The following is a 221,479-nucleotide window of genomic DNA, read 5'->3' on the forward strand; positions in this document are numbered from 1 at the left end:
GGCTCCTCATCGCATTGGTCGTCGTCACCGTGCGGCGGGTCCTGCCGTCGGAAGCGCGATAGTCGACCGCTCCGCACCTCTTCCGAAAGCCCACGCATTCCGATCTATCGGCATACAGATTCCCTGAACGCGGCCACCTCCATCACGGCAGTGAAATGTTGAATGTTGCCGGCCGGATCCTGGCCGGACATCAACCGGAGGAACACCATGAAACTGAAGAACCGAATCGCCGCTACCGGCATCACCATCGCCGTGGCCGCGGGTGTCGCGCTCATCGGCGCACCGGCCGCCAACGCTGCCGAAGCCCAGGTCGACAACTACGGAGCCGTGAACTACCCCTTCGCGCCGAGCGATGACACGAGCGTCGGCCAGGCGGGAATCGGCTGGGTGCGACTTGCCGACGGCACGCTGGGCCAGGAGTCCGAGCAGACCTTCGGATCGGCCGCGAAGGTCACTCTCGACGACAACGTCGATGTGGTCCAGGCCGGAGAGAAGGTGCGCATCACGGTCACCGCGACCAACCGCTCCAGCTTCACTCGCCTGATCTCCACGGCGATCCCGACGGCCTACGGTCTGACCGTGACCGGTGCCGAATCGTCCCTCGGCGAGCCAATCGTCAGCAGCAGCCATGTCTTCGCCTCCTTCGGCGAGCTGGAGCCGGGCGAGACCGGCACGGCGGTCATCACGGCCGAGGTCGGTGACGTCGCCCCCGGAACCACTCTGCAGACCCGCGCCTACGTCTATCCGGACCTCTCGGGTCCGATGTCGCAGATCAGCGACACGAACACCGTCATCGGCTGAATCGGCCGCTGACACGTGCGGTGGGTTCTTCGGAATCCACCGCATTTCGCTGTTCGGTCAGGGGCGGACGCGGACCGTGCGTCCCTCGAAGGTCACCAGGTCGCCGTCGCGCAGCTGACGCCCGCGTCGGCGATCGACCTCGCCGTTCACGGTGACGTATCCGTCGATGATCACCTCTTTGGCGTCGCCGCCGGAATCGAGGAGGCCGGCGAATTTGAGGAACTGCCCGAGGCGGATCACCTCACCGCCGATGGAGATGTCGTCGATCGGTGCGGAGTTCGTCATCCTTGAATGCTAATCGCACGAGGCGCGGGCCGGAGGAACTCGTCGAAGTCGACCAGGAAGCGGGTGATCATCTCCTGCTCCTCGCTGTCGAGCTCGCGCGAGGGCGCGCGGCAGGTCGCCGATCGAAGGAGGCCGCGCTGTGCGGAGATCTCCTTCTCCGCCGCGATGATGAGTTCGACCGACTGCATCCAATACGAGATGTAAGGGAGGAGCCGCGCGTGCAGTGCCGCCGCCCGCTGGCGATCACCGTTCTCCCATGCGTCGCAGATGGCGAGGTAGATCTCGGGGAACGACGAACCGGGTTGCACACCGACCGCCCCGCGGCGCAGCGCATCGATGAGCTGGACGCCGGCGTAGCCGACGAGGCAGGAGAGACCGGGGGCCGCCTCGCGCAGCGCCGAGATGAGCTGGCCGGGTGGAACGGATTCCACCTTCACTTGCACGAGGTTCGGGTGGGCTGCTGCCAGCTCGGCGATGACGGCCGCATCGAGCGCCGTGCCTGTCTGAGCCGGAGCGTATTGGAGGATCGCCGGGGTCGATCCGGTCGTGTCGAGGATCGCACCGATATGCGCGCGAACGGCCGTGCGACTGGGGCTCTGGGTGTGGGGCGGAAGGATGTTGATCATGTCGGCGCCCTGCTCGACGGCGCGGCGAGCACGCTCCACTGCGAGCACAGTGGCGTGGTCGGGCACCGAGACCACCACGACGATGCCGTGCCGGTGCGCCTCGTCGAGGAGTGCCCCGGTGAGTTCATCGCGCTCGAGGTCGGTCAGCTTGTAGAACTCGCTCGCGAAGCCGGGGTACATCACGCTTCGCACTCCCGCATCCGCAAGCGAGCGCACGAGGTGGCGGAGCGACTCGACGTCGATCCGCCCATCGTTGGTGAATGGCGTTTCGACGACGGGGCAGACGCCCTCGATGCGTGTGTTCATCACGGCGGGACTCCTTCGGGTGGGTCAGAACGGGCTGCGCGAGGGCTCGTCGCCGCTGGAGCCGACGAGGAAGTCGAGGTCGACGCCCTGATCGGCCTGGAGCACGTGGTCGGCGTAGAGCCGGGTCCAGCCGCGTGTGCTCGCGACCACCGGAGCCGGAAGCTCGGCACGCCGCCGCTCGAGCTCGGCGTCGTCGACGAGCATGTCGATCGATCTCCCTGCGACATCCAGCCGCACGAGGTCTCCGGTGCGGATCAGTGCGAGCGGACCGCCGGCTGCCGACTCCGGCGCGACGTGCAGCACGCACGCGCCGTATGCCGTGCCGCTCATGCGCGCATCCGAGATCCGCACGAGATCGCGCACTCCCTGGTCGAGCAGCTTCTTCGGGAGGGGAAGGTTGCCGACCTCGGGCATGCCGGGGTAGCCGCGGGGGCCGCAGCCGCGCACGACGAGCACGGTGTCGGCGGTGACGTCGAGGTCGGGGTCTCCGGCCACGGCGAGGTATGACTCGAGGTCGTCGAAGACGAGTGCCGGGCCCGTGTGGTCGAGAAGGTGCGGCTCGGCGGCGCTCACCTTGATCACGGCGCCGTCGGGCGCGAGGTTGCCGCGCAGCACGGCGGTGCCCGACCCCGCGGGCTGTACAGGGTTCGACAGTGGACGGATGACCTCGGGGTCGTCGTTGCGGGCCGAGGCGACGTTCTCGCCCAGGGTCCGACCCGTCACCGAAGGCGCGCCGGTGTGGAGCAGGTCGCCGAGCTCCTTCATCAAGGCGGGGACCCCGCCGGCGTACGCGAACTCCTCCATCAGGAATCGCCCGCTCGGCATGAGGTCGACCAGCAGTGGGATGGCGTGGCTGAACTCGTCGATGTCGTCGAGCGAGAGCGGCACCCCGAGCCGTCCGGCGATGGCCAGCAGGTGCAGCACGGCGTTCGTCGATCCGCCGCACGCGGCGTTGACGACGAGGGCGTTCTCGATCGCCTCCCGGGTCATGATCATCGAGGGACGCAGGCCTTCGAGGGCGAGTTCGACGGCGCGGGCTCCGGTGTCCTCGGCGAGGACCAGCCGCCGCGAGTCGACGGCGGGAAGTGCGGCGCCACCGGGCAGCTGCATCCCCAGCGCCTCGGTGATGCTCGCCATCGTCGAGGCCGTGCCCATGGTCATGCAGTGGCCGGCGGAGCGGTTCAGGCAGCTCTCGAACTCGGTGAACTCCTCCTGGGTCACGTCGCCTGCTCGCAGCGCCTCGGTCATCCGCCAGATGTCGGTGCCGCTGCCTACCGGGCGCCCGCGGAACCGGCCGTTCAGCATCGGGCCGCCGGTGAGCACGATCGAGGGGATGTCGACGCTGGCGAGGGCCATCAGGGCTGCCGGGGTCGTCTTGTCGCAGCCGGTGAGGACCACGACGGCGTCGAGGGGGTTCGCGCGGCAGAGCTCTTCGAGCTCCATCGCCATCATGTTGCGGTAGATCATCGACGACGGGCGCATGAACGGTTCGCCGAGCGAGAGCACGGGAAACTCGAGTGCCGTGCCGCCTGCCTGCTGGATGCCGCGGCGGGCCGCGTCGGCGAGCCCCTTCAGGTGGATGTTGCAGGGCGTGAGCTCCGACCAGGTGTTCGCGATACCGATGACAGGGCGCCCGTCGAATTGCCGGCCGGACAGGCCGGACTGTCGGAGATGATGGCGAGCGATGAAGCCGTTCTTGCCCCTCTCGCCCAGCCAGGATCGAGACCGCAGCGGGCTGCGTCCGATGTTCTCGGCGTTCATGCTGTGACTCGTCTCGGCCGCACAGTCGTTCTCCATTGATCGATGTCGGGGTGCTGGCGTGTGCCTGGCGCCATCGGGAATCTCGAAAACGCAACATTCGTTGCGTTGTCGTTGATTAGGCATATTATATGTTTACCCGCCCGAGAGCGGATCACATCCCCCGGCACAGCCGCCGGAGTATCGAAGAAGATAAGGATCGCTGATGAAGCAGCATGCAGCTCGCCCCACTTGGTTCCGGCTCGCCGCCGTCGGGGTCACGGCATTCACCATCGCGGCGCTCGCCGCCTGTTCCTCCGGCCAGGAGACGGCCGGACCCGCAGATTCGGGCGGAACCAAGGACGGCACGCTCACGATCGCCCTGTTGCAGAAGCAGGGCGACCAGCAGTACTTCATCGACGAGGCCACCGGCGCGAAGGACGCGGCGAAAGATGCCGGCGATGTCACGGTCAACGTCGTCGATCTGGGCACCGATGCCAACAAGGCGATCTCAGAGGTGGAGGCCGCCATCGCGCAGCAGGTCGACGGCATCATCATCGTCGTTCCCGACGGGAAGATCGGCCCGCAGGTGATCCAGCTCGCGAACGAGGCCGGCATCCCGATCATGGCGGCCGACGACCCGATCGAGGACGCTGCCGGTGTCGCCGCCGCGTTCACCGGGTTCGACGGCGCATCGATGGGCGAGAAGGTCGGCGCTGAAGCCGCACGCCTGTACCAGGAGGCCGGATGGACGGCAGCCGACACCCGCATCCTCTCGGCCTACCGCCAGGACCAGCCGAACTGCGTCGAGCGGATCGAGGGTGCCGCTTCCGCCTTCGCCGACGCCGTCCCCGACGGTCCTGAGGTCATCGACATCGGCACCGACAACTCGGCCACCGACGCCCAGGACAAGGCCGGAGCCGTGATCACGGCGAACGCCGGCGTCAAGCACTGGGTCGTCTGGGGCTGCAACGACGAGAACGAGACCGGCGTCGTGACGGCGCTGCAGAACTCGGGCGTCGCATCCACCGACATCGCCGGCGTCGGACTCGGCGCCTACCTGACCTGCAAGGACTGGAATGCCGGACAGGAGACCGGCAACAAGTCGGCACTGTTCATCTCCGGCGTCGAGGTCGGCAAGGCGGCCGTCGGCTCGATGATCGCGCTGCTGCGCGACGGAACCGAGCTTCCTCCCAAGACGGTCGCGAACACGGAGATCGTCGACGCGAGCAACTGGGAGGCGAAGGGCGTGGTCTGCACCTGATCGTCTGAACACATGGGGGCGATCCGACGGATCGCCCCCGCGTCATGACCGTGACGACAGAAAGGTGATGAGGAAGTGTCGGAAGAGTCGATCGTTTTGCAGGCCGTTGGTGTCGCGAAGAACTTCGGCGTCGTGCGGGCCCTCCGCGGCGTCGAGCTGGAACTGCGCGCTGGTGAGGTCACCGCGCTGATGGGCGAGAACGGGGCGGGCAAGTCGACGCTCCTGAAGATCCTCAACGGGGACTACCGCCCCGACGAGGGCGAGCTGCGCATCGACGGAGAAGCCGTGCACTTCTCGGATCCGGCCGATGCGCGTGCTGCCGGTCTGCGCGTCATCGCGCAGGAACCGGAGATCATCCCGTGGGTCTCGGTCGCCGAGAACATCTACGTCGGCGCTCTCGGCGGTCTCGCGTATCGTCGTGGCGACGTGCTGAAGCGGGCGCGCGAAGAGCTGACCCGCTGGGGTTTCCATCGTGTGATCAAGGCGGAGACGCTCGGATCGGAGCTCTCTCCGGCACAGCGGCAGATCGTGGAGATCATGCGCGCGGTGATCACCCGCCCGAAGATCATGTGCTTCGACGAGCCCACATCGTCCCTCGGTGACGAGGAGGTGTCGCTGCTTTTCGCGCTGATCAAGAAGCTGCAGAGCGAGGGCGTCGCGATCGCCTACGTCTCTCATCGGATGGGTGAGATCTTCCAGCTCGCCGACCGGATCACCGTCCTGCGTGACGGCGCGTTCGTCGGCACGAAGCTGGTCGGCGAGACCGACCACGACGAACTCGTGCGGATGATGGTGGGGCGTGACCTCACCCAGTTCTTCCACCGCGAGGCCGCAGCCCTCGGCGATGTCGTCCTCGAACTCGCCGGCGTCTCCAATCAGCACGTTAGCGACATCTCGCTCACCGTCCGTGCGGGCGAGGTGTTGGGCATAGCGGGGCTGGTCGGTGCGGGACGCAGCGAGTTGATGAAGACGATCGCGGGCGACTTCGTCGTGCACTCGGGCGAGATCCGCGTGCAGGGCAAGCGCCGTCGCATCCGCCAGCCCGCCGACAGCATCAGGGCCGGCATCGGATTCGCACCCGAGGAGCGCAAGGCCGAGGCCCTGCTGCTCGAACGTTCGGTGCGGGACAATGCGGCGCTCGTCGTGCTCCGTCAACTCTCGCGCTGGATCTTCGTGAAGGATCGCGCCGAGCGCGCGCTCGCGCAGGAGTACGTGGATGCGCTCCGCATCCGCACGCCCTCCACCGATCAGCTCGTCGGGAAGCTCTCCGGCGGCAATCAGCAGAAGGTGGTGCTGGCGCGCTGGCTGGCGACCAAGCCCAAGCTGCTCCTCCTCGACGAGCCCACCCGTGGCATCGACGTCGGAGCGAAGTCCGAGATCTACGCGATCATCGACCGCCTCGCCCACGAAGGCGTCGCAGTGATCGTCGTCTCCAGCGAGCTCCCCGAGATCCTGGGCGTCTCCGACCGCATCTACGTCATGGCGGGCGGGCGCATCAGCGGTGAGCTGTCGCGCGCCGAGGCCACTGAAGAGAACATCCTGGCGCTCGCGATGGACGAAGAGGCCGCCGCATGAGCATCGATTCCCGAAAGGAAACATCGACCGTGACCACCACCGCCGCGAACACCACATCAGTGGAGACGCAGCCCCTCTCACCGGTCCGGCGCGTCATCGCCGCGATCGGTGTGCAGAACCTCTCCCTCATCCTCGCGATCGCCGTCGTCGTCGCGATCATCGGCATCCAGAACCCATTGTTCTTCGGGGTGCAGAACCTCAAGGTCATCGGAACGGCGATCTCGATCATGGGTCTGCTCGCCGTGGTGCAGACCATCGTGATCATCCTCGGCGCGCTCGACATCTCGGTCGGGTCGATCGCCGGTCTCACCTCCGTCACCTCGGCGATGATCTTCACCGTCGCAGGACCCGCGATCGGGGTGGTCGGCGCCGTCGCCATCGGCGTGCTGTGCGGTCTGATCAACGGCTGCATCATCGTGTTCGGCCGGGTGAACCCGGTGATCGCGACACTGGCGACGCTCGCGGCCTTCAAGGGGATCTCGCAGCTGCTCTCCGACGGACGTGCGCAGGGCTACACGGGCGCCGACCCGTTCTTCATCTTCCTGGCGCGAGGGGCGATCATCGGCATCCCGACCCTCATCTGGGTGCTCGTGATCGTCGCGGTGCTCGCGCACATCGTGCTGCGGTACACCTCGATCGGCCGGAACATCTACGCTGTCGGCGGCAACAACATCGCCTCCCGCCTGGCCGGCATCAACATCAACCGCTACATCATCGGCGTCTACATGGTCACCGGGGCGATCGCCGCGGTAGCCGGCATCCTCATCACCGCGCGCACGGGATCGGGGCAGCCGATCTCCGGTTCCGAGGGGCTCGAGCTGCAGGCCATCACGGCCGCGGCGCTCGGTGGCGCGGCGCTGAAGGGCGGCAAGGGAACCATCGCCGGGACGATTCTCGCGGTCGTGCTCCTCGGCGTGCTGACCAACGGCATGACCCTGCTCGGGGTGAACACGTTCTGGCAGAACGTCGCCCAGGGCGCACTGCTCGTGATCGCGGTCGTGATCCAGCAGCTCCGCTCCGGCGAGCGGCGCATCGGCATCCCCGGATGATGCGCGTGGTGCGGGGCGGCGAGTCTGCTCCGCACCACGGCTTCGGGAGATCAGCCGATCTCCTCCAGATGCAACCACCAGGAGAGCGGCCGACCGGGGCCGACCGTCGGCGCCGCGCCAGCCTCGACGGCATCTGCGAGAGAGTCGTACGGCGTCAGCGCCGGCTCGATCGCGATCACCGGCGCGGAGGCGAAGGTGCCGGGGTCGATCCAGAGGGCGACGCAGGGGAGGGACTCTGCATCCCAGCTGACGCGCAGACCGGTTCGGTCGGGTCGACGCAGCACGATGCGATCGATCGGGGTGGTCGACCACCACTTCGCTCCGGCGAGCGAGTTGAGGAGCGCTGCCGGGTCGTTGTCCGCCTCGATGACCCGTGTCATGTCCGTCGGATAGACGCGCCGCCATGGAGCCGCCGCACCGAGTTCGATGATCGTGCCCGGGGTCCAGATGAACTGCGGATGCGCGGCCCACTGCACCGGGCGCACCTCGTCGGACGTGAGGGAGTAGTCGAGGCGCGCACCTGTGGAGTCGTGGTGGATGCGTCGGCGAAGCGTCATGCCGTCGACCACGACCGCGTGCGATCCGCCGTCGCCCGCCCAGCGCCGGTTCCAGGCTTCGCCGTGATCGCCCCACTCCTCGAAGCCGTTGCCTCGCGGGACGCGGCAGGCGTCGATGGTCGGCAGCATCTCGTCCCAGCCGCCCAGCGAGGTGGCGGTGAAGTCCGTGGGCGTGCGCTCACCGACCGGCTGGTGCAGCCACTCCTCGGCGCCGCGCAGGCTGTTCGCTCTCGCACCGTCCGCCAGGTCGATGGCGCCGAACGAGAGTGCGGTCACAGAGAGTCTTCGTAGGAGCGGACGATGAGGTCGCCGGCGGTGCGGGCGGCCTGGTCGGCATCGCCCGCGGCGACGGCTGCGGCGAGCTCGCAGTGCAGATCGACGGCGACGGCCGAGATGCCGTGACTCGCGACCACCTGGATGCGGTCGTCGAGTGCCGCGCCGACCAGCGAGAGCAACTCGGCGATCAGGGGGTTGCCCGCCGCTTCGAACAGCGTCGCGTGGAAGTCGACATCTGCGGCCGTGAAGGCGTCGACATCCTCCGGCTCGAGCGCATCGCGCATCCGTTGAGAGGCGGCGACGAGACGTTCGGCGGTCGCGTCATTGCGGCGAAGGGCCGCAAGTCGAGAGGCCGTCGGTTCCACGGCCGAGCGCAGCTCCAGCAGATCCTGCCTGGCATCCTTGGCGTCCGGTCCGGAGAGTCGCCAGCGGAGCACGTCGACGTCGAGGGCGTGCCAGGCGTCATCGGCGAGCACGCGCGTGCCGACGTTCTGTCGAGCGACGATGAGCCCCTTCGCCTCGAGCACGCGCATGGTCTCCCTGACCACTGTGCGCGACACCCCGTACTGCTCGCCGAGCTCATCGAGCGGCAGTTGCGCGCCGGGGGCGATCTCATGGTGCACGATGCGGCGGCCGAGGTCGTCGACGAGCACGCCGTGCAGCCCGCGCCGGGCGGCCATCACGCGAACCTCGCGCTGTAGGCGCCGTCGACGGCCCAGTCGGCGCCGTTGACGTAGGACGCGGCTCTCGAGAGCAGGAAGCACACGACGGCCGCGATCTCCGACGGCTGCGCCGGACGCCCGGTCGGCTGGACCGCGAGCGTGGCGGCGAGCTCTTCCGGACGCTCGGCGAAGTGGGTCTCGGAGAGAGGGGTCCAGACGAGTCCGGGGGAGACGGCGTTCACGCGGACGCCCCGACCGGCGACGTCGAGGGCGAGCGAGCGGGTGAACCCCAGCTGCCCCGCCTTGGCTGCGGCGTAGGGGAACATACCCGCCATGGTCATCTTGGAGTGGATGCTGGAGATCGAGACGATGGATCCGTGCTCGGCGGTGAGCATGACCGGAAGGACAGCCCGCGCACACAGCCAGGACGCCTTCAGGTCGAGGTCGAAGAAGTCGTCCCATTCGGCGACGCTCATGGTCGTGGGGTCGCTGTAGGCGTTGCGGCCGGCGTTGTTCACGAGACCGCTCGGTGCGCCGAGGGCCGTCGTCGCCTCCTCCACCCAGTGGGCGACTGCGGCTTCGTCGGTCACGTCGGCGACGGTGCCGTGCACGTCGAGGCCGTCTGCGGCGAGGGCGGCGACCGCGGCTTCGACGCGTGCGGGGTCGAGGTCGCAGAACGACACGGTCGCTCCCTGCTCGCGTGCGGTGCGGACGACGGCGTTGCCGATGCCCTGGGCGCCCCCGGTGACGAGGATCACTTCTCCTCGGAGAAGATCGGCACCGTTCATGCCGCCGCCCCTTCTCGGGAAGGTGCCACTGTCGTCATGCTCAACCCTCTGCTTCCTCGCATCGCCGACACCCGTCGGTGCGCATACTATGATAATAGTATTATCTCGCGTCGATTGCCCGGCGCCGGAGACATCTCAGCGAGGGAGCCGGATGCGCATCAGTCGGATCGAGACGTTCAGCGTGGCCCCGCGCTGGCAGTTCCTTCGCATGGAGACCGACGACGGAGTGGTCGGTTGGGGCGAGCCTATCGTGGAGGGAAGCGCGGACGTCGTGGCTGCGGCGGTCGATTCCCTGTCCGAGATCCTGATCGGTTCCGACCCGACCCGCATCGAAGATCTGTGGCAGACGATGACCCGCGGCGGCTTCTACCGCGGCGGTCCTGAGCGCTCCTCCGCGATCTCCGGCATCGACCAGGCGCTGTGGGACATCCGCGGCAAAGCGCTGGGCGTGCCGGTGTACGACCTGCTGGGCGGACCGGTCCGCGACCGGATCAGGGCCTACGTGTGGGTCGGCGGAGACGATCCGGCCGAGGTCGCCGCGCAGGCGGCCGCCCGCGCCGCCGAGGGCTACACCGCTGTCAAGATGAACGCCTCCGGTCGGATGCGCCACCTCGAGTCGCGAGCCGCCGTGCAGGGCGTGGTCGACCGCGTCGAGTCAGCCACGGCGGCGATGGATGGTGGCGATGTCGCGATCGACGCACACGGTCGGTGGTCGGTCAGCGTCGCAAAGACCATGTGCCGGGCGCTCGAGGCCCACGTCGCACCGCTGTTCCTCGAAGAGCCGCTCGTCCCCGAACTCACCCACCGCCTCGACGGGCTGTGCGGCGGCACGACGGTGGCGATCGCGACCGGAGAGCGCCTGTACTCACGGTGGGACTTCCGGTCGGCGCTCGAAGCCGGTATCGCGCTCGCCCAGCCCGATGTCTCACACGCCGGTGGCATCTCCGAGACCCGACGCATCGCCGCGCTCGCAGAGCTGCACGGGGTGGGGCTCGCACCGCACTCTCCGCTCGGACCGATCGCCCTGGCCGCCTGCCTCCAGGTCGACATCGCCAGCCCGAACGCGGTGCTGCAGGAATCCAGTCTCGGCGTCCACTACAACGAGGGTGCCGACCTGCTCGACTACCTCATCGACCCCGAACCGCTCACGGTGAAGGAAGGCTGGTTCGAGCGTCCGATGCGTCCGGGCCTGGGCATCGAGGTCGACGAGGCCGCCGTACGCAGGGCTGCCGGTGTGGGACTCTGGCGCTCGCCGTTGTGGCGTCACGATGATGGGAGCTTCGCCGAATGGTGACCAGACTCGAACCCGGCGACGGCGTCCGCAGCACCCGGATCGTGGCGATCGTGCGAGACCGCACCGGGGTGCACCTCCGCGCAGCGTGCGACACGCTCCTCGAAGCCGGGGTGTCCGTGCTCGAGGTGACGACCAACACTCCCGGTGCCGCAGGGGTCGTGGCGGATCTCATCGCTGCGGGCGCGACCGAGGTGGGCATGGGAACGGTGCGCACCGTCGAGCACGTGCGCCAGGCCGCCGACGCCGGAGCATCCTTCATCGTCACCCCAACGGTCTCGCTGCCGGTCGGGCTCGCCGCGCAGGAAGCGGGTATGCGTTGGTACCCCGGCGCTGCCACCCCGACCGAGATCGAGACGGCGTGGACCGCCGGTGCCACGGCCGTGAAGGTCTTCCCGGCCGGCGTCCTCGGGGGTGTGCGCTTCATCCGCGAGGTGCGCGCGCCGCTCGACGACATCCCGCTGATCCCCACCGGGGGTGTCCGTATCGACGACATCGCCGACTATCTGGCCACAGGTGCGCTCGCCGTCGGGATGGGGTCGCCCCTGCTTGGTGATGCCGTCGCGAGCGGCGACCTGAAAGGTCTCCGGGTACGAGCCGAGGCCGCGCTCGCCGCGGTGCGCGAGGCCACGCCCTGAACGACGACAGCACCCCCGGCGAAACGAGGGTGCTGCTAATCGGCCCGGCCGGCTCGGCTCAGTCGGTGTCGGTTCCGACGACCGCGAAGTCGACGCCGAAGTCGATGTCGATCGAACGGTTGTCCGACGTGAGGACGGAGGCGTCGTAGGGGCTCACGTCGTCGCCGTCGACATCGAGGTCGGTGATCATGCCTTCGGCCTCGGCGAGTGCCGCCGAGACGAGGGCGCGGATCGTCTCGTCGTCGAGCGTGAGCGCGGGGCCGGTGTCATCGCCGTCGGCCACATCGGTCGAGATGACGGATGCGGCGAGGTCCTTGTCGACACGGACCTCGGTCTCATCGCCCGCGGTCGTCGTGAGCTGCACCTCCCATGTGCCGTCGCGCTTCGCATCGATCGAGGTGACCTCGCCGTCGGCGGCTCCGCGTGCCGCATCCGCGATCGCGATGAGTTCGTCGGCGGATGCCGTGCCGATGCCTGTCACCGGGCCGCGGCCGTTCGAGGGGGCGTCGCCGCGGTCGTCGCCGCGGTTGCCCTCACGCGGGGCGTGGTCATCCGCGTCGTCGTGGCGGGGACCGTCGGACATGGAGGAGCGGTCGTCGTCGCCGAACTCGTCGCCGATCGCGGCACCGACCGCGATGCCGCCGCCCGCCAGGACCACGGCTGCCGCGATGCCCCCGCCGATGAGCAGTGCGCGCTTGCGCCCGGGCTTCGGCGCGGGAGCCGCGGGAGCGGGCTCGGCGGTGGGGAACGTCGGGTGCTGCCCGGAACCTGCTGCCGTGGCAGCCGCATCCGGAGTCGGGGTCACCGGTACGGTCTGCGCATCCGGGGTGCCCTGTGCGGTCTGGTCGGAAGCTGGCGTCTGGTCGGGAGTGGGTGTCTTGTCGTCCATGTCTCGATGGTGCCGCGCGGGCGCTGAAGCCTCCCTGAAGCGTCCTGAAGACCTCTTCAGGAACCGGACTTCCGGCCGGTCAGGTGCTGAGGGGGAGAGCGAGGACGAAGCGTGCGCCGCCCCAGCGGGAGTCGTCGACCGTGAGGGTTCCCCGACTGCGGGTGGCGATGCCGCGGGCGATCGCGAGCCCCAGTCCGCTGCCTCCGGCGTCGCGGCTGCGGGCTTCGTCGAGGCGCACGAAGCGCTCGAAGATGCGCTCGCGTTCCTCGGCCGGCACCCCGGTGCCGTCGTCCTCGACCGTGACGAACACGTGGCCGTCGGACGGGATAACCCCGATCGCGATGCGTCCTCGGCTGTGGCGCACGGCATTGTCTGCAAGGTTGCGCACCAGTTGGCCGAGCAGGCGCGGGTCTGCGTGCACCCTTGCGGCTTGGACGCCGGAACCGTCGACGTCGAGCCCGGCCGCACGCAGCCGGCGCACCTCGCTGAGCGCGATGTCGTCGAGGTCGACCGCTTCGTCCAGCGTGCTCGCGCCTTCGTCGAGACGGGCGAGCAGCAGCAGCGATTCGACGATCCCCTGCAGTCGCAGCCCTTCCTCCGACACGACCTCGGCGAGTTCGCCGATGCTCGTCACGTCGGGGTGGGCCTGGGCGAGCTCGGCGTGTTGACGGATGGTCGCGAGCGGGGATCGCAGTTCGTGCGAGGCATCCGAGACGAAGCGCCGTTGCGCGGTGGCCGCGGCGTCGAGTCGGTCGAGCATGCCGTTCATGGTGGTCGCGAGTGCGGCGATCTCATCCGCGGTCTCCGGCACCGGCACCCGCTGGTGCAGGCGCTCGGCGGTGATGCCGTCGACCTCTTCGCGGATGCGCTCGACAGGGCGGAGCGCGCGACCGACCACGAGCCAGGTGGTCACGGCCACGAGCAGCAGCAGCAGGGGGACCGCGATGGCGAGCAGCGTCGCGACCGTCGCCAGGGTCTCGGCATCGTCATCCATCGAGACGGCGAGCACGAGCGTCTGATCGCCGTCGATGTCTTCCGAGACCACCACGACGGTGTCGCCGTCGACGGTGGTCGTCTGCGGGTCGTCATCGGCGGGGAGCGGCGTCGAACCCAGCTTGTCGCGAGCCTCCTCGCTCGCCGCGCGTACCGACCCGTCCGGACCGAGGATCTGCAGGATCTCGTCGTCGAGCGCGTCCACGCCCTTGCCGCCCGGCCCACCGGCACGTTCGGCGAGCTCGCTGAGCCGCTGCTCCGCGGCGCGTTCGGTGCTGTCGTCGATGCTGGCGCTGAGGACGCCGTAGAACGAGAAGGCGCCGATGAGCAGTGCGACGGCCACGACGACGGTCGCTCCGAGCGTGGTCCTGCCGCGCACCGAGCGCCAGCCGCGGCTAGCCACCGTTCGCCGCCAGCCGGTAGCCCGCACCGCGGATGGTCTCGATGGCCTCGCGTCCGAAGGGCTTGTCGAGCTTGCGGCGCAGGTGTCCGACGTAGACCTCGACGATGTTGGGGTCGCCGTCGAAGTCGTCGTCCCAGACGCCGTCGATGAGAGCCCGCTTCGACAGCACCTGGCCGCGATGACGCATGAGGTACTCGAGCACCGAGAACTCCCGTGCGGTCAGGGTCACGGGCGTCTCCCCGCGCCAGACGCGGTGCGCGGCGGGGTCGAGTCGGAGATCGCCGGCTTCCAGAACGGCCGGACGGGCGACGGCACCGCGGCGCACGAGGGCCCGCAGGCGTGCGACGAGGATCGCGAACGAGAACGGCTTGGTGACGTAGTCGTCGGCGCCGGTCTCGAGCGCCTCCACCTGATCCCACTCGCCGTCCTTCGCCGTGAGCATCAGCACGGGCGTCCAGTTCTCCTCGGCCCGAAGCGCCTCGCACACCTTCCAGCCGCTCATGCCGGGCATCATGAGGTCGAGCACGATCGCGTCGTACCGCGTCTCGCGTGCGCGCCAGAGTCCGTCGACGCCGTTGTGCGCCACGTCGACGGCGAAGCCCTCGGCCTCGAGGCCGCGGCGTACGCCCTCGGCGAGACGCACCTCGTCGTCCACCACCAGGATCCGCATCCCTCCAGTGTGGTGGCTCCACGCTGAATCCGGGCTGAAGCGGTCGCCTCGCCATACTCCGACTCGAAGAAGTCAGTCGGCGAGAGCAGCCTGGATCTCACGGATCACTTCGCCGAGGGTGCCGGAGTCGAGCAGCCCGGGGCCGAGCGGGCCGGCGGAGTCGGTGCCGAGGGGCGGCAGGCGTCGGAGTGCGGTGGCGGCGTCGACGGAGAGCATGCGGAGCTGCCATCGCACCTCTTCGACACGTGCTCCGCGAGCATTCGGGTGGGCCAGCTCGACGGCCTTCGCGGCGTAGGCGGCTGCTCCGAGCGCGTGCGCGCCCATGTGTGCTACTCCTGCGGCCTGGGCTGCCGAGCGGGCCGCGGCGACTCCGGCGGGCGATGTGGCGCTGTGGGCAGCCCGGCCGGCGACGAAACGTCGACGGATCTCGCCCGCAGCCGTGAGCTCGCCCCGCGCGAACGCCCGTGCCCTGGCGATGGCGTCCCGGGCCCGAGCGTCGTCGGGCGCCTCGGCCTCGAACAAGGGCAGCACCCGCTCTGCGCAGTCGGCGGCCCACACCGCGACGGTGCGGCGGTCCGCGTCGGTCATGCCCTGTGGGGTCGTCATGCTCACCTCGCTCGGCGTTCGATGCGTGATCGTGCGGCCTCGTGCGCCTCGCGAAGAAGGGTGAGCACCGCATCCGCCGTCCGTTCCGCAGGGTTGATCACGCACACCCAACCGGACATGCCGTAGAGCGGATGCCGGTGGAACACGTCGGCCTCGGTCGGATCGGCGTCAGCATCCACGATCGACTCGGTCTGTGCGCGCCCGACGTGGATGTTCACCCGGAAACGTCCTGGAGCGTCCAAGGCGGACGAGGTTTCGTCCGGATAGTCCTTCGTGATGATCGTCCCGTACGGCTGGGTGCGCTCCGGCATCCGCCCATCGGGTGCGTAGTAGAGGTAGGCGTCTCCCCATGACAGCTCCGGAAAGTCGCTGCCTGCTTCGGGCTCGACGATCAGGACACCGTCGAGCCCGCGGACCGTCTCGATGATCTTCTGCATTTCCATCCTTCAATGGTGAGGTGGAAGTGCTTATGTGGACTTCTGTCCGTAAACGAAGGGGGAGAAGGTGCAGAACCCTCAAGAGGCGACATTCACGACGGTGCAGCTCGGACGGCTCGCCGGATACTCGACTCAGCAGGTGCGCGACCTCGAGAGTCTCGGCGTCATCCCTGTCGCGGAGCGCGGCGTGAACGGCTATCGCCGGTACCGGATGCAGCACGCCACGGCGCTGCGGGCCTATCGCGCGATGGCGGCCGCACTCGGACCGGTACCTGCTCGCCGGTTGATGCCCGTATTGATCGGCGGCTCGATCGAGGCTGCCGCCGAGGGGATCGACGATCTTCATGCGGAGCTCGCTCACGAGCGCTCCCGAGTGCGCGAGGCACTGAGGGGGCTCGACGTCGCGGTGGCCGAGGCCGACGACGTGTTCGCCGACGACGACGCGATGACCATCGGTGAACTCGCCCAGGCTCTCGGGGTGCGCTCCTCGGCGCTGCGCCACTGGGAGCGCGAGGGGCTCGTGCATCCGCTTCGTGGCACCGCGTCGACGCGTTCGTACGGCTCCGCCGCGATCACCGAGGCGCGAGTCGCAGCCGCCCTTCGCTCCGGCGGCTACGGCATCCCGGCGATCGCCCGCATCCTCGACGAGGTGCGCACGCACGGTCGCACCTCCGAAGTCCAGCGGATCCTCACGGAGAGGCTGGCCGACCTCACGCGCCGTAGCGTCGCCCTGCTCGGTACCGCGGGGCACCTGCACGACCTGCTCGCCGGCCGTCTCCCCGGGGCGGGATCGTCGGTCACTCCCGAGCGCTGATCAGTGCGGCGAGCCGCTCGACGATCGGACTCGCGTCGAGCGGATCGGTGATGATCGCGGTGATCGCCTCGAACGGGAGGACAGGAAAGCGAGCGGCGGCACCGACCTTCTCTTCGCTGGCCAGCACCACGGTCTCCGTGCACCGCGAAGCGAGTGCCCGCTTCGTCACCGCGTCGTCGAGCTCACCCGTCGTGAGACCGTGCACGGGATCGACGCCGGTCACGCCGAGGAAGAACACATCGGCGGCGAGGTGCTGGATGGCCTCCATCGCGAGTCCTCCGCCGGTGACCAGGGAGTGCCGGGTGAGTTCCCCGCCGATCATGACCACACGGGCGTCGGAGTGTTCGGCCACGGAGAGCGCGACGACGGGACTCGGGGTGATGACCGTGATGCCGGCGCCGGAGGGGAGCAGCCGAGCCATCGCGAGGGTCGTGGTCCCGGCGTCCAGCACGATCGTCGCTCCGGGACGGATGCGCGCGACGGCCGCACGTGCCACCCGCTCCTTGCTCTCGGTCGCGAGGCCGTGCCGGTCGCGCACCGGTCGTTCGGGCTCGGGGATCGGCAGGGCGCCGCCGTACACCCGCTGGAGCTTCCCCTCCTCGGCGAGTTCGCGGAGATCTCGGCGGATGGCGTCTTCCGACACTCCGAGCTCGTCGGCCACCGCTTTCGCGACGACGCGTCCGTCGCGGGCGAGAAGGTCGAGCAGGTGGTCCTTGCGTTGCGCAGCGAGCATTTGTTCCCTCACGAAGTTGCACGATTGTGCATGATTCAGACTACAGTCATCTCCATGACGAAGCCACTCCTGATCCTCATCGCCGGCCCCTATCGCTCCGGGACGAACGGCGACCCCGACCTCATCGCCCGGAACCTCGCGCGCCTGGAGGAGGTCTCGGGCCCGATCTTCCGCCTCGGCCACGTGCCGATGATCGGGGAGTGGGTCGCGCTGCCGATCCTGCGCACGCTCGAGCCGGCCGACTCCGATGCCGATGCCGATGCCGGTGACGTCATGTACGAGACCGCGCACCGCCTGCTGCAGCACTGCGACGCCGTGCTGCGCCTGCCGGGGGAGTCGTCCGGTGCCGACAAGGACGTCGAGATCGCGCAGCAGCGCGGGCTGCCGGTCTACCGCTCCCTCGAGGAGATCCCCCGGCGGTGATTCCGTAGGCTGGAGGTATGACCAAGAACCTCTGGACCATCCTCGGCGTCATCCTCGCCGTCGTGATCGCGTGGTGGATCGTGAGCGCCCTGTTCTCGGTCCTCGCGTTCATCTTCAAGCTCGCGATCGTCGCGGTCGTGGCCGTGGTGGTCTTCCTCGTCCTGCGTGGGATCTTCGCCCGCAGCGACGACTGACCCACGGCCGTCGAATCGCGCACCTGGTCGCCGATTCGCCGCGGAAGCGACCACGTCCGCGATTCGAGAGCGGCTACGCCTTGGCGAACGTGCCGACCCGGTATTTCGCGGCGCGGTGCGTGTCCTGCACGCGGTCGCCACGGCCGTGGAGCTTGTTGCGGAGCGTCCCGGGTGCGTATTCCTCGGGGTAGGCGCCGCGCTCGCGCAGCACCGGGATCACGTGCTCGATGATGTCCTGCCAGGTGCCGGGGGTGACCGCGTAGGCGAGATTGAAGCCGTCGATGTCGGTCTCGTCGACCCAGGACTGCAGCTCGTCGGCGATCTCAGTGCCGGATCCGACGATCGTGGGCCCGAGGCCGCCGATCGCGTTGTGGCGTCCGAAGTCGCCGACCGTCCACTCGCGACCGAGGTCGGCCTCTTCCTTGAGGTGCTGCAGCACGGACTGGATCGCGTTGGACTCGACGTTCCCGACCGGCTCGTCTTCGGCGTACTGCGACAGGTCGACGCCCATCCATCCCGACATGAACGTGAGCGCGCCCTCGGGGCTCGCGTAGGAGAGGTACTCGGCGTGCTTCGCCGTCGCCTCCTCGCTCGTCGCGGCGGTGATCACCGTGAGCAGTGTGTAGATGCGGGCGTCGTACCGGTCGCGGCCCGCCGCTTCGAGGGCATCGCGGATGCGCTTCACGGTGCCGGCGAGCACCTCCTTCGAGGGCGCGGCGACGAAGATGGCCTCGGCGTTCTCGGCCGCGAACTTCACGCCCCGCGGGCTCGCGCCGGCCTGGTAGATCACCGGCGTGCGCTGCGGCGACGGCTCGGAGATGTGGATGCCGGGAACGCTGAAGTGCTTGCCCTCATGCCCGATCGGGTGCACCTTGCCCGGGTCGGTGAAGATGCCGCGCTCCCGGTCTTCGACAACGGCGTCGTCTTCCCACGAGCCCTCCCAGAGCTTGTAGAGCACCTCGACGTATTCGTCCGCATGGTCGTAGCGGTCGTCGTGCGCGAGTTGGTCTTCCTGGCCCATGTTGCGCGCGGCGCTGGGCAGGTAGCCGGTCACGACGTTCCAGCCGACACGGCCCTGCGTGAGGTGGTCGAGTGTGCTCAGCCGGCGCGCGAACGGATAGGGGTGCTCGAACGCGGTGCCGGCCGTGATGCCGAAGCCCAGGTTCTCGGTGACGGCCGCCATCGCGCTCACCAGCAGGATCGGGTCGTTCACCGGCACCTGCGCGCCGTTGCGGATCGCGGCCTCGTTCGTGCCGCCGTACACGTCGTAGGTGCCGAGCACGTCGGCGATGAAGATGCCGTCGAAGGTCGCGCTCTCCAGCAGCTTCGCCAGATCGGTCCAGTACGAGATGGTGTTGTACTGCCGCGACCGGTCGTCGGGGTGCCGCCACAGGCCGGACGACTGGTGGGCGACGCAGTTCATGTCGAAGGCGTTGAAGCGGATCTGACGGGTCATGGGCTCCATGAAAGGCGAAGGGCGCCGGGGAATCCAGGGTCGCCGACACGCGCCGACACATTCGGGTGCGACAGCCTCCGCTCTGGCAGTCGGCACACCCGGCGGGCTCTACCCTTGACTGGTGACCGACGAGACCGCGACAGCCCAGCGTCTGGTGCGGCGCTTCGCCCGCGAGACCAACCTGCTCGTGGCCGGTCGCGACTTCTCCGTCGTGGGAACGGATGCCGTGGCCGACGAGCTGCGTCGACTGCTGCCCGCTTTCGGTGCGCATCTCGGAAGCACCGGCACGGTCGGCCACGGAGTCGTCTTCGCACCGGGTGCGACGCCCGAGATCCTGCTCGACGGCAAGGCTCTCCCGGCGCGTGAGACGGCTCACGACCGTGTCGATGCGGCCGGACGTCACATGCCCGTCGCCACCGATCGCGCGCGACGCCTGCGCGAGGCCGGCACGGTGAAGGGTGTGCGGATCGGCATCGCGATGGTGCTGGAGCCGAAGACCGCCCAGCTCGCCCTGCTGCTGCGGGATGCCGGAGCGACGGTCGCCGTCTACGCCCACCCGGATGAGATCGACGTCGAGGTCGCCCAGGTGCTGCGATCCCGCGGAATCCCCGTCGACGGTGACCCGGCCCTGTCGGCAGCTGCGGAGCGCGCCGCCGCCGTGGCCTTCCTGTGCCGCGGCTTCGACCTGCTGCTCGACGACGGCTCCCACCTGATCCGTCTCGCGCACGAGGAGGGTCTCGCAGCCGCGCTGCGTGGGGCGGCGGAGGAGACCACGAGCGGACTCACGCCGCTGCGGCTCATGGAGCGCGAGGGGCTGCTCGAGATCCCCGTGATCGCGGTGAACGACGCCCTGACCAAGACCTCCTTCGACAACCGCTACGGCACCGGCCAGTCGTGCGTGTTCGCGATCGCCGATGCGCTGGACGCCGCAGGCATCGACCTCCGCGACCAGCCTGCCGTCGTCGTCGGCTACGGCCCGGTCGGCGAGGGCGTCGCCGCGCACCTGCGTGCCCTCGGCGTGCAGGTCGGCGTCGCCGAGACCGATCCGGTGCGTGCTCTCCGAGCCGCGCACGACGGCTATCGGATCGGACGACTGCACGACCTCGCCCCGGGAGCGCTCGTCGTCTCGGCCACCGGGGCGCCGCACACCGTCGACGCCGAGGTGCTGCGAGCGGCGGCGATCGTCGCGGTCGCGGGCGGGGTTCCACACGAGGTCGACCTCGACCCTGCGACGCTGCGACCGTACGCGGGCGAGAGCGGCGCATCCTCTCCGTTCGTCGAGCGCGCCGGCGAAGGTGCGCTCGTGATCGCCCGAGGCGGGTGCGTGAACCTCTCCGCCGGTGAGGGCAACCCGATCGAGATCATGGACCTCTCGTTCTCGGTGCAGCTCTTCGCCGTCGAGCACCTCCTCGCGCACGATCTGCCCGCCGGCGTGCATGCGCTGCCGCCCGAGACCGACACCGTCATCGGCACGGCCGCTCTCGCCCTGCGCGGCGCGCCCATCGACCAGCGCAGCCCGGCGCAGGTCGAAGCGCAGCGCGAGTGGCGCTCGCCGCGATTCCGAGGAGCATCCGCATGACCGCCGTGACCGTCTACTCCGCAGGGCTCGTCGTGCCGATCACCGCGCCGCCGATCGTCGACGGCGCGGTCGCGGTGCGCGACGGCCGCATCATGCACGTCGGAGAGCGCGAGTGGGTGCTGCGGTCGCTGTCCGAACGGGGCATCGCCGCCGACGAGGTGCACTGGCCCGGCGTCCTGACCCCCGGGCTCGTGAACGCGCACACGCACCTGCAGTACACCGGCATGGCCTCGGTCGGGCGCGGGCAGTACGACGGCTTCGACGACTGGGTGCGCGCTTTCGACCCGGTGTACGAAGGCGGTCGCGACTGGGCGGCGGATGCGGCCGACGGTGCGATGCAGGCGCTGCGTTCCGGCACGACGGCCGTGGCCGATGTCGTGACCGATCGTGCGGCGGCGACCGCGCTGCACGATGCCCGACTGCACGGCATCACCTACTGGGAGGTGATGAGCTGGACCAACGCCGACTGGGCCCGTACCGGGCGTGCGCAGGTGGAGCAGGCGCTCGACGCCCTGCCGACCCCGCCGGGGACGGGCCTTTCACCCCACGCCCCCTACTCGCTCGACATCGAGCCGCTGCTGGAGATCCCCGACATCGTGCGCGAGCGCGGCGGACGCATCCACATCCACCTCGGCGAGGCCGCGTTCGAGAGCGAGTTCGCGCACGAGCACCCGCAGGCGTGGCACACCGCGGGGCTCGCCAGCTTCCAGGAACTGCGCAAGGCGGGATTCGGCACCAGCGCCACCGAGTTCGTCGATCAGCTCGGCGTGCTCGGGCCTGACTGCCACATCGCGCACGGCGTCTACATGAGCGCCAGGGACCGCGCCATCCTGCGGGAGCGTCGCACGACGGTGGCCCTGTGCCCGCGGTCGAACGCCGTCATCGGACTCGAGGAGCCGCCGATCGCCGCGTACCTGCGCGAGGGCAGCCCGATCGCCGTCGGCACCGACTCGCTGTCGTCGAGCCCGTCGCTCGACGTGCTGGCCGACGTGGCGGAGCTCGCGCGCATCGCCCGCTCGCAGGGGTACACCGACCGCGACCTGCACGCGCGGCTGCTCGGCGCCGCGACCCTCGGCGGTGCGCACGCCATGGGGATCGACGTCGGTCCCGACCGCACCGGGTACCTCGCGGTGGGGGCACTCGCCGACCTCACGTTCTTCGACGTCCCATCCGGCCCCGATGCCGTGGTCGAACTCGTCGAGCACGGGGCGGGTCGCACGGCCGCCACCATCATCTCCGGCGAGGTCCGCTACGCCGTCGACTCCTTCCCCGAAACCGGAGCACCCGCATGACGCAGCGCCCCGCGACCGCCGAGCGGCTCGACCTCGCCCCGCATCCGGAAGGCGGCTGGTTCCGCCGCACCTGGACGAGCCCGCTTCCCGTCGAGACGCCGAACGGTCAGCGGCCGGCGGCCACCTGCATCCACTACCTCCTCCTGCCATCGGAGAAGAGCGAATGGCACGTCGTGACCAGCGACGAGCTGTGGCTGTGGCACGGGCCGGGCCGACTCGAACTCCGCCTCGGCGGAGACGGTGCGGAACCGGGCGAGGGGACGGCGATCGTGCTCGGCCCCGGAGAGGCGGCGCAGGTGCGTGTGCCGGCCGGTGTCTGGCAGGCCGCGAGGCCGCTCGACGCCGACGAGGTGCTGGTGTCGTGCTTCGTGTCCCCAGGTTTCGACTTCGCCGATTGGCGACTCGCCGCATCGCCTACTCTGTAGAGGCAGACCGTGTCTGCAGAGGCAGACCCGTCCTGCCTCGCCGTCTTCTCCATACCCTTTCTCGCCCTGGAGTCATCGTGCCCTTCGCTCCCGCCCTCCGCCGCGCTGCAGCCGTCGCCGCTGCTGCCGCAGCCGTCGCCCTCACCCTCTCCGCCTGCAGCTCGCCGTCCACCGGCTCCGGCAGCGGAGACGGCTCGGGCCTTCCGACCGTGACCGAGGGCAAGCTCACGATCGCGACCGGCGAGCCCAACTACGAGCCGTGGTTCGTCGACGACGACCCCTCCAACGGTGAGGGCTTCGAAGGCGCCGTCGCCAACGCCGTCGCCGAGCAGCTCGGCTACACGGCCGACGACATCGTCTGGGTGCGCACCACCTTCGACGGCGCCATCGCACCGGGCCCCAAGGACTGGGACATCAACCTGCAGCAGTTCTCCATCACGGATGACCGCAAGAAGGCCGTCGACTTCTCGTCGCCGTACTACACGACCACGCAGGCCGTCGTCGCGGTCGGCGGCTCGCCCGCGGCATCGGCGACCACGATCGACGAGCTCAAGGCCACCAAGGTCGGCGTGGCCAGCGGGACCACCAGCTACACGGTCGCCAAGGCCCAGCTCGGCGAAGCGAACCTCAACGTCTTCAACTCGGTCGACGACGTGGTGCTCGCGCTCAAGGGCGGGCAGATCGACGCCATGATCACCGACCTCCCCGGCGCCTTCTACGTCGTCGGTGCCCAGCTCGACGACGGCGTGGTGACCGGTCAGTTCGCCGACGCGAACGGCGGCGACGACTTCGGCATCGTCCTTCCCAAGGGCTCCGCGCTCACGGCCGACGTCACCAAGGCCGTCGACGCCCTGCGCGACGATGGCACGCTCGACGAGCTGCAGCAGAAGTGGCTCAGCGACGCGGTCGACGTCCCCGTCCTGAAATGACCTCGACCTCCGTCGACGCGGAGTGGCAGCCGAGCGAACTCGAGCTGTCACGCCGCGCTCTGCGGCGTCGGGCGACCACCCGATCCATCCTGATCGCGTTCGGCAGCAGCATCGCCCTGTTGGCGGTGCTCGTCGTCGTCGTCGTCAACACCCCCGGCTGGGCGATCGTCAGCCAGACGTTCTTCGATCCGCAGGTCGCGCTGGAGAGCATCGGTCCGATCTTCCAGGGACTGCTCGTCAACCTCCTGGTGCTCGTCATCGCCGTGGTGTGCGTCGCGATCCTCGGCACGCTCCTGGCTACCATGCGCTCGCTGCGCGGCCCGGTGTTCTTCCCTCTGCGCGCGATCGCCGCGGCCTACACCGACTTCTTCCGTGGCATCCCGCTGCTGATCGTGCTGTACCTCGTGGGGTTCGGCATCCCCGCACTGATGATCTTCCCGCGCATGCCCCCGATGTTCTGGGGCACGATCGCGCTGGTCCTCACCTACTCCGCCTATGTCGCCGAGGTGCTCCGTGCAGGCATGGAGGCCGTGCATCCCTCGCAGCGCATCGCCGCGCGGTCGCTCGGGCTGACCCACGGGCAGACGCTCCGGATCGTCGTGATCCCGCAGGGCGTGCGCAAGGTCGTCCCCGCCCTCATGAACGACTTCGTCTCGATGCAGAAGGACGTGGGGCTGATCTCGGTGCTCGGCGCCGTCGATGCGGTCCGTGCGGCACAGCTGATGGTCGCCGAGACCTACAACTTCACACCGTACGTCGTCGCCGGCCTCATGTTCATCGTGCTCAGCTGGCCGATGATCCGCCTGACCGATGTCGTCACCGCGCGTCTGAACAAGCGCGAGCAAGCCGGAGGAGTCGTATGAGCGTGCCCGTGATCGAGGCCAGGGGTGTGCGCAAGCGCTTCGGCGATCATGACGTGCTGCGCGGCATCGACCTCGCGGTCGGCACGCACGAGGTGGTCGTGCTGATCGGCGCGTCCGGCTCGGGCAAGTCGACCCTCCTCAAGACCATGAACCTCATCGAGGGCATCGACGACGGGCAGATCTTCCTCTCCGGCGAGGACATCACCGACCCGCGGGTGGACGCCGACGCGGTGCGGGCCCGGATCGGGGTCGTGTTCCAGCACTTCAACCTGTTCCCGCACCTGACCGTGCTCGACAACGTCACGCTCGCCGCCGTGCGCGTGCACGGCATGCGCAAGACGGAGGCGCGCGCCCAGGCACGCGCGTTGCTCGACACGCTCGGCCTCGGCGCCAAGGCCGACGAGTACCCCGACCGGCTCTCCGGCGGACAGCAGCAGCGCGTGGCGATCGTGCGCGCGGTGCTCACGCAGCCCGAGGTGCTGCTGCTCGACGAGATCACCAGCGCCCTCGACCCGCAACTGGTGGGCGAGGTGCTCGATCTGGTGCGACAGCTGAAGCAGCAGGGCGCCACGATCGTGATGGCGACCCACGAGATGTCGTTCGCGCGTGAGGTCGCCGACCGCATCGTGTTCCTCGAGCACGGTGTCGTCGTCGAGCAGGGACCGCCCTCCCAGGTGTTCGATGCCCCGCAGCAGGCGGCCACCGCGGAGTTCCTGGCGCGCGTGCAGCACTGACGCCCGGCGGGAAGCGCGCGGCGTCGACGCTCATCCGCTCGACGGATCGAAGCGGTACTGAGGGTGGATGCGCGCCCTCGGAGGCGCGTGCTGAGCTTGAGGTCTCCGCCGATTCCTCGAGAGGTCCCACGTGAGCACGCCCCACATCATCCCGTCTTCCGCCGCGCCGACGGCCGACGCCTCCGCGGCCGACTCCGGCGACGGCCCACGCCGCGGCGGAGGCGCCTCCACACGTCGGCGCCGCATCGTCGGCGTCGACGTCGCGCGCGGACTCGCCCTGGTGGGGATGTTCGGCGCACATCTGATGGTCGCGAGCGGTCCCGACCTGACCCTGACCGACCCGTCGACATGGCTGGACATCGTCAACGGTCGCTCCTCGATCCTGTTCGCCCTGCTGGCCGGGGTCTCGCTCGCGCTGATGACGGGCGGTGCCCGTACCGCGTCACCGGACGAGCTCCGGAAGATCCGGTTGCGCCTGGTCGGTCGCGGGGCGGCGATCTTCGTGATCGGGCTCGTGGTCGAGCTGCTGGGCTCGGGAATCGCCGTGATCCTCACGCTCTACGGCGTGCTGTACATCCTGGCGGCGTTCACGGTGCACCTGCGCACCAGAGTGCTGGTGATCGCGGGGGCGGCGCTCGCCATCCTCGGTCCGCCGCTGCTCGCCCTGATCGGCACGCTCTCGCCGGATCTGGGCGGCCCGGGGCTGTCGCTGGTGCTGTTCGGCACCTACCCGATCACGGTCTGGGCTGCGCTGCTCTGCGCTGGTCTCGTGATCGGACGCCTCGACCTGACCCGGGTGAAGACGGCAGTCGTCATGCTCGTCTGCGGAGGACTGATCGCGATCGGCGGTTACGCGCTGGGTGCGCTCCTCACGTCGCCGCCGCAGGAAGTCGCGTCGTCGAGCTCCACGTCCGGTTCGGGTTCGGGTTCGGGTTCGATGAGCATGATCCCCGGGGACGAGGTCGACGTCTCCGGACTGGCGTGCCAGACCAGTGACGGCGTCGTCGTCTGCTTCTCGCCCGAGAAGGCCTCGCTGTTCACGGACGACGGCGCCGGCATCGAAGAGGGGCAGTCGTACATCGATCGCGTGGCTTCGGAGGACCCGCCCGCGAAGATGCTCGAAGCGGTCATCAGCGTCTCGGCGCACTCCGGCGGCGTGCTGGAGGTGCTGGCATCCGGCGGCTTCGCGGTGGCCGTCCTCGGCCTGTGCCTGCTGGTGACCCGGTATGCGCGGTGGGCCGTTCTCCCGCTGGCGGCCTATGGCGCGGTTCCGCTCACCGGCTACGTCGTCCAGGCGATCCTCATCCTGGCGGGGGCGGCGACCTGGCTGCCCAACCCGGTGCTGCCGTGGATCGCGCTCTCACTGCTCATGATGGCCGGCGCGCTCATCTGGACGCGCACGGTCGGCAAGGGGCCGCTCGAACGACTCACGGCGTGGGCGGCCGACGCCATGGCGCTGACAGCGAAGACGACGCGCACGGCGAAGCGCCGGGACTGAAGACGGCCTCGTGTCGAGGAGGGGCGACATCGAGGCGGCGGAGGGGGGCGTCCGGGGGGAGGGGAGCTCAGGCGAGCTCTTCCTCCTCCGGCCGTCGCGGGCTCGGGTCGGGCGGCAGGATCTCGATCGGATGCGCGGCGGTGCGCTGCGCCCGCCACCAGATCACAAAGCCGATCGCGGTGAAGACGCCGTAGAAGACGTACATGAAGCCGGTGGCGTAGTAGCCGGAGCTGAACAGCAGCGGCACCCCGACGACGTCGACAGCGATCCAGACCAGCCAGAACTCGGTCCAGCCCTTCGCCATGCCGTAGGTGGCCAGCAGCGAGCCGACGAACGTCCAGGCGTCGGCCCACACCGGCTCCCACGATCCCAGCAGGCGGAACAGCGGGGTCAGGGCGACCGTGCCGACGATCATCACCAGCACCATGCCGATGCGGGCGCTCGTCGGCGCCCAGCGCGGGACCACGCGTCCGCCGTCGAGGTTCCGCCAGCGCACCCATCCGTAGATGGCGACCGCGATGAACATGATCTGCCGCCCGGCCTGGCCGAGCAGGTGCGGCAGTGACGGATCGGGGCTGAGAGCGGAGCCGAGGAAGACGGTGAGCAGCAGCAGGTTGCCGATGATGCCGACCGGCCATGCCCACACCTTGCGTCGCATGCCGCCGAGCGCGCTGGCGAGACCGAACGCGTTGCCCACGACCTCCCGCACCAGGAGTGTCTGCCCGCCGGGCAGCATCCACTGCGAGTTGAAGGCGTCGACGAACCACTGCAGCAGGTTCATGGTCGGGATCCGGCGTCGGGTTCGGGGCGGTCGTCGAGCACCCGCTGCAGCATGCTCAGGTCGAGCCAGCGTCCGAACTTGGCACCGACCTGCGGCATGCGTCCGACCTCGACGAAGCCCAGGCGCTCGTGCAGGGCGATGGAGGCGGCGTTCCCGCTTTCGATCCCGGCGATCATCACGTGCATCCCCGCGTCCCGCGCACGATCGACGAGCGCCGACATGAGGGCGGTGCCGATGCCGCGACCGTGCTGGCCGTCGAGGACGTAGACCGAGTGCTCGACCGTGTGGCGATAGCCGCTGTGCGGACGCCATTGCGCGTACGACGCGTAGCCCAGCACCCCCGTGTCGTCGACGGCGACGATGACCGGGTAGCCGCGGGCGGTGCGATCGGCGAGCCAGGCGACGCGGTCGGCGAGGTCGACCGCCTCTTCGTTCCAGATCGCGGTGGTGTGCAGCACGGCATGGTTGTGGATCGCGGTGATGGTCTCGAGATCGGCGGTCTCGGCGTCCCTGATTCGCACGGCTGTCATCGGCGGGCGTTCTCTCTTCTTCTGCGCTTCGGGTGCGCATCCTTCTTCGGCGCTTCGGGTGCGCATCGCCGACGCTAGCAGGAGGAACGGGCGCTGGGCGTGCTGCGGCCGAACAGTTACGGGGGCGACGTGCGGGCACCGCGCTTGTCCCCCGAACGGCCTACAGACGCGCACACGAACCATGTCTACTGTGTAGAACGTATTGTTTTAGTTGACGGGTGCATCGGAGGATCTCATGTCTTTGGAACACGCGCGTCGCGCAACCTGGCGCACAAGAGCGGCCAGCGCGCTGATCGCACTCGTCCTGTCCGGGGTGGGAGTTCTCGCATTGGCGGGCCCTGCCGCAGCCGCGCCGAGTGATTGCCCATCCGGGTACACGTGCAGTTACTCGGGTTACAACTACACCAACGACGCATGGCAGCAGCCGTCCACGCACAAGTTCGCGAACTGCGTGGATGTCATGGCCATCGGCTGGAGGTCCTACGGCGACGTCATCTCCTCCACCTTCAACAACGGGCGCTCCCAGAACTCCTACCTCTACAAAGGACAGAACCAGACAGGAGGGAAGGGCCTCCTTATCCTCCGGGGGCAGGGCTTCGGCAATGTGGGTAGCTACAACGACGAGATCGAGTCGGGATACTTCAGCGGCACCCTCAGTAGCGTTGGTTCGGCTCTATGCCGGTGACTTCTCCGCGCGTAGGTGGCCGCCTGGTCATGGCGACCGTCCTTGCGGTCACGGTTGCCGGGGGTCTGGTGGGGTGTACCGCGTCCGACAGTGAGGCGGATGCGGGGGTGAGGAATCAAGCGGCTTGGAAGATGCCTCTTGATGAGTTCGTCGTGTATTCCCCGGACCTGGACAACTATGCGGAGCAGTTGTTGATCTCGGATTGTCTGGGTGCGCAGGGGTATGAGTGGCCGGTGCCGTGGCAGGATACCGACTTCCCCCGTGCGGAAGACTTCAACCGGGTGGGTCTGCGGCTGTTCAATCTGGAACTGGCAAAGAAGTGGGGTTACCATTTCGCGCGGCTGGATGATCCGGAGAGCGCTGAGCTGTGGTTGACATACACAGAGACAGTGGATTCGTACTTTCCGAATCAGGAACTGGATGACGCGCTCGTGGCCTGCACTGACAAGATCCGCGCGAAAGACAAGGACTTCGCATCCACCGCCGACGGGCTGAACTACAACGCTGAGCTATCCGCCCAGGCTTGGGACATCGTGGAGCAGGATCCGGATGTGGTCAAGGCGGTGAAAGCCTGGCGGGAGTGTCTGACCCCACGGGTGGATTACGCGGTGACTCAAGAGCAACCTTGGGAAGGAGCTCCTTATGAGGTGGCAGAGGTGTGGGGTGCGGTGACCGGGTCGTCGTCCGCGCCTTCGGCGGAGGAGCTTGCTGCGGCTGTTGCTGATGCGGAGTGCCAGGAGTCGAGTGGGTGGGCCTCGCTCTGGTATGAGCGGAATTGGGAGGAGCAGGAGAAGCTCGTCGCGGAGAACAGGGACAAGCTCGATCGGATCCGTGCGGACGCGATCGAACGGAAGAAGAAGCTGTTGACGATCGTGGCGGAGAACGCGCCAGCCGCGCCCTAGAGAGGCGGCGCGAGAGTTGGCTCGGTAACGAGCCTTGGCCGATCAGTGAGTGATGAGAGTCCGATGGATGAAGTAGCTGTGCCGGAGACGGCGAGACGGTCACGCTGGATCGTCGTGATCGTCGTGATCGCCGTGGTGCTGATTGTGGCGCTGATCGGTGCCGGGTTTTGGTTTGCGGCGCAGTTCCAGTCGTCGGCGCAGCAGGAGGCCAACGCCAAGGCGCCCGCCCCCGGGCCGGTCTTCGCAGAGGTCACGCAGGGGGCGCTGGCTGGCGAGGTCGGCTTCACCGGGCAGGCGGGGCCGTCGACGCAGACTCCGGTGACGGTGCTCCCTGTCGCGGAAGCGTCGCTCACCGTCGTCACCGAACGCCCACTGGCGACGGGTGCGACCGCTTCTTCGGGGCAGGTTCTCACCGAGGTCAACGGGCGCCCTCTCTTCGGTGTGCAGTCGGCCTTCTCCTTCTACCGCGACATGGGCGTCGGGGATCGTGGCCCGGATGTCGAGGCATTGCAGGCTGCACTCGTGGCGCGGTCGTACCAGCTCAACGCCGATGGGCGGTTCGGAGGCGAGACGGCTGCGGCGGTGAAGCGCTGGTATCAGGACAATGGCTATGAGGCCCCCACTCGCAGTGCCGCGGCGGAGAAGACGAGCTCGGAGGGGGGCGAGAAGGCGCCGGATCCGAGCGAGAAGGCGCCGGCTGCCGAGGGGTATGTTCCTGTCGCCGAAATTCTGGCGATGCCTTCTGCGTCCGCGCAGGTCGTGAAAGGTGTTCAGGTCGGGCAGCGTTTGGCGGCGGAGGGTGTGCCGGACTTCATCCTCGGGTCGGCGGATCTGGTGGTCACGATCACGGTTCCCGTCACCGATCTCGGGGATGTGGTCGCAGGAGACGCGGCTGTGATCTCGATCGGTGGCACTGAGGTCGAGGGCATCGTGGGAGACATCCGCCCCTCTGACTCGGCCGAAGACTCAGAGGGATCGGGCTCGAACGGTGATGCGGAACAGGCCGCACCCGAGGTCACTTTCGCCGTGGTTCCGAAAACAGCGCTGCCGGGGTCGTCGGGGCGGGCGCGGGTGGCGGTGATCAAGCAGATCGTGGCCGAGGACGCGCTGATCGTCCCGGTTCTCGCCGTGTCGGACCGGGGGCCTGACAAGAACGTTCTGACGAAGCAGCAGGCCGACGGAACGCTCCTCGAGGTGCCGGTCACAGTCCTGGGCACACTGCAGGGCGAGGTAGCCGTCGAGCCGCGCGACGAAGGTGCCCTGAAGGCCGGCGAACTGGTTCGAGTCGGTTGACGTGTCGCTGATTCAGTTGCGGGGAGTGCGTCGGACGTACTCCTCGGCGGGTCGGCCCGAGGTCGATGCGCTTCGCGGCATCGACCTGGAAATCGACCAGGGGGAGTTCGTTGCGATCGTCGGGCCATCGGGCGGTGGCAAGACGACGCTGATGAACATCCTGGGGCTTCTCGACGACCCGACGGCGGGTAGTTATGTTCTCGACGGCGAGGAAGCTCGTGCCGGCGACGGTCGCCGCGCGGCGAGCGTGCGCGCACGGAAGATCGGATTCGTGTTCCAGGCCTTCCACCTTCTCGAGGCCAGGCCGGCCGTCGACAGTGTCGAGTTGAACCTGCTCTACCGGGGCGTGCCCCGTGTGGAGCGGCGTGAGAGCGTTCTCGGCGCCATCGACTCTGTCGGCCTCGCAGACCGCGCCTTCCAAAGCACCTCGACACTGTCGGGCGGGCAGCGTCAACGCATCGCCATCGCCCGTGCGATCGCCGGGGATGCGAAGCTGATTCTCGCCGACGAGCCGACCGGTAACCTCGACTCGGTCAACGCCGCCCGGGTTCTCGATGAGCTCGAACGTATCAATCGCGATGGGGCGACGGTCGTCGTCGTCACTCATTCGGCCGAGGTCGCGGCACGGGCGCGTCGTGTGGTCCACATCGCCGACGGTGCGATCGTGTCCGACGAGCGACAGTCCGGCAGCGGAGCGAGTACGGCATCGAAAGCCCCTGCGGACGGGCCGCCGGCTTCTCCTTCGAATGATGCCCGCACGTCCCGCACGAGAGAAGATGAGCGGGTGCGGCTCACCGGGCGCATCCGGTTCGCCGACATGCTTCGCGACGCCTGGGCATCCGTGACGTCGAGAAGGTATCAATCGATCGGACAGGGGCTCGCCGTCGCCATCGCCGTGGCATTGACGATCACCACTCTCGGGCTTGCGGCATCGGCGCGAGCGCAGGTATCCGCCACATTCGATGCCCACCTGAATCGTGAGGTCTCGGCGACGTGGTCGACGGGGGCCAAGAACTCGCTTCCGCCCGAGGAGGTTCCGCAGGCGATCGAGCGACTCAGCGGAGTGGATGCGGCTGCGGTCGTCATCGATCTCAACGTCAGCACGGTCTCGACGTTCGCGGAGGCACGCCAGATCCGGCCGCACGTCGCCATCGGAGACATCGTCGGCGCTGCGCGTCTCACCGTCGACGAGGCACCGTGGCATGAGGGACCTCTGGCTGCCGGTGAGGCCTACGTCGGAGATCTTCTCGCGAAGGACATGCAACTCAGCAGAATCGACGGCGCCCCCACGATCTCGGTTGATGGCATCACCTATGTCGTCGCCGGCATCATCACCAAGTCCGCGCGCCTCCCCCTGCTCCGCGGTGAAGTGGTCGTCGGACCCCGCGACGACATCACGGCGAAAGGGGCCGTCGACGTGACGATGTTGGCCGTGACTTCCTCCGGCGCAGCGCAGCAGGTCGCCAAGCAGTTGCCTTCGGCACTGAACCCGTACGAGCCGGACCGGATCGTCGTCGCTGCGCCGACCGATTCTGCACAGTTGAGAGGACAGGTCGAACAAGGGGTGCAGGCCACCCTCACCGCGTTCACGCTGCTCGCGCTGATCGTCGCGATCGCCGCACTCATGAACGCCACGCTCCTCGCTGTCAACGCACGCCGGGGTGAGATCGGCATGCGCAAAGCGCTCGGAGCCCGAGACCGACAGATCGGGGAACTCATCACCCTCGAATCCGCAATCGTCGGTGTCGTCGGAGGGGCTGCAGGTCTCGTGCTCGGCATGGCGGCAATCCTCGTCGTCACCGTGAGCCAACGATGGGCCCCCGTGTTCGACATCGTGCTGCTTCCGATCGCCATCGCTGTCGGCCTGATCGTCGGTGCCGGGGGAGGCGGACTGGCCTCCATCCGCGCCGCGCGTCTGCGCCCCGCGGAGAACCTCCGCAGCTGACATCCTCGCTGGACGCCGTCCGGGCGTGCTGCGACCGAACAGTTACAGAGCTCAGCCTGCCGTCGTCGTGCTGACGGCTTCGCGCACGAGGATCGCACGCCGCATGTCGGCCATGATCGGGTCGAAGAAGCGCTCCCGGTAGCGGGCCTCGCTCACGGCGGAGAACACGAAGGGGAGGGCGGCGATCACCGAGAGCAGGGTGGCCGCCTTGAGCAGGTTGACGGTGAGCGGCAGCTTCGCCCCGAAGAACTCCAGCGGCTGCACCGCGAGGGGCTGTGCGGTGCTTCCGGGTCCGAGCCAGATGCCGACGACGCCCGTGGGGACGGCGATGCCACCGATCACGATCAGCAGCGCCGCGAGGAGTCCGGCGAAGAACAGGGCCTGCACCAGCTGCGCCACGGTCATCGCGAGCAGGATGTTGATGCGCTGCGGCGCGCGCAGCCGTGCCGGAGTGCCGTCGGCGACGGGGCGGCCTTCGGCGGGCGTGCCGATGAGAAGGGTGGCTCGCTGTTCGGCGCTCGGTGCCTGCGCGTCATCGTCGATCTCGGAGGCGCTGACCCGCAGCACGACGATGCCCGCGAGCACCGCGACGACGAGGCCGAGCAGGGCGATAGACCCCCAGGAGAGGGCGGATGCCATCTGCCAGACCTCGGCCGAGAAGAACGAGAACACGACGAGCATGAGGATGACCGGGAGGGCGATCGACGCCATGTGGCCTATCGCCGAGGCGTTGCGCACCGCGAGGCGCGAGGCCCAGGAGATCATGGCCCCTCCGCCCATGCCGGTCACCAGGATGCAGAGGCCGAGCACCAGGATCGTGCGGAGGACCGGCCCGACGGTCGCGTCGGGCTGGGCGATGTAGCCGTAGACGATCGTGAAGGCGAGGCACGAGGCGATCAGGACGAGCGCGACCGCGGTGCCGATGCCCACCGGGAGGCGACGCAGCAGGGTGCGCACGAGGTAGTAGGCGGCCCACGCGAGCCCGATCGCGAGCAGGAAGATCACGACGGCGAAGAGGACGAGCAGGATCTCCCACTCCGTGGAGTCGTCGTCGAGGGCGAAGTCGAAGACGACCTCGAGCCCGTCCTGGAAGAGGTACGCGGCCACCGCGACCCACGCGATCAGTGGCGCGACACGGCGGGGGAGGTCGGTGAACCAGCGGCGCAGCGGAACGAACGTCGGAAGGCCCTGTTCACGGAACCAGCGGTCGGCATCGCGCTTCGTGCTGCGCAGCTTCGGGGACGCGGACATGGCGATGAGACTACGGCAATGACGAGGCGCGGAGTTATCCACAGGCTTTCCTGAAATTCGAACATATCTTCTAAGATAGAGGTATGGCGAACCCGCATCTGAACCCGCTCCTCGAGGCGATGACGTACCTCGAAGACGCGTGGGGCGATGCGACGAACGCGGCCGATCTGAGCCGCGCGCAGCTGCTCGATGCGCACCGGGCGATGGGACTGGTACAGCGTAGGCTCGACGGCATCCATGCCGAGATCGCGGCGGGCATCGCGCGGGAATCGCGTCCGGAACTGGGGTCTGCGGGTCTCGCGAAGCAGCAGGGATTCCGCAACTCGGCGACCATGATCGCCGCCACGACCGGCGGATCGACGGGCGATGCGGTGCGGCTCGTGAAGGTGGGGGAGGCGACCGCGCCGCGGGTGAACATCATCGGCGAGAAGCTGCCCCCGCGGTACCCCGAGGTGCAGCGGGCGATCGGTGCCGGCGAGCTCAGTGCGGCGGCCGTGGCGCTGATCGTGGCCCTGCTCGACCGGGCGCGTGTGAAGGCCGGGATCGAGCAGATCGTCGATGCCGAGCGACTGCTCGTCGAACGTGCGGCAGGGCTGTCGCTCGATGACGTGCGCAAGCTCGTCGTGCACGCCGAGGCCTGGCTCGACCCCGACGGCGTGGCTCCGCGCGAAGGTGAGGCCCGGTCGCGGCGCTCGCTGACGATGTTCGAGCGCGACGGATCGCTGCACCTGACCCTGCAGACCGACATCACGTCCGGCACTCCCGTGAAGGCGGCGATCCAGGCATACGTGACGGCCACGTTCCAGGCGCGGGCGCACGTGCTCGACCCCGAAGCGCCCGATGCCGACCGTCGTACGGTCGCGATGATCCAGGCCGATGCGCTCGTCGAGATCTGCGCGCATGCGAGCGGATGCGACAACGGCGGGCTTCCGGTATCCGGTGCGACCGTCGTCGTCCGCGTGGGGCTCGACGACCTGACCGCCGGCACCGGATTCGCGACGGTCGACGGCCTCGATGGGCCGGTCAGCATCGCCTCATGTCGTCGGATGGCGGCGGGTGGGGGCATCATCCCCGTCGTGCTCGGCGGTGAGGGCGAGATCCTCGACTGGGGGCGTGAGAAGCGGCTGTTCACCCGCGCCCAGAGGCTCGCGCTCGTAGAACGCGACGGCGGTTGCGTGATGTGCGGGCTGCCCCCGCAACTCACCAGGGCGCATCACCTGCGCTGGTGGCAGCGGGATGCCGGACCGACCGATCTCGACAACGGAGTGCTGCTCTGCGAGAGCTGCCATCATCGCATCCACGACAACGAGTGGGAGATCAGGATCGAGGGACGGGGGTTCGCGGCGCGGGTGTGGCTCATTCCGCCGCTGCACGTCGACCCCGAGCGCAGGCCGAGGCTCGGCGGCCGAGCCCGGTACGACATCGCGGCGTGAGTGCGCCGGCGTGGATTCGTGTTCTGGCCTGTGCGGACAGTCGTGTCTCGATGTTCAGACGTGCACGTCGGCGGGGGATTCCTCGCCCTCGTGGAAGCTGGGGGTCTTGCCGAACAGGCGGGCGATGCCGAGCACGATCCCGACGACGAGCAGCCCCAGGATGAGACCGGCGATCGCGGAGATGATGGTGTCCACGATCCAGACAACGACCGGACCGAGGCCATGGAGCGCTTCCTCGACGGCGTGCAGCACGTCGACCGGGAAATGCCACCCCACCTCGCCGAGGTTCACCAGCACGAGATGGCCGCCGACCCAGAGCATGGCGACCGTGCCGAGGATGCTGATGAAGCGGAACACCCCGGGCATCGAGCGCACGATCCTGGTGCCGGTGTGCCGCACACGCTGCACCGGGTTCTTCGCCATCTTCAGACCGATGTCGTCGATCTTCACCAGCAGTGCGACAGCGCCGTAGACGACACCCGTCATGAGGAGGGCGATCACGGCGAGGATCGCCAGCGTCGCCCAGATGTCGAGCCCCTTCTCGAGGCTCGCGAGCGAGATGAGCATGATCTCGGTCGAGAGGATCAGGTCGGTGCGCACCGCACCGAGCACGAGCTTCCTCTCATCGCGCGCTCCCTCGTCGGCGTGACCGTGCTGCACGCCGAACCACTCGAGCACCTTCTCGGCGCCCTCGAAGCACAGGTACGCCCCGCCCAGGATCAGCAGATACGGCAGCACCCACGGCGCGAACGCGGTCAGCAGCAGCGCCGCCGGGATGATGATCACGAACTTGTTCGCCAGCGACCCGAGGGCGATCTTGCCGACGACGGGCAGCTCCCTCGCGGGCGTGAGGCCCTGCACGTACTGCGGAGTCACCGCGGCGTCGTCGATCACGACGCCGGCCGCCTTGGCCGACGCCTTCATCGCTGCGCTCAGGATGTCGTCGACGACGGCCAGAAGTCCAACGGACATGGGCGGATCCCCCTCGTGGTGTGCAGTGCGGAGGCAACTCTATCGAGTCGGAGGGGCACGGCTGTCGAGTCGGAGGAGGGATCCGGCCGGCGACCTCAGCCCTGGGATTCCTCCGCCGCGCTCGCGAGCACACGCTGCAGCGGCTGATAGTGCTCGATGACGGCCTGCCGATAGCGTTCGACATCACCCGAACGTGCGGCGTCGAGCATGTCGCCGTGCGCCTTCGCCGTCTTGTGGATGTCGTCGGGCTGAGGGATGCCCAGCTGGGGGAGCACGGCCGTGTGCACATCCCAGAAGGCGCCGACCAGCTGACCGACCAGGCGGTTGCCGATCGCGCCGAAGAGGCGGGTGTGGAACGCGCGGTCCTCGTCGAGGAAGTGCTCCCCGCGCTCGGCCTTGGCGACCATGTCGGCCACCAGGGCGTCGAGCTCGGGGTCGGGGTCGTCCTGAGCGGCGGCCACCACGCGTTCGGCCATCGACAGATCCAGCGCCAGGCGCACTTCGACGACCTCCCGCAGCGCCTGCAGGGATCCCTCCGGCGACAGCACCCCGCGGAACACGAGGGCTTCCACCATCGGGTCCAGCGACATCGGTCCGACATACGTGCCGTGGCCGTGACGCACATCGACGATGTCGAGGGTCGAGAGCGTGCGGATCGCCTCGCGCACGGAGGATCGCGAGACGTCGAGCTCCTCGCAGAGCTCCGCCTCGGTCGGCAGCGGGTCGCCCGGCGTGAGCCCCCGGGTCAGGATGAGCTGCTTGATCTGATCCGCCGTGGTCGAGCGCCGCATGCGTGACGCCCTACTCGTGGTGGACTTCATGGGGCTCCCTCTCGTGCCTGGCAGAAACGCTCCGATCATCTCACTCTTGTGATCTGATCGAACCTGTGTTTAGAGTACATCAGACATCAGATGTCCTCAAGATGTTCCCCCCACCACCCTGGAGCACACATGAACCGACACATCACCCGCCGCCGCGTGGGTCGATTCGCGATGGCGGTCGCCGGCACAGTCGCCGCGTCCGTCGCCCTCGCCGGCTGCGGCGCGGGCACCACCAGCACTCCCGACGAGAGCGCAGCCGCGAGCGAGATCGACCCCGACGGCATCATCGAAGCGGGCATCTCGTACACGCTGAACGGCAGCTTCGACCCGATGGTCGCGTCGGGCGCCGTCACGGTCTCGGCGAACTGGCACATCTTCGAGGGGCTGGTCGACCTCGACCCCGTCACCCAGAAATCTGCCCCCGCCCTCGCCGCCGACCTCCCGACGAAGATCGACGACACGACCTACGAGATCGACCTCCGCGAAGGCGCCACCTTCCAGAACGGCGATCCGGTCACCGCCGACGACGTGGTCTTCAGCTACGACCGCGTGCTCGACCCGAACAACAACTCGCTCTTCCTGTCGTTCGTCGACTTCATCGACACCGTCACCGCGGTCGACGACGACACCGTGCGGATCACCACCGACTACCCGTTCTCGCTGATCAACGACCGCCTCGGTGTCGTCAAGATCGTCCCGAAGTCGGTCGTCGAAGCCGACCCCGAGGGCTTCGCCACCAACCCCGTCGGTTCCGGCCCGTACTCGCTGGTGTCGGCCGTTCCCGAGGACAAGCTCGTCTTCGAGCGCTACGACGACTACAACGGGCCGCGCCCCGCGCTCGCCGCCGGCATGAACTGGAACCTGCTCTCCGACGCCTCGGCTCGCGTCACCGCGATGTCCACGGGCACCGTGCAGGCGATCGAGGACGTGCCGTACATCGACGTCGACGCGCTCGCCTCCTCGGCCGACGTCGACAGCGTGCAGTCGTTCGGCCTGCTGTTCATGATGTTCAACACCAAGGCGGCGCCGTTCGACGACGTCCGCGTGCGCCAGGCCCTGCACTACGCCCTCGACATGGACAAGATCATCGGCACCGGCATGCTCGGCAACGCCACGCCCGCGACCTCGTTCCTGCCCGAGACCTACCCGAACTACCACGAGGCCTCCACGGTCTACACCTACGACCCCGAGAAGGCGAAGGAACTGCTCGCCGACGCGGGCGTCTCCGATCTGTCCATCACCCTGCTCACCACCGACACCGGATGGGTCAAGGAGGTCGCCCCGCTGATCAAGGAGTCCCTCGACGCGATCGGCATCGACACGACGCTCGACATCGGACAGTCCGCGTCGATGTACGAGAAGGTCGACTCCGGCGACTACACGGTGGCCGTGGCCCCCGGTGACCCCTCGGTCTTCGGTGTCGACCCCGACCTGCTCATGAACTGGTGGTACGGCGAGAACGTCTGGACCCAGACCCGCACCAACTGGGCCGATTCTCCCGAGTACGCCCAGCTGCGCACGCTCCTCGACACCGCCGTCCAGCAGGAGGGCGAGGAGCAGCAGAAGACCTGGGACGAGGCCTACGACCTGCTCTCCGACCAGGCCGTGCTCTACCCGCTGTTCCACCGCAAGCTGCCGACCGCATGGAGCAGCCAGGAGCTGGTCGGATTCCAGCCCGTCCCCACCACCGGGCTGTCGTTCCTCGACGTCGGCGTGGCGGCGAAGTAGCCCGCACCAGGGGGCGCGCTCACCCGACGAGCGCGCCCCCTGTCTCTCCCATACCCCCGGAAGGAGCGGCACGTGTCCCACACGCTCCGCCTCATCGGCCGGCGACTGCTGCAGCTGCCGCTGATGATCCTCGGCATCACGTTCCTCGTGTTCTTCGTGATGTCGTTCTCCCCCGTAGACCCGGCGCGCACCGCGCTCGGTGAGACGGCGTCACCCGAAGCCCTCGAGGCGTACCGCGAGGACCATGGCCTCGATCTCCCGCTGTTCGTCCGCTACGTGAACTTCCTGTTCGGACTCGTGCAGGGTGACCTCGGCACCTACTCCGCACGCAGTCTCCCGGTGATCGACGAGGTCGCCCGCGCCTTCCCGGTGACCCTGGCCCTCACCTTCCTCGGGCTCCTCATCGCAGTGATCGTCGCCTTCGTGATCGGCGTCCTCGCCGCCGTCTACCGCGACCGCTGGCCTGATCAGGTGATCCGCGTGTTCGGCGTCGCGGCGCTCTCCACGCCGTCGTTCTGGCTTGCCATCCTGCTCATCCAGGTCTTCACCCTGGGGCTGAACCTGCTGCCGGCCTCCGGGCCGCTCCCGGATTTCTGGAGCGACCCCGCCGGATGGCTCGCCCGCATGACGCTCCCCGCCATCGCGCTCGCCGTGCCGGTGATCGGTCAGCTCTCCCGCGTCGTGCGCACCTCGATGGTCGAGGAGCTCGACCGCGACTACGTGCGCACCGCCCTGGGCGCCGGCATCCCGCGAGTGATCGTCGTCGGTCGCAATGTGCTGCGCAACGCCCTGATCACCCCGGTCACCGTGCTCGGACTCCGCATCGGCTACCTGCTCGGCGGTGCGGTCGTGATCGAGATCATCTTCGCCATCCCGGGAATGGGAACGCTCATCCTCAACGGCGTCACCAACAACGAACCCAACCTCGTGCAGGGTGTGACGCTCGCCGTGGCGCTCGCCTTCGTCGTGATCAACATCATCGTCGACCTCCTGTACGTGCTCATCAATCCTCGAATCCGGGCGGTGTGACATGCGACGCAAACTCACGGAACGTCTCTCCGTTCCCGGTCTCCGCTGGGGCCGGCTGTCCCTCGGATCGATCATCTGCATCGCCGTGCTGGCGATCATCGGGCTGGCGGCGATCTTCGCACCGCTCATCGCGCCCTTCGACCCGCTGGCGTCCGGGACTCCGGTGCAGCCGCCGAGCGCGGAGCACTGGTTCGGCACCGACCGTCAGGGCCGCGACATCTTCTCCCGTCTCGTCTTCGGTGCCCGCTACTCGCTCGTGATCGGCATCGGCGCGACACTCGTCGCGCTGCTGGCTGCCTGCGTGCTCGGGACGATCGCCGCCACGGCCCCGAGGTGGATCTCCGAGACGCTCATGCGCGTCATGGACGTCGTGATGTCGTTCCCCGGCATCGCGCTCGCCGCCGTCTTCGTGGCGGTGTTCGGCAAGTCGCTCCCCGTGCTCGTGCTCACGATCGCGTTCCTCTATGTGCCGCAGCTCACCCGCATCGTCCGCGCCAACATCCTCGACCAGTACGGCGAGGACTACGTCTCGGCCGTGCGCGTGATGGGCGCGGGCACCCCGCGCATCATCGTCCGCCACGTGGCGCGCAACGCCATGGCCCCCGTGCTGGTGTTCGCGACCGTGCTCGTCGCCGACGCGATCGTGTTCGAGGCTTCGCTGTCGTTCCTGCAGGCCGGGGTTCCCGACCCCGAGCCGTCGTGGGGCAACGTGATCGCCGCCGGCCGCAATCTGCTGATGAGCGGCGCGTGGTGGGCGACCTTCTTCCCCGGCATCCTCATCATGCTCACGGTGCTGTGCCTCAACATCCTCTCGGAGGGGATGACCGATGCGATGGTGTCGCCGCGGGCACGCAAGATCACCGCGGATGCCGCGGGCACCGAGGAGTCCACGCACGAGCTCGAGGTCGCAGCGATCCCCGACGACACCCACGTGATCCCCACCGTCGACACAGCGGTGAACCTCTCCGTTCCGAGCGGGGTGCCCGACGCCCTGGTGCCGCGCGCCGAGGCCGTTCCTCTCGCCGAGCGACTGGCCGAGCTCCGTCAGCGCGAGCTCTCGCGCACCGACCGCCTGGTGTACACGGCGGAGGAGAAGCCTCTGCTCGACGTGCAGGATCTGTGCATCTCGTTCCCCCGTCATGGCGACGTGGACGTGGTCGACCACGTCAGCTTCACGGTGCGCCCCGGCGAGACGATGTCGCTGGTGGGGGAGTCGGGCTGCGGCAAGTCGATCACCTCGCTCGCGATCATGGGCCTGCTCGATCCGAAAGCCGACATCCGCGGGCGCATCCTGTTCGACGGCGAGGACCTGCTGCAGATGGCACCCAAGGAGCGCAACGCGCTGCGCGGCCACGACATCGCGATGGTCTACCAGGACGCACTGAGCTCCCTCAACCCGGCGATGCTCATCCGCTCGCAGATGAAGCAGCTCACGTCGCGCGGCGGCACCCGCACCGCCAGCGAGCTGCTGGAGCTCGTGGGTCTCGACCCCGACCGCACCCTCGCCTCGTACCCGCACGAGCTCTCGGGAGGCCAACGGCAGCGCGTGCTCATCGCCATGGCGCTCACCCGGAACCCGCGACTGGTGATCGCCGATGAGCCGACCACGGCCCTCGACGTCACGGTGCAGGCGCAGGTCGTCGACCTGCTCATGCGGTTGCAGAAGGAGCTCGGATTCGCGCTCCTGTTCGTCTCGCACGACCTCGCGCTCGTCGCCGAGCTCACGCACAGGATCACGGTGATGTACGCGGGCCAGGTCGTCGAGCAGGGCACGACCAGAGAGGTGCTGACCCAGCCGGTGCACGAGTACACGCAGGGGCTCCTCGGCGCGGTGCTCTCGATCGAGGCCGGTTCCGATCGTCTTCATCAGGTCTCGGGCGTCGTGCCGTCGCCGCGAGACTTCCCGACGGGCGACCGCTTCGCGCCGCGCTCCAGCGACCCCGCCCGGTACGCGGGCGTCGCCCCGGTGCGGCGGCACATCGCAGGAACCGAGCACTACTACTCCGCGCATCCCGACGATGCGCCCGTCGAGCCGATCGGAGCAGGACGATGAGCGAACCCGTCATCGAGCTCAAGGACGTGCACGTCCGCTACAAGACCCGTGCCTCCTCGCTCTTCCGGCCGCAGTACGTGGATGCGCTTGCGGGGGTCTCGCTCACCGTGAAGCGCGGGCAGACGCTCGGCATCGTCGGCGAGTCGGGGTCGGGCAAGTCGACCTCGGCCAAGGTGCTCATCGGCCTCGAGAAACCCACGAGCGGGCAGGTCGTGTTCGGGGGAGAGCCGGTGCGATCCTTCACGCCCGCCGTGCGCAGACGACTCGGCCGCATCCTCTCCGTGGTGTTCCAGGATCCGGCGACCGCCCTGAACGCGCGGATGACGGTGCGCGATGCGCTGCTCGACCCGATGCAGGTGCACCGCCTCGGCAGCCCGTCGACCCGGAGCCGAAAGGTGCGCGACCTGATCGGTCTCGTCGGACTGCCGGCATCGGCCCTGGACGCCCTGCCCAGCCAGCTCTCGGGTGGCCAGCGCCAGCGTGTGGCGATCGCCAGGGCGCTCGTGCTCGACCCGCAGGTGATCGTCGCCGACGAGCCCACCTCGGCGCTCGACGTCTCGGTGCGTGCCCAGATCCTCAATCTGCTGACCGACCTGAAGGATCAACTCGGCCTCGGGATGGTGTTCATCTCCCACGACATCCAGACCGTCCGCTATCTCTCCGACGAGATCGCCGTGATGAACAAGGGGCGCGTCGTCGAGTTCGGCGATGCGGCCCGCGTGTTCGACGCGCCCTCCGACGAGTACACCAGAACGCTGCTGGGCGCTGCGCCCTCGCTGCTCGAACCCCACCACTGAAACGACCGGAACACACATGTCTGCTGCCTCTCCCGCCCCCGTCTTCGCGGGCGTCGTCCCGCCCGTCGCCACCCCGCTGCTCGAGGACGGATCGATCGATCACGTCTCCCTCTCCCGCCTCGTCGACCGTCTGGTCGCCGAGGGGGTGTCAGGACTGTTCGCGCTCGGCTCCACCGGCGAGACCGCGTACTTCACCGACGACCAGCGCGTCGAGCTGCTCCGCACGATCGTCGCCGCGAACGCCGGTCGGGTGCCGGTCATCGCCGGCGCGATCGAGCTCACGGCGCCGCGCATCATCGAGACCGCCCGCCGTCTGATCGATGCCGGCGCCCAGGCGATCGTCACGACGGCTCCGCTGTACACGCTGAACTCGGCAGCCGAGGTCGCCGACCACTTCCGCACCATCGCGGCGGCCATCCACGCCCCGCTGTGGGCCTACGACGTGCCGGTGCGCGTGCACTCCAAGCTCGGCATCGACCTGCTCGTGCAGCTGGGCACCGAAGGGGTCATCCACGGCGTGAAGGATTCCTCGGGTGACGACGTCTCGTTCCGGCGCCTGATCGCGGCGAACGATGCCGCAGGGGGTCCGCTGCAGCTGCTCACCGGACATGAGGTCGTCGTCGACGCCATGGCCCTCGCCGGTGCCGACGGCGTGGTTCCCGGGCTCGCGAACGTGGAGGCCGCGGGGTACGTGCGACTGTGGGAGGCCGCGAAGAGCGGCGACTGGGAGACGGCTCGGGCCGAGCAGGAGCGCATCAACCGCCTGTTCGACATCGTGTTCCAGCCGAAGGGCCTCTCGGGTGATGCGACCGGTGTCGGCGCGTTCAAGGCGGCCATGCACGCCCGTGGCATCATCGATCACGCCACGATGGCGAACACCGTGCAGGCGCTCGACGTCGACGCGGTCGCCCGCATCCGCGACATCCTCGACGAGCTGCATCTGCTCCCGGTCGCCGTCGGCTGATGGGCGAGGTCGTCCTCGCCGTCGACATCGGCGGCACCAAGACGGCCGCGGCCCTCGCCGACCGCGACGATGCACTGCTGCGGACCGAGGTGGCCGCGACGCCGGCGGCCCAGGGGCCGGTGGCGGTCGTCGCCACCGTCGTCGCGCTCGCCGGACGTCTCCTCGCCGGCAGCGGGCTGCGCCTTTCGGGCGTCGGCATCGGCACGGCCGGGGTCGTGGATGCCGGAACCGGGACGATCGTTTCCGCCACGGATACGTTCGCGGACTGGCCGGGTACACCGCTGGCCGCACTCGTGCGCTCGGGACTCGGTGCGCATCTGCTCCCCGACGCTCCCGTCGCCGTGCAGAACGACGTCGACGCGCACGCGGCAGGAGAGCATCGACACGGTGCCGCGGCCGGGGCGGCGAGTGCGCTCGTCGTCGCGGTCGGCACCGGTGTCGGTGCAGGAGTCGTGCTCGACGACAGGGCCGTGCGGGGTGCGCATCACGTCGCGGGGGAGATCGCGCACCTGCCGGTGCCGGGAGCCGCACACCTGCGCTGCCCCTGCGGGCGCTTCGGGCACCTCGAGGCCATCGGCTCCGGCATCGGGATGCATCGGCACTTCCGGTCTCTCGGAGGCGATCCCGGCATCACCGATGCGCGGGGGGTCGCGATGGCAGCTGCGGCCGCGGACCCCATCGCCCGCCGGGCCCTCGACGAGTCGGCCGCGGCGGTGGGTCGGGCCCTCGCGGGGGCGGCGACGCTTCTCGACCCTGAGCGCATCGTGGTCACCGGGGGCGTGCCGAACATCGGTGAGTCCTGGTGGCTTCCGATGCGCGCCGCCTTCCACGCCGAGGCGATCGATGCGCTGCAGAACACCCCCATCCTGCCGGGCACGCTCGGCGACGACGCACCGCTGCGCGGAGCCGCGGCATCCGCCTGGAGGCGACCATGAGATTCACCGACACCCTCGAACGACTGCGGGGTGGACTGATCGTCTCGTGCCAGGCCTACCCGGGTGAGGCCATGCGCGACCCCCGCACGATGGCGCAGGTCGCGGCGTCCGCCCTGGCCGGAGGAGCAGCCGGAATCCGCGTGCAGGGGCTCGATGACATCCGCGCGACGGCACACCTCCCGGTTCCGATCGTGGGGCTGTGGAAGGACGGCGACGCCGAAGTTTTCATCACTCCGACGCTCCGGCACGCTCAGGCCGTGGCCGACGCGGGCGCCGACACCGTCGCGATCGACGGGACGCGGCGCCCGCGCCCGGACGGGCTGACGCTCGCGGAGACGATCGCGGGCCTTCGCGCGCACACCGACGCGCTGATCATGGCCGACTGCGGCTCCCTCGACGACGCGATCGCCGCCGAGGCCGCCGGCGCCGATATCCTCGGCACCACCCTGTCGGGATACACCGGAGAGCGCCCGAAGACCACCGGGCCCGACCTGGAGCTCATCGCGCTGATCGCCGCCCGTTGCCGCCGCCCGATCGTCGCCGAGGGGCGCGTCCACACACCCGAGCACGCCGCGGCCGCGATCGCCGCCGGGGCGTTCTCGGTGTGCGTCGGCACCGCCATCACGCATCCGTCCACGATCACCACCTGGTTCGCCGATGCCGTCGCAGGGGCACGCGCATGACCGCGCCCATCCTCGTCAGCGCGTACCCCGCCTCGCCGGCGCACGTGCACTGGGATCCGGTGCTCGAAGGCGCGCTGCTGCCCGCGCTGTGCGCGCTTCCCGGGGTCGCCGGACTCGAGGTGCCGTGGATGGGGCGCCTGCATCCGCACGATGACGCCTGGTTCCTCGCGAACGTGCCGGCCGTGCCGCTCGCCGTCACCCCGATCCCGTTCGTCATGGGGCGCGTCGGGGCACACCCCGGGTATGGCCTCGCCTCGGCCGATGAGGAGGGGCGCGCGGCGGCGGTCGCCGATCTTCGGAGGGTCGCCGCCGACGTCGCGCGCATCGACGACGAGAGCGCCGCATCCGTCGCGGTGGTGACGGTGCACTCCGCGCCGCGAGCGACGGCCGCCATGGAGCCGCTCGTGCGCTCGCTGGGGGAGGTCGCCGCGCTCGACTGGTCCGGCGCGCGCCTGGTCATCGAACACTGCGATGCGTTCGTGCCCGGCCGGGTCCCTGAGAAGGGTTTCCTGCCCTTGGACGCCGAGATCGCCGCGATCCGCTCGTCGGGACTGCCGATCGGAGTGTGGCTCAACTGGGGGCGTTCCGCGATCGAGCTGCGCGATGCGGATGCCGTCACCGCGCAGATCGCGGCGGCGGCGGCGTCCGGCCTCCTCGTCGGCCTGGCGTTCTCAGGGGCCGCCCCGGTGCAGAGCCCGTATGGCCACCCGTGGAGCGATGCGCACCTGCCGATCGCCTCGACCCACCCGGAATCCGCTTCGCTCCTCGACGACGCGCACGTCGCCGCAGCGCTCGCCGCTGCGGGCGACGTCGAGTGGTTGGGGCTGAAGACGGCCCGCCGCCCCGACGACACCACCGCGGCGGATGCCCTGCGCACGGTCGCGCGGAACCTCGAGGTGGTGCGCGCCGCGGGCTGACCGGAGGGAACGGCGGCAGCCGTCGGCGCGGTGTCGTCGACGGCTCGCCGCGCGAGCCCGGGGAGTCGAACGCCGCTCGCAGGACGACGAGATCGGGCCTTGTCCGTGGGGAGACCCCTCGCTAGAGTGACTTGAAATCTGACATCAGACGTCATATTTCCGCACGAACAGAAAGGTCTGTCCATGCACGTTCCTCCCTCGCCCCCTTCCCGGAGCCGCCGCCTGCTGCGATGCGGCACGATCGGAGCGCTGGTCCTCGCGCTCAGCCTCCCCGCCGCCGCTGCCTCGGCGGCCCCGGCGCCCGGGTATCTGACCGATCCGAACGCCGACCCCGGCGACTACCTCGAACTGAACATCGGCGCCGACCGCACGGCTTCGAACTACTTCTACCGGATCCCCGCGCTCACCCACCTCGGCGACGGCGTGGTCCTCTCGGCGTGGGATGCCCGGCCGGGAAGCGCCGCTGACGCCCCCAACCCCAACTCGATCATCCAGCGCCGCTCGACGGACAACGGTCGTACCTGGGGTCCGCTGCAGATCATCGCCGCGGGGAAGACCGGGAGCGGCCAGTACGGCTACTCCGACCCGAGCTACGTCGTCGACCGGCAGAGCGGTCGGGTCTTCGCGTTCTTCGTGCGCTCCCAGGACCAGGGGTTCCAGGGGAGTGCCTACGGCGACGACGACGCGAACCGGCAGGTTCTGGGAGCGGCCGTGATCCATTCCGACGATGGCGGCGCGACCTGGAGTGCGCCGCGGCTCATCACCGACGTCGCCAAGACCTCCAACGGCACGACCAGCGGGGGCGTGTACACGCCCGTCGCGGGCGATGTGAAGGGCACGTTCGCCACTTCGGGCGAGGGGATCCAGCTGCGCTACGGCGCGCATGCCGGGCGGCTCATCCAGCAGTACGCTGGCACCGTGCGTCAGGCCGACGGATCCACCGCGATCCAGGCGTACTCGGTGTATTCCGACGACGGCGGCGACACCTGGCAGCGTGGCGAATACGTCGGCACCGGCATGGACGAGAACAAGGTCGTCGAGCTCTCCGACGGACGCGTCATGCTCAACTCGCGAGACAGCTCCGACGGGCGTCTTCGCAAGGTCGCGATCTCGACCGACGGCGGTCACAGCTATGGTCCGGTCACCCGCGACGCCGAGCTGCCCGACCCCACGAACAACGCCTCGATCACCCGCCTGCATCCGGACGCCGCCGCGGGCAGCGCCGACGCGAAGAAGCTGATCTTCACGAATGCCGCCAACGGGGCGAACAGCAACCGTGTGAACGGAGCGGTGCGCCTCTCCTGCGACGACGGCGAGACCTGGCCCGGTCTGCGCACGCTCGAGACGGGGACCTTCGCCTACTCCAGCGCGACGGCGATCGATGACGGCAGGGTGGGGGTGCTGTGGGAGGCGGGCTACACGAACACGATGCAGTTCTCCTCGTTCGACGACGCGTGGCTGAACGCGGCGTGTGCGCCACTGTCGGTGCCGAAGACCGCTCTGACCGCCGGAGTCGCCACCACGGTCCCGGTCACGATCACGAATCAGGAGGCGGCCGCGCTCAGCGGCGCCGTGACCTTCCACACCGCCGCCGGATGGACCGCGACCACCGCGCAGATCACCGGTCTCGCACCGGGAGCGAGCGCCACCGTGAATGTGCAGGTCACCGCCCCGCAGGGCGTCTCTGGTGAGCAGCGTCTCCAGGCCGCCTTCACCGCCGCCGACGGACGCCTCAGCCAGACCACCGCGACGCTCGCCCTGCCGCAGTCGTCGGTGCTCGGAGCGACGCTCACCGCGACGAACACCTCGGCCCTGCGAAACGTCGTGACGAATCCGTACACCGTGGGGGAGCAGCTGAGCTTCCAGGTGCGGGTCGTGAGCACGGCGGGCGGCAACACGATCGTGACCCCGGCGGCGAACACCTTCACCACCGGCTTCGCCCCCACCGCCTGCCGGTGGCTGAACCTGGCGGCCTACGACGCCTACAACTGCAGCACCCCACGGCGCACGCTCACACAGGCCGACATCGATCGTGGCTGGTACACGCCGGAGTTCGCGTTCACCGTGGCTCCCGTCGACGGCTCGGCACCCGCGGTCACCGTGACCCACGCGGCTGCCCCCGTGGTGCTGCGCGACGGCGTGCTCGCGGCCACGATCACGGGCGCGCGGGCGGATGCCGGGCGCGACCTGGCGGCGAACCCGTACGCGGTGGGCACGCAGGTGCCGTATACGTTCCGGGTCGACAACCGCAGCCCGATGGTGGTCACCGTCGTTCCCGCGACCGGTGACTTCTCGCCCTTCCTCCCGCCGGCGGCCGGCAACTGCCGCTACCGGGATCTCGCGGTCGGTGCGGGGTACGACTGCGGGTCGGCGCGCCACACCGTGACCCAGGCCGAAATCGACCGCGGCTTCTTCGTGGCCGACACCACCTGGACCGTCGAGGCGGCAGGGCAGACCACGAAGCGCGTGACGGTGGCGGGCGGCGAGATCGACGTGATCGCGCGCACCCCCGCGTTGTCCGGTGCGACGGTCGGAGACTGGGCCGACGAGAACGGGAACGGCGTGGCGGATGCCTCCGACACCGTGACCTGGACGCGCACCGTCGAGAACACGGGCAACGTCGTGCTCGATGCCGTGACCGCTGCCGGAGCGGATGTCGGCTCGCTCGTCCCCGGTGAGGCGGCACCCCTCGAGGCGATCGTCGTCCGGCTCACGACAGAAGACGTCGCGCGGGGCTCGATCGCCGCGGCATCCTTCGAGGTGACGGGGGTCAACGGAGTCCGCTCGGTGTCGGACTCCGTCGAGCCGGCGACGCTGTCCCTGCCCACCGCTGCGGGGTGGAGCGCGCAGACCGTCTATGCCGGCGGCGAGCTCGTGTCGCTCGACGGGCGGCTGTGGCAGGCGTCGTGGTGGACGCGTGACCAGCGCCCCGGCGACCCCGTGGGTCCGTGGCAGGAGTTCGCGACGGACATCGACGGGGCAGTCGTGTGGACGCCCACCCGCGTCTTCACCGCAGGAGACGTCGTCGTACATGCCGGCACGCGCTTCGAGGCGAAGTGGTGGACGCGCAACCAGCAGCCCGATGCCGCGGCGACCGGCGGCCCCTGGCAGAAGGTCCGCTGACCCCTCGTCGTCTTCTGTCCCGCCGACGAGCGGCCCGCAGAAACTCACAGCCCGTTCTCAGGGCCGCGGGACCAAAACGGGCCGCTCGTCGGTTCTCCTCTATGACGGCGCAGCCAGCGACGTCGGACAAGGAGTCAGATCATGTCGAACGACTACGGCACGACCCCCGAGGCCGTCAGCGGCCTCACCCCTCTGCAGTATCGGGTGACCCAGCAGGACGCGACCGAGCCGCCCTTCCGCAACGCGTACTGGGACAACCACGACGACGGCATCTACGTCGACGTCGTCTCGGGCGAGCCTCTGTTCTCGTCGACCGACAAGTTCGACAGCGGCACCGGATGGCCGAGCTTCACGAAGCCCATCGACGCGGATGCCGTGACCACGCGCACCGACCGCTCGCTGTGGATGAAGCGCACCGAGGCCCGCTCGGCCGTCGCCGACAGCCACCTCGGTCACGTGTTCGACGACGGCCCGCGCGCCGAGGGCGGCCTGCGCTACTGCATGAACTCGGCGGCTCTCCGCTTCATCCCGGCCGAAAGCCTGGAGGAAGAGGGGTACGGTCGCTACAGCGCCCTCTTCGCACGCCCCACCACCGACACCCCCGCACCTTCCGACACCACCGAGGAGCAGTCATGACCGACACCGGAACCATCACCCGCACGCCCGGGACCGAGACGGCCGTTCTCGCCGGCGGCTGTTTCTGGGGGATGGAAGACCTGATCCGCCGCCAGCCCGGTGTGCTCGACACCCGGGTCGGCTACACCGGCGGCTTGAACGAGCACGCGACCTACCGCAACCACCCCGGCCATGCCGAGGCCGTGGAGATCGTGTTCGACCCGACGAAGACGACCTACCGCGACATCCTGGCGTTCTTCTTCCAGATCCACGACCCGTCGACGCTGAACCGTCAGGGCAACGACATCGGTTCGAGCTACCGCTCGGCGATCTTCCCGCTCACCCCCGAGCAGGAGGCGATCGCGCGCGACACCATCGCCGATGTCGACGCTTCGGGCCTGTGGCCGGCGAAGGCCGTCACCACGATCGAGCCGGCAGGGCCGTTCTGGCAGGCCGAGGAAGAGCACCAGGACTACCTGATCAAGTACCCGAACGGCTACACGTGCCACTTCCCGCGTGCGGGTTGGGTGCTGCCGAAGCGCGACGAGGCCGCCGCCACCGTCTGACGCGGAACCCGAGAATGGCCCGGTCGCATCCGACCGGGCCATTCCTCGTGAGCGGTCTACGCCTCGGCGAGGAACGCCACGGCCGCGTCCTTGAAGTCGCGCGAGCCCGGGGCGTTGAAGTGGTTCCGGTTCGGGATCTCGAAGAACCGTCCGTCGGGGGCGGCTGCGGCCAGCGCCCGCGAACCCTCGATGATCGCGTCCTTCGAGCCGGTGGCGAAGAGGATCGGCCGCGTCGGCGCATCCGAGGGATCGGGGTCGATCATGCCCGACGCCCGCATGCCCTCCGCGAGCGCGACGAGTGCCTGCAGGTCGTTTCCCGGTACCCGTTCGGTCAGCGCGATGTAGTTCTGCGTGGTCCGATCGGCCACCGGGGTGCCGTCGGCGATGTACTTCCGGACCTGTTCGAGATCGAGTCGCGCCAGGGGGATGCCGTCCGGCACCCCTCCCAGCACTGCACGTCCGATGCGGTGCGGCAGCTCGCGAACGACCTCCCAGCCCACGCGTGCGCCGAGCGAGTAGCCGACGTAGAGGGCGTCGTCGACGAGGTACGTGTCCATCACGGTCTCGACATCGGTCACGAGTGTGCGGATCCGGTAACCGTCGGGGTCATGTGGCTTCTCGCTGAGGCCGTGGCCGCGCTGATCCAGTGCCAGCACGCGATAACCCGCGCGCGTCAGCTCGCGTACCCATCCGGTGAGCACCCAGTTGTCGCGCGCGCTCGACGCGAAGCCGTGCACGATCACCACGACGGGGGCGTCGAACTCGCCCCAGGTGTAGGTCGCCAGTCGTGTGCCGTCGGCGGCGTACACCTGCTGGGGTTCGGGCATGCTGGTCAGGTCGGAGAGAGGGACGGCCACCTCTCCATCTTGGCCCTGTTCCTGGACGGCGGCGTCAGGTGCGGGATCAGCGCGTCGACCTGATCGGCCACACCGCGAACGCGCCGAGCACCGACAGGACTATGCCCACGGGGAAGAGCCCGGCGAAGCCGAATGCGATCACGATCAGACCCGAGACTCCGGGGGCCAGCGTCTGGGGCAGGGTGGCCGCGATGTTCACGACCCCGAGGTCTTTCGCGAACGACTGCGCCGAGGGGAGCACCTCGCTCATCAGTGCGGTGTCGACGGCCTGGAACATGCCGAACCCGAGCCCGGCGATGAACGACATGATCATCCACGCCTCGATCGTCGGTGAGATCCACGGCAGCAGCAGTGCAAGACCGGTGACCACCGACGAGGCGAACACGAACGGCTTGCGTCGCCCGACCCTGTCGGAGAGTGGACCGGAGATGATCGTGGAGATCAGGATGCCGGCGAGGCTGAGGAGCCCGACCAGCGGGATGACCGTCTCGGGCTTCTCGATGTGCAGATAGTCGGTCATGATGTAGAGCTGATATCCGGTCACGGAGAAGTAGCCCGTGAACAGCAGCAGGCGGCCGAGGAACGCCCAGAAGAAGTCGGGGTGCTTGATCGGGCTGACCCAGAAGGTGCGCAGGAACGCGCTGAGGTCGAACGGCTCGGGCGTGATCCGTTCGCTCGAGTAGTCCGGGTTGAACACGACGAACAGTGTGATGACGACGAGGGCGAAGACCGCGAAGACCACGTAGCCCGCGGCGATGCTGTTGAAGAACAGGGAGCCGACGATCTGACCGCCGAGCGAGCCGACCATGAGGCCGATGCCGGAGAGGGCGGCGAAGGTTCCCCGGCGCTTGAGGGGCACGCGGTCGGGCATCACGGCGGAGAGCGGGCCCTGGGCGAAGTTGTACGCGATCTGCACCAGAGTCCACGCGATGGCGATGCCGACCAGGGAGTCCGCGAAGGCGAGGCCGACCAGGGCCAGGCCTCCGGCGAGGACGCCGACGATCATCCACGGTGCACGCCGGCCGAAGCGGGAACGCGTCCGGTCGGAGATCTGCCCGGCGATCGGCTGCGCGATCATCGCCGCGAACGCACCGATCGTCGCGATGATCGCGAGGTTGGCGACCTTGTTCTCCTCGCCGAGCGTGATCGTGACCTGCTGGGGGAGGAGGATGCCGGGGACCGCGCCCCAGATCAGGAAGATGCCGAGGTTGGCGGGGATGATCCAGCCGAGCAGGCGCCGGATCCCCTTGAGGGGCGGGGGCGGGTCGTCGTTGCCGGCGGCGGTGCGGATGAACGTCGTCTCCGTGATCGGGACGGTGCTCTCGGGGACGGTGCTCTCGGGGGTTGCGGGCGTTCCAGACATCGTCGTCGTGGTCCTCTCGGGTCGGGCAGAACGGGCGGGGCAGAACTGGCTGGACAGAACAGGTCGTGCAGAACAGAGTCAGGCGGGGAGCGCCACCAGGCGGGAGCGCAGCGTGTCGATCGTCTCGGCCGGCAGGGTGGCGCCGGCGAAGCCGAGGACGGTGTCGAGCGGCATGTTCTGCGCTGCGGCGAGCATGGGGTTGCCCGGCAGTTCGGGGACGAGCTCGGCGATGATCGCGAGCGCCTCGGCATCGGCGAGCACCTGGGCGACGGTCGCGCTGGTGAGGTCGAAGCGTCCGCCGGGTGCGGCGACATCCGCCATCTCGATCGTCGTGGACGCGGGGTCGGGTCGTGCGGCAGGCGACCAGTCGAGGTACCGGAGGCCGTGGCCGAACGCGAACGACGGGTCGACCGTGTCCGACGGCACGTCGGGGCGGCTCGCCGCCACGGCTTCCATCGACGACGGCACCTCGAAGGGCAGCGACCCCTGGGGCTCCACCGCGCCGAACAGCACATTCACGAGCGCGGTGTCGGATGCGCCGTAGTTCGCGATGATCGTCGAGGCGACGTCGAGAAGCGGGGCGAGGATCGCCGGACGATCGAGGTAGACGTCGAGCACGAGCGGCACGCGGGCGGCCAGATCGCGCAGGTGCGCGAGTTCGTCGTCGTGGAACTCGAGGGATCCGGCGCGGAAGAACGATTCGATGTCGGCCCCGTTGCCGCGCGGCTCCCACGGGGCGTCGGTGCGCACGATCGCGACGTCAGCGCGGTCGGGGTCGGTGACCACATCGGCCCAGCCGGCGAGCTCGACGGGGTCGAGGCCTTCGACGTAGACGGTCGGGCGCCCCTGCAGCGGCAGATGCGCCGCCCCGCCGCCGTTCGTGAGCAACGTGAGTGAACGTGCCTGGGCCTCGAGTCCGGCGGCGCGGGCGTCTTCCCGACCGACGATCGCATCCGCAGCTTCGACATCGACGAACCGTGCGTCGTCGAACAGCCCGAGACGGAACTTCTCACGCAGCAGCCGGCGCACCGAGGTGTCGAGCCGGGACTCGGGCACCGAGCCCGCCCGCACGAGCCCGATCAGAGCCTTCGGGTTGAACTCACCGCCGAACTGGTCCACACCGGCATCGAGCGATTTCATCATCCGCTCGTCGTAGGTGAGCGACTCCACACCCCAGAAGGTGCGGGACAGGATGCCCCAGTCGGTGCACACGATCCCGTCGAAGCCCAGCTCGTCACGCAGCAGGCCTTGGATGATCTGTTTGTTGAACCCGAAGCCGACCTCTTCGTACTCGGTGCCGATCGGCATGCCGTAGTAGGGCATGATCTGCGAGACGCCGGCGGCCAGCAGGTCGCGGAACGGTTGCAGGTGCAGGTCGAATCGTCCGCCCGGGTACACCTGCTCGCGGCCGTATGAGAAGTGCGGATCCTCGCCGTCGAGCTGGGGGCCGCCCCCGGGGAAGTGCTTGGCCATGGCCGAGACCGATTCGGCTCCGAGCTCGTCGCCCTGCAACCCGAGCGTGTAGGCGACGCCGAGACGCCCGGTCACCTCCGCGCTCTGGCCGAACGTGCCGGAGGCCCGCGCCCAGCGCGGCTCGGTGGCGAGGTCGATCTGCGGGTGCAGGGCGGTGCGGATGCCGACGGCCAGGTACTCGCGACGCACGACCTCGGCGAAGCGGCGGGTGAGCTCGGGGTCGTCGATGGCGCCGAAACCGAGGAACTCCGGCCACTGCGAGAAGGGGCCGGCGATGAGCGCGGCGGCCGGGTTGTTCGAGAACGAATGGCGCGGATCGCTCGACAGAGAGAACGGGATGCCGAGGCCGCGTCGCCGGGCCTCCTCCTGCAGGGCGTTGTGCCATGCGGCGATCTCCCGCGCCGACGGGGCCTGCAGGATGTTCACGTGCGTGATGCCACGGTCGATGATGGTGCGCATCGACGGAGAGCCGAACAGGCCGGGGGCGTCGAGGTCGTCGCCGAGGGTCGCCATCGGCTGGAACATCTGTCCCGCCTTGTCCTCGAGCGTCATTCGGGTGAGCAGGTCCTCGACACGCTGATCCACGGTCAGGGTGCGGTCCTGGTACGGGTGCGCGATCGCGCTCACGGGAACTCCTTCGTTCGGGTACGGCGGGTCTTTCGGGTACGGCGGGCGGTGCGGGTGCGGCGGGTGGTTCGGTTAAATATCTACACTTGTGTCGGTTTTGTCAAGAGCGGTGCTACGGTTTCCCCCATGGCTGATGCGACGACGCTGCGAGGGCGCGGATACGCGAACGGCCGAGCGCGCCGCGAGGAGATCATCCGCGTGGCCTCGGACCACTTCGCCGAACGCGGCTTCCTCTCGGCGACGATCCTCGAGATCGCCGCGGTGTGCGGCATCTCACGCGCGGGACTGCTGCACCACTTCGCCGACAAGGAAGCCCTGCTCGAAGCCGTGCTCGAAGCCCGCGACATCGAGGATCGCGACCGCTTCCGTCCCTACGCCCGCGGCTACGGCGGTATGGGCGTGCTGCGCGGAATGGTCGACCTCGCCGACCACAACCGTCTCGTGCCGGGTCTGATCGAGCTTTTCGTGCGGTTGTCGTCCGAGGCGTCGGCTGCCGATCACCCGGCGCACGAGTACTTCCGGCGCCGTTACGAGAGGATCCGTTCGAGCACCGGACAGGCGATCGCGCTCGCCATCGCGTCCGGTCAGCTGCGACCCGACATCGATCCGCACGACGCGGCTTTGCGCCTGACCGCGACCATGGACGGTCTGCAGACCCAGTGGCTGTTCGACCGGTCGATCGACATGGCCGGCGCCATCCGCGCGATGCTGCGGGCGTGGATGACCCCGGCGGGCGAGGTGGCGTTCGAGGCGATCGTCCCCGAACCGGAGCCGGTCGGCGCCTGACGCGCCCGGCAGTGCCGGGGACGACGAAACGGCCTCCCGGAGACCGAAGTCTCCGGGAGGCCGTTTCCGTTCCGGTGATCGCGAGGATCAGACGCGGTCGCGCAGCGCGGCGCCGAGTGCGGCGTCGACGTTCGTCCAGTACTGGAAGAAGCGCTCGCGGATGGCGTCGACGGTGATCGAACGCCCCTGGCCGGTGAGCGTCTCCAGGAAACGTGCCCGCTGCTCGGCGTCGAACACCTCGCGGTAGAGCGTGCCGGGCTGCCCGAAGTCGTCGTCCTCGGGGTGCAGGGTCGCGGCGGAGCGCTGGATCTCGCCGTCGGCCTCCCAGTTCACCTCGATGCCCTTCGACGGGTCGGCCTCCGGGCCTCCTGCTGCTCCATAGGAGTTCGGCTGGTAGGTGCGGTGCGCGGTGTCGTTGAACTGGTAGCGCATCGAGCCCTCGTGCTGGTAGTTGCGCGTCTCGCTCGCGTGCGGCTGGTTCACCGGCAGCTGGTTGTAGTTCGGGCCGATGCGGTGGCGCTGCGCGTCCGGGTAGGCGAAGATGCGCCCCATCAGCATCTTGTCCGGGGAGATGCCGGTGCCCGGCACCTGGTTCCCCGGCGAGAAGGCGGCCTGCTCGATCTGTGCGAAGAAGTTCTCCGGGTTGCGGTTCAGGGTCAGCGTGCCGACCTTGATGCGCGGGTAGTCCTTCTTCGAGATGGTCTTGGTGAGGTCGAACGGGTTGAACCGGTACGCCTTGGCCTCGTCGTAGGGCATGATCTGCACGTACAGGTCCCACTTCGGGAACTCACCGTCGGCGATCGACCGGAAGAGGTCGCGCCGGTAGTGGTCGGCGTCCGACCCGGCGAGCTGCTCGGCCTCTTCGTTGCTCATCGCCTCGACGCCCTGCTGCGAGATGAAGTGGTACTTCACCCAGAAGACCTCGCCTGCGGCGTTGACCCACGAGTAGGTGTGCGAGCCGTAGCCGTTCATGTGCCGCCAGCTGAGGGGCAGGCCGCGGTCTCCCATCAGATACGTGACCTGGTGGGCGCTCTCCGGCGACAGCGTCCAGAAGTCCCACTGCATGTCGGGATCGCGCAGACCCGAGTCGCCGAGGCGCTTCTGCGAGTGGATGAAGTCCGGGAACTTGATCGCGTCGCGAAGGAAGAACGTCGGGGTGTTGTTGCCGACGATGTCGAGGTTGCCCTCGTCGGAGTACATGCGGAGCGAGAACCCGCGCACGTCACGCCAGGTGTCGGGCGAGCCCTGCTCCCCGGCGACGGAGGAGAAGCGGATGAGGGTCTCGCTGGCCGCACCCGGCTGGAAGACGGCCGCGCGCGTGTAGGCCGACACGTCTTCGGTGACGACGAACTCGCCGAACGCGCCGCCGCCCTTCGCGTGCGGGTTGCGCTCCGGCACCCGCTCGCGGTTGAAGGCCGCGATCTTCTCGACCAGGTAGTGATCGTGCAGGACGGTGGGGCCGTCGGCGCCGACCGTGAGCGAATGCGTGTCGCTCGCGATCGGGGCTCCGGCCTGCGTGGTGGTGGCAGGTTTCGTCATGGTGTTCTCCTTCTCCGCGCAGGCGCAACGATTACCCCCATCCGGGGACGGGCGATCGGCGGACTGCTATTGCGCGGCGTTCTGGCAACTGGGGCAGAGGCCCCAGAAGGTGACTTCGGCTGTCTGGACGGTGAATCCCCCCGTCGAGGACGGGGTGAGACACGGCGCTTCGCCGACGACGCAGTCCACATCGCCGATGGCACCGCAGGAGGTGCAGACGACGTGGTGGTGGTTGTCGTTGATGCGCCGCTCGTAGAGCGCCGCGGAGCCTGCCGGTTCGATCCGGCGGATGAGGCCCGCCGTCGTCAGGTCCGCGAGGATGTTGTGCACCGACTGGATCGACGTGGTCGGCAGCACCTCAGACACGGCACGGTAGAGCCGCTCCGCGTCTGAATGGGCCATGGAGTCGAGAGCCTCGAGAACGGCGACGCGGCCCGCGGTCGCGCGCAACCCGGCAACGCGAAGCGCCGAGTCGAGTTCTGTCTCCATCCATCGAGCATACCTCTTCATTTGAATAACTCAAAAGAAAGTATTCCGGCATGCCGCGGAGGGATCGAGGTGGGTCGAGGTGATTTCACCGAGGTCGCAGCATAAAAAAAGGGGTTGGACCCAGGGGATTCGTCGGCTACTGTGAGCAAAGTCTCAGCTTCCGGTGACGCTGAGAAAACGGAGGGCGACCCCATGCGGAATCCAGCCACTCATCATGGTCGTACGAGCCGTGACCGTCGCAAGCCCTCCAGGGCCGTCGCCGCACTGCTGACGCTCGTGCTCACCGCGCTGATCGTGCCCGCGTCGCCCGCCACGGCGGCTCCGGGCGATGCCGCCCAGCTGTATCTCGGACCCTCCACGGAAGCGGCCACGGTCGGATCCGACAAAGACCTCGTCGCGCCGACGGAGTGTCCGTCGAACTCGGTGCTCACCGGCGTGCAGACGGAGAACCGCACGGCCGACTCTCCGTCCAACGCCAACTCGATCCTCGTGCGTTTCAGCATCCAGTGCTCCACGATCACCGTGAGCAACGCCGGGACCGTCACGGGAACCGTGAACCCCGCGTGGATCACCGGTCCCGTCTACAACGAGAGCCGTGGCAACGTGCAGACCGGCGTGTGCCCCGCCAACACCTTCGTGCACCGCATCACCGGGACCACCTTCGTCGGCGACGGCACGAACCGCTGGCCCTCATCGGTGCAGATCACCTGCCGGCCGATGACCTTCAGCGCGGCGGGCGAGCTGCGGATCGATCTCGCCGCCACGCCCACCGTCCTCACCATCGGTGAGAACTTCAACACGACCGGCGGCTTGGATACCCCGACGCCACGTTGCGGGCCTGCGGCCACCACCGGGACCAGCGACATCCTCGTGCGCGGCTACCGTGCGCAGGGAGGCGGCGAGGGCATCGACGGCTTCACGCCCTCCTGCGCCACCATCCCCGACGACTACGGCGATGCCCCGGCCGGCTACGGGGCCGTGTCCCACGAGCTGAATGCCGCCACCTACCTCGGGTGGTCAGCCGACACCGAGGCGGCGATGCAGTACAGCGCGAACGCGACCGGAGACAATCAGGTCGGCGGCACCGCGCCGAACCAGTTCATCGACGACGAGAACGGCGTCGCGACGTTCGGGCCGATCACCGCAGGGATCACCAGCAGCTACTCGGTGTCGGTGCTGGCGTCGAACAAGGTGCCGGGTCAGCCGGCGACACTGGTCGGCTGGGTCGACTTCAACCGCAACGGCGTCTTCGACGCGAACGAGGGGGCATCCGCGGTGGTCCCGGCGGGAACGCCCGACGGATCCTCGGTCACGCTCACCTGGCCGGGAATCATCGCACAGACCGTCGCGGGACCGACCTTCGCGCGGTTCCGGATCTCCAGCGGCACCGCCCTGACCACCTCCATGCCCACGGGCGCGGGAGGGGTGGGCGAGGTGGAGGACTATGCCCTCACCATCGCCGCGGCGAACCCGGGGATCTCGCTGTTCAAGTCCGCATCGCCGTCGGGGCCCGATGACTTCACAGTAGGACAGGTCATCGACTACTCCTTCGTGGTCACCAACACCGGTGACGTGCCCCTCGCCGACATCAGCGTCGACGAGACCGCCTTCACCGGCTCGGGGAGCATGACCACCCCGGTGTGTCCGACGACACCTCTGGCTCCCGGGGCGCAGGCGACCTGCACCGCAAGCTACACCCTCACCCAGGCCGACATCGACAGCGGGACCCTCACCAACACGGCCACCGCGACGGGTGTCCCGCCGGGCATCCTCGTGCCTCCCGTCTCCCCGCCCTCCACCGTCAACGTGCCGTCGACGGCGACATCCGCGATCACCCTCGTGAAGAGCGCCGACACCTCCGAGATCACGGCAGCGGGTCAGGCGGTCGGCTACTCCTTCGTGGTCACCAACACCGGCAACGTGACCCTCACGAACGTCACGGTCGATGAGACGGCGTTCTCCGGAACCGGTGCCTCTCCGGCGATCACGTGCCCCGCAGGTGCCGGGTCGATGATCCCGGGTGCACAGATCACGTGCACCGCGTCGTACACGACGACCGCTGCGGACTACACCGCCGATTCCCTCGACAACACCGCCACCGCGACGGGAACCCCGCCCTCGGGCACTCCGCCCGTGTCGGCGCCGTCCACGGTCGAGGTCCCCGTCGTCTCGGCGCCGGCGCTGACCGTGTCCAAGACCGCCGACCGCACGCGGATCACGGCAGCGGGCGAGACGATCAACTACTCGTTCCTGGTGACGAACACCGGAAACGTCACACTCACGGGTGTGACGGTGACGGAGACGGCATTCACCGGAACGGGGACACCCCCCGTGGTCACGTGCCCCGCGGGCGCGGCATCGCTCGCCGCGAGCGCGACCGTCACCTGCACGGCTTCGTATGTCGTGACCCAGGCCGACATCGATGCCGGGGGTGTCACGAACACCGCGACCGGTACGGGCACGCCGCCGACCGGAGAGCCTCCGGTGTCGCCCCCGTCGACCGTCGTCGTCCCGCCGGACCCGGTGCCCGGGATCACGGTCGTGAAATCGGCGAGCCCGAACACGCCGGACGCCTACCAGGTGGGCCAGGAGATCACCTATTCCTTCGTGGTCACGAACACCGGCAACGTCACCCTCGCGAACGTGACGGTGAATGAGGAGAGCTTCTCCGGGACCGGCACACTGTCGCCCGTCGTGTGCCCGGCCGGCGCGGCGTCGCTCGCCCCGAGCGTGCAGATCGTCTGCACCGCCACGTATGTGCTGACCCAAGCCGATGTGAACGCGGGCCGGGTGACGAACAGCGCCACCGCGACCGGAACGCCCCCGGGGACGCTCGTCCCGCCGGTCTCGCCGCCCTCGGAGACCGAGGTTCCCATCGATCCCGCCCCGGGCATCAGCATCGTGAAGTCGGCCACGCCGGCGACCATGACGGCGGTGGGGCAGACCATCGCATACTCCTTCGTGGTCACGAACACCGGAAACGTCACGCTCGAAGACGTGACGGTCGATGAGACCGCCTTCTCCGGGTCGGGATCGCTGTCCGCCATCGAATGCCCTGTGGGTGCCGCGAGCATGTTGCCGGGCCAGATCATCACCTGCACCGCGCAGTACCAGACGACGCAGGCCGACGTGGACTCGGGCCTGCTCGCGAACACGGCCGTCGCGACCGGAACTCCGCCCTCGGGGCAGCCTCCGGTCTCGCCGCCGTCGACGGTCGAGGTCCCCTTCGACGGGCCCAACGCGCTGACCCTCGAGAAGCGCGCGAATCCGGTCGATGTGAACGGCAACGGCGTCATCGATCCCGGTGACCGCATCGAGTGGACGATCCTCGTGACCAATACCGGTGCACAGACCATCGACGACATCGTCGTGACCGACCCCACCGCGGGGCCGGTCACGTGTCCGTCGACGAGTCTGGGCTCCGGGGTGCAGATGACCTGCACGGTGCCGCCGCACACCGTCACCGCCGCCGACGTCGAGAGGGGTCAGGTGCGGAACGTGGCCACCGCCACAGGCGTCCCGCCCGGGGGAGGGACGATCGTTCCGCCTCCGTCTGAGACGACCACGCGAGTGTTCCCGCCGCCGCCGCCCACACTGGCGGTGACCGGTGGAGTGCTTTCGGCCGGTCTGCTGCTGGGGGGACTGATGCTCTTCGCTGGAGGGATGCTCCTCCCCGCCATCCGCCGTCGTCGACAGCCGCAGGAGTAGCGCAACCGACAGTGCCCCGACGAGCTCTTATGCTCGTCGGGGCACTGTCATGGTCGGCGTAGATCGGCCGAGCGTGCGCGTCAGCTGCGCGTCACGGTGAAGCCGGTACCCCGCACCCGCACCTTCCCGCTCTGCGCCGCGTCGCCGCGCGGCGAGCCGTCTGCGTCGTAGGCGCGCCCGGTGCCCGGCGCGAGCGGTGGGACCCGCTGATCCTGGCGCGTGCCGTTGGCGTAGAGCACGGCAGAGCCCGAGCGCGTCGAATACACCGCGCTCGCGATCCGCGGCTGGATCAGCAGGGCATCGAGGCGCACATCGCCGCGACTCGTGCAGCGCACCGTCACCGCCGCCTCCGGCAGATCGCCACCGAGGAGCTCAGGCACGAGCATCCCGTCGGCCTCGGTGAGGCCGCGGTCTCCGGTCGAACCGGCCGCGGTGCGGGTCTTCCACAGTCGGCGGCGTCCGCGGAGGACCTCCCACTCGGCCTCGCCCGCATCTGCCGCCTGTCGCCACACGACACCGTGCAGGATGCCGCCGGACTCGGTGACGTCGAACTCGACCCACTCACCGCGGGGGATGCGCACGTATGCGCCGCCGGACAGATTCCCCTCGCCCGTCCATGCCCCGCCGTCCGGTCGCTCGACCACACATCCGGGGGAGAGTCGCGCGGTCTCGGCCTCGATGACGCGCAGACCGGTGTTCGCCGTGAGGCCGGTGATCGAGGTTGCCAGGTCGGCCACGTCGCGGTTCGCGTCGAGCAGCTGCATCGTCAACAGGCCATGGATCGTCGACTCTGCGCCCGAGTTGCGGTTCACCCGTCCGTCGGTCTCGACCCCATCGAACGTGACCCCGGTCGTTGCGTCGTATACCGGGATGCCGGCCGTGTTCGCGCCGAAGAACCATCCTGCGGCGAGTCCGGCGAGTACGCGGAGGCCTTCCCCTCCGACCGTGGATGCCTGGAGTGCGCCGGCCACGCGGCCGTGCGCGCCGTACGCGATCTGCGCCTCGGCGGGAAGCGGCGCCCACGCGTTGTGGGGCCCGCCCGAAGCCAGCACCTGCGGCGTGAAGCGTCCGGCGTCCGAGAGCGCCGCGGCCGACCAGTCCCGACGCCGTAGCAGCGCTCCGGCTCTGGCCAGTGCCTCCGGCGCCGCCGCACCCCATGCGTGCCAGAACCCGAGCGAACCCGTCCACGGCAGCACGGCGCCGAACGGCCAGCCCCGCGCGGGGTCGGTCGACATCGCGGCCACGCCCTCGCCGTACGACTGCAGAGCTGTCCTGCTGCGGGAGTCCCCGGCCTCGGTGGCGGCAGCGAGACCGAGCATGGCCTCGGCCGTCGCATCCGCTCCTCCGGCGATCAGCCAGGCGGGGAGCCTCTGCCCATCGCTTCTCACCCACTGGCCGGCGCGGGAGAGCGACTCGAGACCCAGCGCATCGAGGCACAGGTGCAGCCTTGCGAGGAGGAACGCCGCGAACTCCGGGTCATCGCGACGGAAGGCCGCATAGCCCTCGCCGAAGGCCCAGACCGAGCGGGCGAGCCAGTACGACTCCGCCGAGTCCGAGGGGTCGGGCAGCTCGACAGGGACGGCGCTGGGGGTCAGGGTGCCGTCCTCCTGCTGCCACAGCACCACGCGTCCGGCATTCGGCCCGGAAGTCGTCTGCAGGAAGGCGAGCGAACGAAGCACGTCTCTGGCCTCGTCGCGGCTCTGCGCGTCGCCCGTGGCCTTCCACTCGCGGACGAACACGACGGCGGCGCGGGCGATGTCGTCGGCGTTGTACGCGCCCTGCGACCAGTATCCGGTCAGCGCATCGCGGGTGCCGCCGCCCACGGGTCGATAGCCGCCGGAACCGTCGGTGTCGGCGTAGGTCCAGGGCGCACGGACCGCTGGTTTCGTCTCGATCCCGAACGTCGTGTGGGTCGCGCTCGCGACGACGGGAACATCGGCGAGGAGGAATCGCAGGTGGGCGAGGTTCGTCAGCCGTGGCCGGCGCGCGGTCTCGAGCGGCGGCGGCGTCGCCGTGCCGGTCGCAGTGTTCGTCGTGCCCATGGCGGCGTCGACGGGGAGGAGGGCGAGCGCGGAGGCTGCTGCCGTGAACGTCAGGAACGTGCGTCGGGAGGCGTCCACGTCATCACGCCTCTCCGCCGTCGCGCAGTGCGCGACCCCACGGCTCGGCCGGATCGTGGATCGCGACCGCCAGCGTCGTGTCGGACTGCCCGTAGTACGCGAACCACTTCCCGTGGAACTTCACGAGCCCCTCCACGAAGGTCACGTTAGAGACGAGTCCGTGCATGTCCTCGAAGGTCTGCGGGCGCAGCCACGGCTCCTGCAGGCGGGCGATGACCTTCGTCGGCTCGTCCGGGTCGATCGCGATCTGCCCGCAGCGGTAGTCGACGTCGACGGTGCCGTCGTCGTGCACGGTGCGGGTGGCGCCGTTCGTGAGGAACAGGAGCAATCCGTTGTCGGTGACCACAGGGGAGGCGCCGATCTCGACGAGCGCCTCGTCCCAGGTGCCGGGGGTCGGAGAGTACATCGGCTCGGTGTCGGGCGTGCCCGGCCTCCAGTGGATGAGGTCGTCGCTGGTCGCCCAGTAGATCGCGCCCTCGCCGAAGTACATCCACCATTTCCCGTGCATCCGCTGCGGAACGATGACCCCGGCCTTCGACCAGTTGAACCCGCGCGGGTCCATGGTCTTGAACGTGTCGAAGTCGTCGAACAGCGGACCGTGCTTGGTCCAGGTGCGCAGGTCGGTCGAGGTCGCCAGGCACAGCTGCGCGCTGCGGCGGTCCCAGCCCGTATAGGTGAGGTAGTAGGTGCCGTCGATCAGCGCGATGCGCGGGTCTTCGCATCCGTAGGTCTCGTAGTCCTCGGAGGGGGAGAGGATCGGCGCGTCCTCGCGGGTGAAGGTCACCCCGTCCCGGGAGCGGGCGATGCCGATGTGGGAGATGATGTCGTCGGCGTGCGCCCGGTAGAGCAGCACGACCTCATCGCCGTCGACGATGGCCGCCGGGTTGTAGAGGTTGGCCGACTCCCAGCTGTCGCCGCGCGGACGCAGGATGGGGTTGCCTTCAAAGGGCGTGAACGGACCGAGGGGGAAGGAGGCTCCGGAGAACATGGGGGCCCTTTCTGACTGGGGGATGGGGGCTAGCCTTTGACGGCCGCGCCGAGGTCGGTGGCCTTGAAGAAGCGCTGGAAGACGACGAACAGGATGACGACGGGGAACGCGAGCGCCGTGGCGCCGGCGAGGATCGCGCCGTTCGGGTTGGCCGTGGACTGCGCCACGTTGGAGATGTAGTTCGCGAGTGAGACGGCCAGAGGCTGCAGACTCGCATCCTTCGTGATGAGGAAGGGCCAGAGGAATTCGTTCCAGGGGCCGATGAAGGTGACCAGCACGACCGTCACCAGCACGGGGCGGATGAGCGGGATCGCGACGGATGTCAGCAGGCGGATCTCGCCCGCACCGTCGATCCGCGCCGCTTCGAAGATCTCCACCGGCAGCGCCTTGAAGAACTGTACGAAGATGAACACTGCCGTGGTGTTGATCAGGAACGGCAGGATCATGCCCATGTACGAGTCGCCGAGGCCGTAGTTGCGGGTGATCTGCACGTAGAGGGGGATCATCAGCAGCTGGAACGGCACCATCTGCACGAGCAGCATCAGCACCCAGATCACGCCTCGGCCGCGGAAGTCGAGGCGGGCGATCGCGTAGCCGGCGAGCAGCCCGAACACGACGGTTCCCAGCAGCACGCCCGCCGTGAAGATCAGCGAGTTCAGCAGCGAGCCGACCAGGTCGATGCGCGAGTCGATCGCGACGAAGTTGTCGACAGTCCACCCGCTCGTCGGGAACAGTTCGCTCGGGGAGTTCGTCGGACTCTCCTGGAACGCCCCCACGATCATGAAGTAGAAGGGGAAGGCGAATCCGATGGCCGCGATCGTGAGCAGGATGATGCTCAGGATGCGGGGCAGTGAACGCTTCTTTCGCATCATCGCTCCCTGGTCGCGCGGTTGGCCGCCAGCGAGAGCATGCCGACGAGGATCACGAGGATCATGCCGATGGCCGCTGCGGTGTCGGGGTTCTGCTGCTGGATGCCCAGTTGGTAGATCAGCAGGACCGGGGTGGTCGAGGCGCCGTCAGGGCCGCCGCCGTTGGTGAGCAGGTACGGCTCGGTGAAGAGGTTCGCGCCGGTGATGATCGACAGGATCAGCACGAGGGTCGTGGCGCTTCGCACGCCGGGGATCGTGACGTGTCGGAAGCGCGAGAGCACTCCGGCACCGTCGGTCTCGGCCGACTCGTACAGCTCCTTCGGCACGTTCTGCAGCGCGGCCAGATACAGCAGGATGTAGAACCCGAGCTGCTTCCAGGTCACGTAGAACGCGATCATCGGCATCGCGAGTCCGCTGTTCACGAGCCACGACGGATCGGGGGCGAGCGGGCCGAGGATCGTGTTGATCAGCCCGTTGCCCGAGAACAGCAGCATCCACACGCCCACGAGCGAGACGCTCGCGGTCAGATACGGCACATAGAACGCGACCCGGTACGCCGCGACCCACCGGATGCCGGTGTTCAGGGCCGCCGCGAGCACGAGGGAGAGCACGGCCGTGAGGGGCACGTTGATGACCAGGAAGATCAGGGTGTTGCGGAAGGACCCGAGCACCCGCGGGTCGGTGAGCACCGTGACGAAGTTGTCGAAGCCCACGAACGGGCGATCGACCTCGGTGCCCGGAGCCGTGAAGAAGTAGTCGTGGAAGGCGATGTAGACCGCGAACGCAAGGGGATACGCGAAGATCGCGATCACGAACACGAAGTACGGGAGCGCGAACAGCCCGCCGATCGGTTGCGCACCCAGCCAGCGGGTGCGGGGCCGCCTCTCATCGGTCACGGTGTCACTCGGCGACGAGCGCGTCGATCTTCTTCGCCGCGTTCCCGAGGAAGTCGTCGATCGACTCCTTGTCGAAGATCACGGCGGAGGAGTACTCGTCGCGGAACGCCTGCCACGCCTCGACGGAGTTGGGGATGCTGGGCACGTCGGCGGTCTTCTCAGCCTGCTCGGCGAAGGCCACGTAGTTCGGGTTCGCAGCGAAGTAGTCGCCGTAGGTGTCGGTGAGTCCGGTGCGCATCGGCATCTGCCCCGTGGCCTCGAGCAGCTGGCCGTCGCTGTCCTCGCTGGTGGAGAACTTCAGGAACTCCCACGCGGTGCCCTGGTTCTTGCAGGCCGTGAACATCGACACGCTCTTCGAGTCGGCGAAGGTCGTCGGAGTCTCTCGGCCGTCGCTGGTGGGCACCGGCATGAAGCCTACGTCGACGGTGTCGGCGTAGGAGGGGATCGCCCAGGGGCCGGCGAGCTGCATGGCAGTGGTACCTGCCGACATCGCGTCGTCGGTCGACGCCTCGTTCGGCGACAGCTTCTCGTCGTAGAAGGTCTTCCAGAACTCCGAGACGGTGCGCCCGGCATCCGAGTCGAACGTGGACTTGCCGTCTTCGACGAGCATCGTGCCGTCGGTCTCGGCCAGGTACAGCGGATAGAAGTCGAACCACGGCTGGTAGAACTCGCTCGTCGGCGCCGGCCAGATCGCACTCTGCACGCCGGAGGCGACGATCGCGCGCGACCCCTCGAGGAACGCGTCGTACGTGTTCATCTGCGGGTCTTCTGGGTCGATCCCTGCGGCCTGGAAGAGCGCCTTGTTGTACATGACCATCACGGGGTTCGACTTCCACGGGAGCTGGTAGAAGCTGCCGTCGCTCGCGTAGGCGTCGACCTCTCCACCGCGCTCGGTGATGTAGTCGCTGCCGCCGTCGATCTTGCTGAGGTCGACGAGTCCGCCCTGCTTGACCCAGCCCGAGACCGCGGCCGGGGCCACGTTGTAGACGAGGCAGGGAGCCGTGCCGGCGGTGATCGCGGCGGTGATCGCCTCTTCCGAAGAGGAGCCGGCGGGGATCTCCTGCGCCTTGACCTTCTCGTCGGGGTGCTCGTCGTTCCAGGCCTTGACCACGGCGGTGCCCCAGGCGAGTTCCTGTTCGTTGTTGGAGAGCCAGATGCTGATGGGGCCGGTGCCGTCGGCTGAGCTTTCGCCGCCGCCTCCGGCCGAGCATCCCGTGGCGATGAGAGCGGTGGCGCCGATCAAGGCGATTGCGCGGAGCTTCTTCATGGTGTCCTCCTTGACACTGCGGGTGGTGACGCTGCGGGTGGTGACGCTGCGGTGGTGATGCTGCGGTGGTGATGCTGCGGTGATACGGATGTCTACTAGCTGGTGCTCTCCCGGAAGTGCACGACGTTGCAGTCGACGATCTCGGTGCGCGGCTGCGCCCCGAGGATGTCTGCCCGCAGGAGGCGGGCGGCGGCGCGGCCTCGGGCCGCGGGGTCGGATGAGACGCTGGTCAGCGCCGGAGACAGGTGGGCGGAGAGGTGGTCGTCGTCGAAGCCCGAGATCGCGAGGTCCTGCGGGATCGAGAGGCCCTGGGAACGGGCGTAGGAGAGCCCGGCGATGGCCATGGTGTCGTTCGAGTAGAGGATCGCAGTCGGGCGGTCGGGCAGGGCGAGGAGCTCGGCGGTGCGGGTGCGCCCGCTCGCGGCGGTGAAGTCGCCCTCGCGGAGCAGCTCGTCGTCGCCGATCGCCGCGACATAGGCGTCTGCACGCGCTTTCGAGTGCACGTATTCGAGCGGCCCGGAGATGTGGGCGATGCGCTCGTGCCCGGCGGCCCGGAGGTGCGCGATGATCTCGCGGACCGGGGCGGTGTCGTCGGTTCGCACACACGAGAACCCGGTCGGCTGGTCATAGGCGCCCACCAGCACGGTGGGCAGTCCGAGGTCGTCTAGGAAGGGCACACGCCAGTCGTCGGTGCGCAGGTCGAGCAGGAGGGCGCCGTCGGCGCGGCCGTGGGTGAGCGTGCGGTAGGCCCGTTCCTCGGCGTCGCGGTCGGGGACGACCTGGAGCAGGAGTGCCGTCTCGGTCTCGGCGAGCACCGACTCGACGCCGGCGATGAAGGCCGGGAAGAAGGAGTCGTTCGCGATGACCTGGGGGTCGCGGGCCAGCACCACGGCGACCGCGTTGGCTCGACGGGTGGCGAGTGCCCGTGCGCTCTGGCTCGGCGCCCAGTTCAGCTTCTCGGCCGCTGCGAGGACCTTCGCCTTCGTCTCGTCGGAGATCGGGCGGTTGCCGCTCAGGGCGTGCGAGACCGTGGCCTTCGTGACGCCTGCTTCGCGAGCGACATCGGCGATGGTCGTGCGGCTCATGCCACCTCCTCGTGGATTCCGGACGCTCCGATGCGCTCATCGATGAACCGGTTTGATGAGTGTAAACCGGTTTGATTTCGGAAGTCAACGGTACGACCGCGGTGCGACGACGCTCGGCGAGCGCGGGCTCAGACGAAGCGGACGGTCTGCTGCAGGCGGGTGCGCACGTCGAAGAGCTCGTTGCCCCCGATCGCCCGCGCCTGCGGCACACCCTGACGCAGCACCATCGCGAGAGCGCTGCGTCGCACCACGACGACCGGAACTCCGCGGCTCGTGCCGAGCGGCGTGACGGCTTGGGCGAGGTCGTCGTCGGGCAGCACGATGATCGCCCCGCCGAAGCGCACGCGCGCGGCCTTCGCGACGGTGCGCATCCGACGCAGAGCAGCGGTGACCGGCGCGCGGGTGCCCAGACTCGGGCCGGTGATCTCGCCGCGGCGGAAGCCCACGACACCCCCGAAGTCTTCAGACATCACGCCGTACAGTCCGGACGGGCCGAGCACCACATGGTCGAGTTTGTCGTCGGCATCCGCTCCCACCGCGACGTCGTGCCACACCGTGAAGCCCATGCCGAGGTCGGAGACCGTGCGGGCCGTGGCCTCCTCCGCCAGCGCGTCGGCGAGCATCCGCCGCAGGTCACGCGGAGCCGAGCGCACGAGCGCGGGGTCATACGGATCGGGGACCTCGACGCCGCGGCCGGCCCATTCGCGAATGAGCACGAGGTAGCGTTCACGGCGCCAGCCGCCGGGGTGCCCGTAGGACCGGGCGCGGGGACGGGTGTCGGTGCGGGCGGCGGGCGGGCGCCATCCGCTCCACTCGGTCCCGGGCTCGGCGGCCGTCGCTCCTGCCACACCGGAGCGGCGGTCGTAGGCGGCGCGGCTCTCGACGGTGCCGACCAGCTCCCACGCGCGCTGCACCTGGATGAACATCGCCGCATCTCCACCGGTATCGGGGTGCGTCTGCCGGAGGCGGAGGCGATAGGCGCGGCGCAACTCGACGTCGTCGACCGTGGGGTCGACGTCGAGGATCTCGTAGGCCGAAGCCGAGAGCGGACTGTCGAACATCGCTCTCCCTCCGCGACCGCGGCATCCAGGATATCCGGCGGCCGTTGTGGTTCTCCCGATGCCGGGGGGGGTCAGGCGGGCACGTCGACGATGCGCTCCACGCCGAGGACGGGTGCGATCCCGCCGCCCGATGCGGCGGCGAGGTCGTCCGTGAGGTGCGCGAGCTCCGGCTCCGGTGCCCACAGCTCGAGCGTGGCTGTCGCCGTGTAGGTCGGCTCGCCGAGCGTCGCGCCGTGATGCGCCGCCCATTCGCGAAGCAGGTTGTCGTAGCGACCGGTGTCGGCGTGCGGCACCTCGAACGTCACCTGGCGCAACGCCGCTCGCCGCACGAGCGCGGCCAGGTCGAGTGCCTCCGACACCGCTGACGAGTAGGCACGCACCAGGCCACCCGCTCCGAGCTTCACCCCGCCGAAGTACCGTGTCACGACCGCGACCACGTCGGTCAGTCCGCGCCGACGCAGCACCTCGAGCATCGGGATGCCCGCGGTGCCGGACGGTTCGCCGTCATCCGACGACCGCGCCTGATCGCCGAGCAGACCGGTCACCATCGCCGTGCAGTTGTGGTTGGCATCCCACGCCTTCTTGCGGATGCCGGCGATCACGGCCTCGGCCTGCTCGACCGAGGTGACGGGCTCGATCCGCGTGAGGAAGCGTGACTTGCGGATGACGGTCTCATGCTCGACGGCAGACGCGATGGTCGCGGGGTAGCTGCGGGCGGCGGTCACCCGCCTCACGATACCGATGCCGCGGGAGGCTCAACGATCGACGAACGCCATCTGCTGCGGGTTGTAGCGGTCACCGCTCACGCCGATGCGTGTCGCGAGGGCAGTGAGGTCGGCGACCTCGTCGGCCGAGAGTGCGACGGCCGTGCTCGCGGCGTTCTCCGCGATGCGGGTGGTGCGCCGGGTGCCGGGGATCGGCACGATCCACGGCTGCTGGGCGAGCAGCCAGGCCAGCGCGATCTGGCCGGCCGTGGCGTCCTTGGCGGCGGCCAACTGCGCGACGTGCGCCACGAGCGCCTGGTTCGCGGCCCGGTTCTCTGCCGTGAAGCGCGGAATCGTGGCGCGGATGTCGCCGGCCGCGAAGTCTGACGCGGTGTCGACGGTGCCGGTCAGGAAACCTTTGCCGAGCGGGCTGAACGGCACGAATCCGATGCCGAGTTCGGCGAGCACCGGCAGGATCTCAGCCTCGGGGTCGCGGGTCCACAGGGAGTATTCGCTCTGCAGCGCGGTGACGGGATGTACGGCGTGCGCGCGGCGGATCGTCTCGGCCGACGCCTCGGAGAGCCCGAAGTGGCGCACCTTCCCCTCGGCGATCAGCTCGCCGACCGTGCCGGCGACGTCCTCGATCGGCACATCGGGATCGACACGGTGCTGGTAGAAGAGGTCGATCACGTCGGAGCGCAGACTCCGCAGCGATGCCTCGGCTACCCGGCGGATCTGCTCGGGTCGACTGTTCAGGCCGACGCTCTTGCCGTCCTGGATATCCCACCCGAACTTCGTCGCGAGCACGACCCGGTCGCGGATGGGCTCGAGTGCCTCGCCCACGAGCTCCTCGTTCACATACGGTCCGTACACCTCGGCGGTGTCGAAGAAGTCGACGCCGTGATCGACCGCCGAGCGCAGCACCGCGATCATGTCGTCGCGGGTACCCGGATTGGGGCCGTAGCTCTGTGACATGCCCATGCAGCCGAGTCCGACCGCGGAGACCTGAAGGCCCTGTCCGAGAGTGCGCGTGTGCATGAGTGGTCCTTTCGTCGCGGCCGCGGACGGATCGGCGGCCTGGACCCGACGCTACGCGCACGTGCGGCGACGGGGGAGGGTCTGGTGGAACCCCGTTGACGGGAGCCCCTCTCTCGGCAGGAGGCCGCTGCCGGACCCTCCTGCGCGCCGCGCGGATCCATCGAAGGGTGGAGACCCGTCTCCGCCCCCTGCGCGATCCGGTCGAGGGTGAGGGCGGCTGGACTGGAGTCATGCTCCGCACCCTCCGCTCCCTTCCGCTGTGGCTCACCTCTCGTCGCGGGGGATGGATCTCCCTGCTGATCGCGGCGGTCGCGTTCACCGCCCTCCTCGCCGCGTTCGGACGGGCATCGGTCCCGGCAGGCAACGACGTGGCTCCGCCGGATTCCGAATCCGCGCAGGCCGCGCTCCTCGCCGAGCAGTTCCCCGACGCGGACGAGCACACGGTACTGCTGGTCGCCTCCCGTGACGACGACGCACAGCTCAGCGATGCCGACCTCGCCGCCCTCGGTGCGCTCTCGGGCGAAGTCGAAGCGGAGACCGGGCACGCCCCCCACGGTCCGATCGTCAGCGACGACGGCGAGGCCGCGGTCATCCAGGCGACGCTGACCCTGGACGACGACGACGACGACGCCGCCGCTGACGCCGTGCACGGTCTGCGCGACACCGTGGCGGTGCATCCCCTCACCGGGATGCACGTGCAGGTCACGGGCGGGCCCGCGTTCGGTGTGGACGTCGCCTCCGCGTTCGACGGCGCGGACTTCACGCTGTTGATGGTGACCCTCGGGATCGTGGCTCTGCTGCTCATCGTCACGTACCGCTCGCCCGTGCTGTGGATGATCCCCCTCATCGTGGTCGCCCTCGCCGATCAGCTGGCCAACAAGGCGACCGCGGCGATCGGCGCCGGGCTCGGGCTGCAGTTCGACTCCGGGATCGTGAGCGTGCTCGTCTTCGGTGCCGGAACGAACTACGCCCTCCTGCTCATCTCGCGCTACCGCGAAGAACTCGCCCGCGAGACCGATCATCGCCGCGCCCTGGTCGCCGCCTGGCGTGCCACCGCCCCCGCGATCGTCGCCTCGAACGTCACCGTGGTCCTGGCGCTGTCGACTCTCGCCCTCGCGGTGATCCCGGGAACGCGCGGGCTCGGCATCGCCTCTGCCGTGGGCCTGCTGATCGCGCTCGCCGCCGTGCTCCTGGTGCTGCCACCGGCGCTCGCCGTGCGCGGCCGTCGACTGTTCTGGCCGTTCGCGCCGCGCGTGGGCGATGTCGCGGCCACGGGCCGCGTGTGGGGTGCGGTGGCTCACCGCGTCTCCCGGCGCCCGTGGGTGCCGCTGGTCGGCGGACTCGCGCTGCTCGGCGTTCTCGCCGGTGGGCTCGCCGGAGCGTCCGTCGGGCTCACCCAGGTCGAGAAGTTCCGTGTCGTGTCCGAGTCGGCCGCAGGTCTCACGGTGCTCGGCGATCACTTCCCGGCCGGGGAGGCGCAGCCGATGATCGTGATCGGCGATACGGCGGAGGCCGATGCGCTGGTCGCCGCGATCGACGACGTGCCGGGTGTGCTCCGGGTATCGGCGACCGGGGAGAGCAGCGACGGAGCGCTCACCCGTCTGCTCGTCGTCGGTGAGCCGGCGCCCGGAACGCCCGCGAGCCTCGACCTGGTGAGCGCGGTTCGAGGGGCCGTGCAGACAGTGCCGGATGCCGACGCCGTGGTGGGCGGCCCGGTGGCGGCGGATCTCGATGCGCGCGAAGGCAATCGGCGCGACCTGCTGCTGGTCGTCCCGCTCGTCCTCGCCGTCAGTCTGCTCGTGCTGATCGTGCTGCTGCGTTCCCTGGTGGCGCCGGTGCTGCTGCTCGCGGTGAACATCCTCAGCGCGGTCGCGGCCATCGGTGCTGGCACGTGGCTGAGCAGGGTCGTGTTCGGGTGGGACGCGCTCGACCTCCAGGTGCCCCTGTTGTCGTTCCTGTTCCTGGTCGCGCTCGGGATCGACTACACGATCTTCCTCGTCCATCGCGCGCGCACGGAGGCACGGACGGTCGGCACGCGGCAGGGGATGGTGCGCGCCCTCACCGCGACGGGCGGCGTGATCACGAGCGCCGGTGTCGTGCTCGCGGCCGTGTTCGCTGCGCTGGGCTTGCTGCCCCTCGTCACGCTCGGGCAGATCGGCCTCATCGTCGGGATCGGCGTGCTCGTCGACACCTTCGTCGTGCGCACCCTGGTGGTCCCGGCGATCTTCGCGATCGTCGGCGAGCGGATGTGGTGGCCGCGGAAGGCCGGGGGTGCGGGATCCCGCGGGGATCGACACGCGGATCGACACGGAGACCGGCCGCACGGGGGAGAATACGAAGATGCCGCAGTCGCCATCTCCGCAGACGCGGACTGAGCGTTCCGGCCGCGTCGATTCCGCGGCCGGGATCCGCGCGCCGCGCACGTGGGCGAGCCTGGTCGGTTCCATCCGGATCGGTCAGGCCGTCATCACGGTCGTGCTGCTCGTGGTCGGTGCGTGGCGCGCCGCGGCGGACGGTGTGCCGCTGCCGTGGGTCCTCGCTCTCTCGCTCGTCTTCCTCGGCTGGTACGGCGGCGGTCTGCTGCTCGGCGAACGCACCGCCGACCGTCGCCTCGCGACCTGGTGGCTGCTCGGGCTGACCCTCATCTGGCTCGGCGCGGTCGTGGTCTCGCCGGAGTTCGTGTGGCTCGCCTTCCCGCTGTGGCTGCTCGCCGGATTCGTGATGCGCCTGCGGTGGGCGCTGCTGCTCAGCGTCGTGGTCCTCGCCGTGGTGGTGACCGCTCCGCTGCTGCACACCGGCACCACGACCTACGCGAACGTGATCGGTCCCCTCGTGGGCGGCGTCTTCGCGCTGGGGATCTCGCGCGGGTACCTCGAGCTCGTCCGCGACGGGCGCGAGCGCCGTCGGCTGATCGCCTCGCTGGTTGCGACCCAGGAGGAGATGGCAGCTTTGCAGGACGAGCTCGCCCGCACCCAGCGCGAGTCGGGGGCGACGGCCGAGCGCACCCGGGTGTCGCGCGACATCCACGACACCGTCGCGCAGAGCGTGTCGTCGATCGGGATGCTCGCGCGTTCGGCCCTGGAGGTCGACGATCCGTCGCAGCGCACGCGCGCTCTCGAGCAGATCGGCGCCCTGGCTGCGGAGGGGATGGCGGATGCTCGGCGCATCGTGAACGCCCTGGCGCCGGCGGAGCTGGAGTCGACGGCGCTCGGCGACGCCCTCGCCCGGATGCTGGAGCGCCTCACCGAGGAGACCGGGATCGAGGCCGCTCTGCACGCCGACGACGACCTGCCGTCGCTCGGCATCGACGCCGAGGTGGCCCTGCTGCGGACGGCGCAGTCGGCCCTCGCGAACGTCCGCTCCCACGCATCGGCCTCCCGTGTCGTGGTCACCCTGGCCGATGCCGGCGATGCGGTGCGCCTCGACATCGTCGACGACGGGATCGGGTTCGACGCCCGGCACTGGGACGCCCAGGGCGGCGTCGGCAGCCGCGGCGGCGGCTACGGACTGCGTTCGATGCGCGCGCGCCTGCGGGAGCTCGGCGGAGGGCTCGATGTGGAGAGCGCCCCGGGCGACGGCACCGCGCTCTCGGCGCACATCCCTCTGGGCCGCGCCGCTCAGGGGCGACGGAACGGAGAACAGGGATGACCCCGGTGCGCGTGCTGCTCGTCGATGACCATCCCATCGTCCGCGCCGGTGTGCGCTCGCTGTTCGACCACCGTGACGACGTCGAGGTGGTCGGTGAGGCGGCGTCCGGAGAAGAGGCGCTCGCTCTCGCTCGGCACCTGCATCCCGATGTCGTGCTGTGCGACCTGCGGCTCGGTGAGGGCATGGACGGCGTGCAGACGACCGCCGCCCTGCGCACGCAGGATCCGGCCCCGGCCGTCCTGATCCTCACGACATTCGATCGCGACGCCGAGATCCTCGGTGCGATCGAGGCGGGAGCGGCGGGGTACCTGCTCAAGGATGTCGCCCCCGACGAGATCGTGCGTGCGATCCGGCAGGCCGCATCCGGCGGACTCGTGCTCAGCCCGGAGCTCAGTGAGCGGGTGGTGCAGGTCATGCGCGCGCCGCGGGTGCGGCTGACGGGCCGTGAGCTGGAGGTGCTCCGGCTGCTCGACACCGGGGCGTCGAACCGCGAGATCGCCAAGACGCTGTTCGTGACGGAGGCCACCGTCAAGACCCACCTCGTGCACGTGTTCGAGAAGCTCGGCGCCGACAACCGGGCGCGTGCCATCGCCATCGCACGCGAGTCCGGTCTGCTCTGAGTCCGGTCTGCTCCGAGTCGCCCCCTGGCGCGGGCCGCGTGTGCGGGGCCGGACCCTGTCAACCGTTCGATGGATCCCCGGAACGGCCGCGACGCCGAGGCTGGAATCAGACCGAAAGGATTCCCGATGCGCAGACTCTTCACCGCCGCGTTCGCCTCCATGATCGCGGGCGTCGCCTCCGGACTCTTCTACCGAGAGTTCACCAAGATCAACGGCTTCCCCGAGGGGGAGGCGACGCAGCTCGGGCTCGCGCACACGCACCTGCTCGTGCTGGGCTTCATCGTGCTGTTGATCGTCCTGCTCCTCGAGAAGGTGTTCGCGCTCTCCGAGAGCCGCCTGTTCGGCTGGTTCTTCTGGCTGTACAACGCGGGCCTGGTGCTCACGTCGGCCATGATGATCTGGCACGGCTGCCTCACGGTGCTCGGGCAGGAGTCGTCGAGCATGATCGCGGGCATCGCGGGGCTGGGCCACATCCTGCTCAGCGCCGGTATGGTGCTGCTGTTCCTCGCCTTGCGGAAGCGTCTGTTCGCGACGAAGCCCGCCGCCCCGGCTGCCGCCCCGGCTGCGGCCGCCCCGGCCGTCTCGGCCTGACGGCGTTCACCACTCAGGAACGTCAGGGCCGGACAGCCGTGTCCCCGTGATCCGGTCCGGTGCCCGACGAAGTTCCTGAGTTGTGAACAGAGACCGCCCGAGGCCGGAGTCAGTCCGCCTCGACCGAGTCGTCGCGGAGGTGCGCGATGTGCGCCGCGTGCCGGGCCAGGTGGTTCGGGGAGCGGCGCACGAACAGCCAGGCCACGAGCAGCACGACGAACCAGATCGGCGTCACGAGCAGCGCGGTCAGCGTGTCGGGCTGGGTCGTGAGCGCCCACAGGATGAACACGAAGAACGCCAGCACCACGTAGACCATGAACACACCGCCGGGCAGCCGGAAGGTCGACGCGGCGACCTTGTCCTTGCGGGTGCGGCGGTACACGAGGTAGCTGCACAGGAAGATCGTCCAGACGAACATGAAGCACAGGGCCGAGACCGTCGTCACCATGTCGAACGCGGTGCCGATGTCCTTGCCCGCGTAGAGCAGCACGACGCCGGAGAACAGCAGGATGCACGACAGGAACAGTGCGTTCTGCGGCACCCGGCGGCGCGAGAGGCGGGCGAACATGCGCGGGGCGTCGCCGTCCTGTGCGAGACCGAACACCATGCGCGAGGTCGAGTAGATGCCGGAGTTCGCGCTCGACATGGCGGAGGTCAGCACCACGAGGTTCACCACCGTCGCGGCGATGCCGAGTCCGGCGAGGGCGAACATCGCGATGAAGGGGCTCTCGCCGGCGACGTACTCGGTCCACGGGGTGACCGCCATCAGCACGATGAGCGCGCCCACGTAGAACAGCAGCACACGGATCGGGATCGCATTGATGGCCTTGGGCAGGTTGCGCTTCGGGTCCTTGGTCTCCGCCGCTGCGGTGCCCACGAGCTCGATGCCGACGAACGCGAACACCGCGATCTGGAAGCCCGCGACGAAACCCATGAATCCGTGCGGGAACATGCCGCCCTTGTCCCACAGGTTCGAGAAGCTCGCGGTGCCGGCGTCGTGTTGGAATCCGGTGAAGATCATCACGAGTCCGGTGATGATGAGCGCCACGATCGCGACGATCTTGATCAGCGCGAACCAGAACTCCATCTCGCCGAACGCGGCGACGGTCGGGAGATTCAGGGCGAGCAGGATGACGATCACCAGCACGCCGGGGATCCACAGGGGGATTCCGGGGATGAGCGCATCCGTGTATCCCGCGATCGCGATCACGTCGGCGACGCCGGTGACCACCCAGCAGAACCAGTAGGTCCACCCCGTGAAGAAGCCCGCCCACGGGCCGAGCAGGTCGCTCGCGAAGTCGCTGAACGACTTGTACTTCAGGTTCGACAGCAGCAGCTCGCCCATCGCCCTCATGACGAAGAACAGCATGAAGCCGATGATCATGTAGACGAAGATCACCGAGGGGCCCGCGACCGAGATGGTCTTGCCGCTGCCCATGAACAGCCCGGTGCCGATGGCCCCGCCGATCGCGAGCAGTTGGATGTGGCGGTTGCTCAGCGCTCGCCGCAGATGCTGTTCCTCTCCGTCCGCGGCGGTGTCGCGCTCGCGTCCGGTTCCCCCCGTGTGCTGCTTCGTCACTTTCTTCCTCCGGTCCTCGTCGACGGTTGCCGTCCGACGGTACCTGGAGGAGGGGCCGAGTCCAGAATCGAGTACCGGTCTTCCGGCCTGCCGAATCGATTCGATAAGCTGGTGGCACCCCCGATCATCCCCTCAGTTCTGCGAGCCGCTCCTTCATGGCCACCTCCCTCACCACGGGCCGTCCGTGGCGCGTCATCCTTGCCTTCTCCATCCCGCTCCTGCTCGGCAACGTGGTGCAGCAGCTCTACCAGTTCGCCGACGCCATCGTCGTCGGCCGTCATCTCGGCGTCACCTCGCTCGCCGCCGTCGGAGCGACCGGAAGCCTGCTGTTCCTGCTGCTCGGGTTCGCCTGGGGGCTGACGAGCGGTTTCGCGATCCCGATCGCCCAGGCATTCGGCGCGAGGAACGACGCGGCCGTACGCCGATCGGTCGCGACCGGCGTACTGCTCAGCGCCATCACGAGCGTCATCCTGACCGTGGGGGCGCCCCTCCTCGCCGGCCCGATCCTGTCGCTGCTGCAGACGCCGCCCGAGCTGATGGCCGAGGCGACGATCTTCACGCAGATCAGCTTCCTCGGCGCGAGCGCGACGATGTTCTTCAACTACCTGTCCGCGATCATCCGTGCGATCGGCGACTCGAAGACGCCGCTGGTGTTCCTGACCGTGTCGTGTGCGCTCAACGTCGGCCTCGTCGTGTTGATGGTCGGGCCCCTCGAATGGGGAGTGGGGGGAGCTGCGCTCGCCACGGTCGTCGCTCAGGCCGTCTCGGTGGCACTGTGCCTGGAGTTCGTGCGTCGGCGGCTGCCGATGCTCCACCTGCGCCGAGCCGACTGGCGCATCACCCGTGACGACATCGCCGAGCACCTGCGACTCGGCCTGCCGATGGGGTTCCAGGCGTCGATCATCGCGATCGGCACGCTCACGGTGCAGGTCGCGTTGAACACCCTCGGCGCCGACGCGGTCGCGGCCTACACCACGGGCTCGCGCGTCGACAGCCTCGCGGTCGCCCTGCTGTCGTCTCTCGGCCTCGCCGTCTCGATGTACGCGGCGCAGAACCACGGCGGTCGTCGGCCCGACCGCATCCGTCGCGGTGTGGTCGAGGCGACCTGGATGGCGGTCGCCGCCGGTGTGGTCCTCGGTGCCCTGCTGGTCGCATTCGGCGCCCCGATGGTGCGCCTGTTCATCGGCGAAGGATCCGACGTCGTCGTCGACGACGCGCATCGGATGCTCATCATCAACGGCTGCGGGTACTGGGCGCTCGGCATGCTGTTCGTGCTGCGCGGCGCTCTTCAGGGACTCGGTCACACGCTCGTGCCCACCGTGACCGGCGTGATCGAGCTCGTGATGCGCGTGGGCGCGGCGATCGTGCTGGGGGCATGGATCGGATTCGACGGTGTCGCGTTGAGCAACCCGCTCGCCTGGCTCGGAGCGATCGTGCTGCTCGTCCCCGCGTACATCCGCGCCCACCGCGCTCTCGGACGGCTGCCCATCGACCCCGCGGAGGCGACGGAGACCTCGGCCATCGCGATCGTCGGACCGACCGACGGGTCGATGGTCGTGGACGCGGTCGTCACCCAGCCGGTGCGGGTCGTGCGGGCGCGCCGCCTGCGTTGGCCACGTCGTCGCTGACAGCCGCGCCGCTGTCGTTCCGACTGTGCCGGTCCGTACAGATATCCGCCTTCAGGATGATGCGAGTCGCACTTGAGGCGGATGCCCATTCCGGGGGACACTTCTAATGTCGAATGAGTGGAGTAACCACTGACGGGGGGTCGTCATGACGACATTGAGAATGGCCAGTGATCTGGCTGCGGTGATGGTGCCGATCGGTTACGTGGGTGCGGCGCTCGCCGTCATCTTCGCGATCGTCGCGGCGGTCGCGATCGTCCGGGGTTCCGGTGGGCTCGCCGGGGGCGCGGTGGGTCTGTGGATCGTGGGCGCGCTGATGAGCTTCGCGGCGTCCTTCGCGCGCGAGTGGACGCCGCTGATCGTGGCATGCGCGGCGCTGGTCGCGATGCTGATCGTCGGGAGCGTCGTGCGCGCGATCGTGAATGCGGCCGGGGTGGAACGTGCCGACCGCACGGTGGAGGAGCTGCCGAAGGCGGTTCCCGCGTCGAAGACACCCGTCACGGCGACGTCGAAGGTTGCGCTCACGAAGACCGGGCCGGCGACGGCGACGATCGCCGTCGTGCGCTGACCTCAGCGGTAGTCACGGTCACGGTGCTGCCCGGCCTCGTCGCCGGACTGCACCCGCGCGGCTTCGCGTGCCCGCAGCTCGACGCGTCGGATCTTGCCGGAGATCGTCTTGGGGAGCTCGGGGACGAACTCGATGATCCGCACCCACAGATGCGATGACAACCGTTCGTGCGCGTGGGCGAAGATCGCGCGCGCCGCATCCGAACCGACGGCCGGAGCTTCCGGGGTCAGGCAGATGTAAGCCTTCGGCACCGCCAGGCGCGTGGGATCGGGGCTCGGGATCACCGCTGCCTCGATCACGAGGTCGTGCTCGAGCAGCACGGACTCGAGCTCGAAGGGTGAGATCTTGTAGTCGGAAGCCTTGAACACGTCGTCGGAGCGGCCGACATAGGTGAGATAGCCGTCGTGGTCGCGCACGGCGATGTCGCCCGTGTGGTGGTAACCGCCCGTCCGTGACTCCGCGGTCTTCTCCGGGTCGTCGTAGTAGCCGGCCATGAGCCCGAGCGGCGGCTGCGACAGATCGAGCGCGATCTCACCCTCGCCCTGCCCCTCGGTGACTGCGCCGGTGACCGGGTCGAGCAGCACCACCGGATAACCGGGCAACGGGCGTCCCATCGAGCCGACCTTGACCGCCTGGCCGGGGGAGTTGCCGATGCACGCGGTCATCTCGGTCTGCCCGAACCCATCGCGGATCGTCCCGCCCCAGGCGTCACGCACCCGGTCGATGACCTCGGGGTTCAGCGGCTCGCCCGCGCCCACCAGTTCGCGCGGAGGGCGGGTGAGCCGGGCGAGATCGGCCTGGATCAGCATGCGCCACACCGTCGGCGGCGCACAGAACGTCGACACGTGGTGGGTGTCCATGACCTGCATGAGCGTGTTCGCGTCGAAGCGGGCGTAGTTGTAGACGAAGACGGTGGCCTCGGCCAGGAACGGCGAGTAGAAGCTGGACCACGCGTGCTTGGCCCAGCCGGGGGAGGAGATGTTGAGGTGCACGTCGTCGGGGCGCACCCCGAGCCACCACATGGTCGACAGGTGCCCGATCGGGTAGGAGGCGTGGGTGTGCTGCACGAGCTTCGGGCGGTTCGTCGTGCCCGAGGTGAAGTAGAGCAGCGCGGTGTCGGACGAGGGGGTCGGACCGTCGGGCGCGAAACCCGCCGGAGCGGCGGTGGAATCGGCGAAGCGTGCCCAGCCGGAGGAGATGTCGTCGCCGACGCCGATGCGCAGGATGCCGGGATCGATGTCGTCGAGGCGATCGGCGAGCGCTCCGAGAGTGATGACCGCCCGCGCGCGTCCGTGCTCGACGCGGTAGGCGAGGTCCGAAGCCGACAACAGGGTCGAGGTCGGGATCGACACGGCGCCGATCTTCGTGATCGCCAGCATCACCTCCCACAGCTCGATCGTGTTGTTCAACATCACGATCACGTGGTCGCCGCGACCGATGCCGAGCGTGCGGAGCCAGGAGGCGACCTGGTCGGATCGCGCCGAGAGCTGCCCGTAGGTCCAGGAGCGCAGGCTCAGGTCGGCCTCGACGATCTGAACCGCCGGGCGGTCGGGGTTCTCACTCGCGACCACGTCGAACCACTCCAACGCGAAGTTGAACTCGTCGACCTCCGGCCAGACGAATCCGTCGCGGGCCGCCGCATAGTCGGTGGCGTTCGCGAAGAGGAAGTCCCGCATCTCGCGGACGGTGTGCGTGGCGGCGGTGGCGCTGCGGCTCATGGTGCTCCCTTGCTCCTGGCGGGCGTGCCTTCCATCCTCGCGCACGCACCGACGCTCCGCTCGTTCCGGTCGCACTTCGTGTCGTCTGAAACGGGATCGGACGGCACGAAGTGCGACCGGAAGGGTCAGGTGGAGAGCACTCCCGGTCCGTCGCGCAGTTCGAACACGAGCTGGGTCTCGGTGCCGCGCACGACGGGGTGCACCGTGATGTGCTCGAGAACGATGTCGCGCAGGGCCGTCGCATCCTGCACGGCCACATGCACGAGGAAGTCGTCGACGCCGGCGACGTGGAACACCTGGAGGACGCGCGGGATGTCGACCAGGGCATCGAAGAGGGCCGTCACCTTGTCTCCTGTGTGGTTCGCCAGGCGCACCTTGATGATCGCCTGCAGCGGGAAACCCAGAGCGGCCCCGTCGACGCGGATGCGCGTGTCGCGGATCACTCCGCGCTCGCGCAGCGCCCGCACCCGATGTGCGCAGGTCGACTCGGCGAGGCCGAGGCGATGTGCGAGCGCCTTGTTCGTCGTCTCGGCGTCGCGGCTGAGCACCGCGAGCAGCTCGAGGTCGGTCTCGTCGAGTTGTGCTTTCGCCAACGGGGGGCCTCCTTGCCCTTCGGATCCTGCACAGAATAGCGTTCAGCGTCGAATTCCTGGCGGCTTCTGTCGAGTTCCTGCGGTTTCATCGTGATTCCGGCAACGTGGAGTCATGACTGCACCGCTGCATCCCGACACCGTCGCCGTCCACGGCGGCCGCTCCGACCTCGAGGGGCTCGGGGTCCACGCGCTGCCGATCGATCTGTCGACCACGAACCCGCTCCCGGACATCGAGCGCGGCGGCGACTCGTACGAGGCCATGGCGACGGGAGGGCGTCCTCCGGCGGACGGCAGCATGGTCTACGCACGACTGTGGAACCCCACGGTCGCCCGCTTCGAGGAGGCACTCGCCGAGCTCGAGCACGCCGAGGCCGCGGTCGCCTTCGCCTCGGGCATGGCCGCGATGACGGCCGTGATCCTGGCGCACACGGGAGCGACCGGGGCGCGCCACGTCGTCGCGGTGCGTCCGCTCTACGGGGGGACCGACCATCTGCTCGGCTCCGGCCTGCTCGGCGTCGAGACCACCTACTGTCACCCCGACGAGGTCGCGGCGGCCGTGCGCCCCGACACCGGCCTCGTCGTGGTCGAGACCCCGGCGAACCCCACCCTCGACATCGCCGACATCGCTGACGTCGTGCGCCAGGCCGGCACGGTGCCGGTCGTCGTCGACAACACGTTCGCGACCCCCGTGCTGCAGAATCCGATCGACCTCGGGGCGGCGATGTCTCTGCACAGCGCCACCAAGTACCTGGGCGGGCACGGCGATGTGATCGCCGGCGTCGTCGCGTGCAGCGAGGAGACGGCGGAGGCTCTGCGCCGCGTGCGGGCGGTGACGGGAGGGCTGCTGCATCCCCTCGGGGCCTATCTGCTGCACCGCGGTCTCACGACCCTCCCCGTGCGGGTGCGGCACCAGCAGGAGAGTGCGCGGCGGATCGTGCAGTGGCTCATCGATCGCCCCGAGGTCGCCGAGGTGTTCTACCCGGGACTCGACGGCGACCCGCGCGGCATCCTGGAACGGCAGATGCGCGGTACCGGCGCGATGATCGCGATGCGCATGCGCGGGGGTTTCGCCGCGGCCTCTGCGGTCACCACCGCGACCGCACTGTTCACGCACGCGGTGTCGCTCGGCGGAGTGGACTCGCTGATCCAGCATCCGGCGGCGCTCACGCATCGGCCTGTCCCTCCCGAAGCGCGTCCGGCAGCCGACGTGCTGCGTCTGTCGATCGGCTTGGAGGATGTCGACGACCTCATCGCCGACCTCGCCCAGGCGTTCGCCGGCGTTCCGGCCTTCGAGGTCGACGCGCCCCTCTCCGACCGGGTCACCTCCTCGCGCGCGGCACACCGGGGGGCAGTTCGCGCCTGAGGAGGTGGCTCGGCGTTCCTGTGGCGGATCAGAGGGAGGGGAGTCGGATCGTGCCGGTGGCGATGCGCTCGGTCGGCATCCGGTCGCGGTCGTAGGTGATCTCCGTGTAGCCGTGCGGGGTCGGCACCCCATCGTCGTCGAGGCTGACGAACACGATCTTCTCGATCGTGAGGATGCGCTTGCGCGTGATCATGTTCCTGGCCACCGCGCGCATGGTGAGCGACGTCGTGCCGAAGTGCGTGGCCTGCAGGCCGATCTCGATCAGATCGCCCTGCACGGCCGAGGCCTCGAAGTTGATCTCCGAGATGTGCTTGGTGACGGCACGGTAGTTGCCGAGCTGGACGATCGCATAGATCGCCGCTTCTTCATCGATCCACTTCAGCAGGCTGCCGCCGAACAATGAGCCGTTCGCGTTGAGGTCCTCCGGACGCACCCACTTGCGCGTGCGGAAATTGAGTCCGTCCTCCGACCACTGCCACGCCGGTGCCTTCTGCTTCGCCATGGGCACGAGGCTAGGCGGGTCGTGAGTCCGCGATGTTACGGCCCCTTTTCGCGCAGGGCACAGGGGCCTGGCACCCCCGTTTGTGCACTAGCCACAAGAAACTGAGTTTCATCGGTGCTGAGACTTGGTTTCGAGCGGCAAATCCGGGGGTCGCGAGTCGGGGTGCCCATACAGTCGCCGGTGGCAACGACGCCACTGACCCCGGGAGTCCTCAATGACGAGTACCACGCCCCACTCGCACGGAATCGGCATGCGCATCGCCGTGATCGTGCTCAGCCTGCTGCTGGCCGCGATGGTGATCCTGTTCTTCGCGACGACGAGCAAGATCGCCGCCGGCGCCTCCGAGCTCGCCGACGGAACGACGTCCGCGAAAGACGGATCGGCCGACCTCGCTGCCGGTGCCGCAGACCTCTCGGCCGGTGCGTCGCAGCTCGCCACGGGGACAGGTGTCCTCTCCGCGGGCGCGGCCAGCGCGCAGGAGGGCTCCCAGAAGCTGAGCGACGGGGCCACGACGGCGGCGAGCGGTGCCATGAGCCTGGCCGACGGCGCGAGCAGCCTCGCCGCCGGCGCATCGACCGCGGCAGCCGGTGCCGGCAAGGTCAGCGGGGGAGCCCAGAGCGCGCTCGCCGGGGCTCAGGAGCTCTCGACGAAGATGGCGCAGGCGGATGCCGGGGCGCAGACGCTGGCAGCGGGAGTGTCGACCCTGGCCGCCGGAGTCAACGGAGCGCACGCGTACGCCGGTCAAGTGCTCGTGGGTGCGAAGGGCCTCAGTGACACGCTCGGTGCGAAGGTGGACGCGAGCGTGATCGCGCTCGCGCAGCCCGAAGCGAAGACCCTCCTGCAGGGAGTGGCATCCACGGCGCCAGGGCATTCGCAGCAGCTTGCCGACGCGCTCGCCACGATGTCAGCCGCCGACGAGCAGAACCTGCAGCTCAAGGCGCTCGCCGAACTGGCTGCCGGCGTCGATCAAGAGGTCGATGCGATGGCTCCCGTGGCGGCCAAGGGGTCGGATCTCGCTGCGGGGCTCGCCGCCGCCGCCGGCGGGTCGGCGAAGGTCACGGCCGGGGTCAACGGCCTCATCAACGGCGACGTCGCGAACAAGTGGCCGGGCACCGTGGCACTCGTCGCTCCCCAGGGGGCGCCGGCCCTCGTCGCCGGCGCGCAGTCCCTGCACTCCGGCACGTCACAGCTCTCGGCCGGCGCCGCCACGCTGGCCGCCGGGCTGCAGACGCTCTCCACCGGAGCCTCCTCCCTCTCCTCCGGCACGGCGAACCTCAGCGCGGGCGCAACCCGCCTGAACGACGGCGCCAGCACGCTCGCCACCGGCGTCGGTGCGCTGCAGGCCGGTGCCGGCGACCTCAACATCGGCATCGAGAAGCTCTCCGCCGGCGCGGCGACCGTCGCGGACGGCTCCGGCGATCTCGCGGACGGCGGCGACAAGCTCGAGGCCGGGGCCGCCGACCTCGCCGCGGGGAACGGGTTGATCGCCGACGGCTCCGGCACCCTCGCCACCGCCACCGCGGGGGCCGCGCCCTCGATGCTGCCGTGGATCCTCGGCATCGCCCTGGCCGGGCTGATCGCGATCGGCTTCTGGGTCGGTCACCGCATCTCCCATCGGCGCTCACTGGCCCTCGCTGCCTGATCCCGTCCGCTCACCCCACCAGCCCCCATCCCCACGCGAGGGCCTGGGCGGATGCCTCCCCACCCGCATCCGCCCAGGAGCTCGCATCTGCCCGCATCCGCTCGCATCTGCCCGCATCCGCTCGCATCTGCCCGCATCCGCTCGCATCCGCTCAAGGCAGAGCCGCCCAGGGCAGAATCCGCTCCGCACGCCTGCGGGGCGACAGAGGCTGGGGGCATGAGCGAAGACAACCCCATCCCGCAGTTCGGTCCCGAAGCCCGGCACGCACTGTTCCACGAGCGGGTGCTCGTGCTCGACGGTGCTCTCGACGACGACAACGGCACGCTGCTGATGACCCAGCTGCTCGCGCTGTCGGCCGAGGACCCCGTCGCCGACATCGCGCTGTGGATCCACTCGCCCGGCGGCTCCGTGCCGTCGATGCTGGCCATCCGCGACATCATGCGGCTGATCCCCAACGACGTCGCCACGCTCGCCCTCGGACTCGCCTGCAGCGCCGGACAGTTCCTGCTCTCCGCCGGTAGCCCCGGCAAGAGACGGGCGCTGCCGCACGCACGCATCCTGATGCATCAGGGTTCCGCGGGCATCGGCGGATCCGCGGGCGAGCTCGAGACGCAGGCCGACGACCTGCGGCATATGCGCGACACCGTGCTCGGCCTCATCTCCGACGACACGGGCCAGCCCATCGCGCGCATCTTCGAGGATTCCCTTCACGACCGCTGGTACACCGCGGTGCAGGCGCAGGACTACGGCTTCATCGACGGCATCGTGGCCTCGATCGCCGAGGTGATGCCGCGACGTCGCGCGCGCGTCGGACTGGGGGCGGACGCATGAGCGGCTACACGATCCCGAACGTCGTCGCGCAGCATCCCCGAGGCGAGCGCATCATGGACGTCTATTCGCACCTGCTCGCGGAGCGGGTCATCTACCTCGGCACGGGCATCGATGCGGGGGTCGCGAACGCCCTCATCGCGCAGCTGCTGCATCTCGACGCGGACAGCCCCGAATCCGGCATCCAGTTCTACATCAACAGCGAGGGCGGCGATCCGGGCGCAGCACTCGCGATCTACGACACCATGCAGCACATCCGTCCCGGCGTCGCGACCACCTGCGTCGGGCAGGCCATCGGACCGGCAGCACTCCTCGTCGCTGCCGGAGATCCGGGGGCGCGGGCCGCCCTCGCCCATGCGCGCATCGTGCTGCACCAGCCGGCCGGACAGTCCCGGGGTGCGATCCCCGACCTGATCCTCGCGGCCGACGAGGTGGTGCGGGTGCGCTCCGACATGGAGGAGATCCTGGCCAGGCACAGTGGCCGGACGGTCGCGGAGCTCCGGGTCGACACCGATCGCGACCGGGTGTTCACCGCCGCCGCCGCCCTCGACTACGGGCTGGTCGACACGGTGCTGGGAGCGCGGAGCTGATCTGCAGTCCGGGCTCGCGGACGGATGCATGAGCGGCGGACGACTGCATGACCGATGCGGTGCCTGTGGTCATGCATCCGTCCGTCGATCATGCAGATGACGGCTCCGGGATCACGCGGCGAGGGCGAACGCGCCACGCGAAGGGGCCGTCGATCGCAGGCTGTCGGCAACGTCGCTCGTCAGCTCGACGAGGCTCGTGTCGAGGGCTCCGGCGATCGCGGCGATCATCTCGCTCGACGGCTCCTTCAATCCACGCTCGACCTCGGAGAGGTACTGCGGCGAGACACCGGCCTTGTCGGCGGTCTCGGAGAGGGTCTCCTCGCGGTCGTGACGTCGGCGGCGCAGCTGGTCACCCAGCAGGTGTCGCCACAGGGGCTCGGGATCGCTCGGGCGGGGGCGTTCGGAGCGAGGGGTGCGCGGGAATGCGAGGATGTCGGCCATGCCTCACGATAATCCGCGGCATCCGGCGGCTTCGAGCGGTTCTGCTCAGAGCAGAACCGTGGTTCAGGAGTCTGCGCGCCCCGAGGTGTGATCGGGAGTGGGAGCGGGCTCGGGCTCCGCGGCGACAGATGCGGCCGCATCCGTCGCCGCCCAGCTGGCGAGCATCCGCAGCTTGTCCGCCGACGCCGTGCCCGGCTCGGCGGTATAGGTCGACAGGTGGAGTCCCGGGTCGGCCGGCAGTTCGAACGCCTCGTAGGTCAGCTCCATCTCTCCGACGATCGGATGCGCGATGCGCTTCACGCCCGTGCGGTGGAAGCGCACGTTGTGGGCGGCCCAGAGGGTGCGGAACCGCTCGCTCCGCGTCGAGAGCTCGCCGACGAGATCGGTGAGCTTCCGATCGAACGGATTGCGGCCGGCCTCACCGCGCATCGCCGCGACGAGCTCCTGCGTGTTGCGGTCCCACTCCGGGTAGAACTCCTGCGCCGCCGGATCGAGGAACGCGAAGCGGGCGCTGTTGGGCTGCGGCTGCGCGAACACCGGCGCGTAGAGGGCACGGCCCAGGGCGTTCGCGGCCAGGTAGTCGAAGTAGTTGTTGCGCACGATCGCCGGCGCCTCGGTCATGGCATCGAGCAGGCGGAGGATGCTCGCACGCAGCTCCGTGGCCTTCTTCCGCGGCGTGCGTGCGACCGGCGAGGCGTTCGCGGTGCGGGCGAGGTCGAACAGGTGCGCGGTCTCGGCCTCGTCCAGCTGGAGCGCGCGGGCGAGGGCGTCGAGCACGCTGTCGGACGCGCCGGACAGGTCGCCGCGCTCGAGCCGCGTGTAGTAGTCCACGCTGACACCCGCGAGGAGCGAGACCTCCTCGCGGCGCAGGCCCGGTACGCGGCGGTTGCCCCCGAATGCGGGGAGGCCTGCCTGATCGGGGGTGATGCGTGCGCGCCTCGTGGAGAGGAACTCGCGCACCTCGCTGCGGGTGTCCATGCCTTCGACGGTACGCGCTCAGCGACCGTGGAGGGAGGTACTGGCGGTACCGGTGACCGATCCGCGACGCCTCACAGTGCCGCGGTCACCCCGGGCAGCAGCTTGCCGAGGATCGCCCCCAACTGTTCGCGCTCCTGTGCGGTGAGCGGATCGAGCACGAGCTCCCGCACCTGCTCGACGTGCACGGGGGCGGCCGTGCGCAGCATCTCCCGTCCGGCCGGAGTCAGTGCGGCCGAGAGGGTGCGCTTGTCGGACCCGCACGAGGTGCGGGTGACCCAGCCGCGTTCCTCGAGAGAATCCAGAGCGTGGCTCAGGCGGGAACGGCTGAGGCCGGCGATGCGGGCGAGCTCGGTCATGGTGACGGCGCTCTCCCCCTGACCTGCCAGGGTGACGAGGATCGCGTATCGGGCGTGGTTGAGCCCGACCTCTTCCTTCAGCGTGCGATCGAGCACCTGCGGCAGCAGCTGGACGAACCGGATGACGGGGAGCCAGGTCTCCATCTCGGTGTCGTCGAGGCGACGCGGATGCTGCTGCTCCGCCGTCATGCTGTCCTCCTGGGTGTCACTCGGGTATCCCGCGGGTGTCACGCTGCCGACAGGTCGAGCGTGTGCGCCGTGTGGTCGCGCTTCGCCTGCAGGTAGCGGGTGTTCGCTTCCGACAGGTGCACCTCGGTGCGCACGCGCTCGGTGACGCGGATGCCGAGCGCTTCGAGCTGCACGGCCTTGTCGGGGTTGTTGCTCAGCAGGCGGATGCCGTCGACGCCCAGCGCGTTCAGCATCTGGGCGGCCACCGTGTAGTCGCGCTCATCTTCGCCGTGGCCCAGGGCGACGTTCGCCTCGTACGTGTCGAGGCCCGCGTCCTGCAGCGCGTAGGCGTCGAGCTTGGCGTACAGGCCGATGCCCCGGCCCTCCTGGCGGAGGTAGAGCAGGAACCCGCCCTCGTCGGCGATGCGCTCGACGGCTTCGCGCAGCTGGGGGCCGCAGTCGCAGCGCTCGGAGCCGAACACGTCGCCGGTGAGGCATTCGCTGTGCGGACGGACGAGCGGTGCGTCCCCGCCGTCTATCGCGCGTTCGAGTGCGGCGCGCCAGTCGCCGAGCCCGAGCAGCAGGTGCTCACGGCCGTCGACGAGGCCGTCGAAGGTGACCACGTCGGCGGTCGTGGAGAAGCCGTCGCCGAAGCGCAGCGGCACGCGGACGCGAGTGCGTTCCGTGGCGACCGGAGCGACGGTTGAAGTTTCAATCATATCGGGTGCAACGCGGCGTTCGGCGGACTATTCCCGGATCCCAGGATTTCGGAGGGGTTCCGTCAGAACCTCCCATCCGCGAGGGATTCGGTGTGGACTGAAGTCCACGCGACAGAAGGAGTACCACGAATGCGCGGAGTAGTCATGCACGCCCCCGGCGACGTCAGGGTCGAGGAGCGCGAGAAGCCCACCATCTCCCGGCCGACCGATGCGGTGATCCGCATCGCCGCGACCTGCATCTGCGGCTCGGACCTGTGGCCGTACCGCGGCGTGAACGAGGTTGACCACGCGCCGATGGGGCACGAGTATGTCGGCGTGGTCGAGGAGATCGGCACCGAAGTGCAGACGCTGCGGGTCGGCGACTTCGTCGTCGGATCCTTCATGGCGTCGGACAACACGTGCGAGATCTGTCAGGCGGGGTACCAGTCCCGCTGCGTGCACGTGGTGCCGATGGGGCGCTACGGCACGCAGGCCGAGTACTCGCTCGTCCCGCACGCCGACGGCACGCTGGTCGTCACGCCCGGCCGGCCCGACGCCGATCTGATCCCCTCACTGCTCGCCGCGTCCGACGTCCTCGGCACGGGATGGTTCGCAGCCGTGGCCGCCGAGGTCGGACCGGGGAAGACCGTCGCCGTGGTCGGCGACGGCGCGGTCGGGCTCCTCGGGATCCTCGCCGCACGGGAGCTCGGTGCCGAGCGCATCATCGCGATGAGCCGGCACGCCGATCGGCAGGCGCTGGCGCGCGAGTTCGGCGCGACCGACATCGTCTCCGAACGCGGGGATGAGGGAGTGGCCCGCATCAAGGAACTCACGAACGGTCTCGGTGCGCATTCGGTGATCGAGGCCGTCGGCACCCAGGAGTCGATGATGCAGGCGATCCGCTCCACCCGCCCCGGAGGCCACGTCGGCTTCGTCGGCGTCTCTCACGACGTGGCGCTGCCCGGCGAGGAGCTGTTCTACTCCGGCGTGCACCTGCACGGCGGACCTGCGCCCGTGCGGCGCTTCCTCCCCGAGCTGATCCAGCTCATCTGGGACCGGAAGATCGACCCGGGCAAGGTGTTCGACCTCACCCTTCCGCTCGAAGAAGCCGCCGAGGGCTATCGGGCCATGGACGAGCGCCGCGCCACGAAGGTGCTGCTCACGGTGTGACCTCGCGGCGGGCGGAGATCTCCGTGTCGGGCGGAGATTCGACAGGAGATTCTCCGCCCATGGCGTGGTTCTCCTCCCGAGCCTGCGGCGATGTTTGTGGCTGTGCCCTGCGCCGCACGATCCTCAACTCGCTCGCGAGGATGCCGAGCACGACGAGCGCTCCGCCCACGAGCGCGGTCGCGGGCAGGCGTTCACCGGCGATGCGTCCGATGGCTCCTGCCCACACCGGTTCCCCGGCGTAGATGATCGTCGCGCGGGTGGGGGAGACCGACTTCTGGGCCCAGTTCATCGTCAACTGGATCAGGCAGCTCGCCGCTCCCAGGCCGACCGCACAGCCGACCCAGATCCACGAGAACTCCGGCACGCCTTCGCCGACCACCGGCATCGTGAGCAGTCCCAGCACTCCCGCGGTGAGCAGCTGCACCACGGTGATGCGTCCGAGGTCGATCTTCCCGGCGAAGAGGCTGATCAGGATGATCTCGGCGGCGATCGGCAGCGTGCTGATCATGGTCGCGATCTCGCCCGCGCCGAGAGTCAGCGCGAAGGCATCGGGGCCGGCGATGAACAGCAGCCCGACGAAGGCCAGACCCGCCCCGACGAACGCCATGGCGGGCGGGCGCTTGCGGAACACGGCCCACTGCGCCAGCGGCACCAGCGGCACGTACATCGCGGTGATGAAGGCCGAGGTGCTGCTGTCGATGGTCTGCAGCCCCAGCGTCTGGAGGCCGTAGCCGAGGTAGATCATCACCCCGATCGCGACGCCCGCGCCGACATCGCGCCAGCGGATGCCGCGCAGCACGCGTCGGAAGATCACGACGCTGATCAGTCCCGCGATGAGGAACCGGATGCCGACGAAGAACCAGGGTCCGGAGTGCTCCATCGCCCAATGCACGAGCAGGAACGTGCCGCCCCAGACGGCGGTGATCGCGATGAGCGCGGCTTCCTGCGGTCGGAACCGCATCCAGCGGAGACGAGAGGGCATCGTTGGCCCTTTCTCGACGTTGCCGGATCGAGCCTAGTGCGCCGGACCCGTCGCTCGGATCGTGACGGAAGAAGACGATGACGCACCGGACGCCGCCGCCGACTCGGTAGCCTCGCAGCATGAGCGACTTCGTGAGTGCCGTCGAACTGAACGACCTGCTGACCCGGGGTGCACCGGTGCGCGTGATCGACGTGCGGTGGCGCCTGGATCGTCCGGAGGCCGGGCACGACGACTACCTCACCGGGCACATCCCGGGCGCCGTGTTCGCCGCGCTCGACACCGAGCTCTCCACCCATGGCGAGCCGTCGGAGGGACGGCACCCGTTGCCGTCGACGGCCACCCTCCAGGACGCGGCCCGTCGGTGGGGCGTGCGTGCGGGCGACACGGTGGTCGCCTACGACGACTTCAAGGGGATCGCGGCCGCCCGTGCCTGGTGGCTGCTGCGTCAGGCCGGCGTCGATGTGCGGGTGCTCGCCGGCGGCATCCGCGGGTGGAAGGATGAGGGCTTCGCCGTCGCGACCGATGATGTGGCACCGGATCCTGGCGATGTCGTCCTCGAGAAGATCGGTGCGGATACGCTGACGATCGATGAGGCCGCCGCGTTCCCGGCATCCGGTGTCCTGGTGGATGTGCGGGCCCCCGAACGCTACCGCGGCGAGACCGAGCCGCTCGACCCCGCGGCAGGACACATCCCCGGCGCACGCAACCTGCCCACCCTGCTGCATCTGGACGCCACAGGCCGCATCCTCGACCGGGAGACCGTGCTGGCGAACTTCGCCGAGATCGGCGTCACGCCGGGCACGGCCGTCGCGGCATACTGCGGTTCCGGCGTGACGGCCGCGCACACCGCCCTGGTCCTGCATGAGGTCGGCATCGAGGCGAAGGTCTTCCCCGGGTCGTGGAGCCAGTGGTCGAACACCCCCGGCCGACCGGTCGCGACCGGAGATCAGCCCGGCTGATCCTCCCGGGGGCCATAGCCCCAGTGCAGTCCGAGGGCACCGGGGCCGAAAGCCCGGCGCACCAGATGCACCGACGTTCCCCGGGGCGGCGGCAGCGGCGTCATGATGACGCCGTCCGGTGTCTCGAGGTGCTCCTCGCACCAGTCAGGGATCGCGTCCGGATGGAAGCGTGTCCACACCAGCAGCTCTCTGGCCTTCTGCGCCAGGGCGTGGCCGGTGTCGCGCGTCGCGGGGTAGTCGGGTGGGTACTCCACCGACCACTCCACCATCGCCGTCTCCGGCGCGGTCAGCGGCACATCGAGCTCGAACAGCACCCCGTGCACCTCGCCGTCGGGGTGGGAGTAGCGCGCGGCGATCCGGCCCCCTGCCACCGCCTTCAGCAGAGGTGCGGGGGTGCGCACCCCGGGGGTGATCTCGAGGAAGGGGATCGCCGTGATCGTGCCGACCGTGGACTGCACGATGCTGCGCGTGATGCTGAATGCGACGTTGCCGTCCGCGCCGACATCGGTCACCGAATGCGTCGTGAGCTCGCGGGAGGTGTCGGGGTAGGAGGCGCCGAGCGCGCGGAAGGCGTCGATCACCGCCAACTCGAGCTCTTCCTCGTCGATCGGGAACTGGTTGGGTCCGAGCGGACCTGTGCGGTTCGTCGATCGGAGCAGTCTGCTCAGCGCCCCCGTGTCGAGTCCGAGGAGTTCCTCGATGTCGCTGAGCGCGGCGAGCGACTGCGCCCCCTCCGGCCGTCGCGCGCCGGATCGCCAGTAGCTCAGCGTGGCCATGGACACGCGGTTCCCGCGCGCCTTGAGCTGACGCTGCAGCCACGACAGCGTCACCGGCTTCGCGTTTATCGCGTCGCGCAGGGCGTTCGCGAAGTCATCGGGTTCGGCTCTGCGCGCGTCATCTTCGAAACTCATCACAGATCCCCTCCGGTATGTGAAGATCAGCGCCTTAGAGTGAGCATACGACCGCACGCGCGTACCTCAGGGGACCGGGTGGGCATGTGGGGTCACTTGGCCGTCTTCGCAGGCAGGGTGCCCGACCCTGCGATCACCGGCCTGACGCAGTGATGCCCCCCTTGCTGCGTATGTCGTGAAGCCCGGCAATCGATCTGGGGAGATCAGCCGGGCTTCACGAATCCTCCCTCCGCAGGGCTCCCGGCGTTGCGGCTCCGCCGCCCCGCGTAGACTGGGAGCAACACCCCGGAGGACTCTGGACCGTCATGTCTGCCCCTGCTCGCGCATTCACCATGCGCCACGTGCAATTGCTGCGCGCTCTGTTCGCCGCAGTCGCTGCGCTGATGATCACGTTCTCGTCTGATCACTCCGCCGCCGTCGGCCTGTCCGTGTTCAGCGGCTTCGTCTTCATCACCGCTCTCGTCCAGGTGCTCGCCGCCTGGCTGGTGCTCCCCGCCGGCTCACGCTGGTCGTACGTCCTGCTCGCCGCGGTCGGCGTCGTCGCCGGCATGGTGAGCGGAATCCCGGTGTGGCGTTCCGACGACCTGTTCTTCATCATCGTCTCCTCCTGGGCCATCGTCAGCGGCGGCATCGAGCTGCTCGCCGGCATCCGCTCCCGGCGCACCGGCGGCATGCTGTCGCGCGATGCGATCACCGTCGGGGGCCTAGGTGTTCTGCTCGGCGTGGCCCTGCTGCTGATCCCGGCCGGGTTCCTGCAGGAGTACACGATCGACAAGGCCGGCACGTTCGTCCTCTCCGGGATCATCCTCGGCGTCGGCATGTTCGGCGGCTATGCGGCGATCGTCGCGGTCTTCCTCGGCATCGCCGGCCTCACGCCGAAGCAGGTCGATGCCGTCGCCACGGTGTCCGAATCGAACGACAGCGCCGCCCCCGCGGAGCATGGAGGAGAGCGATGAGCGACGAGAAGCCCACCCGCCGGGACATTCTGCGGCCCCTGCACCTGCTCCTCATCGCGCTCGGCTGCGGCGTCTTCGCCATGGTCGTCACCCTGGTCTCGACCGGAGCCTTCACCGCACGCGTGAACGCGTCGATCGCCGACGGCACCTACGACGGGCTGACCCCGATCGCGCTGGGGCTCGTCGTCGGCGGCGGGGCGTTCATCGTGACGCTGCTGATCCTGGCGATGCTCATCCTCGCTGTCGATCCGTCCGACGTCACCAAGACGATCGATCGTCCGGTGCTGTACGACCCGGAGCCCGACGGGGAGAGCCCTGACTCCGAGGCTTCCGGCCGCCCGGCGTCCTCCTGACGCGCTCCGCAGGAGCGGCGGATCTGCTCGTCGACGGGATCCTCTAACATCCGATTAAAGAGCGCGTCAGGCGTTCTGAATCGCGCGGATCTCCGGTACTTTCGGCGTACCCTCTGGACAATCGTCTCTAGACATCCGATGTCTCGTGTCGGACACTGACTTTTGACGCGCCCCGCATCCACGACCGGTTGCGAGACCGCACGGCCCCAGATGATCAACGATGCTCCGGAGGTTTGCTGTGATGATGGACCCCATTTCCCGCCGACAGGCGCTGCAGGTGGGCGGCCTCGCCCTCCTCGCCCCGCTCGTCCCTCAATTCCTGGCCGCTCGGCCTGCGGCTGCGAACGCATTCTCGGTGGACGCCGCTCTGCGCGCCGTCCCCGCCGGTGCGATCCCGCGTCCGCAGCTCTCGCCGTACGCCCTCTGGTACGCGACCCCGGCGACGAGCTGGGAGACGCAGGCGCTCCCCATCGGCAACGCGCGCCTCGGCGCGAAGTTGTTCGGGAACCCGGACGCCGAAGTGATCCAGTTCAGCGAGCAGAGCCTGTGGGGCGGCGTCAACGACTATGACAACGCGCTCGCCGGCCAGCCCGACGGAGCGTACGACACCAGCGTCACCGGTTTCGGTTCGTTCCGCGACTTCGGCGAGGTGACCGTCGCGTTCGGCGCACGCACCGTCGTGAGCTCGCCGGGAGGCCCGTACGAGGTATCGGGTGGCGAGAGCGTCGAGAAGACCTTCGACGGGAATCCGGCCACGAAGTGGTGTCTGATCGCGCCGCCCGCCGAGGTGATCTAGCAGGCCGATCTCGCGGAGCCGGTTGCCGTCTCCTCCTACGCGCTCACGAGCGCGAACGACGTCCCCGCCCGCGATCCGCAGGACTGGCGGTTCGAAGGGTCTGCCGATGGAGCGGCCTGGGTCGCGCTCGACACGCGGGCTGAAGCGCCGTTCCCGCAGCGGCTCCAGACCAAGAGCTTCTCGTTCGCGAACACGACGGCGTACGCGCACTACCGCTTCGTCTTCGCGCCGAAGGCGGGGGTCAGTCACTTCCAGGTCGCCGAGGTCGCGCTCGGCGGGGTCGACCTCGCACAGGGGAGCGCCGTCTACGTGTCGTCGCCCAGCGGCCACGCCGACTCCCTCGTCGGCACCGTGGACGCCGACCCCGCGACCGTCTGGGCGGTTCCGTCGACCGGGTCAGGGGCGGTCTGGCAGGTCGAGCTCAGCGCCAAGCTCGCCCTGAACGGCTACGTGCTCACGAGTGCTCCCGACGCGCCGGAACAGGATCCGCGGGACTGGACGGTCTCCGGCTCGGACGACGGGCTCGGCTGGAAGACGCTCGACACGCGCACCGGGGAGACGTTCCCGGAGCGCGGCACCGGGCGGGTCTTCTCGTTCGCGAACACCACCGCCTACACGATGTACCGCATCTCGTTCTCCGCACCCGGCGCGCTCCGTCTCGGCGGCATCGCCTTCACCGGCGGTGGCTTCAGCACCGCCGGAGCCCGCGCCGTCGTCGATTACCGACGTGCGCTCGACATCGCGGACGGCACCCACAGCACCCACTTTGCCACCGCACAGGGCACGGTGCTGCGTGAGGCGTTCGCCAGTCGGGATGCCGACGTGATCGCGGTGCGGTTCACCGCCGACCGCCCCGGTACGCTCACCGCTCTCATCACCCTGGTCTCGAAGCAGGACGGCGTCGCGACGACAGTCGACGCGGGCGGCCGCCGAATGGGCTTCGCCGGAACCATGGCCAACAACCTCACGCACGCGGCCGCGGTGCGCATCGCGGAGACCGACGGAGAGGTGGTCGCCGCCGAGGGCGGACTGCGCGTCTCCGGCGCCGCGAGCATCACCCTGCTGCTCGACGCCCGCACCGACTACCGCCTGAGCGCCGCACACGGATGGCGCGGTGCGGCGCCGCAGCCGGCGATCGAGAAGGCCCTGAACGCGGCGGCCTCCCGCTCGTGGAAGAGCCTCCGCTCGGCGCACACCGCGCAGGTCTCCGAGCTCATGCAGCGCGCGAAGGTCGAATGGGGGGTCACCGACGGCGCCGTGATGGCGATGCCCACCGACCGTCGACTGCTCCGCTACGGCACGGGCGAGGCCGACCCGACGCTGGAGCAGACGCTCTACGCCTACGGGCGTTATCTGCTCCTCAGCTCGTCGAAGCCCGGCGGGCTGCCCGCCAACCTCCAGGGACTGTGGAACAACAGCAATCAGCCGGCATGGGCCAGCGACTACCACACGAACATCAACATCCAGATGAACTACTGGGGGGCCGAGACCGCCGACCTCCCGGAGTCGCACGAGGCCCTCGCGACCTTCATCCGTGAGGTGGCCGTGCCCAGCAGAATCGCCACGCGGAACGCGTTCGGCGCCGACGTGCGCGGGTGGACCGCCCGCACCTCGCAGAGCATCTTCGGCGGCAACGCGTGGGAGTGGAACACGATCGCCAGCGCCTGGTATGCGCAGCACCTCTACGAGCACTGGGCGTTCACGCAGGACAAGAAGTACCTGCGCGATCTGGCCTACCCGCTGATCAAGGAGATCTGCCAGTTCTGGGAGGACCAGCTCAAAGAGCTCCCCGACGGCACCCTGGTCGCGCCGATGGGCTGGTCTCCCGAGCACGGCCCGCGCGAAGACGGGGTGATGCACGATCAGCAGATCATCTGGGACCTCTTCCAGAACTACCTCGAATGCGCGAAGGCCCTCGGCGTCGACAAGAAGTACCAGGGGACGATTGCCGACATGCAGCAGCGCCTGGCCCCGAACAAGATCGGCCGCTGGGGGCAGCTCCAGGAGTGGCAGACCGACCGCGACGACCCGAACGACATCCATCGGCACACCTCGCACCTGTTCGCCGTGTACCCGGGGCGCCAGATCACCCCGGATACTCCGGAGCTCTCGGCGGCGGCACTGGTCTCACTCAAGGCGCGTTGCGGTGAGAAGGAGGGCGTGCCGTTCACCGCTGCCACGGTCTCGGGCGACAGTCGCCGTTCCTGGACCTGGCCGTGGCGCGCGGGACTCTTCGCGCGCCTGGGCGACGCCGAGCGGGCAGGCATCATGGTGCGCGGCCTGCTCACGTACAACATCCTGCAGAACCTGTGGGCGAACCATCCGCCGTTCCAGCTCGACGGCAACTACGGCATCGTCGGCGCGATCGCGGAGATGCTCGTGCAGAGTCATGGCGACGTCATCCGGCTGCTGCCCGCCGTCCCCGCGGACTGGGCGGTGAGCGGATCGTTCGCCGGGCTCCGCGCACGGGGCGGATACCGGGTGGACTGCACGTGGCGGGACGGGAAGGTCGTCGCCTACGACGTCGTCGCCGATCGGGCACCGAACATGAGCAACGTGATCGTGGTCGTGAACGGAGAACGTCGCAAGGTGAAGCCGGGCAACCCGAAGAACGGCAAGCCCATGCGCGACCTCGGCCCGGCGCACTGACCCCGGCGGCACCGACGTCGGAGGGCGACGTCGGTGCCGCCATCCCGCATGAATCCGGAATACCGCTGCGGTGGATCGGCTTGTTCCTGGAGTGACTGCCTCCGTCGACCGCGCCTCCATCGGACTCCGGTCGGAGCGGGGCCCCATTCTCGGTGCGCTCATGCTGGCCACCGGCCTGATCGCGATCGACGCCACGATCCTCGCGACCGCCGTGCCCAGCATCGTCCGCGACCTCGGCAGTTACCAGCAGTTCCCGTGGCTGTTCTCGGTGTACCTCCTGGCACAGGCCGTGAGCGTCCCCATCTACTCCCGCTTCGCGGACACCGTCGGACGCAAGCCGATCATCCTGCTCGGCATCGCCCTGTTCCTGCTCGGCTCCATCCTCTGCGGATTCGCGTGGAGCATGCCCGCGCTGATCGTGTTCCGCATCATCCAGGGCATCGGCGCCGGTGCCGTGGCACCGATGTCGATGACCATCGTCGGCGACATCTACACCGTCGCCGAACGTGCCAAGGTGCAGGGATACGTCGCGAGCGTCTGGGCGATCTCGTCGGTCGTCGGCCCGGCGCTCGGGGGGATCTTCGCGCAGTTCGACGCCTGGCGGTGGATCTTCTGGATCAACATCCCGCTCTGTCTGATCGCCGGATGGATGCTGCTGCGCAACTACAAGGAGCAGAAGCAGACCCAGAAGCACAGCATCGATTACGGGGGAGCGGTGCTGCTCACGATCGGGCTGACCGCGCTCATCCTCGGCATGCTCGAGGGCGGGAACGCCTGGGCGTGGCTGTCGGTGCAGAGCGCCCTCTGCTTCGGCCTGGGAGTGATCGCGCTGATCGCCTTCGGGTTCGTCGAGCGCCGCGTCGCCGAGCCGATCGTCGACCTGCGCCTCGCGGGTCGACGGCTCATCCTCACCACCACGATCGTGTCGCTCGGTGTCGGCGCGCTGATGCTCGGTGTCACCAGCTTCGCTCCGGCCTACCTCGAAGGGTCCACCGGCATCGCCCCGTTGCTCTCCGGTCTCGCGGTCGCCGCTCTGACGCTCGGCTGGCCGCTCGCCGCCGCGAACGCGGGACGCCTGTACCTGCGCATCGGCTTCCGCCGCACCACGTTGATCGGCATGAGCATCACGACGGTCGCCGCCATCGCCCTGGCCTCCGTCGCCTCGTGGCCGAATCCGTTCGTGATCGCCGGCATCGCGTTCCTCTTCGGCTTCGGGCTCGGATGGAGTGCGGCGCCGACGCTGATCGCTGCGCAGGCCTCGGTCGGCTGGGGCGAGCGCGGGGCGGTGACGGGCATGAACGCGTTCGCGCGCTCGGCCGGGAGCGCTGTCGGCGTGGCCGTGTTCGGGGCGATCTCCAATGCCGTGATCGCGCAGGGCGTCGGTCCCGACGATCCCGGCACGATCATCCATGCGTCGGTGTGGGTGTTCGTCGCGGTCGCCGTGACCGCGGTGCTCACCCTGCTCGCCGCCGCCTTCATGCCGAAGGACAGTGTCGAGGAGCGCTCCGGAGAGTCAGCCCCCTAGCCCGCGCGCCTTCCTGCGCCCGTGCACTCGTCGAGTTGACGGCGCCTGGGGGGCGAGTCGGGCTCAGCCTCGCGGCTACTGCGCGAGCTTCTCTGCGATACCCGTGTACGTCGCCGGGGTCAGCGCGAGCAGGCGCTGCTTGGCGGCGTCGCCGATCTCGAGACCCTGCACGAACTCGGCGAGGTCGGCCGCGCCCACCCTGTGGCCGCGCGTCAGCTCCTTGAGGAGTGCGTACGGATCGGTGATCGTGGAGCGTCCGGCGACGACCTCGGCGCGGATGACGGTCTGGATGGCCTCGGCCAGCACCTCCCAGTTCACGTCGAGGTCGGCGAGCAGCACGTCGCGCGACAGCGAGATCGCGTTCAGGCCGCGGCGCAGGTTGTCGAGCGCGAGCAGCGAGTGCCCGAAAGCCACGCCGATGTTGCGCTGCGTGGTCGAGTCGGTCAGGTCGCGCTGCAGGCGGCTGGTGACCAGCGTCTGGCCGAGCGATGCGAGCAGGGCGCCCGAGATCTCGAGGTTCGCCTCGGCGTTCTCGAAGCGGATCGGGTTGATCTTGTGCGGCATCGTCGACGAACCGGTGGCCCCGGCGACCGGGATCTGCGCGAAGTAGCCGAGCGAGATGTAGGTCCAGATGTCGGTGGCGAGGTTGTGCAGGATGCCGCCGGCGTGACGCACGCGGTCGTACAGCTCGACCTGCCAGTCGTGCGACTCGATCTGGGTGGTGAGGATGTTGAAGCCGAGCCCCAGGCCCTCGATGTACTCGCGGGCGATGGTCGGCCAGTCGGCGTCGGGGTCTGCGGCCAGGTGCGCAGACCAGGTGCCGGTCGCGCCGGAGAACTTGGCCAGGTAGTCGGAGGCGGCGATCTGACCGCGCACCCGCTCGAGGCGCCAGGCGAACACCGCGAGCTCCTTGCCCATCGTCGAGGGCGTCGCGGGCTGGCCGTGCGTGCGCGAGAGCATCGCGGCGTCGGCGTGCTCGACGGCGAGCTCGCGGAGCTTCGCGATCACGGTGTCGAGGGCCGGGAGCCAGACCTCCTCGACAGCGCGCTTCACGGTGAGGGCGTAGGAAGCGGAGTTGATGTCTTCACTCGTGGCCGCGAAATGCGTGAGTTCGGCGATGCCGTCGAGTCCGAGCGTCGAGAGTCGATCGCGCACGAGGTACTCGATCGCCTTCACGTCGTGCTGGGTGACGGCTTCCTTCTCGGCGAGCCAGTCGATCTCGGCCTGACCGAAGTCGCGGTAGAGGGCGCGCAAGCGCTCCTTGTCCGACTCCGGCAGCGGCGAGGTCTCGAACAGCGAGCGGTCGGTGAGGGCGATCAGCCACTCGACCTCGACCTCGACGCGCGCCCGGTTCAGGCCGGCCTCGGACAGGAAGTCGGCGAGACCGGTGACGGCGCCGCGGTAGCGACCGTCGAGCGGGCTCAGGGGCTGCGGCGGGAGCGAAGGCTGGAAAGTCAGGGGAGTCCTCCTGATCGGGCCCCTCAGATGCGGGGCGTGCGGGGGAGACGCAGAGCGGGTTCGAGCTGGCGGAACAGGCCCCGAGTCGCCGCCTCAATCATACCGAGCACGGAATCGAACATCTCCGCGCCCGCGTAGTAGGGGTCGGGCACGTCATGGGTCGTGGCGTTCGGGTCGAAGGCGAGCAGCAGGGTGACCTTCCCCTCCTCGTCCTCGTCGTGCGCCCATTCCCGCAGGATGCGCTCGTGCGTGCGATCGAGGGCCACGACGAGGTCGTTGTCCGCGAAGGCCGCGGCGGTGAACTGGCGGGCGCGGTGCTGGGAGCCGTCGTAACCGCGACGGGCCAGGGAATCGATCGTGCGGTGGTCGGCGCGCTCGCCGAGATGCCAGTCGCCTGTTCCGGCGCTGCGCGAGACGATGCGCGGGCCGAGTCCCTGCCGCTCGGCGAGGTCGCGGAAGACGACCTCGGCCATGGGAGAGCGGCAGATGTTCCCCGTGCAGACGAAGATCACGCGGAAGGGATCCGGGGATGTCACACCTACATTCTGCCCGGCCGCGGGCCTCCTGCACAGCGCGCACCGCCTCGCGCGATCCTCTGCACACCCTGACCGGGCATCCATCTCTCCACCGTTCGCGGCGATCGGGCAGAGCGAGAAGCCCGTGATCCCGGAAGCTGGGGCCATGTACTCGTTCGTCAACATCCTCGATGTCGGCTCCGCGCACCTCGGCGACCTGCTTCTCGCCTCCCAGGAGATCGGAGAGGCGATCTCCACGCTCGAAGAATCCGGGGCGACTCTGGTCGCGCTCACCGATCGCTCCGACTGGCAGTCCGAGGGGTTCCGCGCGCTGAACGCGTTGCTCGAACGGCTGCGCGACGACACCGGAGTCGAGATCGGACACCTCTCGGTGCGGAGATGGGAACTCGGCGGGGCGGCATGAGCGGCGGAATGAGGGCGGCGGAATGAGCATGGTCGCAGGCAGGGAACCGTCGGCGGATGGCGGGGGATTGAGCATCGATCACGGCGGGGCGATCGCCGTCGACACCGAGCAGCTGCGCGATCTCGGGGCACGGATGCGATCGGTGGCGTCGGAGTACGAACACGCACGCGCCGCGGTCCGCCGGGCACACGCGCTCATCTCCTCGGCGCCGGAGACCGGTTCGGGAGTCGATGTCGGTGCACTGCAACGGAGTGTCGAGCGGATCGATGAACTGTGCGTCGAGATCGAGAACGCCTGCACGGGAACCCTGGTGATGGCTGACGCGTTCGAGGTGGTCGAGCTGCGCGCGCAGGCGGAGGCGCTCGCCCTCACCGATGCCGCGGCGGCGAGCGCCGTGCAGGCGCGCGCCGACCGGCTCGTCGCCGATGACGAACGGATCGGGACCATGGCCGAGTGGCTGGTGGCCGGCTGGAAGGAGCGGCGATTCGAGGGACTGGGCGAGCAGTACGACCTGGCGGGGGCGCTCCCGCCACTGTTCCTCGCCGGGGCGATGGTGGGCGTCGCATCCGGGCTCGGCACGGCCCGGCCGGGGATGACGCTGGCGGGGAAGGCCGATCCCGTGCAGGTGATGCCCGTGAAGACGTCGGCTCCGAATGCGCCTGCCGGCCTCGCTGCGGCATTCCGTCGCATACCGGGAGCGGCCTCGCAGGTCGCGGTCGAGAAATACACGATGGTCGGTGGGGCGACCCGGTATGTGGCCTACGTCGCCGGGACTCAGGAGTCCCTGCCGTGGCGGTCGGGGAAGTCCGAGCCGTGGGACATGAAGTCGAACATCGAGCTCTATCAGGGCCGCGCATCGGCGTCGTATCAGGCCACGGTCGACGCGTTGGGCGCGGCGGGGGCGAAGCCGGGCGACCAGGTCGACGTGGTCGCGCATTCGCAGGGCGGGATGATCGCCGCCCGTCTCGCGATGGAGAGCGACTTCGAGGTGTCGATGCAGCTGACCGCGGGGAGCCCGACCGAACCGACGCTCGGAGAGGATCAGACCCTGATCCAGCTCCGCCACACCGACGACGTCGTCTCGGCGCTCGCCGCCGGGGGCTCCGCGGCGGGCACGGGATCCCCCGACAGCTTCACGGCGTCTCGCGAAGGGGACCCGCACGACGGATTCCAGGATCTGCAGTTGCAGACCCACCATCTCGAGACCTACATCGAGACGGCGGAGATGGTGGATGCCTCGGACGATCCCCGCGCCGAGGCTCTCGACGACTACTGGGACGAGCTCGGCCAGGCGGTCGAGGTCGAGCGGAGCGAGTACCACGCCGAGCGAAAGGGGGGATGACCGACTTCGAGATCAGTCGGCTGCTTTTCGATCCGCGGGAGGAGCGCGCTTTCTCAGTCGCGGCGGCTCTTGCTCTGCGGGCGCAGGATGAAGCCGAAGATGCCGTTGATGATCGAGATGATGAGCGCGGCCACCACGCCCCACCAGAAGTCGCCGACCGTCAGGCCCCAGCCGAAGCCACTCGTGATCCAGGCCGTCAGCCACAGCAGGAAGCCGTTGATCAGGAAGCCGATCAGACCGAACGTGATGATGTAGAGCGGGAACGCGACGATCTTCACCACGGTGCCGATGATCGTGTTCACGAGGGCGAAGATCGCGGCCACCGCGAGCAGGGTCAGCACCAGCTGCAGCGTCTCGCCGGGCGGGAAAGCGGTGATCACGACCTGCAGGGCGGGGATGAGCGTGACGACCCAGAGGGCGAAGGCGTTGACGACGACGCGGATGATGAAGCGCATAGTCCGACCAGTGTCCCACGGACGCCCGCGAGATGTCAGCGCGCCGTGTCTTCCCGGATATGGGCGGCAATGACCTGCGCGATCTGCTTCAAGTCCAACCGACTCTGTGCGACGTCGAGGACGAAGTCGAATGCCTCGTCGTTCGTGAACGTCGGCTCGTAGCCGTTGAGTCGGATGAAGATGAAGGTGAGGTAGAGCGAGATGCGCTTGTTGCCATCGAACAGCGCCTGGTTCTGAGCTACCGAACTGATCAGCGCAGCGGCCTTCTCTTCGAACGTCGGGTACGCGTCGGTGCCGAACATCCCTGCGGATGGTCGAGCGAGCGCGGAGAAGAGCAGTCCTTCGTCGCGGACGTGCAGGCCGAGCTTCGCGATCAGGGCGAGGGCCTGTTCCGGCTCGACGTACTCGATCGCCATCGCTCAGGCGTCTTCGAGGCGCTTGAGCGTGTCGGCGTAGCGCTCGGTGATCTCGTCCGCGATGGAGAGCACGCGATCCGTCTTCGACTCGCTGTTCACGAACCGCGTCGCCGCCTCGATGATCACCGCGTGCTTCGAGATGTGCCGGGCACGTGCGATCGCCTCGAGCTGCGCATCGAGTTCCTCCGGAAGTCGCAGCGTCATCGCCATACCAGAATGGTACCACCGCGATTCGGTCGTCGACAGGGGAGAAGCCGCCGGGGAAGAGCCTGCTGCCCTCGTAGACTCGACCTCGTGACCGAGCCGATCCTGCCCCGCATCCGTCCCGCCATCGCCGCACTCGCGCCGTATCGCCAGGGCAAGCAGGCAGGGCCCGATGCGTTCAAGCTGTCGAGCAACGAGAACCCCTTCGATCCGCTGCCCTCGGTGCTCGAAGCCCTGCAGAGCACGACGCCGATCAACCGCTACCCGGATGCCACCGCCGGCCGCCTGCGCGCGCGTCTCGGAGCCCGTTACGGGGTCGAGCCCGACCAGGTGCACGTCGCTTCCGGCAGCGTGTCGATCCTGCACCAGCTGATCCTCGCGACCGCATCGGTCGGCGATGAGGTCATCTACGCCTGGCGTTCCTTCGAGGCCTACCCGAGCCTGCCGCTCGTGGCGGGCTCGACCGGGGTGCAGGTTCCGCTCACCGCCGACTCCCGCCACGACCTCGACGCGATGGCGGACGCCGTGACCGACCGCACCCGTGCGATCATCCTGTGCACGCCCAACAACCCGACCGGTCCGATCATCACGTCGGCCGAGTTCACCGCCTTCGTCGAGCGCGTCCCGAACGATGTCCTGATCATCCTCGACGAGGCGTACGCCGAGTTCGTCACGGCGCCCGACGCGGTCGACGGTCTCGCCGAGCGCGTGTTCGAGCAGCACCCGAACGTCGTGGTGCTGCGCACCTTCTCGAAGGCCTACGGCCTCGCCGGCCTCCGCGTCGGCTACGCGATCGGCCACGAGAAGGTGCTCGACGCCGCGCGCACCACCGGCATCCCCCTCTCGGTCACGTCCGCCGCCGAGAACGCCGCGATCGCGAGCCTCGACGCCGAGCCCGAGCTGCTGGAGCGTGTCGCCGTGATCGTCGAGCGACGCGCCCGCCTGGTCGAGGGCCTCCGCGCACAGGGCTGGGACGTCCCCGACTCCCAGTCCAACTTCGTCTGGCTGCCCGCGGGAGGCCGCACCGACGAGGTCGCTGCGGCCTTCGTCGAGAACGACCTCATCGTCCGGCCGTTCTCGGGCGACGGCATCCGCATCTCGGTGGGCGAGGAGGGCTCCATCGCCCGCGTGCTCGAGGTGGCCGCTTCGGTCCGCTGAGCCGTCGCCGCACCGGCCGGGGGCGGTTTTCCGCGGTTTTCTCCGGGTTCCGGGCAGTTACAAGGGCGTCCTAGGTATGCGTGACGACGCATGCGGGCGCGGGTAGCGTGAGAGCGTGACCACCTCCGAGACACCCCTTGTGAGCGTTCTGGACGAGACCGGACGGTACGCCCCGTCGGCCGCCGCAGAACGGTACCTTCCCCTGATCGAAGCGATCGGCGACGCCGAACTCGAGCAGTTCTACCGGGACATGGTCGTCATCCGCGCGATCGACACCCAGGCGACGAACCTGCAGAGGCAGGGGCAGCTCGCGCTGTGGCCGCCGAGCCGGGGGCAGGAGGCGGCGCAGGTCGGCTCCGGTCGTGCGGCCCGTGCGCAGGACACGATCTTCCCTTCGTACCGCGAGCACGCGGTGACCCGCATCCGCGGCGTCGACCCGGTCGACATCATCAAGCTGATGCGTGGTGTCTCGCACGGCGGGTGGGACCCCACCGACCCCAAGAACGGCAACACCCGGCTGTACACCCTCGTGCTCGGGTCGCAGGTGCTGCACGCGGCCGGCTACGGGATGGGTCTCGCGTTCGACGGCCGCACCGGTACAGGCGACCCGGACCGCGACGAAGCGGTCATCGTCTACTACGGCGACGGTGCGTCCAGCCAGGGAGACGTGCACGAGGCGATGGTCTTCGCCGCGAGCTACCAGGCGCCGACCGTCTTCTTCCTCCAGAACAACCACTGGGCGATCTCCGTGCCCGTCTCCACGCAGTCGCGTGTGCCGCTGGTGCAGCGCAGCGCGGGCTACGGCATCCCGAGCGTCCGGGTCGACGGCAACGACGTGCTCGCCAGCTATGCGGTCTCGCGCACGGCTCTCGACGAGGCCCGTGCCGGCAAAGGTCCGCAGGCGATCGAGGCCGTCACCTACCGGCTCGGCGCGCACACCACCAGCGACGACCCGACGAAGTACCGCGGCAGCGACGAGGAGCAGTACTGGGCCGGTCGCGACCCCATCGTCCGGATGCGCGCGTTCCTCGAAGGACGCGGTGCCTCGGCGCAGCTCTTCGCCGACGTCGAGGCCGAGGCGGCGGACGCCGCGGAGGATCTGCGCGCCCGCACGGTCGAGCTGGGGCCGCCCAGCCCGGACAAGATGTTCGACCACGTGTACAGCGAGCCGCATCCGCTGATCGACCAGCAGAAGGCCTGGCGCGCGCAGTACGAGGCGTCGTTCGAAGGAGGAGCCCGGTGACCCTCGAGACGATGCCGCTCAGCAAGGCGCTGAACGCGGGTATGCGCAAGGCGATGGAGAACGACCCGAAGGTCCTGCTCATGGGCGAGGACATCGGCAAGCTCGGCGGCGTCTTCCGTGTGACGGAGCACCTGCAGCGCGACTTCGGCGACCGCCGGGTGCTGGACACCCCGCTGGCCGAGTCGGGCATCGTCGGGACCGCGATCGGCATGGCGATGGTCGGTTTCCGTCCGGTCATCGAGATCCAGTTCGACGGCTTCGTGTTCCCCGCGTTCGACCAGATCACCACCCAGCTCGCGAAGCTCACCAACCGGCACGAGGGCGCCATCAGCATGCCGATCGTGATCCGGATTCCCTACGGCGGGCACATCGGCGCGGTCGAACACCACCAGGAGAGCCCTGAGGCGTACTTCGCGCACACCCCGGGCCTGCGCGTGGTCTCGCCGTCGACGCCGAACGACGCGTACTGGATGATCCAGGAGGCGATCGCCTCGAACGACCCGGTGATCTTCATGGAGCCGAAGAGCCGCTACTGGCAGAAGGGCGAGGTCGAGCTCGACGCCTCCGCCGTTCCGCTGCACTCCTCGCGGGTCGTGCGCACGGGCAGTGACGTGACCCTCGTCGGACACGGCGCGATGGTCACCACGCTCCTGCAGGCCGCGGCGCTCGCCGAAGCCGAGGGCACGAGCTGCGAGGTCGTCGACGTGCGCTCGCTGTCGCCGGTCGACTACGAGCCCATCCTCGACTCGGTGCGCAAGACCGGGCGCATGGTCTACGCGCAGGAGGCCCAGGGGTTCGGAAGCATCGGCGGTGAGATCGCGGCGACCGTCACGGAGCGGGCGTTCTACGCACTCGAGGCTCCGGTGCTGCGCGTCTCCGGCTACGACACCCCGTTCCCGCCCGCGAAGCTCGAAGGCGCGTACCTCCCGGATGCCGACCGCATCCTCGAGGCCGTCGATCGCTCACTCGCCTACTGACATCCCCGCTCGGCCGAAAGGACTCGTCATGAGCACGCAGAATTTCACCCTCCCCGACGTCGGGGAAGGCCTGACCGAGGCCGAGATCGTGGCCTGGAAGGTCGCCCCCGGCGACACGGTCGCGATCAACGACGTGCTCTGCGAGATCGAGACGGCCAAGTCGCTCGTCGAGCTGCCGTCGCCGCACGCGGGTGTGGTGGGCGAGCTGCTGGTCGAGGAGGGAACGACGGTCGAGGTCGGCACGCCCATCATCACCTTCGTGACCGAGCCTGCGGCGGGTGCAACGGCCGCTCCCGTTGCCGTGGCTCCCGCCGCAGAAGAGGGCGGCGGATCGGTGCTGGTCGGCTACGGCACGGGAGGCGGCGCCACTTCGCGTCGCAAGCGCCCCGCCGAGCGTCCGGTGCGCTCGTCGGTGGGCGTGATCGCGAAGCCGCCGATCCGCAAGCTCGCGCGCGACCTCGGCGTCGACCTCACCACGGTCGCCGCGACCGGCGCCGACGGCGAGGTCACCCGGGACGACGTCATGAAGCACGCGTCGCAGGCGAGCGTCTTCCGCAACATCGAGACTCCCGAGTGGGGAGCCGTGCGCGAGGAGACCGTGCCCGCACCGCAGGCTGCACCGGCAGGGCTCGCACGTGGACTCACTCCGACCCAGCCTTCGGCCGCCGGCGACGACCGCACCGAGTCGATCCCGGTCAAGGGTGTGCGCAAGGCCACGTCTTCGGCGATGGTGCAGAGCGCGTACTCGGCCCCGCATGTGACGGTGTGGAAGGAGATCGACGCCAGCCGCACGATGGAGCTCGTGAAGCGTCTGAAGGCCTCGCCCGATTACGCCGATATCCGCGTCTCGCCGCTGCTGATCATGGCTCGCGCCGTGATCTGGGCCGCCCGTCGCACGCCGATGGTGAACGCGGCCTGGATCGAGACCGAAGCCGGTGCGGAGATCGCCGTGCGCCACTACGTGAACCTCGGGATCGCCGCCGCCACCCCGCGCGGCCTGCTGGTGCCGAACATCAAGGACGCGCAGGATCTCGGCATGAAGGACCTGGCGCGGGCGCTGAACCGTCTGACGCTCACGGCGCGCGAGGGCAAGACTCCGCCGGCCGATCAGCAGGGCGGCACGATCACGATCACGAACATCGGTGTGTTCGGGATGGATGCCGGGACGCCGATCATCAACCCCGGCGAGGCGGGCATCGTGGCGATGGGCACCATCAGTCAGAAACCGTGGGTCGTCGACGGCGAGGTGCGTCCTCGTTGGGTGACCACGGTCGCAGGCTCCTTCGACCACCGCGTGATCGACGGCGACGGCATGAGCCGCTTCATCGCCGACGTCGCCTCCGTGCTCGAGGAGCCCGCGCTGCTCGTGGACTGACGGAATACAGTCTCTCGGCGGTGCGTTGCCGATCCTAATGCCGGATTCCGATCTCGTCGGACTCGTCCACACGCCACAGATCGGAGCAATGCATGAATTCTGAGAACACGGCGGATGGGGTCCCTGCGACGCGTCTCGCCGACGTGGTGGAAATCCTCCACGGACGGGCGGTATCGGATCCGTACCGGTGGCTCGAAGAGCCTGACTCCGCTGAAACCGCGGCATGGGTGCGTAGCCAGAACGACTTCACGGAGTCTCAGTTGTCAGCACTCCCCGAGCGCCAATGGTTCCAGCGCGTGCTCTCCGATGTTCTTTCGGCTCCCCGGTCCGGCGCGCCACGGAAGGCGGGCGGTCGATATCTCGTCTCCCGGAACGACGGCGCCCAGAACCAAGATGTGTGGTGGCAGGGAGCGACGCTGCATGAGCTTGCCACGGGAGGGGGGAGCGTTCTCCTCGACCCCAACCGATGGTCCGACGACGGTACGACCGCAGTCCTCGACGTCGAGGTGAGCAAGGACGGACGGACCCTGGCTGCCGTCGTCAGCGAAGGAGGAAGCGACTGGAGTGAGTATCGCCTGTTCGACGTCGAGACGGGGGACCCGGTCGCCGACGATGCGATCCAGTCGAAGGGCATGCCGCCAGCCTGGCTTCCCGACAGCGCTTCGTACGTCTATGCGGCGCCCGTGCGGGACGCGACGATGACCGGAACCGAGACCGGTGCGACCGGGCGCTGGAGATTGCTCCACCACCGCGTGGGAACTCCGGAGTCGTCCGACCGCGTGCTCCTGGACCACCCCGAAGAACCTGGGGCTCTCTACCTCTACTCCGTCTCGCACGATGGTCGTTGGCTCGTCGTCGACCTTCGAATCGGCACTGCGCTGTCGAATCGACTCTGGGTCTTCCCCCTCGAGACGCAGGAGGACCGAACGTCCGTGGGTGAACCTCTGCGCGTGATCGACGAGGACGAGGCGGCATTCGACTTCGTACGAATGGTCGGAGAACGGCTGCTGTGTCGGACGGATCTGCATGCGGAGCGCGGGCGGATCGTCAGTATCGACCTCGCCTCCTTCCGCCAGACGGGGGTGGCCGACGTCACCGAGGTGATTCCCGCGGGCGAAGGCACCCTGACGTTCGCTTTGGCAGCAGGTGACGAACTGCTGTTGGTGCGGCTGTCGAACGCGGTTCCCCGGATCGAGAGGTACAGCCTCGCGGGCGAACGGCGGGGTGTGGTCGATGCTCCGGCCGGAGAGCCGATCGAGGGCCGATGGTGGGCGTCGCCGGACGATGAGGAGTACTTCGTCGCCTGGACGACCCCGACCCGCCCGTCGTTCGCCCTTCGAGCCACCACAGGGACGAATCGTCTCGAGCCGATCCCCGGCCTCTCCGTGAGCAGCGGAGCGGACGGCGCGGAGGATGCCGATATCACGCAGGCATGGGCGACGAGCAAGGACGGCACCAGGGTTCCGTACTTCGTCGTGCGCCCGGCGGGGCAGGAGGATGTCGGCCCTCGACCGACGATGCTCTGGGGATACGGCGGCTTCGGGGTCGTCATCGGCACCGATTACTACCCCGCGCTTGCCGGGTGGCTGGCTGCCGGGGGTACCGTCGCCATCGCGAACCTGCGCGGGGGAGGGGAGTTCGGTCGCGAGTGGTACGACGGAGGGCGGCGTGCGCACAAACAGAACGTGTTCGACGACTACATCGCCGTCGGTGAGCATCTGCTCGCGACGGGAGTGACCGGACCCGATCAGCTGGTCCTTCATGGGGCGAGCAACGGCGGCCTTCTGGTCGGGGCGGTCATCACCCAGCGCCCGGATCTCGCTGCCGTCGCGCTCCCCAACGTCGGTGTCATGGACCTGCTTCGGTTCCACCTCTTCACGTTTGGCGCCGCATGGATCTCGGACTACGGCGACCCGGACGAACTCGAGGACTTCGAGATCGCGATCGCCTACTCGCCAGTGCACAACGTGAAGCCGGCCGCCTATCCGGCGACGATGGTGACGACGGGTGACCACGACGACCGGGTCGTTCCCCTGCACAGTTACAAGTTCGCCGCAGCCCTGCAACGGGCCCAGCGCGGCGAAGCACCGATTCTGGCCAGGATCGAGACGAACAGCGGACACGGCGCAGGCAAGGGTCGAACCAAACTCATCGCCGAGCTGGCCGACATGCTCGCTTTCGCGGCACGCCACAGCGGATTGGACGTGCTCGGGCGCGACAAGGCTTCGGGAGCATCGGCCTGACCTCATGGACGAGCGTGGTGGCGGAGCGTCGCCGGATCCCGCGTCAGGCGCTCGCGCGGAGGCGCTCCTCCGCCAACCGTGGCACCGCGTGCTCCCTCGCCGCCTTCCGGGCGGTCGCCACGGCTCCCCGTGACACGACTTCGGCCCCGAGCGTCGACGCGAGGATCTCCGGCGCCGGCAGGTGCAGCTCTTCGGGGAGGATGCGACGGGCTGCGGTCAGCACGGGCTCGATGCTCTCGGCGACCGCTCCGCACACGATGACGCGCGCCGGGTCGTACATGCTGCCGAGCACGCCGACGATGCGGGCGACGGTGGCCCCGACGCGCGAGGTGACCAGCGCGGCGTCCGGATCGCCTGAGGCCGCGAGGGTCAGCACCAGACGGGGGTCGATGCGGTCGGCCTCGACGAGCCGGCCGACGGTGCTGTCGCCGGCGATCTCCCCGGAATCCACAGCTGCACGCACCTGATCCTGCACGGCGTAGCGGAGCCCGAACGCCGAACCCACACCCACGATGTGGTCGAAGACGACGCCCTCGCCGACACCGCCGTGCGCACCGTGCAGCACATGGCCGTCGACCACCACGCCGCCGCCGAACCGTTCGCTCGCGAGCAGCGCCACGTAGTCGCGGCATCCGATCGCCGCGCCCTCAGCGCCCTCGGCGATGGCGGCGAGTTGCGCGTCGTTCTTGATCTGCACGACCGGGGCCCAGTCGCTCAGTGCCTCGGCGAGTCCAGGGTTGGTCCGTTCCCAGAAGCCGTCCGGGTGAGGTGGGGAGATGCCGTCGCGGTTCACGGGCGCCGCGACGCCGACGCACAGCGCGAGCACCTGGTCGCGCGTCACCTCGGCCTCGGCGAGCGCATCGTCCAGGCGCTCCAGTATCGCCGTGCGCCGCTCGGGCGCCGTCTGCCCCGGCTCGAACTCCACGCGGTGATGCACGAGGGTCCGATCGAGGGGGTCGGCCACGGTCACGGCGAGGTGGGTGTCTCCCGCGTCGACACCGATCACGACCCCGAGATCGGGGGCGAGGACGAAGCGACGCGAGGGGCGGCCGGAGCGGTAGGTGCCCGCGGCGCGGGCGTTCGGCAGCTCGCGCAGCACCTCGGCCCCGACCAGCGTGTCGATGGCGTCGATCGCGGTGGAACGGGTCAGGGAGGTGCCGGCCATCGCCTCGGTCGCGGTGAACTCGCCGGCGGTCCAGGCGAAGTCGAGGACGGCACCGACGCTCGCGCGTCCGGTTCCCAGGTCTGCGGAGACTTCTGTCATGGCCCTTGACCTCCCTGTCCTCCAATGAGAGAGTACCGTTCGATAGAGTAAATTCGCTCACTAGATTTAGTGCAGGAATTTATATGACGGAAGGACGACGGTGTCTGAGAGACGAACACGCGCGGTGCGAGCGGCGGCCGCGGCCCTGGGGGTCACCCTGGTCGGCACAGCCCTCGCGGGTTGCGCCGCCGACACGGGAGCGGAGACCATCCGCTTCACCTTCAGCAAGCGCGAGGCGATCGAGTTCATGACCGCCCTCGTCGCCGAGTACAACTCCTCGCAGAGCGACGTGAAGGTCGAGATCGACACCTCGGGCGTCGATGTCGTCTCGGCGAGTTTCGTGCGGGGCAACCCGCCCGACATCATGCTCGCCAACTACAACTACGAGATCGCCCGGTTCGTGCAGCGCTGCGCGCTCACCGATCTCGCAGGCACCGACGCCGCCGCGGGCATCCGCGACGACCTGCAGCCGCTGATGGACCAGTACGGGTCCTGTGAGGGCCGCACCAGCGCCCTCCCGTACTCGGTGATGGCCGCGTCCGTCATCTACAACAAGGAGATCTTCCAGGCGCAGGGCCTCGAGGTCCCGCAGACCTGGGACGAGCTGCTCGCGGTGTGCGACCAGCTCGAGGCCGCCGGCATCGATCCGTTCTACGGCACGTTCAAGGACGACTGGACCGTGGGCCAGGGGTGGTACGACTACACCGCGGGCGGCTCGGTGGACGTGATCGATTTCTTCGATGCCCTCGCCGATGAGGGCGCGGACGTCGGTCCCGACTCCGCGGTCTCGTTCTCGAAGGACTTCGCCGAGCCGATGGACAAGATGATGCAGCTCGCGAACGACTACACCAACGCGGATGCGCCGAGCCGCGGCTACGGCGACGGCAACCTCGCTTTCGGCAAGGGCGAGGCCGCGATGTACCTGCAGGGCCCGTGGGCCTTCAGCGAGATCGCGAAGACCGCACCCGACCTGCAGCTGGGCACCTTCCCGCTGCCGATGACCGACGACCCGGCCGACCTCGGCGTGCGCGTCAACATGGACCTGGCCGCGATGATCCCCGAGGGTTCTCGCCATCAGGAGGCCGCCCGCGACTTCCTCGAGTTCCTCTACGAGCCGCAGAACATCGAGGAGTACAACGCCTCGCAGCTCGGCTTCACCCCGACGAAGGGTGCTCCCGCCCCCGACGACCCCCGCATCGAGGGGATGGTCGAGTACTACGACAACGGGCAGATCTACCAGGGTCCGTCGGTGCTCGTGCCCAAGACGCTTCCGATCATGAACTACGCGCAGGCGATGGTGCTCGGCGCCTCTCCGACCTCCATCCTGCGCACGATGGACGCGGACTGGGCCCGCATCGCCTTCCGCGCGCCGATCCCGTCGACGAAGGACGCCGCGTCCGCTTCCGGCGCCCCATCCGCTTCCGGCGAGACAGAGGAGTCCGCGCCATGAGCACCACCACCCCCACCACGCCCACCACGCCCGGTGACAGCACGACCCTCATCGTCACCGGCGGCGACCGGAAGCTCCGGCGGCACACGCGTCGCGTCGAGCCGATCTACTACCTGTTCCTGCTGCCGACGCTGGTGCTCTTCACGCTCGCGATCACGGTTCCGGGAGTCATCGGCATCTTCTTCAGCTTCACCGACTCGATCGGCATCGGGGAGTGGAGCTTCAACGGACTGACGAACTACATCGCGCTGTTCAGCGATCCGTCGATCCTGCAGAGCTACCTGTTCACCTTCGGGTTCTCGATCGCTACGGTGATCGTCGTCAACGTGGTCGCGTTCCTGCTGGCGGTCGGGCTCACCTCGCGCATCCGCTTCAAGACGGGCCTGCGCACGATCTTCGTGATCCCGATGGTGATCTCGGGCATCATCATCGCCTACGTCTTCAACTTCCTGTTCTCGAACTCGATCCCCGCGGCTGGCGCGGCGGCCGGCATCCCGTGGCTCGAGACGAGCCTGCTCGCCAACCCCGACCTCGCCTGGATCGCCATCGTCATCGTCACCGCCTGGCAGGCCGTGCCCGGCACCCTGCTGATCTACATCGCCGGCCTTCTCTCGGTTCCCGGCGAGGTGTACGAGGCGGCGAGCATCGATGGCGCCAGCAAGGCGCAGCAGCTCACCCGCATCACGCTCCCGCTCGTCGCGGGCTATGTGGTGATCAACGTGATCCTCGGATTCAAGGGGTTCCTGAACGCCTACGACATCATCGTCGGCCTCACCAACGGAGGCCCCGGAACCTCCACCCGCAGCGTCGCGATGACGATCATCGCGGGCTTCAACGGCGGCGACTACGCCTATCAGATGGCCAACGCGACCATCTTCTTCATCGTCGCCGTGCTCATCTCCCTCCTCCAGCTGTCGCTGACGCGCGGAAGGAACGCACTCTGATGTCGACGCAGACACTCACCACTGTCCCCACCTCGGGCAAGAAGCCGCGCGTGCGCATGGAGCGCGTCAACTGGTCGGGCACGATCATCCTGATCCTGTGCGCCGTGACCGTGCTCCTGCCGCTGTACGTGACCATCTCGATGGCGCTCAAGACCACGGGTCAGGCGGTCGACGGCAATGCCTTCTCGCTGCCGGCCCCGTTCAGCGTCGACGGTTTCGTCGAGGCATGGACGCTGACGAAGTTCCCCGTCGGTGCGGGCATCTCGCTGCTGGTCACCGCCGGCACCGTGATCGCGACGATCGTGCTGGCGGCCTTCGCCTCCTACGCCATCGTGCGCAACTGGGACCGTCGGCTGTTCCGCTACTCGTTCTTCTACCTGCTCGCGGCGATGTTCATCCCGTTCCCGGTCGTGGCCCTGCCGCAGATCCAGCTCACCGGACGCGTCGGGCTCGACAACCCGTTCGGCGTGATCATCCTCGCGACCATGTTCCAGCTGAGCTTCAGCGTGCTGCTGTTCACCGCGTTCCTGCGCTCGATACCGATCGAGCTCGAGGAGAGCGCGCGCATCGACGGAGCCACGACCTGGCAGACGTTCTGGAAGCTCATCTTCCCGCTGCTCGCCCCGATGAGTGCGACGGTCGGCATCTTCGCCTTCCTCTACGCCTGGAACGACTTCATGATGCCGTCGCTCATCATCGCCGATCCGGCGCTGCAGACGCTGCCGGTGCGGCAGAACCTGTTCCAGAACCAGTTCAGCAACAACTACAACGTCGCCTTCGCCTCGTACCTCATGGCGATGGCGCCCGCGATCGTGGCCTACCTGTTCACGCAGCGGTGGGTCATGGAGGGCGTCACCCAGGGCGCCGTCAAGGGCTGACCGCCGCACCGCTCGAACCGCTCGAACCGCTCGAAGCCACCGAACCACCGGAAACACAGAAGGAGTCCTCCCCTCATGACCGACGCGCTTCTCGCCGAGACCCGCACCGCCGAAGACGCCGCGTGGTGGCGTCAGGCCGCCGTCTACCAGATCTACCCGCGCAGCTTCGCCGACGCGAACGGCGACGGCATCGGTGACATCCCCGGCATCGTCTCCCGGGCCGACTACCTGCAGGGCCTCGGCGTCGATGCGGTCTGGCTCAGCCCGTTCTATCCGTCCGCGCTCGCCGACGGCGGATACGACGTCGCCGACTACCGTGACGTCGACCCGCGGCTGGGCACCCTCGCGGACTTCGACGACATGGTCGAGGCGCTGCACTCCCGCGGCATCCGCGTGATCGTCGACATCGTCCCGAACCACTCGTCCGACCAGCACGAGTGGTTCCAGGAGGCGCTCGCTGCGGGGCGCGGCTCGGCGGCGCGCGACCGCTACATCTTCCGCGAGGGCACCGGACCCGACGGCTCCGAGCCGCCGACCGACTGGGACTCGGTGTTCGGCGGCAGTGCCTGGGAGCGCGTGGAAGACGGGCAGTGGTATCTGCACAACTTCGCCGTGGAGCAGCCCGACCTGAACTGGGACCACCCCGAGGTGCGCGCCGACTTCCTGAAGACGCTGCGCTTCTGGTCGGACCGCGGTGTCGACGGATTCCGCATCGACGTCGCCCACATGCTCACGAAGGACCTCAGCGAACCGCTGCCCTCGCGTGCCGAGCTCGACGCGATGGACCGCACCTCGGGCACGCACCCGATGGTCGACCGTGAAGACGTGCACGAGATCTACGCCGAGTGGCGTGCGGTGTTCGACGAGTACGACCCGCCGCGCACCGCCGTCGCCGAGGCCTGGGTGGAGACGCCGGAGCGCCGGGCGAAGTACGCGTCGGCCGAGGGGCTCGGGCAGGCGTTCAACTTCGATCTGCTGGTCGCCGACTTCGACGCCGCGCAGTTCCGCAGCATCATCGCCGACAACCTGCAGCAGGCGGCGGCGACCGGATCGTCGACCACCTGGGTGCTGTCGAACCATGACGTCACCCGCCATGCCACCCGCTACGGGCTCCCGGCACTGAACGGCCGTCCGGTCAAGCAGGGCACCGAGTGGGTGAAGGCCGGTGGTCCGGCGGACGCACTCGACCGTGAGGGCGGGCTCCGCCGGGCGCACGCGGCCACCCTGCTGCTGCTCGGCCTGCCTGGCAGCACCTATCTCTATCAGGGGGAGGAGCTCGGTCTCCACGAGGTCGCGCAGATCACGCCGGAGCAGCGTCAGGACCCGGGCTTCTTCCGTGGCGCCGAGTTCGACGGCCTCGGTCGGGACGGATGCCGCGTGCCGCTGCCGTGGACCGCTGCGGGATCCTCGTACGGATTCGGGGCCGCAGGCGCGCACCTTCCGCAGCCGGAGTGGTTCGCGCAGTATGCGGTCGACGTCGAGGCGGCGGACCCGTCGTCGACGCTCTCGCTGTACCGGGAGGCCCTGCGCCTGCGGCACCTGCTGCAGACCGGCGAGACCCTGGAGTGGATCGAGACCGGCCGCGACGATGTGCTGCGCTTCGCCCGCCCGAACGGCTGGCAGGTGGTGTCGAACTTCAGCGCCGCGCCCGTCGAGCTCGGTGCGGATGCCGCCGACGTCGTACTCGCGAGTGCTCCGCTCGAGGGCTCGACCCTTCCCGGCGAGGCCACGGTCTGGATCGCGCCGGCCGAGCTGCGCGCCTGAGCTCCCGCAGCTGCGAAAACAGAGACGATTCGCGTCGCGCGCGGGGTGTTGATCACCGACACCCCGCGTGAACGTCGAATCGTCTCCGTTTTGGCAGGCGGCAGGCGGCAGGCGGCAGGCGGCAGGCGGCAGGTGGCGCAGGAAGGATTTGATAATGGTTCTCATTAGCGTTTAGAGTGAAGGCATGAAGAAGCCCGTCGTCGCCCTCGCCCTCGCATCCGTCGCCGCTCTCACGCTGGCCGGATGCTCCACCCCCTCGGCGGGGGAGGGCGACGACGGCACCATCACGGTCGTCGCGAGCACCAACGTCTACGGCGACATCGCCGCGACGATCGGCGGCGATCGCGTCGACGTGCAGTCGATCATCACCTCCGCCTCGCAGGACCCGCACTCCTACGAGGCGAGCGCCCGCGACCGGCTCACGGTGCAGAAGGCCGACCTCGTGATCGAGAACGGCGGCGGCTACGACGCCTTCATCGACACGCTGCTGCAGGACGCGAAGGACCCGCATGTGGTCACAGCCGTTGAGTACTCGCACGACTTCCCCGGGAACGAGGGTCACGACGAGGCGGGCCACGACCACGCCGACGAGTCGGCGAGCGCTGCCCCCGAGGAGAGCGACGCGCCCGAGGACGAGGCGCACGATCACGCCGACGACGAGGCCGGGCACGAGGGCCATGACCACATCGAGGGCTTCAACGAGCACGTCTGGTTCGACCCGCACACCATGATCCACGTCGTCGAGGCCATCGCCGACGAGCTGACCGAGCTCGATCCCGACGGTGCGAAGGAGTTCGCCGCGAACGCGGCCACCCTCACCGCCGACCTCGAAGGCTTCGAGACCGAGCTGGCGACTCTCAAGACGGAGGCGCCCGACGTCGACGTCTTCATCACCGAGCCGCTGCCCGGCTACCTCGCCGCAGCCGCCGGATTCACCGATGTCACTCCCGACGGCTTCGCCGAGTCGGTCGAAGAAGGCACCGACGTCGCCCCGGCCGTGCTGCTGCAGGCGCTCGACGTGATCGGCAGCGGTCAGGTGACGGCACTGCTGACCAACGCGCAGACCGGCGGGTCCGAGACCCAGCGCGTCGAAACCGCGGCGAAGGACGCCGGCATCCCCGTCGTCGCCTTCACGGAGCTGCTCGAGGACGGATCGTCGTACTCTGAGTGGATGAGTGACGCGATCCAGAGCCTCGCCGCCGCCGTCAAGTCGTGAGCGGCGCCGCACAGCGCGGGAATCCGGTCCTCGAGATCTCCGACGCGTCGCTGCAGCGCGGTGATCGCGAACTCTGGTCGGGCCTCGACCTCACGGTCGAGCCGGGGGAGTTCATCGCGGTGCTCGGCCCCTCCGGGTCGGGCAAGACCACCCTGCTGCGGAGCATCCTGGGCCTGCAACCGCTGTCTTCGGGCACGATCCGCGTCGCGGGTGAGCCCGTGCACCGCGGTAACTCCCGTATCGGGTACATCCCGCAGCAGCGCTCGCTCGCCCCCGACACGAGCATGCGAGCCCGCGACCTCGTCGCCCTCGGCGTGCAGGGGAGCCGCTTCGGCTTCCCGATCCCGCACCGTGGCGACCGCGCCAAGGTCGACCACCTGCTCGAGGCGGTCGGCGCCTCGCACTTCGCCGATCGCCGGGTCGGACTGCTCTCGGGCGGCGAGCAGCAGCGGTTGCGGGTCGGTCAGGCCCTCGCCGACGAGCCGGCTCTGCTGCTGTGCGACGAGCCGCTGTCGAACCTCGACCTCGCGAACCAGGTCGCCGTGACCGACATCATCGATCGTCAGCGCCGTGAGCGCGAGGCGGCGGTGTTGTTCGTCACCCATGACATCAACCCGATCCTCGGCCGGGTCGACCGCATCCTCTACATCGCCGGCGGACGGTTCCTGCTCGGAACCCCCGACGAGGTGCTGCAGACGCGCGTGCTCACCGACCTCTACGGCACTCCGGTGTTCGTGCTCCGCGCGGGCGACCGGCTGGTGGTCGTGGGCGTGCCGGACGCCGAGCCCCACCACGACCACGGCGACCACGAGCACGGACACCACGACCACGGAGGAGCGGCATGAGCGTCGCACTGGGCATGGTGCCGCTGGTCGATTGGAGCGACGTCTTCTCGTTCCAGGACTACGGCGAGCTCGTCACCCTGCTCGCGAACTCGATCATCGCCGGCGCGGTGCTCGGCATCGTCGGCGGACTCATCGGCGTCTTCGTGATGCAGCGCGACCTGGCTTTCGCGGTGCACGGCGTGAGCGAGCTGTCATTCGCGGGAGCGGCTGCCGCCCTGCTCTTCGGCGGCAGCGTCGTAGCCGGGTCTCTCGGCGGAGCGCTCGTCGCCGCCATCCTGATCGGGGTCCTCGGGGCCAAGGCCAGGGACCGCAACTCCATCGTGGGTGTGCTCATGCCGTTCGGCCTGGGCCTCGGCATCCTGTTCCTCTCGCTCTACGACGGCCGCAGCGCCAACCGCTTCAGCCTGCTCACCGGCCAGATCGTTTCGGTCTCGAGCCCCGACCTCGGCTGGCTGATCGGCATCAGCATGGTCGTGCTGATCGGTCTGCTGGTGATGTGGAACCCGCTGCGGTTCGACTCGCTCGACCCGGAATCGGCCGCGGCCCGCGGCGTGCCGACCCGTGCCGTCAGCCTGCTGTTCATGGTGCTGCTCGGCCTGATCGTCGCGGTGAGCGTGCACATCATCGGGGCCCTCCTGGTGATGGCGCTGCTGGTCACCCCCGCGGCCGCCGCGATGCGCGTCACCGCAGGCCCCATCGCCGTGCCGTTGCTGGCCGCGCTGTTCGGCTTCGTGTCCGCGGTCGGCGGCATCCTGCTGGCCCTCGCCGGCACGCTCCCGGTGAGCCCGTACATCACGACCCTGTCGTTCACGATCTACGTGGTGTGCTGGATCGTGCAGAAGGCGCGGGCCCGAGTGCGCCGTGTGCGTGCCTGAAATCCTCTCCCAGCCCTCGCCAACCCCCGCGGCCTAGACTCTTCGTATGGCTCAGCGGAACACCTGGCAGCGCGAACGTGTGCGCGAAGCACTCGCCGACGCGCGCGGATTCGTGAGCGCGCAGAGCCTGCACGCCGCGCTGCGCGACGACAACACCGGCATTGGCCTCGCCACCGTCTACCGTGCGCTGGCCGGACTCGCCGCCTCCGGAGACGCCGACTCGCTGCAGAGTCCCGAGGGCGAGGCGCTGTACCGCGCCTGCACCACGCAGGGCCACCATCACCACCTCATCTGCCGATCCTGCGGTCTGACCGTCGAGATCGAGGCCAAGGACGTCGAGCAGTGGGCGCACCGCACCGCGGCACTGCACGGCTTCACCGAGGCCGCCCACGTGGTCGACATCTTCGGGCTGTGCACCCCGTGTGCGAACAAGCGCGACGCCGAGAGGGCCGCGTCCGCGTGAGCTCCTCGGCGGCAACGGCGACCCGTCACGGCCACTCCCATCGCCCGGCGCCCTCGCCGCGATCGGCATGGATCGGCGTCGGCCTGGGCGCTGCCATCATCGCCGCGCTCTTCCTGATCGATGCCTTCCTGCCGACGCTGTTCCCCGCCTCGCTGCCCACCCGCGCGCAGGACGGTCTCACCCTCGCGCTGAGTGTGCTCATCGAAGCCCTGCCGTTCGTCATCCTCGGCGTGCTGCTCTCGATCGTCGTGCAGGTGTGGCTCCCGGCCGATGCGATCCACCGCTGGCTGCCGAAGCGCGCGTGGGCCCGCCGTGCGGTGCTGTCGCTGTTGGGCATGCTGATCCCGGTGTGCGAGTGCGGCAACGTGCCCTTCGCCCGTGGCCTCATGATGCGCGGCCTCGCGCCGGCCGAAGCGATGACGTTCCTCATCGCCGCGCCGATCGTGAACCCGATCGTGATCCTCACCACGCACGCCGCTTTCGGCTGGGACGGTGGGATCCTCGTCGCCCGGCTCGTGGGCGGCTACCTCATCGCGAACCTCATCGGCTGGATCTACAGCCGCCACCCCGACCCGGACGGCATGCTCACCCAGCGCTTCGTCGACACCTGCGAGCTGGTCACCCACGAACCGGGCACGCCGGTGCGCCGCAGTCTCACCCAGTTCCTGATCGAGCTGCGCGCCGTCATGCCTGCACTCGTGATCGGCTCGGCGCTCGCCGGGGCCGTGCAGGTACTGATCCCGCGCGAGTGGCTGCTCGCGATCGGGTCGAACCCGGTGCTGTCGATCGTCGCCATGATGGCGCTCGCGATGACGGTGGCCATCTGCTCGAACGTCGATGCGTTCTTCGCGCTCTCGTTCGCCTCGACGTTCTCGTCCGGCGCCCTCGTCGCCTTCCTGCTCGTCGGTCCACTCGTCGACATCAAGATGCTGGCGCTCATGCGCACCACGTTCACCGCGCGCACGCTCGTCGGGATCGTCGGCATCGTGCTCGCCTCGGCTTTCGCGATCGGTATCGGGGTGAACGTCCTTGTCTGAGCAGACGGCGCGGTCCGAGCAGACCGCCACCCGCATACGTGCACTCGGCACCCGCTGGCTGGGTGTGGGGCTCGCGACCGTCATCTCGGTCGTCACCCTCGGCCTCGGTCTCACGGGGCGTCTCAACCTCTACATCAGCCCGGAGTCGGTGTGGTTCGCCTGCACCGCCGCGGTCGTGACTCTGGCCGGAGCGATCTGGTCGTGCACCCTCCCGTTGGGGGAGGAGAGCGACCACGGCCACGACCACGGGCCTGTGCCCGCTCCCGCAGTCCACGGCGACCGCGAGCGTGCGGATCAAGACGGTGCGGATCAAGACGGTGCTGATCACGACGGTGCCCCGGCCTCCTCTCGCCGCGCGCTCGCCGGAGTCGCGGCCGTCGCCGGCGGAGTCATCGCCTCGGGTGTCGTCGTGGCGGGACTCGTCCTGCCGCCGGCCTCCCTGTCGGTCGAGCTCGCGATGTCGCGCGCGGGAGAGCAGAGCGCATTGTTCGCCGGCGCGGACTCGGTCGCGCTCGGCGTGGCCGACACGTCGACGTTCGGCGTCGGCGACTGGGCGAGCGTCTTCACGGCGGCGACGAACACGGCCGCTTACGACGGCGCCGCGGTGAAGCTCACGGGCTTCGTGACGCCCGGCGCGTCGGGAGACGACGGTGTGAACCTGACCCGTCTGGTCATCACGCATTGCGTGATCGATGCCCAGACCGCCGTTCTGCCCGTCGATGTGAAGCCCGACGAGTACGCGACCGGCCAATGGGTCGAGATCACCGGCACCGTGCGCGCGGATGCCGACGGCAAGCTCCGCATCGAGCCGACCGATGTCGTCGCGATCGATGAGCCGGGAGACCCCTATGAGTACTGACGACGAGCGCCCAGAGGTGCCCGCCGTCCCGCGCACCCGCGCGGAGATGCGTGCAGCGCGAGAAGCTGCCGAAGCGGCGGAGGCCGAGCGGATCGACCGCGCGGTGGCGTCTGCCGACCATGTCGCACCGCCCGCCGACCAGCCCACCCCGGCCGATCGGCCGGGCGATCAGCAACCTGCCGGTGCAGACGAAGCGGCTGCGCGCGAGGCGGCTGCGCGCGAGGCGGCTGCGCGTGAAGCCGCTGCTCGTGAAGCCGCGGTCCGTGAGGCAGGTGACCGTGAGGTCGCGGAGCAGGAGGCCGCCGCCCGCAAGATGGCCGCCTTCGAGGCTGCGGCGCGCGAGGATGCGGAGGCGACCGCTCTTCCGCCCGTCCCCCTCGCGACCGAACCCGTGTTCGTCGGCGCCGCACCGGAACCCGTCGTCGAGACCTCGGTGGCCGGTGCAGCGGCCGGTGCGGCGGCACATGACGCGACAGCGGACCCGTATGCGCCGCCGATCCCCCGCGCCGCCGCCGAGCGCCGGGTCCCGCCCCCGCCGGGGAGCCGACGCCGGTTCGTGCTCACGGTTGCCGCGGTCCTCGGGGTGCTCGTCGTCGTCGGGACGGGGTTGGGCATCGCCAGCCTCCTTCAGGGCCCGCGCATCAGCGATGTGCAGGTCGATGCGGCACAGGCGATCGAATCGTCCGGCAGCCGCGTGATCCTCACTGCGAACCAGGCACTCGCCGACATCGACCCGGCGCAGGTCACGGTCGAGCCGGAGGTGCCCTTCACGGTGGATGCCTCGGGGCGCGGCGTGGGCGTGCGATTCACGGTCCCGCTCGACGACTCAACCGAGTACACGGTTCGTGTCGCCGATGTGGTCGGTGCCGGCGGTGGCCCGAAGACGACGCTGACCACGAGCTTCACGACGCCGCCGTCGAACATCTTCCTGCTGCGTCGCGATGTCGCGGGCAAGGACAAGATCTTCCTCACCGACCTCAGCGGCGAGAAGGCCGTCCCGGTCTTCGAGCACGACAAGATCAACGACTTCCGCGCGACCTCCACGCAGCTCGTGGTGTCGGTCGAGGAGGACGACGGGTCCCGCCTGCTCGTGATGGACCGCGACGGCAAGAACCAGCGCGAGCTCACTCTTCCCGGTGAGGGATACGTGGGCGCGATCCAGGTCTCCGAACGCGGCGGCCTCGTCGGCTACAGCTACTCCGACAAGGAGCTCAGCGACACCGAGGGGCGTGCGAGCGTGCTGGTCACCCAGTCGCTGAGCGGCGATGACGACCCGCAGATCATCGAGGTCGCCGGCGCCGAGGCGAGCGTCTTCGTCTGGCAGTTCGTGCCCGACAGCGCAGCCGTGCTGTTCATCGACTTCGACGGAGCCCTCTCGCTCGTCGACCGTTCGACCGACACGGGTGTGCAGTCCCTCGGCCTCGCGGCCACCATCCAGGGGATCTCCCGCGGCACCTACACGGCGATCGTCGAACGGCTCGACGGCGCCGTGGTCGAACTCAACCTCGCAGACGGGTCGGAGCAGCCGCTCGCGGCATCCGATCCCGACTACGGGACGGCGAGCTCGATCACGCCGTATCCCGGTGGCACGTTGCGCCACGTGATCGCTCGCGACGACGAGGGGCTGCCGATCGGACAGGTGGTCGTGCGCGTCAACGACGACGGCGCGGCGACCCCGCTGGTCGAGGTCGGATCCACGGACTCGATCCTGCAGGCCTGCGCGTCGCCGAGCGGCCAGTACGCCGCCGTCGTCGTCGCTCCCGACCTGGCGAACAACGCCTACGACGGGATGCTGCTGCCGCTGCCCGAGAACGTCGAGACCCACCTGATCGACATGGCTTCCGGCAAGGAGATCGTCGCCCTCACCGGCTTCGACGCCTCGTGGTGCCAGACGGCTCCGCGCTTCTGAGATGACGGACGGTTCCGACCTCCTCCGCGGCGTCGACCTGCCGCACGAAAGCCTGCGCCGTGCCGTCCGTGCAGACCTGAGCGCCTCTGCGGTCGACGTCGCACCGCGCCTGCTCGGAGGCGAGCTGCGCACGGTCGTCACGATCGGGAGCGACTCCGTTCCCGTCGAGGTGCGGTTGCGCATCACGGAGGTCGAGGCGTACCACGGGCAGGGCACGGGCGAGATCCCCGATCCGGGTTCTCATGCGCGCATGGGGCGCACGGCCCGCAACTCCACGATGTGGGGCGAGCCGGGCCACCTGTACGTGTACCTGAGCCACGGCATCCACTCGTGCGTGAACGTCGTGTGCGGCCCTGAAGGGCAGGGCGACGGCGTGCTGCTCCGGGCGGGCGAGATCGTGAGCGGCACGGAGGCGGCGGCCCTCCGACGTGGCGTCGCGCTTCCCCTTCGGCGCACGACGCTGCGGGACCTCGCCCGCGGGCCGGGTCGTCTCGGACAGGCGGTGGGATTGCGGCATCCCGTGCACGACGGGATCGACGCGATCACGGGTGGGGAGCGTCGCGGAGCACGAGCCGAGCTGTGGCTGGGTCCGCAGCGGGACGACGTGGCCAGCGGTCCGCGCGTCGGTGTCGCCGGCGTCGCCGGGACCGCGGCTTTCCCGTGGCGCTTCTGGATCGACGCGGACCCGACGGTGTCGCCGTTCCGATGGGGCAGGGGCGCGGCCGAGGCTGCTGCCGAACTCGCTTCGGGGGAGCCGGGATCGACCGGGTCGGCGCCCGTGCTAAACTGACTCTTTGTCTGCGCACACTCCTGTGCGCAGTTCGCGTGCTTCCCCTTCTGCGGCCGAGAGATCGGCGGGTCGTGGTTGCGTGCAGACAAGGGATCTTGGGTGGGGCCGTCCGGCCTCACGGTATAGAAGGAGTCACATCATGGCAGCAGTGTGCCAGGTGACCGGAGCTGTTCCCGGCTTCGGACACAATGTCTCGCACTCGCACCGCCGGACGAAGCGCCGCTTCGACCCGAACGTGCAGAAGAAGACGTATTTCGTTCCCTCGCTCGGTCGTAAGATCACGCTCAACGTGTCCGCCAAGGGCATCAAGGTGATCGACGTCCGTGGCATCGAGAACGTGGTCAAGGACCTCCAGGCGAAGGGTGTGAAGCTCTAATGGCCAAGAAGGCTCAGGACGTACGTCCGATCATCAAGCTGCGTTCGACGGCAGGTACGGGATACACGTACGTGACTAAGAAGAACCGCCGCAACACCCCCGACCGCCTCGTGCTCAAGAAGTACGACCCGGTCATCCGTCAGCACGTCGAATTCCGAGAGGAGCGTTGATCAATGGCTAAGAAGAGCAAGATCGCTCGCAACGAGCAGCGCAAGGTCATCGTGGAGCGTTACGCCGAGCGTCGCGCCGAGCTGAAGAAGACCCTGGTCGACCCGAACGCCACCGACGAGGCCCGCGAGGCCGCTCGCGTCGGCCTGCAGAAGCTGCCGCGCAACGCGTCGCCGGCTCGCGTGCGTTCGCGCGACGTCATCGACGGCCGCCCCCGTGGTGTCCTCACGAAGTTCGGCATCTCGCGTGTCCGCTTCCGTGACATGGCGCACCGTGGCGAGCTGCCCGGCGTGACCAAGTCGAGCTGGTAAGTCTCAGCAGACAGTCGAATGGGGCGAGGATCTTCGGATCCTCGCCCCATTCGCGTCCCCACCCTCACGTTCGCTCCGCGCCTCTGTCTCCTCTGTCTCCTCTGTCTCCTGTCTCCTGTCTCTGTCTCCTGTCTCCTGAAGCGCCATGCGAAGGGCGGACTTCTCGCTGATAGGCGGACTTCGGTGATGGGGTTCGCCGCCCATCACGAGGAAGTCCGCCCGAAGACTGCCCCTGCACAGCGAGTAGCCACTGCTAAGGAGTGAACAGAGGGCGGATCTGTGGCGCTGCGGGGCCGTCGAGGCGCGGCAGGCTCGAGGCATGGATGTCGTGCGCGCCCTCACAGCCAGGAACGGGATCGCGCGGGTCGTCACCATGCGCCGAGCGGGGGTCACCGAGCACGCGCTGCGGCAAGCGGTGCGCGCAGGGGCGGTGGTCTCGGTGTGCCGGGGGTGGGTGGGGCTCCCCGGTGCGGACCCGATGCTCGTCGCGGCGGCGAAGCGAGGAGTCGTGCTCAGTTGCGTCACCGTTGCCGCGCGGAAGGATCTGTGGGTGACGGCCGTATCGCGACCGCACCTGGCGGCACCCCCGAAGTCCGGTCACGCGAAGGATGCTCGTGGGGTCGTGCACTGGAGCCGGCCGATCTTCCCTCGAGATCCGGATCTGCTCGAGGACTCGATCGAGAACGCGCTCGTGCTCGTGGCGCGCTGTCAGCCATATGAAGATGCGCTCGCGACCTGGGAGTCCGCGATGCGGGCAGGGGCCGTGGACCCCGACGTGCTCGAACGGGCACCCCTGCCGCCGGCGGCGAGGCGGCTCCTGGGCGACGCCCGTCCCTTCGCCGACGCGGGGACGGAGACCATCTTCCGCACGCGGATGGCATGGCTGGACCTGCCGATCACGCCGCAGGTCTGGATCATCGGGCACCGAGTGGACTTCTTGATCGGCGAACGACTCGTCGTGCAGATCGACGGTGGGCATCATGTCGGAACCCAACGCACGAGCGATATCGCGCACGACGCCGAGCTGATGCTCCGCGGCTATCACGTGATCCGCATCGGCTACGACCAGCTCATGAACCACTGGGCGGACGTGCAGAGCCTGATCCTGGCTGCGATCGCTCAGCGCCTCCATCTTGCGCGCTGATCCCCGCACCTCTGCACTCCGCGACGGGCGGAGAACTCCCCGTCGGGCGGAACCACTCAGGAACATCCTCCGCCCATCGGCGAGGACTCCTCCCCACGGGGGGCATGGGGGTGTGGGGACGGGGAGGACCCCGTCGCGCCGGCTTTCTCGCGCACGTCCAGCGCCGTGATCGAGGCGCACCGGCCCCGCTGAGGGCCTTGGTTTCTGTGACTGGAGTGACAAAAGTGACGCGACACGCCCAGTAATTGCCCAAAACCCGCGAAATGACGCGGAAATGAGGGTGGTGGTTGGTACATTCGAGGCGGTCGCTAGACCAGGAGCACCCGCTCCGATACCCACAACGATGCGACGGGATCTCGTCGCTGGAGGATGACATGGCTGACAAGTCCATCACCAAGACCGAGCTCGTCGCGAGCATCGCAAGCGCCACGGGCCAGAGCCAGGCCACCGTCTCCGGTGTCCTCGACTCGCTGTTCGCCACGGTCTCCGACGCTGTTGCCAAGGGCAGCAAGGTCTCCATCCCGGGCTGGATCTCCTTCGAGCAGGTCGACACCGCTGCTCGCACGGGCCGCAACCCGCAGACCGGCGCCGAGATCAAGATCCCGGCCGGCAAGCGCGTCAAGGTGACCGCTGGTTCCAAGCTCAAGGCTGCCGTCAAGTAATTCGACCGCACCTCTTCGAAGGCCGCTCCCGTTCCGACGGGAGCGGCCTTCGTGCTTTCTCACCGCCGGTCGCGCCTAGGCTGGAGGGGTGAGTTCCCGCAGCGAGTCGACGAGTCGGATTTCGGCGTATCGAATCGCGGGAATCGTCATCCTCCTGCTCGCCGCGATGGCAGCCCTCGTGCTGGCGCTGCTCGTCGGCGGAGGCGCCAAGCCGCCGCTCCTGCAGGATCCGGGGCCGTTCGTGCTCTGGGGCACGCCGATCGCCAAGCTCGTCATGAACATCTCGGGCGCGGTCATGCTCGGCTCGCTCGTGCTCGCGCTGTTCGGACTGCGCGCGGGGGACCGATCATTCGATGCCGCCCTGAACATCGCCTCGGTGGGAGCGGCCGTGTTCACGGTCTCCGCGGGTCTCGCCGGCTTCCTCGCCTTCATGGCCGCCTTCAACCCGAAGCTCAGCATCGAGCGCGAGTTCGGCACGCAGCTCGGTCGATTCCTGCTGGAGCTGCCGCTGGGGCAGTCCTGGCTCATCACCACCATCTTCGGTGCGATCATCACGGTGCTGGCGTTCGCGTGGCGTTCGTGGACACCCACACTGATCACGGCCCTCCTCGCCGCCGCATCCTTCCTCCCGCTCGCGACTCAGGGCCATGCCGGCGACCTCGCCGGGCACAACATGGCCGTCAACTCGATCCTGTTGCACACGATCGGCGCCGCCGTCTGGCTCGGCGGTCTCCTGCTCCTGGTCCTGCTGCGCGGACGAGCCGATGTCGACACCGCGCAACTCGTCGGGCGCTACTCGTCGCTCGCGATCGCCGCTTTCGCCGTGGTCGCCGTGTCGGGCGTCACCCGGTCCATCGTCGCCGTCGGCAGCTGGGATGCGCTGTGGGCGACGCCCTACGGCTGGATCGTGCTGGCCAAGGTCGCACTTCTGGGAGGAATGGGGCTGCTGGGGGCCTGGTACCGCGCCCGCCTGATCCCCAAGCTCTCCGGTCAGCGCGCGGCCGGCTGGTTCTGGCTCCTCGTGCTGTGCGAGGTCGCGCTGATGGGTCTCGCCTCGGGTGCTGCCGCCGCACTCGCACGCACACCTCCCCCCACCGGGGAGGTCGCCGCGTTCGCCCAGACCCCCGCGCAGATCCTCACCGGCTCGACGCTGCCGCCGGAACTGACGATCGAGCGCTGGTTCACCGCCTGGGACTTCGACGTGCTCTGGCTCGTCGCCGCCGGCTTCGGACTGTTCCTCTACCTGGCAGGAGTGCGGCGGCTGCGACTGCGCGGCGACCGCTGGCCGATCCATCGCACCGTGTTCTGGGTGCTCGGCATGCTGATGCTCGTCTGGGTGACCAGCGGACCGCTCAACGCCTACCAGGAATACCTCTTCAGCATCCACATGATGGGCCACATGATGCTGTCGATGGCGATCCCGCTGCTGATGGTGTCCGGTGCCCCCATCACCCTCGCTCTGCGTGCGATCCACAAACGCGACGACGGCACCCGAGGCGGTCGCGAGTGGATCATGTGGGCCGTGCACTCGCCCTTCGCCCGCGTCGTGACGCACCCGTTCGTGGCGGCGGCGATCTTCATCCTGTCGCTCTGGGCGTTCTACTTCACCGACCTCGTGCGCTGGTCGATGTACGAGCACCTCGGCCATGAGTGGATGGTCATCCACTTCCTGATCTCGGGCTACCTCTTCGTGATGAGCCTGATCGGCGCCGACCCGGTGCCCTACCGTCTGCCCTACCCCGGTCGTCTGATCACCCTGATCGCGGTGATGGCGATGCACGCCTTCTTCGGCATCGCGATCATGATGCAGGAGGGCCTCATGGTGGCCGACTGGTTCGGGTCGATGGGCCGTGACTGGGGCGTGGACCCGCTGCAGGATCAGTACGTGGGTGGCGGCATCGCCTGGTCGATCGGCGAGATCCCCACGCTCATCCTCGCGATCACGGTCGCGATCCAGTGGAGTCGCAGCGACACCAAGCTGCAGCGCCGCGCGGACCGGCACGCCGATCGCACGGGAGACGCCGAGCTCGAGGAGTACAACGCCAAGCTGGCTGCCCTCGCCGAGCGCGACGAGCGGGAGCAGCGCGCAGGCCGCTGAGGCCGGCTCGCTCGGGCGTCAGCCGACGGGCTGCTCTCCGGGGGAGCCGATCCTGATCGACGCGGTGCCGTCGGGAAGGATCGCGATCGTTCCCGTGAGCTGGAAGGGGACGTCTTCCGACAGCGGCTGGGTCTTGCCGTCGAACAGCGACTTGATGTCGACGTCGACGTGAGCGACCGCATCCGTCGTCGGGATCTGCCACTGCCCGCCGTCGGGGGTGACCGTGACCCGTGGCTGGGTCGCGATCGACCACTTCGGGGCCGAGGCGAGGCGGTTCGTGACCCGCAGGCCGAACGGGCAGGCCGTCGGCTGCAGCACCTCCTGCGTCGTGCACTCGGTGAGGAAAGCCTCGACGCGCTCCTGCACCACGTCGATGAACTCGTCGGTCGGCTCGGTCTGCACATCGAGCGGCGTGACGGCGAGGGGGGTGTCGGCGAGCACTCCGTGGCCGGAGGCCGTCGATATGGGGGTGTCCACCGTGATCGCATACAGTCCGGGGGTGAACACCAGCAGCGGCAGCGGGTCGAGGGGGACGGCATCGGCGCCGTCGATCGACACCTGACGCCGATCGACCTCGAACCCGTTCACGGCGAACTTGTCCGCACCGCGAACCGTGAGATCCACGACGGCCAGGGGGCTCGTCGTGAAACGCCAATGGGGGGTGACTCCCGCCCATCCGTCCTGTTCGATCAGGAACGTACTGGTCCCGGGGTGGCCGCTCGCCTGGTAGCTGACGGTGACGGCGGTGCCGCCGTCTGCGGGCTTCTCCGACGTCACTGTCACGTCGGTCAGCGGCGCGAGCGCGGCGCGGCGGAGCATCGCCTCCGATGCCGCGGGGTCGATGCCCGCGGCATCGAGTGTCTCGCGGTCGATCGCGACCCCGGGAACACGCAGCGCGTCAGCGGCGCGACCGGAGGAGAGCAGGTCGAGGTAGCGGACCACGAACGCCGACGGCCCGTAGAACTGCTGATACAGCGTGACGCCGCCGGCTCCGAGTGCGGCGACGAGCATCATGCCGACGACAGCGAGCATCGCCAGGTCGACCCCCAGGCGCGCGCGCCGGGGCGCGCTCGCACGTGCCCGGTCCATGGCGTCAGTCTAGGAGGGCGTCCTGGGGGGACGCCGAGCGTCGGCGGGCGTGCGCGGATGCCGGGCCGTAGCATGGACGAGCGCCCTGTCCGCCCGCTGCCCCTGTGAGAACCGTGTCCCTTCCCGCCCTGTCCGAGGAGCAGCAAGAGCTGTTCCGCCTCATCGAGGACACCGGCGAGCACGTCTTCATCACCGGTCGAGCCGGGACCGGCAAGTCGACCCTCCTGCAGCATTTCGCGTGGAACACGAAGAAGCAGATCGCCATCTGCGCGCCCACGGGCGTGGCGGCGCTCAACGTCGAGGGGCAGACGATCCACTCGCTGTTCCGCCTGCCGATCGGTCTGATCGGGGACGCCGACATCGATCAGAACGACGCGACCCGTCGCATCCTGAACGCCATCGAGACGCTCGTGATCGATGAGATCTCGATGGTCAACGCGGATCTGATGGATGCGATCGACCGCTCCCTGCGCCAGGCGCGGGGGCGCAGGGGCGAGCCGTTCGGCGGCGTGCAGGTCGTCATGTTCGGAGACCCCTACCAGCTGGCGCCCGTGCCGCCCCGCGGCGATGAGGCCCGCTACGTGCAGGACCACTACCGCTCGTTCTGGTTCTTCGATGCGAAGGTGTGGGCAGGGACCGGCGGCGGTACCGGCGAGTCCGATCAGGACGGACTCTTCGCGGTCGACTCGCGGGCCGAACTGCACGTGCGCGAACTCGTGCAGATCCACCGCCAGTCCGACGACGGGTTCAAGGCCATGCTGAACGCCGTGCGCTACGGACGGGTCACCGCCGAGATTGCCGGGGTGCTGAACGCCCAGGGAGCGCGGACGCCACCGGACCCGGAGCCGGGGGAGGTGCCGATGATCACGCTCGCGACCCGCAACGACATCGTGAACAGCATCAACAGTCGTCACCTGGCCGCATTGCCGGGCAAGGAGCAGACCGCACGTGCCGAGGTGAGCGGAGACTTCGGGCGGGGCGAGGCCGCGCTCCCCGCCGAGTCGGAGCTGAAGCTGAAGGTCGGAGCGCAGGTCATGTTCCTGCGCAACGACACCGCGATGTCGGGGGAGCCGCCGCGGTGGGTCAACGGCACCATCGGGACGGTCGTACGCATCCTCGGCAGCGCTGTGCGTGTCGACATCGACGGCGAGGAGGTCGACGTCGAACCGGCCGTGTGGGAACGGTTCCGATACGCGTACGACCAGAACACCAAGAAGCTCTCCCGTGACGTGGTCGCGGAGTTCACCCAGTTCCCGTTGCGCTTGGCGTGGGCGGTCACGATCCACAAGTCGCAGGGCAAGACCTACGAGCGGGCGATCATCGACCTCGGCTCCGGGGCGTTCGCACCGGGGCAGACCTACGTCGCGCTCAGTCGACTGACCTCGCTCGACGGGCTCTACCTGTCGCGTGCGCTGCGACCCCGTGACATCCGGGTCGACGAAGACGTGCGCCGGTTCATGCGCGACGCCTGGCTCGCGGCATCGACCCCGGAGCTGCCGAAGAGCTGAAGGCCCGGCCCTGGCTCAGGCTCCGGCTCTCCAGCGGCTCAGGCGGCGGCGCGTGCGCGGTCGAGGTCTTCGAACAGCTCGGTGTTGAAACGGTAGGCGAGGAGCACCTCGTCGATCACGCGCTCGCGCTCGGCATCGTCCCAGGGAGCGGCGTCGAGCTGCTCGCGGTACACGTCCTTGAAGGCGGCCGGATCCGCGATGTCGTCGAACAGGTAGAAGCCGATGCCGTTGGTCTCGAAGCCGAAGCGGCGTGCCATCACGCGTCCGATGAAGATGCCTCCGGAGAGGTCGCCGAGGTAGCGGGTGTAGTGGTGGGCGACGAAACCGCCGGCCCACGTGGCGCCCACCTGACGGATGCGGTCGACGTAACGCTGCGTGGTGGGCAGCGCGACGATCCGCTCACGCCAGTCGGCACCGAGCAGGAACTCGAGGTCGGCTTCGAGCGCGGGCAGGCGCGTGAGCTTGTCGGTGATGAAGACCGAGGCGACCGGATCCTGGCGCATGCGCTCGCCGGCGCCCTCGAGGGCCTCGTAGATGAAGTAGTGCTGTGCGACGAGCGAGATATAGTCCTCGCGCGATCCCTCGCCCTTCAGGAGGTCGGACATGAAGCCGGCGGTCTCGCTGCGGGAGTGCGATCCGGACGAACGCTCGCGCAGGGCGGCGGAGAAGGAGAGGATCTCGGGCATGAGGCCAGTGTAAGGGTTACCTAACCCCGGAGGGAAGCCGGATCCGTCAGGCGTGCGGGCGAGGTTCGACGCCGAGCCGGGCGCAGGCGGCGTCATACAGCGCCACGACCTCACGGCGCACCGAGGGGCGGTCGTCGATCGGGCCGCCGGGCCACGGCACGCGCAACTCGGTGACGGCGCCGTCGCGCGTGATCTCCCACAGCCCGCCGTCCCCGTCGAAGCCGGTCATGATCGATGCGGTGATCTCCGCATCCGACGGCTCCGCGAACGCCCGGGCGATGAGGATGTTGTCATCGGTGTGGTCGCCGTTCATGTGGCGGAGGACGGCGGTGATCACGTCGGCATCGAAGGTGTGGGGCATGACGACAACCTTATGCGGGGCTCGACGTCTGCTCCGGGGCCGACTTTCAGCATCGGCGCTCTAGACTCGGGAGACACGTCTTCGGGGGTTCTTTCCATGCAGCTTCTCTCGTCGCGCCGGTGGCGCGCCGCAACGGCCACGGCGGCCGTGCTCGCTCTCGTTCTCACCGGATGCTCTTCCGAGGAGTCCTTCTCGTACACGCCCCCCGCTCAGGTCGACGGGGCGCTCCCCGATGACACGGTCGCCGCGATGCAGGCCGCCGTCGACAACGCCCTCGTCGCGTCGGGTGCGTCGGGCGCGATCGTCGGTGTCTGGGCGCCGTGGAGCGGGAGCTGGGTGGCCGGCATCGGCACGCAGGACCGCGAGGGCGGAGCTGAGGTGTCGACCGACATGTCCTTCCGCATCGCCGATGTGACCCGTCTGATGACCTGCGACGTGCTCTATGCCCTCGCCGACCGCGATGTGGTCGAACTCGATGCGAACGTCGCGGACTACGTCTCGGGTGTCGCCGACATGCGAGACGAGGGCATCACCCTCCTCGACCTCTGCAACGGCACCAGTGGGGCGGGATCCTCCGAGGGAACCGTCAAGTCGGCGTGGCTGAACACCCCCGACCGGGTCTGGTCTCCTCTGGAGCTGGCCGGTTTCGGCCTGGCGCGTGAGCGCGTCGCCCCGCACACCACCTTCCGCGACTCGGATGCCGGCTACCTCCTGCTCGGGCTGGCCCTCGAACGCGCCTCGGGGATGACCGCCTCCGAGCTGATCGCCGAGTACGTCACCGAGCCCCTCGGGCTCCCGGACACCTCACTGCCGGGCCCGACCCCTGCGCCGCCGGGAACCGGAGCGGTACTGAACGGTCATTTCCTCAACGGCGTCGAAGGCGGGTTCGACTGCGCCGCCCCCGTCGACATCACGAAGCTGTCGTCCAGCTCGGGCTTCACCGACTCCGGCGTCGTGTCGACCATCACCGACCTGGGTCGCTACGCACAGGCGGAGGCGCAGCAGGCGCTGCGCACCAAGGAGAAGCCGGACCGCTTCGGTGAGCCGCTCCCGGCTGCCGACGGAGCCGAGTCCTGGTTCCAGGCCACGGGCGGTGCCTACCTCGTGGGATCGATGATCGGTCAGCACGGCTGGACGCCCGGATACGCCACGGCGGCGTACTCCGACCCTGCCACCGGGTTCACCGTGGCCGTCGTGCTCAACGACTCGACGGCCGGGGCGCAGTTCGCCCAGCAGCTCTCGTGGGAACTCGCCGCCATCGCCTCCAAAGCGCCGGCCGCTGCGGGGCAGACCGCGCCCGAGTTCGGCCTTCCGTTCACGGCCGAGCAGTACCACCAGGCGATCGGCGATACCGCGATCCCCTGCGTGGCCCCGCCCGCCGCGCAGTGATCCCGCTCTGACCGACAGGAACGCGAAGGGGCGACGATGGCGATCATCGACAATGCGATCTACGTGGATGGCGTCCGCACCGAGAATCCGGTGACCCTCAGCGAGACCTTCGAGCGCATGCGGGAGCGCGGCGGCATGGGGTGGATCGGGCTCTATCGGCCGAGCGAGGAGGAGATCCGCGCGGTCGCGGACGAGTTCGGCATCCATGCGCTCGTCGTGGAGGACGCCCTCTCCGGTCACCAGCGCGCCAAGCTCGAACGCTACGGCGAGGTGCTGTTCATGGTGCTGAGGCCGGCGCGTTATCTCGACGACGTCGAGGAGGTCGAGTTCGGCGAGGTGCACGTGCTCGTCGGCCCCGACTTCGTCGTGACGATCAGGCATGCGGAGTCACCGAATCTCGGGCGCGTCCGTCGGCGGCTGGAGGCCGACCCCGCCCTCCTCGCCCGTGGTCCCGAGGCCGTGATGTACGCGATCCTCGATGAGGTCGTCGACGAGTACACGCCCGTCCTCGCCGGGCTCGAGAACGACATCGACGAGATCGAGAGCCAGCTGTTCGAGGAGAACACCGACGCCACCCAGCGCATCTACGACCTGGGGCGGGAGGTCATCGACTTCCAGCGGGCCACGCAGCCGTTGTCGGGCATGCTGGAGGCCCTGCTGCGCGGGTCGGACAAGTACCAGGTGACCGAAGAGCTGCAGCGGTATCTCCGCGACGTGCTGGATCACACCCTGCGCGTCAGCGACCGCGCCACGACGTTCCGCACCGTCCTCGACAACGCGCTCACCGTCGAGTCGACGATCGTCGCGCGTCGCCAGAACGAGGAGATGCGGCGGATGACGGAGCTCAGCATCCGTCAGAACGACGAGGTCAAGAAGATCTCGGGATGGGCGGCGATCCTGTTCGCCCCGACGCTCGTCGGCACGATCTACGGCATGAACTTCGATCACATGCCCGAGCTGCACTGGCTTCTCGGCTACCCGATGGCGGTCGGGATGATGATCGCGCTGGGCTTCGGGCTCTACGCGGCCTTCAAGCGCAAGGGCTGGCTCTAGAGCCGCGCCGCGCGTCAGTCCTCGGAATCGGCCTCGGAATCGGCCTCGGGCATTCCGGGACCGGGCCCCGGACGCACCGGTGCCCCCGGGGCGATGTCGATGCGGGTGTTGCCGTCGTGCTCGCTGACCTCGACGCGGGGTGCGGCGTCGGCCTCGGTGGCGTCCGGTGCGGACGTCAGCTGATCGTGCCGCTTCTCCGCGCTCGTCATCTCGTCGGCGGACGTGTGCTCAGGCGTGCTCATGGTTCTCCTTCTGGTCGTGGACGGGCTCGCCGTCGGGGCGGGCGTTCTTCTTCTCCGAATGCTTCCTGCCCCAGCGCGCCAGCACGTACAGCACGCCTCCGACGGCGAGCGGTATCGCGCCGAACAGCCAGACGGCCGGTCGCTGCTGGGTGAGCAGCAGCAGGCAGGAACCGATGCCGAGCACGGGGACGAAGGTCCACACGCGGAAGTGATCGTTGTCGACGCGGTCGCGACGCAGTACCAGCACGGACACGTTGACGCTGAGGAAGACGACGAGGAGGAGCAGGACCACCGTCTCGGCGAGCGTCGCGAGATCGCCGACGAGCGTCAGCCCCATCGCCACGAGGGTGGTGGTGAGGATCGCGACCCAGGGGGTCTTCCGCTTCGGGAGCACGCGGCCGAGGGTGGCGGGCAGCAGGCCCTGCTCGGCCATGCCGTAGGTGAGACGGCTGACCATGATCATCGTCAGCAGTGCGCCGTTGGCGACCGCGACGAGCGCGATGAGGCTGAACAGCCAGGAGGGGATGCTGACGCCTGTGGCCTCGACCACGGCGAGCAGGGGACCGCTCGACTCCTGCAGTTCTGCGGCTGGGAGGGCGATCGAGCTCGCCAGGCCGACGAGCACGTAGACCGCTCCGGCCGTGAACAGGGCGCCGAAGAGGGCGCCGAAGAGGGCGCGAGGGTACGTCCGGCGCGGATCCTTCACCTCTTCGATCATGTTCGCGGACGTCTCGAACCCGACGAACGAGTAGTAGGCGATGACGGCACCGGACAGCACTGCGACGGCGACGCTCGTCCCTTCCGGCGCCTCCGCGACACGGGAGACGTCGCCGCCTCCGCCGCCCACGAAGACCGCGACCACGGCGATCACGATGACCAGGCCGCTCAGCTCGATCGCGGTCATCACGAGGTTCGCGCCCATGGACTCGCGGATGCCGCGGGCGTTCAGGAGGCCGACCAGGGCGAGGAAGGCGATCGCGACCGGGATCGTCGGCAGATCGAGGAACGTGCCCAGGTAGTCGCCCGCGAACGCGATGGCGAGGCCGGCCGCACTCGTGACTCCTGCGGCGAGCATGCTGAATCCCACCAGGAACGACACCAGCGGACTGTGGAATGCCCGCTCCGCGAAGACGGCGGCTCCTCCGGCTCGCGGATACTTCGTGACGAGTTCCGCATAGGAACCCGCGGTGAGCATGGCGAGCAGCAGCGCCAGGAGCAGAGGCGCCCACAGCATCCCACCCACCTTCTCGGAGAGCACCCCCATCAGGGCATAGATGCCTGCGCCCAGCACGTCCCCGAGGATGAACGCGAACAGGAGGGGACCGGTGATCGCCCTCCGCAGCCGGGTCGAGGTCTCGGCGGCGGGCGCGGTCTCCGTGGTCATCCTCGAACGGTACGGGGAAGGGCGAAGAGCGGCCATGGGGTTGACATCGCTCGCCCCCGCCATTGCCCCGAGATCGGTATCCGTGATTCCATCGGGGCATCGTGAGCACACACAGCGTCTTCAATCAGGCCCCGCCGCGCGTCGATATCGACGAGTACGGGGCGAACATCGCGCTGACCGAGGCGGTGCGGCTGCACGGCGCGGAGTGGGCGGACGAGGCGTTGCGGGGCATCGGTCGTCGCGTCGGGTCGGCGGGCTTCCAAGACGACGCCCGGCGGGCGAACCGGAACGAGCCCGTGCTGCGCACGCACGACCGCTGGGGCGAGCGCATCGACGAGGTCGAGTACGACCCCGCCTATCACCGGGTCATCGGCGCAGCCGTCGCCGACGGGGCGCACACCGCCGCATTCGCGGACCCCCGTCCGGGGGCCGGCGCCGCTCGCGCCGCCACGTTCATGCTCTACGCGCAGGTCGAGCCCGGTCATGCCTGTCCGGTGTCGATGACGCATTCGGCCGTTCCCGTGATCGCCTCGCATCCGCGCCTCGCGGAGGAGTGGATGCCCCGGCTGCTGTCGCGTTCGTACGAGCCCGGACTGCGCCTCGGAAAGCCCGGCGCCCTGTTCGGCATGGCCATGACCGAGAAGCAGGGCGGGTCCGATGTGCGGGCGAACACCACGTCCGCCGTGCCGCAGGGCGACGGGCGCTATGCGCTGACCGGCCACAAGTGGTTCTGCTCCGCACCGATGTCGGACGCCTTCCTGGTGCTCGCGCAGGCGCCGGGTGGGCTGTCATGCTTCCTGCTGCCGCGGCTGCTCGACGACGGCACGCGCAATCGGCTCCGTTTCCAGAGGCTCAAGGACAAGCTGGGCAACCGGTCGAACGCCTCGAGCGAGGTGGAGTACGAGCAGGCCGAGGCGACCCTCGTGGGGGAGGAGGGGCGCGGCGTGCGCACCATCATCGACATGGTCACCCGCACGCGGCTCGACTCGATGCTCGGCTCGCTGGCCGGCATGCGCCAGGGGGTCGCCGAGGCCGCATGGCATGTGCGGCATCGATCGGCGTTCGGGCGCACCCTCATCGATCAGCCCGCGATGACGGCCGTGATCGCCGACCTGCAGCTCGAGGTCGAGGCGGGGACGGCGGTCGCGATGCGGCTCGCCCGTGCGTACGACGATGACGCCTCGGCACAGGATCGGGCGTTCCGCCGGCTGGCGACGGCAGTCATGAAGTACTGGGTGTGCAAGCGCGCGCCCGGCCACGCCGCCGAGGCGCTGGAGTGCCTCGGGGGCAACGGCATCACGACGGACTGGCCCCTCGAGATGCGGTACCGCGAGCAGCCGGTGATGGCGATCTGGGAGGGCTCGGGCAACGTGATCGCGCTCGACGTGCTGCGGGCGCTCGCCCGAGAACCCGAATCGCTCGAGGCCTTCGACGCCGAGGTGTCGGCGGTGCGGGGTGTGGACTCCCGGTTCGACGCCCATCTGGACCGCACGAGGCGTCTGGTGGCAGAGGCGGCGGCGGATCCGATGCCGGACGCCTCGGCGCGCAGGCTCGTCGAGGCCCTCGCGCTGACCCTGTCGGCGGCACAGCTGCTGCGCGCGGCGCCCGCCGTGGTCGCCGACGGGTTCATCGCCGCCCGCATCGACGGCGGTTCCGGCCTGTTCGGTGCGCTGCCCCGAGGCGTGGACAGCGCCGCGATCGCCGCTCGCGCGTAGTTCAGCGAATTCACAGAAAGCCCGCGCGGCTCCCGATATTCCGGTCGGCGCAGCGATAGCGTCAGTGCCGCAAGAGGGGTGCGTCGACCGGAGTGAGCGGCCAAACGAGCCTCCTCTCCCACGAATCCCCAAGACAAAGGGCTCTCTCATGACTGGTACGGCACGCAAGGCGCTCGCAGAAGCGATCGCCACCTTCCTCTTCGTCCTCGCGATCATCGCGGCGGTCAACAGCGGCAGCCCGCTGACCCCGCTCGCGATCGGCTTCACCCTGATGGTGCTCGTGTACTCGACGGGTCACATCTCGGGTGCACACCTGAACCCGGCCGTCTCGGTCGGTGTGTTCCTGCGCGGCGGCCTCAGCGTCGTCGACTTCATCGCCTACCTCATCGCCCAGTTCGTCGGTGGTGCCGTGGCCGCGCTCGTCGCGCTCGCCGTGTGGCCCGCCGGCGAGAAGGCCATGATCATCGAGGTCGGGCCGGCGTTCCTCGTCGAGGCCCTCTTCACGCTGATCCTGGTGTGGGTCGTGCTCAACACCGCCACGTCGAAGGACACCGCGGGCAACTCCTTCTACGGTCTCGCGATCGGTGCGACCGTCTTCGTCGGTGCGGCCACGGTCGGATCGATCTCGGGCGGCGGCTTCAACCCGGCGGTCGCGCTCGGCCTCTCGGTCAGCGGTCACTTCGCGTGGAGCTCGCTGTGGCTGTACATCGTCGCCCCGGTCGTCGGCGCCGTGATCGCCGCGATCCTGTTCCGCGTGCTCAACACGGACGACGCCAAGAAGATCGCCGCCGCGGAGTAGCCTCCGCAGCGGGAACGAAGCGCCGCATCCTCGTCGGAGGGTGCGGCGCTTCTGCGTGCGGCGATCGTCGCCGGGTGCACATGTCGGGAGAACGCACGGAGGTCGACAAGAAGAGTGTCGAATCGTCCTGCATCCGTGAATCCGTCCGACGGGTGACCGAGTGTCGGGTCAGCCGGCCGGGACCGAGGCGACGGCGGTCGGACCCGTGCCCGACGACACCGCATCGCGCGACACTGCATCACGAGACAGTGCATCGCGCGACAGTGCATCACGAGACAGAGCGCTGCGGGCACGGGCCGCCGCCACGACCATCACGACGAGCGCGATGCCGGTGAGGATCGCTCCCATCCAGATCGGCGAGGTGTAGCCGAGCCCTGCCGAGATGCCCATTCCGCCCGCCCACGCACCGAGCGCGTTGCCGATGTTGAAGGCGCCGATGTTGGCGCCGGAGGCGAGGGTGGGCGCTCCGCCGGCGTACTGCATGACGCGGCTCTGCAGCCCGGGGACCGTGCCGAACCCGAACCCGCCCATCAGGAACAGGGCGATGATCGTGGCGATGCCCGACGGCGCGGCGACCGAGAAGAGGGCGAGCACCACCACGAGGGCGGCGATGAAGATGACCAGGGTGCGGTCGATCGCACGGTCGGCGAGTCGTCCGCCCAGCCAGTTGCCGAGCACGAGGCCGGCGCCGAAGAGCACGAGCAGCCACGGCACGGTCGAGGTCGCGAAGCCGCTCACCTCGGTGAGCGTGTAGGCGATGTAGGTGAAGGCTCCGAACATCCCGCCGAACGCGAGGATCGTGACGATGAGCGAGAACCACACCTGACCGGAGCGGAAGGCGGACAGCTCGCTGCGCAGGCTGACGTGTGCGGTCGGACGCGGGAGACGGGGGACGAGCAGCGCAATGCCGACGAAGGCCAGCACGCCGATGCCGGAGATCGCCCAGAACGTCGAGCGCCAGCCCAGCTCCTGGCCGAGGAAGGTGCCGAACGGCACGCCGAAGACGTTCGCGGCGGTGAGGCCGGTGAACATGATGGCGATGGCGCCCGCCTTCTTCTCGGGCGCGACGAGGCCGGCCGCGACGACGGAGCCGATGCCGAAGAACGCGCCGTGGCAGAGGGCGGCGATGATGCGGCCGAGCATGGCGACGCCGTAGTCGTCGGCCAATGCGGTGAGAACGTTCCCGATGATGAACAGCACGATGAGGCCGAGCAGCACGGGCTTCTTGGGCAGACGGGTCGCCGCGGCGGTGAGTACGAGCGCACCGACCACGACGGCCAGCGCGTAGCCGGAGATGAGCCAGCCGGCGGCGGACTCGGTGACGCCGAAGTCCTGGGCGACCTCGGGCAGCAGGCCCATGATGACGAACTCGGTGAGTCCGATGCCGAACGCCCCGATGGCGAGGGCGATCAGTCCTAGAGGCATGACGATTCTCCTGGTACATTGGTGGGGATACTTGCAGACGCGGCATATTGCGCATCGAAGGACAATGATTGCACACGCAAGTATCCAGCGCAAGCAACTATCTCGGAGGGTGGCCATGGGTATCGGTGACGACGCGGTCGAGGTGCGCGCGCAGGGGTGGCGGACGCTCGCCGCCCTGCACGGCCTGATCGAGTCGGCCCTCGAGCGCAGCCTGGCCGACGCCGCCTCGCTCTCGGTGGTCGAGTACACGGTGCTGGATGCGCTCGACCGTCAAGACGGATGGCATATGCGCATGCAGCAGCTCGCCCGAGCCGCGGCCCTGAGTCCCAGCGCCACGACACGCCTGGTCAACCGCCTGGAAGACCGCGGACTCCTCACCCGGATCCTCTGCGCCGACGATCGTCGGGGCATCTACACCGAGCTCACCCCCGCAGGGCGTGAGCTCTACGAGCGGGCTCGACCCATCCACGACGCCGCCCTCGCGCAGGTGCTCGAAGACGCCGCGGCGCAGCCGGAACTCGCCCCCGTCGTCGACGCGCTGCACGGCGTCGCGCTGCCGGCGCTCGCCGCGGGCTGATCGAGACGCATGCACGGCTCCGCTGCGCCCTCCTCCCGCACCCTCCTCGTCGGCTCCGGCAAGATCGCCGCGCGCCTGGCGCCACAGTTCCTCGAAAACGGCGAGGTGTACGCGCTGCGTCGAAGCGACAGTCCTCCTCCTGCGGGTGCGATCGGGATCCGCGCCGACCTGGCGGCGCCGCTCGCCGCGCGGCTTCCCGCGGTCGACCGCATGCTCGTCACGCTTCCACCCGGTGACACCCCCGCCGCCTATCGCACCGCGCTGACGCATCTCGCCGCCGCCCTGCCGGCGATGCCCGCGCGCACGGTGTTCGTGTCGTCGACCGGGGTCTTCGACGGTTCGGGGTCGGCGCGGCCGATCACCGAGCGGGACCAGCCCGAGCCCACGAGCATGCGCTCGCGAGGGCTTCTCGACGGGGAGAGGGCAGCGGTCGAGATCTTCGACGCGACGATCGTGCGGCCGGCGGGAATCTACGGATCAGGACGCGAGTACCTTCTGCGCACGGTGCGCGCGGGGGTGGCGGTGGAACACGCGCGACGCACCAACCGCATCCACGAGACCGACCTCGTCCGCACGCTCGAGATGCTGCTGCGGATGCCGGAGCCGCCACGACTCCTGCACGCCGTGGACGAGAGCCCTGCTCCGCTCGGCGACGTCGTCACGTTCATCGCACGCGAGCTGGGGGTCGAGGTGCCGCCGGATATCGCCTCGGCGGAACCGGGCGGGTTCGTCTATGACGGCACCCTCCTGCGGTCCATGCTCGGCCGCCTCGACTACCCCACCTATCGAGAGGGTTACGTCGCGATGATCGCCGGCTCGGCCGCGTAGCCTGGGGCCATGACGATCACAGCCGCACGCACCGCCATCGACGTCGTCGACTGGCGGCGTCGGGTCTTCGCCCTGTACGACGCCGTTCGGATCGCCGACTCCCCGGAAGAAGCGCACGAGCTCTGGCGGATCGAGCGGGACGATCTGATGCTCCGCCATCCCGCCACCCCGCTGCTGTCGGAGGATCGGGCGCTGTTCGAAGGACTCCCGATCGCCTCGTACGATCCGCAGTGGCGATTCGAACTGCCTGTCCTCGCCGCCGATGAGGGAGGCTTCGAGTTCGCGACCGGCACCGACGGCATCGTTCCGTTCGAGCGCGTCGGTCGGGTCGAGATCCCCGACGCCGGGTCGCTCGACGTCTGGCGGCTGAAGTCCTACGGCGGCGGTCTCTTCATCCCGCTGCGCGACGCGCTCGCCGGTCGTCCCGGCGGAACCTACGGCGGCGGGCGCTACCTGATCGACACGATCAAGGGTGCCGACCTGGGGTCGGATGCGGACGGCGGCACGATCGTGCTCGACTTCAACTTCGCCTACAACCCTTCGTGCGCGTACGACCCGGCGTGGGCCTGCCCGCTCGCGCAGCCGGGCAACGTGCTCCCGGTGCCGGTCCCGGTGGGCGAGATGTACGGAACTCCGTCCTCCTGAACGTCCCTTTCCGCAGGCCGCTGCGCGGGATCCGCACTTCTTTGTGACGTTTCGGCCCTTCCGCACGTCCTATCTCCGAGCGAGCGTTTCGCTCCCGGCGGGAGTCTCATACGGGACCCGCGACCGGTCTTCAGATCGAGATGGGACACCTCATGGCAAACCAGGACCAGACCACCCCCGCTCCGGCAGAGAAGGAGCTCGCCCAGGCCGCACCGAAGGCCGCCACCGGCGCATCGCGCGTCGACCGGTCGAGCGGATTCTCCGCATCGCGCGTCCCCACGGACGCCAATGCCGCGGGCAAGACCACCATCGCCGACGGCGTGGTCGCCAAGGTCGCCGGCATCGCCGCACGTGAGGTCGCCGGCGTCTACGCGCTCGGCGGCGGCGGCGCACGTGCCTTCGGTGCGATCCGCGACGTGATCAACGCCACCGACCTCGCCCAGGGCGTCAAGGTCGAGGTGGGCGACACGCAGGCCGCCGCCGACCTGACCATCGTCGTGGAGTACCCGGCGCCGATCCAGGACGTCGCGAACAACGTCCGTGCCGCTGTCGCCGGTGCGATCAGCCGTCTGGTCGGACTCGAGGTCGTCGAGGTCAACGTCGAGGTCAACGACGTGCACGTGCCCGGCGACGACAGCGACGAGAGCGAAGAGTCGCGAGTCTCATGAGTGCCACAACGGTCGGTGCCCTGATCGGCGCTCTCCTCGCTCTCGCCGCTCTGCTGTTCGGCTTCTGGGGATTCCTCCTCATGGCCGTCTTCGCGGGCATCGGCGCGCTCGTGGGTCGGATCGCGTCCGGCAAGCTCGACGTCCGCGGTCTCGCGGACGTCTTCACCGGGCGGCGCACCTCCTGATGCGCGCCGACCAGCACATCGCCGGCGGCGCTCCCTCGGGAGCCGCCGCCGGCGGGGCCGCGGTCCGCGGACGCGTCGAGGTGAAGGATCGCGTCTACCGCACCGTCACCGAGAAGGCGTCTGCGACGTTGATCGGGGTGCCTCGCAGCGACGTGAAGGTCGATGTCGCCGAGCACCCGCGGGGGATCAGCGTGCGGATCGCCGCGCCTCTTCCCGTTCCCCGCCTGGACGACACGGCCGCGATCGCGCAGACCGTGCCCGTCCTCGAACGTGCGCGGGATTTGCAGGAGCAGCTGCAGCAGAGCCTGAGCACGATCCTCGGACGCAACGTCATCCGCATCAATCTCACCGTCACCGGTGCCACCATCCCGGAAAGGAGACGAGTGCAATGAGCACCCCGGTTCTGCGCCGTGTCATCCGACGCGAAACGCACTCGCCGCGCACCGTCGCGATGTTCGTCGCGGTCATCCTGCTCATCCTCGCCCTCGCGTACATCGGGCTCGAGATCGTGCTGAGCCTCGCCGCGCAGCCCGCACTCCTGGTCGGTCCCGCCGCGGCGGGAGGCTGGCTCATCGGGCTGCCCACCGCACAGCCCGCCGGGCTCGTGATCGCCGGCAGTGTGGTGCTCGCCCTCATCGGGCTGACCTTCGTGGTGCTGGCCATCACGCCGGGGCGACTGTCCAAGCACGTGCTGGATGCCGGCGGACGCGCGGTGGTCGTCGACAACGGCGTGATCGCCAGCGCGTTGGCTCAGCACCTCGCGGAGGAGACGGGTCTCACCCGCGACAGCATCACCGTCGGTGTCGGACACCGCACCGTCGACGTGACCGTGCGCCCGGGAATCGGCGTGCCTCTCGACGCATCCGACGTGCGGGCAGCCGCCGAGGCGGAGCTGCAGTCGTATCGGCTGACCGACAGGGTTCGCACGCGGGTGCGCATCGAGCGCCCCACCGAGAAGGAAGACGAGCTGTGAACAACACCAACCGTGCGTTGAATCGCACCCTGCTCCTGATCATCGGGCTGCTGTTCCTCGCGCTCGGCGCCCTCGGCATCGCCATCATGAGCTGGCCGACGCTGTCCGACATCTGGACAGCAGGCGGCAGGGATGCGCGGTCCTGGCTGGACCAGGCGATCGCCGCGACCGCCATCGCGGGAGGAGCACTGTCGTGGATCGGCATCGGCGCGGTCGTCGCGATCGTGGTCGTGATCGTGCTGCTGATCCTCGCGCTCACGAGCATCGCCGGACGGCGTTCGAAGACCGTGCTCCGCTCGACGGGAGCGCAGAACCCGCTGGGGCGTGTGACGGTCAACGAGTCGTTCGTCTCGGACGCGGTGAAGAACTCCCTCACGACGCGCGACGAGGTCCTCTCGGCGCAGGTGACGGCCAACGATGTGCGTCGCAGCCCGGTGCTGCACGTCTCCGTGACGCCGCGTCAGAACACCGACCCGCGGGAGCTCGTCGACCATGTCGACCGTCTGCTCGCCAACCTCGCTGTCCTCACCGGACGCGACACCGCGACGTTCGTCTCGATCCACACGAGCCTCCGGGCCCGGCTCGCGCACGACCAGCGCCGTCTCTCCTGAGAAAGCAGGCATCATGCGCAACAAGATCCTCCTCATCGTCGGCGTCGCCTTCGTCGCCTACATCTTCGGCAGTCGCGCGGCGACGGTGCAGATCAACAAGGGCGAGTCGGTCCGGCACCAGCTGGTGCGGTTGTGGAACGACCCCCGGGCGCGGAAGCGGCGCAAGAAGGCCGCCGAGAAGGCGTCGAAGAAGGCACGCAAGGCCCTCCGCCGCTGACGTGCGGCTGGTCGGCGTCGGTCAGACCGGGCGGGCCGTCGAATCCCGCACGACGAGCTCCGGCTGGAACACCACCCGCTCGCGCTCGGACCGCCCGCCGGCCTCTCGCAGCATCAGATCGACGGCCGTGTATCCGATGAGTTCCGCGGGCTGACGGATCGACGAGAGCGGGACGACGGCCGCGGCGGCGAAGTCGATGTCGTCGTAGCCGATGAGCGCGATCTCGTCCGGCACCCGGATGCTGCCCCGCATCATGAGCGCCTGCAGGACCCCCATGGCGAGCAGGTCGTTCGCGGCGAAGATGGCGTCGGGCCGGTCCTCCGGGGCCCGCGCGCTGAGGGTCTCTCCGGCGGCGCGGCCGGCGAGCACGCTCAGCGAGTCGGTCAGGATGACCTCGAGGGAGACCTCCGCCTCGTTCGCCGCCTTGCTGGCACCCTCGAGACGGTCGACCACCTGGCGGATGCCCATCGGCCCGCCGACGAAAGCGATGCGGCGCCGCCCCTGGGCAGCGAGGTGCTGCACGGCAAGGTAGCCGCCGCCCACGTCGTCGACCGAGACCGACGAGAAGCTCTCATCGGCGACCTCACGGTCGACGAGCACCACGGTCGTCCCGCGGTCGCGGAGACGGCGGAGACGCGGGAGGTCGTCGGCGAGGGGGGAGATGAGCAGCCCGGCGATGCGCTGCTCCTCGAACAGGTCGATGTAGGCGCGTTCGCGTTCGACCTTCTCGTCGCTGTTGCCGAGGGTCACCGTCATCCGGGCCTCGGCGGCGCGTTCCTCCGCGCCGCGGGCGATGTCGGTGAAGAACGGGTTGCGCACATCGAGCACCACGAGGCCGATCGAGCGGCTCTGGCCGGCCCGGAGCTGCCGGGCCGCATCGTTGCGCACGAACCCGAGCTTCTCGATGGCGGCCGTGACACGTTCCACCGTGGCGGGAGAGACCTTGTCCGGATGGTTCAGGACGTTCGAGACGGTCCCGACAGACACGGATGCGGCGAGAGCGACATCTCGAACACTGACGACCACGACGTATTCCTTTCCGCGGGATCCGCGAAACCTCTCCCTGAAACGTACCACTGCTCATTCCGTGACTTGACAGCAGCCCACCCAGGGTCGTAATTTACAGATGCTCCACCTTTTAAAACGATTCAATCCGCAGGGATGATCCTGCAGTTTAGGTCCGATCAATGACGATTCCCTCTGGGGCTCCCGGTGCTCCACCGGCGCTCGAGCTCCGCGACATCCGAAAGTCGTTCGGTGCGGTGGTCGCGCTCCGTTCCGGGACGCTGTCGGTCGACGGCGGTTCCATCCACGCCCTGGTCGGCGAGAACGGTGCAGGCAAGTCCACCCTCGTGAAGATCGTCGCCGGCCTGTACCAGCGCGACGAAGGGATCTTCCGGTTCCACGGCGAAGACGTGGACTTCACCTCGACCGCGCAGTCCAAGAGCGCGGGCGTCGCCGTGATCTACCAGGAGCCGACGCTCTTCCCCGACCTCTCGGTCACCGAGAACATCTTCATGGGCCGCCAGCCCACGGGGCGCTTCGGACGGATCGATCGCAAGGCCATGCGGCACGAGGTCGAGCGCCTGTTCACCCGGCTCGGCGTGACCATCGACCCCGACCGTCCGGCGGAGGGCCTCTCGATCGCCGATCAGCAGGTCATCGAGATCGCGAAGGCCGTCTCGCTCGACGCGAGCCTTCTCGTCATGGACGAGCCCACCGCCGCGCTGTCCGGCGTCGAGGTCGAGCGCCTGTTCACGATCGCCCGCAGCCTCCGCGACGAGGGCCGCGCGCTCATCTTCATCTCGCACCGCTTCGACGAGGTCTTCGCCCTCTGCGACACCGTCACCGTCATGCGCGACGGCGCCTACATCGCCACCAGTGCGATCGCCGACACCTCGGTCGAGGAGATCGTGCACCAGATGGTCGGTCGAGAGGTGACCGAACTGTTCCCCAAGCAGGAGACCACGGTCGGCGCTCCGCTGCTCGAGGTGGAGAACCTCACCAGCCCCGGTGTCTTCCACGACATCTCGTTCACCGTGCGCGCGGGCGAGATCGTGGGCCTTGCCGGTCTCGTCGGAGCCGGCCGCAGCGAAGTCGCGCGTGCCGTGTTCGGGGTCGACCCCTATCGCGAGGGCACCGTCATGATGCAGGGCGCGCGCATCCCGCGCAACCGCCCCACCGATGCCATGCGGGCCGGTCTCGCGCTCGTTCCCGAAGACCGCCGCAAGCAGGGGCTCGTGATCGAATCGGGTGTCGGCGGCAACATCACCCTCTCGATCCGCCGCCAGCTCGCGAAGCTGGGCTTCCTCACCACCGGGATCGAGAACCGCGCCGCCCGGGAATGGGCCACCAGGCTCGAGGTCAAGACGCACGCCCTCGACACTGTCGCCGCCACGCTCTCCGGCGGCAACCAGCAGAAGGTCGTCCTCGCCAAGTGGCTCGCGACGCAGCCGAAGGTCCTCATCATCGACGAGCCGACCCGAGGAATCGACGTCGGCACGAAGTCCGAGGTGCACCGCCTGCTCTCCGAGCTCGCCGGGCAGGGCATGGGAATCCTCATGATCTCGTCCGAACTGCCGGAGGTGCTCGGCATGGCCGACCGCGTCCTCGTCATGCGCGAGGGGCGGATCACCGCAGAGATCGCCCGCTCGGAGGCCACTTCCGAGAACGTCATGTACGCCGCGACGCACGCATCGGAGCTCTCCTCGTGACCACCGCCATCCCCGTCTCCTCGATGACGAAGAGGTTCGCAGCCCTCGGCAGGGCGCGAGAGTTCGGCATCCTCCTCGCCCTGGCGCTCGTGATCATCGCCGCCACGACGAACAACTCCAACTTCCTGTTCAGCCCCGACGGCTGGCGCGACCTGCTCCTCACGCCGTCGATCCTCGTGCTCGTCGCCGTCGGACAGGCCATCGTCCTCATCACCCGCAACGTCGACCTCTCGGTCGGCTCGGTCATGGGGCTCACCGCCTACCTCACCGGTCGCCTGTTCATCAACGTCCCCGGCATCCCGATCATGATCGTGGTGGTGGCCGCCGTCGTGTTCGGAGCCCTCCTCGGACTCATCAACGGGGCGCTGGTCGCCTTCGCCAAAGTGCCCGCCATGGTGATCACCCTCGGCACGCTCTACGCCTACCGCGGCATCAACGTGCTGTGGACCGGCAGCGACCGGGTGAACGCCTCCGACATGCCGAAGGACTTCCTCGCCCTCGGCACCGGGCAGCTCATCGGCATCCCGATCCTCACGATCGTCGCACTCATCGTGCTCGCCGCAGCCGCCTGGTACATGAAGAACACCCGTGGCGGCCGCGAGTACTACGCGATCGGATCCGATCCCGCGGCCGCGGAGCTCTACGGCCTCCGCGTCACGCGCCGCGTGCTGACCGCCTTCGTCGTCTCCGGTGCGCTCGCCGGTCTCGCCGGGGTGTTCTACGCCGCCCGCTACGGCACCATCAACTCGCAGGCCGGAGCCGGGTGGGAGCTCGACGCGGTGGGCGCGGCCGTGATCGGCGGCGTCGCGATCACCGGCGGCATCGGCTCGGTCTGGGGGGCGGCGATCGGTGCGGTGCTGCTGCTCACGATCAACCGGGCCCTTCCCATCCTCGGCATCCCCGACTTCTGGCAGCGCGCCGTCGTCGGCCTCCTGATCATCGGCGCGATCGTGCTCGACCGTGTCCTCGCCGTCCGCCAGAAACGACGGCTCATCGAAGCGAGGGACAAGTCATGACCGCCGCGACCGCGACCGCGACCACCCGGGTGATCCGCGACTTCGACAAGCCGCTCTGGCGGCGTGTGCTCCTCACGAGGGAGATGGCGATCGTCGCCCTGCTCGTCCTCGTCGTCATCGCCTCCGCGATCACGGTGCGCGGCTTCGGTCAGCCGATCACGCTCACCTACCTGCTCCTCGACATCGCCCCGATCCTCCTGATCGCCCTGCCGATGACGCTCGTCATGATCACCGGCGAGATCGACCTGTCGGTCGGCAGCATGGTGGGGCTCTCCAGCGTCGTCACCGGAGCGCTCGTGCAGGGCGGGATCCCCTTCGAGGTCGCCGCGCTCGCCGCGCTGCTCGTCGGTCTGGTCGGCGGTGCCTTCAACGGGTTCCTCGTGACCGTCGTCGGCCTGCCCTCGCTCGCGGTGACCATCGGAACCCTCGCGCTGTTCCGCGGCCTCGCGGTCGGCCTGCTCGGCACCGCGGCGGTCACGGAGTTCCCCGAGTTCTGGACCGACCTCGCCAAGGCGAAGCTCGCCGGCACGACGATCCCCGTGGTCATGATCCCTTTCCTGCTCCTGCTGGTGGGCTTCATCCTCCTGCTGCACTACACCCCGTTCGGGCGTGGTGTGTACGCGATCGGACTGTCGAAGGACGCCGCCAGGTTCTCGGGCGTGCACGTGGAGCGGACGAAGTTCATCCTCTTCGTGCTCTCCGGAGTGGTCGCCGCGTTCGCCGGGGTGTTCTACACGCTCCGCTACGGCAGCGCGCGAGGTGACAACGCCACCGGCCTCGAGCTGCAGGTGATCGCCGCTGTCGTCCTCGGCGGGGTCTCGGTGTTCGGCGGGCGGGGAAAGCTCTACGGCGTCGTCGCCGCGGCCCTGCTCATCGGCTCACTCGCCAGCGCGCTGCGACTGATGAACGTGACCTCCGACGTGATCAACATCATCACCGGCGCCCTGCTGATCGTCTCGGTGGTCGCCGCCAGCTTCCTCGCCTGGCTGCAGAAGGCTCGGCGCAGACCAGGACGTTCGACCACCGGCGCCGCACCCACAGCTTCATGACGCCGACGCCGCAATAGCGGCACCCCTCACGAAAGGAACAGAACAATGATGTTTGCACGCAAGCGTGTGACCGCGTTCGCCGCCATCGCGGTGGCCGCAGCGGTCGCCCTGTCCGGATGCGCGAGCACCGGCAGCGGAGACGGCGGCGACGGCGGCGGAGACGGCAACCTCGCCATCACCTTCCTGCCCAAGAACCTCGGAAACCCCTACTTCGACACGTCGAGCAAGGGCGGCAAGGCGGCCGTCGAGGAGTTCGGCGGCACGTTCGCCGAGGTCGGGCCGGCCGAAGCCACCCCCGATGCGCAGGTCAGCTACATCAACACGGCCACGCAGCAGGGCGTCGGAGCACTCGTCGTCTCGGCGAACGATCCGAAGGCGATCTGCGACGCGCTGAACGAAGCGCGCGACGCCGGCGTGAAGGTCGTCACCTTCGACTCCGACACCAACCCGGAATGCCGCGACGTCTTCATCAACCAGGCGGACTCCGAGGGCATCGCGAAGGTGCAGGTCGACCAGATCGCCGAGCAGATCGGCGGCGCCGGAGAGATCGCCATCCTCTCGGCCTCGGCCAACGCGACCAACCAGAACGCCTGGATCGACCTGATGAAGGAGTACCTCGCCAGCGATTACCCCGACATCACGCTCGTCGAGACCGTCTACGGCGACGACGACGACCAGACGTCGTTCGACAAGACCGCGGCCCTGCTGCAGACCCACCCTGACCTCAAGGGCATCATCTCGCCCACGACGGTCGGCATCGCCGCAGCCGCCCGCTACCTGTCGACCTCGGACTACAAGGGCAAGGTCGCGCTCACCGGGCTCGGCACCCCGAACCAGATGCGGGAATACGTCGAGGACGGCACCGTCACGTCGTTCGCGCTGTGGAACCCGGAAGACCTCGGCTACCTCGCGGCCTTCGCGGCGCAGGCGCTCATCGAGGGCGACATCACGGGCAAGAAGGGCGACAGCTTCACCGCCGGTGACCTCGGCGAGTACACGGTCGGAGACGACGGCGTCGTGCTGCTCGGCGACCCGTTCGTGTTCAACGCCGACAACATCGGCGAGTTCGACTTCTGATGCACACCGGGCGCCCGGCCGGCACAGTGGTCGGCCGGGCGCTCGCAGAAAGGCCCTCATGACCCGCGTATGCGTCAAGCTCCAGGTGCGACCGGAGCTCCTGGACGAGTACCGCGAGCGTCACGCGCCCGTGTGGCCGGAGATGCTCGCCGAGATCGCGGCGGCCGGACGCCGCAACTACTCGCTGTTCCTCGCTCCCGACGGTGAGCTCATCGGCTACTACGAGACCGATGACGACGCCGCGGCCCAGGCGTATCTCGCCGCGTCGCCCGTCGCCGCGCGCTGGGAGGCCGAGATGAGTCGCTTCTTCGTCGGCCTCGACGGCCGACCGGACCAGGCCGCCCCCACACTTCCCGAGGTGTTCCACCTCGAAGACCAGCTCTCCTCCTCCGGTCTCCAGAACGAAAGCAGTGCATCGTGAGCATCCTCACCCCCTCGAACCTCGCCATCCTCGAGAAGCAGGGCATCGAGCTCCCCAGCTGGGCCTTCGGCAACTCCGGCACGCGTTTCAAGGTGTTCGGCACCCCCGGCACCCCGCGGGATCCGTGGGAGAAGATCGCCGACGCCGCCCAGGTCAACCGCTACACGGCACTCGCTCCCGCGGTGGCGCTGCACATCCCGTGGGACGTGGTGGACTCGTACTCCGATCTGCGCACGCACGCCGAGGATCACGGAGTCACCCTCGGCACGGTCAACTCCAACACGTTCCAGGACGATGACTACAAGTTCGGCGCCCTCACGCACGAGGACGCCGCGATCCGGCGGAAGGCGATCGACCACCACCTGGCCTGCATCGACGTGATGGATGCGACCGGCAGCCGCGACCTCAAGATCTGGCTGGCCGAGGGGTCGAACTATCCGGGCCAGGCCGACATGCGCGGGCGCCAGGACCGCCTGCAGGACTCGCTGCAGAAGATCTACGACCGCCTCGGCGACGACCAGCGCCTCGTGCTCGAGTACAAGTTCTTCGAGCCGGCGTTCTATCACACCGACGTCCCGGACTGGGGCACTTCGTACGCGCAGGTCAGCGCGCTCGGCGACAAGGCGATGGTGTGCCTCGACACGGGCCACCACGCCCCGGGCACGAACATCGAGTTCATCGTGATGCAGCTGCTGCGCCTCGGCAAGCTCGGCTCGTTCGACTTCAACTCGCGCTTCTACGCCGACGACGACCTGATCGTGGGCGCGGCCGACCCGTTCCAGCTGTTCCGCATCCTGTTCGAGGTGATCCGCGGTGGCGGCCTGAACAACCCCGACGTGGCGTTCATGCTCGACCAGTGCCACAACGTCGAGGACAAGATCCCCGGCCAGATCCGCTCGGTGCTCAACGTGCAGGAGATGACGGCGCGTGCGCTGCTCGTTGACCGTGACGCGCTCGCCGTTGCCCAGAGGTCGGGCGACGTGCTCGCCGCGAACGCCCTCTTCATGGATGCCTTCTACACCGACGTGCGGCCCGCCCTGGCCGAATGGCGGGAGTCGCGCGGTCTCGCCGCCGATCCGATGGCCGCCTATCTCGCCTCCGGCTACCAGGAGCGGATCGCCGCCGAGCGGGTGGGCGGAGTGCAGGCCGGCTGGGGCGCCTGACCGCAGGTCCTCTGCAGAGCAGTACGCCGCCCGGCTCAGACGCGGGCGGCGTACTGCTCTCGGATGATCGGACGGTGGTCGACCGCGAACGACCGCGCCTCGCCGTCTGCCCAGGACGGGCGCTCGTCCGTGAGGGCCCAGGCCGCCTGCACCGCCGCCCCTCGGGCGACGGCCTCGTCGATGCCCGGCACCACGATCGGCACATCGAACACCTGAGCCGCGATCTGCGAGACGGCGGGATTGCGCGCGGCCCCACCGATGAGCAGGATGCGGGTGGCCGGCACGCCGCACCGACGGATCGCGTCGAGGCCGTCGGCCAGACCGCACAGAAGACCCTCCACCGCAGCGCGCGCCAGCGTCTCGCGTCGTGTCGAGGCGAGCGACATGCCGTACAGCGTGGCGGTGGCATCCGGGCGGTTCGGGGTGCGCTCCCCTTCGAAGTAGGGCTGCAGGACCAGGCCGTCCGCTCCGGGTTCGGCGGCCAGCGCCAGGCGGGCGAGTGCGTCGTGATCGACGCCGAGCAGCCCGGCGACCGTATCGAGCACGCGGGCTGCGTTGAGGGTCGCGACGAGCGGGAGATGATTCCCGCTTCCGTCGGCGAAGCCGGCGACCGTTCCGGTGGGGTCGGCGAGGGGCCGATCCGCGACCGCGAAGACCGTGCCGCTCGTGCCGATCGAGATCATCGCGTCGCCCGGTCGGGCGCCGAGTCCCAGCGCACCACCGGCGTTGTCGCCCAGACCGGCTCCGACCGCGGTGCCTCCGGGCATGACGCCCATCCGATCGGCGGGCCCGAGGACGCGGGGGAGGATCGGGACGCGACCGAACGCACGCTCGAGCAGGTCGAGGTCGTAGGCGCCTGTGGAGGCGCTCCAGTACGCAGTGCCGCTCGCGTCGGAGCGGTCGGTGGCGAGGGCGTCGAGGGCGGGACCGAGCGCGGACGCACCGACGGGCCCGTACCCGCGCAGTCGCCAGGAGAGCCAGTCGTGGGGCAGGGCGACCGCAGCGACCCTGGTTGCGTTCGCGGGCTCGTGATCACGCAGCCACCGCAGCTTGGCTCCGGTGAACGACGCCACGGGCACGACTCCGACCCGACGCGCATACTCCTGCGCGCCGACCTCCGCCACGAGCGCCGCCGCGGCGTCCGCACTGCGCACGTCGTTCCAGAGCAGCGCGTCGCGAACGACGTGCCCCTGCGCGTCGAGTGCCACGAGCCCGTGCTGCTGCGCGGCGATCGAGATCGCGGCCACGTCGTCCAGACCGCCGGCGTCGACGATCGCGTGCTGCAGGGCCGACCACCACGCCTCGGGAGCGACCTCCGTGCCGGGCGGATGCGACGCCCGTCCGGTGCGCACCACCTCCCCGGTCGCGAGTTCGTGCACGGTCACCTTGCAACTCTGCGTGGACGAATCCACGCCGGCGACGTACGTCGACGGCATCTGCCTCTCCCTCATCCGTGAACGACCCGAGCCGCGAAGACGCCGAAGCATCCTCGCGGCTCGGGTGCGGCCGTCACTCCGACTGGCCGGTGAGACCCTCGTAAGCGATGTTGCCGCTCTTGAGGTTCTTGTTGGTCATCTCGCTGAGGTTCTTCAGGAACGCGTCGCGCTCGGTGACCACGTGGCCGATCGCCTCGTCGACGTTGTCCTTCGTGATCGCGGGCATCAGGTAGACCGGGTTCTCCTTGACGTCCTCTCCGCGCACGATGGCCGCGGCGTAGGCCACGCCGGCCGACAGCTCGACCGTGCCGTTCTGCAGCGAGGTGCCGATGAAGTCGCCGTTCTTCACGGCTTCGAGCCCGTCGGCGATGCCGTCGATGCCGACGATCGGCACATCCGTCATCCCGGCTTCCTTGAGCGCCTGCAGAGCACCGAGCCCCATGTCGTCGTTCTGGGCGATCACGCCGTCGATGTCGTCGCCGAAGGCCGAGATCCAGTTGCTGACCTTGTTGACGGCCTCGTCGCGCTTCCAGTTCGCGGTGTCCTTGGCGAGCACCTTCACGTCGGGGTTCTCGGCGAGCACGTTGTCGATGCCCTTGCCGCGGTTGATCTCGCCCGAGCCTCCGAGCGGACCCTGCAGGATGATGACGTTGCCCTTCCCGCCGAGGGCTTCCATCATCATCTGCGCTTCCTGTTCGCCCGCGGCCACGTCGTCGGGCTGCACCGAACCGGTGAGGTCTTCGCTGTTGAGCGAGGCGTTGACGTCGAAGAAGGGGATGTCGGCGGCCTTCGCGGCGGCGATCTGCGGCTGCAGCGAGTCGGCCTGCACCGGGATGACCACGATCGCGTCGACACCGGCGGTGACGTACTGGTCGACCTGGCTCGCCTGGGTGTTGACGTCGAGCCCTGCGGAGTTCCACAGGATCTCGATGTTGTTCTCCTCGGCGTAGCGCTCGATGCCCTCCTTGCCCTCGGTGACGAACGACGACATGTCGTAGACGCTCACACCGATGGTGATGCGCTCCTGGCCGCTGTCGTCTCCGCTGCCGGTATTCGCGTTCGGGTCGCCCGCGCCGCATCCGGCGAGCATCAGCGCGGCGACGGAGGTGACGGCGAAAGCCGCGGCGATGCGGCTCTTCTTGGTGAACATGGGATTCCTCTCGTTGGATGGTGCGATGAAGCAGGGTTCTTCGTCGTGATCGGTCAGCGGCTTCGTCGTCGGGTCGCCCACACGTCCACGGCGACCGCCGCGACGATGAGCACCCCCTTGATGACCTTCTGCCAGTAGGCGGGCACGGTCAGGATGTCGAGGCCGTTGTTGAGGGTCTGGATGAGGAGCAGTCCGAGGGCGGTCCCCCAGATCGAGCCGCGGCCGCCGAGCAGGCTCGCGCCGCCGATCACGACCGCCGCGATCGCGTCGAGCTCGTAGCCGACGCCGAGGTTCGGAGCGCCGAGCGTGACACGGCTGGCGAGCATGACGCCCGAGATGCCGGCGAGCATGCCGGAGATGGCATACACGCTGAAGATGGTGCGGCCGACGTTGATGCCCGCGATGCCGGCGGCGATCGGGTTGCCGCCGATCGCGTAGACCCGCATACCCCAGGCGGTGCGGCGCATGATGACCGCGAGTCCCAGGATGCCGACGATCATCAGGATGACCGGCAGGGTGAGCCCGCCGAACTGGGCATTGGCGATGCGGGAGAAGTCGGCCGGCAGCCCGGTGATGGGGGCGCCGTTGCCCGCGACGTAGGCGACACCGGACGCGAGGGTGAGCATGCCGAGCGTCGCGATGAAGGGTGGCACCTTGATCACCGACACCACGAAGCCGTTGATGGCCCCGGCGATGAACCCCACCACGACTCCGGCGACGATCGCGAGCCAGATCTGATCCGGGAACGCCTTCGCGGTGAGGCTGCCGAACACGGCCGCTGCGGCGATCACGCTGCCGACCGAGAGGTCGATGCCGCCGGTGAGGATCACGAGCGTCTGCCCGAGGGCGATCAGGGCGAACGGTGCCGCCGCGACCAGGATCGTCTGCAGGTTGTCGACCGTGCCGAAGCGCGCGCTGCGGTAGAGGAAGAAGGCGATGATGAGCACCATCACGATCACCATCGCGTAGCGGATCGCGAGGTCGCCGAACCAGGTCGGGCTGAAGCGCTTCACTTCCGACTCGGGCACGAAGGTCGGCGCGGCGGTGCGGGTGTCGGTCATTGGTCGTCCTTTGCGGAAGGTGCGTCGGAGGTGTCGAGTCCGCTCGCGAGTCGGAAGATGCGGTCCTGCACGTCGGGTTGCTGGAGGGCGGTGCGGTCGAGCTCCGCCACCACGCCGCCGTCCTTGAGCACGAGAGCGCGGTGCGACAGGGCGAGGATCTCCGGCATGTCGCTCGACGCCATCACCACGGCCATGCCCGAGGCGGCGAGGTCGGTGATGATGCGGTAGATCTCGCTGCGGGCGCCGATGTCGACGCCGCGGGTGGGTTCGTCGAGCAGCAGCACCTTTACCTCGCCGGTGAGCCAGCGCGCGAGCACCACCTTCTGCTGGTTGCCGCCCGAGAGCGTCTCCATCAGCTGCCCGAGACCACGGCTGCGCAGGCGCACGGAGCTCATCACCTCGGAGACGGCGTCCACGCGGCTGCGGCCCTTGAGCCATCCGGCGACCGAGAACTGGTTCATGCGCGGCAGGGTCGCGTTGGCGAGGATGTCCATGCTGAGCACGGCTCCCGCGCCCTTGCGGTCCTCAGGGACCAAGGCCATGCCGGCGGTGATCGCGTCGGCGGGGCGTCCGCGACGCACGCGAGCGCCTCCGACGGCGATCTCACCCGCAGTCGCGGAGCGCACGCCGAACAGCGCCTCGATCAGCTCGGTGCGTCCGGCGCCGACGAGCCCCGCGAGCCCCACGATCTCACCGCGGCGCACCTGCAGGTCGACCGGCTGCGGGGCCGGTGTGTACTCGAGCCCGCGCACCGAGAGGGCGATGTCGTCGGAAGCCGGCGGCAGGTCGGGGAACAGGTCTTCGAGCTCGCGGCCGATCATCGCGGTCACGATGTCGTCGTCGCTGAGTTCTGAGAGCGGTGCATCCGCGACGAGGCCGCCGTCGCGGAGCACCACGACCCGGTCGGCGATCGCGCGGATCTCCTCCATCTTGTGCGTCGTGAAGAGGATCGCGACGCCGCGGTCGCGCAGCATGCGCATGCTCTCGATCAGGCGGGCGACCTCGCGCTCGGCGATCGCGCTGGTCGGTTCGTCCAGCAGCAGCACCCGCGCGCCGGTGCTGGTCGCCTTGACGATCTCGACGATCTGCCGCAGTCCCACCGGCAGCGATCCCATCCGGGCTCCGGGATCGATGTCGACGCCGAACTCGGCGAGCATCTGCCGGGCCTCCCTGGCCATGCGGCGGCGGTCGACCAGCCCGAACCGGTTGCGCAGCTCCCGCCCCACGAAGATGTTCTCGTACACCGTGGTGTCGAGGATCGAGGCCAGTTCCTGCGGCACGATGGCGATGCCGCGCTGGTGGGCGTCGCGCGCGGATCCCGCGGTGAGCTCCTCTCCGCGCACGAGCACACGACCGGCATCGGCCTTCATCTGGCCGGAGGCGATCTTCATGAGAGTCGACTTGCCGGCACCGTTCTCGCCCGCGAGCGCCGTCACGGTGCCCGGCACGAGGTGCAGCCCCACGCCCTTGAGCACGGGCACTCCGCCGAACGCCTTGCGGATGTCGATGCACGCGAGCATGTCGGGCTGCTCGTCGAGGGTGATGTTCCCCGTGCGCTCGAGGTCGGTCATGATTCCCTCGCGTGCTCGCGGTCAGGACGCACGATGCTCTTCAGGGTCGAGGGGTGCGAGGCGGAATCGAGAGCCTCGCGCACCTCGGCGAGGCCGAACGACCCGGTGACCAGCGCATCGAGGTCGACGGCGCCGGACGCGACCAGCTCGATCGCCGTGGGCCAGGTGTTCGCGTAGCGGAAGATGCCGGTGACGATCAGCTCGCGGTTCTGGATCGTGGAGACGGGGAGGGCGATCTCGTCGGCGCCCATGCCGACGAGCACGGCGAGGCCGCCGGGCTTCAGTGCCGAGATGCCCTGCTTCACGGCGACGGGGGATCCCGAGGCGTCGACGAAGGCGTCGTATCCCGAGCCGAGCGGTCCGGCCGCCGGGTCGACGGCGGCGGTCGCGCCGAACCGGAGGGCGACCTCGCGACGCTCGGCCATCGGGTCGCTGATCACGATCTCGGTGGCACCGAATGCGCGTGCGGTCTGCGCGGTGACGATGCCGATGGGCCCCGCCCCGGTGATGAGCACGCGGCTCCCGGGTCGCACACCGGCCTTCTGCACGGCCGCGATGGCGACGGACAGCGGCTCCATGAGCGCTGCGGCGTCGTCGCTCACGGAATCGGGAACGGTGTAGGCGAAGTCGCCCTGGATCGCGACGTACTCCGCGAAGGCGCCGTCGATCGGCGGGGTGGCGTAGAACTCGATCCGTGGGCAGAGGTTGTAGCGCCCGCTGCGGCAGAACTCGCACACCCGGCAGGGGTGCTGCGGTTCGATCGAGACGCGCTCGCCGACGCGGGCGTCGTCGATGTCGGCCCCGACCGCGACGATCGTGCCGCCGGCTTCGTGGCCGAGGACGAGCGGCTCCTCCACGACGAAGTCGCCGATGCGCCCCTCGTGGAAGTAGTGGACGTCGGAGCCGCAGATGCCGACCGCGTTCACCCGCACGATCACCTGATCGGCGGACGGGATCGGCACGGGGCGGGTCGCCACCGTGAGCTCGCCGGCGCGCACCAGCACGCTCGCACGCATGGTCGTGGGCAGTTCAGTGCGCTTCATCGGGCTCCTCGTGGTGCGGGTGCAATCGTGGGGTCGTGATTGCTCGACCGACATTAGCCATGCGTGACGGATGAGACAACTGGCCGCTCATATGAGCGCAGAAGGAGAAACCGGGATATGCTGAACCGACCTGACACGACGCGAGACGAAGAGGCGACATGGGACCCGATGAACTGGTGCGGATCTCGCACGTCGCGCGCCGGCACTACCTGGACGGGCGGACGAAGATCGAGATCGCCGACGAACTCGGCCTCTCCCGTTTCAAGATCGCGCGGATGCTGGAGGATGCGCTCGAGCAGGGGCTGGTGAAGATCACGATCGAGGCACCGGACTCCCTCGATCTCGACCTGTCCATGCAGCTGCGCGCCCGCTTCGGGCTGACGCGCGCTCTCGCGGTGCTCACTCCCGGCACCACGCCCGACCTCATCCAGGATCGGCTCGGGCGCGCGGCCGCCGACCTGCTCAGCGAGATCGTCACCGAGGGCGACGTGCTGGGGCTCACGGCCGGACGCACCCTGACCGCGATGGCCGGACACCTGCGCACCTTGGCGACGTGCGAGGTGGTGCAGCTCGCCGGCGTCGCCGCCCCCACGCCCGAGAACGGCGTCGAGGTGATCCGCCAGGTGAGCCGCATCTCGGGGGGACGCTCCCGCGCGATCTTCGCCCCGTTGCTGGTCGAGACCGCCGCCACCGCCTCGGCCCTGCGTCGCGAGCCCGGCATCATGGAGACCTTCCGCCGCTTCGACTCGGTGACCAAGGCCGTCGTCGCGATCGGTTCCTGGAGCCCGCCCGACTCGCAGCTGTACGACAATGCCGGGCGCGCGGGCGCGCTCGACGAACTGCTCGCGGCGGGGGTGAAGGCCGAGATCTGCGCGACGCTCATCGACGAGAACGGTGCCGTCGTGGGGTCGGTGGCCGAGCGGTCTCTCGCGGTATCCACCGAGCAGCTGCGCCGTATCCCCGAGGTGATCGCGGTCGCGGGCGGCACCTCGAAGACGGGTGCCGTCGCTGCCGCCCTGCGGTCAGGGATCGTCGACTCCCTGGTGACCGACGCCGCTCTCGCCCGGCGCCTGCTCGAGACCGCGGTCTGAGCAGGACCGACCTGCCCGCTCAGCGGCGGACGGGCTCGTAGCGCCGCAGCTCGGTGGAGGCGCGCACCACGCGGCGCAGATCGCCGAGACCTCCGTGCACCGCGCTGTGCGCGCGGGCCTGCACCAGGATGTTGCCCATCGACGTGGCCTCCGACGGCCCCGCGACCACGGCGCGCCCCGAGCGGTCGGCGACGGCCTGCGCCAGGATCGACGACTCGGAGCCGCCGCCGACCAGGTGGATCACCCGCACGTCCACACCCGAGAGCGCCGCTGCTTCGTCGACCTGTCGGGCCACGAACGCCCCGAGACTCTCCAGCACCAGCCGCACCACGGCGGCGCGGTCGGTGGGCATGCGTCCGCCGGCCTCGGCGACGAGTTCCGCGATGCGCGCGGTCATCTGCCCGGGGCGCAGCAGGCGAGGGTCTCCGGTGTCGATCGGCACCCCGGTGCTCGGGGCGGCGTCGGCACGGGCCAGCAGCTCGCGACGGGCGGCGGTGCTGCGCGCTCCCCAGCCGTCGAGCCCCCATTCCCGCATGCACTCGTTGATGATCCAGAGCCCGGCGGCGATCCGGAGGAACCGCACGGTGCCGTCGAGGCCGAGCTCGTTCGTGAAACCCGCCTCGCGGGCCCGGTCGCTCGTGATGAGGCGATCGACCTCGACACCCGTGAGGATCCACGTGCCGCACGACACGAAGGCGAAGTCCTCGTCGCGCGCGGGGACGGCGATCACGGCGCTGGCGGTGTCGTGCGAGGCGACGGCGGTGATGTCGGTGGCATCCCCGGGCGCCAGGATGCCGCCAGCCACACGCCCGGTCACGGTGCCGGGCGCGACGATCTCGGGGAAGATCCGCGCCGGCAGGCCCAGCGCGTCGATCCGGCCGGCATCCCAGCCGGCACCGCGGGGGAGGGCCAGGCCGGTGCTGGAGACGTTCGTCGCCTCGGCGACCTCTTCGGCGCCGAGCCAGTGCGCGAGCAAATCGGGCATCAGCAGCATCCGCTGCACGGTGTCGAGACGCCCGGCCTCCCGGTCGGCCATCAGCTGGTAGATCGTCATGATCGGGAGGGCGGTGACCCCGGTGTCTCGAAAGGCATCGGCGGCGGGGAGGATCGCGTCGACGAGGGGGAAGCTGCGGTCGGTGCGGGCATCGCGCTGGTGGAAGGGAGCATCGAGCAGGCCGTCGTAGGCGAGCAGCCCGTAGTCTCCCGACCAGGCGTCCACGCCGACACTGGCGAAGGCGGGTCCCTCGCGGCGAAGCGCCGCGAGACCGGCGACCGCGTCGCGGTACAGCCGCTGGGCATCCCACCGCAGTCCGAGCTCGTCCGTGAACGCGCGGTTGCGGAACCGGTGCACCCCGTCGATCCGCAGCCGATCCCCGTCGACGGTCGCGCTCACGACGCGACCGCTGGACCCTCCGAGGTCGACGGCGGCAGCTCGGAAGGTCGCCGAGCCGAGGGGCAGTTCGGGCATGTCCCTCAGCCTAGGGTCCGGGCCTCCCGTCCGGCGGCCCCTCACACGCTGGTGTAACCACCATCGATGAGGATGCTCTGCCCGATGACGTAGCTCGACCGCTCGCTCGCGAGGTAGACCAGGAGGTCGCCGAGCTCTTCGGGCTCCCCCATCCGCCCGGCGGGGATGCGCCGCACCCACTCATCGGCCATCTCGGGGTTCTCCGCCACGAAGTCCCTGGTCATGTCGCTGGCGAAGTACCCCGGGGCGATCGCGTTGACGCGGATGCCGTGCGGCCACCACTCGATCGCCGCGCTCTTGGTGAACATCGACACCGCGGCTTTCGACGTGTTGTAGACCGCTTGGGTCTGCGGGATGTTCACCGCGAACGCCGACATCGACGACACGTTGACCACGCTGGCCGGGTTTCCTCGTGCGGCCTCGACGTGCCGGCGCGCGAACTCACGGCTCGTGACGAAGGTGCCGGTGACGTTGACGTCGAGCACCCGCCGCCAGTCCGCTGGCGTGGTGTCGAGGAGGGGCGTGCCCAGCGTGATGCCCGCGCTGTTGACGAGCACGTCGGCCACGCCCAACTGCGCGGCGACGGCGTCGAAGGCAGCCGCGACGGAGGCGTCGGAGGTGACGTCGACGCTGACGCCGATGCCACGCCGCCCCGTCTCGGACTGCAGGGCGTCGGCGGCATCGGCGACGGTGTCGAGGCGGTCGAGGAGGGCGATATCGGCGCCGGCGGTCGCCAGTGCCTCGGCCATGGCGTAACCGAGGCCCCGCGCCCCGCCCGTGACGACGGCGATGCGGCCGAGAAGAGGTTCCGTGGTGTTTCCGAGCATGAGCAGAGCCTAGCGGCGGCGCTCACCTCACGACACCAGCCGCTCATATGAGCGCACAGAGCGAGGGTCGATGATCGGGGGATCGGCCCCGGCGTGCACACCGGATAGATTCCTCCCATGGCTCTTTCCGGCAATCTCGAGGCGCAACGACGTCGAGACGAACTCGTCGAACTCGCGAACGGCCCGCAGGGCGTGATGATCGAGGCCGCTGCCGAACTGTTCGCGGTGTCGTCGATGACGATCCGACGCGACCTGCTCGAGCTGGAGGCGGAGGGCCGAGTACGTCGGGTGCGAGGTGGGGCGACCGCCGCCCCCAGAGCGCGCCCGTTCGATGCGCGCCGGGCCATCAGGGCGAGCGCGAAGAGGACGATCGCCGAGAAGGCGCTGCGACTCGTCCCGGCTCGTGGCAGCATCGCGCTCGACGCGTCGTCGACCGTCAACATGCTCGCCTCGGTGATCGGTCCGCGCGCCGGGCTCACGGCTTACACGAACTCCTTCGAGTCGTTCCAGGTGCTTCATCCGCTCGACGGCGTGACAGCGGTGATCTCCGGTGGCACCGCGGAGCCCACCACGGGCAGTCTCGTCGGCCCGATCGCCCGTCGGAGCATGCGTTCGGTCTACTTCGACACCTTCTTCTCCTCGGCCGACGCGCTCGATGGCGCCGACGGCACGTCCGAGGTCTCGGTGGACGAAGCCGAGCTGAAGCAGGCGATGGCCGCGAACGCCGGCACCACGGTGGTGTGCGTCGACTCCAGCAAGCTCGGGCGTCGGTCGGTGGCCCGCGCGCTCGAGCGCGACGAGATCTCGGTGCTGATCACCGAGCTCGATCCCGGCGACGAGCGGTTGGATGCCTTCCGGGATATCGCCGACATCCTCTGAATCTCCCAGACGCCCTCGCCAGACACCCCTTCTCCACGACGTCAGTTCGTGTTATCTTTCACAAGAAGTAACAGCACGAGTGCACACGGTCGTGTGCATCGCCCCTGTCTTGGAGAGTCATGACCAACGCCACCGCCGCCGCTCTGATCGCCCGGTCGAACCGCCTCGGCGCCGACCCGAAGAACACCAACTACGCCGGAGGGAACACCTCGGCCAAGGGCACCGAGACCGATCCCGTCACGGGCCAGCCGGTCGAGCTGATGTGGGTCAAGGGCTCTGGCGGCGACCTCGGCACCCTGACCGAGAGCGGTCTCGCCGTGCTGCGCCTCGACCGCATGCGCGCGCTCGTCGACGTGTACCCCGGACTCGACCGCGAAGACGAGATGGTCGCCGCCTTCGACTACTGCCTGCACGGCAAGGGGGGTGCCGCCCCGTCGATCGACACCGCCATGCACGGCCTGGTCGACGCCGCGCACGTCGACCACCTGCACCCCGATTCGGGCATCGCGATCGCCACCGCGGCCGACGGTGAGGCGCTGACGACGAAGATCTTCGGCGACAAGGTGGTCTGGGTGCCGTGGCGTCGTCCCGGCTTCCAGCTCGGACTCGACATCGCCGAGATCAAGAAGCAGAATCCTCAGGCGATCGGCTGCATCCTCGGCGGGCACGGCATCACCGCCTGGGCCGACACGTCGGAGGAGGCCGAGGCGAACTCCCTCTGGATCATCGACACCGCGGCCGACTACATCGCCGAGCACGGCAAGGCCGACCCGTTCGGCGGCGTCCGCTCGGGCTTCGAGGCCCTCCCCGCGTCCGAGCGCCGTGAGCGCGCTGCGGCCCTCGCCGGCACCATCCGGGGCATCGCCTCGACCGACAAGCCGATGGTCGGACACTTCACCGACGCCGACGTCGTCCTTGACTTCCTGGCGTCGGAACAGGCGCCCGCCCTCGCCGCGCTCGGCACCAGCTGCCCCGACCACTTCCTGCGCACCAAGGTGAAGCCGCTGATCCTCGACCTGCCGGCCACGGCGTCTGCCGAGGAGCAGATCGCGCGCCTGCACGAGCTGCACGAGCAGTACCGCACCGACTACCAGGCGTACTACGACGCGCACGCGACGGCCACGTCTCCTGCCATCCGCGGCGCCGACCCGCTCATCGTGCTGATCCCCGGTGTCGGCATGTTCTCCTACGGTGCGAACAAGCAGACCGCCCGCGTCGCCGGCGAGTTCTACGTCAACGCGATCAACGTGATGCGCGGCGCCGAGGCTCTGTCCACCTATTCGCCGATCTCCGACGCCGAGAAGTTCGACATCGAGTACTGGGCGCTGGAGGAGGCCAAGCTGCAGCGCATGCCGAAGCCGAAGTCGCACCAGGGCCGTATCGCCTTCGTCACCGGCGCCGCATCCGGCATCGGCAAGGCCATCGCGACCCGCCTCGCGGCCGAGGGCGCCTGTGTCGTCGTCGCCGACCTCGACGCCTCGAAGGCGCAGGCCGCTGCCGCCGAGCTCGGCAACACCGATGTCGCGATCGGCATCGCGGCAAACGTCGCCGACGCCGAGGCCGTGCAGGCCGCCCTGAACGAGGCGGTGCTCGCGTTCGGCGGCGTCGACCTCGTGGTCAACAACGCCGGCCTCTCGCTGTCGAAGCCGCTGCTGGAGACCACCGAGAAGGACTGGGATCTGCAGCACGACGTGATGGCCAAGGGGTCGTTCCTCGTGTCGAAGGCCGCCGCCCGCGTGCTCATCGATCAGAAGCTCGGCGGCGACATCATCTACATCTCGTCCAAGAACTCGGTCTTCGCCGGCCCCAACAACATCGCCTACTCCGCCACCAAGGCCGACCAGGCGCACCAGGTGCGGCTGCTCGCGGTCGAGCTCGGCGAGTACGGTATCCGTGTGAACGGCATCAACCCCGACGGCGTGGTCCGCGGCTCCGGCATCTTCGCCTCGGGCTGGGGCGCGAACCGTGCCGCGACCTACGGCGTCGCCGAAGAAGACCTCGGTCAGTACTACGCGAACCGCACGATCCTCAAGCGCGAGGTCGTGCCCGAGAACGTCGCGGACGCGGTCTACGTGCTGACCGGTCCCGAGCTCAGCCGCACCACGGGTCTGCACATCCCCGTCGACTCCGGCGTCGCCGCGGCGTTCCTGCGATGAGCGTGCGCGCGGTCGCGGCCGTCGATCTCGGGGCGACCAGCGGCCGTGTGATGATCGGGCGGATCGGGGAGGGGAGGCTCGAGCTCGAGCTCGTGTCGCGCTTCCCGAACGGCCCTGTCGAGCGCGACGACGGTCTGCACTGGGACTTCTCGGCCCTGTACGAGCACGTCGTGGCGGGTCTGGCGGAGGCGGTACGGCGCGAACCGGCGATCGAGAGCATCGGGATCGATTCCTGGGCCGTCGACTACGGGCTGTTCGCGGACGGCGCTCTTCTCGCCGAGCCGTTCCACTACCGCGATTCCCGCACCGCCCGGGGCGTCGCAGAGGTGCACGACATCGTTCCGTTCGCCGATCTCTACGCCCGCGACGGACTGCAGTTCCTGCCTTTCAACACCCTGTACCAGTACCGGGTCGACGAGCGGATCGCGGACGCGGACGTGGCGCTGCTCATCCCCGACCTGATCGCGTTCCTGCTCACGGGCGTCAGCGCGGCGGAGCGGACGAATGCCTCCACGACGGGGTTGCTCGGAGTGGACGACGGGGAGTGGGACACCGATCTCGCATCGCGCATCGGCATCCCGTCGCGCATCCTCCCTCCGCTCATCGACCCCGGCGCGGTGATCGGGTCGCTGCGTCCGGATCTCGCCGCCCGGATCGGCGCCGACCTCCCGGTGATCGCGGTCGGTTCGCACGACACCGCCTCGGCAGTGGTCGCCGTGCCGATGACGTCGCCTTCCGCCGCGTACATCTCGTGCGGCACGTGGGGTCTCGTCGGACTGGAGCTGACCGAACCCGTGCTGACGGATGCCGCACGCGAGGCGAACTTCACCCACGAGCTCGGCGTCGATGGTCGATACCGTTTCCTGCACAACGTCACCGGTCTGTGGCTGCTGAGCGAGAGCGTGCGGGCGTGGGAGGGGGAGGACGGCGCATCGATCGATCTGGCGGAGCTGCTCGCTGCGGCAGCCGCGGTTTCGGATGGGGTGCCGCTGTTCGATGCGAACGATCCTTCGCTCAGCGCGCCCGGCGACATGCCCGCCCGCATCGCCGCGCTGATCCAGGCGGACGGGGCCTCTGTTCCGACGAGCCGTGCGGCGTTCGCGCGCAGCATCGTGGAGAGCATCGCGGCGGCCTTCGCCGCGACCGTGCGGACGGCATCCGCCCTCTCGGGCCGCGAGGTCGACGTGATCCACCTCGTCGGGGGCGGCTCGCTCAACGCGCTCCTCTGCCAGGCCACCGCCGATCGCTCCGGGCTCCCGGTGCTGGCCGGTCCCGTCGAGGCGACCGCTCTCGGCAACGTGCTCGTGCAGGCGCGTGCCCTGGGCGCTGCTGCTGCCGACCTGGAGGGGCTGCGCGCGCTCGTCGCGGCGACACACCCGGTGCGCCGATTCGATCCGCGAGGCTGACGCGACGTCGGGAACGCGGCCGCGGCTCAGAGCACGCGCGTGTTCGGCATCGAGCTCACGGTCGGTCGGGCGTAGGCGCGGCGCCGGGCGGAGATGTCGGTCGGTCGTGCGGCACGCGGAACGCTCCGCTCCACGGCGATCACCTCGAACTCCTGGATCTGTGCGGGGCGCACCGGGGTGAGGTGGATCATGCAGATCAGCTCGCCGCGTTCGGCGGGGATCGACCAGGTGATGTCTGCCGGGGTCGCCGCGGAGACGACCTCGGGCGCGCCGCGGTCGCGGAGCAGCGGGCCCACCTGGGCGATGAGCTCGTCGATCGCAGCTCGGCGCTGGGGGAGCGGGCGGTCGAAGTCGATGTTGTCGGCGAAGATCGCGGCGGCCGTACCGTCGTCCCAGGAGCGGATCAGCTCGTCGGCGGCGGACATCAGCCGATGCGTCTCCGGCCACGGCTGCACGGTGCGGGCGGGGGTGTCGTGGAAGGCGAGGGCGCGGAACAGGGCGTCCTCCGACAGGGCGACCGGGTTGCTCCGGTGGCTGTTGGTGAACACGACGACGCCCTTCCCGGATCCTGCGTGCCACACCATGTTCAGGATGAATCCCGGAAGTCCGCCGCTGTGCGTGACGATGCGTCCGCGGTGCAGGTCTTCGCGCACGAAGAGTCCGAGCGCGTAGCCCCCGGTGACGAACTTCCAGGTGCCTTCGGGGCGTGCCTGGAGCGACGGGATGTCGACCTGATGGATGCGCTGCAGTTCGCGCCGTGACGCCCGGCTGACGACGGCATCGTCACTGCTCGCGGGTGTCGACGCGGGTTGTGTGGCGGCGGCGAGGAAGCGCACCCAGATGCTGAGGTCGTTGATCGTCGACTGCATGCCGCCAGCAGCGGCCATGGCATCGGACACGGCGGGAGGGAACCCCACCCAGTCGCCGTCGGTGTTCAGCGAGTAGCCGACCGCTCGGCGGAATCCCTCTTCCGGTGCGCGGTTGTCGAACCAGGTGCTGTTCATCCCGAGCGGATGCAGGATCTCGTCGGTGACCCAGTCCTCCACGCGCCGGCTCACGGCTTTGCCTACGGCGAGACCGGCCATCGTGAAGCCGATGTTCGAGTACTCGAAGGCACTTCCCGGATGGGTGCTGTAGTTGAAGCCGGGTCTGATCCGTTCGACCAGCTCCGCCTCGGAGAGGCCCAGGAACGGGTCGACCCACGAGTTGTCCTCGGTGAGCCCGCCGCCCATGCTGAGCAGCTGCCGCAGCGTCGGGGCGGCAGCCGGTTCGTCACCCACCGTGCCGTGCCACTCCGGATAGAAGTCGGTGATGGGGGCTTCCAGGTCGAGGAGCCCGCGGTCTCGGGCGAGCAGGGCGCCGAGTGCGACGAAGCTCTTGGTCATCGAGGCGATCGGGAAGACCGTGTCGGCGTCAGGGGCGGTGCCGTCGTCGTCGGCGGTCCCGAACCCCCGGGTGTGCTCCAGTCCGTCGGTGCCGACGAGTCCGTACACGAGCCCCGGCGACTGACCCGCAGCCGTGTACTGACCGAAGAATGCGTCGAGCTGGTCGACGAGCGGCACGACCAGGGTTTCGCTGGACATGGAGACTCCTTTGTTCGGGCGTGCTCTCGCGGCGGGTGCTCTCAAGCAGAACGCCGGTTCGTCTCCACACTCTCGTGCCGGGCGGTCGAAGTCATGTCCGCGGGCACCGAGTGTCGGGGCCCGATGTGTGCGGGGAGACGAAGTCGGTAGCCTTCGAGCGTGGGATTCTCACCGCTCGGGCTGATCGTGAGCATCGTCGTGCTCGCTCCCAATCTCCTGCTGATGTGGTTCCCTCCGCGCGGGCGGAACGTGCTCGTGCGCGTGCCGCGGCCCCTCGAAGGCGTCGAACGGGCGGGGCAGGCGCTGTGCCTCGTCGTGCCGGTGATCACGGTCCCCGGCGCGATCATCTGGTGGTGGGTGCTTCCTGCCGCTGTCGCGCTGGCGACCTACGACGTGCTGTGGTGTCGGTACATCGTCGAGGGCCGCGAGCAGACTCTGCTCTACGCCTCGCTCTGGCGCGTTCCGGTGCCGATGGCGGTCATGCCGGTGGTCGTGTTCCTCTGCGCTGCGGGGTGGCTGAGCAATCCATGGATCGCGCTCGCCGCGGTCGTCCTCGCTGCCGGTCACATCCCCGTCGCGCTCCTCACCCGTCGCGCGATCCGGTCTACGCCGCCGTCTCCTGCACCGCGCCCCGCGTGAGCTTCGGGATCAACACCGGCGTGTTCTCGCGGTAGGCGATGTAGTCGGCGCGATCGCCCCACTTCTTCTCGGCGCGCGCTTCCAGCAGCGGGATGCCGCTGACCCGGGTGAGCAGCAGGATCACGAACAGCGGCGAGAGCAGCGCGATCCACTGCCACCCGACGAGCACGGGGGCGGCGGTGAGGAACACGCCCACCCAGATCACGATCTCGCCGAAGTAGTTCGGGTGGCGCGACCGCGACCACAGTCCCGTGCGGATGAACTCGTCCCGGTTGCGCGGGTCTGCACGGAATGCCGACTTCTGCGCGTCGGCGACGATCTCGACCACCATGCCGAGAACCCACACGACGATCCCGACGACGGTCAGCCATCCGATGGGTGCGCGGGTGGCGGAGTCCGCACTGATCGTGATCCATGCCGCGGCCGCGGTCAGCGACACCCACGCGCCCTGGATGATCCACACCTGCAGGAACCGCAATGGGGAGCCCTTGATCTGGTCGAAGCGTCCGTCCGAGCCGGCCTTGTGCACGCGCAGGGCCAGGAAGGATCCGAGGCGCACCGCCCACAGCATCACCATCCCCGCGAGGATCCAGCTGCGCGCGTCGGGCTGTGGCGTCAGCAGGACCAGCGACGCAGAGATCGCGAAGAAGGTGAGGCTGCCGGTGAGGTCGAAGAATCGCTCGGTCTGCAGGAGCATCGCCGGGATGAACGCGATGACCTGGATCGCGAACGCGGCCGCGACGGCCAGGGCGAACAGCGGGATGCCGCCGATCGTCGCGCCGTTCTGGCTGCCGGCGACCGCGACGAGCGTGCCGATCACGAGGGCCGCGAGGATCGCGATGACCGAGGAGCGGGATGACTTGGCGTCGGAGGGCGTGGGGGAGGACATGGTGTGCTTTCTGTTTCTCAGAGGTACAGGTCTTCGACGGTGACGGCTGCGCGATCCAGCACGACGCTCCGCTTGAGCTTCATGGTGGGTGTGACGAGCCCGCGGTCGTCGAGGTCGGCGAAGACCACGCTGAACCGGCGCACCTGCTCGCTGCGCGCCACGAGTACGTTGGCGGCGTCGACGGCGCGCTGCAGGTGAGCGCGCAGCGTCGGGTCGTCCACCGTGCGGAAGTCGGATGGCGTCCTCGAGCTGACGCTGACCCCCTCGGAATCGGCCCATTCCGCGGCCTGTTCCGGGTCGAGCACGAGCAGCGCCGAGAGGTACGGCTTCCCCTCGCCGACCATCACCGCATGCGAGACGAGTGGATGAGCCTCCACCGCGCTCTCCCAGCGGGTCGGCACGATCGTCTTGCCGTTCGAGGTCACGATCACGTCTTTGAGTCGCCCTTCGAGGATCAGCCGGCCCTGCGCATCGAGACGACCGAGGTCGCCGGTGCGGAAGAAGCCGTCGACGAAGGCGCCGTCGTCGTGAGCCGGGTTGCGGTAGCCGTCGAACACGCCGATGCCGCGAGCGAGCACCTCGCCCTCGTCGCTGATGCGCACCGTGAGTCCGGGGAGGGGCGCGCCGACGCTGCCCGAGGCGATACGCCCCGGCAGGTTGCCGGTGAGCGGTGCAGTGGTCTCGGTGAGCCCGTAGCCCTCGATCACGGGGACCCCGATGCCGCGGAAGAAGAGCGAGAGGTCGGTGTCGAGGGCCGCTCCGCCCGAGAGGATGTAGCCGACGCGCCCGCCCATCACGGCACGCAGACGCCGGTAGAAGAGGGCGTCGAAGAGGCGGTGACGCACGTGGAGGCCGCGGTCCCTCGCGACGCGTCTGCCGGCATCGACCCGCTCGGCGCGGCGACCCCAGGCGATCGCCGTCGATTCGGCCTTCGCCCAGACTCCCGCCAGTCCTTTGTCGGCGGCCTTGCCCGCGGCGGCCGCCTGGATCTTCTGCAGCACTCGCGGCACGACGACCAGGAACGTCGGGCGCAGCGTGTCGAGGGTGGCGACGACCGTCGAGGGGTCGGACAGGTGTGCGATGCGCATGCCGCTGGCCAGGCAGATCAGCTGGAGGCCGCGTGCCAGCACGTGGGCGAGCGGGAGGAAGATGACGGTGTTGCCGTCTTCGTTCACGATCTCGCTGTACGCCGCGGCGATGTTCAGCACCTGACCGAGGAAGTTCCGATGGGTGAGGACCACGCCCTTGGGCTCGCCCGTGGTGCCCGAGGTGTAGACGATCGTCGCGGGGTCGTCCTGAGTGGCGGTCGTCCTGCGGGCCTCGAGCTCCTCGTCGGTGACGCCGCTGCCGCTCGCGACCAGCGCGGCGAGGGCGGCGGATGTCCCGGCATCCATCGTCCAGGCCCCGATCGTGTCGGAGTCCGACACCGCCAGTGCGTCCTGCAGGAGTGCCGCGTGCTCGGCGGTGCCGCCGATCGCCAGGCGCACACCGGCATCGGCGACGATGGCATCCACCTGCGATGGCGACGACGTGTCGTAGATCGGCACGACGACGGCGCCGGCGAACCAGGCGGCGAGGTCGGCGACGGCCCATTCGTAGCGCGTCGGCGCCATGATCGCGATCGGGTCGCCCGCCCGGATGCCCTGGGCCATGAAGCCCTTCGCCAGCGCGCGCACCTCGGCTTCGAAGGCGCGCGTCGTGATCGGCCGCCATGACCCGGAGCGCGCGTCCTCGACCTCGAAGGCGACGTGATCCGGAGCCGAAGCGGCGCGCACCACGAGCAGGTCGGTGACATTGCGGTAGCCGTCGAGCGCGGCGAGTGGCGGTGTCGTCGATTCGATCATCGGGGCTTCTCTCGGTCGTGCATACGGTGCGGAGGGCGCACGAATATCGCCCATCGACCGTTGTTCGGAACCGATGGCGATTCGGATGGGATGATCTGCAGGCGCGCGTCGGAGGACAGCGCGGTGGTGGAAGACGGCGTGGTGCGGAAGACAGCATGTCGTCCCGGTAGCGAAGTCCTTCGCGCATCGAGACTCCTTCGAGCCAAGACCTCGATCGTTCCGCCCGTCACCGAGGGGCGGTCGGCCTTGATCGTCGAAGATCGCCTTCCCAAAAACTGTGTCAATCGATATTGTCGCAGTATGAAGGCGGAAGAAGCGCTTAGTTCGTACATGGAGGAACTGCGCCGTGCGGGGCGCCGGCCGAGCACGATACGTGGCTATGAGACAGACCTAAGGGTCTTGGTCAGAATTGCCGCCGAGCACGGAGGCGGGATCGATGGTGACGTGGTGAGCGAGTATCTGGCCTGGCCGACGGCTCAAGCCATCGCCACACGTGCACGGCGACTGTCCGCTTTGCGAGGGCTTCTCCGCGATTGCGGGCGAGCGGACCTCCTGCCTCCTCATGGAGGCCGCGAACGGGCGCGCGCCGAAGAGCCGCCGCGTCGCTCCTCCCGGAACCTCAGGACGGAGATCGATGCCGTGTTCGCAGCAATGCCTCACTATGCAGACCGAGACCAGTTGGTGTTCGGATTGCTTGCTCACCTCGGACTCCGGCCTGGTGAAGTGTTAGCTCTGCAGGTGGAGGACTTTGAGGAAGCATCCGCATCCCTTTACGTGACAGGGTGGGGCGGCAAACGCAGGCGCGTGCTCGTGGACAATCGAGACGTTCTGCTGAGGTTGACCAATCACTTGCGCTTTCTGGCAGTGTCCTCGGGCCCCCTATTCACCGCGTCGGGCCGTGACACGCCGTTGCGCTACCAATCAGTTCAGCATCGGTGGGCGCAGTACTGCGCCACGGCGGGGGTTGACGTTCACCTCACCGATCTCCGGCGCGCGCACGTTGCCGATCTGGTAGCGGGCGGCGTGCCGGAAGCCGTGATCCGTGACCGAATCGGCCAAAGCACGGGGTCGCTTCACAGCGACTTCGTCTCATTCTCGAGCGAAGACAGTGACGCGCAAATCCGTGAATGGCATAAGCGTCGCAACGGCCAGGTCACCGGCGAACACACACCCCACAGCTCTGAGCGGAACGCCGGATGACCACGGGGTTCCGCACGCTCGGTAAGCCGTTCACCACGTTCCTCGTCGCAGAAACCGTCAGTGCGGCAGGCACGATGGTCGCTGTCGTTGCGCTGCCGCTGATCGCGATCGAGCAGCTGCAGGCGTCCGCATTCGTCGTCGGACTGCTCGAAGCGCTCCAGTGGTTGCCTGCTGCGATCCTCGGCCTCCTTCTGGGCGCCCTGGTCGATCGAAGCCAGCAACGCTGCCGCATGATCCTCGTAACGGCGAACTTTGGTCGGGTGGCGAGCCTCAGCGCCGTCCCTGTGGCAGCGCAGCTCGAGCTGCTGACGCTCCCCGTGCTGTTGGCGCTTGCCTTCACGACGGGAGTGTTCACCGCGATGTCCCAATCAGCCTTCACGCCGTATCTGCGCCAGGTTGTTCCGTCGAACGACTATGCATCGGCGACGGGGTCGATGCAGGCGGGGCGCTCGGCGGCCCGGGTAGTAGGGCCGGCCGTTGGTGGTCTCCTGGTCGCGCTGATCGGCGCCTCCAACACGCTGTTCATCACCGCGGGTTGCTTTCTCATCTGCGCTGTGGCGCTCCTGACGATCGTCGGTCAGGCCGCTCCGCCGCCGCCACCCCGACGGCGACTCACGATTGAGATCGGCGAGGGGTTGGGAGCCCTGCGCTCAAGCCGAATTCTGATGTGGATCACTATGGGTGCCGCGACCGCCAACCTGCTTCTCTCCGCCAGCGGTGCACTGGATATCCTGTACCTCTCGCGAGACCTTGGTGTCGCTTCGGACACCATCGGATTCGTCCTTACCGCGGGCGGTGTCGGCGGGCTGACTGCGGCGCTCGTCAGTGGGAGACTCATCAGCCGCTATGGGCTCGGCAAGGTGGCGACCTTTGCGTTCGTCTTCACCGCTCCCTCGTCGTTGCTGTTGCCTGCGACGCAATCGGGCTCGTCCGTCGCGCTGTTCGCTGTCGGTGTGTTCACGGTGAGCTTCGGAATCGCGCTCGGCGGCGTGGCGCTCATGACGCTCCGGCTACATTTCACGCCCCCGCACCTTCAGGCGAGAGTGAGCTCCGTCTCTCAAGTGTTGAACGCTGCGACGATCCCGGTCGGAGCCGTCTTGGGCGGTGCGATGGCCGAGCTCCTGGGCACACGCAGCGCGTTGGTCGTGCTCGCCGTCGGATACATAGCGTTTGCGATCGTGTTCGTCTGTAGCCCTATACGAACTGTCGTGCCGGTGCCGAATCCTGGTCAGGTCGAGAATCCAACGTCTTCGGCTACCACGGGAACGGACTGACTGCACGTCTCTGGCACGGAACACGCCAAAGGCGCCACGGAGTCGCGAGAATGTGGCGGTCGAAAGCACCGCGAAACGGGGGATAGCTGTGTGGAGGGGCTGACGGGAATCGAACCCGCGCTGTCTGCTTGGGAAGCAGGTAGCGGCCACCTGGCCTCTACTGGAATCACGGTGCAGTCCGGCGTGCTTGTTGTGTTTGGTAGTGCTGAGTTGTGGCACGTGACGGCCCCTAGTGGCACGAATGTGGCACGGGCGCGGTTGCGCTGACGGGCTCGGGTGCTCCGGTCCGGTTGGGGCTGGATGAGGGTGATGGCACTCGGGAGCACTCCGACATGGGGTTGCGTTCGGTTCGTTGCAAGGCTCGAATCGTTGTGCTCCTGCGTCATTGTCGTGAGTCGACGGCGAGAGGTAAGGTCCGGAGGGGGGATCACATGATCGGGCAGGTTTGGAAGGACGCCGGGTGGTACTACGAGCCCGAGCATGCATACGAGGTCATGACCGCGATTGCCCGAGTCGGTACCCACGGCTCCAATCACCGCTTCGCCTGGCGAGGACTCGCGAATTGCAACTATTCGCTGACGTCGTCTTTGCATCGTCAACTGGTAGATGAAGGTGAGTCGATCAGCGAGACAGTGCTCCGCGCGCGTGAAGACAAGATCCTCGAAGAGGCTCGCCGGTGGGGGTTGGGTGTTGACGGGGGGCACCTTGTAGACGACCTTCAACTACTCGCGGATCTGCAACACTTCGGCATCCCGACGCGCCTAGTTGATGTGACCAGCAATCCCATGACGGCCCTCTGGTTCGCAACCGCGCCCGTGCCTCGTCCAGCGCGCGTGACAGGCGACTCGCCACGACCGCCTACGAAGTACTCGAACACGGGTCTCCTGATCGCCATCAACATGCCCTGGTACCGGGAGGACCCGGACGGAGCGAAACCCCAGACCGTCTTCAAGACTGTAGGCAGGCCGCCCGTCACGTGGAACGACTTCGACGGTCTTTCCGCGAAACGAAACGCGGGTCTCCGTTTGCCCACACCGTTTCTCGTGAGTTCGAGCATGCCTAATCCGCGGCTGCGAGCGCAGGAGGGGTACTTTCTCGCAAGCGCCCATCCACAACCGGAAACGGCCGGGGGCCCTATGGCCAGTTTGCAGATCCCCGTGCCGGACGGGGACTCCAAAGAAGTACGGTCGCTCCTGACTGGCGATAAGAAGCGTGGCTTGCCCCCGACGCTTCCCTTCGTCGCAATCTTCATCACCGCACGCGTGAAGAAGCAGTTGAGGACCTATCTGCGGCGCACCTACAGCCGAACTGCCAAGACACTGTTTCCGGATTACGCGGGCTTTCGCGATTTCGGCGCGTGGAAGGACCGGTAGGGGCGGCCCGGTTCCAGGTGCGCGGTACTAACCGGCGTGAGTGATGCGCCGCGCGGCCATGCCAGCCCGGGCTGCCCTCACCAGCAGAAGGAACCGAGTGGGCGATAGCACCACCGTGTGATTCGGCAGACGTCCCTCGTTGTAGGCAGTCAGGAAGCCGCCGTCGTTCGTCACGCAGTAGACACGGGCGAGGGCGTCGACGTTGACAACGTGACGGCAGGTGCCGTAAACGAGCCCATCTTCATGGTCGAGAGGGGGGTCGCCGTCAGGAAAAATGGCTCCTGTCGTATCCCCCCCGGTGGTTTCCACCAGAGTGTGGATGAGGTCGGAGACAAGGCTCTGGGCGGTCTCAGGACTCCATCCCAAGCCCTGATAGCCCGTACGGATTTCGGCGATCACGGGGTGAGTGCACTTCGCATGCACAGTCTCGTCGATGTGCTCCGACGTCCAGACCTCGAGCGACTCTCGACCTGCAAACCTGCCGGTGCGGCAGACCGCGATTGCTCGGAGAGAGTCCTCGAACTGATTAGTGCTGGGGACCGGTGTCTTTGCGAGTTGGGCAACCTTCTGGTCGAACGCTGCCCAGGTGAAAGGTTCGCCAAGAAGTTCGGCTACATCCAGATAAACATTGCAGTCGAAAATCACAGAGTGCTTCTGTGGAACCGGCTCGGGCATCCTCGCGTCAGGCCTGTTCGTTGGGGAGGTTAGCGCCACCCCAACGATCGACCGGCATGTCTACGGGCAGGACTGCGAGGAGCGCATCCACGTCAACCGGTGCGCCCGCGTCGCCGCCACTTAGGTGAATACCGCCCGCGGCGAGGTCAGACGCTGTGCGACCGCCCAGCGTGCGGTGAGCCCGATAATAGGCGGCCATCGTCGCCTCGCTGATCGGCGTATTGCCAGCGGCGTCGTCGGAAAGTCCACCACGGGCCTGAACCCACGGTTCCTCGCTATGTGTAAGCGTGCTGAGTTCCTCGCCCGAGCGCGACCCATATGAGGCCAGAACCAGGTCCACGATGTCTGACGACAACGAGTCGAGTTGAATCCCGGTCAGGTCTTGATCTGCTCGACGCGTATTGCGATCAGCCCGCGCATGGCGCACCTGAGGTACAACCGGCCCGTCACGGTAAGCCTTGAATCTCTCGGAGAACAAGGGCTCGTCTGTGATTGCCAAGTGCCAGGACTGCACGTAGTAGAGCAGTTTCTGGAGTTTCATCGCGTCGGTCCACCGCCCGGATCGGGCGAGAATCACGGATGCAACCTGATCAGCAGTAACCATCTTTCCCTCCGATCTGCTGCGGGATCCTTGCCAAGTGTCGCACACGAGGATTAGCGACTGCTGTCGATTTCCAGGCGCTCGATCCAGGGATACTGGCACGTTAGTGCCATGATTTTACGCCTGAGTCCTGTTGCCAGGGCGAGCGCACTGCGACTATAAGCCCGCTGACCAGGGAAATCCTGTGTGGAGGGGCTGACGGGAATCGAACCCGCGCTGTCTGCTTGGGAAGCAGAAGTTCTGCCATTGAACTACAGCCCCGTACCCGCCCGAGAGCAGGTGAGGGCAAGCCTACCTGTGTCTCGGGCGTTGGCCAAAGCCCGGCTCAGAGTCGCGTGTCGACCAGGCGCTGCCGCTGCCGCCCGAGCGCTTCGATGCCGATCTCGACGACGTCCCCGGAGCGGAGGTACGGGTAGCGGCCCGACAGCGCGACGCCCTGTGGGGTGCCCGTATTGATCAAGTCGCCCGGTTCGAGCACGAGGTATTGCGACAAGTGGTGCACGATCTGCGCCACGGTGAAGATCATATCTGCGGTGTTCGAGTCCTGACGGGGTTCGCCGTTCACGGTCGACCAGAGTCGCAGCGCCTGCGGGTCGACCTCGTCTGCGGGCACCAGAGCCGGGCCGAGCGGATTGAAGGTCTCCGCGTTCTTTCCCTTCGACCACTGCCCGCCGGACTGCTCGACCTGGAACGCGCGCTCGGAGACATCGTGCGAGACGACGTATCCGGCCACGTGTGCGAGTGCCTGTTCCGGGCTCTCGAGATATCGAGCTCGAGTGCCGATCACCACACCGAGTTCCACCTCCCAGTCCACCTTCTCCGCGCCGGGCGGAATCATCACGTCGTCGAATGCTCCGATGATCGTGTTGGGGTGCTTGTGGAAGAGGATCGGCACGACAGGCGGAGCATCGCCCGACTCGGCCGCATGAGCGGCATAGTTCTGCCCGATGCACAGCACCGCCATCGGACGGGCGATCGGCGGGCCGACCCGCAGCGCCGCAGCACCGTCGAGTTCGGGGAGAGCGCCGGCAGCGAGGGCTTCACGGGTACGGGCTATCCCGTCGCTAGCGAGGAAGGCGCCATCGATGTCTTCAGTAAGGACGGTGAGATCGTGGACGCGGCCGTCCTGGCGCACGGCGGGTCGTTCGGCGCCGGCCGCCCCGAGTCGGAGGAATTCCATGTGTCGTGTCTCCATGTTCAGTGCGTGTAGGGGCGGTGCTTGTCGATCGTGTGGGAGAGCTCGACACCGAAGCCGGGAGTCTCCGGAACCTTGAGCCGGCCGTTCACCGGAACCGGCTCGCCGACGAGCATCGGTGAGAACATCGGGACGATCTCCTCGGCGGTCGGGTGCATCATGAGGAACTCGGCGAATGGGCTGTTCGTCCGCGTCACGACGAAGTGGTACGAGTACACGGATGAGCCGTGCGGAACGACCATGGTGCCGTGGGCGTCGGCGAGGGCGGAGATCTTCAGTAGCTCGGTGATGCCGCCGCACCATCCCACGTCGGGCTGGATCAGATCGACGCCGGTCTCGAGCAGCTGTCGGAACCCCCAGCGAGTGGCCTCGTGCTCGCCGGTCGTGATCAACATCGACGCCGGTGTCCGCTTGCGCAGCTCTGCGTATCCCCAATAGTCGTCGGGGATGAGTGCCTCCTCGATCCATTTGAGGCCGTAATCGGCAGCGGCATGGGCGAGGCGCGTCGCGTAGTCGACGTCGAGCGACATCCAGCAGTCGTACATCAGCCAGAAGTCATCGCCGACCCTCTCCCGCATCTCGGCCAGCAGAGCGATGTTCTTCCGCATCCCTTCCTCGCCCTCGGCAGGGCCGTGGTGGAGCGGCATCTTCCCACCGATGAACCCGAGCTCCTTCGCACGATCGGGGCGCGCACCCGTGGCGTAGAACTGGAGCTCGTCGCGCACCGGGCCGCCCAGCAGCTCGAACACCGGAACCTGCCGTACCCGGCCCAGCAGGTCGTAGAGGGCGAGATCGACGCCGCTGATCGCGTTCAGGACCACGCCTCGACGCCCGTAGTACAGGGTCGACTTGTACATCTGATCCCAGATGCGTTCGATGTCGGTGATCTTCCGACCCTCGAGGAATCGAGCGAGGTGTTTCTCCACGATGAATGCGCCGATCTCGCCCGCGGTCGTCACAGAGAACCCGACTGTGCCGTCGCTGGCCTCGATCTCGACCACCAGGGTGCCGAGCACGTTGAGCCCGAAGCTCTGGCGCGACTGCCGATACTCCGGGTAGACGCTCATGGGAGTCGCGATGTGGTCGTCGATCCAGTGCTCGGCTTCTTGGTCGTGGTAGTCCGCCCCACCGCCGCGGACGGTGTAGGCGCGGACCTCGCGGATGGTGGGAGTGCCGGTCATCGTGTCGTTTCCTCTCGGTCGAACCGGACAAGGACCTTGCCCGGGGTGCCATCGCCCGCTGCGAGGGCGGTGAAGGCGTCGTCGGCGGCGGAGACGTCGATCTCGCGGCTGATCAGCGCTCGATAGACATCCGGTTCGGCGCCGATGATCTCGGTGGCGTCGGTGAAGTCATCTGATCCATACGTGAAGCTGCCGATGAGCGATCTCTCCTCGGTGCTGACGAGAAAGGCGTCGATGCTCACCTGCGGGGCGCCCATCCCGACCAGGCAGATCGGCGCTCCGAGGGCCGTGCTGGTCAACGCGTCACGCAGCGTCGGAGTGATTCCCACCGCGTCCAGAGCAGCATCGACGAGGCCTCCACGCGCCCGAAGCTGGTCGGCGATCGGACCATCAGCGGGATCTATGGTCTCGGCTCCGAGGCGCTGGACGAGCTCGCGGCGAGCGGCGTCCATCTCGCTCACGAACACCGTCCCCGCGCCCGCATCACGCAGCGCGATCACGATGGACTGCCCGATCGGGCCACCGCCGATAACGAGCACCCGGCCGAGGCTCCCGGCAGGGAGGCGGCGCACGGCGTGCACGGCCACGGCGAGCGGCTCGATCAGCGCGCCCAGTTCGATCGGCAGACCATCGGGCAGTGCGACCACGTTGCGTCCGGGCACGACGACGTAGTCCGCGAACGCAGCGGGGACGTCCCGCGCCACCCCGATGACGTGCTTGCCGGGATGGTGCTGCTCGCGCCCGGCGAAGGCAGCCGCATCCGCGGCCGGAACGACGACCGGATTGAAGGTCACCGGTGTGCCCTCGGCGAGACCGTCCACCTCCGCCCCGGTGGCGGCGATCGTCCCGCTGGACTCGTGCCCCATCACCTGGCCGGGAAAGCGTCGGCCATTCTCTCCGGTGTACCCGTGGACGTCGGATCCGCAGATCCCGGTCGCCACCACGCGGATGAGCACTTCGTCGGGGCCCGGGGTCGGGATCGGGGCTTCGTGGACCTCGAGGCGTCCGATCTCGGTGAGGATGAGCTCGCGCATGAGGGTGTCTCCTTTTCTGCCGGACGCGGTCAGCGTGGGCGGGCTGTGGTGGTTGTGGTGAGTCCGATGCCGTCCGTCTCGCGAACGGCGGGGCTCACGACCCGGCTCAGGGCGATGAGGGCGGCGCCGGACAACGCGATGATGGCCAAGATGATGAGTCCTGCGTTGTCGCCGAAAGAGGCGTCGGCCCAGTTCTTGAGAATCGGCGCGAGGAAGCCGCCGAGACTGCCGAGCGAGTTTATGAGCGCGATGCCGCTCGCCGCGGCAGCTCCGAGGAGGAACGAGGTCGGCAGCGTCCAGAACACCGGCTGCACCGAGATGAATCCCGCGGCGCCGACGCTCAGAGCCGCCAGCGCGATGAGCGGATCCTGGATCACGGCGGACAGGACGATCCCGACCCCCGCGGCGGCGAGTGCGCACGTCGCGATGAGGCGACGCTGGCCGGTGCTGTCCGCGAGCCGGGAGAGCACGAAGGTGACGATGAGCGCGAACGTCCATGGCACGGCTGTCAGCAGGCCCACCTCGAGGCCGACGGGTTTGCCGACGATCGTGGCGATCTGAGTGGGCAGGTAGAAGGTCACGCCGTAGACGCTCATCTGGATCGTCAGGTAGATCGCGGCGAAGTAGAGCACGATCGGGTTCCCGAGCGCGCGCAGAGCGCCCCGTGGCGAGTGGTTCTCCTTGGCGGAATCCTCTGCCTCGAGGGCGGCCAGCAGGCTCGAGCGCTCGCTTTCACGCAGCCACTTCGCGTCCTTCGGGCCGTTGTCGAGGTAGAAGAAGGCGACGACGCCGACGAGCACGGTGAGGATGCCGGTCACCAGGAACATCAGCTGCCAGCCGTGGATGCCGACCTTGTCGTCCAGGTCGAGCAGCATGCCGGACAGTGGTCCACCGAAGATGAACGCGAGAGGTGCGCCGAAGTAGAAGAGTCCATTGACGCGCGCGCGGAACTGCAGCGGTACCCAATACGTGAGGAACAGGATGACACCGGGGAAGAACCCGGCCTCGGTGATGCCGAGGAGAACCCGCAGCCCGTAGAAGATCCACTCGTTCGTGGCGAACACCATCAATGAGGACACGATGCCCCAGGAGATCATGATGCGAGCGAGCCAGATCTTGGCTCCGACCTTGCGCATGATGAGGTTCGACGGCACCTCGAAGAGGGCATAGCCGAGGAAGAAGATGCCGGCGCCGAGGGCGTAGGCGGCATCCGAGATCCCGGTATCGGCTTGCCAGGCGACCTTGGCGAATCCGAGGTTGGCTCGGTCGAGGAACGCGAGGATGTACATCAGGAGCAGGATCGGGATCAGCCGGAGCGTGACCTTGCGGACGATAGCGGCCAGTTCGGGCCGCGTGGAGGACGAGGTGGACATCGGGGCATCTCCATTGACGAGGGAATCCAATGCGTTCACGTATATGAACGAGATGTCTCAGACCTGAACGCGCGATAGTGTGGCACACGTTCGCGTCGGACACAACGCAGCCATCGAGGGAGATATGACGGACACCGCGCAGGCCCCCCTTGCCGTGAAATCCGCCGGTCGGGCTCTGGAGATCATCGAGCACCTTGCGACGACCGAGGGTCAGACCTTCCCTGCGCTCCTCGCTGAACTGGGATTGCCGCGGTCGAGCGCGCATGGGCTGCTCCGCACGCTGGTCGCCGCGGGGTGGGTCGAATACGACGTGTCGAGCAAGCGGTACTCGCTGGGGCTCAAGGCCTGGCAGATCGGGCAGCGATACGACGGGCACCGTCTGCTTCTCGAATCGGGGCCAGCGCTCATGCGTGCGCTCACCGACGAGACGGGAGAAACCGTGCAGATGGCGCGGCTGGACGGCGTGGAGAACGTCTATATCGCGATCAGTCCTTCGCCGAACCCCATGCGCCTGGCGTCGAGTGTGGGCATGCGCCTCCATGCGCACGCAACCGGCATCGGGAAGGCTCTGCTGAGCACGCTCGGCGACGACGACGTGATCCACCGCCTGCATCAGGTCGCGATCCCGCGGCTCACGGCCCGGACGATCACCGACCCCGACGACATCCTCGCCGTCATCGAGAAAGGGCGTGATGTGGGCTACTTCGTGGATGATGAGGAGTTCATCGAGGGCTGCAGATGCGTGGCGATGCCGCTGACGTGGCCCGAGGAGACGGGCGTGGCCGCTGCGGTGAGCATCACGATGCCGACCAGTCGCACTGACGAACGATGGCCGCACTCGATGGTGGAACCTCTTCGACGTACCGTGCTGCGCATTCGAACCGGGATGCGCCTCCACGGTCTCGCTCCCGGCAACTAGGCTGAACCCGTGCTTCTCAGCGACCGCGACATCAAGGCAGAACTCGCATCCGGCCGCATCGGCCTCGACCCGCGTGAAGACGGGATGATCCAGCCGTCGAGCATCGACGTGCGTCTGGACCGGTACTTCCGCCTGTTCGACAACCACAAGTATCCGTTCATCGATCCGTCGGTCGACCAGCCGGAGCTCACGCGCCTGATCGAGGTCGACCCCGACGAACCGTTCATCCTGCACCCCGGAGAGTTCGCGCTCGGCGCGACGTTCGAGCAGGTCACGCTGTCCGACGACATCGCGGCACGCCTCGAGGGCAAGTCGTCGCTCGGACGCCTCGGACTCATCACCCACTCGACCGCGGGGTTCATCGACCCGGGCTTCACGGGGCACGTCACGCTCGAGCTCGCGAACGTCGCGACCCTCCCCATCAAGCTGTGGCCCGGGATGAAGATCGGGCAGCTCTGCTTCTTCCGCCTCACCTCGCCCGCCGAGAACCCGTACGGCTCCGGTCCTTACGGAAACCGGTACCAGGGTCAGCGCGGACCGACCGCCTCCCGGTCCTTCCAGAACTTCCATCGGACGGATGTCGGCACGACCGACATCGGAGCAGTCGGAGGCTGAGATGAGCGATGTCAGCGGCACGCGGCCCGAAGAGCCCATCGTCCCGGAGGAACCGTTCTCCCCTGACGGCGTCGAGGTTCCCGACGAGCCGCTGATCCCGCCCGCCGACGTCGTCATCCCGCCGCCACCGCCCGAGATCCCGATCCCGGAGGGCTTGCTGACCCCGCCACCGTCGGACGTCCCCTCGACCGCATCGACGCTCGATGCGGTGATCCCGCCGCCTCCGCCCACGACGCGTCGTGGTTCCGACCGTCCGCGTCCGACTCCCGCCATCCTCGAGGGGGAGCCGCCCGCCGCGGTCGCCGACGACTGGGCGCTGCCCTCCGTCGCCCCCGAGGTTCCGACATCGGGCGGCTACCGCGTGCTCACCGTCGTGATCTTCGCCTTCCTGTTCCTGCTCTTCGTCGCCGCGATCATCGTGGGCGTATACCTGCTGAACACCACGACCTTCCCGTTCGCGGGCGCAGACGGCACGGCGGCCTCGATCTGGTTCGCACAGCTGACCTGAACCCGCGTCTGAGCCCGCGCCCCGGACCCCGACGGGAGAAGCGTCACGCGCCTTTCGAGCGGTTCCGGCGCCGGAGGGCCGCCGACGCCACGGCGACCAGAGTGCCCACAGCCACTCCGATCACGGTCTCGATCGCGCGGTCCTGCAGCAGCATGTCGACCGGTGTCGGCGCGGCGAGGTGCACCATGAGCAGTGCGAGCGGGGTGATGAACACCATCGCGATGCCGTAGTTGCGGCCGACGAACAGCTCGGCGGCGGCCTGCAGTACGACCACGAGGGCGATGACGGCGAGCGGCGGCAGGTCGATGGCGAGGATGCCTGCTGCGACCAGGACGCCGAGCAGGGTGCCGACGAGGCGCTGGATGCCGCGGATCACCCGGGCATTCAGCTGCGGCCCGCTGACTGCGGCGACCGCGCCGACGGCCGCCCAGTACCAGTGCGAATCCATGATCAGCAGACCGGCGAAGCCCGCACCCGCGATCGCGATGCCGACCGACAACGCCATCTCCCCGGCGATGGGACCGACAGGCTGCCGGACTTTCGGCGCCACATCCGCGGTGCTGCGCGTGAGGATGCCGACCAGCGCGGTGATGGCCAGCCCGAACAGCACGCTCGGTCCGCCGACCACGAGCACGTCGACGAACGAGGCGGCGGTGGCCGGGATCGTGGCGCACGCCCCGACCGCGAACACCGGGAACAGCGGCCCCGGCGGATGCCACCGCATCGTGTAGGCGAGCAGGGTGACGGCGGAGGCGATGACCGCGACGACGAGGATGCTGACCGCGGCGGGAGCGGCGAGCACCGACAGCGCGGTACCGATGAGCATCGAGGCGAGGATCACACCACCCGCGCTGGCCTGCATCCGAATGCGATCACGGAACACGTCGTGGCGCCCGTAGAGCGCGGCGAAGGCCCCGAAGCTCGCGTAGATGCTCAGGTCGAGGCGTCCCAGCATCCACAGCACGAGCAGCGGCACCGCGACACTGACCGCGGCGCGCAGCGCCACCCTGTGGTCACCGCGGTGCGGTTCGACGCGCAGAACGCCGGTCCACACTCTTCCCCGGGAATCCGCCACCGATCCAGCCTACGTCGCCCTCGGAATCCTTCGACGCGGTCAGGGGGTATGCGCCCGCGACCAGGGCGACGACCGCATCGAGCGTGGCATCCGCCGACAGCACCCGCGTGTGGCCGAGACCCTCGGTGCGGACGAGGCGCGAGCGGTCGCCGTGGGCGTCGTGCAGCCGGAGGGAATCGTGGTCGGGCATGCGCCGGTCGTCACGGTCGTGCACGACGAGGAGTGCGGTGCCGGCGGGGAGCGGATGACGGGCGGCGTCATAGCGCGCTGACACCTCGGACCGATCCATGCCGAGCCTCCGACGGAACCGCTCGGAGAGGCGCGCCGTCGTGGCGTCGTCGAGGCGGAGGTCGTCGGCGAACCGGGCGACGAAGGCGTCGGGACTCGCGGCTCCGGCGATCGCGACGACCGCCGGAGTGGGAACGGTCGACCGCGCGATGGTCAGTGCGGCCAAGGCGCCGAACGAGTGTCCGATGATCGCGTCGAACGGTCCGTGGTCGGTCTGCAGCTGCTCGGCGGCATCGATCCAGTCCCGGATGTCGGTGTCCCGCCCGGGTGAGGCGCCGTGGGCCGGGGCGTCGAACGCGATGACACGGAACCCTTCGGCGACGAGCTCTCGCACGAGCGGTGCGAACTGCGAGGCCCGCCCGCGCCATCCGTGCAGGAGTAGGAGGGTTCGTGCCCCGGCCCCCCATTCGTACGTGGCGACGTCGACGCCGCGCACTGTGATTCCTCCGCGGCGCGCGTCGGCGTGGGTGGGGGCATCCGCCTCGCGCACCGCCATCCGCGGAGTCGTCGTGAAGAACAGGCGGTAGGCGATGTCGCCCGCGATCCGGGGCGAGACCGCGGCGGCGGTATGGATGCTGCGGGCGAGCAGCGCGGGAACGGACGGCATGAGAGCTCCTTCGCCAGAACAATACGAACGATCATACGTATATTAGGCGAACGATCGTTCGTATACTAGGCGGATGGTGGAGAGTGCGGTCGTGGACGGGCGGAGAGCCCGCGGCGATGCGTCGCGACGTATCGTGCTGCAGAGCGCGACCGACCTCGCGTCGGTCGAGGGCCTCGACGGGCTGACGATCGGCCGCCTCGCCGAAGCCTCGGGGTCGAGCAAGAGCAGCATCGCCACGCTCTTCCAGAGCAAAGAGGGACTGCAGCTGGCGACGGTCGCCGCTGCCCGCGAGATCTTCACGGCCCGGATCGTCGAGCCGGCGCGCGCATACCCCCGCGGGGTGCACCGTCTCGCCGCGCTGCTGCGCAACTCGCTGACGTACTCGAAGGACCGTGTCTTCACCGGCGGGTGCTTCTTCGCCGCGACCGCCGCCGACGTCGACTCGAAATCCGGACCGGTGAGCGATGCCGTACGCGCGGCGCTGGTCGACTGGTACGGCTATGTCGAGGCGCAGCTGCGTCACGCGGCGGACGCGGGCGAGGTCGATGCCGACCCCGAGGTGCTCGCGTTCGAGCTGGTCGCCCTGAATGAAGAGGCCAACTCGCGCTCACTGCTGTTGGACGACGCGCGACCGTATGCGCTCGCCGCCGCGGCGATGCGTGCCCGGCTGCGCGCGGCGGGTGCCGACGAGTCGGCCATCGCTCTGCTCGAGCTCTGAGGACGCGAAACGCCCCACCCGATGGGTCGGGTGAGGCGCTTCGCGGACGTTCTTCTCGCGGTCAGGCGTCGCGACCGCGGGTGAAGCCCGCGTCGAATCCGCGCTCGAACGCGTGCTGAGCGATGCGCTCCGCACGGTGCGGACCGTGTCCGCGGTGTCCGTGGTCGCCGTGGTCGCCGTGGTCGCCGTGACCCGGGTGTCCGTGTCCGCGACCGCGGTGACCGGCGCCGGGCTCGCCGTGGCGGCATCCGTGCTCGGCATCCGCATCCGCGCCGAAGCCGTGTCCGGGGCCGAATCCGCGCCCGAACGGGCGTCCGAATCCGCGCGGGAAACCGCGTCCGTGGCGCGGGCCGCCGAAGCCGTGTCGGCGTCCGCGGGGGAGAGGGGTCTCCTCGTCCCATCCGAATGCGCGGGCGATCTTCTCGAGCGACGCCAGCGTGGTGGCCATCTCCTCGGGGGAGACGGCATCGCTGACCTTCGCGCGGATCTCGTCGACGATGGCGCCGAGGCGTTCCTTCGCTGCGCGGCCGTCGTCGGTGAGCGTCCAGCCGTCTCCCTCGGGGGAGACCCAGCCGCGCTCGACGAGTCTGTGCATCTTGTGGCCGCTCAGCGGACGGTCGGATGCGACGGTGCCGTCGACGATGTTGAGGAGGCGCCAGTCGCGACGACTCGCATGCTCGCTGTCGAAGGCGGTGGCGAACTCGGCCGCCATGAGGCGGTCGGCGGCCTTCAGCCAGTAGCCGAAGGGGCGGTCGGTGTTCTCGGGGCCCTGTGCGGGCCCGTTCTGTGATTCAGAGGTGTTCATGGGAAGTCCTTTTTGTCGGTGTCGATTTGATGTCAGTGTGCATGTGTATGTCACAGTGCATGTACATGTAGTGTGACATGAACTCTCAATGCATGTCAAGTCGCATGTAAAATCGAATGGTGACCACCGAATCGAACGACGCCGCACCGGATCCCGCCGAAGCCATCGCGCAGGCGTTGTCCCGCCTGCGTGGTCGGCGACCCGGCGAGCGGGGTCCCGGGGGAAGAGGAGCGGACGGCCGCGGTCGCGGTCACGGCGGCCCCCACGGCTGGCACGGCGGCCCGCACGGTGACCGTGACGGTGGGCACGACGGCGACGACCCCCACGAACACTTCGCGCATCACCGCGGCCACCCGCGGATGCCTCCGTGGATGGCCGACCCGTCCGGTCGGCTCGGCGGCCCGGCCCGCATGCGCATGCTGGAGGCGCTGGCCGCGGCATCCGCCCCGCTGAGCGTGAGCGACCTCGGTGCGGCGATCGGCGTCGACCAGCCGCGCGCTTCCCGCCTGGTGCAGCAGGGCGTGGAGCGAGGGTTCGTGCGCCGTGAGGCCGACCCCGACGACGCACGTCGCACGCGCATCGCCCTGACCGACGAGGGCCGACGTCTCGCCCGCGGCATGCGGGGGGAGCGTCGCGAGATGCTGACGACCGCGCTCACCTCGTTCACCGACGACGAGCGCATCGAGCTCGCCCGACTGCTGAACAAGCTCGCCGACAACTGGCAGCGCTGAGCGCAGGGCTCGGCCTGCGCTGCGGGGTCTGCCTAAGCCGAAGCGAACTCCGCCGACGGCTCGTCGTCGACCGACAGCGACAGCACAGCGGTCTCGACGGCTTCGTGCTCCTCGATCCGCTGTTCCAGATCACGCAGTCGCCGCGCCACATCGTGCTCACGCGCATCGCCGGCCAGGTCGACCTCGGCGACGATGAAGAGGCGGTTCGGCCCCACGTATTCGATGTGCAGGTAGGTCACCCGCTCGATCTGCGGCAGGCCGAGCAGCGCCTTCCCCACACGCGCCCTCAGCTCGGGTGCGGCCGTCGCGCCCACGAGGAACGCGATGTTCCGGCGGATGAGGATGATCGCCACCACGCCGAGGAGCACACCGACCAGGATCGAGCCGATGGCATCCCAGGCGGCGACGCCGGTGATCTGGTGCAGGAGGATGGCGCCTCCTGCCAGGACCAGGCCGATGAGCGCCGCCGAATCCTCGAAGAACACGGCTCGCAGCGTGGTGTCGCTCGTCTCCAACACGAAGTCCCAGGTCGACGAACCGCGCTCCTTCGCGAGTCGGCGGGACTTCACCATCGCCTGGGTGAACGACGCACCCTCGAGCATGAACGAGATCCCCAGCACGATGTAGGCCACCATCGGGCTCTCCACCGGACCGGTGTCGGAGAGCTCCTGGATGCCGTGCATGATCGACACGATCGATCCGGCCGTGAAGATCCCGAACGCGGCGATCAACGACCATACGAACGCGTTGCGCCCGTAGCCGAGCGGATGCCGCGCATCCTTCGCCTTCGCCCCACGGCGGTCGGCGATGAGGAGGAACACCTCGTTCCCCGCGTCCGCCCATGAGTGCGCCGCCTCGGCGACCATCGATGCCGACGAGGTGATGATCGCGGCGACGGTCTTCGCCACCGCGACGAGGATGTTGGCGAGGAAGGCGAGGAACACGGTCACGCGGTCAGGCTACTCCCGCCGCGCGACACGGGTCGTCAGCGCGGCGCTTTCACCGGCAGCAGGAGCAGGAAGCCCGCGATCAGGACGATCACGATGCCGAGGATGCCGAACGCCGTCTGGGCGGTGAGCACGATCAGGAGCGTCCACGCGCCGGAGGCCATCCAGCTCGCGGCCCGACCGGTCGTGGCGTACAGCCCGAAGATCTCACCCTCGCGTCCGGCCGGGGTGACCCTCGCGAGGAAGGAGCGGGCGGAGGCCTGTGCGGGACCGACGAAGGCGCAGAGGATGAGTCCGCCGATCCAGAAGACGATGGTCCCGCCGTCGCGCAGGAAGAACACGCCGAGACCGGCGACCACCATCGAGCCGAGCGACAGCAGGATGATCCGCTTGGGGCCGAACCGGTCGTCGAAGCGTCCGGCGATGATCGTGGAGATGCCCGCGATGAGGTTGGCGGCGATGCCGAAGATCACGATGTCGAGGAAGGCGAAGTGGAAGACCGTCGACCCGATCACGGCGCCGAACGCGAAGACGCCGCCCAACCCATCGCGGAACACGGCGCTCGCGAGCAGGAACCAGAACGTCGGCCGCGTCTCGGGGGAGCGGTAGAGGCCGATGACGTCCTTGACCAGCAGGCCGTAGGAGGCGAAGAAGCCGACCTTGCGCTCGGGGCGGCCGAGGGAGGGCTCCGGCACGTTCAAGAAGATCGGGATGCTGAACACGATCGCCCAGACCGCGCAGCCGACCGCGATGATGCGGAACGGCAGTCCGCCGTCGGAGGGGAGGCCGAACCAGTCCATCATGTAGAAGACGATCACGATGACCAGGGCGATGATGCCGCCGAGGTAGCCGAACCCCCAGCCGAGTCCCGAGATGCGCCCCACGGTCTTGGGGTTCGCGATGCCGATCAGCATGGCATTCGAGTTGACCGCCGCGATCTCGCCGAACACCGAGCCGGCCGAGATCAGTGCCACGCCGAGCCAGAAGAGCGTGGGGGTGGGCTCGACGAACCAGAGCCCGAACATGCACAGGATGAGCGCGCCCGTGCCTATGCCGAGCCAGAGCTTCTGCCGTCCCGCCGCGTCGGCGCGCTGACCGAGCACCGGTGCGAGGAGCAGGATCGCGAAGGCCGCGATGGTGGAGCCGAGTCCCAGGCCTGAGGTGAGATCGGCGATGGCCGCCTCGTGCGCCCGGCTGTTCGGGTCGAGGGCGGCGACGTCGGCGGGGAGGAATGCGTCGGTCGTCAGGTACAGCGCCGTGAAGATGAACGTCAGGATGACGGTGTTGAAGGGCTGCGTCGCCCAATCCCACAGCGCCCAGGAGTAGACCTGCTTCTTCGGTGCCGGCGTCTCGCCGCGCAGGTCGAGGCCGACGACGGCCACGGCGCCGCTGTTCGCGGTCGCCACGGGTTCGGGCACGGCGCCGTGCCCCTCGGTTTCGCTCATTCTCGAAGTCTGGCGGCCCCCGGTGAACGCTCGGTGACGGCGCGCCGCACTGATATTCGGGGTCACGCTCGTTCCGGTCGCAGCTCCCGCCGCGCGAATGCGCCGGAGGCGGCAGCAACTGCGACCGGAACGGAGGGACGGTGGGGAATGCGACTCAGTCCGTGCGGAGAGGGCGCAACGTGCGGGCGTAGTCCTCCTTGAGCACGGCGAGGTGCAGCCAGGCCTCGATGCGCGTGACTCCCGGCAGCGCGCGCAGACGCTCCAGACTGGCGTACAGGGCTCCGGCCGATGGCTCGACGAGCGTGGCCACGGCGTCGAAACGGCCGAGGGTGCGCGCGGCGAAATCCACACCGCGCCCGCGTCGCAGCTCGTCGATCACGGCTTCGTCGTCGTCGCCGAGCGTCATGCCGACGCCCATCGACAGCTGCCGGTGCGCGAGCCCGCGAGCCTCCACCGCGCTGATCTTGATCACCCCGGCGTCGATCATCCGCTGCACCCTCGTCGCGACGGCCGAGGGGGAGAGGCGCACCTCGTCGCCCAGCGCGCGGAAGCTCTTGCGCCCATCGGCCTGCAGCTGTTCGATCAGCGCCTCGTCGATCGTGTCGAGCGTGACCCCGCCGTGGTACTCCGAGACGAAGAAGCCCTTGATCACGGTCGAGTAGATGATCGTGCTGATATCGAGGACGCCGTCGATCGCGCGGATCAGGGCCAACAGGTCGTGCAGCTCCGACATCGAGCCGACGCGCACCTCGGTGACCACGTCGTGCGCCCCGCCCACCGCCGACACCAGCACGGTCTCGCTCATGTCGCGCAGGTGCTCGGCCACGAGTTCGACCGACCCGTCGGTGCGGATCGACACGTGGGCGAGCACGTGCTGGCCGAGGAAGACCGGGTCGACGGCGGCCACGACCCGCACGGTGCGGTCGGCGAGCATCGTGCGCAGCCGGGCGGCGACCGCGGCCCGGGACTGCCCGAGCCGTTGCGCGAGCGAGAGGATGCTGGCGCGGCCGTCTTCCTGCAGTGCGCGGATGAGTTCGGCGTCGAAATCCATGGTTCCGCTCATTTCGTCAGTTTCCCGCGATCGCACGCTTCGTCGTGCGCAAGTTCAGTGTAGGAGGCAGGCTTGCCATCGGGAAGGCGTGCATTGTGCGGATGCACGATCATATATCCAGTGAATCCCCGTTATCGCTGGAGTTCTGCCCTTGCTGGCAGCGCTGCACGTCCGTAGCATCCTTCGCTATCCGACATCTTCCGCAAAGGAGCGGGCACCCCCCATGACCACTACCCCCACCAGCGGCACCCACAGCCGGGCGCGCCGCGCCGGCATCGCCGCCTTCGTCGGTACCACCATCGAGTGGTACGACTTCTACGTCTACGCGACCGCCGCGGCGCTCGTCTTCGGTCCGCTGTTCTTCCCGAGCGGCGACCGACTGGCCGAGACCGCAGCAGCCTTCGCGACCTTCGCTGTCGCCTTCCTCGTCCGCCCGCTCGGTGGCATCATCTTCGGGCACATCGGCGACAAGCTCGGCCGGCGCACGTCGCTCGTGATCACGCTGCTGATGATGGGCGCGGCCACGGTGCTCGTGGGCTGCCTGCCCACGTACGAGAACATCGGCATCCTCGCCCCGATCCTCCTCATCCTGCTCCGTGCGGTGCAGGGCCTCGCCGTCGGCGGCGAGTGGGGCGGGGCGGTGCTCATGAGCGTCGAGCACGCCCCCGAGAAGTCCAAGACCTTCTACGGCGGCTTCACGCAGCTCGGCAACCCGGCCGGTGCCCTTCTCGCCTCGGGCATCTTCGCGATCATGACCCGCATGGGCGACGACTTCATCATCAACGGAGGCTGGCGCATCCCGTTCCTGCTGTCGATCGTGCTGGTCGGCGTCGGCTTCTGGGTGCGCTACCGCGTCGAGGAGACGCCGGTCTTCGAGGCGAAGGTCGAGGGACGCAAGCAGTCGATGCCGCTGGCCTTCGCCCTGCGCACCAACTGGCGTCCGATCCTGCTCGGCATCGGCATCCTGCCGATCTCGACCGGCGGCTACTACCTGGCCACCACCTTCGCCACGGCCTACGCCACCGGCGACACGGTCGCGATCAGTGAGCAGGTCATCCTCGACGCCATGACGATCGCCTCCTTCGTGGAGTTCGTCGTTACCCTCCCCGTCGCCTGGCTGGGCGACAAGTGGGGCCGCAAGAACGTCATGTACATCGGCCTGATCACCTCGGTGCTCACGTTCGTGCCGTTCCTGCTGATCCTGCCCGGACGCATCGAGCCGCTCATCTTCCTGTTCGCCTCGTTGGTGCGCATCGCGATGAGCGCGACCTATGCGCCGATCGCCGCACTGCTCTCGCAGATGTTCCGTCCGCAGGCCCGCTACACCTCGATCGCGCTGTCGTACGGCGTGGGCGCGGCTGTCTGGGCCGGCTTCTCGCCCTGGTTCGCGACGCAGCTCATCGCCTGGACCGGCAGCATCTGGTCGGTGATCGCGATGTTCATCGGCATGGCGCTCATCGCCGGGATCTGCACGCGGCTCGCGCCGCAGCACTCCGACGAGGCACCCGTGACGGCGTCCTTCACCGCACGCACGGACACGACGGCGAACCGCCTGCCCTGACGGCGCACCGACCCCGACGACGTCCCCTCCCGCACGCCACGACCGCGAACAGGTTCCCCATGAGAAAGCTCACCCCCTTCGACCGCTCGGCCCAGACGGCACCCGTCCTGCTGACCGCGCACGCGATCCACACGGCGGATGCCGCGGCCACCACCGCCACGGCGATGCTGACCGATCGCGGGCGGATCCTCGCGATCGGCACCCTCGCCGACTGCGAGGCCGCGGCCGAGCGGGGTGGGCTCTCTCCGGAGCGCATCGACCTCGGTGACGGGGTCGTGGTCCCCGGCTTCGTCGACGCCCACGCGCATCCGCTCATGTTCGGGCAGATGATGAGCTGGGTCGACTGCGGGCCCGAGAAGGCCGGCAGCATCCCCGAGATCGTGGCCCTGCTGAAGGCCGCGGCTGCCGACCTGCCCGCGGGGCGCCCGGTGCGCGGCTACGGCTACGAGCAGCGCAACCTCGCCGAGAAGCGGCATCCCACCCGCTTCGAGCTCGACGAGGTCGCCGCCGACCGCGAGGTGTACCTCATGAACGCCTCCGGCCACGGTGGGGTCGTGAACTCGCACACCCTCACGATCAACGGCGTCGACCGCGACACCCCGAACCCCGACGGCGGTGAGTTCTTCCGCGATGCCGAGGGCGAGCTGACCGGCGAGCTGTCGGATGCCGCGTGCAACATCCTCACCGGAGTGCACGGCGTGAAGATCGGCCACCACGGTCCGAACTTCCACCTCGCCGACGAGCCCGAGGAGCACCTGCGCCAGTTGGATGCCGCGACCCAGCGGTTCCTCGCCGGCGGGGTCACCTCGATCGGCGACGCCCAGGTCACGCGCCGCGAGTTCGACATGTACCTGCGACTCGCCGAGGCCGGGCGCCTGGAGCTGCGGGTGTCGATGTACCTGCTCTCGCACCTGCTCGACGAGGCGCTCGAGATGGGGCTCGTCGGGCAGTTCGGCAACGCGCACCTGAGCTTCGCCGGCATCAAGTTCTATGCCGACGGCACGCTCGGTGGCTGGACCGCGTACTTCCCCGACGGCTACGTCGGCGACCCGTGCCGTACCGGGCAGCTCTACCACGAGCCCGCCGAGTACGCGGGGCTCATCAGCAGAGCGCACGCCGCGGGGCTGCAGACCGCCACGCACGCCCAGTCGCCTACCGCGATCGAGATGGTCGTGTCGGCGATCGAGGCCGCGCTCGCCGAGCATCCGGATGCCGACGCCCGCCACCGCATCGAGCACTGCGGCCTGCCCACGCCCGAGCAGATCGAGCGGATGGCCCTCTCCGGAATCCGTCCGGTCAACCAGACCCAGCACTACTTCAACTGGGGTGAGGGCGTGGAAGAGGCCATCGGCACCCCGGGCGAGCGCTTCAACCCGCTCGGAGAGTTCGAGCGGGCGGGTGTGCCGTTCACCATCTCGTCGGATGCTCCGGTCGCCGAGCCGATCCCGCTCGAAGCCATCCAGACCGCCGTCACCCGCGTCACCCGCCGCGGACACAAGCTCGGGCCGGACGACCTGCGGGTCTCCGCGCTCGCGGCCCTGCGCGCACACACGATCGAGGGTGCCGTATCGATCGGCCGCGAAGACGACCTGGGTTCGCTCGAAGTCGGCAAGTACGCCGACTTCGTGGTGCTCTCCGGCGACCCGCTGGTCGTGCCGGCCGAGGAGATCTCGGCGATCACGGTGCGCGAGACCTGGGTCGACGGCACGCGTCGTCACCAGGTGTGAGGATGACACGATGAGCACCGACACCACGACGGCGGAGCAGTACGCCGACACCGCAGGGCGAGCCGTGCTGGAGACGATCCGCGCCTACGGCGTGACCGCGATCTTCGGCATCCCCGGCACCCACAACCTCGAGCTCTATCGGCCGCTCGCCGACTTCGGCATCCGCGCGGTCACGAACCGCCACGAGCAGGGGTCGGGCTACGGGGCCGACGGTTGGGCGCAGCAGACCGGCCTCCCCGGCGTCGTCATCACGACCTCGGGCCCCGGCCTGCAGAACGCCATGAGTGCGATCGGCACGGCGTTCTGCGAATCACGGCCGCTCATCGTCCTCTCACCGGGGGTGCCCCTCGGTGCGGAGTTCGCCGACGTGGGCACCCTGCACGAGACGAAGGACGCCACGGCCATGGTCGGCGCGATCGCCGAGTGGTCTCGTCGCGTGACGAGCGCCGCCGAGGCGGTCGAGGCCGTCCATGATGCGTTCGCACTGTTCCGCACCGGTCGTCCCCGTCCTGTGCACATCGAGATCCCGCTCGACGTGCTGGAGGCTCCGGCCGACGTCTCCGCCGAGGCGCGGCGCCCGCGCCCGGTGCCGACCCGGGTCTCCGGGGAGCCGACCGCGCTCGCCGAGGCGGCCCGTCTGCTCGCCGACGCGAAGACCCCGGTGATCGTCGCCGGTGGGGGAGCGGTGGATGCCGCGCACGAGGTCACGACCCTTGCCGAGCGACTCGGCGCCCCGGTGCTGACCACGCTGAACGGCAAGGGTGTGGTCGATGAACGGCATGCGCTCTCGCTCGGTTCGAACCTGCGGCTCGCCGCGGCCCGTGCGGTCGCGGAGGCCGCCGACGTGCTGCTGGTGGTCGGCTCGAAGCTCGGCGAGGCCGAGCTGTGGGCGCCGCGACTCGAGGCACGCGGAACCGTGATCCGCATCGACATCTCGCCCGCGCAGCGTGACAAGAACCTCGCCGCGACCGTCGGGATCACGGGCGATGCGGCCGCCGTCCTGGAGGCGCTGCTGCCGTCCCTCTCCGCCGAGACCCGCGCGCCGCGCGACCTCACGGCCGAACGTGCGGCGATCGACGTCGAGATGCGGGAGACCGCACCCGAGACGGTCGCCCTCGCCGAGATCATCGCCGACGCCCTGCCCGACGACGCGGTCGTCGCGGGCGACTCGTCCCAGATCGTCTACATGGCGCTGGGCAGCGTGCTGCGGGCGGCCCATCCCCACTCCCTGCTCTACACCCCCACCTACGCGACCCTCGGCTACGGCCTGCCCGCGGCGATCGGCGCACGGGTCGCGCAGACCGAGCACCCGGTCGTGACCGTGATCGGCGACGGCGCCCTGATGTTCTGCGTGAACGAGCTGGTCACCGCGGTCGAGCAGCGCCTCGATGTCACGGTCGTGTGCGTCGACAACGGCGGGTATGCCGAGATCCGGCAGAACGAGGTCGATCGCGGCATGGCCCCGATCGGCGTCGACCTGGTGCAGCCGGACTGGGCGGCGCTCGCGACGGCCTTCGGAGCGACCGGCCGCCGCGTGGAACGGCGCGACGACATCGCGTCGAGCATCCGCGCCGCGATCACCGCCGGGGGCGTGCAGCTGGTGCACATCCCGCAGCATGCCCTCTGAGCCCCACTGACCCTCCAGATCACCCCGACGAACAGGAACGAGCAATGACCGAGAACGTGGGCCCCATCGACGCGTCCGTGAACCCCCGCTACTCCGGCATCGCGACCTTCGCGCGCCTGCCGCGCATCGAAGACGTGCCCCGTGCCGACATCGCGGTCGTCGGCATCCCCTTCGACTCCGGCGTCAGCTACCGGCCGGGCACGCGGTTCGGTCCTTCGCACGTGCGCGAGTCGTCGCGCCTGCTGCGGCCGTACAACCCCGCGCAGGATGTGTCGCCGTTCGCCATCGCGCAGGTCGTGGATGCCGGTGACATCCCGGTCAACCCGTTCGATCTGACCGAGGCCGTGACCGAGGTCGAGCGTGCGGCGCTGGCCCTCGGCGAGCAGGTGCAGCGCATCGTCACGATCGGCGGCGATCACACGGTGGCGCTGCCACTGTTGAGGGCGGTCGCCGCGAAGCACGGTCCGGTCGCGGTCCTGCATTTCGACGCCCACCTCGACACGTGGGACACCTACTTCGGGGCTCCCATCACGCACGGCACCCCCTTCCGCCGGGCGAGCGAGGAGGGACTGATCGACCTCACCGCCAGCTGCCACGTCGGCACCCGCGGCCCCCTGTACTCGAAGCAGGACCTCGAGGACGACGAGCGCCTGGGCTTCTCGATCGTGTCGAGCGAGTACATCGAGGAGCACGGGGTCGAGGCCGGCATCGCCCGCGTCCTGCAGCGCATCGGCGACAAGCCGCTGTACGTGTCGATCGACATCGACGTGCTCGACCCCGCTCACGCACCCGGTACCGGCACCCCGGAGGCCGGTGGGCTCACCAGTCGCGAGCTGCTGCGGATCCTGCGCGCTCTGAAATCGCAGAACATCGTCGGGGCGGACGTGGTCGAGGTCTCGCCCGCCTACGATCACGCGCAGATGACCGGCATCGCCGCGAGCCACGTGGTCTACGAGCTCGTGACGCTGCTGGCCGCCCGCCTCGCCGCCTGACGTCGCAGCTCCTGCCGCTCGCATCCGTCCCGCCGGTTCCGGCCGCGCCGCATCCGTCCCGCCGGTTCCGGCCGCGCCGCACGCGTCCCGCCGGTTCCGGTCGCAGTTCCTGCCGCGCCGCACGCGTCCCGCTGGCTCCGGTCGCAGTTCCTGCCGCGCCGCACGCCGCCGGGCGGCAACAACTGCGACCGGAACCTCCCGGATGCGGAACCTCCCGGATGCGGAACCTCCCGGATGCGACACCTCCCGGAGGCGACACCTCCCGGAGGCGACACCTCACGTGTACGACGCGGCGAGCATCTCGGCGAACAGCTCCTCGGGGTCGCACTCCACCCGGCGGCGGGTGAACCAGTCGCAGATGTTCACGCAGTCGCGGTGCAGCAGGTCGAGCCCCTGCGGGTTCGCGATGATGTCGACGATCTGTGGCAGGTCGATCACGCGCACGCGCCCCTCGTGCACGAGCAGGTTGTAGGCCGAGAGGTCGCCGTGGGTGAAGCCGGCTGCGGCGAAGATCCGCATCAGGTCGACCACCTGCGCGTAGTAGCCCTGCAGCTCGGCGCGGTCGGCGCGCACCTGGGCCAGGCGGGGCGCGGCCGTGCCGTCGGCGTCGCCGAGGAACTCCATCAGTACCTCGGTGCCGTTCACCTGCACGGGATAGGGCACCGGGGCGCCGAGCTCCCACATGCGGCAGAGGGCCTCGAACTCGGCGAAGGACCACTGCGCGGCGGCCACCTCGCGACCGTGGTCGGACTTCTTGGCGAGGGCCCGTGCATCACGGGTGTTCCGTGTGCTGCGGCCCTCGGTGTAGACGGATGACCGGTGGAAGCTGCGGTGTTCTGCGCTGCGGTAGCGCTTCGCCGCGAGCAGCGTGTGCTGCGAGGGATCGCCCGGCACCGCACGTTCGAGCAGGAACACGTCGGCCTCCTTGCCGGTCTTGAGGATGCCGCGCTCGGTGTCGAGTGCGCCCGCCGAGGTCACGACCCACTCCGGCCACGGCTCGGGGCCGCGCTCGGACGGGGTGATCGCCGGCCAGGTGGACCAGCGCTGCCCCTCGCCAGGATCGACGTCGGCGAAGGAGAGCTCGGTTTCGAGGGCGTCGAAGGCGGCGGGATCGAACGTGGTGGGATCGAACGCGGTGGAATCGAGCGGGGATGCGTCGAAGGACGCGGCTTCCGAGGAAGCGAAGAGATCAGACACGATGTGGCTCCGGGAGCAGGAGGCCACACCACGATCAGGAGCGGGCGGCCTCGAAGGGAAGATGGTCGGCGGAGAGCGCGACAAAGACGGTGTTCATGTCCTCGGCTCCTTCCGCTCGGGCTTCCCGGGCTCGTCCCGGTGCGTCGTCGAGCCTAGGGCGTTCGCGGCGGCCTTGTCCAGACCCGCGGACGTTCGCCCCGTCGGTAGTTCCGTCGAGGGTTCGGCCCGACGCGCCCGGACGAATGGTCGGGTGCCGCGGACGACCGGTCGGGCGACGCCGTCCCGATCCTGCGAACGTGGAACCATGACCACGACCGCCCCCGTTCCCACCCTGCCGTCCTCCGCAGCGTCCCGCATCCGCTACGGCGGGCTCATCGTGCTGATGCTGATGGGCTTCCTGCTGGTCACCGCCGAGTTCCTGCCCAACGGCGTGCTCACCGAGATGGCCGACGGGCTCGGGGTCACCCCGGGTCAAGCCGGACAGACCGTGACCGTGACCGCGCTGGTCGGACTCGTGGTCGCACCGACGGTCGGACTCATCTTCCCGCGCCTCGACCGCCGGTCGCTGCTGGTGTGGATGGCGCTCGCCGCCGCGGTGTCGAACCTCATCGTGGCGATCGCGCCGAATCTGATCATCGTGCTGCTGGCGCGCTTCCTGCTCGGGGCGGCGATCAGCGCGTTCTGGGCGATGTCGATCACGGTCGCCGCACGTCTCGCGGGGCCGGCGAACCTCGGCCGCGGTGTGATGTTCACCTCGGCCGGCGTCTCGCTGGCGACCGTGGCCGGCGTACCGCTGGGCGTCATGCTGAGCGAGCTCGTGGACTGGCGGATGGTCTTCGCCATCGCGGGTGTGCTGATGGTCGTGCTCGCGGTCGTCCTGCGGTTCGCGCTGCCGTCGGTGCCGGCGGAACGGGCATCGAGCCTGCGTCTGCTCGTCGACACCCTGCGCCGTCCCGGCATCGGTCTCGGCATGGTCGGGCACGTGCTCGTCGTGCTCGGGCACTTCCTCGCCTACACATACGTGCGTCTCGCGCTGGAGCGCATCCCGGAGGTCGACGCCTCGACCATCGTCGTGCTGCTCGCGCTGTTCGGCGTCGGCGGCCTGCTCGGCAACATCACGATCGGCCTCGTCATCGACCGCACGTTCGCCTTCTTCGCGGTGTTCGCGCCGCTGGTGATCGCGGTGTCGGTCATCTCGATGATCCTGTTCTCGGGGTCGATCATCGGCGTCGGCATCGTCGTGCTGGTGTGGGGCTTCTTCTTCTCGTCCTGGCTGATCGTCGCCAACACCTGGGTCGGGCACCGCATGCCCGATCGGCTCGAAGCCGGCGGCAGCCTCGTCGTGGTGGGTTTCCAGGGGGCGATCACGCTCGCGGCCGGCATCGGCGGACTGCTCGTCGACACGCTGAACGTCGAACTGGTCTACGTGATCGGCGCCATCTCGCTGCTCGCGGGCGCGGTGCTCTTCGGCGCCTCGAACCGCGTCAGCAGCAGGGGCTGAGAGGGTTCGGAATCTTTCCGGCGGGGATCCTTCAGGCGGGGACAGGAGTGCGGTTCGCGAGCCGCCAGGCGGAGGGGGTCTGCCCGGTGCGGCGTCGGAACGCCCGACTGAACCCTTCATCCGAGGCGTAGCCGAGTTCGCGGGAGACATCCGAGACGCTCCGTCCGGCGTCGAGCATCCGCTTGGCCGCGTCGACGCGAACTTCGGTCACGTAGTCGGCGGGCGAGCGACCGACGGCGCTGCGGAACCGCTCGGCGAACGTGGAGCGCGACATGGCTCCGATGCCGGCGAGGCGCTCGACCGTCCAGTCGCGGCCGGGCTCCTCGCGGATGGCGTCGACGACCCGGTCGAGGAAGGGGTCGTTCGACAGCGACGGCCAGCCCGAGGGAGCGCAGCCGTTCGCAGCCCAGGCGCGGATGACCGACAGCAGCACCGTCGTCGCCATCATGCGGCAGATGATGGGATCGCCCTGGCGGGCGGGCTTCAGGGTGTGGTCGATCACGCCCATGTTCAGGGCGAGGGCCGCGGCGGCCGGCTCCACGGTGTCGAACCCGGTGACGGTGAGGAAGGGCGGCAGCAGTGCGGGCAGCGGCGACGCCGCATCCGCGAGTTCGATATCGGCGATCATGAGGCTCGTGGTGCTCGCGGCCTCGAGGACGAACGCTGAGCGGCCGATGGTCAGGAAGGCGTCGCCCGCGACCAGCACGTCATGCCGGTTCTCCGGGGTGGAGGGGCGCGTCTTCGAGTCCGGGTCGACGTCGAGTCGGCAGCCGTCGCCGAGCGGAGGGTGCCCCAGGACTCCGCCCTCCACGACGTAGACCAGCGTGATGGCACCGGCAGGGATCGGCAGCAGCGCTCCCGCAGCGAGAGAGGCGCGCCGGCCGATGCCGACGCGGAGGTCGACGGCGCCGAGCACGTTCGAGAGCGCGTCCGCATCCACTGTCACCATGCCTTCGGCAACATCGCGAGGCGGTGAGCTATTCCACTGCCGGCGGGGTCAACCGTTCGATTGATTCGAACGAGATGTCCGGCGGATACGGTGGAGGGACGCCACCCGAGGAGTACCGTGTTCCGCACACCCGACCGTCTGTTCCGAGTTCTCGCGATCGCGGAGGCGATCACCTGGACGATCCTGATCGCCGCGATCATCGCCCGCGCCGTCGGCGCTCCGGGGATCGTGGTGACCGTGGGCGGTGGCATCCACGGGTTCGTGTTCCTGTCGTACGCGGCGACGGCGATCCTGGTCGCATTGAACCAGCGCTGGCACGTCGGCGTCGGCGTGCTCGCCGTGGCCAGTGCCATCGTCCCCTACGCGACGATCCCGATGGAGATCTGGCTGCATCGCACCGGTCGACTCACCGGCGACTGGCGCCTCGATGCGACGGACGACCCGCGGGATCGCCGCTGGTACGACCGACTGATGCGCTGGTTCCTGCAGCGGCCATGGGTGCTCGCGCTGTTGCTGGTCGTCGGCATCGTCGCGCTGTACGTCATCCTGTTGCTGGTGGGTCCGCCCGGCGGCAAGTGACCTCCGCGGTCACGGGTGTCACGTTCTCTTGACGTGACCGTCTTTCTTAACGGAGCCACATCGGCTTCGGATGCCAATCGGCATCAGAGAGAGAGGAAGTCCAGAATGACCGAACCAGTGATGGATCTCGCCACCGTCCACCTCGTCTTCATGGAGAGGTTCAATGCCGGCGACATCGATGGTCTGCTCGCCATGAATGCACCGGATGTGGTGTTCGTGCCGGTGCCGGGCGAGCCGGTCTCCGAACCGGAGGAAGTGAGGGCGGGCCTTGAGCAGTTCCTCGGGCTGGGCGGACAGATTCGGATGACTCCGCGCCACGTGTTCGTCAGCGGCGCCGTCGGACTCGTCATCTCGGACTGGGCGCTGGATGGCGCGGCACCTGACGGGTCACCGATCTCGCTTGCCGGCAGCACCAGCGATGTGGCCGTCTTCGATGAGACTCACGGGTGGCGCGTCGCGATCGACAACCCCTTCGGTACGGCCTGACTGCAGGTGAGGGGCGCCGCCGAATGGGCGCTCCTCACCCACGCAGAACGCGGCGAGCGCGCGCGAGACGCTGGCGCACGGCGATGGCGGATATCCCGAGACGGTCGGCGATCTCCGGCGCGGAGAGGCCGTACTCCGCCTGCAGAAGCAACGGTTCGCGCAGTGATCCTTGCAGATTGGAGATCGCCACGCGCACGTCCCGCAGGTGTTCCCTTGCTTCAAAGTCGTCCTCGAGATGCTGTGGGGACTCCAACACCGCCTCGTCTATGTCCGACATGAAGGGGGCGCGGATGCGGCGCCGCGCGCTGTCGATCACGACGTTGCGAGCCACCGCGTCCAACCAAGCGCAGAGAACGGCCGGTGCTGCCGAGCGCACAGAAGCGGCGGACCGCCAAGCTCGAAGGACGATGTCCTGAGCGACGTCGTCGGCCTCGTCCACGGGGACGCCCAGCGAGATGCCTCGGCGGCGCAGCCGCTTCGGCTCCGCGGTGAGCAGTGCGGAGATGCCTGCGCGAGCCGCGGTCGTTCCTGCGGTCTCTTCTTTCGTCGCCATGTCTGTGTGTGCCCTTCGCCGGCTTGATACAACGCCGACGGGCATTCGTTTACTCCCGGATTCCTGGCAGCCAGGCGGGGTCCTCCCGGCGGCACGTGACCTCCGCGGTCACGTAGCCGCTGCGGTCAAGGGGTGACCACGACCGCGTTCTCCTCGTTGATCGCGGCCATCGTCGCCTCCGCATCCGCGGCGGTGCAGTCCACGATCACCGACAAGCCCACTCCGGTCTGAGTGAATGCGCGTGCGGCCATGAGCCAGGTGCGGCTGCCGTCCACGCCCACCACCTGGCGCATCTCGACGCCCCCGCTCCCACCGGCCATATAGCTGAACTCGCCGGTGGTCGCGAGCGCGGTGACCTCGCTGGTCGGAGTCTGTAGCAGCACACCGAGGATCGCATCGGATGACGCGCTGTCGTCCCCGGCGACCACGGGCACGTCGGTCGTGTACCCCTGCCAGAACCGTGCTGTGCAGGTGCCGTCGACCGTGCCGTAGGTCCAGCCGCCGTTGCCGTCGTCGGGTGAGACCGTCTTCCACCCGTCGTCGGCCATGAGCCCGTCGCCCCATTCGATGTAGGTGTCGTCGGCGAGATCGAGGCCTTCGGCGAAGGTCAGGGTCGAACCGGGCGCCTCGTCGACGGGTGCATCGGTCTCCGTGCTCGGCGAGGTGGCGTCGGACGGCGATGTCGCGGGGATCTGCGCGTACAGGCATCCGCTCAGCGAGAGCACTCCCGTGACAGCGATCGCGGTGGCGGCCAGGCGCAGGGGGATGGAGGAGGTGCGCGTCATGCGGGCCAGCCTAGCCCCGCGCCCCGCGCCCCGCGCCCCGTCCTCGACTCCCGTGCCGTCCTCGACTCCTGCTCAGTGGGCGGTGGCGATGCCGATCGAGTCGTGCACGATCACCGCGGCGACCCGAGCGCCGGCCCCTGCCGCCACGATGAGCTGCTGCGGACCCGGTGCCGCGGCATCCCCTGCGGCATAGAGTCCCGGCACGTCGGTGCGACCGGAGCGGTCGGTGAGCAGGTGCCCGGCATCGTCCGTCGCCGGGGTGATCCCGTCGAGGAAAGCCAGCGTGGTGTCCCACTCGGGGCGCACGAAACCGCCGTCGACGCCGACCGCGGTGCCGTCGGCGAGGCGGATGGCTTCGAGCTGGCCTCGGTCGCCCACGAGCTCGGCGATGGGAGCCCGATGCACGGAGATCCCGACGGCTGCGAGGGCAGCCTCCTCGTCCGGTGTCACGGAGTCTGCGCCGTGGGTGAAGACGGCGAGGTTCTCGGTCCAACGGCCGATGAGTCGCGCGCGATCCGCGAGGTCCGCGGTCTCGCCGATGAGGGCGAGTCGGCGTCCCTGCAGCTCCCACGCATCGCAGGCGGCGCAGCTGAACAGACTCATGCCGTAGTAGCCGCGCAGGTTCGGGACATCCGGGAGCGTCTCGCGCAGACCGGTGGCCAGCAGCGTCGTGCGGGCGGTCACGGTCGCCTCGGTCTCGCGCCGTCCGATGTCCGCCGCGAACCCGCCGGCCGCGGGGCGGAGAGCGGCCACGCGGGTCCGTGATCTCACCTCGACGTTCGGGTAGGCCGCGAGCTCTGCCCTGGCGAGGCGACGCAGTTCTTGAGGCGGGATGCCGTCGCGGGTCAGGAATCCGTGCGATCGCAGCGTGGCCGCGTTGCGGGGACGATCGGCGTCGATCACGAGCACGCGCGCGAGGGCGCGGCCGAGGTTGAGCGCAGCGGAGAGGCCGGCGGGTCCGCCACCCACGACGAGCACGTCGTAGTCGGCGGGCTCGTCCGCTCTCGGTGTGAGTGATGTCATCCGCGTGGTCCTTCCGAGAAAGGGGCGGATCCATCGCTCGGCGTCCGCCGAGGCGACGCCGCCGGGCGGCCGGTAAGGCGCGCCTTACTTTCATCCTGCCACTGTTCGGCTGACCGGGTCGGTGCCCTCCGGCCCGACCTACCCGCGCCGCACGGGCTGCTGCAGTTCGGTGACCCAGTCGGACTGGTCTTCCGAGACGGCGCGCACGTAGAGCTCGCGGCAGGGGCCGTCGTGGACCAGACCGCGGGCGAAGATCTCGGTGTGGATCGCCTGCCAGCTCTCGGCGATGTGATTCATCGAGCCGAGGTGGATGCCGCACACGGCGCCCGCCGCCGCCGGGAGCTCGATGATCTCGAACCCATCCTGTGCGGGGCCGGTGTAGGCGTATCCGGCGATGACCTGCAGGCCGTCGTCGAGCGTCTCGTACTCGGCGATCGGGGTGGACAGGGAGTGCTGGTCGCCGATGATCTCCGCCACCGCGTCGAACGCGGGTCCGACCACCCCCGCGACCGCCGGCTGATCGGCGACGATCGTGCGGATAGCCGCGAGGCGGACGGCGGGGAGGGGCTTGTCGACGATCTCGATCTGAGACATGTGATTCTCTCTTTCGATGAGGTGGAGGCGCCTCTCAACGTCGACGAGTCTCTCCGCGGCGATCCGATGCTCCTGCTCGACCTCTGCGCGACGGATCCGCAGCAGGGCGGCGATGCGCTCGGCATCGACACCCCGTTCGAGGATCGTCGAGATGTCGTCGAGCCCGAAACCCAGCTGGCGCAGGGCGACGATCCGATGCAGCCGTTCCAGCTGCGAGGGATCGTAGGAGCGGTAGCCGCTGAACTCGTCCACATGGGCGGGCACGAGCAGGCCGGCGGTGTCCCAATGCCGGAGCATCCGATGGGTCACCTGGCCGACCTGCGCGAACGCTCCGATGGACAACATGTCTCAGTTCTCCCGTCTGCCACTGTGTCAGGGTCAAGTATCGCCTCGGGGGAGGGGCGGGCGCGGGTGGATGCTCGGCGCGCTACCGTCGACGGATGGGCGAAGAGGGCTTGGAGGGCGGGAACACGAGCGGGGCCGTGGTGCGCGTCGGCGACACGGTCCGAAAGCAGTGGTCGGAGGCCACCCCGAGTGTCTGCCGCTTCGTGAGGGCATTGCGGGCGGAGGGCATCGATGCCCCGGAACCGCGGGGACGGGACGACCGCGGGCGACAGGTCATCGAGTTCGTGCCAGGGCGCCTGGCGATTGCGGGGGCTCCGCTGACGGCGGCAGATCTGCGTCGCGTCGGGTCGATGATCCGCGAGATCCACGACGCCAGCGCCCGATACGTGCCGGAGCCCCACGCCGTGTGGCAGACCGCGATCCCTGCGCCCGCGGCCGACCTCATCTGCCACAACGACCTCGCCCCGTGGAACCTCGTGATCGGTGAACGCTGGGTCTTCATCGACTGGGACGCCGCTGCTCCGAGCACTCGTCTCTGGGATCTTGCGTACGCGGCACAGGCGTTCACCCTGTCCGGCGGTGACCGCGATCCGGAGAGCGCGGCTCGGGATCTCGCCGCGCTCGTGGACGGATATCGGGCGGACGAGAACGTGCGCCGTGATCTGCCTCGAGCGATGGAGGAACGGACGGCGGCGATGCTCGCGCTGCTCGAGGGGGCGCACGCGACCGGCCACGAGCCGTGGGCGTCGATGTACACGGACGGTCATGGCGATCATTGGGCGAACGCGCTGCGATATGTGCGAGCGCACCGAGCGGTGTGGGCGCGGTCGCTCGGCGGGGTGTGAGTCCGGCTCTCTTCGTGCGGACCGTGAGAGTCTCCCGACCACATTCCGGTATATCGTTTTCAGCCGCTGATCTGGGCCTTTGAATGTCGGTGGTCCCTGGTTCAGTGAAGGCATGACGGCACTGGCGGATGCGACTCTCGAGCAGGTGGGGGCGCTCGCCGCGCTCACCGAGATGCTCGTCGAGGTCGAGCGCACGATCAGCAGTCTGCAGGCCGCGCGCGACGGCATCCTCGCAGTGGGCTCGCGGCTCGCGCTCGACGTCGCCGCGCAGGCGGAGCATCCCGATCATGGGGAGACGACGGCGCGCACCGTGGCCGCGGAGTTCGCCGCTGCCCTGCGCGTGAGCGACCGCACGGTGCAGCGCCGCATGGCGGATGCGGCGTGGGTCGTGGAGCGCTTCCCGCTGGTCTGGGAAGCGCAGGGCGCCGGGCGCATCAGTGCTGCGCACGCCCGGGCCGTGTGCGAGGCCGGCGAGCACCTCGACGACCCGATGAGTCGCGATGCCTACGCGACGCAGATGATCGCCTTCGCCGAGACCGAGGCTCCGGCGCGAGTGGGCCGGATGGCACGGCGGGTGGCCGAGCGGTTCCAGGCGCGATCGATGGCGGAGCGGCACCTCGACGCGAGGGAGAAGAGGGCCGTGTGGGTGAAAGACGTCGGGGATGGGATGACGCAGCTCGGCCTGCTCGGTCCATCGGCGCTCGTCCACGGCGTCTTCCAGCGGCTCACGCAGATGGCCACAGCCGTTCGCGAGCTCGAATCCCCGGAGGTCGACGCTCACGAGCCCGAGTCTCCGGAGCCGGACCGGCGCTCCATCGCGCAACGCCGCGCCGATCTCGCCCTCGACCTGCTCCTCACGGGCGCTCCGGCCGGCCACGACGCGCACGAGGGGCTTCTCGCGGCGATCCGCGGAACGGTGTCGGTCACCGTTCCCGTCACGACGCTGATCGGAGATGATGCGACGCCGGCCGAGCTCAAGGGCCGCACCCCGATCGATCCCGCGACCGCCCGCCGTCTCGCCGGTGCGGCATCCGGGTGGGACCGGATCCTCACGCACCCGATCTCCGGAGCGCTCCTCGCAGTCGACCGCTATCGTCCCGGTGCGGAGCTGAGGCGACATCTGAGCGCCAGGGACCAGCGATGCCGATTCCCCGCGTGCGGGCACGCATCCGCCGATTGCGACATCGACCACCATCGCGATGCCGCGCTCGGGGGCTCCACCGACGAGTCGAACCTCGGCCACCTGTGCCGACGCCACCACGTGCTCAAACATCACTCGCCGTGGGCGGTCGAGTCTCTGGGGGCGGGGCTCTATGCCTGGACGAGCCCGACCGGCAAGGTCTACATCGACCGGCCACCGCCGCAGAACACGGTCACCTTCGTCGACGACCCGGTCGTGCCCCCGTTCTGAGCGAGGGGTGCCACCGGCGGGAACGTGCACGGGAGGGCCTCGGTTAAAAGTTGAGCCCGTTCATATCAAGTTCATTTGACACTCGAGCGACCTCTCGTTACACTTGAGTCATCGCGACTCAGGTTTTCCTGATCGCCGCAGATTTCCGAACCACAACGAACTTCCAACAAAGGAGAGAACACATGGCACGTGCTGTCGGTATCGACCTCGGAACCACCAACTCCGTCGTCAGCGTCCTCGAGGGTGGCGAGCCCAAGGTCATCGCCAACGCCGAGGGCTTCCGCACGACCCCCTCGGTCGTGGCCTTCACCAAGGACGGGGAGGTGCTCGTCGGTGAGACCGCGAAGCGCCAGGCCGTCACCAACGTCGACCGGACGATCGCTTCCGTCAAGCGCCACATGGGCACCGACTGGAGCTTCGACGTCGACGGCAAGAAGTGGACGCCGCAGGAGATCTCCGCGCGCATCCTCATGAAGCTCAAGCGCGACGCCGAGGCGTACCTGGGCGACACGGTGACCGACGCGGTCATCACCGTCCCCGCGTACTTCAACGACGCCGAGCGTCAGGCCACCAAGGAGGCCGGCGAGATCTCGGGCCTCAACGTCCTGCGCATCATCAACGAGCCGACCGCGGCCGCGCTGGCCTACGGCCTCGACAAGGGCAAGGAAGACGAGCTCATCCTGGTCTTCGACCTGGGTGGTGGAACGTTCGACGTCTCGCTGCTCGAAGTGGGCAAGGACGACGACTTCTCCACGATCCAGGTGCGCGCCACCGCCGGCGACAACCGCCTCGGTGGAGACGACTGGGACCAGCGTCTCGTCGACTACCTGATCAAGCAGTTCAAGGAGACCACGGGCGTCGACGTCTCGGGTGACAAGATCGCCCTGCAGCGCCTCAAGGAGGCCGCGGAGCAGGCGAAGAAGGAACTCTCCTCCTCCACGTCGACCAGCATCAACCTGCCGTACCTGTCGCTGACCGACTCCGGCCCGGTGTCGCTGTCCGAGACCATCACCCGCGCGAAGTTCGAGGACCTCACGAAGGACCTGCTCGACCGCACCAAGAAGCCGTTCGAGGACGTCATCCGCGAAGCCGGCATCAAGGTGTCCGAGATCGACCACATCGTGCTCGTGGGTGGATCGACGCGTATGCCTGCGGTCGCCGAGCTCGTCAAGCGCGAGACCGGCAAGGACGCGAACAAGGGCGTCAACCCGGACGAGGTCGTCGCCGTCGGCGCGGCTCTCCAGGCCGGTGTCCTCAAGGGTGAGCGCAAGGACGTTCTCCTCATCGACGTCACCCCGCTGAGCCTCGGCATCGAGACCAAGGGCGGCATGATGACCAAGCTCATCGAGCGCAACACGGCCATTCCGACCAAGCGCAGCGAGACCTTCACCACGGCAGACGACAACCAGCCGTCCGTCGCGATCCAGGTCTTCCAGGGCGAGCGTGACTTCACGCGCGACAACAAGCCGCTCGGCACGTTCGAGCTGACGGGTATCGCACCGGCGCCCCGTGGCATCCCGCAGATCGAGGTCACCTTCGACATCGACGCCAACGGCATCGTGCACGTGTCCGCCAAGGACAAGGGCACCGGTACCGAGAAGTCGATCGTCATCTCCGGCGGCTCGTCGCTGTCGAAGGAAGACATCGAGCGCATGGTGCGCGAGGCTGAGGAGCACGCAGCGGAGGACAAGGCGCGCCGTGAGGCCGCCGAGGTCCGCAACCAGGCCGAGACCCTCGCGTACTCGATCGACAAGCTGATCACCGAGAACGACGACAAGCTGCCCGAAGACGTGAAGACCGAGGTCAAGGCCGACGTCGACGCGCTCAAGACGGCGCTGGCCGGCGAAGACGACGAGGCTGTGAAGACCGCGTTCGACAAGCTCAACCAGTCGCAGTCCAAGCTCGGCGAGGCCATCTACGCCTCCTCGCAGGCGGATGCCGCTGCCGGCGCTTCGGCTGACGGCGAGGCCCCGGCCGGTGACGCTCCCTCCTCCGATGAGGACGTCATCGATGCCGAGGTCGTCGACGATGAGGACGAGAAGAAGTAATCATGACGGACAAGAACTTCGACGAGAACCAGTTTCCTGAGTCCGCCGAAGGTCGCAGCGAGGGGTCGGATGCTCAGGCATCCGGCCCCGCGCCGCACCACCAGGACTCCCGTGAAGCGGCAGCCGCCGAGGGGTCGGACGAGACCCCCGTCGACGGTGCGCCGGACGACCTCACGGTCGACGACATCCTCGGCGCCACGCAGACCGGCGAGGCCGCGGCGGAAGACGCCGTGCTCGCCGACCTCGAATCCACACTGCTGAACGACCTCAAGCGCCTCCAGGCCGAGTACGCCAACTATCGTCGCCGCACCGAGGAGCAACGCCAGGTCGAGAGCGAGCGCGCGAAGGGCGAGGCCGCCAAGGGTCTCATCCCCGTGCTCGACGACCTCGACCGCGCCGCCCAGCACGGCGATCTCGTGGAGGGGACTCCCTTCGCCGTGATCGCCGACAAGGTGCGGCTGGTCGTGGAGCGTCTCGGAGTGGTCGCGTACGGCGAGAAGGGCGAGGAATTCGACCCCCAGCGTCACGAGGCGATCTTCCAGCAGCCGACTCCCGGCGCCGAGAAGACCACCGTGCTGGAGGTCGTCGAGGTGGGCTACCGCCTCGGTGATGTCGAGCTGCGCCCCGCGAAGGTCGTCGTCGCCGTCCCGGAAGGGTAGGTGATCGATGGCCAGCCAGGATTGGTTCGACAAGGACTTCTACAAGACCCTCGGGGTCTCCAAGGACGTCAGCGATGCGGACCTGAAGAAGACGTATCGCAAGCTCGCGCGCAAGTATCACCCGGACTCCAATCAGGGTGATGCCAAGGCCGAGGCGAAGTTCAAGGAGATCAGCGAGGCCTACTCGGTGCTCTCCGACGCCGAACAGCGCAAGGAATACGACGAGATCCGCGCCATGGGCTCCGGCGCCCGCTTCACGGCGGGCGGCCAGGGAGCCGGCGGCTTCGAAGACGTGTTCAGCCGTTTCGGACAGCAGGGCCGCGGGCAGACCGCCGACTTCGAGGACATCTTCGCGATGTTCAACCAGGGGCAGGGCGCGAGCTTCGGCAACGGTCGCTTCGGTCAGCCGAGCGGCGGTTACCGCGGCTTCGGTGGTCCGCAGCGCGGTGCCGACGTCACGGCCCGCACCACGCTCGACTTCATCACCGCCGTGCAGGGCGAGACCATCTCGCTGCAGGGTGAAGACGGCAAGCCGTTCAAGGTGAAGATCCCTGCGGGTGTCGCCGACGGCCAGAAGATCCGTCTGCGCGGGCGCGGTCGTCCCTCGCCCGATGGCGGAGAGAGCGGCGACATCGTGGTGCAGATCGCGGTGCGCCCGCATCCGGTCTTCACCCGCGACGGTCTCAACCTGCGAGTCGTCGTCCCGGTGACGTTCACCGAGGCCACTCTCGGGGCGACCATCGAGGTGCCCACCCTCGGCGGCGACGTGGTGAAACTCCGCGTCGCACCCGGCACCCCCTCCGGGCGGGTGCTGCGGGTCAAGGGCCGCGGTGTCACCACCTCGAAGGGCACGGGCGACCTGCTCGCCGAGCTTCAGGTCGCGGTGCCCACGCACCTCGATGAGGCCGCACGCGAAGCGCTGGAGAAGTTCCAGGAACTCGAGCCCACGGAGAACCCGCGGGCCGAGCTGATGGCGAAGGCGCGGCGATGACCGGTCGTCGAAGCGGACACCGGGGGCGGAGGCGTTCATGATGAATGCCGACACCCCGGTGTTCGCGATCGCCGCCGCCGCCGAACTCTCCGGCCTCCATCCGCAGACCCTGCGGCAGTACGACCGCATCGGCCTCGTCGTCCCCGGGCGCACCTCGGGGGGCTCGCGCCGTTACTCGACACGCAACATCGAGCAGTTGCGCGAGGTCGCTCAGCTCTCCTCCGAAGGGGTGAGCCTTCCCGCGATCGCTCGTCTGCTCGACCTGGAAGACGAGAACAGGGCGCTGCGTAATCGCATCACCGTGCTCGAGAGCGCGCTGCGCACCGAGCGCGAGAGCCGTCCGGGCGTGCGCGTGTTCGCCGCCGGGTCCGCGGGCGTCGTGCCCATGCCGACCGGTCGCCGCCTTCGGCGCTCGACCGAGGTCGTGCTCTGGGACCCGCGCGGGAGCGCCTAGGTCACTCGCGATGGGTGGTGTGTATCCTGTCAACAGTTAACAGGAGGTCACCATGACGCAGACCGTCACGCGCGGAGAATCCCTCGGCGCCCAGGTGGCGCGGGTGCTCCGCCAGCGCATCGTGCGCGGCGAACTCGCCCCGGGCGCACGCATCACCGAAGAAGCGCTCGCCGAGGAGTTCTCGGTCAGTCGGGGACCGGTGCGCGATGCCCTGACGCAGCTGAGCTTCGAGAAGCTCGTCGAGGTGCAACGTCCGCGTGGGGTCTACATCGTCGGACTCACCCGCGACGACGTCGATCAGCTGTACAGCCTGCGGGGCGCTCTCGAACAGCTCGCCCTCTCTCGAGCGATGCGCGTCGACGACGACGAGCGCTGGGAGGCCATCTCCGCCGCCGTCGCGCGGATGGCCGAAGCCGCCGATGCCGGAGACCACGCGGCGTTCGTCACCGCCGACCTCGAGTTCCACTCGCAGATCTACGCGCTCGCCGATCACCCGCGCCTCGAGGGGGCGTGGAACCAGTACCTGCCGACGTTCACGGCGCTGCTCGAGGTCACGATCAACCATGACGAGGATCTCCATGAGTCGTCAGACGATCATGTGAAGCTGCTCGAGGTCATGCGCACCGGTACCCAGGAAGCTGCTGCCGAGGTGTTGAGCGCCCACCTCGACGGTGCACGCGAGCGCATGCTGCACGAGGTGGGCGGACGCTGACCGTCAGATCGACGGATCGTTCGGATGCGCCTGCAGCCGACGCACCAGCCCCCAGGTGTTGCCGCGGGCTGTCGCCGAATGGCTGAACTCGTCGAGAGCGGCCTGCGCCAGAGCAAGACCGCGTCCGTTCTCGCTCGCCTGCTCGGGCATCGCGACGCCGTCCCAGTCGATCGTCGCCGGTTCCGCCGAGTCGACGACCTCAGCGTGCAGCGCACCGTCGGAAGCGCGCACATCCACGCTCATCGTCACGTCGATGCCCCGGCTGTGCTGTGCGATGTTGGTCGCGACTTCGCTGAGCGCGAGCGTGAAGAGGGTGCGGTCTTCGGCGGGGACGCCGGGCGCGCGTATCCAGAGCCGGTCGAGCTCATCCAGGACGCGGTCGACGAGGGCGAGTTCTGCCCGCCCGTCGATGTGGAAGCCCGGCGGTTCAGCTGCCATCGAACGCCGATTCCGGCGTGGGGTAGTCGCGAAGCACGCGATCGAGGTTGGTGAGGTGCAGGACCGTCTTCACCGCGTCGGGCACGGCGGCGATCCGCAGGTCTCCGCCCGCGACCCGGGCGCTCTTGAGGCCTCCGACGAGGGCGCCGAGTCCGGAGGAATCGACGAATTCCGTGCCACGCAGATCGATCGCGATGCGGGGCTGTCCTGCGGTGACGAGGTCGCTCACCGCGTTTCGCAGCAGCGGCGCGCCCGAAGCGGTCAGCCGCCCCGTGATCGCGATCACGGCATAGCCGTCCCTGTTCTCAGTGCTGACGTTCATTCGACTCCTTCTCGAGGGCGCGGGCGGCCGGTCCGCGGTAGCGGGCGGCCTGGATGATGACGCTGAGCACGACCAGGTCGTACAGCACCCAAGCCGTGTTCACGATCGTGCCGGTGCCGTCGGCGGTTCCGATGATCACGCGGGTGATGCCGATGATGAGGGCGATCGCGAGCATCGCCATCGCGGTGAGCTGGGGCCAGATCTGCCCCCAGGGGATGCCGCGGGGGTCGCGGCCGTCCTTCCGCGTGACGGCGAAGGAAAGCGGGCGGCCGAGTGCGACGTTGGCGAATGCCGTCCAGCAGGCACGGATCCATACCGGGAACAGTGCGAGCGAGTACTGCTGCCCCCTCCAGGTGCGCACGCCCTTCGCGACCACGAGGAACAGCGCCTGATTCACGAGGAAGTACGGCAGGAAGCGGGCGAAGAAATCCAACGACCAGGCGGTGACCGGAAGCACACCCCACACCAGGTAGACGACCGGGGCCACGAGATAGACGATCGCGGCGAATCCCGACAGGTACGTCCACATCGTGGAGAAGTACATCAGCCGCTGTCCGGCCGAGAGGCCCCGTTTGACGAGCGGGTTGTCCCGCAGCATCACCTGCAGAGTGCCCTGCGCCCAGCGCAGTCGCTGCGTCAGCATCGTGCGCAGGTCTTCGGGAGCGAGACCGTGCGCCAGGATCTCGTGGTGGTACACGCTCTTCCAGCCGAGGGCGTGCAGCTGCATGGCCGTGGCCATGTCCTCGGTGACCGAGATCGTCGCGAGGGGGAGGATGGGCTGTGCCTCGTCGCCACGGTCCAACCGCAACGCGTCCAGCAGACCCCGCACAGCGGCGACGGCGGTGACCGGGGAGAGGTCGGAGGCGGCGAGGGTATCGAGGCCGGCCTCGTCGACGATCACCGCGCCCAGCTCGGCGTCCTGCTGCAGCGGAAGGGCGCCGATCTCCGCCAGGTCAGCCCTGATGCCGTCCATATCGTGCGCGATGAGGATGCGTGAGGCATGGTCGACCGACTCGCGCACCCGCGCGGCGACATCGGCGACCGATTCTCCGGCCGCGAGTTCCTTCCGTCCGCGGCTGATCGCGATGCGCAGCGCCGACAGCTCCGTCGCCAGGGCGGAATCCGCTGCGGTCTGCGCCTCCCGGGCGATCAGGGTCTCGGCGGCCTTGAGTGCCCGGGAGGCCGAGTCGGTGACGTCGCGCACATACCCCACGATCCCGAGTCGCATCAGGGCTTCGCGTCGCAGCACGGCGTTCGAGCCGCAGAAGAAGGCGGCGTTCCATCCGTCCTTGCCCTGCTGGATCGGACCGTAGAACAGCGGCGCCTGGCTGCCCAGCGGATCGGCGTCATCGACGTTCACGAACCACTGCGGCGTCTGCACGAGGGCGACCTCCTCGTCGTCCGCGAAGTATCCGAGCGTGCGATGGAGGATCAGTGGATCGGGAACCTGATCGGCGTCGAGGATGAGGAGGAACTCGCCGTCGGTCTGGAACAGTGCGCTGTTCAGGTTGCCGGCCTTGGCATGCCGCGGCTTTCCCGTCCACTCCTCCGAGCGCGTGAGGTAGCCGACCCCCGCCGCTCGGGCTTCGGCCTCCAACTCGGGGCGCGAGCCGTCGTCGAGGATCCAGGTCGAGTGGGGGTAGGCGATGTTCTTCGCCGCGCGGGCGGTGGTCATCACCAGAGCCACCGGTTCGTCGTACGTCGTGATGAACACGTCGACTGTCCCCTGCGGCGGCGAGACGGCGGCCGGCCGCTCGCGTGCGCGCCACATCGTGAGGCAGAACAGGAACGTGTCGATCAGGCTGTAGGTCTCGGCGATCACGAGGGGCACGGCGATCCACCACGCCGACCAGTTGACCGATTCGAGCCAGCGCCATGCCACGTAGTTGACACCCAGCAGCACGGAGAGCAGGGCGAGGATGCGGATCGCCGCGAACCGGGCGGTCATGCGTCCCTCCGCGCCACCACGACGGTGATGTCGTCCGTCGCACGATCGTCGGCGGCGAGTCGCAGCGCCTCGCGCACCGCACCCTCCGGGCCGAGCGCTCGGAGCACGCGCTGCACATGGGCGAAGGGATCGTCGGCGTCGAGCACATCCAGCAGTCCGTCGCTGCAGCAGATGAACGTGTCGCCGGGTTCGAGCCTCGTGGTCATCGGGACGCGGGCATCGACGACGCCCATGCCCATCCCGAGCGGCAGGTTCTTGGAGCGCAGGTGCGTCCAGGAACCGTCGGCCCGGATCACGAAGGCGAGGTTGTGCCCGGCGTCGATCACGTCGAGATCCCCGCTCTCGGGTCGCAGCTCGGCGACCATGGCGGTGACGAACATCGCCGTGTCGGCGAGGTCCTCTTCGAGCAGACGATCGACATCGGCCACGGAGACGGCGAGCGAGCGCTCGGGGGCCGTCCGCAACGACGCTCGCACGGTCGCGGCGACGAGTGCGGGGCCGGTGCCCTTGCCCATCGCGTCGGCCACTGTGATGCGCAGCGCCCCTCCGTGCGTCGAGAAGTCGTAGTAGTCGCCCGCGAGCATGCCGCGCGGGGCGGCACCCGCAGCGATCGTGTAACCATCGAGCTCGGGGTTCGAGCGTGGTCGCAGCGCGCGCTGGAGAACAGCCGCGTGGTCGATGTCCTGGTCCTGGGCGAGCTCGGTCTGCACCCAGAACGCCAGGTCGCGCAGCAGGTCGCGCTGTGCTTCGGTGAAGGTGTGGGGCTCGGTGTCGAGCACGCACAGGGTGCCGACGGGCTCGCCGCCGGGCGCGTGCAGCGGGTGGCCGGCATAGAAACGCAGGTGCGGGTCCCCTGTGACGAACGGGTTGTCGGCGAAGACATCGGTGATGAGGGCATCTTCGACCACCACAGTCGCGTCCTGCGAGACCGTGTAGTCGCAGAAGGAGTCCTGCCGGGGGGCTTCGTTCCCGCCCAGCCCGATCTGCGCCTTGCGCCATTGCCGATCACGGTCGATCAGCGAGACGCTGACCATCGGCACGCCGAACATCTCCTTCGCCAGCCGTGCCACCCGGTCCACGCGCTCGTCCGGTGGTGTGTCAAGGATCCCCAGTTCCTCGAGCGCTGCCTGTCGCCGTCGCTCGTCGAACATGTGCTCCGCCCCTCCTACGGTCGCCTTCGGCCATCCTAGAAGGAACGCATGGCCGATGGGACGCCACTCGCGCACCCGCCAGTGTTGACTGTTAACAGTCAACACTGCTACGGTCGGGGAGTCGACAACAGGGTCGACCCACGTAGAGGAGCAAAGATGCCCCGCAAGCGCATCACCCGGGCGGCCGCCGCGATCGCCGCCCTCGCAGCCACCGCTCTCATCGTCTCGGCCTGCACCAAGGTCGAGGAGGGCGAGGAGGCCGGATCGACGTTCCCCGAGAGCGACATCCGCCTCATCATCCAGGCCAACCCCGGCGGAGGGTCCGACCTCTCGTCGCGCGCGCTCGCCACGGAGCTCGAGAAGATCCTCGGCGTCAGCGTCATCCCGGAGAACATGCCCGGTGCCGCCGGAGCGCTGGCCATGGAGTACGTGGGCGCGCAGGATCCCGACGGGTATGTCATCGGATTCGCGCCGGTCGAGATCGCGATGCTCAACACCACGCAGAGTGCGAACGTGCTGCCGGACGACTTCGACCTGCTCGGCCAGATCATGCTCGCCCCCGGCGTGGTCACGGTCGGCGCGAACAGCGGTATCGAGACGCTGGAAGACCTGGTCTCCCAGGCGAAGGCGGGTGCCGTGACGGTCGCCAACTCCGGCGCCGGCTCCATCTGGGAGGCGGCGACCATCGGGCTCGGCGACGCGACGGACGCCGACTTCAACCCGGTGCCGTACGACGGAGGAGCGACAGCCGTCGCAGCAGCGGCATCGGGTGAGACCGTCGCCGCCGTCTCCGGCCTCGGCGAAGCCCTGGCGCAGGGTGAGGCCGTGCGCATCCTGGCTGTCATGAACGACGTGCGCCACCCCGACGCGGAAGACGTCGAGACGGTCGAAGAGGCCATCGGTGAAGACGTGATCTTCGGCGGCTGGGGCGGCATCTATGCACCCAAGGGTCTCCCTGACGACGTCAAGACCACGCTCGAAGCCGCCGTGAAGGAAGCCGTCGAGTCCGACAGCTACCAGAAGTTCCAGGCCGACGCCGGAAACCTGGTCGTGTACCGCGACTCCGCTGAGTGGACCACCTTCGTCGACGAGCAGTTCGACCTCTTCAAGGACCTCCTGGGCTGAGAAGACCGGGTCGCCGATGCTGCGGGGCCGGGCTCATCACCGGCCCCCGCAGCACCCACCCTCACTTCTCGGATCAGGAAAAGGAGCACCATGTCGACCTCCGCATCGGACGGGTCTGCAACGCACGCCTCCGTCGCCGCCACGGACGACGGGTACCAGGGCGCCTCCGCCTCGCGTCCCCTCGAGATCGTGTTCGCGGTCGTCGCCCTCGGGTTCACCGCCGGCTACCTCTTCCTCGCGACGCAGATCCCGCTGCGCCGCGAGGCCGCCCCCGGGCAGATCGACGCCCGCTTCTGGCCCCTCGTCATCGGGGTCACCGGCGTCGTCATCGCCATCGCGCTGCTCGCGGTCGCGATCACCCGTCCGGCCCCCACCCGTGAAGACCTCGAGCGCATCCAGCCAGGAGGCTACCTGCGCGTGATCGCCACCCTCGCGATCACCGGCACCTTCATCGCGCTGTGGTCGCTGGGTTCGGTCATCCTGTTCGGCTACCGCATCGAGGTCTTCCCGATCGCCGCCGCTCTGCTGATGGCCGCCCTCATGCTCCTCTACGGCCACCGCCGCTGGCTGAGCCTCGTCATCTACTCCGCCTCCGTCACGGCGTTCGTCTACGTCGTGTTCGGGATGCTCCTGAGGATCCCCCTGTGAACGCGCTCATGGAGGGGCTGAACTCGCTCCTCGACATCTCGATCCTGCTCTACATGCTCGTCGGCCTCGTGCTCGGGTTCATGGTCGGAGCGTTCCCCGGCATCACCGCGACCATGGCCGTCGCCCTCGCCGCCGGCTTCACGATGACCCTCGAGCCCGTGCAGGGTCTCGCCGTGCTGCTGACGATCTACGTCGCGGCGAACTTCGGCGACCGGGTGCCGTCCATCCTGATCAACACCCCGGGCACGCCCGCGTCCATCGCCACCACCCTCGACGGGTATCCGATGGCGAAGCAGGGAAGGGCGGGGCTCGCGCTCACCGTCTCGGCGATCGTCTCGGCGGTCGGCATCCTCGCCTCACTCGTGCTCTTCGCGGTCGCCGCCGTGCCGATCGCCAGCTTCGCCCGCGACTACTTCAAGTCGCCCGAGCTGTTCGCGCTCGTGGTCTTCGGCATCGCGATCATGATCGGCATCTCGTCGAAGTCGATGCTCAAGGGCATTCTCGCCGGACTCTTCGGCCTCATGCTCGGCAGCGTCGGCACGTACGCGGCCACCGCCGACCAGCGCTTCACCTTCGGGGTGCTCGAACTCGTCGAGGGCGTCAACTTCATCGCCGTGATCATCGGACTCTTCGGCATCGCCGAGCTGTTCGACCAGCTGCTCACGCATCGGAAGTCGGCCGTGCGCCCGATCTCGAGTCTCGGCCGCTGGTGGCCGAACCGCGCCGAACTGAAGCAGAGCGGGCGCGCGACCGCGGTCGGCGGCGCCGTCGGACTCGGTGTCGGGCTCATCCCCGCGGCCGGTGGGGACATCGCCGGACTCATCGGGTGGGAGCGGGCACGCAAGGCGTCGAAGCACCCCGAGATGTTCGGCAAGGGATCGATCGAGGGTGTCGCCGCCTCCGACACCGCCTCCAGCGCCACCCTCGGCGGCTCCCTCACGACGACCATGGCCCTCGGCATCCCCGGTGACTCGGTGATGGCCGTGATGATCGGCTC

The 221,479-nt window shown here is 69.0% G+C and carries 214 protein-coding genes and 1 tRNA gene (2 of these 215 only partly in view); 127 read left to right on the forward strand and 88 right to left on the reverse strand.

Going from position 1 to position 221,479, the window contains the following annotated elements; all coding sequences use genetic code 11:
• Together ACLFA2_RS09475 and ACLFA2_RS09480 are read left to right on the forward strand one after the other, a co-directional pair.
• A protein-coding gene (locus tag ACLFA2_RS09475) for a hypothetical protein (RefSeq protein ID WP_031207144.1) crosses the window boundary here: on the forward strand, window positions 1-62 show its 3' end. Its footprint begins 400 nt before the window's first position; only the last 62 of its 462 coding nucleotides appear in the window; the start codon falls outside the window, past its left edge; the stop codon is at window positions 60-62.
• Between the two features lie 145 nt (window positions 63-207).
• A complete protein-coding gene (locus ACLFA2_RS09480) occupies window positions 208-801 on the forward strand; it encodes a hypothetical protein (protein WP_426621171.1) in 594 nt (197 codons plus the stop codon).
• Between the two features lie 57 nt (window positions 802-858).
• Here ACLFA2_RS09480 and ACLFA2_RS09485 read toward each other — a convergent pair whose 3' ends face one another.
• The 3 genes from ACLFA2_RS09485 to ACLFA2_RS09495 are packed head-to-tail and all read right to left on the reverse strand — an operon-like array spanning window position 859 to window position 3,779.
• Window positions 859-1,086 (reverse strand): RNA-binding S4 domain-containing protein, encoded by a 228-nt coding sequence (locus tag ACLFA2_RS09485; RefSeq protein ID WP_021199452.1) that lies wholly within the window; start codon window positions 1,084-1,086, stop codon window positions 859-861.
• Entirely contained in the window at window positions 1,083-2,018 is a 936-nt protein-coding gene (locus ACLFA2_RS09490; RefSeq protein WP_426622467.1) for a dihydrodipicolinate synthase family protein, read from the reverse strand. Before ACLFA2_RS09490 ends, ACLFA2_RS09485 begins: the two co-directional genes overlap by 4 nt.
• A gap of 24 nt (window positions 2,019-2,042) precedes the next feature.
• On the reverse strand, window positions 2,043-3,779 hold the full coding sequence (locus tag ACLFA2_RS09495) for an IlvD/Edd family dehydratase (RefSeq protein ID WP_426621172.1): 1,737 nt from the start codon (window positions 3,777-3,779) through the stop codon (window positions 2,043-2,045).
• Between the two features lie 202 nt (window positions 3,780-3,981).
• On the opposite strand from ACLFA2_RS09495, the gene ACLFA2_RS09500 reads away from it, so the two are divergent.
• The 3 genes from ACLFA2_RS09500 (at window position 3,982) to ACLFA2_RS09510 (ending at window position 7,643) form a co-directional block, all read left to right on the forward strand.
• Entirely contained in the window at window positions 3,982-5,019 is a 1,038-nt protein-coding gene (locus ACLFA2_RS09500) for a substrate-binding domain-containing protein (protein WP_315068650.1), read from the forward strand.
• Between the two features lie 75 nt (window positions 5,020-5,094).
• Window positions 5,095-6,594, forward strand: a complete 1,500-nt coding sequence (locus ACLFA2_RS09505; RefSeq protein WP_297557396.1) for a sugar ABC transporter ATP-binding protein — start codon at window positions 5,095-5,097, stop codon at window positions 6,592-6,594.
• 29 nt (window positions 6,595-6,623) lie between these two features.
• Window positions 6,624-7,643, forward strand: a complete 1,020-nt coding sequence (locus ACLFA2_RS09510) for an ABC transporter permease (RefSeq protein WP_046398922.1) — start codon at window positions 6,624-6,626, stop codon at window positions 7,641-7,643.
• Window positions 7,644-7,693: 50 nt separating this feature from the next.
• On the opposite strand, the gene ACLFA2_RS09515 is transcribed toward ACLFA2_RS09510, so the two are convergent.
• Genes ACLFA2_RS09515 through ACLFA2_RS09525 form a run of 3 tightly spaced genes read right to left on the reverse strand, consistent with a single transcriptional unit; the run spans window position 7,694 to window position 9,926 of the window.
• Window positions 7,694-8,476: a hypothetical protein gene (locus ACLFA2_RS09515; RefSeq protein ID WP_426621173.1), complete on the reverse strand. Its 783-nt coding sequence runs from the start codon at window positions 8,474-8,476 to the stop codon at window positions 7,694-7,696.
• On the reverse strand, window positions 8,473-9,156 hold the full coding sequence (locus ACLFA2_RS09520; RefSeq protein ID WP_021199459.1) for a FadR/GntR family transcriptional regulator: 684 nt from the start codon (window positions 9,154-9,156) through the stop codon (window positions 8,473-8,475). The genes ACLFA2_RS09515 and ACLFA2_RS09520 overlap by 4 nt, the downstream gene beginning before the upstream one ends.
• Window positions 9,156-9,926 (reverse strand): SDR family NAD(P)-dependent oxidoreductase, encoded by a 771-nt coding sequence (locus tag ACLFA2_RS09525; RefSeq protein WP_021199460.1) that lies wholly within the window; start codon window positions 9,924-9,926, stop codon window positions 9,156-9,158. The genes ACLFA2_RS09520 and ACLFA2_RS09525 overlap by 1 nt, the downstream gene beginning before the upstream one ends.
• 151 nt (window positions 9,927-10,077) lie before the next feature.
• On the opposite strand from ACLFA2_RS09525, the gene dgoD reads away from it, so the two are divergent.
• Complete coding sequence (gene dgoD, locus ACLFA2_RS09530) at window positions 10,078-11,220, forward strand: galactonate dehydratase (protein ID WP_426621174.1); 1,143 nt, start codon at window positions 10,078-10,080, stop codon at window positions 11,218-11,220.
• The gene (locus ACLFA2_RS09535; RefSeq protein WP_347124020.1) at window positions 11,214-11,855 is read left to right on the forward strand and encodes a bifunctional 4-hydroxy-2-oxoglutarate aldolase/2-dehydro-3-deoxy-phosphogluconate aldolase; all 642 of its coding nucleotides are present in this window, start codon (window positions 11,214-11,216) and stop codon (window positions 11,853-11,855) included. The genes dgoD and ACLFA2_RS09535 overlap by 7 nt, the downstream gene beginning before the upstream one ends.
• Before the next feature lie 58 nt (window positions 11,856-11,913).
• Here the strand turns inward: ACLFA2_RS09535 and ACLFA2_RS09540 are convergent, their stop codons facing one another.
• The 5 genes from ACLFA2_RS09540 to ACLFA2_RS09560 form a co-directional block, all read right to left on the reverse strand.
• Window positions 11,914-12,744 (reverse strand): hypothetical protein, encoded by an 831-nt coding sequence (locus ACLFA2_RS09540; protein WP_167255082.1) that lies wholly within the window; start codon window positions 12,742-12,744, stop codon window positions 11,914-11,916.
• 79 nt (window positions 12,745-12,823) lie between these two features.
• The gene (locus ACLFA2_RS09545; protein ID WP_426621175.1) at window positions 12,824-14,140 is read right to left on the reverse strand and encodes a sensor histidine kinase; all 1,317 of its coding nucleotides are present in this window, start codon (window positions 14,138-14,140) and stop codon (window positions 12,824-12,826) included.
• Window positions 14,133-14,810, reverse strand: coding sequence for a response regulator transcription factor (locus ACLFA2_RS09550; RefSeq protein ID WP_021199465.1), 678 nt, complete (start codon window positions 14,808-14,810; stop codon window positions 14,133-14,135). Before ACLFA2_RS09550 ends, ACLFA2_RS09545 begins: the two co-directional genes overlap by 8 nt.
• A 72-nt stretch (window positions 14,811-14,882) precedes the next feature.
• Window positions 14,883-15,416: a putative immunity protein gene (locus ACLFA2_RS09555; RefSeq protein WP_167255087.1), complete on the reverse strand. Its 534-nt coding sequence runs from the start codon at window positions 15,414-15,416 to the stop codon at window positions 14,883-14,885.
• Window positions 15,417-15,418: 2 nt separating this feature from the next.
• On the reverse strand, window positions 15,419-15,853 hold the full coding sequence (locus ACLFA2_RS09560; RefSeq protein ID WP_426621176.1) for a DUF6194 family protein: 435 nt from the start codon (window positions 15,851-15,853) through the stop codon (window positions 15,419-15,421).
• A gap of 67 nt (window positions 15,854-15,920) precedes the next feature.
• Here ACLFA2_RS09560 and ACLFA2_RS09565 point away from each other — a divergent pair, with 67 nt between their 5' ends.
• Window positions 15,921-16,667, forward strand: coding sequence for a MerR family transcriptional regulator (locus tag ACLFA2_RS09565; protein ID WP_426621177.1), 747 nt, complete (start codon window positions 15,921-15,923; stop codon window positions 16,665-16,667).
• Here ACLFA2_RS09565 and ACLFA2_RS09570 read toward each other — a convergent pair.
• Complete coding sequence (locus ACLFA2_RS09570) at window positions 16,651-17,400, reverse strand: DeoR/GlpR family DNA-binding transcription regulator (protein WP_029267972.1); 750 nt, start codon at window positions 17,398-17,400, stop codon at window positions 16,651-16,653. The genes ACLFA2_RS09565 and ACLFA2_RS09570 overlap by 17 nt on opposite strands.
• 54 nt (window positions 17,401-17,454) lie before the next feature.
• Here ACLFA2_RS09570 and ACLFA2_RS09575 point away from each other — a divergent pair, with 54 nt between their 5' ends.
• Window positions 17,455-17,823 carry a hypothetical protein gene (locus ACLFA2_RS09575; RefSeq protein WP_021199470.1) on the forward strand — a complete coding sequence of 123 codons (369 nt, stop codon included), beginning with the start codon at window positions 17,455-17,457 and terminating at the stop codon, window positions 17,821-17,823.
• A 17-nt stretch (window positions 17,824-17,840) separates the two neighbouring features.
• Window positions 17,841-18,017 carry a hypothetical protein gene (locus ACLFA2_RS09580; protein WP_021199471.1) on the forward strand — a complete coding sequence of 59 codons (177 nt, stop codon included), beginning with the start codon at window positions 17,841-17,843 and terminating at the stop codon, window positions 18,015-18,017.
• A 73-nt stretch (window positions 18,018-18,090) separates the two neighbouring features.
• Here ACLFA2_RS09580 and ACLFA2_RS09585 read toward each other — a convergent pair whose 3' ends face one another.
• Window positions 18,091-19,473: an LLM class flavin-dependent oxidoreductase gene (locus ACLFA2_RS09585; protein WP_136024745.1), complete on the reverse strand. Its 1,383-nt coding sequence runs from the start codon at window positions 19,471-19,473 to the stop codon at window positions 18,091-18,093.
• A 121-nt stretch (window positions 19,474-19,594) separates the two neighbouring features.
• On the opposite strand from ACLFA2_RS09585, the gene ACLFA2_RS09590 reads away from it, so the two are divergent.
• From ACLFA2_RS09590 to ACLFA2_RS09620, 7 genes are all read left to right on the forward strand, one after another.
• Window positions 19,595-21,052, forward strand: coding sequence for an adenosylhomocysteinase (locus ACLFA2_RS09590; protein ID WP_426621178.1), 1,458 nt, complete (start codon window positions 19,595-19,597; stop codon window positions 21,050-21,052).
• Window positions 21,049-22,344: an amidohydrolase family protein gene (locus ACLFA2_RS09595; protein ID WP_167255093.1), complete on the forward strand. Its 1,296-nt coding sequence runs from the start codon at window positions 21,049-21,051 to the stop codon at window positions 22,342-22,344. The genes ACLFA2_RS09590 and ACLFA2_RS09595 overlap by 4 nt, the downstream gene beginning before the upstream one ends.
• Window positions 22,341-22,769, forward strand: coding sequence for a cupin domain-containing protein (locus ACLFA2_RS09600; RefSeq protein ID WP_167255095.1), 429 nt, complete (start codon window positions 22,341-22,343; stop codon window positions 22,767-22,769). The genes ACLFA2_RS09595 and ACLFA2_RS09600 overlap by 4 nt, the downstream gene beginning before the upstream one ends.
• A gap of 77 nt (window positions 22,770-22,846) precedes the next feature.
• Window positions 22,847-23,698, forward strand: coding sequence for an ABC transporter substrate-binding protein (locus tag ACLFA2_RS09605; protein WP_167255097.1), 852 nt, complete (start codon window positions 22,847-22,849; stop codon window positions 23,696-23,698).
• Window positions 23,695-24,561 (forward strand): amino acid ABC transporter permease, encoded by an 867-nt coding sequence (locus ACLFA2_RS09610; RefSeq protein WP_029260707.1) that lies wholly within the window; start codon window positions 23,695-23,697, stop codon window positions 24,559-24,561. The genes ACLFA2_RS09605 and ACLFA2_RS09610 overlap by 4 nt, the downstream gene beginning before the upstream one ends.
• Window positions 24,558-25,295, forward strand: a complete 738-nt coding sequence (locus tag ACLFA2_RS09615) for an amino acid ABC transporter ATP-binding protein (RefSeq protein ID WP_021199478.1) — start codon at window positions 24,558-24,560, stop codon at window positions 25,293-25,295. Before ACLFA2_RS09610 ends, ACLFA2_RS09615 begins: the two co-directional genes overlap by 4 nt.
• Before the next feature lie 130 nt (window positions 25,296-25,425).
• Window positions 25,426-26,793 (forward strand): heparan-alpha-glucosaminide N-acetyltransferase domain-containing protein, encoded by a 1,368-nt coding sequence (locus tag ACLFA2_RS09620; protein ID WP_167255099.1) that lies wholly within the window; start codon window positions 25,426-25,428, stop codon window positions 26,791-26,793.
• Window positions 26,794-26,860: 67 nt separating this feature from the next.
• Here the strand turns inward: ACLFA2_RS09620 and pnuC are convergent, their stop codons facing one another.
• Together pnuC and ACLFA2_RS09630 are read right to left on the reverse strand one after the other, a co-directional pair.
• A complete protein-coding gene (pnuC, locus tag ACLFA2_RS09625) occupies window positions 26,861-27,574 on the reverse strand; it encodes a nicotinamide riboside transporter PnuC (RefSeq protein ID WP_021199480.1) in 714 nt (237 codons plus the stop codon).
• The gene (locus ACLFA2_RS09630) at window positions 27,571-28,104 is read right to left on the reverse strand and encodes a GNAT family N-acetyltransferase (protein ID WP_029267951.1); all 534 of its coding nucleotides are present in this window, start codon (window positions 28,102-28,104) and stop codon (window positions 27,571-27,573) included. Before ACLFA2_RS09630 ends, pnuC begins: the two co-directional genes overlap by 4 nt.
• 235 nt (window positions 28,105-28,339) lie before the next feature.
• Between ACLFA2_RS09630 and ACLFA2_RS09635 the strand changes: the two genes are divergently transcribed.
• From ACLFA2_RS09635 to ACLFA2_RS09650, 4 genes are all read left to right on the forward strand, one after another.
• Entirely contained in the window at window positions 28,340-28,789 is a 450-nt protein-coding gene (locus ACLFA2_RS09635) for a peptidase inhibitor family I36 protein (RefSeq protein ID WP_029260703.1), read from the forward strand.
• A gap of 29 nt (window positions 28,790-28,818) precedes the next feature.
• Window positions 28,819-29,691, forward strand: a complete 873-nt coding sequence (locus tag ACLFA2_RS09640; RefSeq protein WP_029260702.1) for a hypothetical protein — start codon at window positions 28,819-28,821, stop codon at window positions 29,689-29,691.
• Between the two features lie 63 nt (window positions 29,692-29,754).
• Entirely contained in the window at window positions 29,755-30,984 is a 1,230-nt protein-coding gene (locus ACLFA2_RS09645) for a peptidoglycan-binding protein (RefSeq protein WP_426621179.1), read from the forward strand.
• A 1-nt stretch (window position 30,985) separates the two neighbouring features.
• Complete coding sequence (locus ACLFA2_RS09650; protein WP_426621180.1) at window positions 30,986-32,929, forward strand: ATP-binding cassette domain-containing protein; 1,944 nt, start codon at window positions 30,986-30,988, stop codon at window positions 32,927-32,929.
• 51 nt (window positions 32,930-32,980) lie between these two features.
• Here the strand turns inward: ACLFA2_RS09650 and ACLFA2_RS09655 are convergent, their stop codons facing one another.
• Entirely contained in the window at window positions 32,981-34,180 is a 1,200-nt protein-coding gene (locus ACLFA2_RS09655) for a hypothetical protein (protein ID WP_426621181.1), read from the reverse strand.
• A gap of 83 nt (window positions 34,181-34,263) precedes the next feature.
• On the opposite strand from ACLFA2_RS09655, the gene ACLFA2_RS09660 reads away from it, so the two are divergent.
• On the forward strand, window positions 34,264-35,613 hold the full coding sequence (locus tag ACLFA2_RS09660) for a DUF222 domain-containing protein (RefSeq protein ID WP_426621182.1): 1,350 nt from the start codon (window positions 34,264-34,266) through the stop codon (window positions 35,611-35,613).
• A 54-nt stretch (window positions 35,614-35,667) separates the two neighbouring features.
• Here the strand turns inward: ACLFA2_RS09660 and ACLFA2_RS09665 are convergent, their stop codons facing one another.
• Together ACLFA2_RS09665 and ACLFA2_RS09670 are read right to left on the reverse strand one after the other, a co-directional pair.
• A complete protein-coding gene (locus tag ACLFA2_RS09665; RefSeq protein WP_426621183.1) occupies window positions 35,668-36,585 on the reverse strand; it encodes a DUF808 domain-containing protein in 918 nt (305 codons plus the stop codon).
• A 95-nt stretch (window positions 36,586-36,680) separates the two neighbouring features.
• Window positions 36,681-37,406: a FadR/GntR family transcriptional regulator gene (locus ACLFA2_RS09670; RefSeq protein ID WP_029260695.1), complete on the reverse strand. Its 726-nt coding sequence runs from the start codon at window positions 37,404-37,406 to the stop codon at window positions 36,681-36,683.
• 129 nt (window positions 37,407-37,535) lie between these two features.
• Between ACLFA2_RS09670 and ACLFA2_RS09675 the strand changes: the two genes are divergently transcribed.
• The 11 genes from ACLFA2_RS09675 to msrA all read left to right on the forward strand — a co-directional run bounded on the left by ACLFA2_RS09675 (window position 37,536) and on the right by msrA (window position 50,816).
• Complete coding sequence (locus tag ACLFA2_RS09675) at window positions 37,536-39,134, forward strand: ABC transporter substrate-binding protein (protein ID WP_426621184.1); 1,599 nt, start codon at window positions 37,536-37,538, stop codon at window positions 39,132-39,134.
• A 72-nt stretch (window positions 39,135-39,206) separates the two neighbouring features.
• Window positions 39,207-40,163 (forward strand): ABC transporter permease, encoded by a 957-nt coding sequence (locus ACLFA2_RS09680; RefSeq protein WP_426621185.1) that lies wholly within the window; start codon window positions 39,207-39,209, stop codon window positions 40,161-40,163.
• A 1-nt stretch (window position 40,164) separates the two neighbouring features.
• Window positions 40,165-42,216: a dipeptide/oligopeptide/nickel ABC transporter permease/ATP-binding protein gene (locus tag ACLFA2_RS09685; RefSeq protein ID WP_426621186.1), complete on the forward strand. Its 2,052-nt coding sequence runs from the start codon at window positions 40,165-40,167 to the stop codon at window positions 42,214-42,216.
• A complete protein-coding gene (locus ACLFA2_RS09690) occupies window positions 42,213-43,013 on the forward strand; it encodes an ABC transporter ATP-binding protein (RefSeq protein WP_021199493.1) in 801 nt (266 codons plus the stop codon). The genes ACLFA2_RS09685 and ACLFA2_RS09690 overlap by 4 nt, the downstream gene beginning before the upstream one ends.
• A 16-nt stretch (window positions 43,014-43,029) precedes the next feature.
• Window positions 43,030-43,977 (forward strand): dihydrodipicolinate synthase family protein, encoded by a 948-nt coding sequence (locus ACLFA2_RS09695; RefSeq protein ID WP_426621187.1) that lies wholly within the window; start codon window positions 43,030-43,032, stop codon window positions 43,975-43,977.
• Complete coding sequence (locus ACLFA2_RS09700) at window positions 43,977-44,912, forward strand: ROK family protein (RefSeq protein WP_021199495.1); 936 nt, start codon at window positions 43,977-43,979, stop codon at window positions 44,910-44,912. Before ACLFA2_RS09695 ends, ACLFA2_RS09700 begins: the two co-directional genes overlap by 1 nt.
• Window positions 44,909-45,595, forward strand: coding sequence for an N-acetylmannosamine-6-phosphate 2-epimerase (locus ACLFA2_RS09705; protein ID WP_401123896.1), 687 nt, complete (start codon window positions 44,909-44,911; stop codon window positions 45,593-45,595). Before ACLFA2_RS09700 ends, ACLFA2_RS09705 begins: the two co-directional genes overlap by 4 nt.
• On the forward strand, window positions 45,592-46,512 hold the full coding sequence (locus tag ACLFA2_RS09710; RefSeq protein ID WP_426621188.1) for a DUF4862 family protein: 921 nt from the start codon (window positions 45,592-45,594) through the stop codon (window positions 46,510-46,512). The genes ACLFA2_RS09705 and ACLFA2_RS09710 overlap by 4 nt, the downstream gene beginning before the upstream one ends.
• Before the next feature lie 183 nt (window positions 46,513-46,695).
• Window positions 46,696-49,635 (forward strand): exo-alpha-sialidase, encoded by a 2,940-nt coding sequence (locus ACLFA2_RS09715; protein ID WP_426621189.1) that lies wholly within the window; start codon window positions 46,696-46,698, stop codon window positions 49,633-49,635.
• A gap of 141 nt (window positions 49,636-49,776) precedes the next feature.
• The gene (gene msrB, locus ACLFA2_RS09720; RefSeq protein ID WP_322955588.1) at window positions 49,777-50,271 is read left to right on the forward strand and encodes a peptide-methionine (R)-S-oxide reductase MsrB; all 495 of its coding nucleotides are present in this window, start codon (window positions 49,777-49,779) and stop codon (window positions 50,269-50,271) included.
• Window positions 50,268-50,816 carry a peptide-methionine (S)-S-oxide reductase MsrA gene (gene msrA, locus ACLFA2_RS09725; protein ID WP_426621190.1) on the forward strand — a complete coding sequence of 183 codons (549 nt, stop codon included), beginning with the start codon at window positions 50,268-50,270 and terminating at the stop codon, window positions 50,814-50,816. Before msrB ends, msrA begins: the two co-directional genes overlap by 4 nt.
• Before the next feature lie 56 nt (window positions 50,817-50,872).
• Here the strand turns inward: msrA and ACLFA2_RS09730 are convergent, their stop codons facing one another.
• The 3 genes from ACLFA2_RS09730 to ACLFA2_RS09740 form a co-directional block, all read right to left on the reverse strand.
• On the reverse strand, window positions 50,873-51,673 hold the full coding sequence (locus tag ACLFA2_RS09730; protein WP_096359657.1) for an alpha/beta fold hydrolase: 801 nt from the start codon (window positions 51,671-51,673) through the stop codon (window positions 50,873-50,875).
• Window positions 51,674-51,719: 46 nt separating this feature from the next.
• Window positions 51,720-53,036: an MFS transporter gene (locus tag ACLFA2_RS09735; RefSeq protein WP_347123970.1), complete on the reverse strand. Its 1,317-nt coding sequence runs from the start codon at window positions 53,034-53,036 to the stop codon at window positions 51,720-51,722.
• Between the two features lie 78 nt (window positions 53,037-53,114).
• Window positions 53,115-55,136 carry a glycoside hydrolase family 3 N-terminal domain-containing protein gene (locus tag ACLFA2_RS09740; RefSeq protein ID WP_347123968.1) on the reverse strand — a complete coding sequence of 674 codons (2,022 nt, stop codon included), beginning with the start codon at window positions 55,134-55,136 and terminating at the stop codon, window positions 53,115-53,117.
• Window positions 55,137-55,262: 126 nt separating this feature from the next.
• Between ACLFA2_RS09740 and ACLFA2_RS09745 the strand changes: the two genes are divergently transcribed.
• Window positions 55,263-55,922: a TetR/AcrR family transcriptional regulator gene (locus ACLFA2_RS09745; RefSeq protein ID WP_051668199.1), complete on the forward strand. Its 660-nt coding sequence runs from the start codon at window positions 55,263-55,265 to the stop codon at window positions 55,920-55,922.
• An 87-nt stretch (window positions 55,923-56,009) separates the two neighbouring features.
• Here the strand turns inward: ACLFA2_RS09745 and ACLFA2_RS09750 are convergent, their stop codons facing one another.
• Entirely contained in the window at window positions 56,010-57,461 is a 1,452-nt protein-coding gene (locus ACLFA2_RS09750; protein ID WP_426621191.1) for a catalase, read from the reverse strand.
• 66 nt (window positions 57,462-57,527) lie between these two features.
• On the reverse strand, window positions 57,528-57,950 hold the full coding sequence (locus ACLFA2_RS09755) for a Fur family transcriptional regulator (RefSeq protein WP_029260681.1): 423 nt from the start codon (window positions 57,948-57,950) through the stop codon (window positions 57,528-57,530).
• A gap of 192 nt (window positions 57,951-58,142) precedes the next feature.
• Between ACLFA2_RS09755 and ACLFA2_RS09760 the strand changes: the two genes are divergently transcribed.
• Window positions 58,143-61,658 (forward strand): DUF7507 domain-containing protein, encoded by a 3,516-nt coding sequence (locus ACLFA2_RS09760; RefSeq protein ID WP_426621192.1) that lies wholly within the window; start codon window positions 58,143-58,145, stop codon window positions 61,656-61,658.
• 80 nt (window positions 61,659-61,738) lie between these two features.
• Here ACLFA2_RS09760 and ACLFA2_RS09765 read toward each other — a convergent pair whose 3' ends face one another.
• From ACLFA2_RS09765 to ACLFA2_RS09805, 9 genes are all read right to left on the reverse strand, one after another.
• The gene (locus ACLFA2_RS09765; RefSeq protein WP_051671232.1) at window positions 61,739-63,778 is read right to left on the reverse strand and encodes a hypothetical protein; all 2,040 of its coding nucleotides are present in this window, start codon (window positions 63,776-63,778) and stop codon (window positions 61,739-61,741) included.
• A 4-nt stretch (window positions 63,779-63,782) separates the two neighbouring features.
• Window positions 63,783-64,766, reverse strand: a complete 984-nt coding sequence (locus tag ACLFA2_RS09770) for a glycoside hydrolase family 130 protein (RefSeq protein WP_029260678.1) — start codon at window positions 64,764-64,766, stop codon at window positions 63,783-63,785.
• 29 nt (window positions 64,767-64,795) lie between these two features.
• Window positions 64,796-65,638, reverse strand: a complete 843-nt coding sequence (locus ACLFA2_RS09775; protein ID WP_081859796.1) for a carbohydrate ABC transporter permease — start codon at window positions 65,636-65,638, stop codon at window positions 64,796-64,798.
• Window positions 65,635-66,531, reverse strand: a complete 897-nt coding sequence (locus ACLFA2_RS09780) for a carbohydrate ABC transporter permease (RefSeq protein ID WP_292766051.1) — start codon at window positions 66,529-66,531, stop codon at window positions 65,635-65,637. The genes ACLFA2_RS09775 and ACLFA2_RS09780 overlap by 4 nt, the downstream gene beginning before the upstream one ends.
• 4 nt (window positions 66,532-66,535) lie before the next feature.
• Window positions 66,536-67,798 carry an ABC transporter substrate-binding protein gene (locus ACLFA2_RS09785; RefSeq protein WP_292766048.1) on the reverse strand — a complete coding sequence of 421 codons (1,263 nt, stop codon included), beginning with the start codon at window positions 67,796-67,798 and terminating at the stop codon, window positions 66,536-66,538.
• 95 nt (window positions 67,799-67,893) lie between these two features.
• Complete coding sequence (locus ACLFA2_RS09790) at window positions 67,894-68,883, reverse strand: LacI family DNA-binding transcriptional regulator (RefSeq protein ID WP_136024709.1); 990 nt, start codon at window positions 68,881-68,883, stop codon at window positions 67,894-67,896.
• A gap of 128 nt (window positions 68,884-69,011) precedes the next feature.
• Window positions 69,012-69,944, reverse strand: coding sequence for a DnaJ domain-containing protein (locus tag ACLFA2_RS09795; protein ID WP_136024708.1), 933 nt, complete (start codon window positions 69,942-69,944; stop codon window positions 69,012-69,014).
• A gap of 71 nt (window positions 69,945-70,015) precedes the next feature.
• Window positions 70,016-70,669 (reverse strand): IMPACT family protein, encoded by a 654-nt coding sequence (locus ACLFA2_RS09800; protein WP_426621193.1) that lies wholly within the window; start codon window positions 70,667-70,669, stop codon window positions 70,016-70,018.
• Between the two features lie 30 nt (window positions 70,670-70,699).
• On the reverse strand, window positions 70,700-71,686 hold the full coding sequence (locus ACLFA2_RS09805) for an aldo/keto reductase (protein ID WP_136024706.1): 987 nt from the start codon (window positions 71,684-71,686) through the stop codon (window positions 70,700-70,702).
• 230 nt (window positions 71,687-71,916) lie between these two features.
• Between ACLFA2_RS09805 and ACLFA2_RS09810 the strand changes: the two genes are divergently transcribed.
• From ACLFA2_RS09810 to ACLFA2_RS09825, 4 genes are all read left to right on the forward strand, one after another.
• Window positions 71,917-74,061, forward strand: coding sequence for an MMPL family transporter (locus ACLFA2_RS09810; RefSeq protein WP_426621194.1), 2,145 nt, complete (start codon window positions 71,917-71,919; stop codon window positions 74,059-74,061).
• Window positions 74,027-75,334, forward strand: a complete 1,308-nt coding sequence (locus ACLFA2_RS09815; RefSeq protein WP_029260669.1) for a sensor histidine kinase — start codon at window positions 74,027-74,029, stop codon at window positions 75,332-75,334. The genes ACLFA2_RS09810 and ACLFA2_RS09815 overlap by 35 nt, the downstream gene beginning before the upstream one ends.
• Window positions 75,331-75,954: a response regulator gene (locus ACLFA2_RS09820; protein ID WP_029260668.1), complete on the forward strand. Its 624-nt coding sequence runs from the start codon at window positions 75,331-75,333 to the stop codon at window positions 75,952-75,954. Before ACLFA2_RS09815 ends, ACLFA2_RS09820 begins: the two co-directional genes overlap by 4 nt.
• 126 nt (window positions 75,955-76,080) lie before the next feature.
• Complete coding sequence (locus tag ACLFA2_RS09825) at window positions 76,081-76,545, forward strand: DUF2871 domain-containing protein (protein WP_426621195.1); 465 nt, start codon at window positions 76,081-76,083, stop codon at window positions 76,543-76,545.
• Window positions 76,546-76,654: 109 nt separating this feature from the next.
• Here the strand turns inward: ACLFA2_RS09825 and cycA are convergent, their stop codons facing one another.
• Window positions 76,655-78,124, reverse strand: a complete 1,470-nt coding sequence (cycA, locus tag ACLFA2_RS09830; RefSeq protein ID WP_426621196.1) for a D-serine/D-alanine/glycine transporter — start codon at window positions 78,122-78,124, stop codon at window positions 76,655-76,657.
• A gap of 155 nt (window positions 78,125-78,279) precedes the next feature.
• Between cycA and ACLFA2_RS09835 the strand changes: the two genes are divergently transcribed.
• Window positions 78,280-79,752: an MATE family efflux transporter gene (locus ACLFA2_RS09835; RefSeq protein WP_029260665.1), complete on the forward strand. Its 1,473-nt coding sequence runs from the start codon at window positions 78,280-78,282 to the stop codon at window positions 79,750-79,752.
• A 145-nt stretch (window positions 79,753-79,897) separates the two neighbouring features.
• Complete coding sequence (locus ACLFA2_RS09840) at window positions 79,898-80,317, forward strand: hypothetical protein (RefSeq protein WP_426621197.1); 420 nt, start codon at window positions 79,898-79,900, stop codon at window positions 80,315-80,317.
• A 2-nt stretch (window positions 80,318-80,319) separates the two neighbouring features.
• Here ACLFA2_RS09840 and ACLFA2_RS09845 read toward each other — a convergent pair whose 3' ends face one another.
• Complete coding sequence (locus tag ACLFA2_RS09845) at window positions 80,320-82,035, reverse strand: AMP-binding protein (protein WP_426621198.1); 1,716 nt, start codon at window positions 82,033-82,035, stop codon at window positions 80,320-80,322.
• Window positions 82,036-82,160: 125 nt separating this feature from the next.
• Window positions 82,161-82,628: an Lrp/AsnC family transcriptional regulator gene (locus ACLFA2_RS09850; RefSeq protein ID WP_021201573.1), complete on the reverse strand. Its 468-nt coding sequence runs from the start codon at window positions 82,626-82,628 to the stop codon at window positions 82,161-82,163.
• A 112-nt stretch (window positions 82,629-82,740) separates the two neighbouring features.
• Here ACLFA2_RS09850 and ACLFA2_RS09855 point away from each other — a divergent pair, with 112 nt between their 5' ends.
• Window positions 82,741-83,991 (forward strand): trans-sulfuration enzyme family protein, encoded by a 1,251-nt coding sequence (locus tag ACLFA2_RS09855; RefSeq protein ID WP_426621199.1) that lies wholly within the window; start codon window positions 82,741-82,743, stop codon window positions 83,989-83,991.
• 28 nt (window positions 83,992-84,019) lie between these two features.
• Here the strand turns inward: ACLFA2_RS09855 and ACLFA2_RS09860 are convergent, their stop codons facing one another.
• Window positions 84,020-84,493: an acyl-CoA thioesterase gene (locus ACLFA2_RS09860; RefSeq protein ID WP_021201575.1), complete on the reverse strand. Its 474-nt coding sequence runs from the start codon at window positions 84,491-84,493 to the stop codon at window positions 84,020-84,022.
• 214 nt (window positions 84,494-84,707) lie between these two features.
• On the opposite strand from ACLFA2_RS09860, the gene ACLFA2_RS09865 reads away from it, so the two are divergent.
• The 3 genes from ACLFA2_RS09865 to ACLFA2_RS09875 all read left to right on the forward strand — a co-directional run bounded on the left by ACLFA2_RS09865 (window position 84,708) and on the right by ACLFA2_RS09875 (window position 87,553).
• Window positions 84,708-86,135 (forward strand): hypothetical protein, encoded by a 1,428-nt coding sequence (locus ACLFA2_RS09865; protein ID WP_426621200.1) that lies wholly within the window; start codon window positions 84,708-84,710, stop codon window positions 86,133-86,135.
• A 216-nt stretch (window positions 86,136-86,351) separates the two neighbouring features.
• Entirely contained in the window at window positions 86,352-86,966 is a 615-nt protein-coding gene (locus tag ACLFA2_RS09870) for a ClpP family protease (RefSeq protein WP_426621201.1), read from the forward strand.
• Window positions 86,963-87,553 carry a ClpP family protease gene (locus tag ACLFA2_RS09875; RefSeq protein WP_426621202.1) on the forward strand — a complete coding sequence of 197 codons (591 nt, stop codon included), beginning with the start codon at window positions 86,963-86,965 and terminating at the stop codon, window positions 87,551-87,553. The genes ACLFA2_RS09870 and ACLFA2_RS09875 overlap by 4 nt, the downstream gene beginning before the upstream one ends.
• 111 nt (window positions 87,554-87,664) lie before the next feature.
• Here ACLFA2_RS09875 and ACLFA2_RS09880 read toward each other — a convergent pair whose 3' ends face one another.
• The 4 genes from ACLFA2_RS09880 to ACLFA2_RS09895 form a co-directional block, all read right to left on the reverse strand.
• Window positions 87,665-87,994 (reverse strand): helix-turn-helix domain-containing protein, encoded by a 330-nt coding sequence (locus tag ACLFA2_RS09880; protein WP_021201579.1) that lies wholly within the window; start codon window positions 87,992-87,994, stop codon window positions 87,665-87,667.
• A gap of 63 nt (window positions 87,995-88,057) precedes the next feature.
• Window positions 88,058-88,972 (reverse strand): helix-turn-helix transcriptional regulator, encoded by a 915-nt coding sequence (locus ACLFA2_RS09885; RefSeq protein ID WP_426621203.1) that lies wholly within the window; start codon window positions 88,970-88,972, stop codon window positions 88,058-88,060.
• Window positions 88,973-89,043: 71 nt separating this feature from the next.
• Window positions 89,044-89,517, reverse strand: a complete 474-nt coding sequence (locus ACLFA2_RS09890) for a MarR family winged helix-turn-helix transcriptional regulator (protein ID WP_021201581.1) — start codon at window positions 89,515-89,517, stop codon at window positions 89,044-89,046.
• Window positions 89,518-89,555: 38 nt separating this feature from the next.
• Window positions 89,556-90,215 carry a GTP cyclohydrolase II gene (locus ACLFA2_RS09895; protein ID WP_031208311.1) on the reverse strand — a complete coding sequence of 220 codons (660 nt, stop codon included), beginning with the start codon at window positions 90,213-90,215 and terminating at the stop codon, window positions 89,556-89,558.
• 129 nt (window positions 90,216-90,344) lie between these two features.
• Between ACLFA2_RS09895 and ACLFA2_RS09900 the strand changes: the two genes are divergently transcribed.
• Window positions 90,345-91,364 carry a zinc-dependent alcohol dehydrogenase family protein gene (locus tag ACLFA2_RS09900; RefSeq protein WP_426621204.1) on the forward strand — a complete coding sequence of 340 codons (1,020 nt, stop codon included), beginning with the start codon at window positions 90,345-90,347 and terminating at the stop codon, window positions 91,362-91,364.
• On the opposite strand, the gene ACLFA2_RS09905 is transcribed toward ACLFA2_RS09900, so the two are convergent.
• On the reverse strand, window positions 91,354-92,346 hold the full coding sequence (locus ACLFA2_RS09905; RefSeq protein ID WP_426621205.1) for a DMT family transporter: 993 nt from the start codon (window positions 92,344-92,346) through the stop codon (window positions 91,354-91,356). The genes ACLFA2_RS09900 and ACLFA2_RS09905 overlap by 11 nt on opposite strands.
• A 119-nt stretch (window positions 92,347-92,465) precedes the next feature.
• On the opposite strand from ACLFA2_RS09905, the gene ACLFA2_RS09910 reads away from it, so the two are divergent.
• On the forward strand, window positions 92,466-93,305 hold the full coding sequence (locus ACLFA2_RS09910) for a sulfurtransferase (RefSeq protein ID WP_426621206.1): 840 nt from the start codon (window positions 92,466-92,468) through the stop codon (window positions 93,303-93,305).
• On the opposite strand, the gene ACLFA2_RS09915 is transcribed toward ACLFA2_RS09910, so the two are convergent.
• Window positions 93,293-94,216 (reverse strand): hypothetical protein, encoded by a 924-nt coding sequence (locus tag ACLFA2_RS09915; RefSeq protein ID WP_029260654.1) that lies wholly within the window; start codon window positions 94,214-94,216, stop codon window positions 93,293-93,295. The genes ACLFA2_RS09910 and ACLFA2_RS09915 overlap by 13 nt on opposite strands.
• A gap of 305 nt (window positions 94,217-94,521) precedes the next feature.
• Here ACLFA2_RS09915 and ACLFA2_RS09920 point away from each other — a divergent pair, with 305 nt between their 5' ends.
• The 5 genes from ACLFA2_RS09920 to ACLFA2_RS09940 all read left to right on the forward strand — a co-directional run bounded on the left by ACLFA2_RS09920 (window position 94,522) and on the right by ACLFA2_RS09940 (window position 100,495).
• Window positions 94,522-95,172 (forward strand): hypothetical protein, encoded by a 651-nt coding sequence (locus ACLFA2_RS09920; protein ID WP_021201587.1) that lies wholly within the window; start codon window positions 94,522-94,524, stop codon window positions 95,170-95,172.
• Window positions 95,169-95,525, forward strand: coding sequence for a hypothetical protein (locus ACLFA2_RS09925; protein WP_021201588.1), 357 nt, complete (start codon window positions 95,169-95,171; stop codon window positions 95,523-95,525). The genes ACLFA2_RS09920 and ACLFA2_RS09925 overlap by 4 nt, the downstream gene beginning before the upstream one ends.
• Before the next feature lie 241 nt (window positions 95,526-95,766).
• On the forward strand, window positions 95,767-96,321 hold the full coding sequence (locus ACLFA2_RS09930; RefSeq protein WP_426621207.1) for a glycoside hydrolase N-terminal domain-containing protein: 555 nt from the start codon (window positions 95,767-95,769) through the stop codon (window positions 96,319-96,321).
• Window positions 96,322-96,630: 309 nt separating this feature from the next.
• The gene (locus ACLFA2_RS09935; protein WP_426621208.1) at window positions 96,631-98,970 is read left to right on the forward strand and encodes a glycosyl hydrolase family 95 catalytic domain-containing protein; all 2,340 of its coding nucleotides are present in this window, start codon (window positions 96,631-96,633) and stop codon (window positions 98,968-98,970) included.
• A 91-nt stretch (window positions 98,971-99,061) separates the two neighbouring features.
• Window positions 99,062-100,495 (forward strand): MFS transporter, encoded by a 1,434-nt coding sequence (locus ACLFA2_RS09940; RefSeq protein ID WP_426621209.1) that lies wholly within the window; start codon window positions 99,062-99,064, stop codon window positions 100,493-100,495.
• Window positions 100,496-100,570: 75 nt separating this feature from the next.
• Here the strand turns inward: ACLFA2_RS09940 and purB are convergent, their stop codons facing one another.
• Both purB and ACLFA2_RS09950 read right to left on the reverse strand, forming a co-directional pair.
• The gene (gene purB / locus ACLFA2_RS09945; protein ID WP_046399053.1) at window positions 100,571-101,953 is read right to left on the reverse strand and encodes an adenylosuccinate lyase; all 1,383 of its coding nucleotides are present in this window, start codon (window positions 101,951-101,953) and stop codon (window positions 100,571-100,573) included.
• A 23-nt stretch (window positions 101,954-101,976) separates the two neighbouring features.
• The gene (locus tag ACLFA2_RS09950; RefSeq protein ID WP_231479804.1) at window positions 101,977-102,426 is read right to left on the reverse strand and encodes a low molecular weight protein-tyrosine-phosphatase; all 450 of its coding nucleotides are present in this window, start codon (window positions 102,424-102,426) and stop codon (window positions 101,977-101,979) included.
• A 187-nt stretch (window positions 102,427-102,613) separates the two neighbouring features.
• On the opposite strand from ACLFA2_RS09950, the gene ACLFA2_RS09955 reads away from it, so the two are divergent.
• Window positions 102,614-102,892 (forward strand): hypothetical protein, encoded by a 279-nt coding sequence (locus ACLFA2_RS09955; protein WP_208323966.1) that lies wholly within the window; start codon window positions 102,614-102,616, stop codon window positions 102,890-102,892.
• Window positions 102,893-102,914: 22 nt separating this feature from the next.
• Window positions 102,915-104,234, forward strand: a complete 1,320-nt coding sequence (locus ACLFA2_RS09960; RefSeq protein WP_426621210.1) for a hypothetical protein — start codon at window positions 102,915-102,917, stop codon at window positions 104,232-104,234.
• 53 nt (window positions 104,235-104,287) lie between these two features.
• Here the strand turns inward: ACLFA2_RS09960 and ACLFA2_RS09965 are convergent, their stop codons facing one another.
• From ACLFA2_RS09965 to ACLFA2_RS09975, 3 genes are read right to left on the reverse strand one after another with little or no spacing between them, the layout of a single operon-like run.
• Window positions 104,288-104,689 carry a phage holin family protein gene (locus ACLFA2_RS09965; protein ID WP_021201595.1) on the reverse strand — a complete coding sequence of 134 codons (402 nt, stop codon included), beginning with the start codon at window positions 104,687-104,689 and terminating at the stop codon, window positions 104,288-104,290.
• Window positions 104,690-104,724: 35 nt separating this feature from the next.
• Complete coding sequence (locus ACLFA2_RS09970; protein WP_426621211.1) at window positions 104,725-105,105, reverse strand: type II toxin-antitoxin system death-on-curing family toxin; 381 nt, start codon at window positions 105,103-105,105, stop codon at window positions 104,725-104,727.
• A 3-nt stretch (window positions 105,106-105,108) separates the two neighbouring features.
• Entirely contained in the window at window positions 105,109-105,315 is a 207-nt protein-coding gene (locus ACLFA2_RS09975; protein WP_426621212.1) for a ribbon-helix-helix protein, CopG family, read from the reverse strand.
• 84 nt (window positions 105,316-105,399) lie between these two features.
• Between ACLFA2_RS09975 and ACLFA2_RS09980 the strand changes: the two genes are divergently transcribed.
• The 5 genes from ACLFA2_RS09980 (at window position 105,400) to ACLFA2_RS10000 (ending at window position 112,305) form a co-directional block, all read left to right on the forward strand.
• Complete coding sequence (locus ACLFA2_RS09980) at window positions 105,400-106,467, forward strand: histidinol-phosphate transaminase (RefSeq protein WP_426621213.1); 1,068 nt, start codon at window positions 105,400-105,402, stop codon at window positions 106,465-106,467.
• A 115-nt stretch (window positions 106,468-106,582) separates the two neighbouring features.
• Window positions 106,583-107,710 (forward strand): thiamine pyrophosphate-dependent dehydrogenase E1 component subunit alpha, encoded by a 1,128-nt coding sequence (locus tag ACLFA2_RS09985; protein ID WP_426621214.1) that lies wholly within the window; start codon window positions 106,583-106,585, stop codon window positions 107,708-107,710.
• 11 nt (window positions 107,711-107,721) lie between these two features.
• Window positions 107,722-108,687 carry an alpha-ketoacid dehydrogenase subunit beta gene (locus tag ACLFA2_RS09990; RefSeq protein WP_426622468.1) on the forward strand — a complete coding sequence of 322 codons (966 nt, stop codon included), beginning with the start codon at window positions 107,722-107,724 and terminating at the stop codon, window positions 108,685-108,687.
• Between the two features lie 28 nt (window positions 108,688-108,715).
• On the forward strand, window positions 108,716-110,062 hold the full coding sequence (locus ACLFA2_RS09995) for a dihydrolipoamide acetyltransferase family protein (protein WP_029264835.1): 1,347 nt from the start codon (window positions 108,716-108,718) through the stop codon (window positions 110,060-110,062).
• Between the two features lie 92 nt (window positions 110,063-110,154).
• Window positions 110,155-112,305: a prolyl oligopeptidase family serine peptidase gene (locus ACLFA2_RS10000; protein WP_401123603.1), complete on the forward strand. Its 2,151-nt coding sequence runs from the start codon at window positions 110,155-110,157 to the stop codon at window positions 112,303-112,305.
• 43 nt (window positions 112,306-112,348) lie between these two features.
• Here ACLFA2_RS10000 and ACLFA2_RS10005 read toward each other — a convergent pair whose 3' ends face one another.
• Window positions 112,349-113,569: an ROK family protein gene (locus tag ACLFA2_RS10005; RefSeq protein ID WP_021201603.1), complete on the reverse strand. Its 1,221-nt coding sequence runs from the start codon at window positions 113,567-113,569 to the stop codon at window positions 112,349-112,351.
• Window positions 113,570-113,669: 100 nt separating this feature from the next.
• On the opposite strand from ACLFA2_RS10005, the gene ACLFA2_RS10010 reads away from it, so the two are divergent.
• The 18 genes from ACLFA2_RS10010 to ACLFA2_RS10095 all read left to right on the forward strand — a co-directional run bounded on the left by ACLFA2_RS10010 (window position 113,670) and on the right by ACLFA2_RS10095 (window position 131,358).
• Entirely contained in the window at window positions 113,670-115,019 is a 1,350-nt protein-coding gene (locus tag ACLFA2_RS10010; RefSeq protein ID WP_051671228.1) for an ABC transporter substrate-binding protein, read from the forward strand.
• Complete coding sequence (locus ACLFA2_RS10015) at window positions 115,016-115,963, forward strand: carbohydrate ABC transporter permease (protein WP_292776952.1); 948 nt, start codon at window positions 115,016-115,018, stop codon at window positions 115,961-115,963. Before ACLFA2_RS10010 ends, ACLFA2_RS10015 begins: the two co-directional genes overlap by 4 nt.
• Window positions 115,963-116,841, forward strand: a complete 879-nt coding sequence (locus ACLFA2_RS10020) for a carbohydrate ABC transporter permease (protein ID WP_021201606.1) — start codon at window positions 115,963-115,965, stop codon at window positions 116,839-116,841. Before ACLFA2_RS10015 ends, ACLFA2_RS10020 begins: the two co-directional genes overlap by 1 nt.
• 75 nt (window positions 116,842-116,916) lie before the next feature.
• Window positions 116,917-118,605: a glycoside hydrolase family 13 protein gene (locus ACLFA2_RS10025; RefSeq protein ID WP_426621215.1), complete on the forward strand. Its 1,689-nt coding sequence runs from the start codon at window positions 116,917-116,919 to the stop codon at window positions 118,603-118,605.
• A gap of 184 nt (window positions 118,606-118,789) precedes the next feature.
• Complete coding sequence (locus tag ACLFA2_RS10030; protein WP_136024677.1) at window positions 118,790-119,821, forward strand: metal ABC transporter solute-binding protein, Zn/Mn family; 1,032 nt, start codon at window positions 118,790-118,792, stop codon at window positions 119,819-119,821.
• Window positions 119,818-120,666 (forward strand): metal ABC transporter ATP-binding protein, encoded by an 849-nt coding sequence (locus ACLFA2_RS10035; protein ID WP_029264829.1) that lies wholly within the window; start codon window positions 119,818-119,820, stop codon window positions 120,664-120,666. The genes ACLFA2_RS10030 and ACLFA2_RS10035 overlap by 4 nt, the downstream gene beginning before the upstream one ends.
• On the forward strand, window positions 120,663-121,541 hold the full coding sequence (locus ACLFA2_RS10040; RefSeq protein ID WP_021201610.1) for a metal ABC transporter permease: 879 nt from the start codon (window positions 120,663-120,665) through the stop codon (window positions 121,539-121,541). The genes ACLFA2_RS10035 and ACLFA2_RS10040 overlap by 4 nt, the downstream gene beginning before the upstream one ends.
• 46 nt (window positions 121,542-121,587) lie before the next feature.
• Window positions 121,588-122,004, forward strand: a complete 417-nt coding sequence (locus ACLFA2_RS10045; protein ID WP_021201611.1) for a Fur family transcriptional regulator — start codon at window positions 121,588-121,590, stop codon at window positions 122,002-122,004.
• Entirely contained in the window at window positions 122,001-123,041 is a 1,041-nt protein-coding gene (locus tag ACLFA2_RS10050) for a permease (protein ID WP_021201612.1), read from the forward strand. Before ACLFA2_RS10045 ends, ACLFA2_RS10050 begins: the two co-directional genes overlap by 4 nt.
• Window positions 123,034-123,900, forward strand: coding sequence for a TIGR03943 family putative permease subunit (locus ACLFA2_RS10055; RefSeq protein ID WP_426621216.1), 867 nt, complete (start codon window positions 123,034-123,036; stop codon window positions 123,898-123,900). Before ACLFA2_RS10050 ends, ACLFA2_RS10055 begins: the two co-directional genes overlap by 8 nt.
• Window positions 123,890-125,809: a hypothetical protein gene (locus ACLFA2_RS10060; protein WP_426621217.1), complete on the forward strand. Its 1,920-nt coding sequence runs from the start codon at window positions 123,890-123,892 to the stop codon at window positions 125,807-125,809. Before ACLFA2_RS10055 ends, ACLFA2_RS10060 begins: the two co-directional genes overlap by 11 nt.
• A gap of 1 nt (window position 125,810) precedes the next feature.
• On the forward strand, window positions 125,811-126,599 hold the full coding sequence (locus ACLFA2_RS10065; RefSeq protein ID WP_426621218.1) for a DNA-3-methyladenine glycosylase: 789 nt from the start codon (window positions 125,811-125,813) through the stop codon (window positions 126,597-126,599).
• Window positions 126,600-126,738: 139 nt separating this feature from the next.
• Window positions 126,739-126,975, forward strand: coding sequence for a 50S ribosomal protein L28 (rpmB, locus tag ACLFA2_RS10070; RefSeq protein ID WP_017203559.1), 237 nt, complete (start codon window positions 126,739-126,741; stop codon window positions 126,973-126,975).
• Window positions 126,975-127,145 (forward strand): 50S ribosomal protein L33, encoded by a 171-nt coding sequence (rpmG, locus tag ACLFA2_RS10075; protein WP_017203558.1) that lies wholly within the window; start codon window positions 126,975-126,977, stop codon window positions 127,143-127,145. Before rpmB ends, rpmG begins: the two co-directional genes overlap by 1 nt.
• A 3-nt stretch (window positions 127,146-127,148) precedes the next feature.
• A complete protein-coding gene (gene rpsN / locus ACLFA2_RS10080) occupies window positions 127,149-127,454 on the forward strand; it encodes a 30S ribosomal protein S14 (RefSeq protein WP_017829734.1) in 306 nt (101 codons plus the stop codon).
• A gap of 319 nt (window positions 127,455-127,773) precedes the next feature.
• Complete coding sequence (locus ACLFA2_RS10085) at window positions 127,774-128,598, forward strand: endonuclease domain-containing protein (RefSeq protein ID WP_426621219.1); 825 nt, start codon at window positions 127,774-127,776, stop codon at window positions 128,596-128,598.
• A gap of 374 nt (window positions 128,599-128,972) precedes the next feature.
• A complete protein-coding gene (locus ACLFA2_RS10090; protein WP_017203554.1) occupies window positions 128,973-129,260 on the forward strand; it encodes an HU family DNA-binding protein in 288 nt (95 codons plus the stop codon).
• A gap of 166 nt (window positions 129,261-129,426) precedes the next feature.
• On the forward strand, window positions 129,427-131,358 hold the full coding sequence (locus ACLFA2_RS10095) for a cytochrome c oxidase assembly protein (RefSeq protein WP_136024780.1): 1,932 nt from the start codon (window positions 129,427-129,429) through the stop codon (window positions 131,356-131,358).
• Window positions 131,359-131,376: 18 nt separating this feature from the next.
• Here the strand turns inward: ACLFA2_RS10095 and ACLFA2_RS10100 are convergent, their stop codons facing one another.
• Window positions 131,377-132,447, reverse strand: a complete 1,071-nt coding sequence (locus tag ACLFA2_RS10100) for a hypothetical protein (RefSeq protein ID WP_021201618.1) — start codon at window positions 132,445-132,447, stop codon at window positions 131,377-131,379.
• Window positions 132,448-132,560: 113 nt separating this feature from the next.
• Here ACLFA2_RS10100 and ACLFA2_RS10105 point away from each other — a divergent pair, with 113 nt between their 5' ends.
• Window positions 132,561-133,955, forward strand: coding sequence for an ATP-dependent DNA helicase (locus tag ACLFA2_RS10105; protein WP_029264824.1), 1,395 nt, complete (start codon window positions 132,561-132,563; stop codon window positions 133,953-133,955).
• Window positions 133,956-133,993: 38 nt separating this feature from the next.
• On the opposite strand, the gene ACLFA2_RS10110 is transcribed toward ACLFA2_RS10105, so the two are convergent.
• Window positions 133,994-134,641, reverse strand: coding sequence for a heme oxygenase (biliverdin-producing) (locus ACLFA2_RS10110; RefSeq protein ID WP_021201620.1), 648 nt, complete (start codon window positions 134,639-134,641; stop codon window positions 133,994-133,996).
• Window positions 134,642-134,687: 46 nt separating this feature from the next.
• Complete coding sequence (locus ACLFA2_RS10115) at window positions 134,688-135,002, reverse strand: DUF2470 domain-containing protein (RefSeq protein WP_021201621.1); 315 nt, start codon at window positions 135,000-135,002, stop codon at window positions 134,688-134,690.
• A gap of 96 nt (window positions 135,003-135,098) precedes the next feature.
• Here ACLFA2_RS10115 and ACLFA2_RS10120 point away from each other — a divergent pair, with 96 nt between their 5' ends.
• On the forward strand, window positions 135,099-136,391 hold the full coding sequence (locus ACLFA2_RS10120) for a serine hydrolase domain-containing protein (protein ID WP_426621220.1): 1,293 nt from the start codon (window positions 135,099-135,101) through the stop codon (window positions 136,389-136,391).
• A 36-nt stretch (window positions 136,392-136,427) separates the two neighbouring features.
• Window positions 136,428-137,444 carry a magnesium/cobalt transporter CorA gene (gene corA, locus ACLFA2_RS10125; RefSeq protein ID WP_426621221.1) on the forward strand — a complete coding sequence of 339 codons (1,017 nt, stop codon included), beginning with the start codon at window positions 136,428-136,430 and terminating at the stop codon, window positions 137,442-137,444.
• Window positions 137,445-137,458: 14 nt separating this feature from the next.
• On the opposite strand, the gene ACLFA2_RS10130 is transcribed toward corA, so the two are convergent.
• Together ACLFA2_RS10130 and ACLFA2_RS10135 are read right to left on the reverse strand one after the other, a co-directional pair.
• On the reverse strand, window positions 137,459-137,686 hold the full coding sequence (locus tag ACLFA2_RS10130) for a hypothetical protein (protein ID WP_021201624.1): 228 nt from the start codon (window positions 137,684-137,686) through the stop codon (window positions 137,459-137,461).
• The gene (locus tag ACLFA2_RS10135; RefSeq protein ID WP_426621222.1) at window positions 137,673-139,070 is read right to left on the reverse strand and encodes an APC family permease; all 1,398 of its coding nucleotides are present in this window, start codon (window positions 139,068-139,070) and stop codon (window positions 137,673-137,675) included. The genes ACLFA2_RS10130 and ACLFA2_RS10135 overlap by 14 nt, the downstream gene beginning before the upstream one ends.
• 101 nt (window positions 139,071-139,171) lie before the next feature.
• On the opposite strand from ACLFA2_RS10135, the gene ACLFA2_RS10140 reads away from it, so the two are divergent.
• Together ACLFA2_RS10140 and ACLFA2_RS10145 are read left to right on the forward strand one after the other, a co-directional pair.
• Window positions 139,172-140,785 (forward strand): acyl-CoA dehydrogenase family protein, encoded by a 1,614-nt coding sequence (locus tag ACLFA2_RS10140; protein ID WP_347123892.1) that lies wholly within the window; start codon window positions 139,172-139,174, stop codon window positions 140,783-140,785.
• A gap of 148 nt (window positions 140,786-140,933) precedes the next feature.
• Window positions 140,934-141,584, forward strand: coding sequence for an MIP/aquaporin family protein (locus tag ACLFA2_RS10145; protein WP_029259393.1), 651 nt, complete (start codon window positions 140,934-140,936; stop codon window positions 141,582-141,584).
• A 168-nt stretch (window positions 141,585-141,752) separates the two neighbouring features.
• Here the strand turns inward: ACLFA2_RS10145 and ACLFA2_RS10150 are convergent, their stop codons facing one another.
• Complete coding sequence (locus tag ACLFA2_RS10150) at window positions 141,753-143,009, reverse strand: MFS transporter (RefSeq protein WP_426621223.1); 1,257 nt, start codon at window positions 143,007-143,009, stop codon at window positions 141,753-141,755.
• Between the two features lie 115 nt (window positions 143,010-143,124).
• On the opposite strand from ACLFA2_RS10150, the gene ACLFA2_RS10155 reads away from it, so the two are divergent.
• The 9 genes from ACLFA2_RS10155 (at window position 143,125) to ACLFA2_RS10195 (ending at window position 147,713) form a co-directional block, all read left to right on the forward strand.
• Window positions 143,125-143,586: a MarR family winged helix-turn-helix transcriptional regulator gene (locus tag ACLFA2_RS10155; protein WP_167255199.1), complete on the forward strand. Its 462-nt coding sequence runs from the start codon at window positions 143,125-143,127 to the stop codon at window positions 143,584-143,586.
• A gap of 9 nt (window positions 143,587-143,595) precedes the next feature.
• A complete protein-coding gene (locus ACLFA2_RS10160) occupies window positions 143,596-144,414 on the forward strand; it encodes a sugar nucleotide-binding protein (RefSeq protein ID WP_426621224.1) in 819 nt (272 codons plus the stop codon).
• Window positions 144,415-144,423: 9 nt separating this feature from the next.
• On the forward strand, window positions 144,424-145,059 hold the full coding sequence (locus tag ACLFA2_RS10165; RefSeq protein WP_021201631.1) for a DUF1684 domain-containing protein: 636 nt from the start codon (window positions 144,424-144,426) through the stop codon (window positions 145,057-145,059).
• A gap of 152 nt (window positions 145,060-145,211) precedes the next feature.
• A complete protein-coding gene (locus ACLFA2_RS10170) occupies window positions 145,212-145,727 on the forward strand; it encodes an Asp23/Gls24 family envelope stress response protein (RefSeq protein WP_029264815.1) in 516 nt (171 codons plus the stop codon).
• Window positions 145,724-145,912, forward strand: coding sequence for a DUF2273 domain-containing protein (locus tag ACLFA2_RS10175; RefSeq protein ID WP_017829702.1), 189 nt, complete (start codon window positions 145,724-145,726; stop codon window positions 145,910-145,912). Before ACLFA2_RS10170 ends, ACLFA2_RS10175 begins: the two co-directional genes overlap by 4 nt.
• Window positions 145,912-146,304 carry a hypothetical protein gene (locus ACLFA2_RS10180; RefSeq protein WP_426621225.1) on the forward strand — a complete coding sequence of 131 codons (393 nt, stop codon included), beginning with the start codon at window positions 145,912-145,914 and terminating at the stop codon, window positions 146,302-146,304. Before ACLFA2_RS10175 ends, ACLFA2_RS10180 begins: the two co-directional genes overlap by 1 nt.
• Window positions 146,301-146,885 carry a DUF6286 domain-containing protein gene (locus tag ACLFA2_RS10185; protein ID WP_021201634.1) on the forward strand — a complete coding sequence of 195 codons (585 nt, stop codon included), beginning with the start codon at window positions 146,301-146,303 and terminating at the stop codon, window positions 146,883-146,885. Before ACLFA2_RS10180 ends, ACLFA2_RS10185 begins: the two co-directional genes overlap by 4 nt.
• Window positions 146,882-147,496 carry a hypothetical protein gene (locus tag ACLFA2_RS10190; RefSeq protein WP_029259388.1) on the forward strand — a complete coding sequence of 205 codons (615 nt, stop codon included), beginning with the start codon at window positions 146,882-146,884 and terminating at the stop codon, window positions 147,494-147,496. Before ACLFA2_RS10185 ends, ACLFA2_RS10190 begins: the two co-directional genes overlap by 4 nt.
• A gap of 13 nt (window positions 147,497-147,509) precedes the next feature.
• Entirely contained in the window at window positions 147,510-147,713 is a 204-nt protein-coding gene (locus ACLFA2_RS10195; RefSeq protein WP_021201636.1) for a hypothetical protein, read from the forward strand.
• A gap of 21 nt (window positions 147,714-147,734) precedes the next feature.
• Here the strand turns inward: ACLFA2_RS10195 and ACLFA2_RS10200 are convergent, their stop codons facing one another.
• Window positions 147,735-148,739 carry a LacI family DNA-binding transcriptional regulator gene (locus tag ACLFA2_RS10200; RefSeq protein WP_029259386.1) on the reverse strand — a complete coding sequence of 335 codons (1,005 nt, stop codon included), beginning with the start codon at window positions 148,737-148,739 and terminating at the stop codon, window positions 147,735-147,737.
• 161 nt (window positions 148,740-148,900) lie between these two features.
• Between ACLFA2_RS10200 and ACLFA2_RS10205 the strand changes: the two genes are divergently transcribed.
• The 6 genes from ACLFA2_RS10205 to rhaI are packed head-to-tail and all read left to right on the forward strand — an operon-like array spanning window position 148,901 to window position 155,153.
• The gene (locus ACLFA2_RS10205; protein ID WP_426621226.1) at window positions 148,901-150,427 is read left to right on the forward strand and encodes a sugar ABC transporter ATP-binding protein; all 1,527 of its coding nucleotides are present in this window, start codon (window positions 148,901-148,903) and stop codon (window positions 150,425-150,427) included.
• Between the two features lie 23 nt (window positions 150,428-150,450).
• On the forward strand, window positions 150,451-151,443 hold the full coding sequence (locus ACLFA2_RS10210; protein WP_426622469.1) for an ABC transporter permease: 993 nt from the start codon (window positions 150,451-150,453) through the stop codon (window positions 151,441-151,443).
• A complete protein-coding gene (locus ACLFA2_RS10215) occupies window positions 151,440-152,492 on the forward strand; it encodes an ABC transporter permease (RefSeq protein WP_426621227.1) in 1,053 nt (350 codons plus the stop codon). The genes ACLFA2_RS10210 and ACLFA2_RS10215 overlap by 4 nt, the downstream gene beginning before the upstream one ends.
• A gap of 45 nt (window positions 152,493-152,537) precedes the next feature.
• A complete protein-coding gene (rhaS, locus tag ACLFA2_RS10220; protein ID WP_029259382.1) occupies window positions 152,538-153,569 on the forward strand; it encodes a rhamnose ABC transporter substrate-binding protein in 1,032 nt (343 codons plus the stop codon).
• A gap of 58 nt (window positions 153,570-153,627) precedes the next feature.
• Complete coding sequence (locus ACLFA2_RS10225; RefSeq protein ID WP_021201642.1) at window positions 153,628-153,990, forward strand: L-rhamnose mutarotase; 363 nt, start codon at window positions 153,628-153,630, stop codon at window positions 153,988-153,990.
• The gene (gene rhaI, locus ACLFA2_RS10230; protein ID WP_021201643.1) at window positions 153,987-155,153 is read left to right on the forward strand and encodes an L-rhamnose isomerase; all 1,167 of its coding nucleotides are present in this window, start codon (window positions 153,987-153,989) and stop codon (window positions 155,151-155,153) included. Before ACLFA2_RS10225 ends, rhaI begins: the two co-directional genes overlap by 4 nt.
• A gap of 35 nt (window positions 155,154-155,188) precedes the next feature.
• Here rhaI and xylB read toward each other — a convergent pair whose 3' ends face one another.
• The 5 genes from xylB to ACLFA2_RS10255 all read right to left on the reverse strand — a co-directional run bounded on the left by xylB (window position 155,189) and on the right by ACLFA2_RS10255 (window position 161,414).
• Window positions 155,189-156,589 carry a xylulokinase gene (gene xylB / locus ACLFA2_RS10235; protein ID WP_426621228.1) on the reverse strand — a complete coding sequence of 467 codons (1,401 nt, stop codon included), beginning with the start codon at window positions 156,587-156,589 and terminating at the stop codon, window positions 155,189-155,191.
• Between the two features lie 73 nt (window positions 156,590-156,662).
• On the reverse strand, window positions 156,663-157,679 hold the full coding sequence (locus ACLFA2_RS10240; RefSeq protein ID WP_373695054.1) for a substrate-binding domain-containing protein: 1,017 nt from the start codon (window positions 157,677-157,679) through the stop codon (window positions 156,663-156,665).
• Between the two features lie 113 nt (window positions 157,680-157,792).
• Entirely contained in the window at window positions 157,793-158,800 is a 1,008-nt protein-coding gene (locus ACLFA2_RS10245; RefSeq protein ID WP_322955445.1) for an ABC transporter permease, read from the reverse strand.
• On the reverse strand, window positions 158,797-160,371 hold the full coding sequence (locus ACLFA2_RS10250) for a sugar ABC transporter ATP-binding protein (protein WP_426621229.1): 1,575 nt from the start codon (window positions 160,369-160,371) through the stop codon (window positions 158,797-158,799). Before ACLFA2_RS10250 ends, ACLFA2_RS10245 begins: the two co-directional genes overlap by 4 nt.
• Complete coding sequence (locus tag ACLFA2_RS10255) at window positions 160,368-161,414, reverse strand: NAD(P)-dependent alcohol dehydrogenase (RefSeq protein ID WP_426621230.1); 1,047 nt, start codon at window positions 161,412-161,414, stop codon at window positions 160,368-160,370. Before ACLFA2_RS10255 ends, ACLFA2_RS10250 begins: the two co-directional genes overlap by 4 nt.
• Window positions 161,415-161,572: 158 nt before the next feature.
• Between ACLFA2_RS10255 and ACLFA2_RS10260 the strand changes: the two genes are divergently transcribed.
• Window positions 161,573-162,505, forward strand: a complete 933-nt coding sequence (locus ACLFA2_RS10260; RefSeq protein ID WP_322955441.1) for a sugar-binding transcriptional regulator — start codon at window positions 161,573-161,575, stop codon at window positions 162,503-162,505.
• A gap of 19 nt (window positions 162,506-162,524) precedes the next feature.
• Here ACLFA2_RS10260 and ACLFA2_RS10265 read toward each other — a convergent pair whose 3' ends face one another.
• Together ACLFA2_RS10265 and ACLFA2_RS10270 are read right to left on the reverse strand one after the other, a co-directional pair.
• Window positions 162,525-163,973 (reverse strand): rhamnulokinase, encoded by a 1,449-nt coding sequence (locus ACLFA2_RS10265; protein ID WP_167255215.1) that lies wholly within the window; start codon window positions 163,971-163,973, stop codon window positions 162,525-162,527.
• 41 nt (window positions 163,974-164,014) lie between these two features.
• The gene (locus ACLFA2_RS10270; RefSeq protein WP_426621231.1) at window positions 164,015-164,800 is read right to left on the reverse strand and encodes an SDR family NAD(P)-dependent oxidoreductase; all 786 of its coding nucleotides are present in this window, start codon (window positions 164,798-164,800) and stop codon (window positions 164,015-164,017) included.
• Window positions 164,801-164,917: 117 nt separating this feature from the next.
• Here ACLFA2_RS10270 and ACLFA2_RS10275 point away from each other — a divergent pair, with 117 nt between their 5' ends.
• From ACLFA2_RS10275 to ACLFA2_RS10285, 3 genes are all read left to right on the forward strand, one after another.
• On the forward strand, window positions 164,918-165,679 hold the full coding sequence (locus ACLFA2_RS10275) for a DeoR/GlpR family DNA-binding transcription regulator (protein ID WP_167255219.1): 762 nt from the start codon (window positions 164,918-164,920) through the stop codon (window positions 165,677-165,679).
• 119 nt (window positions 165,680-165,798) lie between these two features.
• A complete protein-coding gene (locus ACLFA2_RS10280) occupies window positions 165,799-167,835 on the forward strand; it encodes a bifunctional aldolase/short-chain dehydrogenase (RefSeq protein ID WP_167255221.1) in 2,037 nt (678 codons plus the stop codon).
• Window positions 167,832-169,241, forward strand: a complete 1,410-nt coding sequence (locus tag ACLFA2_RS10285) for a rhamnulokinase (protein WP_426621232.1) — start codon at window positions 167,832-167,834, stop codon at window positions 169,239-169,241. Before ACLFA2_RS10280 ends, ACLFA2_RS10285 begins: the two co-directional genes overlap by 4 nt.
• A gap of 26 nt (window positions 169,242-169,267) precedes the next feature.
• Here ACLFA2_RS10285 and ACLFA2_RS10290 read toward each other — a convergent pair whose 3' ends face one another.
• Window positions 169,268-170,824, reverse strand: coding sequence for a serine hydrolase domain-containing protein (locus ACLFA2_RS10290; RefSeq protein WP_426621233.1), 1,557 nt, complete (start codon window positions 170,822-170,824; stop codon window positions 169,268-169,270).
• 159 nt (window positions 170,825-170,983) lie between these two features.
• On the opposite strand from ACLFA2_RS10290, the gene ACLFA2_RS10295 reads away from it, so the two are divergent.
• A complete protein-coding gene (locus ACLFA2_RS10295) occupies window positions 170,984-171,463 on the forward strand; it encodes a hypothetical protein (protein WP_021201656.1) in 480 nt (159 codons plus the stop codon).
• Here ACLFA2_RS10295 and ACLFA2_RS10300 read toward each other — a convergent pair.
• On the reverse strand, window positions 171,429-172,352 hold the full coding sequence (locus tag ACLFA2_RS10300) for a DUF1295 domain-containing protein (protein WP_426621234.1): 924 nt from the start codon (window positions 172,350-172,352) through the stop codon (window positions 171,429-171,431). The genes ACLFA2_RS10295 and ACLFA2_RS10300 overlap by 35 nt on opposite strands.
• Before the next feature lie 17 nt (window positions 172,353-172,369).
• The gene (locus tag ACLFA2_RS10305; RefSeq protein WP_426621235.1) at window positions 172,370-174,196 is read right to left on the reverse strand and encodes an AMP-dependent synthetase/ligase; all 1,827 of its coding nucleotides are present in this window, start codon (window positions 174,194-174,196) and stop codon (window positions 172,370-172,372) included.
• A gap of 330 nt (window positions 174,197-174,526) precedes the next feature.
• On the opposite strand from ACLFA2_RS10305, the gene ACLFA2_RS10310 reads away from it, so the two are divergent.
• From ACLFA2_RS10310 to ACLFA2_RS10320, 3 genes are all read left to right on the forward strand, one after another.
• Window positions 174,527-175,396 (forward strand): tyrosine-type recombinase/integrase, encoded by an 870-nt coding sequence (locus ACLFA2_RS10310; protein WP_426622470.1) that lies wholly within the window; start codon window positions 174,527-174,529, stop codon window positions 175,394-175,396.
• Window positions 175,393-176,670 carry an MFS transporter gene (locus ACLFA2_RS10315; protein WP_426621236.1) on the forward strand — a complete coding sequence of 426 codons (1,278 nt, stop codon included), beginning with the start codon at window positions 175,393-175,395 and terminating at the stop codon, window positions 176,668-176,670. Before ACLFA2_RS10310 ends, ACLFA2_RS10315 begins: the two co-directional genes overlap by 4 nt.
• Before the next feature lie 431 nt (window positions 176,671-177,101).
• Window positions 177,102-178,043 carry an FRG domain-containing protein gene (locus ACLFA2_RS10320; RefSeq protein WP_426621237.1) on the forward strand — a complete coding sequence of 314 codons (942 nt, stop codon included), beginning with the start codon at window positions 177,102-177,104 and terminating at the stop codon, window positions 178,041-178,043.
• 27 nt (window positions 178,044-178,070) lie between these two features.
• Here the strand turns inward: ACLFA2_RS10320 and ACLFA2_RS10325 are convergent, their stop codons facing one another.
• The 7 genes from ACLFA2_RS10325 to ACLFA2_RS10355 form a co-directional block, all read right to left on the reverse strand.
• Window positions 178,071-178,688, reverse strand: coding sequence for a hypothetical protein (locus ACLFA2_RS10325; RefSeq protein ID WP_426621238.1), 618 nt, complete (start codon window positions 178,686-178,688; stop codon window positions 178,071-178,073).
• 37 nt (window positions 178,689-178,725) lie between these two features.
• On the reverse strand, window positions 178,726-179,322 hold the full coding sequence (locus ACLFA2_RS10330; protein ID WP_426621239.1) for a Panacea domain-containing protein: 597 nt from the start codon (window positions 179,320-179,322) through the stop codon (window positions 178,726-178,728).
• Window positions 179,323-179,506: 184 nt separating this feature from the next.
• Window positions 179,507-179,580 (reverse strand) — tRNA-Gly (locus ACLFA2_RS10335).
• Window positions 179,581-179,644: 64 nt separating this feature from the next.
• Window positions 179,645-180,499: a fumarylacetoacetate hydrolase family protein gene (locus tag ACLFA2_RS10340; protein WP_426621240.1), complete on the reverse strand. Its 855-nt coding sequence runs from the start codon at window positions 180,497-180,499 to the stop codon at window positions 179,645-179,647.
• 17 nt (window positions 180,500-180,516) lie between these two features.
• On the reverse strand, window positions 180,517-181,695 hold the full coding sequence (gene rhmD / locus ACLFA2_RS10345) for an L-rhamnonate dehydratase (RefSeq protein WP_426621241.1): 1,179 nt from the start codon (window positions 181,693-181,695) through the stop codon (window positions 180,517-180,519).
• On the reverse strand, window positions 181,692-182,729 hold the full coding sequence (locus ACLFA2_RS10350) for a zinc-dependent alcohol dehydrogenase (protein WP_426621242.1): 1,038 nt from the start codon (window positions 182,727-182,729) through the stop codon (window positions 181,692-181,694). Before ACLFA2_RS10350 ends, rhmD begins: the two co-directional genes overlap by 4 nt.
• A 29-nt stretch (window positions 182,730-182,758) precedes the next feature.
• Window positions 182,759-184,102 (reverse strand): MFS transporter, encoded by a 1,344-nt coding sequence (locus ACLFA2_RS10355; RefSeq protein ID WP_426621243.1) that lies wholly within the window; start codon window positions 184,100-184,102, stop codon window positions 182,759-182,761.
• Window positions 184,103-184,226: 124 nt separating this feature from the next.
• Here ACLFA2_RS10355 and ACLFA2_RS10360 point away from each other — a divergent pair, with 124 nt between their 5' ends.
• The 3 genes from ACLFA2_RS10360 to ACLFA2_RS10370 are packed head-to-tail and all read left to right on the forward strand — an operon-like array spanning window position 184,227 to window position 186,144.
• Window positions 184,227-185,021 (forward strand): IclR family transcriptional regulator, encoded by a 795-nt coding sequence (locus tag ACLFA2_RS10360; protein ID WP_426621244.1) that lies wholly within the window; start codon window positions 184,227-184,229, stop codon window positions 185,019-185,021.
• Window positions 185,022-185,030: 9 nt separating this feature from the next.
• The gene (dcd, locus tag ACLFA2_RS10365; protein WP_426621245.1) at window positions 185,031-185,636 is read left to right on the forward strand and encodes a dCTP deaminase; all 606 of its coding nucleotides are present in this window, start codon (window positions 185,031-185,033) and stop codon (window positions 185,634-185,636) included.
• A 1-nt stretch (window position 185,637) separates the two neighbouring features.
• A complete protein-coding gene (locus ACLFA2_RS10370) occupies window positions 185,638-186,144 on the forward strand; it encodes a hypothetical protein (RefSeq protein WP_426621246.1) in 507 nt (168 codons plus the stop codon).
• A gap of 43 nt (window positions 186,145-186,187) precedes the next feature.
• On the opposite strand, the gene ACLFA2_RS10375 is transcribed toward ACLFA2_RS10370, so the two are convergent.
• Entirely contained in the window at window positions 186,188-187,219 is a 1,032-nt protein-coding gene (locus ACLFA2_RS10375) for an FUSC family protein (RefSeq protein WP_426621247.1), read from the reverse strand.
• Window positions 187,158-188,114: an alpha/beta fold hydrolase gene (locus tag ACLFA2_RS10380; RefSeq protein ID WP_426621248.1), complete on the reverse strand. Its 957-nt coding sequence runs from the start codon at window positions 188,112-188,114 to the stop codon at window positions 187,158-187,160. Before ACLFA2_RS10380 ends, ACLFA2_RS10375 begins: the two co-directional genes overlap by 62 nt.
• Window positions 188,115-188,187: 73 nt before the next feature.
• Between ACLFA2_RS10380 and ACLFA2_RS10385 the strand changes: the two genes are divergently transcribed.
• Complete coding sequence (locus ACLFA2_RS10385; RefSeq protein ID WP_136024658.1) at window positions 188,188-188,832, forward strand: TetR/AcrR family transcriptional regulator; 645 nt, start codon at window positions 188,188-188,190, stop codon at window positions 188,830-188,832.
• 61 nt (window positions 188,833-188,893) lie between these two features.
• Here ACLFA2_RS10385 and ACLFA2_RS10390 read toward each other — a convergent pair whose 3' ends face one another.
• Window positions 188,894-189,637 (reverse strand): helix-turn-helix domain-containing protein, encoded by a 744-nt coding sequence (locus tag ACLFA2_RS10390; protein ID WP_167255239.1) that lies wholly within the window; start codon window positions 189,635-189,637, stop codon window positions 188,894-188,896.
• A gap of 119 nt (window positions 189,638-189,756) precedes the next feature.
• Here ACLFA2_RS10390 and ACLFA2_RS10395 point away from each other — a divergent pair, with 119 nt between their 5' ends.
• Window positions 189,757-190,368 carry a MarR family winged helix-turn-helix transcriptional regulator gene (locus ACLFA2_RS10395; RefSeq protein ID WP_426621249.1) on the forward strand — a complete coding sequence of 204 codons (612 nt, stop codon included), beginning with the start codon at window positions 189,757-189,759 and terminating at the stop codon, window positions 190,366-190,368.
• Between the two features lie 32 nt (window positions 190,369-190,400).
• On the opposite strand, the gene ACLFA2_RS10400 is transcribed toward ACLFA2_RS10395, so the two are convergent.
• The 3 genes from ACLFA2_RS10400 to ACLFA2_RS10410 form a co-directional block, all read right to left on the reverse strand.
• Window positions 190,401-191,318, reverse strand: coding sequence for a cation diffusion facilitator family transporter (locus ACLFA2_RS10400; RefSeq protein ID WP_021201672.1), 918 nt, complete (start codon window positions 191,316-191,318; stop codon window positions 190,401-190,403).
• 35 nt (window positions 191,319-191,353) lie between these two features.
• Window positions 191,354-192,760 carry an MFS transporter gene (locus tag ACLFA2_RS10405; RefSeq protein ID WP_136024655.1) on the reverse strand — a complete coding sequence of 469 codons (1,407 nt, stop codon included), beginning with the start codon at window positions 192,758-192,760 and terminating at the stop codon, window positions 191,354-191,356.
• Window positions 192,761-192,914: 154 nt separating this feature from the next.
• On the reverse strand, window positions 192,915-193,823 hold the full coding sequence (locus ACLFA2_RS10410; protein ID WP_235045260.1) for an Lrp/AsnC family transcriptional regulator: 909 nt from the start codon (window positions 193,821-193,823) through the stop codon (window positions 192,915-192,917).
• Window positions 193,824-194,034: 211 nt separating this feature from the next.
• Between ACLFA2_RS10410 and ACLFA2_RS10415 the strand changes: the two genes are divergently transcribed.
• The 4 genes from ACLFA2_RS10415 to speB are packed head-to-tail and all read left to right on the forward strand — an operon-like array spanning window position 194,035 to window position 199,718.
• Window positions 194,035-195,372: an MFS transporter gene (locus tag ACLFA2_RS10415; protein WP_113681436.1), complete on the forward strand. Its 1,338-nt coding sequence runs from the start codon at window positions 194,035-194,037 to the stop codon at window positions 195,370-195,372.
• 59 nt (window positions 195,373-195,431) lie between these two features.
• On the forward strand, window positions 195,432-197,099 hold the full coding sequence (locus tag ACLFA2_RS10420; protein WP_426621250.1) for an amidohydrolase: 1,668 nt from the start codon (window positions 195,432-195,434) through the stop codon (window positions 197,097-197,099).
• Between the two features lie 10 nt (window positions 197,100-197,109).
• A complete protein-coding gene (locus ACLFA2_RS10425) occupies window positions 197,110-198,726 on the forward strand; it encodes a thiamine pyrophosphate-binding protein (RefSeq protein WP_426621251.1) in 1,617 nt (538 codons plus the stop codon).
• Window positions 198,727-198,770: 44 nt separating this feature from the next.
• Window positions 198,771-199,718, forward strand: a complete 948-nt coding sequence (gene speB / locus ACLFA2_RS10430; RefSeq protein ID WP_347123847.1) for an agmatinase — start codon at window positions 198,771-198,773, stop codon at window positions 199,716-199,718.
• 276 nt (window positions 199,719-199,994) lie between these two features.
• Here speB and ACLFA2_RS10435 read toward each other — a convergent pair whose 3' ends face one another.
• Window positions 199,995-200,915 carry a serine protein kinase RIO gene (locus ACLFA2_RS10435; RefSeq protein WP_426621252.1) on the reverse strand — a complete coding sequence of 307 codons (921 nt, stop codon included), beginning with the start codon at window positions 200,913-200,915 and terminating at the stop codon, window positions 199,995-199,997.
• Between the two features lie 304 nt (window positions 200,916-201,219).
• On the opposite strand from ACLFA2_RS10435, the gene ACLFA2_RS10440 reads away from it, so the two are divergent.
• Window positions 201,220-202,416 carry an MFS transporter gene (locus ACLFA2_RS10440; RefSeq protein ID WP_426621253.1) on the forward strand — a complete coding sequence of 399 codons (1,197 nt, stop codon included), beginning with the start codon at window positions 201,220-201,222 and terminating at the stop codon, window positions 202,414-202,416.
• Window positions 202,417-202,447: 31 nt separating this feature from the next.
• Here the strand turns inward: ACLFA2_RS10440 and ACLFA2_RS10445 are convergent, their stop codons facing one another.
• Window positions 202,448-203,365, reverse strand: coding sequence for a helix-turn-helix domain-containing protein (locus ACLFA2_RS10445; protein ID WP_426621254.1), 918 nt, complete (start codon window positions 203,363-203,365; stop codon window positions 202,448-202,450).
• Window positions 203,366-203,482: 117 nt separating this feature from the next.
• On the opposite strand from ACLFA2_RS10445, the gene ACLFA2_RS10450 reads away from it, so the two are divergent.
• Both ACLFA2_RS10450 and ACLFA2_RS10455 read left to right on the forward strand, forming a co-directional pair.
• Complete coding sequence (locus ACLFA2_RS10450; RefSeq protein ID WP_426621255.1) at window positions 203,483-203,944, forward strand: DUF3817 domain-containing protein; 462 nt, start codon at window positions 203,483-203,485, stop codon at window positions 203,942-203,944.
• A 105-nt stretch (window positions 203,945-204,049) separates the two neighbouring features.
• Complete coding sequence (locus tag ACLFA2_RS10455; RefSeq protein ID WP_426621256.1) at window positions 204,050-204,430, forward strand: YybH family protein; 381 nt, start codon at window positions 204,050-204,052, stop codon at window positions 204,428-204,430.
• Window positions 204,431-204,464: 34 nt separating this feature from the next.
• Here ACLFA2_RS10455 and ACLFA2_RS10460 read toward each other — a convergent pair whose 3' ends face one another.
• The 4 genes from ACLFA2_RS10460 to ACLFA2_RS10475 form a co-directional block, all read right to left on the reverse strand.
• Window positions 204,465-204,869, reverse strand: a complete 405-nt coding sequence (locus ACLFA2_RS10460; RefSeq protein ID WP_426621257.1) for an RNA polymerase sigma factor — start codon at window positions 204,867-204,869, stop codon at window positions 204,465-204,467.
• 239 nt (window positions 204,870-205,108) lie between these two features.
• Entirely contained in the window at window positions 205,109-205,768 is a 660-nt protein-coding gene (locus ACLFA2_RS10465; RefSeq protein WP_029259356.1) for a hypothetical protein, read from the reverse strand.
• 72 nt (window positions 205,769-205,840) lie between these two features.
• The gene (locus tag ACLFA2_RS10470) at window positions 205,841-206,791 is read right to left on the reverse strand and encodes an NAD(P)/FAD-dependent oxidoreductase (protein WP_029264782.1); all 951 of its coding nucleotides are present in this window, start codon (window positions 206,789-206,791) and stop codon (window positions 205,841-205,843) included.
• 138 nt (window positions 206,792-206,929) lie between these two features.
• Complete coding sequence (locus ACLFA2_RS10475) at window positions 206,930-207,730, reverse strand: MerR family transcriptional regulator (protein ID WP_426621258.1); 801 nt, start codon at window positions 207,728-207,730, stop codon at window positions 206,930-206,932.
• Between the two features lie 95 nt (window positions 207,731-207,825).
• Between ACLFA2_RS10475 and ACLFA2_RS10480 the strand changes: the two genes are divergently transcribed.
• From ACLFA2_RS10480 to ACLFA2_RS10510, 7 genes are all read left to right on the forward strand, one after another.
• On the forward strand, window positions 207,826-208,575 hold the full coding sequence (locus ACLFA2_RS10480; protein ID WP_347123841.1) for a phosphotransferase: 750 nt from the start codon (window positions 207,826-207,828) through the stop codon (window positions 208,573-208,575).
• 112 nt (window positions 208,576-208,687) lie between these two features.
• Complete coding sequence (locus ACLFA2_RS10485) at window positions 208,688-209,986, forward strand: DUF222 domain-containing protein (RefSeq protein WP_426621259.1); 1,299 nt, start codon at window positions 208,688-208,690, stop codon at window positions 209,984-209,986.
• A gap of 182 nt (window positions 209,987-210,168) precedes the next feature.
• Window positions 210,169-212,034: a molecular chaperone DnaK gene (gene dnaK / locus ACLFA2_RS10490; protein ID WP_029259352.1), complete on the forward strand. Its 1,866-nt coding sequence runs from the start codon at window positions 210,169-210,171 to the stop codon at window positions 212,032-212,034.
• Between the two features lie 2 nt (window positions 212,035-212,036).
• On the forward strand, window positions 212,037-212,693 hold the full coding sequence (locus tag ACLFA2_RS10495; RefSeq protein ID WP_021201688.1) for a nucleotide exchange factor GrpE: 657 nt from the start codon (window positions 212,037-212,039) through the stop codon (window positions 212,691-212,693).
• A 7-nt stretch (window positions 212,694-212,700) separates the two neighbouring features.
• Window positions 212,701-213,684 carry a DnaJ C-terminal domain-containing protein gene (locus ACLFA2_RS10500; RefSeq protein WP_021201689.1) on the forward strand — a complete coding sequence of 328 codons (984 nt, stop codon included), beginning with the start codon at window positions 212,701-212,703 and terminating at the stop codon, window positions 213,682-213,684.
• A 40-nt stretch (window positions 213,685-213,724) separates the two neighbouring features.
• Complete coding sequence (locus tag ACLFA2_RS10505) at window positions 213,725-214,138, forward strand: heat shock protein transcriptional repressor HspR (RefSeq protein ID WP_167256169.1); 414 nt, start codon at window positions 213,725-213,727, stop codon at window positions 214,136-214,138.
• 52 nt (window positions 214,139-214,190) lie between these two features.
• A complete protein-coding gene (locus ACLFA2_RS10510) occupies window positions 214,191-214,850 on the forward strand; it encodes a GntR family transcriptional regulator (protein ID WP_021201691.1) in 660 nt (219 codons plus the stop codon).
• A 3-nt stretch (window positions 214,851-214,853) separates the two neighbouring features.
• Here the strand turns inward: ACLFA2_RS10510 and ACLFA2_RS10515 are convergent, their stop codons facing one another.
• From ACLFA2_RS10515 to ACLFA2_RS10530, 4 genes are read right to left on the reverse strand one after another with little or no spacing between them, the layout of a single operon-like run.
• A complete protein-coding gene (locus ACLFA2_RS10515) occupies window positions 214,854-215,288 on the reverse strand; it encodes an ATP-binding protein (protein WP_426621260.1) in 435 nt (144 codons plus the stop codon).
• Entirely contained in the window at window positions 215,278-215,610 is a 333-nt protein-coding gene (locus tag ACLFA2_RS10520) for an STAS domain-containing protein (protein ID WP_021201693.1), read from the reverse strand. The genes ACLFA2_RS10515 and ACLFA2_RS10520 overlap by 11 nt, the downstream gene beginning before the upstream one ends.
• A complete protein-coding gene (locus tag ACLFA2_RS10525) occupies window positions 215,594-217,558 on the reverse strand; it encodes a glycosyltransferase family 2 protein (protein ID WP_426621261.1) in 1,965 nt (654 codons plus the stop codon). The genes ACLFA2_RS10520 and ACLFA2_RS10525 overlap by 17 nt, the downstream gene beginning before the upstream one ends.
• The gene (locus ACLFA2_RS10530) at window positions 217,555-218,709 is read right to left on the reverse strand and encodes a PP2C family protein-serine/threonine phosphatase (RefSeq protein ID WP_426621262.1); all 1,155 of its coding nucleotides are present in this window, start codon (window positions 218,707-218,709) and stop codon (window positions 217,555-217,557) included. The genes ACLFA2_RS10525 and ACLFA2_RS10530 overlap by 4 nt, the downstream gene beginning before the upstream one ends.
• 156 nt (window positions 218,710-218,865) lie before the next feature.
• Here ACLFA2_RS10530 and ACLFA2_RS10535 point away from each other — a divergent pair, with 156 nt between their 5' ends.
• The 3 genes from ACLFA2_RS10535 to ACLFA2_RS10545 form a co-directional block, all read left to right on the forward strand.
• Complete coding sequence (locus tag ACLFA2_RS10535; RefSeq protein ID WP_426621263.1) at window positions 218,866-219,834, forward strand: tripartite tricarboxylate transporter substrate binding protein; 969 nt, start codon at window positions 218,866-218,868, stop codon at window positions 219,832-219,834.
• A 90-nt stretch (window positions 219,835-219,924) separates the two neighbouring features.
• The gene (locus tag ACLFA2_RS10540; protein ID WP_243844837.1) at window positions 219,925-220,482 is read left to right on the forward strand and encodes a tripartite tricarboxylate transporter TctB family protein; all 558 of its coding nucleotides are present in this window, start codon (window positions 219,925-219,927) and stop codon (window positions 220,480-220,482) included.
• On the forward strand, window positions 220,479-221,479 hold the 5' portion of the coding sequence (locus ACLFA2_RS10545) for a tripartite tricarboxylate transporter permease (RefSeq protein WP_167255260.1). It continues 655 nt past the right edge of the window; only the first 1,001 of its 1,656 coding nucleotides appear in the window; it begins with the start codon at window positions 220,479-220,481; the stop codon falls past the right edge of the window. Before ACLFA2_RS10540 ends, ACLFA2_RS10545 begins: the two co-directional genes overlap by 4 nt.

Source organism: Microbacterium sp. As-52 (assembly GCF_049949185.1).
Classification (GTDB): domain Bacteria; phylum Actinomycetota; class Actinomycetes; order Actinomycetales; family Microbacteriaceae; genus Microbacterium; species Microbacterium maritypicum_A.

What these genes read in the sequence shown, in the direction of transcription:
- ACLFA2_RS09480 (WP_426621171.1), top strand. Translation starts at nt 208, where the DNA reads ATGAAACTGAAGAACCGAATCGCCGCTACCGGCATCACCATCGCCGTG.
- ACLFA2_RS09485 (WP_021199452.1), bottom strand. Translation starts at nt 1,086, where the DNA reads ATGACGAACTCCGCACCGATCGACGACATCTCCATCGGCGGTGAGGTG.
- ACLFA2_RS09490 (WP_426622467.1), bottom strand. Translation starts at nt 2,018, where the DNA reads ATGAACACACGCATCGAGGGCGTCTGCCCCGTCGTCGAAACGCCATTC.
- ACLFA2_RS09495 (WP_426621172.1), bottom strand. Translation starts at nt 3,779, where the DNA reads ATGAACGCCGAGAACATCGGACGCAGCCCGCTGCGGTCTCGATCCTGG.
- ACLFA2_RS09500 (WP_315068650.1), top strand. Translation starts at nt 3,982, where the DNA reads ATGAAGCAGCATGCAGCTCGCCCCACTTGGTTCCGGCTCGCCGCCGTC.
- ACLFA2_RS09520 (WP_021199459.1), bottom strand. Translation starts at nt 9,156, where the DNA reads ATGGCCGCCCGGCGCGGGCTGCACGGCGTGCTCGTCGACGACCTCGGC.
- ACLFA2_RS09525 (WP_021199460.1), bottom strand. Translation starts at nt 9,926, where the DNA reads ATGAACGGTGCCGATCTTCTCCGAGGAGAAGTGATCCTCGTCACCGGG.
- dgoD (WP_426621174.1), top strand. Translation starts at nt 10,078, where the DNA reads ATGCGCATCAGTCGGATCGAGACGTTCAGCGTGGCCCCGCGCTGGCAG.
- ACLFA2_RS09535 (WP_347124020.1), top strand. Translation starts at nt 11,214, where the DNA reads ATGGTGACCAGACTCGAACCCGGCGACGGCGTCCGCAGCACCCGGATC.
- ACLFA2_RS09540 (WP_167255082.1), bottom strand. Translation starts at nt 12,744, where the DNA reads ATGGACGACAAGACACCCACTCCCGACCAGACGCCAGCTTCCGACCAG.
- ACLFA2_RS09550 (WP_021199465.1), bottom strand. Translation starts at nt 14,810, where the DNA reads ATGCGGATCCTGGTGGTGGACGACGAGGTGCGTCTCGCCGAGGGCGTA.
- ACLFA2_RS09555 (WP_167255087.1), bottom strand. Translation starts at nt 15,416, where the DNA reads ATGACGACCCCACAGGGCATGACCGACGCGGACCGCCGCACCGTCGCG.
- ACLFA2_RS09560 (WP_426621176.1), bottom strand. Translation starts at nt 15,853, where the DNA reads ATGCAGAAGATCATCGAGACGGTCCGCGGGCTCGACGGTGTCCTGATC.
- ACLFA2_RS09570 (WP_029267972.1), bottom strand. Translation starts at nt 17,400, where the DNA reads ATGCTCGCTGCGCAACGCAAGGACCACCTGCTCGACCTTCTCGCCCGC.
- ACLFA2_RS09575 (WP_021199470.1), top strand. Translation starts at nt 17,455, where the DNA reads ATGACGAAGCCACTCCTGATCCTCATCGCCGGCCCCTATCGCTCCGGG.
- ACLFA2_RS09580 (WP_021199471.1), top strand. Translation starts at nt 17,841, where the DNA reads ATGACCAAGAACCTCTGGACCATCCTCGGCGTCATCCTCGCCGTCGTG.
- ACLFA2_RS09585 (WP_136024745.1), bottom strand. Translation starts at nt 19,473, where the DNA reads ATGACCCGTCAGATCCGCTTCAACGCCTTCGACATGAACTGCGTCGCC.
- ACLFA2_RS09595 (WP_167255093.1), top strand. Translation starts at nt 21,049, where the DNA reads ATGACCGCCGTGACCGTCTACTCCGCAGGGCTCGTCGTGCCGATCACC.
- ACLFA2_RS09600 (WP_167255095.1), top strand. Translation starts at nt 22,341, where the DNA reads ATGACGCAGCGCCCCGCGACCGCCGAGCGGCTCGACCTCGCCCCGCAT.
- ACLFA2_RS09610 (WP_029260707.1), top strand. Translation starts at nt 23,695, where the DNA reads ATGACCTCGACCTCCGTCGACGCGGAGTGGCAGCCGAGCGAACTCGAG.
- ACLFA2_RS09615 (WP_021199478.1), top strand. Translation starts at nt 24,558, where the DNA reads ATGAGCGTGCCCGTGATCGAGGCCAGGGGTGTGCGCAAGCGCTTCGGC.
- pnuC (WP_021199480.1), bottom strand. Translation starts at nt 27,574, where the DNA reads ATGAACCTGCTGCAGTGGTTCGTCGACGCCTTCAACTCGCAGTGGATG.
- ACLFA2_RS09630 (WP_029267951.1), bottom strand. Translation starts at nt 28,104, where the DNA reads ATGACAGCCGTGCGAATCAGGGACGCCGAGACCGCCGATCTCGAGACC.
- ACLFA2_RS09635 (WP_029260703.1), top strand. Translation starts at nt 28,340, where the DNA reads ATGTCTTTGGAACACGCGCGTCGCGCAACCTGGCGCACAAGAGCGGCC.
- ACLFA2_RS09640 (WP_029260702.1), top strand. Translation starts at nt 28,819, where the DNA reads ATGGCGACCGTCCTTGCGGTCACGGTTGCCGGGGGTCTGGTGGGGTGT.
- ACLFA2_RS09645 (WP_426621179.1), top strand. Translation starts at nt 29,755, where the DNA reads ATGGATGAAGTAGCTGTGCCGGAGACGGCGAGACGGTCACGCTGGATC.
- ACLFA2_RS09655 (WP_426621181.1), bottom strand. Translation starts at nt 34,180, where the DNA reads ATGTCCGCGTCCCCGAAGCTGCGCAGCACGAAGCGCGATGCCGACCGC.
- ACLFA2_RS09660 (WP_426621182.1), top strand. Translation starts at nt 34,264, where the DNA reads ATGGCGAACCCGCATCTGAACCCGCTCCTCGAGGCGATGACGTACCTC.
- ACLFA2_RS09665 (WP_426621183.1), bottom strand. Translation starts at nt 36,585, where the DNA reads ATGTCCGTTGGACTTCTGGCCGTCGTCGACGACATCCTGAGCGCAGCG.
- ACLFA2_RS09670 (WP_029260695.1), bottom strand. Translation starts at nt 37,406, where the DNA reads ATGAAGTCCACCACGAGTAGGGCGTCACGCATGCGGCGCTCGACCACG.
- ACLFA2_RS09675 (WP_426621184.1), top strand. Translation starts at nt 37,536, where the DNA reads ATGAACCGACACATCACCCGCCGCCGCGTGGGTCGATTCGCGATGGCG.
- ACLFA2_RS09685 (WP_426621186.1), top strand. Translation starts at nt 40,165, where the DNA reads ATGCGACGCAAACTCACGGAACGTCTCTCCGTTCCCGGTCTCCGCTGG.
- ACLFA2_RS09690 (WP_021199493.1), top strand. Translation starts at nt 42,213, where the DNA reads ATGAGCGAACCCGTCATCGAGCTCAAGGACGTGCACGTCCGCTACAAG.
- ACLFA2_RS09695 (WP_426621187.1), top strand. Translation starts at nt 43,030, where the DNA reads ATGTCTGCTGCCTCTCCCGCCCCCGTCTTCGCGGGCGTCGTCCCGCCC.
- ACLFA2_RS09700 (WP_021199495.1), top strand. Translation starts at nt 43,977, where the DNA reads ATGGGCGAGGTCGTCCTCGCCGTCGACATCGGCGGCACCAAGACGGCC.
- ACLFA2_RS09705 (WP_401123896.1), top strand. Translation starts at nt 44,909, where the DNA reads ATGAGATTCACCGACACCCTCGAACGACTGCGGGGTGGACTGATCGTC.
- ACLFA2_RS09710 (WP_426621188.1), top strand. Translation starts at nt 45,592, where the DNA reads ATGACCGCGCCCATCCTCGTCAGCGCGTACCCCGCCTCGCCGGCGCAC.
- ACLFA2_RS09715 (WP_426621189.1), top strand. Translation starts at nt 46,696, where the DNA reads ATGCACGTTCCTCCCTCGCCCCCTTCCCGGAGCCGCCGCCTGCTGCGA.
- msrB (WP_322955588.1), top strand. Translation starts at nt 49,777, where the DNA reads ATGTCGAACGACTACGGCACGACCCCCGAGGCCGTCAGCGGCCTCACC.
- msrA (WP_426621190.1), top strand. Translation starts at nt 50,268, where the DNA reads ATGACCGACACCGGAACCATCACCCGCACGCCCGGGACCGAGACGGCC.
- ACLFA2_RS09735 (WP_347123970.1), bottom strand. Translation starts at nt 53,036, where the DNA reads ATGTCTGGAACGCCCGCAACCCCCGAGAGCACCGTCCCCGAGAGCACC.
- ACLFA2_RS09745 (WP_051668199.1), top strand. Translation starts at nt 55,263, where the DNA reads ATGGCTGATGCGACGACGCTGCGAGGGCGCGGATACGCGAACGGCCGA.
- ACLFA2_RS09750 (WP_426621191.1), bottom strand. Translation starts at nt 57,461, where the DNA reads ATGACGAAACCTGCCACCACCACGCAGGCCGGAGCCCCGATCGCGAGC.
- ACLFA2_RS09755 (WP_029260681.1), bottom strand. Translation starts at nt 57,950, where the DNA reads ATGGAGACAGAACTCGACTCGGCGCTTCGCGTTGCCGGGTTGCGCGCG.
- ACLFA2_RS09760 (WP_426621192.1), top strand. Translation starts at nt 58,143, where the DNA reads ATGCGGAATCCAGCCACTCATCATGGTCGTACGAGCCGTGACCGTCGC.
- ACLFA2_RS09770 (WP_029260678.1), bottom strand. Translation starts at nt 64,766, where the DNA reads ATGTTCTCCGGAGCCTCCTTCCCCCTCGGTCCGTTCACGCCCTTTGAA.
- ACLFA2_RS09775 (WP_081859796.1), bottom strand. Translation starts at nt 65,638, where the DNA reads ATGATGCGAAAGAAGCGTTCACTGCCCCGCATCCTGAGCATCATCCTG.
- ACLFA2_RS09785 (WP_292766048.1), bottom strand. Translation starts at nt 67,798, where the DNA reads ATGAAGAAGCTCCGCGCAATCGCCTTGATCGGCGCCACCGCTCTCATC.
- ACLFA2_RS09790 (WP_136024709.1), bottom strand. Translation starts at nt 68,883, where the DNA reads ATGAGCCGCACGACCATCGCCGATGTCGCTCGCGAAGCAGGCGTCACG.
- ACLFA2_RS09795 (WP_136024708.1), bottom strand. Translation starts at nt 69,944, where the DNA reads ATGTTCGACAGTCCGCTCTCGGCTTCGGCCTACGAGATCCTCGACGTC.
- ACLFA2_RS09805 (WP_136024706.1), bottom strand. Translation starts at nt 71,686, where the DNA reads ATGCACACGCGCACTCTCGGACAGGGCCTTCAGGTCTCCGCGGTCGGA.
- ACLFA2_RS09810 (WP_426621194.1), top strand. Translation starts at nt 71,917, where the DNA reads ATGCTCCGCACCCTCCGCTCCCTTCCGCTGTGGCTCACCTCTCGTCGC.
- ACLFA2_RS09815 (WP_029260669.1), top strand. Translation starts at nt 74,027, where the DNA reads ATGCCGCAGTCGCCATCTCCGCAGACGCGGACTGAGCGTTCCGGCCGC.
- ACLFA2_RS09820 (WP_029260668.1), top strand. Translation starts at nt 75,331, where the DNA reads ATGACCCCGGTGCGCGTGCTGCTCGTCGATGACCATCCCATCGTCCGC.
- ACLFA2_RS09825 (WP_426621195.1), top strand. Translation starts at nt 76,081, where the DNA reads ATGCGCAGACTCTTCACCGCCGCGTTCGCCTCCATGATCGCGGGCGTC.
- ACLFA2_RS09835 (WP_029260665.1), top strand. Translation starts at nt 78,280, where the DNA reads ATGGCCACCTCCCTCACCACGGGCCGTCCGTGGCGCGTCATCCTTGCC.
- ACLFA2_RS09840 (WP_426621197.1), top strand. Translation starts at nt 79,898, where the DNA reads ATGACGACATTGAGAATGGCCAGTGATCTGGCTGCGGTGATGGTGCCG.
- ACLFA2_RS09845 (WP_426621198.1), bottom strand. Translation starts at nt 82,035, where the DNA reads ATGAGCCGCAGCGCCACCGCCGCCACGCACACCGTCCGCGAGATGCGG.
- ACLFA2_RS09855 (WP_426621199.1), top strand. Translation starts at nt 82,741, where the DNA reads ATGACTGCACCGCTGCATCCCGACACCGTCGCCGTCCACGGCGGCCGC.
- ACLFA2_RS09860 (WP_021201575.1), bottom strand. Translation starts at nt 84,493, where the DNA reads ATGGCGAAGCAGAAGGCACCGGCGTGGCAGTGGTCGGAGGACGGACTC.
- ACLFA2_RS09865 (WP_426621200.1), top strand. Translation starts at nt 84,708, where the DNA reads ATGACGAGTACCACGCCCCACTCGCACGGAATCGGCATGCGCATCGCC.
- ACLFA2_RS09870 (WP_426621201.1), top strand. Translation starts at nt 86,352, where the DNA reads ATGAGCGAAGACAACCCCATCCCGCAGTTCGGTCCCGAAGCCCGGCAC.
- ACLFA2_RS09875 (WP_426621202.1), top strand. Translation starts at nt 86,963, where the DNA reads ATGAGCGGCTACACGATCCCGAACGTCGTCGCGCAGCATCCCCGAGGC.
- ACLFA2_RS09880 (WP_021201579.1), bottom strand. Translation starts at nt 87,994, where the DNA reads ATGGCCGACATCCTCGCATTCCCGCGCACCCCTCGCTCCGAACGCCCC.
- ACLFA2_RS09885 (WP_426621203.1), bottom strand. Translation starts at nt 88,972, where the DNA reads ATGGACACCCGCAGCGAGGTGCGCGAGTTCCTCTCCACGAGGCGCGCA.
- ACLFA2_RS09890 (WP_021201581.1), bottom strand. Translation starts at nt 89,517, where the DNA reads ATGACGGCGGAGCAGCAGCATCCGCGTCGCCTCGACGACACCGAGATG.
- ACLFA2_RS09895 (WP_031208311.1), bottom strand. Translation starts at nt 90,215, where the DNA reads ATGATTGAAACTTCAACCGTCGCTCCGGTCGCCACGGAACGCACTCGC.
- ACLFA2_RS09900 (WP_426621204.1), top strand. Translation starts at nt 90,345, where the DNA reads ATGCGCGGAGTAGTCATGCACGCCCCCGGCGACGTCAGGGTCGAGGAG.
- ACLFA2_RS09905 (WP_426621205.1), bottom strand. Translation starts at nt 92,346, where the DNA reads ATGCCCTCTCGTCTCCGCTGGATGCGGTTCCGACCGCAGGAAGCCGCG.
- ACLFA2_RS09910 (WP_426621206.1), top strand. Translation starts at nt 92,466, where the DNA reads ATGAGCGACTTCGTGAGTGCCGTCGAACTGAACGACCTGCTGACCCGG.
- ACLFA2_RS09915 (WP_029260654.1), bottom strand. Translation starts at nt 94,216, where the DNA reads ATGAGTTTCGAAGATGACGCGCGCAGAGCCGAACCCGATGACTTCGCG.
- ACLFA2_RS09920 (WP_021201587.1), top strand. Translation starts at nt 94,522, where the DNA reads ATGTCTGCCCCTGCTCGCGCATTCACCATGCGCCACGTGCAATTGCTG.
- ACLFA2_RS09925 (WP_021201588.1), top strand. Translation starts at nt 95,169, where the DNA reads ATGAGCGACGAGAAGCCCACCCGCCGGGACATTCTGCGGCCCCTGCAC.
- ACLFA2_RS09930 (WP_426621207.1), top strand. Translation starts at nt 95,767, where the DNA reads ATGATGGACCCCATTTCCCGCCGACAGGCGCTGCAGGTGGGCGGCCTC.
- ACLFA2_RS09950 (WP_231479804.1), bottom strand. Translation starts at nt 102,426, where the DNA reads ATGGCCGAGGTCGTCTTCCGCGACCTCGCCGAGCGGCAGGGACTCGGC.
- ACLFA2_RS09960 (WP_426621210.1), top strand. Translation starts at nt 102,915, where the DNA reads ATGAGCATGGTCGCAGGCAGGGAACCGTCGGCGGATGGCGGGGGATTG.
- ACLFA2_RS09965 (WP_021201595.1), bottom strand. Translation starts at nt 104,689, where the DNA reads ATGCGCTTCATCATCCGCGTCGTCGTCAACGCCTTCGCCCTCTGGGTC.
- ACLFA2_RS09970 (WP_426621211.1), bottom strand. Translation starts at nt 105,105, where the DNA reads ATGGCGATCGAGTACGTCGAGCCGGAACAGGCCCTCGCCCTGATCGCG.
- ACLFA2_RS09975 (WP_426621212.1), bottom strand. Translation starts at nt 105,315, where the DNA reads ATGGCGATGACGCTGCGACTTCCGGAGGAACTCGATGCGCAGCTCGAG.
- ACLFA2_RS09990 (WP_426622468.1), top strand. Translation starts at nt 107,722, where the DNA reads ATGCCGCTCAGCAAGGCGCTGAACGCGGGTATGCGCAAGGCGATGGAG.
- ACLFA2_RS09995 (WP_029264835.1), top strand. Translation starts at nt 108,716, where the DNA reads ATGAGCACGCAGAATTTCACCCTCCCCGACGTCGGGGAAGGCCTGACC.
- ACLFA2_RS10000 (WP_401123603.1), top strand. Translation starts at nt 110,155, where the DNA reads ATGAATTCTGAGAACACGGCGGATGGGGTCCCTGCGACGCGTCTCGCC.
- ACLFA2_RS10005 (WP_021201603.1), bottom strand. Translation starts at nt 113,569, where the DNA reads ATGACAGAAGTCTCCGCAGACCTGGGAACCGGACGCGCGAGCGTCGGT.
- ACLFA2_RS10015 (WP_292776952.1), top strand. Translation starts at nt 115,016, where the DNA reads ATGAGCACCACCACCCCCACCACGCCCACCACGCCCGGTGACAGCACG.
- ACLFA2_RS10020 (WP_021201606.1), top strand. Translation starts at nt 115,963, where the DNA reads ATGTCGACGCAGACACTCACCACTGTCCCCACCTCGGGCAAGAAGCCG.
- ACLFA2_RS10025 (WP_426621215.1), top strand. Translation starts at nt 116,917, where the DNA reads ATGACCGACGCGCTTCTCGCCGAGACCCGCACCGCCGAAGACGCCGCG.
- ACLFA2_RS10030 (WP_136024677.1), top strand. Translation starts at nt 118,790, where the DNA reads ATGAAGAAGCCCGTCGTCGCCCTCGCCCTCGCATCCGTCGCCGCTCTC.
- ACLFA2_RS10040 (WP_021201610.1), top strand. Translation starts at nt 120,663, where the DNA reads ATGAGCGTCGCACTGGGCATGGTGCCGCTGGTCGATTGGAGCGACGTC.
- ACLFA2_RS10045 (WP_021201611.1), top strand. Translation starts at nt 121,588, where the DNA reads ATGGCTCAGCGGAACACCTGGCAGCGCGAACGTGTGCGCGAAGCACTC.
- ACLFA2_RS10060 (WP_426621217.1), top strand. Translation starts at nt 123,890, where the DNA reads ATGAGTACTGACGACGAGCGCCCAGAGGTGCCCGCCGTCCCGCGCACC.
- ACLFA2_RS10065 (WP_426621218.1), top strand. Translation starts at nt 125,811, where the DNA reads ATGACGGACGGTTCCGACCTCCTCCGCGGCGTCGACCTGCCGCACGAA.
- rpmB (WP_017203559.1), top strand. Translation starts at nt 126,739, where the DNA reads ATGGCAGCAGTGTGCCAGGTGACCGGAGCTGTTCCCGGCTTCGGACAC.
- rpmG (WP_017203558.1), top strand. Translation starts at nt 126,975, where the DNA reads ATGGCCAAGAAGGCTCAGGACGTACGTCCGATCATCAAGCTGCGTTCG.
- rpsN (WP_017829734.1), top strand. Translation starts at nt 127,149, where the DNA reads ATGGCTAAGAAGAGCAAGATCGCTCGCAACGAGCAGCGCAAGGTCATC.
- ACLFA2_RS10085 (WP_426621219.1), top strand. Translation starts at nt 127,774, where the DNA reads ATGGATGTCGTGCGCGCCCTCACAGCCAGGAACGGGATCGCGCGGGTC.
- ACLFA2_RS10090 (WP_017203554.1), top strand. Translation starts at nt 128,973, where the DNA reads ATGGCTGACAAGTCCATCACCAAGACCGAGCTCGTCGCGAGCATCGCA.
- ACLFA2_RS10095 (WP_136024780.1), top strand. Translation starts at nt 129,427, where the DNA reads ATGGCAGCCCTCGTGCTGGCGCTGCTCGTCGGCGGAGGCGCCAAGCCG.
- ACLFA2_RS10100 (WP_021201618.1), bottom strand. Translation starts at nt 132,447, where the DNA reads ATGGACCGGGCACGTGCGAGCGCGCCCCGGCGCGCGCGCCTGGGGGTC.
- ACLFA2_RS10110 (WP_021201620.1), bottom strand. Translation starts at nt 134,641, where the DNA reads ATGCCCGAGATCCTCTCCTTCTCCGCCGCCCTGCGCGAGCGTTCGTCC.
- ACLFA2_RS10115 (WP_021201621.1), bottom strand. Translation starts at nt 135,002, where the DNA reads ATGCCCCACACCTTCGATGCCGACGTGATCACCGCCGTCCTCCGCCAC.
- ACLFA2_RS10120 (WP_426621220.1), top strand. Translation starts at nt 135,099, where the DNA reads ATGCAGCTTCTCTCGTCGCGCCGGTGGCGCGCCGCAACGGCCACGGCG.
- corA (WP_426621221.1), top strand. Translation starts at nt 136,428, where the DNA reads ATGGCGATCATCGACAATGCGATCTACGTGGATGGCGTCCGCACCGAG.
- ACLFA2_RS10130 (WP_021201624.1), bottom strand. Translation starts at nt 137,686, where the DNA reads ATGAGCACGCCTGAGCACACGTCCGCCGACGAGATGACGAGCGCGGAG.
- ACLFA2_RS10135 (WP_426621222.1), bottom strand. Translation starts at nt 139,070, where the DNA reads ATGACCACGGAGACCGCGCCCGCCGCCGAGACCTCGACCCGGCTGCGG.
- ACLFA2_RS10145 (WP_029259393.1), top strand. Translation starts at nt 140,934, where the DNA reads ATGACTGGTACGGCACGCAAGGCGCTCGCAGAAGCGATCGCCACCTTC.
- ACLFA2_RS10150 (WP_426621223.1), bottom strand. Translation starts at nt 143,009, where the DNA reads ATGCCTCTAGGACTGATCGCCCTCGCCATCGGGGCGTTCGGCATCGGA.
- ACLFA2_RS10155 (WP_167255199.1), top strand. Translation starts at nt 143,125, where the DNA reads ATGGGTATCGGTGACGACGCGGTCGAGGTGCGCGCGCAGGGGTGGCGG.
- ACLFA2_RS10160 (WP_426621224.1), top strand. Translation starts at nt 143,596, where the DNA reads ATGCACGGCTCCGCTGCGCCCTCCTCCCGCACCCTCCTCGTCGGCTCC.
- ACLFA2_RS10165 (WP_021201631.1), top strand. Translation starts at nt 144,424, where the DNA reads ATGACGATCACAGCCGCACGCACCGCCATCGACGTCGTCGACTGGCGG.
- ACLFA2_RS10170 (WP_029264815.1), top strand. Translation starts at nt 145,212, where the DNA reads ATGGCAAACCAGGACCAGACCACCCCCGCTCCGGCAGAGAAGGAGCTC.
- ACLFA2_RS10175 (WP_017829702.1), top strand. Translation starts at nt 145,724, where the DNA reads ATGAGTGCCACAACGGTCGGTGCCCTGATCGGCGCTCTCCTCGCTCTC.
- ACLFA2_RS10180 (WP_426621225.1), top strand. Translation starts at nt 145,912, where the DNA reads ATGCGCGCCGACCAGCACATCGCCGGCGGCGCTCCCTCGGGAGCCGCC.
- ACLFA2_RS10185 (WP_021201634.1), top strand. Translation starts at nt 146,301, where the DNA reads ATGAGCACCCCGGTTCTGCGCCGTGTCATCCGACGCGAAACGCACTCG.
- ACLFA2_RS10195 (WP_021201636.1), top strand. Translation starts at nt 147,510, where the DNA reads ATGCGCAACAAGATCCTCCTCATCGTCGGCGTCGCCTTCGTCGCCTAC.
- ACLFA2_RS10205 (WP_426621226.1), top strand. Translation starts at nt 148,901, where the DNA reads ATGACGATTCCCTCTGGGGCTCCCGGTGCTCCACCGGCGCTCGAGCTC.
- ACLFA2_RS10210 (WP_426622469.1), top strand. Translation starts at nt 150,451, where the DNA reads ATGACGAAGAGGTTCGCAGCCCTCGGCAGGGCGCGAGAGTTCGGCATC.
- ACLFA2_RS10215 (WP_426621227.1), top strand. Translation starts at nt 151,440, where the DNA reads ATGACCGCCGCGACCGCGACCGCGACCACCCGGGTGATCCGCGACTTC.
- rhaS (WP_029259382.1), top strand. Translation starts at nt 152,538, where the DNA reads ATGATGTTTGCACGCAAGCGTGTGACCGCGTTCGCCGCCATCGCGGTG.
- ACLFA2_RS10225 (WP_021201642.1), top strand. Translation starts at nt 153,628, where the DNA reads ATGACCCGCGTATGCGTCAAGCTCCAGGTGCGACCGGAGCTCCTGGAC.
- xylB (WP_426621228.1), bottom strand. Translation starts at nt 156,589, where the DNA reads ATGCCGTCGACGTACGTCGCCGGCGTGGATTCGTCCACGCAGAGTTGC.
- ACLFA2_RS10240 (WP_373695054.1), bottom strand. Translation starts at nt 157,679, where the DNA reads ATGCTCGCCGGATGCGGCGCGGGCGACCCGAACGCGAATACCGGCAGC.
- ACLFA2_RS10245 (WP_322955445.1), bottom strand. Translation starts at nt 158,800, where the DNA reads ATGACCGACACCCGCACCGCCGCGCCGACCTTCGTGCCCGAGTCGGAA.
- ACLFA2_RS10250 (WP_426621229.1), bottom strand. Translation starts at nt 160,371, where the DNA reads ATGACCGACCTCGAGCGCACGGGGAACATCACCCTCGACGAGCAGCCC.
- ACLFA2_RS10255 (WP_426621230.1), bottom strand. Translation starts at nt 161,414, where the DNA reads ATGAAGCGCACTGAACTGCCCACGACCATGCGTGCGAGCGTGCTGGTG.
- ACLFA2_RS10260 (WP_322955441.1), top strand. Translation starts at nt 161,573, where the DNA reads ATGGGACCCGATGAACTGGTGCGGATCTCGCACGTCGCGCGCCGGCAC.
- ACLFA2_RS10265 (WP_167255215.1), bottom strand. Translation starts at nt 163,973, where the DNA reads ATGCCCGAACTGCCCCTCGGCTCGGCGACCTTCCGAGCTGCCGCCGTC.
- ACLFA2_RS10270 (WP_426621231.1), bottom strand. Translation starts at nt 164,800, where the DNA reads ATGCTCGGAAACACCACGGAACCTCTTCTCGGCCGCATCGCCGTCGTC.
- ACLFA2_RS10275 (WP_167255219.1), top strand. Translation starts at nt 164,918, where the DNA reads ATGGCTCTTTCCGGCAATCTCGAGGCGCAACGACGTCGAGACGAACTC.
- ACLFA2_RS10280 (WP_167255221.1), top strand. Translation starts at nt 165,799, where the DNA reads ATGACCAACGCCACCGCCGCCGCTCTGATCGCCCGGTCGAACCGCCTC.
- ACLFA2_RS10285 (WP_426621232.1), top strand. Translation starts at nt 167,832, where the DNA reads ATGAGCGTGCGCGCGGTCGCGGCCGTCGATCTCGGGGCGACCAGCGGC.
- ACLFA2_RS10290 (WP_426621233.1), bottom strand. Translation starts at nt 170,824, where the DNA reads ATGTCCAGCGAAACCCTGGTCGTGCCGCTCGTCGACCAGCTCGACGCA.
- ACLFA2_RS10300 (WP_426621234.1), bottom strand. Translation starts at nt 172,352, where the DNA reads ATGTCCTCCCCCACGCCCTCCGACGCCAAGTCATCCCGCTCCTCGGTC.
- ACLFA2_RS10305 (WP_426621235.1), bottom strand. Translation starts at nt 174,196, where the DNA reads ATGATCGAATCGACGACACCGCCACTCGCCGCGCTCGACGGCTACCGC.
- ACLFA2_RS10310 (WP_426622470.1), top strand. Translation starts at nt 174,527, where the DNA reads ATGGAGGAACTGCGCCGTGCGGGGCGCCGGCCGAGCACGATACGTGGC.
- ACLFA2_RS10315 (WP_426621236.1), top strand. Translation starts at nt 175,393, where the DNA reads ATGACCACGGGGTTCCGCACGCTCGGTAAGCCGTTCACCACGTTCCTC.
- ACLFA2_RS10320 (WP_426621237.1), top strand. Translation starts at nt 177,102, where the DNA reads ATGATCGGGCAGGTTTGGAAGGACGCCGGGTGGTACTACGAGCCCGAG.
- ACLFA2_RS10330 (WP_426621239.1), bottom strand. Translation starts at nt 179,322, where the DNA reads ATGGTTACTGCTGATCAGGTTGCATCCGTGATTCTCGCCCGATCCGGG.
- ACLFA2_RS10340 (WP_426621240.1), bottom strand. Translation starts at nt 180,499, where the DNA reads ATGGAATTCCTCCGACTCGGGGCGGCCGGCGCCGAACGACCCGCCGTG.
- rhmD (WP_426621241.1), bottom strand. Translation starts at nt 181,695, where the DNA reads ATGACCGGCACTCCCACCATCCGCGAGGTCCGCGCCTACACCGTCCGC.
- ACLFA2_RS10350 (WP_426621242.1), bottom strand. Translation starts at nt 182,729, where the DNA reads ATGCGCGAGCTCATCCTCACCGAGATCGGACGCCTCGAGGTCCACGAA.
- ACLFA2_RS10355 (WP_426621243.1), bottom strand. Translation starts at nt 184,102, where the DNA reads ATGTCCACCTCGTCCTCCACGCGGCCCGAACTGGCCGCTATCGTCCGC.
- ACLFA2_RS10360 (WP_426621244.1), top strand. Translation starts at nt 184,227, where the DNA reads ATGACGGACACCGCGCAGGCCCCCCTTGCCGTGAAATCCGCCGGTCGG.
- ACLFA2_RS10370 (WP_426621246.1), top strand. Translation starts at nt 185,638, where the DNA reads ATGAGCGATGTCAGCGGCACGCGGCCCGAAGAGCCCATCGTCCCGGAG.
- ACLFA2_RS10380 (WP_426621248.1), bottom strand. Translation starts at nt 188,114, where the DNA reads ATGCCGTCCGTTCCCGCGCTGCTCGCCCGCAGCATCCATACCGCCGCC.
- ACLFA2_RS10385 (WP_136024658.1), top strand. Translation starts at nt 188,188, where the DNA reads ATGGTGGAGAGTGCGGTCGTGGACGGGCGGAGAGCCCGCGGCGATGCG.
- ACLFA2_RS10390 (WP_167255239.1), bottom strand. Translation starts at nt 189,637, where the DNA reads ATGAACACCTCTGAATCACAGAACGGGCCCGCACAGGGCCCCGAGAAC.
- ACLFA2_RS10405 (WP_136024655.1), bottom strand. Translation starts at nt 192,760, where the DNA reads ATGAGCGAAACCGAGGGGCACGGCGCCGTGCCCGAACCCGTGGCGACC.
- ACLFA2_RS10410 (WP_235045260.1), bottom strand. Translation starts at nt 193,823, where the DNA reads ATGAGCGGAACCATGGATTTCGACGCCGAACTCATCCGCGCACTGCAG.
- ACLFA2_RS10415 (WP_113681436.1), top strand. Translation starts at nt 194,035, where the DNA reads ATGACCACTACCCCCACCAGCGGCACCCACAGCCGGGCGCGCCGCGCC.
- ACLFA2_RS10420 (WP_426621250.1), top strand. Translation starts at nt 195,432, where the DNA reads ATGAGAAAGCTCACCCCCTTCGACCGCTCGGCCCAGACGGCACCCGTC.
- ACLFA2_RS10425 (WP_426621251.1), top strand. Translation starts at nt 197,110, where the DNA reads ATGAGCACCGACACCACGACGGCGGAGCAGTACGCCGACACCGCAGGG.
- speB (WP_347123847.1), top strand. Translation starts at nt 198,771, where the DNA reads ATGACCGAGAACGTGGGCCCCATCGACGCGTCCGTGAACCCCCGCTAC.
- ACLFA2_RS10440 (WP_426621253.1), top strand. Translation starts at nt 201,220, where the DNA reads ATGACCACGACCGCCCCCGTTCCCACCCTGCCGTCCTCCGCAGCGTCC.
- ACLFA2_RS10445 (WP_426621254.1), bottom strand. Translation starts at nt 203,365, where the DNA reads ATGGTGACAGTGGATGCGGACGCGCTCTCGAACGTGCTCGGCGCCGTC.
- ACLFA2_RS10455 (WP_426621256.1), top strand. Translation starts at nt 204,050, where the DNA reads ATGACCGAACCAGTGATGGATCTCGCCACCGTCCACCTCGTCTTCATG.
- ACLFA2_RS10465 (WP_029259356.1), bottom strand. Translation starts at nt 205,768, where the DNA reads ATGACGCGCACCTCCTCCATCCCCCTGCGCCTGGCCGCCACCGCGATC.
- ACLFA2_RS10470 (WP_029264782.1), bottom strand. Translation starts at nt 206,791, where the DNA reads ATGACATCACTCACACCGAGAGCGGACGAGCCCGCCGACTACGACGTG.
- ACLFA2_RS10475 (WP_426621258.1), bottom strand. Translation starts at nt 207,730, where the DNA reads ATGTTGTCCATCGGAGCGTTCGCGCAGGTCGGCCAGGTGACCCATCGG.
- ACLFA2_RS10480 (WP_347123841.1), top strand. Translation starts at nt 207,826, where the DNA reads ATGGGCGAAGAGGGCTTGGAGGGCGGGAACACGAGCGGGGCCGTGGTG.
- ACLFA2_RS10485 (WP_426621259.1), top strand. Translation starts at nt 208,688, where the DNA reads ATGACGGCACTGGCGGATGCGACTCTCGAGCAGGTGGGGGCGCTCGCC.
- dnaK (WP_029259352.1), top strand. Translation starts at nt 210,169, where the DNA reads ATGGCACGTGCTGTCGGTATCGACCTCGGAACCACCAACTCCGTCGTC.
- ACLFA2_RS10495 (WP_021201688.1), top strand. Translation starts at nt 212,037, where the DNA reads ATGACGGACAAGAACTTCGACGAGAACCAGTTTCCTGAGTCCGCCGAA.
- ACLFA2_RS10500 (WP_021201689.1), top strand. Translation starts at nt 212,701, where the DNA reads ATGGCCAGCCAGGATTGGTTCGACAAGGACTTCTACAAGACCCTCGGG.
- ACLFA2_RS10505 (WP_167256169.1), top strand. Translation starts at nt 213,725, where the DNA reads ATGAATGCCGACACCCCGGTGTTCGCGATCGCCGCCGCCGCCGAACTC.
- ACLFA2_RS10510 (WP_021201691.1), top strand. Translation starts at nt 214,191, where the DNA reads ATGACGCAGACCGTCACGCGCGGAGAATCCCTCGGCGCCCAGGTGGCG.
- ACLFA2_RS10515 (WP_426621260.1), bottom strand. Translation starts at nt 215,288, where the DNA reads ATGGCAGCTGAACCGCCGGGCTTCCACATCGACGGGCGGGCAGAACTC.
- ACLFA2_RS10520 (WP_021201693.1), bottom strand. Translation starts at nt 215,610, where the DNA reads ATGAACGTCAGCACTGAGAACAGGGACGGCTATGCCGTGATCGCGATC.
- ACLFA2_RS10525 (WP_426621261.1), bottom strand. Translation starts at nt 217,558, where the DNA reads ATGACCGCCCGGTTCGCGGCGATCCGCATCCTCGCCCTGCTCTCCGTG.
- ACLFA2_RS10530 (WP_426621262.1), bottom strand. Translation starts at nt 218,709, where the DNA reads ATGTTCGACGAGCGACGGCGACAGGCAGCGCTCGAGGAACTGGGGATC.
- ACLFA2_RS10535 (WP_426621263.1), top strand. Translation starts at nt 218,866, where the DNA reads ATGCCCCGCAAGCGCATCACCCGGGCGGCCGCCGCGATCGCCGCCCTC.
- ACLFA2_RS10540 (WP_243844837.1), top strand. Translation starts at nt 219,925, where the DNA reads ATGTCGACCTCCGCATCGGACGGGTCTGCAACGCACGCCTCCGTCGCC.